This is a genomic window from Saccharothrix sp. NRRL B-16314, assembly GCF_000716595.1.
GTDB lineage: Bacteria > Actinomycetota > Actinomycetes > Mycobacteriales > Pseudonocardiaceae > Actinosynnema.
On record NZ_JNXC01000002.1, the window covers coordinates 166,356 to 393,303 of the forward strand.

The 226,948-nt window shown below is 71.2% G+C and carries 232 protein-coding genes, 3 tRNA genes, 4 pseudogenes and 1 riboswitch (2 of these 240 only partly in view); of the genes and pseudogenes, 96 read left to right on the forward strand and 143 right to left on the reverse strand.

The window, feature by feature from the left end:
- Both OQ02_RS05700 and OQ02_RS05705 read right to left on the reverse strand, forming a co-directional pair.
- Positions 1-10: the start of an ABC transporter permease gene (locus OQ02_RS05700; protein ID WP_033437194.1), read on the reverse strand. The gene continues 722 nt to the left of window position 1, outside the view; the window shows 10 of its 732 coding nt (coding positions 1-10); it begins with the start codon at positions 8-10; its stop codon lies beyond the left edge, outside the window.
- Complete coding sequence (locus OQ02_RS05705) at positions 7-711, reverse strand: ABC transporter ATP-binding protein (RefSeq protein WP_033437195.1); 705 nt, start codon at positions 709-711, stop codon at positions 7-9. Before OQ02_RS05705 ends, OQ02_RS05700 begins: the two co-directional genes overlap by 4 nt.
- A 203-nt stretch (positions 712-914) precedes the next feature.
- Between OQ02_RS05705 and mptB the strand changes: the two genes are divergently transcribed.
- Entirely contained in the window at positions 915-2,465 is a 1,551-nt protein-coding gene (mptB, locus tag OQ02_RS45575; protein ID WP_033437196.1) for a polyprenol phosphomannose-dependent alpha 1,6 mannosyltransferase MptB, read from the forward strand.
- On the forward strand, positions 2,462-3,349 hold the full coding sequence (locus OQ02_RS45580; protein WP_051771898.1) for a phytoene/squalene synthase family protein: 888 nt from the start codon (positions 2,462-2,464) through the stop codon (positions 3,347-3,349). The genes mptB and OQ02_RS45580 overlap by 4 nt, the downstream gene beginning before the upstream one ends.
- A 6-nt stretch (positions 3,350-3,355) precedes the next feature.
- On the opposite strand, the gene OQ02_RS05720 is transcribed toward OQ02_RS45580, so the two are convergent.
- Together OQ02_RS05720 and OQ02_RS05725 are read right to left on the reverse strand one after the other, a co-directional pair.
- A complete protein-coding gene (locus tag OQ02_RS05720) occupies positions 3,356-3,784 on the reverse strand; it encodes a hypothetical protein (protein ID WP_156076896.1) in 429 nt (142 codons plus the stop codon).
- Positions 3,785-3,953: 169 nt separating this feature from the next.
- Positions 3,954-4,319: an Rv2175c family DNA-binding protein gene (locus OQ02_RS05725; RefSeq protein WP_033437423.1), complete on the reverse strand. Its 366-nt coding sequence runs from the start codon at positions 4,317-4,319 to the stop codon at positions 3,954-3,956.
- A gap of 399 nt (positions 4,320-4,718) precedes the next feature.
- On the opposite strand from OQ02_RS05725, the gene OQ02_RS05730 reads away from it, so the two are divergent.
- The gene (locus OQ02_RS05730) at positions 4,719-6,857 is read left to right on the forward strand and encodes a Stk1 family PASTA domain-containing Ser/Thr kinase (RefSeq protein WP_033437199.1); all 2,139 of its coding nucleotides are present in this window, start codon (positions 4,719-4,721) and stop codon (positions 6,855-6,857) included.
- 70 nt (positions 6,858-6,927) lie between these two features.
- Here the strand turns inward: OQ02_RS05730 and OQ02_RS05735 are convergent, their stop codons facing one another.
- The gene (locus OQ02_RS05735) at positions 6,928-8,316 is read right to left on the reverse strand and encodes a class II 3-deoxy-7-phosphoheptulonate synthase (protein WP_033437200.1); all 1,389 of its coding nucleotides are present in this window, start codon (positions 8,314-8,316) and stop codon (positions 6,928-6,930) included.
- Positions 8,317-8,379: 63 nt separating this feature from the next.
- Between OQ02_RS05735 and OQ02_RS05740 the strand changes: the two genes are divergently transcribed.
- Complete coding sequence (locus tag OQ02_RS05740; RefSeq protein ID WP_033437201.1) at positions 8,380-9,399, forward strand: DUF2891 domain-containing protein; 1,020 nt, start codon at positions 8,380-8,382, stop codon at positions 9,397-9,399.
- Here OQ02_RS05740 and OQ02_RS05745 read toward each other — a convergent pair.
- Positions 9,386-11,116 carry an AfsR/SARP family transcriptional regulator gene (locus OQ02_RS05745; protein WP_033437202.1) on the reverse strand — a complete coding sequence of 577 codons (1,731 nt, stop codon included), beginning with the start codon at positions 11,114-11,116 and terminating at the stop codon, positions 9,386-9,388. The genes OQ02_RS05740 and OQ02_RS05745 overlap by 14 nt on opposite strands.
- A 102-nt stretch (positions 11,117-11,218) precedes the next feature.
- On the opposite strand from OQ02_RS05745, the gene OQ02_RS05750 reads away from it, so the two are divergent.
- Positions 11,219-11,467, forward strand: a complete 249-nt coding sequence (locus tag OQ02_RS05750) for a DUF4242 domain-containing protein (RefSeq protein WP_156076897.1) — start codon at positions 11,219-11,221, stop codon at positions 11,465-11,467.
- A 50-nt stretch (positions 11,468-11,517) separates the two neighbouring features.
- On the forward strand, positions 11,518-11,874 hold the full coding sequence (locus tag OQ02_RS05755) for a cupin domain-containing protein (protein ID WP_033437203.1): 357 nt from the start codon (positions 11,518-11,520) through the stop codon (positions 11,872-11,874).
- A 69-nt stretch (positions 11,875-11,943) separates the two neighbouring features.
- Here OQ02_RS05755 and OQ02_RS05760 read toward each other — a convergent pair whose 3' ends face one another.
- From OQ02_RS05760 to OQ02_RS05770, 3 genes are all read right to left on the reverse strand, one after another.
- Positions 11,944-12,969, reverse strand: a complete 1,026-nt coding sequence (locus OQ02_RS05760; protein ID WP_033437204.1) for a 6-phosphofructokinase — start codon at positions 12,967-12,969, stop codon at positions 11,944-11,946.
- Between the two features lie 80 nt (positions 12,970-13,049).
- On the reverse strand, positions 13,050-13,562 hold the full coding sequence (locus OQ02_RS05765) for a polyadenylate-specific 3'-exoribonuclease AS (RefSeq protein ID WP_033437205.1): 513 nt from the start codon (positions 13,560-13,562) through the stop codon (positions 13,050-13,052).
- A 22-nt stretch (positions 13,563-13,584) separates the two neighbouring features.
- Positions 13,585-14,316, reverse strand: coding sequence for a lysophospholipid acyltransferase family protein (locus OQ02_RS05770; protein WP_033437206.1), 732 nt, complete (start codon positions 14,314-14,316; stop codon positions 13,585-13,587).
- A gap of 200 nt (positions 14,317-14,516) precedes the next feature.
- On the opposite strand from OQ02_RS05770, the gene OQ02_RS05775 reads away from it, so the two are divergent.
- Positions 14,517-15,008: a hypothetical protein gene (locus tag OQ02_RS05775; protein ID WP_033437207.1), complete on the forward strand. Its 492-nt coding sequence runs from the start codon at positions 14,517-14,519 to the stop codon at positions 15,006-15,008.
- A 216-nt stretch (positions 15,009-15,224) separates the two neighbouring features.
- On the opposite strand, the gene OQ02_RS05780 is transcribed toward OQ02_RS05775, so the two are convergent.
- From OQ02_RS05780 to OQ02_RS05810, 7 genes are all read right to left on the reverse strand, one after another.
- Positions 15,225-16,169: a sensor histidine kinase gene (locus tag OQ02_RS05780; RefSeq protein WP_033437208.1), complete on the reverse strand. Its 945-nt coding sequence runs from the start codon at positions 16,167-16,169 to the stop codon at positions 15,225-15,227.
- A 132-nt stretch (positions 16,170-16,301) separates the two neighbouring features.
- Positions 16,302-17,273, reverse strand: a complete 972-nt coding sequence (locus OQ02_RS05785; RefSeq protein WP_033437209.1) for an ROK family protein — start codon at positions 17,271-17,273, stop codon at positions 16,302-16,304.
- Positions 17,267-17,596: a hypothetical protein gene (locus tag OQ02_RS05790; RefSeq protein ID WP_033437425.1), complete on the reverse strand. Its 330-nt coding sequence runs from the start codon at positions 17,594-17,596 to the stop codon at positions 17,267-17,269. The genes OQ02_RS05785 and OQ02_RS05790 overlap by 7 nt, the downstream gene beginning before the upstream one ends.
- 5 nt (positions 17,597-17,601) lie before the next feature.
- Positions 17,602-18,798, reverse strand: coding sequence for an ArsA family ATPase (locus OQ02_RS05795; protein ID WP_033437210.1), 1,197 nt, complete (start codon positions 18,796-18,798; stop codon positions 17,602-17,604).
- Positions 18,795-19,232 (reverse strand): SRPBCC family protein, encoded by a 438-nt coding sequence (locus OQ02_RS05800; protein WP_033437211.1) that lies wholly within the window; start codon positions 19,230-19,232, stop codon positions 18,795-18,797. The genes OQ02_RS05795 and OQ02_RS05800 overlap by 4 nt, the downstream gene beginning before the upstream one ends.
- A gap of 26 nt (positions 19,233-19,258) precedes the next feature.
- Positions 19,259-20,047: a metallophosphoesterase family protein gene (locus OQ02_RS05805; protein ID WP_033437212.1), complete on the reverse strand. Its 789-nt coding sequence runs from the start codon at positions 20,045-20,047 to the stop codon at positions 19,259-19,261.
- Between the two features lie 11 nt (positions 20,048-20,058).
- Complete coding sequence (locus OQ02_RS05810) at positions 20,059-20,439, reverse strand: polyketide cyclase / dehydrase and lipid transport (RefSeq protein WP_231499889.1); 381 nt, start codon at positions 20,437-20,439, stop codon at positions 20,059-20,061.
- 113 nt (positions 20,440-20,552) lie between these two features.
- On the opposite strand from OQ02_RS05810, the gene OQ02_RS05815 reads away from it, so the two are divergent.
- Entirely contained in the window at positions 20,553-22,361 is a 1,809-nt protein-coding gene (locus OQ02_RS05815) for an AMP-dependent synthetase/ligase (RefSeq protein ID WP_033437213.1), read from the forward strand.
- A gap of 254 nt (positions 22,362-22,615) precedes the next feature.
- Entirely contained in the window at positions 22,616-25,576 is a 2,961-nt protein-coding gene (locus OQ02_RS05820) for an AfsR/SARP family transcriptional regulator (protein WP_081915415.1), read from the forward strand.
- A gap of 162 nt (positions 25,577-25,738) precedes the next feature.
- Here the strand turns inward: OQ02_RS05820 and OQ02_RS05825 are convergent, their stop codons facing one another.
- The 4 genes from OQ02_RS05825 to OQ02_RS05840 form a co-directional block, all read right to left on the reverse strand.
- The gene (locus tag OQ02_RS05825; protein WP_033437214.1) at positions 25,739-26,869 is read right to left on the reverse strand and encodes a glycosyltransferase family 4 protein; all 1,131 of its coding nucleotides are present in this window, start codon (positions 26,867-26,869) and stop codon (positions 25,739-25,741) included.
- 25 nt (positions 26,870-26,894) lie between these two features.
- Positions 26,895-28,178, reverse strand: coding sequence for a hypothetical protein (locus OQ02_RS05830; RefSeq protein WP_051771904.1), 1,284 nt, complete (start codon positions 28,176-28,178; stop codon positions 26,895-26,897).
- A 64-nt stretch (positions 28,179-28,242) separates the two neighbouring features.
- Positions 28,243-29,283 (reverse strand): C40 family peptidase, encoded by a 1,041-nt coding sequence (locus OQ02_RS05835; protein ID WP_033437215.1) that lies wholly within the window; start codon positions 29,281-29,283, stop codon positions 28,243-28,245.
- A 298-nt stretch (positions 29,284-29,581) separates the two neighbouring features.
- On the reverse strand, positions 29,582-30,940 hold the full coding sequence (locus OQ02_RS05840; RefSeq protein WP_081915416.1) for an NYN domain-containing protein: 1,359 nt from the start codon (positions 30,938-30,940) through the stop codon (positions 29,582-29,584).
- A 152-nt stretch (positions 30,941-31,092) separates the two neighbouring features.
- Between OQ02_RS05840 and OQ02_RS05845 the strand changes: the two genes are divergently transcribed.
- Positions 31,093-32,796, forward strand: coding sequence for a DEDD exonuclease domain-containing protein (locus OQ02_RS05845; RefSeq protein ID WP_033437216.1), 1,704 nt, complete (start codon positions 31,093-31,095; stop codon positions 32,794-32,796).
- A 42-nt stretch (positions 32,797-32,838) separates the two neighbouring features.
- Entirely contained in the window at positions 32,839-33,123 is a 285-nt protein-coding gene (locus OQ02_RS05850) for an Lrp/AsnC family transcriptional regulator (protein WP_033437217.1), read from the forward strand.
- A 103-nt stretch (positions 33,124-33,226) separates the two neighbouring features.
- On the opposite strand, the gene OQ02_RS05855 is transcribed toward OQ02_RS05850, so the two are convergent.
- The 5 genes from OQ02_RS05855 to ctaE all read right to left on the reverse strand — a co-directional run bounded on the left by OQ02_RS05855 (position 33,227) and on the right by ctaE (position 38,052).
- Positions 33,227-33,715: an HAD domain-containing protein gene (locus OQ02_RS05855; RefSeq protein WP_033437218.1), complete on the reverse strand. Its 489-nt coding sequence runs from the start codon at positions 33,713-33,715 to the stop codon at positions 33,227-33,229.
- 86 nt (positions 33,716-33,801) lie between these two features.
- Positions 33,802-35,472, reverse strand: coding sequence for a cytochrome bc1 complex cytochrome b subunit (gene qcrB / locus OQ02_RS05860; RefSeq protein ID WP_033437219.1), 1,671 nt, complete (start codon positions 35,470-35,472; stop codon positions 33,802-33,804).
- Positions 35,469-36,593 carry a cytochrome bc1 complex Rieske iron-sulfur subunit gene (gene qcrA, locus OQ02_RS05865; RefSeq protein ID WP_033437220.1) on the reverse strand — a complete coding sequence of 375 codons (1,125 nt, stop codon included), beginning with the start codon at positions 36,591-36,593 and terminating at the stop codon, positions 35,469-35,471. The genes qcrB and qcrA overlap by 4 nt, the downstream gene beginning before the upstream one ends.
- Positions 36,590-37,399: a cytochrome bc1 complex diheme cytochrome c subunit gene (gene qcrC, locus OQ02_RS05870; RefSeq protein ID WP_033437221.1), complete on the reverse strand. Its 810-nt coding sequence runs from the start codon at positions 37,397-37,399 to the stop codon at positions 36,590-36,592. The genes qcrA and qcrC overlap by 4 nt, the downstream gene beginning before the upstream one ends.
- Before the next feature lie 44 nt (positions 37,400-37,443).
- Positions 37,444-38,052 carry an aa3-type cytochrome oxidase subunit III gene (gene ctaE, locus OQ02_RS05875; protein WP_081915417.1) on the reverse strand — a complete coding sequence of 203 codons (609 nt, stop codon included), beginning with the start codon at positions 38,050-38,052 and terminating at the stop codon, positions 37,444-37,446.
- A gap of 83 nt (positions 38,053-38,135) precedes the next feature.
- Here ctaE and OQ02_RS05880 point away from each other — a divergent pair.
- The 4 genes and pseudogenes from OQ02_RS05880 to OQ02_RS05895 form a co-directional block, all read left to right on the forward strand.
- A pseudogene (locus OQ02_RS05880) lies at positions 38,136-38,528 on the forward strand (hypothetical protein); the annotation flags it as partial.
- A gap of 49 nt (positions 38,529-38,577) precedes the next feature.
- Positions 38,578-38,988, forward strand: a complete 411-nt coding sequence (locus OQ02_RS05885) for a chemotaxis protein CheY (RefSeq protein WP_033437223.1) — start codon at positions 38,578-38,580, stop codon at positions 38,986-38,988.
- A gap of 7 nt (positions 38,989-38,995) precedes the next feature.
- Positions 38,996-40,051: an anthranilate phosphoribosyltransferase gene (trpD, locus tag OQ02_RS05890; protein ID WP_033437224.1), complete on the forward strand. Its 1,056-nt coding sequence runs from the start codon at positions 38,996-38,998 to the stop codon at positions 40,049-40,051.
- A gap of 148 nt (positions 40,052-40,199) precedes the next feature.
- Positions 40,200-40,865, forward strand: a complete 666-nt coding sequence (locus OQ02_RS05895) for a lysophospholipid acyltransferase family protein (protein ID WP_033437431.1) — start codon at positions 40,200-40,202, stop codon at positions 40,863-40,865.
- A gap of 56 nt (positions 40,866-40,921) precedes the next feature.
- On the opposite strand, the gene OQ02_RS05900 is transcribed toward OQ02_RS05895, so the two are convergent.
- Both OQ02_RS05900 and ctaC read right to left on the reverse strand, forming a co-directional pair.
- Complete coding sequence (locus tag OQ02_RS05900; RefSeq protein WP_033437225.1) at positions 40,922-41,338, reverse strand: cytochrome c oxidase subunit 4; 417 nt, start codon at positions 41,336-41,338, stop codon at positions 40,922-40,924.
- Positions 41,339-41,350: 12 nt separating this feature from the next.
- Complete coding sequence (gene ctaC / locus OQ02_RS05905; protein WP_197043223.1) at positions 41,351-42,283, reverse strand: aa3-type cytochrome oxidase subunit II; 933 nt, start codon at positions 42,281-42,283, stop codon at positions 41,351-41,353.
- A gap of 209 nt (positions 42,284-42,492) precedes the next feature.
- On the opposite strand from ctaC, the gene asnB reads away from it, so the two are divergent.
- Positions 42,493-44,421, forward strand: a complete 1,929-nt coding sequence (asnB, locus tag OQ02_RS05910; protein ID WP_033437226.1) for an asparagine synthase (glutamine-hydrolyzing) — start codon at positions 42,493-42,495, stop codon at positions 44,419-44,421.
- Here asnB and OQ02_RS05915 read toward each other — a convergent pair.
- Positions 44,403-44,858, reverse strand: a complete 456-nt coding sequence (locus OQ02_RS05915) for a MerR family transcriptional regulator (RefSeq protein WP_051771911.1) — start codon at positions 44,856-44,858, stop codon at positions 44,403-44,405. The genes asnB and OQ02_RS05915 overlap by 19 nt on opposite strands.
- Before the next feature lie 81 nt (positions 44,859-44,939).
- On the opposite strand from OQ02_RS05915, the gene OQ02_RS05920 reads away from it, so the two are divergent.
- On the forward strand, positions 44,940-46,115 hold the full coding sequence (locus OQ02_RS05920) for an MFS transporter (protein WP_231499890.1): 1,176 nt from the start codon (positions 44,940-44,942) through the stop codon (positions 46,113-46,115).
- A 70-nt stretch (positions 46,116-46,185) separates the two neighbouring features.
- Positions 46,186-46,356: a hypothetical protein gene (locus tag OQ02_RS44710; RefSeq protein ID WP_197043224.1), complete on the forward strand. Its 171-nt coding sequence runs from the start codon at positions 46,186-46,188 to the stop codon at positions 46,354-46,356.
- A gap of 124 nt (positions 46,357-46,480) precedes the next feature.
- Here the strand turns inward: OQ02_RS44710 and OQ02_RS05930 are convergent, their stop codons facing one another.
- A complete protein-coding gene (locus OQ02_RS05930; protein WP_033437228.1) occupies positions 46,481-46,855 on the reverse strand; it encodes a HesB/IscA family protein in 375 nt (124 codons plus the stop codon).
- Positions 46,856-46,946: 91 nt separating this feature from the next.
- Positions 46,947-47,960, reverse strand: a complete 1,014-nt coding sequence (locus OQ02_RS05935) for a glycerate kinase family protein (RefSeq protein WP_033437229.1) — start codon at positions 47,958-47,960, stop codon at positions 46,947-46,949.
- A 42-nt stretch (positions 47,961-48,002) separates the two neighbouring features.
- Between OQ02_RS05935 and OQ02_RS05940 the strand changes: the two genes are divergently transcribed.
- Together OQ02_RS05940 and OQ02_RS05945 are read left to right on the forward strand one after the other, a co-directional pair.
- Positions 48,003-48,644, forward strand: coding sequence for a DUF3043 domain-containing protein (locus OQ02_RS05940; RefSeq protein ID WP_033437230.1), 642 nt, complete (start codon positions 48,003-48,005; stop codon positions 48,642-48,644).
- A gap of 107 nt (positions 48,645-48,751) precedes the next feature.
- Positions 48,752-49,738, forward strand: coding sequence for an aldo/keto reductase family protein (locus OQ02_RS05945; RefSeq protein ID WP_033437231.1), 987 nt, complete (start codon positions 48,752-48,754; stop codon positions 49,736-49,738).
- A gap of 19 nt (positions 49,739-49,757) precedes the next feature.
- Here the strand turns inward: OQ02_RS05945 and OQ02_RS05950 are convergent, their stop codons facing one another.
- On the reverse strand, positions 49,758-49,958 hold the full coding sequence (locus OQ02_RS05950) for a hypothetical protein (RefSeq protein ID WP_033437232.1): 201 nt from the start codon (positions 49,956-49,958) through the stop codon (positions 49,758-49,760).
- 76 nt (positions 49,959-50,034) lie between these two features.
- On the opposite strand from OQ02_RS05950, the gene cobU reads away from it, so the two are divergent.
- From cobU to cobS, 3 genes are read left to right on the forward strand one after another with little or no spacing between them, the layout of a single operon-like run.
- A complete protein-coding gene (gene cobU, locus OQ02_RS05955) occupies positions 50,035-50,592 on the forward strand; it encodes a bifunctional adenosylcobinamide kinase/adenosylcobinamide-phosphate guanylyltransferase (RefSeq protein ID WP_156076898.1) in 558 nt (185 codons plus the stop codon).
- Positions 50,589-51,626, forward strand: a complete 1,038-nt coding sequence (gene cobT / locus OQ02_RS05960; protein WP_033437234.1) for a nicotinate-nucleotide--dimethylbenzimidazole phosphoribosyltransferase — start codon at positions 50,589-50,591, stop codon at positions 51,624-51,626. Before cobU ends, cobT begins: the two co-directional genes overlap by 4 nt.
- Positions 51,626-52,324, forward strand: a complete 699-nt coding sequence (gene cobS / locus OQ02_RS05965; protein ID WP_033437235.1) for an adenosylcobinamide-GDP ribazoletransferase — start codon at positions 51,626-51,628, stop codon at positions 52,322-52,324. The genes cobT and cobS overlap by 1 nt, the downstream gene beginning before the upstream one ends.
- A 124-nt stretch (positions 52,325-52,448) precedes the next feature.
- Here cobS and OQ02_RS05970 read toward each other — a convergent pair whose 3' ends face one another.
- On the reverse strand, positions 52,449-53,549 hold the full coding sequence (locus tag OQ02_RS05970) for a branched-chain amino acid aminotransferase (protein ID WP_033437236.1): 1,101 nt from the start codon (positions 53,547-53,549) through the stop codon (positions 52,449-52,451).
- Between the two features lie 110 nt (positions 53,550-53,659).
- On the reverse strand, positions 53,660-54,874 hold the full coding sequence (locus tag OQ02_RS05975; RefSeq protein WP_033437237.1) for an APC family permease: 1,215 nt from the start codon (positions 54,872-54,874) through the stop codon (positions 53,660-53,662).
- Positions 54,875-55,069: 195 nt separating this feature from the next.
- Here OQ02_RS05975 and OQ02_RS05980 point away from each other — a divergent pair, with 195 nt between their 5' ends.
- Positions 55,070-56,566, forward strand: coding sequence for a leucyl aminopeptidase (locus OQ02_RS05980; RefSeq protein WP_033437238.1), 1,497 nt, complete (start codon positions 55,070-55,072; stop codon positions 56,564-56,566).
- A 150-nt stretch (positions 56,567-56,716) separates the two neighbouring features.
- Here OQ02_RS05980 and OQ02_RS05985 read toward each other — a convergent pair whose 3' ends face one another.
- Positions 56,717-57,034: a hypothetical protein gene (locus OQ02_RS05985; RefSeq protein ID WP_033437239.1), complete on the reverse strand. Its 318-nt coding sequence runs from the start codon at positions 57,032-57,034 to the stop codon at positions 56,717-56,719.
- Positions 57,035-57,210: 176 nt separating this feature from the next.
- Here OQ02_RS05985 and lpdA point away from each other — a divergent pair, with 176 nt between their 5' ends.
- The 7 genes from lpdA (at position 57,211) to OQ02_RS06020 (ending at position 64,364) form a co-directional block, all read left to right on the forward strand.
- Positions 57,211-58,581: a dihydrolipoyl dehydrogenase gene (gene lpdA, locus OQ02_RS05990; RefSeq protein WP_033437240.1), complete on the forward strand. Its 1,371-nt coding sequence runs from the start codon at positions 57,211-57,213 to the stop codon at positions 58,579-58,581.
- 54 nt (positions 58,582-58,635) lie between these two features.
- Positions 58,636-60,375 (forward strand): 2-oxoglutarate dehydrogenase, E2 component, dihydrolipoamide succinyltransferase, encoded by a 1,740-nt coding sequence (gene sucB / locus OQ02_RS05995; protein ID WP_033437241.1) that lies wholly within the window; start codon positions 58,636-58,638, stop codon positions 60,373-60,375.
- Positions 60,376-60,542: 167 nt separating this feature from the next.
- On the forward strand, positions 60,543-61,430 hold the full coding sequence (locus tag OQ02_RS06000) for a TIGR01777 family oxidoreductase (protein ID WP_033437242.1): 888 nt from the start codon (positions 60,543-60,545) through the stop codon (positions 61,428-61,430).
- The gene (locus OQ02_RS06005) at positions 61,427-62,026 is read left to right on the forward strand and encodes a phosphatase PAP2 family protein (RefSeq protein WP_033437243.1); all 600 of its coding nucleotides are present in this window, start codon (positions 61,427-61,429) and stop codon (positions 62,024-62,026) included. Before OQ02_RS06000 ends, OQ02_RS06005 begins: the two co-directional genes overlap by 4 nt.
- On the forward strand, positions 62,013-62,756 hold the full coding sequence (gene lipB, locus OQ02_RS06010) for a lipoyl(octanoyl) transferase LipB (protein WP_033437244.1): 744 nt from the start codon (positions 62,013-62,015) through the stop codon (positions 62,754-62,756). The genes OQ02_RS06005 and lipB overlap by 14 nt, the downstream gene beginning before the upstream one ends.
- A 77-nt stretch (positions 62,757-62,833) precedes the next feature.
- Complete coding sequence (locus tag OQ02_RS06015; protein WP_081915418.1) at positions 62,834-63,871, forward strand: serine hydrolase; 1,038 nt, start codon at positions 62,834-62,836, stop codon at positions 63,869-63,871.
- Between the two features lies 1 nt (position 63,872).
- Entirely contained in the window at positions 63,873-64,364 is a 492-nt protein-coding gene (locus OQ02_RS06020) for an ArsR/SmtB family transcription factor (RefSeq protein WP_033437245.1), read from the forward strand.
- Here the strand turns inward: OQ02_RS06020 and OQ02_RS06025 are convergent.
- The gene (locus OQ02_RS06025; RefSeq protein ID WP_033437436.1) at positions 64,349-65,281 is read right to left on the reverse strand and encodes an LLM class F420-dependent oxidoreductase; all 933 of its coding nucleotides are present in this window, start codon (positions 65,279-65,281) and stop codon (positions 64,349-64,351) included. The genes OQ02_RS06020 and OQ02_RS06025 overlap by 16 nt on opposite strands.
- Positions 65,282-65,340: 59 nt before the next feature.
- Positions 65,341-65,985: a TetR/AcrR family transcriptional regulator gene (locus tag OQ02_RS06030; protein ID WP_033437437.1), complete on the reverse strand. Its 645-nt coding sequence runs from the start codon at positions 65,983-65,985 to the stop codon at positions 65,341-65,343.
- Between the two features lie 130 nt (positions 65,986-66,115).
- Here OQ02_RS06030 and OQ02_RS06035 point away from each other — a divergent pair, with 130 nt between their 5' ends.
- Genes OQ02_RS06035 through lipA form a run of 3 tightly spaced genes read left to right on the forward strand, consistent with a single transcriptional unit; the run spans position 66,116 to position 68,555 of the window.
- The gene (locus OQ02_RS06035) at positions 66,116-66,574 is read left to right on the forward strand and encodes a hypothetical protein (protein ID WP_033437438.1); all 459 of its coding nucleotides are present in this window, start codon (positions 66,116-66,118) and stop codon (positions 66,572-66,574) included.
- 19 nt (positions 66,575-66,593) lie between these two features.
- Positions 66,594-67,535: an oxidoreductase gene (locus OQ02_RS06040; RefSeq protein WP_033437246.1), complete on the forward strand. Its 942-nt coding sequence runs from the start codon at positions 66,594-66,596 to the stop codon at positions 67,533-67,535.
- A 15-nt stretch (positions 67,536-67,550) separates the two neighbouring features.
- The gene (lipA, locus tag OQ02_RS06045; protein ID WP_033437247.1) at positions 67,551-68,555 is read left to right on the forward strand and encodes a lipoyl synthase; all 1,005 of its coding nucleotides are present in this window, start codon (positions 67,551-67,553) and stop codon (positions 68,553-68,555) included.
- Here the strand turns inward: lipA and OQ02_RS06050 are convergent.
- Entirely contained in the window at positions 68,535-69,581 is a 1,047-nt protein-coding gene (locus OQ02_RS06050; RefSeq protein ID WP_033437248.1) for a saccharopine dehydrogenase family protein, read from the reverse strand. The genes lipA and OQ02_RS06050 overlap by 21 nt on opposite strands.
- 24 nt (positions 69,582-69,605) lie before the next feature.
- Positions 69,606-69,896: a hypothetical protein gene (locus OQ02_RS06055; RefSeq protein WP_033437249.1), complete on the reverse strand. Its 291-nt coding sequence runs from the start codon at positions 69,894-69,896 to the stop codon at positions 69,606-69,608.
- A 455-nt stretch (positions 69,897-70,351) separates the two neighbouring features.
- On the opposite strand from OQ02_RS06055, the gene OQ02_RS06060 reads away from it, so the two are divergent.
- On the forward strand, positions 70,352-70,918 hold the full coding sequence (locus tag OQ02_RS06060; RefSeq protein ID WP_331281522.1) for a TIGR04141 family sporadically distributed protein: 567 nt from the start codon (positions 70,352-70,354) through the stop codon (positions 70,916-70,918).
- Positions 70,919-71,445: 527 nt separating this feature from the next.
- Here the strand turns inward: OQ02_RS06060 and OQ02_RS06065 are convergent.
- The 3 genes from OQ02_RS06065 to OQ02_RS06075 form a co-directional block, all read right to left on the reverse strand.
- Positions 71,446-71,517 (reverse strand) — tRNA-Val (locus tag OQ02_RS06065).
- A 32-nt stretch (positions 71,518-71,549) separates the two neighbouring features.
- Positions 71,550-72,008: a peroxiredoxin gene (locus tag OQ02_RS06070; RefSeq protein ID WP_033437251.1), complete on the reverse strand. Its 459-nt coding sequence runs from the start codon at positions 72,006-72,008 to the stop codon at positions 71,550-71,552.
- Between the two features lie 135 nt (positions 72,009-72,143).
- Positions 72,144-72,575, reverse strand: a complete 432-nt coding sequence (locus OQ02_RS06075) for a DUF3052 domain-containing protein (protein ID WP_033437439.1) — start codon at positions 72,573-72,575, stop codon at positions 72,144-72,146.
- Positions 72,576-72,869: 294 nt separating this feature from the next.
- Here OQ02_RS06075 and aceE point away from each other — a divergent pair, with 294 nt between their 5' ends.
- From aceE to OQ02_RS06090, 3 genes are all read left to right on the forward strand, one after another.
- Positions 72,870-75,620: a pyruvate dehydrogenase (acetyl-transferring), homodimeric type gene (aceE, locus tag OQ02_RS06080; protein WP_033437252.1), complete on the forward strand. Its 2,751-nt coding sequence runs from the start codon at positions 72,870-72,872 to the stop codon at positions 75,618-75,620.
- A gap of 161 nt (positions 75,621-75,781) precedes the next feature.
- Complete coding sequence (locus OQ02_RS40750; RefSeq protein WP_051771919.1) at positions 75,782-77,821, forward strand: substrate-binding domain-containing protein; 2,040 nt, start codon at positions 75,782-75,784, stop codon at positions 77,819-77,821.
- On the forward strand, positions 77,818-79,071 hold the full coding sequence (locus OQ02_RS06090) for an ABC transporter substrate-binding protein (RefSeq protein WP_033437253.1): 1,254 nt from the start codon (positions 77,818-77,820) through the stop codon (positions 79,069-79,071). The genes OQ02_RS40750 and OQ02_RS06090 overlap by 4 nt, the downstream gene beginning before the upstream one ends.
- Before the next feature lie 32 nt (positions 79,072-79,103).
- On the opposite strand, the gene pnuC is transcribed toward OQ02_RS06090, so the two are convergent.
- Positions 79,104-79,736 (reverse strand): nicotinamide riboside transporter PnuC, encoded by a 633-nt coding sequence (pnuC, locus tag OQ02_RS06095; protein ID WP_156076912.1) that lies wholly within the window; start codon positions 79,734-79,736, stop codon positions 79,104-79,106.
- Between the two features lie 208 nt (positions 79,737-79,944).
- On the opposite strand from pnuC, the gene OQ02_RS06100 reads away from it, so the two are divergent.
- The gene (locus OQ02_RS06100) at positions 79,945-81,192 is read left to right on the forward strand and encodes a phytase (protein ID WP_081915419.1); all 1,248 of its coding nucleotides are present in this window, start codon (positions 79,945-79,947) and stop codon (positions 81,190-81,192) included.
- A 344-nt stretch (positions 81,193-81,536) separates the two neighbouring features.
- Here the strand turns inward: OQ02_RS06100 and OQ02_RS06105 are convergent, their stop codons facing one another.
- Together OQ02_RS06105 and OQ02_RS06110 are read right to left on the reverse strand one after the other, a co-directional pair.
- A complete protein-coding gene (locus OQ02_RS06105) occupies positions 81,537-82,349 on the reverse strand; it encodes a mechanosensitive ion channel family protein (protein ID WP_033437255.1) in 813 nt (270 codons plus the stop codon).
- Between the two features lie 217 nt (positions 82,350-82,566).
- On the reverse strand, positions 82,567-84,153 hold the full coding sequence (locus OQ02_RS06110; RefSeq protein ID WP_051772002.1) for an alpha/beta fold hydrolase: 1,587 nt from the start codon (positions 84,151-84,153) through the stop codon (positions 82,567-82,569).
- Positions 84,154-84,270: 117 nt separating this feature from the next.
- Here OQ02_RS06110 and OQ02_RS06115 point away from each other — a divergent pair, with 117 nt between their 5' ends.
- The 6 genes from OQ02_RS06115 to OQ02_RS06140 all read left to right on the forward strand — a co-directional run bounded on the left by OQ02_RS06115 (position 84,271) and on the right by OQ02_RS06140 (position 90,525).
- On the forward strand, positions 84,271-85,446 hold the full coding sequence (locus OQ02_RS06115) for a PucR family transcriptional regulator (protein WP_033437256.1): 1,176 nt from the start codon (positions 84,271-84,273) through the stop codon (positions 85,444-85,446).
- 187 nt (positions 85,447-85,633) lie between these two features.
- Complete coding sequence (locus OQ02_RS06120; RefSeq protein WP_081915443.1) at positions 85,634-86,563, forward strand: ACP S-malonyltransferase; 930 nt, start codon at positions 85,634-85,636, stop codon at positions 86,561-86,563.
- A complete protein-coding gene (locus OQ02_RS06125) occupies positions 86,560-87,537 on the forward strand; it encodes a beta-ketoacyl-ACP synthase III (protein ID WP_033437258.1) in 978 nt (325 codons plus the stop codon). The genes OQ02_RS06120 and OQ02_RS06125 overlap by 4 nt, the downstream gene beginning before the upstream one ends.
- A gap of 64 nt (positions 87,538-87,601) precedes the next feature.
- Positions 87,602-87,841 carry an acyl carrier protein gene (locus OQ02_RS06130; RefSeq protein WP_033437259.1) on the forward strand — a complete coding sequence of 80 codons (240 nt, stop codon included), beginning with the start codon at positions 87,602-87,604 and terminating at the stop codon, positions 87,839-87,841.
- Complete coding sequence (locus tag OQ02_RS06135) at positions 87,838-89,073, forward strand: beta-ketoacyl-[acyl-carrier-protein] synthase family protein (protein WP_033437260.1); 1,236 nt, start codon at positions 87,838-87,840, stop codon at positions 89,071-89,073. The genes OQ02_RS06130 and OQ02_RS06135 overlap by 4 nt, the downstream gene beginning before the upstream one ends.
- A 24-nt stretch (positions 89,074-89,097) precedes the next feature.
- Positions 89,098-90,525, forward strand: coding sequence for an acyl-CoA carboxylase subunit beta (locus OQ02_RS06140; protein WP_033437261.1), 1,428 nt, complete (start codon positions 89,098-89,100; stop codon positions 90,523-90,525).
- 101 nt (positions 90,526-90,626) lie between these two features.
- On the opposite strand, the gene OQ02_RS06145 is transcribed toward OQ02_RS06140, so the two are convergent.
- The 3 genes from OQ02_RS06145 to OQ02_RS06155 all read right to left on the reverse strand — a co-directional run bounded on the left by OQ02_RS06145 (position 90,627) and on the right by OQ02_RS06155 (position 93,549).
- Positions 90,627-91,205 carry a hypothetical protein gene (locus tag OQ02_RS06145; protein WP_051771922.1) on the reverse strand — a complete coding sequence of 193 codons (579 nt, stop codon included), beginning with the start codon at positions 91,203-91,205 and terminating at the stop codon, positions 90,627-90,629.
- Positions 91,206-91,305: 100 nt separating this feature from the next.
- Positions 91,306-91,809: a DUF3145 domain-containing protein gene (locus OQ02_RS06150; protein WP_156076900.1), complete on the reverse strand. Its 504-nt coding sequence runs from the start codon at positions 91,807-91,809 to the stop codon at positions 91,306-91,308.
- A 297-nt stretch (positions 91,810-92,106) separates the two neighbouring features.
- Positions 92,107-93,549 (reverse strand): S8 family peptidase, encoded by a 1,443-nt coding sequence (locus OQ02_RS06155; RefSeq protein ID WP_231499891.1) that lies wholly within the window; start codon positions 93,547-93,549, stop codon positions 92,107-92,109.
- 201 nt (positions 93,550-93,750) lie between these two features.
- Here OQ02_RS06155 and OQ02_RS06160 point away from each other — a divergent pair, with 201 nt between their 5' ends.
- Positions 93,751-94,956: a hypothetical protein gene (locus OQ02_RS06160; RefSeq protein ID WP_231499892.1), complete on the forward strand. Its 1,206-nt coding sequence runs from the start codon at positions 93,751-93,753 to the stop codon at positions 94,954-94,956.
- 24 nt (positions 94,957-94,980) lie between these two features.
- On the opposite strand, the gene OQ02_RS06165 is transcribed toward OQ02_RS06160, so the two are convergent.
- The 4 genes from OQ02_RS06165 to OQ02_RS06180 all read right to left on the reverse strand — a co-directional run bounded on the left by OQ02_RS06165 (position 94,981) and on the right by OQ02_RS06180 (position 98,397).
- Positions 94,981-95,352: a hypothetical protein gene (locus OQ02_RS06165; RefSeq protein ID WP_033437264.1), complete on the reverse strand. Its 372-nt coding sequence runs from the start codon at positions 95,350-95,352 to the stop codon at positions 94,981-94,983.
- Between the two features lie 156 nt (positions 95,353-95,508).
- On the reverse strand, positions 95,509-96,870 hold the full coding sequence (locus OQ02_RS06170) for a dihydrolipoyl dehydrogenase family protein (RefSeq protein ID WP_197043234.1): 1,362 nt from the start codon (positions 96,868-96,870) through the stop codon (positions 95,509-95,511).
- 65 nt (positions 96,871-96,935) lie between these two features.
- Positions 96,936-97,541 (reverse strand): TetR/AcrR family transcriptional regulator, encoded by a 606-nt coding sequence (locus tag OQ02_RS06175; RefSeq protein WP_033437446.1) that lies wholly within the window; start codon positions 97,539-97,541, stop codon positions 96,936-96,938.
- A 181-nt stretch (positions 97,542-97,722) separates the two neighbouring features.
- Positions 97,723-98,397: a hypothetical protein gene (locus OQ02_RS06180; RefSeq protein ID WP_051771926.1), complete on the reverse strand. Its 675-nt coding sequence runs from the start codon at positions 98,395-98,397 to the stop codon at positions 97,723-97,725.
- 346 nt (positions 98,398-98,743) lie between these two features.
- On the opposite strand from OQ02_RS06180, the gene OQ02_RS06185 reads away from it, so the two are divergent.
- The gene (locus OQ02_RS06185) at positions 98,744-100,996 is read left to right on the forward strand and encodes a HelD family protein (protein ID WP_033437265.1); all 2,253 of its coding nucleotides are present in this window, start codon (positions 98,744-98,746) and stop codon (positions 100,994-100,996) included.
- Between the two features lie 8 nt (positions 100,997-101,004).
- On the opposite strand, the gene crcB is transcribed toward OQ02_RS06185, so the two are convergent.
- From crcB to OQ02_RS06200, 3 genes are read right to left on the reverse strand one after another with little or no spacing between them, the layout of a single operon-like run.
- Positions 101,005-101,349, reverse strand: coding sequence for a fluoride efflux transporter CrcB (gene crcB, locus OQ02_RS06190; protein ID WP_033437266.1), 345 nt, complete (start codon positions 101,347-101,349; stop codon positions 101,005-101,007).
- Complete coding sequence (locus OQ02_RS46910) at positions 101,346-101,918, reverse strand: fluoride efflux transporter FluC (RefSeq protein WP_081915420.1); 573 nt, start codon at positions 101,916-101,918, stop codon at positions 101,346-101,348. The genes crcB and OQ02_RS46910 overlap by 4 nt, the downstream gene beginning before the upstream one ends.
- A complete protein-coding gene (locus tag OQ02_RS06200) occupies positions 101,908-102,345 on the reverse strand; it encodes a MarR family winged helix-turn-helix transcriptional regulator (protein WP_033437267.1) in 438 nt (145 codons plus the stop codon). Before OQ02_RS06200 ends, OQ02_RS46910 begins: the two co-directional genes overlap by 11 nt.
- A gap of 53 nt (positions 102,346-102,398) precedes the next feature.
- On the opposite strand from OQ02_RS06200, the gene OQ02_RS06205 reads away from it, so the two are divergent.
- The 3 genes from OQ02_RS06205 to OQ02_RS06215 all read left to right on the forward strand — a co-directional run bounded on the left by OQ02_RS06205 (position 102,399) and on the right by OQ02_RS06215 (position 106,673).
- Positions 102,399-103,727: an MFS transporter gene (locus OQ02_RS06205; protein ID WP_063747014.1), complete on the forward strand. Its 1,329-nt coding sequence runs from the start codon at positions 102,399-102,401 to the stop codon at positions 103,725-103,727.
- 8 nt (positions 103,728-103,735) lie between these two features.
- A complete protein-coding gene (locus tag OQ02_RS06210) occupies positions 103,736-104,542 on the forward strand; it encodes an SAM-dependent methyltransferase (protein ID WP_033437268.1) in 807 nt (268 codons plus the stop codon).
- 79 nt (positions 104,543-104,621) lie between these two features.
- On the forward strand, positions 104,622-106,673 hold the full coding sequence (locus OQ02_RS06215; RefSeq protein ID WP_033437269.1) for a diguanylate cyclase domain-containing protein: 2,052 nt from the start codon (positions 104,622-104,624) through the stop codon (positions 106,671-106,673).
- A 231-nt stretch (positions 106,674-106,904) separates the two neighbouring features.
- On the opposite strand, the gene OQ02_RS06220 is transcribed toward OQ02_RS06215, so the two are convergent.
- From OQ02_RS06220 to OQ02_RS06240, 5 genes are all read right to left on the reverse strand, one after another.
- On the reverse strand, positions 106,905-108,272 hold the full coding sequence (locus OQ02_RS06220; RefSeq protein ID WP_033437270.1) for an NAD(P)(+) transhydrogenase (Re/Si-specific) subunit beta: 1,368 nt from the start codon (positions 108,270-108,272) through the stop codon (positions 106,905-106,907).
- The gene (locus OQ02_RS06225; RefSeq protein WP_033437271.1) at positions 108,269-108,601 is read right to left on the reverse strand and encodes a proton-translocating transhydrogenase family protein; all 333 of its coding nucleotides are present in this window, start codon (positions 108,599-108,601) and stop codon (positions 108,269-108,271) included. Before OQ02_RS06225 ends, OQ02_RS06220 begins: the two co-directional genes overlap by 4 nt.
- Positions 108,598-109,695, reverse strand: coding sequence for a Re/Si-specific NAD(P)(+) transhydrogenase subunit alpha (locus OQ02_RS06230; RefSeq protein WP_033437272.1), 1,098 nt, complete (start codon positions 109,693-109,695; stop codon positions 108,598-108,600). The genes OQ02_RS06225 and OQ02_RS06230 overlap by 4 nt, the downstream gene beginning before the upstream one ends.
- A gap of 103 nt (positions 109,696-109,798) precedes the next feature.
- On the reverse strand, positions 109,799-110,965 hold the full coding sequence (locus OQ02_RS06235; RefSeq protein WP_033437273.1) for a nitric oxide synthase oxygenase: 1,167 nt from the start codon (positions 110,963-110,965) through the stop codon (positions 109,799-109,801).
- 200 nt (positions 110,966-111,165) lie between these two features.
- On the reverse strand, positions 111,166-112,266 hold the full coding sequence (locus OQ02_RS06240) for an FAD-dependent monooxygenase (RefSeq protein ID WP_033437274.1): 1,101 nt from the start codon (positions 112,264-112,266) through the stop codon (positions 111,166-111,168).
- A 60-nt stretch (positions 112,267-112,326) separates the two neighbouring features.
- On the opposite strand from OQ02_RS06240, the gene OQ02_RS06245 reads away from it, so the two are divergent.
- Both OQ02_RS06245 and OQ02_RS06250 read left to right on the forward strand, forming a co-directional pair.
- Positions 112,327-112,917 carry a TetR/AcrR family transcriptional regulator gene (locus OQ02_RS06245; RefSeq protein ID WP_197043225.1) on the forward strand — a complete coding sequence of 197 codons (591 nt, stop codon included), beginning with the start codon at positions 112,327-112,329 and terminating at the stop codon, positions 112,915-112,917.
- Positions 112,918-112,985: 68 nt separating this feature from the next.
- Positions 112,986-114,215: a macrolide family glycosyltransferase gene (locus tag OQ02_RS06250; RefSeq protein WP_442973576.1), complete on the forward strand. Its 1,230-nt coding sequence runs from the start codon at positions 112,986-112,988 to the stop codon at positions 114,213-114,215.
- A 74-nt stretch (positions 114,216-114,289) separates the two neighbouring features.
- On the opposite strand, the gene OQ02_RS06255 is transcribed toward OQ02_RS06250, so the two are convergent.
- The 3 genes from OQ02_RS06255 to OQ02_RS06265 are packed head-to-tail and all read right to left on the reverse strand — an operon-like array spanning position 114,290 to position 116,243.
- Positions 114,290-114,529 (reverse strand): helix-turn-helix transcriptional regulator, encoded by a 240-nt coding sequence (locus OQ02_RS06255; RefSeq protein ID WP_033437276.1) that lies wholly within the window; start codon positions 114,527-114,529, stop codon positions 114,290-114,292.
- On the reverse strand, positions 114,526-115,377 hold the full coding sequence (locus tag OQ02_RS06260) for an ABC transporter permease (RefSeq protein ID WP_033437277.1): 852 nt from the start codon (positions 115,375-115,377) through the stop codon (positions 114,526-114,528). The genes OQ02_RS06255 and OQ02_RS06260 overlap by 4 nt, the downstream gene beginning before the upstream one ends.
- Positions 115,374-116,243 (reverse strand): ABC transporter ATP-binding protein, encoded by an 870-nt coding sequence (locus OQ02_RS06265; RefSeq protein WP_156076914.1) that lies wholly within the window; start codon positions 116,241-116,243, stop codon positions 115,374-115,376. The genes OQ02_RS06260 and OQ02_RS06265 overlap by 4 nt, the downstream gene beginning before the upstream one ends.
- Positions 116,244-116,430: 187 nt before the next feature.
- On the opposite strand from OQ02_RS06265, the gene OQ02_RS06270 reads away from it, so the two are divergent.
- Together OQ02_RS06270 and OQ02_RS06275 are read left to right on the forward strand one after the other, a co-directional pair.
- Positions 116,431-117,627, forward strand: coding sequence for a cytochrome P450 (locus OQ02_RS06270; RefSeq protein ID WP_033437278.1), 1,197 nt, complete (start codon positions 116,431-116,433; stop codon positions 117,625-117,627).
- Positions 117,628-117,822, forward strand: a complete 195-nt coding sequence (locus OQ02_RS06275) for a ferredoxin (protein ID WP_033437279.1) — start codon at positions 117,628-117,630, stop codon at positions 117,820-117,822.
- Between the two features lie 80 nt (positions 117,823-117,902).
- Here OQ02_RS06275 and OQ02_RS06280 read toward each other — a convergent pair whose 3' ends face one another.
- From OQ02_RS06280 to OQ02_RS40755, 4 genes are all read right to left on the reverse strand, one after another.
- Complete coding sequence (locus tag OQ02_RS06280) at positions 117,903-118,250, reverse strand: type II toxin-antitoxin system PemK/MazF family toxin (RefSeq protein ID WP_033437280.1); 348 nt, start codon at positions 118,248-118,250, stop codon at positions 117,903-117,905.
- Complete coding sequence (locus tag OQ02_RS06285) at positions 118,237-118,467, reverse strand: ribbon-helix-helix domain-containing protein (RefSeq protein WP_033437281.1); 231 nt, start codon at positions 118,465-118,467, stop codon at positions 118,237-118,239. Before OQ02_RS06285 ends, OQ02_RS06280 begins: the two co-directional genes overlap by 14 nt.
- A gap of 22 nt (positions 118,468-118,489) precedes the next feature.
- On the reverse strand, positions 118,490-120,346 hold the full coding sequence (locus tag OQ02_RS06290; RefSeq protein ID WP_033437282.1) for a glycosyltransferase: 1,857 nt from the start codon (positions 120,344-120,346) through the stop codon (positions 118,490-118,492).
- Between the two features lie 109 nt (positions 120,347-120,455).
- A complete protein-coding gene (locus OQ02_RS40755) occupies positions 120,456-120,821 on the reverse strand; it encodes a DUF6542 domain-containing protein (RefSeq protein WP_051771929.1) in 366 nt (121 codons plus the stop codon).
- A 109-nt stretch (positions 120,822-120,930) separates the two neighbouring features.
- Between OQ02_RS40755 and OQ02_RS06300 the strand changes: the two genes are divergently transcribed.
- Entirely contained in the window at positions 120,931-121,944 is a 1,014-nt protein-coding gene (locus OQ02_RS06300) for an LCP family protein (protein ID WP_231499893.1), read from the forward strand.
- An 82-nt stretch (positions 121,945-122,026) separates the two neighbouring features.
- Here OQ02_RS06300 and OQ02_RS40760 read toward each other — a convergent pair whose 3' ends face one another.
- Positions 122,027-122,467 (reverse strand): DUF6896 domain-containing protein, encoded by a 441-nt coding sequence (locus OQ02_RS40760; protein WP_156076901.1) that lies wholly within the window; start codon positions 122,465-122,467, stop codon positions 122,027-122,029.
- A gap of 56 nt (positions 122,468-122,523) precedes the next feature.
- Here OQ02_RS40760 and OQ02_RS47115 point away from each other — a divergent pair.
- A pseudogene (locus OQ02_RS47115) lies at positions 122,524-122,712 on the forward strand (replication initiator); the annotation flags it as partial.
- A 58-nt stretch (positions 122,713-122,770) separates the two neighbouring features.
- A complete protein-coding gene (locus tag OQ02_RS46920; RefSeq protein WP_331281523.1) occupies positions 122,771-122,971 on the forward strand; it encodes a hypothetical protein in 201 nt (66 codons plus the stop codon).
- Positions 122,972-123,182: 211 nt separating this feature from the next.
- On the opposite strand, the gene OQ02_RS06310 is transcribed toward OQ02_RS46920, so the two are convergent.
- From OQ02_RS06310 to OQ02_RS06320, 3 genes are all read right to left on the reverse strand, one after another.
- Positions 123,183-123,260, reverse strand: a tRNA-Ile gene (locus OQ02_RS06310).
- A gap of 87 nt (positions 123,261-123,347) precedes the next feature.
- On the reverse strand, positions 123,348-124,193 hold the full coding sequence (locus OQ02_RS06315; protein WP_033437284.1) for an oxygenase MpaB family protein: 846 nt from the start codon (positions 124,191-124,193) through the stop codon (positions 123,348-123,350).
- A gap of 117 nt (positions 124,194-124,310) precedes the next feature.
- A tRNA-Asn gene (locus OQ02_RS06320) sits at positions 124,311-124,382 on the reverse strand.
- Between the two features lie 136 nt (positions 124,383-124,518).
- On the opposite strand from OQ02_RS06320, the gene OQ02_RS06325 reads away from it, so the two are divergent.
- Positions 124,519-124,749 (forward strand): hypothetical protein, encoded by a 231-nt coding sequence (locus OQ02_RS06325; RefSeq protein ID WP_033437285.1) that lies wholly within the window; start codon positions 124,519-124,521, stop codon positions 124,747-124,749.
- Between the two features lie 61 nt (positions 124,750-124,810).
- Here OQ02_RS06325 and OQ02_RS06330 read toward each other — a convergent pair whose 3' ends face one another.
- The 3 genes from OQ02_RS06330 to dnaG form a co-directional block, all read right to left on the reverse strand.
- Entirely contained in the window at positions 124,811-125,557 is a 747-nt protein-coding gene (locus tag OQ02_RS06330; protein WP_033437286.1) for a trans-aconitate 2-methyltransferase, read from the reverse strand.
- A 69-nt stretch (positions 125,558-125,626) separates the two neighbouring features.
- On the reverse strand, positions 125,627-126,139 hold the full coding sequence (locus tag OQ02_RS06335; protein WP_231499894.1) for a hypothetical protein: 513 nt from the start codon (positions 126,137-126,139) through the stop codon (positions 125,627-125,629).
- Positions 126,136-128,028 (reverse strand): DNA primase, encoded by a 1,893-nt coding sequence (dnaG, locus tag OQ02_RS06340; RefSeq protein ID WP_033437287.1) that lies wholly within the window; start codon positions 128,026-128,028, stop codon positions 126,136-126,138. Before dnaG ends, OQ02_RS06335 begins: the two co-directional genes overlap by 4 nt.
- On the opposite strand from dnaG, the gene OQ02_RS06345 reads away from it, so the two are divergent.
- Complete coding sequence (locus OQ02_RS06345) at positions 128,015-129,007, forward strand: sigma-70 family RNA polymerase sigma factor (RefSeq protein ID WP_051771935.1); 993 nt, start codon at positions 128,015-128,017, stop codon at positions 129,005-129,007. The two genes, dnaG and OQ02_RS06345, sit on opposite strands and share 14 nt — an antisense overlap.
- Here the strand turns inward: OQ02_RS06345 and OQ02_RS06350 are convergent.
- The 6 genes from OQ02_RS06350 to OQ02_RS06375 form a co-directional block, all read right to left on the reverse strand.
- Complete coding sequence (locus tag OQ02_RS06350) at positions 128,982-129,944, reverse strand: peptidoglycan-binding protein (protein ID WP_033437288.1); 963 nt, start codon at positions 129,942-129,944, stop codon at positions 128,982-128,984. The genes OQ02_RS06345 and OQ02_RS06350 overlap by 26 nt on opposite strands.
- A 77-nt stretch (positions 129,945-130,021) precedes the next feature.
- Positions 130,022-130,588, reverse strand: a complete 567-nt coding sequence (locus tag OQ02_RS06355) for a carboxymuconolactone decarboxylase family protein (protein WP_033437289.1) — start codon at positions 130,586-130,588, stop codon at positions 130,022-130,024.
- 70 nt (positions 130,589-130,658) lie between these two features.
- Complete coding sequence (locus OQ02_RS06360; protein WP_033437290.1) at positions 130,659-131,705, reverse strand: serpin family protein; 1,047 nt, start codon at positions 131,703-131,705, stop codon at positions 130,659-130,661.
- Positions 131,684-131,935, reverse strand: a complete 252-nt coding sequence (locus OQ02_RS06365) for a hypothetical protein (RefSeq protein WP_156076902.1) — start codon at positions 131,933-131,935, stop codon at positions 131,684-131,686. The genes OQ02_RS06360 and OQ02_RS06365 overlap by 22 nt, the downstream gene beginning before the upstream one ends.
- A gap of 20 nt (positions 131,936-131,955) precedes the next feature.
- The gene (locus OQ02_RS06370) at positions 131,956-133,218 is read right to left on the reverse strand and encodes a deoxyguanosinetriphosphate triphosphohydrolase (RefSeq protein ID WP_033437292.1); all 1,263 of its coding nucleotides are present in this window, start codon (positions 133,216-133,218) and stop codon (positions 131,956-131,958) included.
- Between the two features lie 31 nt (positions 133,219-133,249).
- A complete protein-coding gene (locus tag OQ02_RS06375; protein ID WP_331281524.1) occupies positions 133,250-133,858 on the reverse strand; it encodes a YdcF family protein in 609 nt (202 codons plus the stop codon).
- Between the two features lie 84 nt (positions 133,859-133,942).
- Here OQ02_RS06375 and OQ02_RS06380 point away from each other — a divergent pair, with 84 nt between their 5' ends.
- A complete protein-coding gene (locus OQ02_RS06380) occupies positions 133,943-134,674 on the forward strand; it encodes a peptidase E (protein ID WP_033437293.1) in 732 nt (243 codons plus the stop codon).
- Between the two features lie 43 nt (positions 134,675-134,717).
- Here OQ02_RS06380 and OQ02_RS06385 read toward each other — a convergent pair whose 3' ends face one another.
- The 3 genes from OQ02_RS06385 to OQ02_RS42205 are packed head-to-tail and all read right to left on the reverse strand — an operon-like array spanning position 134,718 to position 138,030.
- Complete coding sequence (locus tag OQ02_RS06385; RefSeq protein WP_033437294.1) at positions 134,718-137,144, reverse strand: ATP-binding protein; 2,427 nt, start codon at positions 137,142-137,144, stop codon at positions 134,718-134,720.
- Positions 137,145-137,156: 12 nt separating this feature from the next.
- Positions 137,157-137,762, reverse strand: coding sequence for a DUF6879 family protein (locus tag OQ02_RS06390; protein WP_033437295.1), 606 nt, complete (start codon positions 137,760-137,762; stop codon positions 137,157-137,159).
- Positions 137,755-138,030, reverse strand: a complete 276-nt coding sequence (locus tag OQ02_RS42205; protein WP_081915422.1) for a hypothetical protein — start codon at positions 138,028-138,030, stop codon at positions 137,755-137,757. Before OQ02_RS42205 ends, OQ02_RS06390 begins: the two co-directional genes overlap by 8 nt.
- 899 nt (positions 138,031-138,929) lie before the next feature.
- Between OQ02_RS42205 and OQ02_RS47120 the strand changes: the two are divergent.
- Positions 138,930-139,001 (forward strand): annotated as a pseudogene (locus OQ02_RS47120) (SEC-C metal-binding domain-containing protein); the annotation flags it as partial.
- A 7-nt stretch (positions 139,002-139,008) separates the two neighbouring features.
- On the opposite strand, the gene OQ02_RS06400 reads toward OQ02_RS47120, so the two are convergent.
- Positions 139,009-139,428, reverse strand: coding sequence for an anthrone oxygenase family protein (locus tag OQ02_RS06400; protein ID WP_197043226.1), 420 nt, complete (start codon positions 139,426-139,428; stop codon positions 139,009-139,011).
- Positions 139,429-139,523: 95 nt separating this feature from the next.
- Here OQ02_RS06400 and OQ02_RS06405 point away from each other — a divergent pair, with 95 nt between their 5' ends.
- Entirely contained in the window at positions 139,524-140,450 is a 927-nt protein-coding gene (locus tag OQ02_RS06405) for an AraC family transcriptional regulator (RefSeq protein ID WP_033437298.1), read from the forward strand.
- 81 nt (positions 140,451-140,531) lie between these two features.
- On the opposite strand, the gene OQ02_RS06410 is transcribed toward OQ02_RS06405, so the two are convergent.
- A complete protein-coding gene (locus tag OQ02_RS06410; RefSeq protein ID WP_033437299.1) occupies positions 140,532-141,917 on the reverse strand; it encodes a glycine--tRNA ligase in 1,386 nt (461 codons plus the stop codon).
- 120 nt (positions 141,918-142,037) lie between these two features.
- Entirely contained in the window at positions 142,038-142,418 is a 381-nt protein-coding gene (locus OQ02_RS06415) for an antibiotic biosynthesis monooxygenase family protein (protein WP_033437300.1), read from the reverse strand.
- Positions 142,419-142,435: 17 nt separating this feature from the next.
- On the opposite strand from OQ02_RS06415, the gene OQ02_RS06420 reads away from it, so the two are divergent.
- From OQ02_RS06420 to OQ02_RS06430, 3 genes are read left to right on the forward strand one after another with little or no spacing between them, the layout of a single operon-like run.
- Positions 142,436-142,702 carry a hypothetical protein gene (locus OQ02_RS06420; RefSeq protein ID WP_081915423.1) on the forward strand — a complete coding sequence of 89 codons (267 nt, stop codon included), beginning with the start codon at positions 142,436-142,438 and terminating at the stop codon, positions 142,700-142,702.
- 45 nt (positions 142,703-142,747) lie between these two features.
- Complete coding sequence (locus tag OQ02_RS06425; RefSeq protein WP_033437301.1) at positions 142,748-143,149, forward strand: ArsR/SmtB family transcription factor; 402 nt, start codon at positions 142,748-142,750, stop codon at positions 143,147-143,149.
- Positions 143,146-143,592 (forward strand): Fur family transcriptional regulator, encoded by a 447-nt coding sequence (locus OQ02_RS06430; RefSeq protein ID WP_033437302.1) that lies wholly within the window; start codon positions 143,146-143,148, stop codon positions 143,590-143,592. The genes OQ02_RS06425 and OQ02_RS06430 overlap by 4 nt, the downstream gene beginning before the upstream one ends.
- A gap of 15 nt (positions 143,593-143,607) precedes the next feature.
- Here OQ02_RS06430 and OQ02_RS06435 read toward each other — a convergent pair whose 3' ends face one another.
- Both OQ02_RS06435 and OQ02_RS06440 read right to left on the reverse strand, forming a co-directional pair.
- Positions 143,608-144,327: a TIGR03943 family putative permease subunit gene (locus tag OQ02_RS06435; protein ID WP_033437303.1), complete on the reverse strand. Its 720-nt coding sequence runs from the start codon at positions 144,325-144,327 to the stop codon at positions 143,608-143,610.
- 13 nt (positions 144,328-144,340) lie between these two features.
- Positions 144,341-145,351 carry a permease gene (locus OQ02_RS06440; protein ID WP_033437304.1) on the reverse strand — a complete coding sequence of 337 codons (1,011 nt, stop codon included), beginning with the start codon at positions 145,349-145,351 and terminating at the stop codon, positions 144,341-144,343.
- Positions 145,352-145,449: 98 nt separating this feature from the next.
- On the opposite strand from OQ02_RS06440, the gene OQ02_RS06445 reads away from it, so the two are divergent.
- Positions 145,450-146,085, forward strand: coding sequence for a methyltransferase domain-containing protein (locus tag OQ02_RS06445; RefSeq protein ID WP_033437305.1), 636 nt, complete (start codon positions 145,450-145,452; stop codon positions 146,083-146,085).
- Between the two features lie 42 nt (positions 146,086-146,127).
- Here OQ02_RS06445 and OQ02_RS06450 read toward each other — a convergent pair whose 3' ends face one another.
- The 16 genes from OQ02_RS06450 to hrcA form a co-directional block, all read right to left on the reverse strand.
- The gene (locus OQ02_RS06450) at positions 146,128-146,400 is read right to left on the reverse strand and encodes a hypothetical protein (protein WP_033437306.1); all 273 of its coding nucleotides are present in this window, start codon (positions 146,398-146,400) and stop codon (positions 146,128-146,130) included.
- Complete coding sequence (locus OQ02_RS06455) at positions 146,400-146,828, reverse strand: YbjN domain-containing protein (protein WP_033437307.1); 429 nt, start codon at positions 146,826-146,828, stop codon at positions 146,400-146,402. Before OQ02_RS06455 ends, OQ02_RS06450 begins: the two co-directional genes overlap by 1 nt.
- Complete coding sequence (locus OQ02_RS06460; RefSeq protein ID WP_033437308.1) at positions 146,825-147,646, reverse strand: isoprenyl transferase; 822 nt, start codon at positions 147,644-147,646, stop codon at positions 146,825-146,827. Before OQ02_RS06460 ends, OQ02_RS06455 begins: the two co-directional genes overlap by 4 nt.
- Positions 147,647-147,695: 49 nt before the next feature.
- The gene (recO, locus tag OQ02_RS06465) at positions 147,696-148,448 is read right to left on the reverse strand and encodes a DNA repair protein RecO (RefSeq protein WP_033437309.1); all 753 of its coding nucleotides are present in this window, start codon (positions 148,446-148,448) and stop codon (positions 147,696-147,698) included.
- A 10-nt stretch (positions 148,449-148,458) separates the two neighbouring features.
- The gene (gene era, locus OQ02_RS06470) at positions 148,459-149,355 is read right to left on the reverse strand and encodes a GTPase Era (RefSeq protein WP_033437310.1); all 897 of its coding nucleotides are present in this window, start codon (positions 149,353-149,355) and stop codon (positions 148,459-148,461) included.
- A gap of 46 nt (positions 149,356-149,401) precedes the next feature.
- Positions 149,402-150,451 carry a hypothetical protein gene (locus OQ02_RS06475; RefSeq protein ID WP_051771943.1) on the reverse strand — a complete coding sequence of 350 codons (1,050 nt, stop codon included), beginning with the start codon at positions 150,449-150,451 and terminating at the stop codon, positions 149,402-149,404.
- A 78-nt stretch (positions 150,452-150,529) separates the two neighbouring features.
- Positions 150,530-150,859, reverse strand: coding sequence for a hypothetical protein (locus tag OQ02_RS06480; RefSeq protein WP_033437311.1), 330 nt, complete (start codon positions 150,857-150,859; stop codon positions 150,530-150,532).
- On the reverse strand, positions 150,860-151,192 hold the full coding sequence (locus OQ02_RS06485; protein WP_033437312.1) for a hypothetical protein: 333 nt from the start codon (positions 151,190-151,192) through the stop codon (positions 150,860-150,862).
- A complete protein-coding gene (locus OQ02_RS06490) occupies positions 151,185-152,480 on the reverse strand; it encodes a hemolysin family protein (RefSeq protein ID WP_033437313.1) in 1,296 nt (431 codons plus the stop codon). The genes OQ02_RS06485 and OQ02_RS06490 overlap by 8 nt, the downstream gene beginning before the upstream one ends.
- A 13-nt stretch (positions 152,481-152,493) precedes the next feature.
- Positions 152,494-153,048 (reverse strand): rRNA maturation RNase YbeY, encoded by a 555-nt coding sequence (gene ybeY / locus OQ02_RS06495; protein WP_033437314.1) that lies wholly within the window; start codon positions 153,046-153,048, stop codon positions 152,494-152,496.
- 5 nt (positions 153,049-153,053) lie between these two features.
- Positions 153,054-154,121, reverse strand: a complete 1,068-nt coding sequence (locus OQ02_RS06500; protein WP_033437315.1) for a PhoH family protein — start codon at positions 154,119-154,121, stop codon at positions 153,054-153,056.
- A gap of 413 nt (positions 154,122-154,534) precedes the next feature.
- On the reverse strand, positions 154,535-154,876 hold the full coding sequence (locus OQ02_RS06505) for a histidine triad nucleotide-binding protein (RefSeq protein WP_033437316.1): 342 nt from the start codon (positions 154,874-154,876) through the stop codon (positions 154,535-154,537).
- A 201-nt stretch (positions 154,877-155,077) separates the two neighbouring features.
- On the reverse strand, positions 155,078-155,851 hold the full coding sequence (locus tag OQ02_RS46925) for an alpha/beta hydrolase family protein (RefSeq protein WP_331281525.1): 774 nt from the start codon (positions 155,849-155,851) through the stop codon (positions 155,078-155,080).
- A gap of 76 nt (positions 155,852-155,927) precedes the next feature.
- A complete protein-coding gene (locus OQ02_RS06515) occupies positions 155,928-156,662 on the reverse strand; it encodes a 16S rRNA (uracil(1498)-N(3))-methyltransferase (RefSeq protein WP_033437318.1) in 735 nt (244 codons plus the stop codon).
- Entirely contained in the window at positions 156,659-157,804 is a 1,146-nt protein-coding gene (gene dnaJ, locus OQ02_RS06520; protein ID WP_033437319.1) for a molecular chaperone DnaJ, read from the reverse strand. The genes OQ02_RS06515 and dnaJ overlap by 4 nt, the downstream gene beginning before the upstream one ends.
- Before the next feature lie 84 nt (positions 157,805-157,888).
- Positions 157,889-158,911 carry a heat-inducible transcriptional repressor HrcA gene (gene hrcA, locus OQ02_RS06525; protein WP_033437459.1) on the reverse strand — a complete coding sequence of 341 codons (1,023 nt, stop codon included), beginning with the start codon at positions 158,909-158,911 and terminating at the stop codon, positions 157,889-157,891.
- A 109-nt stretch (positions 158,912-159,020) separates the two neighbouring features.
- Here hrcA and OQ02_RS06530 point away from each other — a divergent pair, with 109 nt between their 5' ends.
- Positions 159,021-159,770 carry a GNAT family N-acetyltransferase gene (locus tag OQ02_RS06530; protein ID WP_051771951.1) on the forward strand — a complete coding sequence of 250 codons (750 nt, stop codon included), beginning with the start codon at positions 159,021-159,023 and terminating at the stop codon, positions 159,768-159,770.
- 94 nt (positions 159,771-159,864) lie between these two features.
- On the opposite strand, the gene hemW is transcribed toward OQ02_RS06530, so the two are convergent.
- The gene (gene hemW, locus OQ02_RS06535) at positions 159,865-161,079 is read right to left on the reverse strand and encodes a radical SAM family heme chaperone HemW (RefSeq protein ID WP_033437461.1); all 1,215 of its coding nucleotides are present in this window, start codon (positions 161,077-161,079) and stop codon (positions 159,865-159,867) included.
- 293 nt (positions 161,080-161,372) lie between these two features.
- Between hemW and OQ02_RS06540 the strand changes: the two genes are divergently transcribed.
- The 10 genes from OQ02_RS06540 (at position 161,373) to OQ02_RS06585 (ending at position 170,452) form a co-directional block, all read left to right on the forward strand.
- Positions 161,373-163,055, forward strand: coding sequence for a nitrite/sulfite reductase (locus OQ02_RS06540; protein ID WP_033437320.1), 1,683 nt, complete (start codon positions 161,373-161,375; stop codon positions 163,053-163,055).
- Between the two features lie 43 nt (positions 163,056-163,098).
- Positions 163,099-163,260, forward strand: coding sequence for a hypothetical protein (locus tag OQ02_RS06545; RefSeq protein ID WP_033437321.1), 162 nt, complete (start codon positions 163,099-163,101; stop codon positions 163,258-163,260).
- Positions 163,257-163,958: a phosphoadenylyl-sulfate reductase gene (locus tag OQ02_RS06550; RefSeq protein ID WP_033437322.1), complete on the forward strand. Its 702-nt coding sequence runs from the start codon at positions 163,257-163,259 to the stop codon at positions 163,956-163,958. The genes OQ02_RS06545 and OQ02_RS06550 overlap by 4 nt, the downstream gene beginning before the upstream one ends.
- Complete coding sequence (gene cysD, locus OQ02_RS06555; RefSeq protein ID WP_033437323.1) at positions 163,955-164,857, forward strand: sulfate adenylyltransferase subunit CysD; 903 nt, start codon at positions 163,955-163,957, stop codon at positions 164,855-164,857. Before OQ02_RS06550 ends, cysD begins: the two co-directional genes overlap by 4 nt.
- The gene (locus tag OQ02_RS06560; protein WP_033437324.1) at positions 164,858-166,201 is read left to right on the forward strand and encodes a sulfate adenylyltransferase subunit 1; all 1,344 of its coding nucleotides are present in this window, start codon (positions 164,858-164,860) and stop codon (positions 166,199-166,201) included.
- Between the two features lie 14 nt (positions 166,202-166,215).
- Entirely contained in the window at positions 166,216-167,274 is a 1,059-nt protein-coding gene (locus OQ02_RS06565; protein WP_033437325.1) for an ABC transporter substrate-binding protein, read from the forward strand.
- A 21-nt stretch (positions 167,275-167,295) separates the two neighbouring features.
- The gene (locus tag OQ02_RS06570) at positions 167,296-168,084 is read left to right on the forward strand and encodes an ABC transporter ATP-binding protein (protein ID WP_033437326.1); all 789 of its coding nucleotides are present in this window, start codon (positions 167,296-167,298) and stop codon (positions 168,082-168,084) included.
- Positions 168,071-168,943, forward strand: a complete 873-nt coding sequence (locus OQ02_RS06575; protein WP_033437327.1) for an ABC transporter permease — start codon at positions 168,071-168,073, stop codon at positions 168,941-168,943. The genes OQ02_RS06570 and OQ02_RS06575 overlap by 14 nt, the downstream gene beginning before the upstream one ends.
- Positions 168,940-169,674, forward strand: a complete 735-nt coding sequence (locus OQ02_RS06580) for a sirohydrochlorin chelatase (protein WP_033437328.1) — start codon at positions 168,940-168,942, stop codon at positions 169,672-169,674. Before OQ02_RS06575 ends, OQ02_RS06580 begins: the two co-directional genes overlap by 4 nt.
- A gap of 166 nt (positions 169,675-169,840) precedes the next feature.
- The gene (locus OQ02_RS06585; RefSeq protein WP_033437329.1) at positions 169,841-170,452 is read left to right on the forward strand and encodes a hypothetical protein; all 612 of its coding nucleotides are present in this window, start codon (positions 169,841-169,843) and stop codon (positions 170,450-170,452) included.
- A 101-nt stretch (positions 170,453-170,553) separates the two neighbouring features.
- Here OQ02_RS06585 and OQ02_RS06590 read toward each other — a convergent pair whose 3' ends face one another.
- Positions 170,554-171,009: a MarR family winged helix-turn-helix transcriptional regulator gene (locus OQ02_RS06590; RefSeq protein ID WP_033437330.1), complete on the reverse strand. Its 456-nt coding sequence runs from the start codon at positions 171,007-171,009 to the stop codon at positions 170,554-170,556.
- The gene (locus OQ02_RS06595; protein ID WP_033437331.1) at positions 171,006-171,629 is read right to left on the reverse strand and encodes a DJ-1/PfpI family protein; all 624 of its coding nucleotides are present in this window, start codon (positions 171,627-171,629) and stop codon (positions 171,006-171,008) included. The genes OQ02_RS06590 and OQ02_RS06595 overlap by 4 nt, the downstream gene beginning before the upstream one ends.
- A gap of 62 nt (positions 171,630-171,691) precedes the next feature.
- On the opposite strand from OQ02_RS06595, the gene OQ02_RS06600 reads away from it, so the two are divergent.
- Positions 171,692-172,495 (forward strand): enoyl-CoA hydratase-related protein, encoded by an 804-nt coding sequence (locus OQ02_RS06600; protein ID WP_033437332.1) that lies wholly within the window; start codon positions 171,692-171,694, stop codon positions 172,493-172,495.
- Between the two features lie 56 nt (positions 172,496-172,551).
- Here the strand turns inward: OQ02_RS06600 and OQ02_RS06605 are convergent, their stop codons facing one another.
- A complete protein-coding gene (locus OQ02_RS06605; protein ID WP_033437462.1) occupies positions 172,552-172,743 on the reverse strand; it encodes a DUF397 domain-containing protein in 192 nt (63 codons plus the stop codon).
- An 11-nt stretch (positions 172,744-172,754) separates the two neighbouring features.
- Positions 172,755-173,600: a helix-turn-helix domain-containing protein gene (locus OQ02_RS06610; protein ID WP_033437333.1), complete on the reverse strand. Its 846-nt coding sequence runs from the start codon at positions 173,598-173,600 to the stop codon at positions 172,755-172,757.
- Positions 173,601-173,724: 124 nt separating this feature from the next.
- On the opposite strand from OQ02_RS06610, the gene OQ02_RS06615 reads away from it, so the two are divergent.
- A complete protein-coding gene (locus OQ02_RS06615) occupies positions 173,725-173,949 on the forward strand; it encodes a hypothetical protein (protein ID WP_033437334.1) in 225 nt (74 codons plus the stop codon).
- 1 nt (position 173,950) lies between these two features.
- On the opposite strand, the gene OQ02_RS40765 is transcribed toward OQ02_RS06615, so the two are convergent.
- Genes OQ02_RS40765 through OQ02_RS06630 form a run of 3 tightly spaced genes read right to left on the reverse strand, consistent with a single transcriptional unit; the run spans position 173,951 to position 174,908 of the window.
- Positions 173,951-174,220 carry a barstar family protein gene (locus OQ02_RS40765; RefSeq protein WP_081915424.1) on the reverse strand — a complete coding sequence of 90 codons (270 nt, stop codon included), beginning with the start codon at positions 174,218-174,220 and terminating at the stop codon, positions 173,951-173,953.
- Complete coding sequence (locus OQ02_RS06625; RefSeq protein ID WP_033437335.1) at positions 174,217-174,660, reverse strand: ribonuclease domain-containing protein; 444 nt, start codon at positions 174,658-174,660, stop codon at positions 174,217-174,219. The genes OQ02_RS40765 and OQ02_RS06625 overlap by 4 nt, the downstream gene beginning before the upstream one ends.
- Before the next feature lie 11 nt (positions 174,661-174,671).
- Positions 174,672-174,908, reverse strand: coding sequence for a hypothetical protein (locus OQ02_RS06630; protein WP_033437336.1), 237 nt, complete (start codon positions 174,906-174,908; stop codon positions 174,672-174,674).
- A 68-nt stretch (positions 174,909-174,976) separates the two neighbouring features.
- On the opposite strand from OQ02_RS06630, the gene OQ02_RS06635 reads away from it, so the two are divergent.
- Together OQ02_RS06635 and OQ02_RS06640 are read left to right on the forward strand one after the other, a co-directional pair.
- On the forward strand, positions 174,977-175,945 hold the full coding sequence (locus OQ02_RS06635) for a quinone oxidoreductase family protein (RefSeq protein ID WP_033437337.1): 969 nt from the start codon (positions 174,977-174,979) through the stop codon (positions 175,943-175,945).
- Positions 175,946-176,067: 122 nt separating this feature from the next.
- Positions 176,068-177,504: an amino acid permease gene (locus OQ02_RS06640; protein ID WP_033437338.1), complete on the forward strand. Its 1,437-nt coding sequence runs from the start codon at positions 176,068-176,070 to the stop codon at positions 177,502-177,504.
- Here the strand turns inward: OQ02_RS06640 and OQ02_RS06645 are convergent.
- The 3 genes from OQ02_RS06645 to OQ02_RS06655 form a co-directional block, all read right to left on the reverse strand.
- Positions 177,475-179,118 (reverse strand): DUF885 domain-containing protein, encoded by a 1,644-nt coding sequence (locus OQ02_RS06645; protein WP_033437339.1) that lies wholly within the window; start codon positions 179,116-179,118, stop codon positions 177,475-177,477. The two genes, OQ02_RS06640 and OQ02_RS06645, sit on opposite strands and share 30 nt — an antisense overlap.
- A gap of 18 nt (positions 179,119-179,136) precedes the next feature.
- Positions 179,137-180,174 (reverse strand): NAD(P)H-dependent flavin oxidoreductase, encoded by a 1,038-nt coding sequence (locus tag OQ02_RS06650; protein WP_033437340.1) that lies wholly within the window; start codon positions 180,172-180,174, stop codon positions 179,137-179,139.
- 192 nt (positions 180,175-180,366) lie between these two features.
- Positions 180,367-181,839 carry a chitinase gene (locus OQ02_RS06655; RefSeq protein WP_033437464.1) on the reverse strand — a complete coding sequence of 491 codons (1,473 nt, stop codon included), beginning with the start codon at positions 181,837-181,839 and terminating at the stop codon, positions 180,367-180,369.
- Between the two features lie 107 nt (positions 181,840-181,946).
- Between OQ02_RS06655 and OQ02_RS06660 the strand changes: the two genes are divergently transcribed.
- A complete protein-coding gene (locus tag OQ02_RS06660; RefSeq protein WP_033437341.1) occupies positions 181,947-182,372 on the forward strand; it encodes an HD domain-containing protein in 426 nt (141 codons plus the stop codon).
- Positions 182,373-182,545: 173 nt separating this feature from the next.
- Positions 182,546-182,767 carry a hypothetical protein gene (locus OQ02_RS06665; protein WP_033437342.1) on the forward strand — a complete coding sequence of 74 codons (222 nt, stop codon included), beginning with the start codon at positions 182,546-182,548 and terminating at the stop codon, positions 182,765-182,767.
- A gap of 55 nt (positions 182,768-182,822) precedes the next feature.
- Here OQ02_RS06665 and OQ02_RS06670 read toward each other — a convergent pair whose 3' ends face one another.
- Together OQ02_RS06670 and lepA are read right to left on the reverse strand one after the other, a co-directional pair.
- A complete protein-coding gene (locus OQ02_RS06670; RefSeq protein ID WP_033437343.1) occupies positions 182,823-183,398 on the reverse strand; it encodes a Uma2 family endonuclease in 576 nt (191 codons plus the stop codon).
- A gap of 120 nt (positions 183,399-183,518) precedes the next feature.
- Positions 183,519-185,363, reverse strand: a complete 1,845-nt coding sequence (gene lepA, locus OQ02_RS06675) for a translation elongation factor 4 (RefSeq protein WP_033437344.1) — start codon at positions 185,361-185,363, stop codon at positions 183,519-183,521.
- Between the two features lie 139 nt (positions 185,364-185,502).
- Here lepA and OQ02_RS06680 point away from each other — a divergent pair, with 139 nt between their 5' ends.
- A complete protein-coding gene (locus OQ02_RS06680; protein ID WP_033437345.1) occupies positions 185,503-185,937 on the forward strand; it encodes a type II toxin-antitoxin system PemK/MazF family toxin in 435 nt (144 codons plus the stop codon).
- A gap of 130 nt (positions 185,938-186,067) precedes the next feature.
- Positions 186,068-186,664 (forward strand): class I SAM-dependent methyltransferase, encoded by a 597-nt coding sequence (locus OQ02_RS06685; protein WP_033437346.1) that lies wholly within the window; start codon positions 186,068-186,070, stop codon positions 186,662-186,664.
- Here the strand turns inward: OQ02_RS06685 and OQ02_RS06690 are convergent.
- Genes OQ02_RS06690 through OQ02_RS06700 form a run of 3 tightly spaced genes read right to left on the reverse strand, consistent with a single transcriptional unit; the run spans position 186,641 to position 188,595 of the window.
- Positions 186,641-187,009 carry a VOC family protein gene (locus OQ02_RS06690; protein WP_033437347.1) on the reverse strand — a complete coding sequence of 123 codons (369 nt, stop codon included), beginning with the start codon at positions 187,007-187,009 and terminating at the stop codon, positions 186,641-186,643. The two genes, OQ02_RS06685 and OQ02_RS06690, sit on opposite strands and share 24 nt — an antisense overlap.
- Positions 187,010-187,022: 13 nt before the next feature.
- On the reverse strand, positions 187,023-187,481 hold the full coding sequence (locus OQ02_RS06695) for a GNAT family N-acetyltransferase (RefSeq protein ID WP_051771954.1): 459 nt from the start codon (positions 187,479-187,481) through the stop codon (positions 187,023-187,025).
- 4 nt (positions 187,482-187,485) lie between these two features.
- Positions 187,486-188,595, reverse strand: coding sequence for a winged helix DNA-binding domain-containing protein (locus tag OQ02_RS06700; protein WP_033437348.1), 1,110 nt, complete (start codon positions 188,593-188,595; stop codon positions 187,486-187,488).
- 122 nt (positions 188,596-188,717) lie between these two features.
- Between OQ02_RS06700 and OQ02_RS06705 the strand changes: the two genes are divergently transcribed.
- Positions 188,718-189,641: an SPFH domain-containing protein gene (locus tag OQ02_RS06705; protein WP_033437349.1), complete on the forward strand. Its 924-nt coding sequence runs from the start codon at positions 188,718-188,720 to the stop codon at positions 189,639-189,641.
- A 1-nt stretch (position 189,642) separates the two neighbouring features.
- Positions 189,643-189,840: a hypothetical protein gene (locus tag OQ02_RS06710; protein ID WP_033437350.1), complete on the forward strand. Its 198-nt coding sequence runs from the start codon at positions 189,643-189,645 to the stop codon at positions 189,838-189,840.
- Here OQ02_RS06710 and mscL read toward each other — a convergent pair.
- Positions 189,837-190,274 (reverse strand): large conductance mechanosensitive channel protein MscL, encoded by a 438-nt coding sequence (gene mscL, locus OQ02_RS06715; RefSeq protein ID WP_033437351.1) that lies wholly within the window; start codon positions 190,272-190,274, stop codon positions 189,837-189,839. The genes OQ02_RS06710 and mscL overlap by 4 nt on opposite strands.
- A gap of 94 nt (positions 190,275-190,368) precedes the next feature.
- Here mscL and OQ02_RS06720 point away from each other — a divergent pair, with 94 nt between their 5' ends.
- Positions 190,369-191,148, forward strand: coding sequence for a VOC family protein (locus OQ02_RS06720; protein WP_033437466.1), 780 nt, complete (start codon positions 190,369-190,371; stop codon positions 191,146-191,148).
- Here the strand turns inward: OQ02_RS06720 and OQ02_RS06725 are convergent.
- A complete protein-coding gene (locus OQ02_RS06725; RefSeq protein ID WP_033437352.1) occupies positions 191,117-191,920 on the reverse strand; it encodes a sulfite exporter TauE/SafE family protein in 804 nt (267 codons plus the stop codon). The two genes, OQ02_RS06720 and OQ02_RS06725, sit on opposite strands and share 32 nt — an antisense overlap.
- Before the next feature lie 177 nt (positions 191,921-192,097).
- Between OQ02_RS06725 and OQ02_RS06730 the strand changes: the two genes are divergently transcribed.
- Both OQ02_RS06730 and rpsT read left to right on the forward strand, forming a co-directional pair.
- Positions 192,098-194,380 carry a glycoside hydrolase family 3 N-terminal domain-containing protein gene (locus tag OQ02_RS06730; protein WP_051772011.1) on the forward strand — a complete coding sequence of 761 codons (2,283 nt, stop codon included), beginning with the start codon at positions 192,098-192,100 and terminating at the stop codon, positions 194,378-194,380.
- Between the two features lie 128 nt (positions 194,381-194,508).
- Positions 194,509-194,769, forward strand: a complete 261-nt coding sequence (gene rpsT, locus OQ02_RS06735; RefSeq protein ID WP_033437353.1) for a 30S ribosomal protein S20 — start codon at positions 194,509-194,511, stop codon at positions 194,767-194,769.
- 302 nt (positions 194,770-195,071) lie between these two features.
- On the opposite strand, the gene holA is transcribed toward rpsT, so the two are convergent.
- On the reverse strand, positions 195,072-196,052 hold the full coding sequence (gene holA / locus OQ02_RS06740) for a DNA polymerase III subunit delta (protein ID WP_033437354.1): 981 nt from the start codon (positions 196,050-196,052) through the stop codon (positions 195,072-195,074).
- A 95-nt stretch (positions 196,053-196,147) separates the two neighbouring features.
- Positions 196,148-196,275, forward strand: a riboswitch (SAM riboswitch).
- A gap of 11 nt (positions 196,276-196,286) precedes the next feature.
- Between holA and thrC the strand changes: the two genes are divergently transcribed.
- Positions 196,287-197,549, forward strand: coding sequence for a threonine synthase (thrC, locus tag OQ02_RS06745; protein ID WP_033437355.1), 1,263 nt, complete (start codon positions 196,287-196,289; stop codon positions 197,547-197,549).
- 592 nt (positions 197,550-198,141) lie between these two features.
- On the opposite strand, the pseudogene OQ02_RS06750 reads toward thrC, so the two are convergent.
- From OQ02_RS06750 to OQ02_RS06810, 12 genes and pseudogenes are all read right to left on the reverse strand, one after another.
- A pseudogene (locus OQ02_RS06750) lies at positions 198,142-200,418 on the reverse strand (DNA internalization-related competence protein ComEC/Rec2); the annotation flags it as partial.
- A gap of 407 nt (positions 200,419-200,825) precedes the next feature.
- Positions 200,826-201,551, reverse strand: coding sequence for a ComEA family DNA-binding protein (locus OQ02_RS06760; protein WP_081915427.1), 726 nt, complete (start codon positions 201,549-201,551; stop codon positions 200,826-200,828).
- Between the two features lie 86 nt (positions 201,552-201,637).
- A complete protein-coding gene (locus OQ02_RS06765; protein WP_033437357.1) occupies positions 201,638-202,480 on the reverse strand; it encodes a DegV family protein in 843 nt (280 codons plus the stop codon).
- A gap of 11 nt (positions 202,481-202,491) precedes the next feature.
- Positions 202,492-203,259 (reverse strand): diglucosylglycerate octanoyltransferase, encoded by a 768-nt coding sequence (gene octT, locus OQ02_RS06770; RefSeq protein ID WP_081915428.1) that lies wholly within the window; start codon positions 203,257-203,259, stop codon positions 202,492-202,494.
- Positions 203,220-203,834 (reverse strand): histidine phosphatase family protein, encoded by a 615-nt coding sequence (locus tag OQ02_RS06775; protein WP_033437358.1) that lies wholly within the window; start codon positions 203,832-203,834, stop codon positions 203,220-203,222. Before OQ02_RS06775 ends, octT begins: the two co-directional genes overlap by 40 nt.
- Positions 203,831-204,217, reverse strand: coding sequence for a ribosome silencing factor (rsfS, locus tag OQ02_RS06780; protein ID WP_033437359.1), 387 nt, complete (start codon positions 204,215-204,217; stop codon positions 203,831-203,833). Before rsfS ends, OQ02_RS06775 begins: the two co-directional genes overlap by 4 nt.
- Before the next feature lie 70 nt (positions 204,218-204,287).
- Positions 204,288-204,881, reverse strand: coding sequence for a nicotinate-nucleotide adenylyltransferase (gene nadD, locus OQ02_RS06785; RefSeq protein ID WP_033437360.1), 594 nt, complete (start codon positions 204,879-204,881; stop codon positions 204,288-204,290).
- Positions 204,882-205,088: 207 nt separating this feature from the next.
- Positions 205,089-205,310, reverse strand: coding sequence for a ferredoxin (locus tag OQ02_RS06790; RefSeq protein WP_033437361.1), 222 nt, complete (start codon positions 205,308-205,310; stop codon positions 205,089-205,091).
- 4 nt (positions 205,311-205,314) lie between these two features.
- Positions 205,315-206,499, reverse strand: a complete 1,185-nt coding sequence (locus tag OQ02_RS06795) for a cytochrome P450 (RefSeq protein ID WP_081915429.1) — start codon at positions 206,497-206,499, stop codon at positions 205,315-205,317.
- 58 nt (positions 206,500-206,557) lie between these two features.
- Positions 206,558-207,118, reverse strand: a complete 561-nt coding sequence (locus OQ02_RS06800; RefSeq protein ID WP_033437363.1) for a TetR/AcrR family transcriptional regulator — start codon at positions 207,116-207,118, stop codon at positions 206,558-206,560.
- Complete coding sequence (locus tag OQ02_RS06805; protein WP_033437364.1) at positions 207,115-208,380, reverse strand: glutamate-5-semialdehyde dehydrogenase; 1,266 nt, start codon at positions 208,378-208,380, stop codon at positions 207,115-207,117. Before OQ02_RS06805 ends, OQ02_RS06800 begins: the two co-directional genes overlap by 4 nt.
- Before the next feature lie 62 nt (positions 208,381-208,442).
- Positions 208,443-208,781, reverse strand: coding sequence for a hypothetical protein (locus OQ02_RS06810; RefSeq protein ID WP_033437365.1), 339 nt, complete (start codon positions 208,779-208,781; stop codon positions 208,443-208,445).
- A gap of 79 nt (positions 208,782-208,860) precedes the next feature.
- Between OQ02_RS06810 and OQ02_RS06815 the strand changes: the two genes are divergently transcribed.
- From OQ02_RS06815 to OQ02_RS06825, 3 genes are all read left to right on the forward strand, one after another.
- Positions 208,861-210,939: a RecQ family ATP-dependent DNA helicase gene (locus tag OQ02_RS06815; RefSeq protein WP_033437366.1), complete on the forward strand. Its 2,079-nt coding sequence runs from the start codon at positions 208,861-208,863 to the stop codon at positions 210,937-210,939.
- A 13-nt stretch (positions 210,940-210,952) separates the two neighbouring features.
- Positions 210,953-211,489, forward strand: a complete 537-nt coding sequence (locus tag OQ02_RS06820; protein WP_033437367.1) for a GNAT family N-acetyltransferase — start codon at positions 210,953-210,955, stop codon at positions 211,487-211,489.
- 66 nt (positions 211,490-211,555) lie between these two features.
- Positions 211,556-212,827, forward strand: coding sequence for an MFS transporter (locus OQ02_RS06825; protein ID WP_033437368.1), 1,272 nt, complete (start codon positions 211,556-211,558; stop codon positions 212,825-212,827).
- A gap of 74 nt (positions 212,828-212,901) precedes the next feature.
- Here OQ02_RS06825 and proB read toward each other — a convergent pair whose 3' ends face one another.
- The 6 genes from proB to OQ02_RS06855 all read right to left on the reverse strand — a co-directional run bounded on the left by proB (position 212,902) and on the right by OQ02_RS06855 (position 220,412).
- The gene (gene proB / locus OQ02_RS06830) at positions 212,902-214,032 is read right to left on the reverse strand and encodes a glutamate 5-kinase (RefSeq protein ID WP_197043228.1); all 1,131 of its coding nucleotides are present in this window, start codon (positions 214,030-214,032) and stop codon (positions 212,902-212,904) included.
- A complete protein-coding gene (gene obgE, locus OQ02_RS06835; protein WP_033437369.1) occupies positions 214,029-215,486 on the reverse strand; it encodes a GTPase ObgE in 1,458 nt (485 codons plus the stop codon). Before obgE ends, proB begins: the two co-directional genes overlap by 4 nt.
- Positions 215,487-215,582: 96 nt before the next feature.
- On the reverse strand, positions 215,583-215,846 hold the full coding sequence (gene rpmA / locus OQ02_RS06840) for a 50S ribosomal protein L27 (RefSeq protein WP_033437370.1): 264 nt from the start codon (positions 215,844-215,846) through the stop codon (positions 215,583-215,585).
- A 14-nt stretch (positions 215,847-215,860) separates the two neighbouring features.
- A complete protein-coding gene (gene rplU / locus OQ02_RS06845) occupies positions 215,861-216,175 on the reverse strand; it encodes a 50S ribosomal protein L21 (RefSeq protein WP_033437371.1) in 315 nt (104 codons plus the stop codon).
- Positions 216,176-216,566: 391 nt separating this feature from the next.
- Positions 216,567-219,479, reverse strand: a complete 2,913-nt coding sequence (locus OQ02_RS06850; RefSeq protein WP_033437372.1) for a translation initiation factor IF-2 N-terminal domain-containing protein — start codon at positions 219,477-219,479, stop codon at positions 216,567-216,569.
- A 189-nt stretch (positions 219,480-219,668) separates the two neighbouring features.
- Positions 219,669-220,412 (reverse strand): TIGR03936 family radical SAM-associated protein, encoded by a 744-nt coding sequence (locus tag OQ02_RS06855; RefSeq protein WP_033437373.1) that lies wholly within the window; start codon positions 220,410-220,412, stop codon positions 219,669-219,671.
- 270 nt (positions 220,413-220,682) lie between these two features.
- Here OQ02_RS06855 and OQ02_RS06860 point away from each other — a divergent pair, with 270 nt between their 5' ends.
- Positions 220,683-222,191: a S8 family peptidase gene (locus tag OQ02_RS06860; RefSeq protein ID WP_033437374.1), complete on the forward strand. Its 1,509-nt coding sequence runs from the start codon at positions 220,683-220,685 to the stop codon at positions 222,189-222,191.
- A 27-nt stretch (positions 222,192-222,218) separates the two neighbouring features.
- Here OQ02_RS06860 and OQ02_RS06865 read toward each other — a convergent pair whose 3' ends face one another.
- Both OQ02_RS06865 and OQ02_RS06870 read right to left on the reverse strand, forming a co-directional pair.
- Positions 222,219-224,918: a helix-turn-helix transcriptional regulator gene (locus OQ02_RS06865; RefSeq protein ID WP_156076905.1), complete on the reverse strand. Its 2,700-nt coding sequence runs from the start codon at positions 224,916-224,918 to the stop codon at positions 222,219-222,221.
- Between the two features lie 256 nt (positions 224,919-225,174).
- On the reverse strand, positions 225,175-225,708 hold the full coding sequence (locus OQ02_RS06870; RefSeq protein WP_051771958.1) for a sigma-70 family RNA polymerase sigma factor: 534 nt from the start codon (positions 225,706-225,708) through the stop codon (positions 225,175-225,177).
- A 254-nt stretch (positions 225,709-225,962) separates the two neighbouring features.
- On the opposite strand from OQ02_RS06870, the gene OQ02_RS06875 reads away from it, so the two are divergent.
- Entirely contained in the window at positions 225,963-226,769 is an 807-nt protein-coding gene (locus OQ02_RS06875; protein ID WP_231499896.1) for a ferredoxin, read from the forward strand.
- Here OQ02_RS06875 and OQ02_RS06880 read toward each other — a convergent pair.
- On the reverse strand, positions 226,766-226,948 hold the final stretch of the coding sequence (locus tag OQ02_RS06880) for a TIGR03960 family B12-binding radical SAM protein (protein ID WP_033437376.1). 1,782 nt of this gene lie beyond the right edge of the window; only the last 183 of its 1,965 coding nucleotides appear in the window; its start codon lies off the right edge, out of view — the gene reads right to left on this strand; its stop codon occupies positions 226,766-226,768. The genes OQ02_RS06875 and OQ02_RS06880 overlap by 4 nt on opposite strands.

The following is a 226,948-nucleotide window of genomic DNA, read 5'->3' on the forward strand; positions in this document are numbered from 1 at the left end:
TGACGGTCATCGCCGGACCAGCGCCAGGAAGGCCTGTTCGAGGTCCTGCGCCCCGGTCCGCGCCCGCAACGCGTCCGGTGTGTCGTCGGCGAGGATCGCGCCCTCCCGCATCAGCAGCAGCCGGTCGCACCGGGCCGCCTCGTCCATCACGTGGCTCGACACCAGCAGCGCCGCGCCCGCGTCGGCCAGCCGGTGGAACAGCAGCCACAAGTCCTCGCGCAGCACCGGGTCCAGGCCCACCGTCGGCTCGTCCAGGACGATCACCTCCGGCTTGCCCAGCAACGCCACCGCGAGGCTCGCCCGCCCCTTCTCGCCACCGGACAGCGTGGTCACGAGTTGGTCCGCGTTGCCCTTCAGCCCGACCTCTTCGAGCACCCGGTCCACGTCACCGCGCGGTGCGCGCAGGATCGACGCGAAGTAGCGCAGGTTCTCCGCCACGGTCAGGTCCGCGTACACCGACGGGCTCTGCGTCGAGTAGCCGATCCGGTCGCGCAGCACCGGGCTGCCCGCCGGGTGGCCGAGCACGGTCACCCGCCCCGACGCCACCACCTGCACACCGACCACCGCGCGCAGCAACGTCGTCTTGCCGCACCCGCTCGGCCCGAGGAGCCCGGTCACCGACCCGCGCGGCACCTCGAACGTGACATCGCGCACGACTTCACGACCGCCGCGCACCACTCGCAAGCCGCCGACGTCGACCGCTGTGGACATGCGTTGGATTATCGCCCTCCGGAGCCGATCCGCCAGGCCTCAGCGCAGGTCGAACCGATCCCGGTCCGGGACCGAATACTCCAACTGGCCACTGCCCCGGGCGGGCGGGCCGTGCGACGATTCGTCCCGGTGTCACGAGCGCGTCACCAGGTTGAGCAATCTCGTGCAGGCGCGTCCGGCCGTTGTGCGACGATGTTGCCGCGATGGCCGCGACACCGTCTTCTCCACGATCGAGCGCCGCACCTGTCGAGCCGGTGCGGTCGTCGGCTACCCAGGTTCCGGAGCAGGCCAGTCGATCGAACCGGCCGGACCGCTCCGATCCCGGCGGCATCCCCATCCGCACGATCCTGCTCGGCGTCGGCGGCGTCATGCTGCTCGCGCTGGGCGGCACCGGCGCGGGCGCGATCCTCAAGCACGACCCGGTGCTGGCCGACACCTCGCTGAGCTTCATCCGGTACGGCCACGGCCACGACCTCGCCACCGCGGTCCTCTACGTCGGGCTCGGCATGGTCGTCTGGGCGTGGATCAGGCTGGGCCGGATGGTGCGCAACCGGCACGTCGGCAGCGCCGCGGTGCTGACCGCGATCGTCGCCTGGACGCTGCCGCTGCTGTTCGCCCCGCCGTTGTTCAGCAAGGACATCTACAGCTACCTGGCACAGGGCCAACTCGCGCTCAACGGCCTCGATCCGTACTCGGTCGGGCCGGCGGTGCTCCAAAGCCCGCTGTCGGACAACGTGAGCTGGGTCTGGCAGAACACCCCCGCGCCGTACGGGCCGCTGTTCCTCATGCTCGCCGAGGGCGTCGTGTGGGTGACCGGCGGCAGCGTCATCGGCGGCGTGGTGATCATGCGGTTCGTGCTCGCCACCGGCCTCGCGCTGCTGTGCTGGGCCCTGCCCGGCCTCACCCGCCACCTCGGTGGACGACCCGCGATCGCGCTGTGGGTGGCCGCCGCGAACCCGCTGATGCTGGTGCACCTGATCGCCGGCGCGCACAACGACCTGCTCATGGTCGGTCTGCTGGCCGCCGGCGTGCTGCTGGTGCTGGACCGCAGGCACGTGCTGGGCATAGCGGTGGTGACGCTGGCGTTCGCGGTGAAGGCCACCGCCGTGGTCGCGCTGCCGTTCCTGGTGCTGGTGTGGGCACGAAGGCTGCCCGGCACGCGGACGGCGCAGCTGGGCAAGGCCATCGCGGGCGGTGTGGCCACGTTCGTCTCGGTGTTCGCCGCGACCACCCTCGTGTCCGGGCTGGACCTGGGCTGGATCCCCGCGCTCAGCTCGTCGTCCACGATCGTGAACTGGCTGTCGCTGCCCAGCGCGGTCGGCGACTTCGCGCACACCGCGGTCAACGCGGTCGTCCGGGTCGAACCGGGCTGGTTCATGACCATCGCCCGTGCGCTCGGCTCGCTCCTGCTGGTCTACATCGCGTGGCGGCAGTGGCGGGCCGCCCGGGACGGCGGTCCGGAGGCGGTCCGCCGCGCCGCGATCACCATGCTGGCCGTGGCCCTGCTCTCCCCCGCGACGCTGCCCTGGTACTTCAGCTGGCCGCTGGTGATGGCCGCCGCGCTGCCGTGGACCGGGGTGGGCCTGAAGGCGGCGGCGTTCTTCTCGACCTGCCTGCTGCTGGTGACGTTCCCCAACGGCGACACGGCGCTGTACGCGTGGGTCTACCTGGCGCTGGTCGCGGCGGTGTCCGCGCTCGCGTGCGTGTCGCTGACCAAGCCCGACCCGCTGAGGCTGTCCGGCAGGTACGCGTGACGGACCTCGCCGCGGCGTACGCCCGTTGCCGCGAGCTGAACGCCCGGCACGGTCGCACGTTCTTCCTCGCCACGAGGCTGCTCGGCCCGGACCAGCGGCCCGCCGTGCACGCCCTGTACGGCTTCGCGCGGTGGGCCGACGAGATCGTGGACAGCGGCGAGTCGGCCGACCCGGCGGCCGAGCTGGAGCGGTGGGGAGCCCGGCTGGAGGAGGAGTGGGCGGGGCGGGCGACCGGTCACCCGGTGCTCGCCGCCGTGGTGGACACCGCGCGCCGCTACTCGATCGACCACGCGCTGTTCACCGAGTTCCTGGCGTCGATGCGGATGGACCTGACCGTCACGTCGTACCCGGACTTCGCCGCGCTGGAGCGGTACGTGCACGGTTCGGCGGCGGTGATCGGGCTGCAGCTGCTGCCGGTGTTCGGGACGGTCGTGCCGCGGGCCGAGGCCGAGCCGTCCGCCGCCGCGCTCGGCCGGGCGTTCCAGTTGACGAACTTCCTGCGCGACGTCGGGGAAGACCTGGACCGCGGCCGGCTGTACCTGCCGGAGGACGTGCTGGCGGTGCACGGCGTCGACCGCGAGCTGCTGGTGTGGTGCCGGCGGACCGGCAAGTCGGACCAGCGGGTGCGGCGGGCGTTCCGGCACGTCCTCGCGCACACGTTCGCCGAGTACCGGGAGGCCGAGGTGGGGGTGCCGATGCTGCGCCCCCGGTCACGGCCGTGCGTCCGGACCGCGCTCAAGCTGTACCGGGAGATCCTGGACGAGATCGTGGCGGCCGACTACCAGGTGCTGGACCGGCGGGTGGCGGTGCCGGACTCGCGGCGGCTGGCGGTCGCCGTGCCCGCGTTCGGACGCGCGCTGGTGGCCCGGGTCATCGGTCGCTGACCCCGGTCAGTAGTGCTGCGGCGGTCCCCCGGGCTGCCCGGCCCACCCCGGCTGTCCCGGGTGCGGCGGCCCGACCTGCGGTCCGGTCTGCGGCGGCCCGTGGTGCGGCGGCCCGGACGGGACCGGAGGTCGCCCTTGTGCGGCTGCCTCCTTGGGCCGCTCGAACTGCCCGAGCGCGATGGCGGCGAGGATGAGCCCGAGCCCGACCGGCAGCAGGACTTGGTAGTCGAGGACCTCGCTGCTGCCGGGTCCGGTGAAGGAGCCCTGGCGGATCTGGCACTTGACGCTCGTCGACGACGGGCGCTCGGGCTCGCAGACCCAGACCGCGTTGATGCTCCCGTTCGTCGAACTGGTGTCCGACAACACGGACGCGCCGATGCCGAGCAGCGCCAAACCGGCGACGATGAGCACGATGCGGACTACACGGAGGAACACGGCCGGAGTCTGGCACAGGGGACGCCACCCGGGTGGCGGAACGATCAAGTCCGCCGGGCGGACGGCCGACATCACCGCGGAGCACGACCTCCGGGCGAAGCACGACGTCCGGGCGGCCCGGTCAGGACCGCCCGGACGTCGCCGGTCGTAGTGGGTGGTGCGTGGCTCGTCAGAAACCCAGGGCCTGTGCCCGGCGCTTCACCTCACGGCCGCGGTCGCCGCGCAACGCCTCGATGGGCGTGCCGGGGAGGGTTTCGTCCTCGGTGAACAGCCACCGGAGGATCTCTTCGGTCGAGAAGCCGGAATCGCGCAGCACCGTGACGGTGCCAGGCAGCCCCTTGACGACGCCTCCGGCAGCGAGGAACGCGGCGGGGACGACGAGGAGACCGTTCCGGCGCTCCGCGAGCAGTTGACCGTCGCGCAGCAACTGGTGGACACGGTTGATCGGTAGGGCAAGACGCTCGGCGACCTCGGGTAGAGGCAGGACCTCCAGGTCGGGAGCCAGCACATCCGCAGCGGCAGGAATCGCACTCACCTGCGTCACGATGCCACAACGACGTGAACGACGCCCTGCGCCAACCGGGTGGTGGGCGTACACCCGCGGGTCGCCTTTCGGACACTGGCCCTTAACCGGGGGTGACGTCGGTGCCGGAGGTCGCCGCCCGCCGCGCCGCGCCGAACGGTCCGGGTCGCACCGGCGAGCCGCCCTGATCGGGCGTCGAAAACGGCGGGGTGATCGTCCTGGAGGTCGCCTGCGGCCGTGGTCCGCGCGCCGCTCCGACTATCGAACAAGCGTTCGATATCGTGGAGGGCACCTTCGCACTCGCCGGACACCCCCTGTTTAACCGGGGTTTGACGCAGATCCCACAAGCACGCATGGGATGCTCCGGCGCACAGCATCGGTCTGCACCACCCCACCGTACGATCCACGGCTGTGGAAAGGTCGGCGACGAACGTGATCGGCGGGCTGCTCGAACAACGCTACCGGGTCGGCACCCTGGTGGCGCGGGGCGGCATGTCCACCGTGTACCGCGGTGTGGACACCCGGCTGGAGCGCGCCGTGGCCATCAAGGTCATGGACCCCAGGTTCTCCGCGGACCCGCAGTTCGTCGCGCGGTTCGAGCGCGAGGCGCGGGCCGCCGCCAAGCTCCACCACCCGGGCGTGGTGCAGGTGCACGACCAGGGCGTGGACGAGGACCGGGTCTTCCTGGTGATGGAACTGGTCGAGGGCGGCACGCTGCGCGACCTCATGACCGCCCGCGGCAAGCTGGACGTGCCGCTCGCGCTGACCGTGATCGAGAAGATCCTCTCGCCGCTGGCCGCCGCGCACCGGGCCGACCTCGTGCACCGGGACGTGAAGCCGGAGAACGTCCTCATCGGGCCGGGCGGCACGGTCAAGGTCGCCGACTTCGGTCTGGTCCGGGCGGTGTCGACCGCCGGCGTGACCAGCGACACCATGATCCTGGGCACAGTCGCCTACCTTTCACCCGAACAGGTCACGACGGGCACCACGGACGCGCGCAGCGACGTGTACTCGGCGGGCGTGCTGCTGTACGAGATGCTGACCGGCACGCCGCCGTACGTCGGCGACAACGCCATCTCGGTGGCCTACCGGCACGTGAACGACGAGGTGCCGCCGGTGCCGGACGTGCCACCGGCGGTGGCCGAGCTGGTCCGCCGGGCGACCCGCAAGGAGCCGTTCCTGCGGCCCGCGGACGCCGACTCGTTCCTGTCCGAGGTGGAGACGGCGCGGGCGGTGCTCGGGCTGGCCACCGTGGACGTGCCGGTGCCCGCCGCGGCACCGGCGGCGGCACCGGCGGTCGAGCCTGCGGATCAGCCGACGGCGCACGTGCCCGCGCCGCCGGGCCCGGCCGAGCAGACGTTGCGGGTGGAACCGGTGCGGGTGGGCGCGGGCGTGCCGTTCGCCGAGCCGACCGTGCCCGTGCACCGGCCGAACCCGCTCGTGCCGCCGTTGACCGGCCCTCAGGGCACCAAGGCGATCTCGCGGGCGGACCTGCTCGCGCCGCCGTCCGAACCCAGCCCCATGGCCCCCAACCTCCTGGCACCCAGCGCCGTCGCACCCAACCCGATGGCGCACCTCCCCGAGGCGCCCCGGCCGCCGGCCCGCGTGCGGCCGAAGAGACCGCCGAAGAAGAAGACGCCCGAGCAGCTGCACGAAGAGATGCGGGCGCGCAGCAAGCGGCAGTTCGTCACGTGGATCAGCGTCGTGGTGGTCGCCGCGATCCTCGTCGGGCTCACCAGCTGGTGGTTCGCGGTCGGTCGCGTCACGAAGGTGCCGAACCTGGTCGGGCAGGAGCTGTCCACGGCCATCGCGCAGCTCGACGGGGCCTCGCTGAAGTCCACCCAGAAGACCGAGAACAGCGACACCGTGCCCGCCGGGCAGGTGATCAGCACCGACCCGGCGGCCGGCACCGAGGCGATGCAGGGTGACCACGTGCGGATCGTGGTGTCCGCGGGCAAGCCGGTGGTGCCGCAGGTCAAAAGCGGTGTCGAGGTCGCCGAAGCCGAGCGCGAGATCGCGTCGATCGGGCTGAAGCCCCAGCTCAACCCCGCCGAGGACGCGTTCAGCGACCGCGTGCCCAAGGGCAAGGTGGTGACGCTGAAGCCCGCGCCCGGCACGCCGGTGCCGATCGGCTCGACGGTGGTCGTCGTGCTGAGCAAGGGCTCCGAGCCCAAGCCCGTGCCGAGCGTGACCGGCAAGACGAAGGAAGAGGCGTTCGCGGAGCTCAGCGCGGCCGGTTTCGACCCGGTCGAGGGTCCGGCGGAGTTCTCGGCGGCGGTCGACGCGGGCAAGGTGGTCCGCACCGACCCGCAGGCGGGCTCGAACCTCCCGGCGACCAACCGCACGGTGACCGTCGTGCTGTCCAACGCGGTGACCGTGCCGCAGGTCGAGGGCAAGTCGCTCAAGGAAGCGAAGAAGATCCTGGAGGAGGCGGGCCTCAAGGTGGACGTCCAGTTCAACAACCGCGACAGGGCCCGCGTCGTCAACCAGTCCGTCCGTGGCGGCGAGCGCGTCCCCAAGGACACGACGATCACGGTGATCGCCGTGTAGAGGGCTTGGCACGACAGTGGCCCCCGACTCCTGGAGTCGGGGGCCACTCGTCACTCTCGCGCCGGCGTGGTCAGCTGCGGAGCATCTCCGCGACCAGGAACGCCAGCTCCAGCGACTGCTGCGTGTTCAGCCGCGGGTCGCAGGCGGTCTCGTAGCGGCCCGCCAGGTCGATGTCCGAGATCTCCTGGGCGCCGCCCAGGCACTCGGTCACGTCCTCGCCGGTCAGCTCGATGTGGATGCCGCCGGGGTGCGTGCCGAGCCTGCGGTGCACCTCGAAGAAGCCCTGCACCTCGTCCACGATCCGGTCGAAGTGCCGGGTCTTGTAGCCGGTGGACGCCTCGTGCGTGTTGCCGTGCATCGGGTCGCACTGCCAGATGACCTGGTGGCCGGAGGCGGTGACCTTCTCCACGATCGGCGGCAGCACGTCGCGCACCTTGCCGTTGCCCATCCGGCTGATCAGCGTGAGCCGACCGGGCTGGTTGTGCGGGTCCAGCCGCTCGACGTACTCGACCGCCATCTCCGGCGTGGTCGACGGGCCGATCTTCAGGCCGATCGGGTTGGACAGGAGCTCGGCGAACGCGATGTGCGCGCCGTCCAGCTGCCTGGTCCGCTCGCCGATCCACAGGAAGTGGGACGACAGGTCGTACAGCCGCGGCTGGTCGCCGTTGGTGTCCAAGCGCAGCAGCGCGCGCTCGTAGTCGAGCAGCAGCGCCTCGTGCGAGGCGAAGATCTCGGTGGTGTGCAGCGACGCGTCGTTCACGCCGCACGCCGACATGAACCGCAGGCCGCGGTCGATCTCGCCGGCCAGCGCCTCGTACCGCTCACCCGCCGGCGACTGGCGGACGAAGTCCTTGTTCCAGTCGTGCAGCTTGTGCAGGTCGGCCATGCCCGCGGTGGTCATGGCGCGCAGCAGGTTCATCGCCGCGCCCGCGTTGGCGTAGGCGCGGATCATCCGGGACGGGTCCGGCACGCGCGCCTCGGGCGTCGCGACCAGCGAGTTGACGATGTCGCCACGGTAGGACGGCAGGCCGAGCGCGTCGATGCCCGACGAGCGCGGCTTGGCGTACTGGCCCGCGATGCGGCCGATCTTCACCACCGGCAGGCTGGCGCCGTACGTGAGCACGACGGCCATCTGGAGCAGGGTCCGGATGTTGGCGCGGATGTGCGGCTCGGTGTTGTCCGCGAACGTCTCCGCGCAGTCGCCGCCCTGCAGCAGAAACGCCTCGCCGCGGGCGACCTCGGCCAGGTTGGCGCTCAGCCGGTCGATCTCGGCCGGCACGGTGATCGGCGGCACGCTCTCCAGCACGGCGCGCACCCGGCGCACCTGCTCGGCGTCCGGCCACTCGGGCTGCTGAGCGGCGGGACGCTCCAGCGCGTCGTCCAGTCGCGTGCGCATCTCAGGCGGGAGGGGCGGAAGCTCGGGAAGCGTGTCCACGGGCACGTCCACGGTCCAGTTCACACGTTAAAGATAGCTGTCCACACCTCGGGACGGGCACGGGTCCGGCTGTGCATGATGTGGCGCATGCCCGACACCCGGATGGATGACAACACGGCGGCCAGGCTGCTCACGACCGCGGTGGAGAACGTCCGGCGGGACTACCCGGCGCACTGGTCGCACGTGATCTCCGGTGACGCCGACCTGGTGCCGCAGAGGGTGCTGCACCCGATCTTCGCCGGGTCGTTCGACTGGCACTCGTGCGTGCATCAGACCTGGTTGGCGGCCCGGGTGCTGCGGCTGCGGCCGGAGGTCGAAGGTGCGGCGCAGGCCCGTCGGACGCTGGACTCGCTGATCACCGCCGAGCACGCGGAGACCGAGGCGGCGTACTTCGACGGTCCCTCCGGCGGGTTCTGGGAGCGCCCCTACGGGTGGGCGTGGCTGCTGGTGCTCGATGCGGAACTCCGCACCTGGGGTTCGCCGTGGGCGGCGGCGCTGCGGCCGTTGAGCACGGTCCTGCGTGACCGGTATCTCGCCAAGGTCGCCGGCGCGCGGCTGCCGAACCGGTCCGGCACGCACGGCAACACCGCGTTCGCCACCGGGCTCGTGCTCGACGCAGCGCGCGCTGTCGGTGACGACGAGCTGGCCTCGGCGTGCGCGGAGGCGGCGTTGCGGTGGCACCGCGACGACGTCGGGTACGGCGGGTTCGAGCCGGACGCGGCGGACTTCCTGTCCCCCGCGCTGACCGAGGCGGACCTGGTGCGGCGGGTGCTGCCGGCCGACGAGTTCACCGCCTGGTTCGAGGCGTTCCTGCCGAACCTGGAGGAGGCGCGGTGGAAGGTGCTGCGCGAGCCCGTGCCGGTGGACGACCCCGGTGACGCGTACGGCTCGCACCTCGTCGGCCTCTCCCTGTCCCGCGCCTGGCAGTGGCGTTCCCTCGCCGCCGCCCTGCCGGCCGGCCACCGCTACGCCGACCTGGCCCGGTCCGCCGCCGACGCGCACCGCGAAGCCGGCCTCACCTACGTCTTCGGCCACGGCTACTACGCCGAGCACTGGCTCGGCACCTTCGCCGCCTACCTCCACCTCGGCGCGTTCACCGACCGCTGAGGCCCGTCGGCAGGCAGGCGGCAGCGGCGGCCAGGCACCGGCGCTGCTCCAGCGGTCGGCGCATCGCCGCGAACCCCTCGGCCGCTTCTAGGAACAACGCCGCCGCCTGCGCGCGCTGGCCTTCCGCACGCCGGACCTCCGCGCGCACCTCCCACAACGCGGCCGACCACGGGCCGCCCTGCCACAGCCCGCTGATCCGCTCCGCCTCCGCGACGTGCGGCCGGGCCCGGCTCGGGCTGCCCGCGCACGCGCACGCCGTCGCCGCCGCGATGCGGAAGTTCATGGAGCACGGATCGCACACGTGCGGCGCGGCGGCGAGCCACCGCTCCGCCTCCCGGATCGCGCTGAGCGCACCGCCGAGGCTGTCGGCGGCGAGCACTCGCACCCCGTGCACGCGGATCACCAGGTGCGACGGGATGCCCGACGACCGGGCCAGCGGGAGCGCGCGGTCCAGGTCGGCACGGGCGGTGGCCCGGTCGCCCCGGCGGACCTCCGCCTCGGCACGGCGTTCCAGCGCCAGGGACTGCGCCGAGACGCACCCGGCGCGTTCGGCTTCCCGCAGCGAGTCCCGCAGGGTGGTCACGGCGGTGTCGAGGTGCCCGGACAGCAACGCGAACTCGCCGAGCAGCAGGTAGGCCAACGCGCGGCCCGCCGCGGAACCCGCCCGTGACGCGATGTCCAGCAGGTCGCGGCCGTACGCCTCCGCGCCTTCGTGCCCGTCCGGCCCGTAGAGGTGGAACTCCTGGAAGCACAGGTGCGCGTCGTAGACCTCCGGCCGCGTCAGGTGCCGCACGGAGTCGGAGAACTCCTCCCGGAACAGCCGGTGCCACGTGCCGCGGGCGTGCGCGACGAGGGCGAGCAGGGTCGACGCCTCCCCCAGCTCGTGCCCGAGGTCGGCGTCCAGCGCCAGCACCCGCACCTGCCTGGCCAGCCGCTCGGCCTCGGCGAGGTGGCGCCGCCCGAACGCGACCAGGCCGTTGGCCAGCGCCACGGCCGCTCGCTGCGCCGGCGACGGCGGCTCCGCTGCGTCCACGGTCAGCGCAGACTCGTACAGCGCGATGGTCTCCGCGTCGGGCCCGATGCCGATCCGCTCCCGCAGCGCGCGGCGCAGCCGTTCGAACTGGCGCAACGCCTCACGGCGGTTGCCCGCGGCGAGGTGGCGCCGCATCACCGCGCGGTGCGCCTGCTCGTCGGTCTCGTCCAGTTCCAGCAGCCGCGTCCAGTCGCCGGCGGCCCTGAGCAGCGCGACGTACCGGCCCTCGACCTTCTCGTGCGGCTCCGCCACCCAGCACTCGTAGCGGTCGTCGGCGAGCAGACCACCGTGGTACTCGGCGGCGACGAGCGCGCACCGGGTCACGTCGCCCGAGGCCAGCGCGGCGTCGGCGGCCCGCTCGAACCGGTCCAGGTCGACGTCGAGGACGCCGACCGGCCACAGCGTCAGCAGCCGCCCCTCGCACCGCACCGCGTCGGCGCGCCCCAGCGCCCGCCGCGCGTAGAACACCGCCTTGCGCAGGTTCGCCCCCGCCGCGTCCACCGGCAGGTCGGGCCACAGCCGGTCCATGACCTGTTCGCGGTGCAGCCGGTGATCCGGTTCCACCGCGAGGAGCTTCACCACGTCCGCGGCCCGGCGGTTGCGCCACACGTTGCCGGGGACGGGCCTGCCGTCGACGGTGACGGAGAACCTGCCCATGACGCGCACCTGGCAGGTGGCCGGCATGGCGGCACCCTACGTCCGCCGCCGCGGAAGCGCCGTGGGAACGGTTTGGGAACGCCGCCCGGCTTAGCGTGTGCCGACCCCCGACCGAATCAGGAGCACACGATGTTGTTCATGGACGTGCACAACCACCTGCCGGAGGGCGCCGGGCCGAAGGACGTGGCCGACGCACACGCCGCCGACCTCCGGACGCAGGACCAGTACGGCGTCCGGTACCTCAACTACTGGGTCGACGAGAAGGACGGCAAGGCCTTCTGCCTGGTCGAAGCCCCGGACGCGGAGTCGGCGCACCGGGTCCACCGCGAGGCGCACGGTCTGGTGGCGGACGAGATCTACCCCGTCGTGCAGGGCTGACGAGCGCGAACCGGCGAACACGAGCAGACGAAACCGAGAGGAGAACGACGATGTCCGTGCTAGCGGCGAAGGACTTCACCGATCCCGACGAGGTGCGGCAGTTCCCGCACGGCCACGTCGACCTGGTCAACGTCGGCCCCGCCACGGTCGGCAGAGCAGAGTTCGAACCCGGCTGGCGGTGGTCGCAGGACGTCAAGCCCATCGCGGGCACCGCGTCCTGCCAGGCGGCGCACACCGGGTACGTGCTGTCCGGCCGGATGCACGTCGTCATGGACGACGGGCAGGAGGCCGAAGCCGGGCCGGGTGAGGCGGTCGCCATCGAACCGGGCCACGACGCCTGGACCGTCGGCAACGAGACCTGCGTGATGCTCGACTTCACCGGCCTGACCGACTACGCCAAGAAGTGACGCGACCAGGCTGTGGACGACGAAGAGCCCCCGGCACCACGGCGCCGGGGGCTCTTGTCGACGGGAAGATCAGCCGAAGAAGACCTCGGCCTCGGCGTAGCGGTGCTCCGGAACGGTCTTCAGCTCCGCCGTCGCCTCCGCCAGCTTGACCCGGACGATCTCCGTGCCGCGCAGCGCGACCATGACGCCGAAGTCGCCCTCGGCGACCGCGTCCACCGCGTGCAGGCCGAACCGGGTGGCGAGCACGCGGTCGTAGGCGGTCGGGATGCCGCCGCGCTGGACGTGGCCCAGCACGACCGCGCGGGACTCCTTGCCGGTCCGCTCCGCGATCTCCTCGGCCAGCCAGGTGCCGATGCCGCCCAGCCGCACGTGGCCGAACGCGTCCTTCTCACCGGAGTGCAGCACCTCGGCGCCGCCCTCGGGCATGGCGCCCTCGGCGACCACGATGATCGGGGCGAACTGGCGCTCGAAGCGCCGCTCCACCCACTCGACGACCTTCTCGACGCTGAACTGCTTCTCCGGCACCAGGATGACGTTCGCGCCGCCGGCCAGGCCCGAGTGCAGCGCGATCCAACCCGCGTGCCGGCCCATGACCTCGACGACGAGCGCACGGTGGTGCGACTCCGCCGTCGTGCGCAGCCGGTCGATCGCCTCGGTGGCGATGTGCACGGCCGTGTCGAAGCCGAACGTGTAGTCGGTCGCGCCCAGGTCGTTGTCGATGGTCTTCGGCACGCCGACGACGCCGATGCCGTCGTCGGTCAGTCGCTTCGCGACGCCGAGGGTGTCCTCGCCGCCGATCGCGATCAGCGCGTCGACGTTGTTGGCCGCGAGGTTCTCGCGGATCCGGTCGACACCGCCCTCGACCTTGTAGGGGTTGGTGCGCGAGGAGCCGAGGATGGTGCCGCCCCTGGTGAGGATGTCCTCGACTTCACCGAGCCCGACCGGCTTGGTCAGGTTCTCGATCGGCCCCTGCCACCCGTTCCGGAACCCCACGATCTCCCAGCCGTGGGCCTCGATGCCCTTGCGGACCACAGCGCGGATGACCGCGTTGAGGCCGGGGCAGTCGCCACCGCCGGTGAGCACACCAATGCGCATTTGCTTAGCCAATCTCTTCTCGTGGCGTGGGTCACCCAAGACTGACACGCCCTGGATCGGTGCAGCAAGCGAGGGTCCACCTACCGGACCGCGAAACCCTTGCGCAGCCGTTCGGTCTCTATCACCTTCCACCGTTCCAGGTTGTGCCGCGCGTCGGCCAACGCGTCGTGCGCGTCGGCGGGCGCGGGCGGCAGGTACGGCTTGCCCACGTCCTCCCAGCGTTGGCGCAGGTCACGGGTGAACCGGGGCAGGCAGCGCGGCAGGGCCGGCATCGAACCCCAGAGCTGCGCCAACGCCACGTGGTCGTAGGCGGCGAACCACGCCCACAGCTCGATGTCGTCCCGGTTGGCCTTGGCGCCGCCGAGGAAGTCGAGCAGGTCGTTCCGGATCCGCTCACGGCTGCGCCACGCCTTGTCGGCGGGCGACGGCAGCTGGTTGAGCACGTTGGCGCGCACCCACGGACCGGCCTTCGCCGGATCGAACTCGGTGGACACGGCGTAGAACTCGCGGCCTTCCTCGTCGACCACTCCGATGGAGACGAGGTCGATCGTCACCCCGTCCTCGATGAACTCACAGTCGTAGAAGAACCGCACCCCACCACCCTAAGGTGCCGGATCAGCCCGCCTTCGTCTCGGGCAGCCGATCGACCGCTTTCGCGGGCCGTGGGGCGCCCTGGTCCTCCTTGGCCTTGGCCGCGTACACGTCGACGTACTCCTGGCCGGACAGCTCCATCAGGGCGTACATGATCTCGTCGGTGATGGACCGCAGCACGAAACGGTCGCCGGACAGGCCCTCGTACCGGGAGAAGTCCAGCGGCTTGCCGATCTTGATCCGGATCGGGTACGGCTTCCACATCCGCGAGCCGATGGGGTTGGCCTTGTCCGTGCCGAACATCGCGACGGGGATCACGGGCACGCCGGACTCCAGTGCGATCCAGGCAACGCCGACCTTGCCCTTGTACAGCCGGCCGTCGGGCGAGCGGGTGCCCTCGGGGTAGATGCCGAGCAGCTTGCCCTCGCGCACGATCCGCACGCCCGTGTCGAGCGCGCCCTGGGCGGCCGACGCGCTGGACCGGTCGATCGGGACCTGGCCGACGCCGTAGAAGAACCAGCGTTGCAGGGTGCCCTTGAGGCCCTTGCCGGTGAAGTACTCGATCTTGGCGGGGAAGGTGACCCGGCGGGACAGCTTCAACGGCAGGAAGAACGAGTCGGAGACCGCGAGGTGGTTGCTCGCCAGGATCGCGCCACCCTCCTTCGGGATGTTCTCCGCGCCCTCGATGATCCGGGGTCGGAAGAACAGGTTCAGGAGCGGCCCGAGAAAGATGTGTTTCATCAACCAGTAGAGCACCGCTGGGAGCGCCTCCTCGACGAGCTTGATCCCCGACGCCAGCCTACGGAGCCGACGGCACAACACACAACGAACACGCACGCGAACGCGGTACGGTCCCAACGTCCACCGGCTGCCGTAATCCGCAACACAACGGGCTCGTGGGACGATGGAACCTGCCAGAGGATTGGCCTTCACGACCGGAGGGCTGGAGCACGCCGATGAACTCCCGACGCGACTCGACCGACGGTCCGGAGGACGTGGACGCGACCTTCGCCGAGATCGTGGCGGGCCTGGAACGCGAAGGCGTCGGCACGCGGGCGTGGTCCGACGAGGTCGAACCGGACGAAGGCGACGAGGCGGAGCCCGTCCGGCCGTTGCGCCCCGAAGGGCAGCCGGCCGTGGCCACGGTCGAGGACGGCCCTGACGGTGACGACGTCGACTCGGACGCCGAGTCGGACGACCCGAACGACCACTACGTGCCGCCGGAGCCGCCACCGCTGCCCGCGTTGCGGCGGGGGACGATCGCGGCGTTGGCGCTGATCGTGCTGGGTGTCGTGCTGCTGCTGGCGCCGGGGCTGTTCGGCTTGACCGGCACGATCGGCACGCCGCTGTCTCTGGTCGTGATGTGCTCGGGCGCCGGCTGGCTGATCCTGCGGATGCGCAACACCCAACCGCCGGACTCCGGCTGGGACGACGGCGCCGTCCTCTAACCCCCCGTGAGTCCTACGTTCAGTACCCGTGAGTCGTACCTTCAGAACCCCCGTGTCCTACGTTCAGAACCCCCGAATTCAACGCTCGGAACACGGCCGGCAGGCCTGGGTCGTTCTGAGCGTTGAACTCGGGGGACGCGAACGTAGGACTCACGCGTTCCGAACGTAGGACTCACGCGTTCCGAACGTAGGACTCACGGGGCCGGAACGTAGGACTCACGGGAGGTGGGGGCCGGCGGTGAGGCGGATGGTGTAGCCGTTCGGGTCACGGGTCATGGTCACGTCGCGGCACGTGCGGTGGGTCAGCCAGAGGCCGACCCCGGCCGTCGACGTGTGGCTGGTGGGGATCAGGCCCGCGGTCGGGGACGGTGGGCCGTTGCCGCGGTCGCTGACGGCGACCAGGGCTTGCGCGGGTGCGACCCACGCGCGCAGCGTCACCGGCGGCTTGCCGTGGCACAGGGCGTTGGTCACGGCCTCGCTCGCCGCGTACACGAGGTCGTCCACGTCGTCCCGGGTCAAACGGGTGGCAGCGCAGGCCGCGGTCACCGCCCGACGGGCCTCCGCGGGCGCCGGGTCGGTCAGCTCGACCACCGGCGGGTCCGCTTCGAGCGCGGTGGGCACGGTCGGCGGCAACGTCCACGGCGAGTGGCGCGGGTTCGGCTGGTGGGTGCCGTCCGGCCCGATCACGTGCGGGTGGGTGCGCAGGACGTCCGCCAGCACCGACGCGGGCGTGGTCCGCAGGTCGTACGGGCACAGCCCCCACAGCGGCAACTCGGCGAACACCTCGTTCACCGCCGCCTCGTACCGCGACCACCAGTCCCACCGCACGCCGACGCCGGGGTGCGGCACCTCTCCCACCACCCGGATCTGCGCCGCGCCCGCGTACTCGGCGAACAGCTTCCGGTACCCCAGGATCGCCTCGGTCGGCCGCTCGTACTGGTCCGGGCCGGCCAGGAAGACCACACCGGCGTCGTCGGCCACCACGTCCCGGACCAGCCGCTCGTTGGCCGGGTGGCACGCCACGACGACCGGCTCGCCGGCCGCCACACCGTCCTGGACGAACGGCGCCACGATCGACCGGAAGTCGTCGTCACCGCGGTAGAAGGCGGTCTCGTGGAAGTAGCCGGCGTGATCACGCGCCGCACCCGTTCGAACACTCATCCGGACATCACGGGGTCACCCCAGGGCCCGCGTGCGTGTCGCGCGGCCTCAGTCTCCGGAAGGCTGCCGCGGCGCCGGAGGTGCGCATGCCGCGATGCTACGCGGAGCAAGCCGTCGAATGTCCGGTGCAGGTCACCGGGGTCGTCCGTTGCGCGCAGTGTGGCCGGCCACGTCACGCGCCAGCGTCGCCACCCCGACGATCCCGGCGTCGTCGCCGAGCTGGGCCGTCCGGATCCGGGCCAACGGCCGGTGCCCGGCTCCGGTCACCACGGCCGCGTACCGCTCCCGCGCGTCGTCCAGGAACAGCGGCGCGGACTCCGACACCCCACCGCCGATCACCACGACCTCCGGGTCGTACACGTCCGCGACCAGCGCCAACCCCTCGCCCAGCCACCGCGCCAGGTCGGCCATCGCACGTTGCGCCAACGGGTCGCCGTCCCGCGCCGCGCCCGCCACCCGCCGCCCGGTGACCGCCCGCGAATCGCCCAACGCCTCCCGCGCCAGCACGGTCGACAGGCCGGGGTGCCGGGCCAGCAGCTCGATCGCCGTCGTGCTCAACGCGGTGCCGCTGCAGTACCGCTCCCAGCAGCCGTTCTTGCCGCACGGACACGGCCGCCCGTCCGGCACGAGCCGCAGGTGCCCCAGCTCGGGCGCGACGCCGTGCGCACCGCGGAACACCTGGCCGTCGATCAACAGCGCGCCGCCGATCCCGGTGCCGATCGCGACCAGGGCGGCGATCTTCGCCCCGCGCGCCGCGCCGAACCGGTGCTCGGCCAGCGCGGCGGCGTTCGCGTCGTGCTCCAGCACCACCGGCAGGCCGACGCGCTGCGAGATCCGCTCGGCCACCGGCGCCTGCCGCCACGCGAGGTGCGGCGCGAACCGCACGGTCATCCGGTCCGACGCGACGAACCCGGCGACCGCCAGACCGACCGCGGCCACGTCGTGCCGGCCCGCCAACTCGGCGACGGCCGCGCCGATCGCCTCCTCCAGCGCCTCTTCGCCGCTGGGCGTGGCGGCACGCGCCGTGTCGAGCACCGCGCCGTCGCCGTCGACCACACCGGCCCGCACGCTCGTCCCGCCGACGTCGACGCCGACAGTCAGCACTGCGACCCCTTGTCGCGCCGCACCACCGGGATGTGCTGGACGCGCGGCTTCCTCGCCTCTTCCCCGGAGTCGGCGGGGGTGGGCACCGGCTCGGCCAACGCCGCCCGCAGCACCGCGATCAGCCCGGCCACGTGTTCGGCGGCCTTCGCGGCCAGCTCCGACCGGTCGCCGCGGGCAAGCGCCACCGCGTTGCACAACGGGCACCAGCCGCAGCTCCGGGTGTCGTGCTCGCCCTCGGCGGCCATCCGGTGCAGCCACGGCTGCGCCCGCTCGGCGGCGGCGTCGAGCAGCAGGCGCAGCTCCTCGGCAAGCTTCGAGTCCACGTGCCTCACCGCATCCACAGGTCGGGGTCGGGTGCGAATCGCACCGCCAACCCGGTGTCGTCCAGCTCCGCGCCGGTCACCACGCAGCGCTTGAGCAGCGATGGCAGCGCGACGAGCCGGCGCCTGCCGTCCACGGTGACGGCGAGGTCGTCGCCGACCCGTGCCAGGTCGAGTGACGAGTCGCCGACCGGCAGCGCGATGCGCAGCGTGTACTCCTGCTCGCCGGACCGCACCACCTCCAGCAGTGGCCCGTCGTCGGCGTCAGAGCCCTCCAGCGGGTCACGCCCCTGGTAGAGGCCGTCGGCGACGTCCAGCAACGCGGTCGTGCCGACGGGTTCGGCGGCCCGGTGCTCCACCGTGCGCACGGACCCGAGGTCGCCCAGTTCCGCGAGCACCGCGTCCTGCTCGGTCCGCCGGGTGCGCAGCCACTCGGCCGCCGCACCTCGGTCCGCGCCCGGATCGGGCACGACCCGGTTCGCGATCACGCCGTCCACCCGGATGCCCTGCAGCGCCAGCGCCGTCACGGTCCGCCTGGTCTCCGCCGCGACCACCCGTTCCGGGGTGAGCACGAGCCGCACGCTGGTGGACGGCGAGGTCAGCAAGCCGCGCAGCTGGTCCAGGTCTTCCGCGAGCCTGCCCAACGCGTCGGCGGTGGCGTCCCACTTCTCGGCCGTGCCGCTGCCCGCGACACCGGCCAGCAGCCCGCGCACCACCCGCCGGTGGGTCGGGAACAGCCGTTCCAGGTAGGAGGCGAACGCCTCGGGCAGCGCCAGCAGGCGCAACGTCTCGGCGGTCGGACCGCAGTCGACGACCACCACGTCCCACGGTCCGCCGTTCGCCAGCCGGCGCACCTCGGACAGCGCCAGCAGCTCCTCGACGCCGGGCAGGACGGTCAGCTCCTCGGCGTCCAGCTCGTCAACGCCCGCGCCCGCGAGCACGGTCCGCAGGTGTCCGCGCAGGTCGCGCCAGGCGTCGTCGACGAGGGCGCGCGGGTCGACCTGGGCCGCGTGGAGGCTGCCCTCGACCTCGGTGACGTGACCGGACAGAGGCACGCCCAGCGCGTCGCCGAGCGAGTGCGCCGGATCGGTGGACACGACCAGCGCCTTGCGGCCACCGGCGGCGAGCGCGGTGGCGGTGGCGGCGGCCAAGGTCGTCTTGCCGACCCCGCCCTTACCGGTGAAGAGCAGCAGGCGGGCGCTCATCCAGCGTTTTCCACCCGCCGCTTGAGCTCCTTGAGCGCGGTGTCCATGATCATCTTTTCGGCTTTGCGGCGGAACAGGCCGATCATCGGCACGATCAACTGCACCGAGAGCGTGTAGGTGACCTCGGTCGAGCCGCCCTTGGGGGTCAGCGCGTAGCTGCCCTCCTGCGACTTCTGCATCTGGCCCTTGACCAGGTGCCACGAGATCTTCTTCGTGGACCACTCGTCGTACGCGAGGACGTACTCGTCCTTGATCGGGCCCTGGTCGATGTTGAACCTGACCTGGGCCGCGCGGCCGTCCGCCCCGGTCTCCAGCACCTCGGTGCGCTTCACGCCGTTGGCCCACTGGGGGTAGGCGTCGAAGTCGGCGATGACCGCCACGATCTCCTCGGGCGTCGCGTCGATGACGATGGACTGGGTGGACTCGTCGGCCATGCGGGGAGGCTACCCGGTAGATCCGCTCACCAACGCAGGACGTGGGGCGTGCCGCTGCGCTGGAAGTGGCCGACGTTGACGCACTCGGTCCAGCCGACCCGCACCCGGCGCGCCATCGGCTGGTGCACGTGCCCGAACACCGACCAGCGCGGCCGGTCGCGCTCGATCACCTCCAGCAGCGACGCGGAGCCGAGCTCGGGTCGGCGGGCGACCACGTCGTAGGTCAGCTCGGCCACCGCCGGCGGCACGTGGGTGCACAGCACGTCGACCTCGCCCAGGCCCGCCAACGCCGCGCCGAACTCGTCCTCGGTGCGCAGGTAGGGCCGCCAGGGACCGCGCCGGTTCGGCACGAAACCGGGGTGCAGCAGCGCGCCTCCCGCGAAGCCGAACCGCAGCCCGCCGATGTCGACGGACTGGCCGTCCAGGACGTGCAGGCCGTCGCGGGCGAACCTCGGCCACAGCTCGGGGCTGTCCACGTTGCCCGGCGTGGCGTAGGTGGGCGCGCTCATCGCCCCGAACAGCTCGGTGTACTGCTCGACGATCGCCTCCTGGACGACGTCGGCGGCGTTGTCCAGGCTCTCCCAGAGCGACCGCATGTAGCGGACCGTCTCGGCGCCGAGCCTGCCCCGCCGGAGCCGGGCGAACACCTCGACCTTCTCCGCGCCGAACACCCGGCCGAGGATGCCCTTGCCGTGGTCGTAGTAGTCGACGAAGTCGACCAGGTCACCCAGCACCACCAGCGCGTCGGCACCGTCCCCGGCGCGGGCCAGTGCCTCCGCGTTGCCGTGGACGTCCGAGACGACGTGAACCCGCACGAGACCCGAATCTACGGCAGGAGGGGCGGTACGCCGGGAGGCCGGCCGGCCTCCAAGATCACTTTGAGCCCGAGCGAGACCTCCTTGGCGGCCAGCTGGCGGCGGCGCACCTCGCGCCGGACCTGCTGGTCGGAGGCGTTTCCGGGCAGGTCGGCGCGGAGGAAGTAGTGCAGCAGGGTGCCGTCCATGACGGCCTCCAGCCAGACCTCCATCGTTCCGACCAACGCGCCCGCCACCGTCCAGCGCAACCCCTCACTGCCCCGATCGGCGTAGACGTCGAGGGTGAGGTCGGGCCAGAATTCCGCCCAGGCGACGGGCGGCGCGAAGGCGGCGGCAACCACGTCCGGAGGCACTGCGAGGAACGTCTCGTCCACGACGTCGACACTGGGCACGGATGGGAAGAGTGCCACGACACGGTTACGGAAGTGCCCACCAGCCTGGTGTATCGCCGGAATCACAGGCTAAGTTTCCCCACCGGTAACAAACGAATCGTCCGGAGGTCGACGTGCGCGAGTTCAGCGTCCCCGCCACCGCCACTGTGGCTGCCGAGGAGAACCTCACCGACATGGTGTGGGCGAACGCGGAGCGCTTCGGCAACGCCGTCAGCTTCCGCCGCCGCGTGGACGGGACATGGGTGGACGTCACCGCCCGTGATTTCGCCGCCCAGGTGCTGGCCCTGGCCAAGGGCATGGTCGCGGCGGGTCTCCAGGTCGGCGACAGGGTCGGCCTGATGTCCAAGACCCGCTACGAGTGGACCCTGCTCGACTTCGCCATCTGGCACGCGGGCGGGATCGTGGTCCCGATCTACGAGACCTCCTCCGCCGAGCAGGTCGAGTGGATCCTGTCCGACTCCGCGGCCAAGGCCGTGTTCGTGGAGACCTCCGACCACCGCGCGACGGTGGACTCGGTGGTGGCGGGCCTGCCCGAGGTGCGGCACGTGTGGCAGATCGACGGCCCCTCCGGTGACGCGGCGGGCGCGATCGACGAGCTGACCGCGTTGGGCGCCTCGGTGTCCGACGACGACGCCCGTGCCCGGCGCAAGGAGGTCAGCGCGGACGACACCGCGACGATCGTCTACACCTCCGGCACCACGGGCCGCCCGAAGGGCTGCGAGCTGACCCACCGGAACCTGCTGGCCGAGGTGCGCGGCGGGATCGCGGCGTTCCCCGAGCTCATGCGGGCGGGCAACTCGCTGCTGCTGTTCCTGCCGCTGGCGCACATCCTGGCCCGCTCCCTGTCGGTGACGGGCGTGTACACGCGGGTCACGCTGGGGCACACCTGGGACGTGAAGAACCTGGTGCCGGACCTCCAGTCGTTCCGGCCGACGTTCGTGGTGGCCGTGCCGCGGGTGTTCGAGAAGGTCTACAACGGCGCGAAGCAGAAGGCGCACGCGGCGGGCAAGGGCAAGATCTTCGACGCCGCCGAGGCGACCGCGGTGCAGTACAGCGAGGCGCAGGACACCGGCGGCGCGGGCCTCGGGCTCAAGATCAAGCACGCGGTGTTCTCGAAGCTCGTCTACAGCAAGCTCCAGGCCGCGCTCGGCGGCCGGTGCATCGCGGCGGTGTCCGGCGGCGCTCCGCTCGGCGAACGCCTGGCCCACTTCTTCCGCGGCGTGGGCGTGCCGGTGCTGGAGGGCTACGGCCTGACCGAGACCAGCGCGGCGGCGAGCGTCAACACCAAGGCCGCGTTCCGGGTGGGCACGGTGGGCCGGCCGATGATCGGCACGTCGGTGCGCATCGCCGAGGACGGCGAGATCCTGATCAAGGGCGACATCGTGTTCCGCAGCTACTGGAACAACGCGCAGGCCACCTCGGAGGCGCTGGAGGACGGCTGGTTCCACACCGGTGACCTCGGCGAACTGGACGAGGACGGCTTCGTCAAGATCACCGGCCGCAAGAAGGAGATCATCGTCACCGCCGGCGGCAAGAACGTCTCGCCCGCCGTCCTCGAGGACCGCCTCCGCGCGCACCCGCTGATCAGCCAGTGCATGGTCGTCGGCGACGCGCAGCCGTTCATCGGCGCGCTGATCACGATCGACCCGGAGTTCTTCCCGACGTGGAAGGAGCAGCACGGCAAGCCGACGTCGGCGACCGTGGCGGAGATGGTGGACGACGAGACGCTGCGCGGCGAGATCCAGGCCGCGGTGGACGAGGCCAACCTGGCGGTGTCCAAGGCGGAGGCGATCCGGAAGTTCCGCGTCCTGCCGGTGGACTTCACCGAGGCGGGCGGCGAGATGACCCCCAGCCTCAAGCTGCGCCGCTCGGTCGTGGCCAGCACCTACAAGCAGGACATCGACGCCATCTACGCCGGCTGAGGTCCCGGCCCCCGCCGGCTCTGGGCGCACATAAGACGAGTGGCCCGCACCTGATCGGTGCGGGCCACTCGACCCCCAGTGATCGCGTATCCGCATGACGCGGACCCGAGAAGTCCTGTTGTCCCGGTCCCCCAACCGGGACATCTCCAAGAGTGCAGGAACGCGCTGTCGTATCGCTGACGCGGCGGTGACTCGTGCCGTCAGCGCCGGTCCTAGGCTGTACCCGGGGAGGCGGAACGAGGGGACGCAAACGGATGGGCGCAGGGCCGTGGTTCGGCCTTCTCGGCCCCCTTGAAGTGCGCATACACGGCGAGCCGGTGTCGGTGCGGGCCGGCAAGCACCGTGCGCTGCTGGCCGCGTTGTCGCTGCGCGCCGGACGGGTCGTCCCAATTGGCGAACTGGTCTCGTACCTGTGGGGTGACGACCCTCCCGCACGCACGCGCGGCACCTTGCAGACCTACGTCATGCGGCTCCGGCAACTCCTCGGCGACCCGTCCCTGATCCGGACCACCTCGGACGGCTACCGGCTGGTCGTGCCACCCGAACAGGTCGACGTGCACCGGTTCACCACCACCGCCGGCCTCGCCCGTCAGGCCGCGCAGTCCGGCCACCTCGCCGACGCGGCCGAGCTGTACGCGCAGGCGTTGGCGCTGTGGCGCGGTCCGGCGCTGTCGGACGTGCCGTCGGACGCGTTGCGCGACAGCACCGTGCCGAGGCTGGCCGAGCGGCTGCTGGTGGTGCACGAGGAGCGCAACGACGTCGAGCTCGCGCTGGGCAACCACGAGCGGCTGGTCCCGGTGCTGCGGTCGTTGACCGCGGACCACCCGCTGCGCGAGCGGTTCTGGGCGCAGCTCATGGTGGCGCTGTACCGGGGCAGCAGGCAGGCCGAGGCGCTGGAGGCCTTCCGCCGGGTCGACCGGATGCTGGGCGACCAGCTCGGCGTCGAACCCGGGCTGGCGCTGCGGGAGCTGCACCAGGCGATCCTGGTCGGTGACCCGAGCCTGGCCGCGCCCGCCGAGCGCACCGACCCCGGACCGGACCAGCTGCCGCCGGACGTGCCGGTGTTCGTCGGCCGGACCGCGCTGGTGGACCGGATCTCCCGGCTGGTCGCGCCGGACGGGCCGCGCACCGCCGTGCCGATCGTGGCGCTGACGGGCGTGCCGGGGGTGGGCAAGACGGCGTTGGCGGTGCACGTGGCGCACCGGTTGCGCGACCGGTTCCCCGACGGGCGGCTGTACGTGGACCTGCGTGGTGGCGCGTCCGGGCCGGCGATGCCGGTGGTGGAGGCGCTGACCCGGTTCCTGCGGGCGCTGGGCGTGCCGCCGGAGCAGATCCCGGTGGACGTGGACGAGCAGAGCACGCTGTTCCGGTCGTTGCTGACCGGCCGGCGGATGCTGCTGGTGCTGGACAACGCCGTCGCGCCCGACCAGGTGCGGCCCCTGCTGCCCGGTGCGGCGAGCTGCCCGGTGCTGGTGACCAGCCGGGACGACCTGCGCGGCCTGATCGCCGTCGACGGCGCCCGCCGGGTGGGGCTTGACGTGTTCGAGCCGCACGAGTCGCTGGCCCTGCTGCGGCGGTCCGGGCAGCCGGCGGAGGAGCTGGCGCGGCGGTGCCGGCACCTGCCGTTGACGCTGGGCATCGCGGCGGCGGCGGTCGGCGGCGGCTCGGTGTCGCGGTACCTGGAACGGCTGGGCGACCGCGGTCCGCTGGAACTCGCGCACGCCACGCTGCCACCCGCCGCACGCCGGTTGTTCGCGTTGCTGAGCGTCGTGCCGGGGCCGGACTTCACCGCCGAGGTCGCGGCGAACGCGGCGGACCTGCCGGTGTCGGAGGCCGCCGCGCTGCTCGACGAGCTGACCAGGGCGCGGCTGGTGCGTTCCGGCTCGGGTCGGTACGCGTTCCACGACGAGCTGGCGCGGTTCGCCGCCGAGGTGGCGGACGCCGAGCCGGACGTCGGCGCGGCGCGGGTTCGGGTGCTGGAGTTCTACGTGCGGGCGGTGGACCACTGCGCCGAACTGCTGTACCCCGACCTGATGCGGCTGCCCGCGCCGGTCGCGCGGGCGGTGCGGTTGCCGCGGATCGGGACGGCGGCGCAGGCGCGGGCGTGGCTGGACGCGGAGCGGGCGAACCTGACCGCGGCGATCCGTTCGGCGGCCGAGCGCGGGCCGGCCGCGGTGTCGTGGCGGCTGGCCGACGGGCTGCGCGGGTACCTGTGGATCGGCAAGCACGTCACCGAGTGGCTGTCGACCGCGCGGTACGGGATGGACGCGGCGCACGAGCAGCGCGACCTGGCTGGCGAGGCGGCGATGCACCAGAACCTGGCCACGTTGCACTGGCGGCTCGGCGAGTTCACCACGTCCATCGCGCACTACACGCGCGCGGTCGAGCTGCACCGGGTGTCCGGTGACCTGGCGTCGGAGGCGGGGGTGCGCAGCTGCCTGGGCGTGGTGCGGATGGACGCCGGCGACATGGAAGGTGCGCGCGACGACCTGGAGACGTGCCTGGCGTTGAAGCGCGAGTCCGGTGGGCCGCGGTCGGGTGAGGCGGGTGTGCTGATCGGGTTGGGCGTGCTGGCGATCGAGACCGGCGAGCCGGCCGAGGCGTCGGACCTGCTGACCGAGGCCCTGGCGATCAGCGTGGGGCACGGGCTGCGGTCCAGTGAGATCACCGCGTTGACGTTGCTCGGGGTGGCGTCGCAGGTCATGGGGGAACCGCAGCGCGCGCTCGTCCACCTCTCCGAGGCGTTGCGGCTGTCGACCGACGCGGGGTTCCGGGAGTCCACCGCACGGGTGTTGGAGACGATCGCGTCCGTGCGGCTGGACTTGGGCGAGCACGCCGAGGCGCTGGCGCTGGCGGACCAGGCGTTGACCGAGTTGCGGGAGGACGGCGACCAGCGGATCACCACGAACGTGCTGGTGGTGATGGCGTCCGCGAACCGCGGTCTGGGCTCGCTCCGCACCGCCGACGAGCAGTTCCAGCAGGCCCTCACGAAGGCACGCCGGATCGGCTACCTCCCCGGTGAGGCTCGCGCCCTCGTCGGCCTGGCGTCCGTCCGCCGCCTCCTGGACCGGCCGGCCGAAGCGGAGACCCTGGCCACCGAGGCCGTCACCCTCACCGCGAACCTGGGCCTGCGCGTGACCGAGCGTTCGGCCCGCACCGAACTGGCCGCCGTCCACACCGCCCTGTCCACCCGGACAACGCGTTCCGAACGTTGAACTCACCCGTTCCGAACGTAGGACTCACGGCCCGCGAACGTAGGACTCACGCCGCACGAACGTAGGACTCACGCCGCACTCGCGTGAGTCCTACGTTCAGGGCGCGTGAGTCCTACGTTCGGGACGCGTGAGTCCTACGTTCGGGACGGGTGAGTTGAACGTTCAGGAGTTGATCAAGCCGGCGAGGCGGTCGGCCAGGACGTCCCAGCGCCAGCTCGACGTGACCCACTCACGTCCGGCGGCGCCCATCTTCGCGGCGGTGCCGGGGTCGGCCAGGAGCGCGGCGACGGCGTTTGCGACCTCCTCGACCGCACGACCGTCGACCACACGGCCGGTCACGCCGTCGCGCACGGTCTCCGGCGCACCACCCGAACGCCCCGCCACGACCGGCAGCCCGGTGGCCGACGCCTCCAGGTACACGATGCCGAGGCCCTCGACGTCCAGCCCACGCCCGCGAGTCCGGCACGGCATGGCGAACACGTCACCGGCGTTGTAGTGCCCCGGCAGTTCCTCCCACGGCACGGACCCGGTCATCACCACGTGCTCCGACACCCCGACCGACGCGGCCAACCGCTCCAAGGTCCCCCGGTACGGCCCACCGCCCACCAGCAGCAACGCCGCGTCGGGCACCTGCCGCCGGATCTCCGGCAACGCCCGCACCAGCACGTCCTGCCCCTTCCGCGGCACGAGACGCGACACGCACACCACCACCGGCCGGTCGCCCAACCCGTACCGCGCCCGAAGCGATTCCCGAGCGGACGCGTCGGGCGCGAAGACCGACGTGTCCACACCGGACGGCAAGTGCTCCAACGCCGCCAGCGGCCCGAAAGCCGCCGCGAACCGGGACCGCGTGTACCGGCTCACGAACGTCACCACGTCCACGTCCGACCCGATCCGCCGCAACGCCTGCCGCGCGCCCGGCAGCATCGACCACCCGACCTCGTGCCCGTGCGTCGACGCCACCACCCGCGAAGCGCCCGCCGCCCGCAGCCGGGACGCCATCAACGCCAGCGGAGCCGCCGCCCCGAACCACACGGCGTCACAACGCGCCCCGCGCAGGATGTCCGACGCCCGCCGCAGGACGTCCGGCGTGGGCAGCATCAACGTCCCCGGATGCCGCACCACCTCGAACGGCTGCACGGCGTCGAACTCCGGGTGCGAGCCGGAAGGCGACTCCCACGACGGCGCGTACACCACCAACTCGGGCAGCCGCACGGCCAACGCGTGCAAGTAGGCCTGGATGCCGCCGGGCCGGGGCGGGAAGTCATTGGTCACCAACAGGGTCCGACGCACGCACCCACGTTACGGGACCACCTCGTCACCCGAACGCCTGCCGCAGGAAGTCCTGCCACCCCCGCACCAACCCCGCCGTGTCCTGCCCTGTGACCTCGCGCAACACACCGTCCACTTCGGACACACCGACCCGCGCGAGCCGCCGGTGCAGCCGCACCAGCCCCGGCTCGCCCAAAGTGGACGCCAGGTACAGGTTCAGCGACCACGACTGCTGGTACGCCAGCTCCATCGCACCGCCGCGGAAGTCGGCGTCCGCCGGCAACGCGGTGGGCAGCCCTTGCCGGACCTGTGCCGCCAGCAACGGCGCGGCCTTGCGCGGCGGCACGTCGCTGCGCCGGTACCCCACGTAGTCCGCGAAACCCTCCAGCACCCACATCGGCGCGCCGTCCACGGTCTCACCGCGCGCGGCGACGTGCGTGATCTCGTGCCGCAGCAGCACCCCCAGCGACAACGGCGACAACGCGCCCGCGCTGTCCGGGTTCAGCACCACCCGTTGACCACGGGCCGTGTGCGTGTCGGGGTCGACCCGGTCGGCCACCGCGACGCCCGCGATCGACCCGGTGGCGAACCCGGGTCCGACCAGCGCGCGCATCTCGTCCACACCCGCCGGGATCAGCACGGCCACTTGGCGCGACCACGCCGGCCCCCACACCTCGGTCACCGCCGCCACCGCGTCGTCCAACTCGGCGAGCACCCGTGCGGCCAGCGCCTCACCGCCGGGGTGGCTCAGCACGAACCCGCCGGTGCCGGTGAGGACCTGGCAAGGCCCGAAGTCCCACGGCCCGCGCCAGGTGCGCTTGCCGATCGGTTCGAGGGCGGTGTCGGAGTTGAGGTGCCACTTGCCGTCGCGCTTGGTGAACAGGTACGCCATGCCCTGGCTGCTGGGTTCCGCGTCCACGCCGCGCAGCCGGTAGGACAGCCGCACGTCCGGCGCCCATGATTCGTCGGCGGCGGGCAGGTCGAGCGACGAGAGGTCGGCCTCGCCTCGCGCGCCGGAGTCCCACTCGGCGAGGTAGTCCCACTCGGCCAGCGGCACGGCGGCGAGGTTGCGGAACAGGTCGCGCTGCCGCTGCCGGAACGCGGGGTCTGCCAACGGGTCCAGGTCGGCGGTGAACGCCGTCTCGTCGCGTTCCAGCACCGCCCGCGCGCGGCGTTCGAGCAGGGACCGGATCGCGTCCGCGCGCGGTGACGCGGCGGTGTCCGCGGACGCCGAAGGTGCGGACGGGCTCACCGGGACCGCGGCCAAGCCCAGTCCGGCGAGGAACGTCACGGCCACCAGCGCGGCCAGCAGGACCCGATAGCGGCTCACGAGCCTCCAAAGTCATCGGCAGGGCCACCCCGACGTCCAGGATGGCCCTGCCGGACGACCGCTGTCAGCCCGCGATGCGCCGCATGGCGTAGATGCTGCCCGGAGCTTCGAGCGACACGACCTTGACCGGGACGCCGTCGGTGGACGCGTGCACGACCCGACCGTTGTCCACCGCCATGCCGACGTGCATGCCGCCGTTGTAGATGATCAGGTCACCGGCCGTGACCTCACCGCGGCTGACCGCACGGCCCGCGCCCGCCTGACCGCCGGAGGTGCGCGGAATGGCCACACCGGCCGCCGCGTAGGCCTTCGACGTCAGCCCCGAGCAGTCCCAGAGGTTCGGGCCCGTCGCGCCGTACTGGTACATGTCGCCGATCTGGTCCAGCGCGAACTGGAGGGCCTGACCCGCCGCACCGGCGGGCACGGCGACGTTGGGCGTCTCGCCCGGGTCGCGCAGGACGGTGCGCTCCTGCGCGGTCAGCCGGTTGAGCTGGGTCCTGACCTCGGTGACCTGGCCGTCCAGCTCGTTCTTGCGCTTCGTGAGGTCCTCGGCGATCCGGGCCGCCTCGTCGGTCGCCGCCTGTGCGGCGCCCTGTGCGGCGGCGGCCTTCTGGCGCGCGTCGTCAGCGGCGGCGACCGCACCGGAGAGCCGGTCGAGGGCTTCCTCGTTGTCCGAAGCCAGCACGCCGAGCGCCGACATGCGGTTCAGGAAGTCCTGCTGGGAGTCGGAGACCAGCAAGGCCGACAGCTGGTTGAACCGGGCGCCCTCGAACGACGCCTCGGTGAGCTTGTCGACCTGGACGCGGAAGTTCTCCTCGTCCACCTTCGCCTGGTCGCCGGCCTGGGTCGCCTGGGCGAGGGCGGCGTTCGCCTCGTCCAGCTTCGCCTGGTTGGCGGCGCGGTTCTCCTCCGCGCGCAGGACTTCTTCGTTGAGCTTGGTGGCCTGCTCGGCCAGTTCGTTGTACTTCTTCAGCGCCTCGGAGGCGTTCGCGGGGGTGTTCGGCTGGGCTCCGGCGGGTACGGGCAGTGCGCCCACCGCGGCAGCGGCCACCGCCGTGGCCGCCATCGCCCCGCGCAGGCCGCGCTTGAGTCGTTGCGACGCCACAGTCGCGTGTGTCTCCTTCGTGTGAACCGCCTGCCGATCGGGCGCAGGGAGCAGCCCGACAAGTGACTCGTGATCGAGTTCCGGCTCGGCTCCCCGACAGGCCGATTCGGCGGTGAACCCGCGTCGCCGCCCAGGATGGACCGCATGCTCGCCGCGAGATCTCGGCTAGGTTACGAAAAGTGAGCCCCAGAGTCCACTGGCGGGGCAAGGAAATCGTTGCGGGAAACCGAGCGTTCCCAAACGGCCTAGCTGTGACCTGGTCGTGTGACCGCCGGTGGTGTTAAAAACACGATTCGTGTCACACCCGGCCCAAACGTGCCAGCAGCACCGCGGACGGCACCGGGTGCGCGCCCCGCCGCCGGACGGAATCGGCCACCGCCCGATCGGACGTCACCACGACGACCGGACGGCCCTCCGGCTCGGCCGTCACCAACGCCCTGATCACGTCGTCCGCCAACACGCCCGGATCACTGAACAGCACACGGACTCCGCGCGGCGCGGACGTCGGCACGGCCACCACTCCGGCGCCGTCGAACACCAACGTCACCTCCGCGCCGGTGCGCGCCGCCAACACGGCCAACTGGTGCACCAACCGGTCCCGCTGATCCGACAGCGACAGTTCCGGGTAGCCGGTCTTGGTCACGTTGTAGCCGTCCACGATCAAGTGGACGGCGGGCAGCGCCAGCAGCCGGTCCAACGCCGCCGGGTCCTCCACCCGCCCGACCGCGCCCTGCGCCGCGCTCGCGCCCCGGACGAGGTCCGCGGGCCGCGGGCCGGCGCCACCGAGGGCCAGCTCGCGGCGCAGGCCGTTCACCGCGCCGTCGAGGGTGTCGACGAGCAGCGCCAACCGCACCTCGTCGGCCTGACGGGCTTCCTTGGCCGACTGCCGCGCCACGTCGGCGTCCGCCACGGCCCGCTGCGCCTTGGCCCGCTCGTGCTCGGCGCGTTCGCGCTCGCGGTCCCGTTCGGCGGCCAACCGGCGCACCTCGGCGTCGGCGCCCGCCCGCACCCGTTCGACCTCGGCCGCCGCCGACTCGGCCCGGTCCTTGGCCTCGCGCAGCCGCACGCCCTGCTCCCGCAACCGCTTGCGGAGCCGTTCCAGCTCGACGTCGGCCTCCTCGCGGATCTTGTCCGCCACGCCGCCCGCCTCGGCCCGTTCCGCCTTCAGCCGCTCCAACTCCGCGTCGAGACGTTCCGCGCGCTGCACGGCGAGGTCGCGTTCGGACCGCAGCGACGCGTCCGCCGCACGCCGGCCGATCAGCTCGATGAGGTGCGCCGCGAGCTCGTCGCCCTGCAGGACCGCCGCCGCGCCGGCCGCCACCGGGTCCGGCGACGTGACCTCCAGCGCCGCCGGCCGGTTGCGCCGGAGCCACTCGACGACGGCGGCGCGGAAGTTCGAGGACGACTTCAAGCCGCTCAGCAACACCGGGCCGCCCAGCCGCGCGCGCTTCGTCGGCGCGAACCTCGCCACCGCGCGAAGGGACTGCGGCACGTCGACCTTCGCCAAGTCCCCCAACGCATCCGCGCTCAGCTCGGCGAGCCGCGACCGCAGCGGCTCGGGCAGCGCGGACCAGTCCACAGTGGACTCGACGACCTGCTCGGGGTCCTCGCCCCCCAGGTCGTCGGCACTGTTCGCCGGCGCGATCGGGTCCTGCATCAGTACAGGTTAAGGCCTCTCCCGGACTGCGCCCCCTCCGGCGTCGGCCCGTACCGCGAGGTCGCGGACGACCGGCGGCCGGGCGACCGGGCCCCGTCCGCGGAGCAGCGGACGTCAACATTGTCGGTGGTGGCGGATACCGTGCGCCCGCCATGACTACTCAGCTCACGTTCGACGAACTGGGCACCCCGCTGCGCGAGGTCACCTTCGTCGTGTTCGACCTGGAGACCACCGGCGGGCGGGCCGACGGTGACGCGATCACCGAGATCGGCGCGGTGAAGGTGCGCGGCGGGCGGGTGATCGGCGAGTTCGGGACGCTCGTCGACCCCGAACGCGGCATCCCGCCGCAGGTGGTGGCCCTGACCGGGATCACCGAGCTGATGGTGACCGGCGCGCCGCGGCTCGGCACGGTGCTGCCCGCGTTCCTCGAGTTCGCCGCCGGGGCGGTGCTGGTGGCGCACAACTCCGGCTTCGACGTCGGTTTCATCAAGGCCGCCTGCGCCCGCCACGGGTACCCGTGGCCCAAGCCGACCGTCGTCTGCACGGTGAAGCTCGCCCGTCGGGTGCTGAGCCGGGACGAGGCGCCGAGCTGCCGGCTGTCCGCGCTGGCGCACCTGTTCGGGGTGTCCGTGCAGCCGAACCACCGGGCGCTGATCGACGCCCGCGCGACCGTCGAGGTGCTGCACCACCTGCTGGAGCGGGTCGGGTCGGTCGGGGTGCACTCGCTGGAGGAGCTGGTCGCCTACCTGCCCGAGGTCACGCCGGCGCAGCGGCGCAAGCGGACGCTCGCCGCCGACCTGCCGTCCACTCCCGGCGTCTACCTGTTCCGCGGACCGTCCGAGGAGGTGCTGTACGTCGGCACGGCGTCCGACCTCCGGCGGCGCGTGCGGCAGTACTTCACCGCAAGCGAGGGTCGGAAGCGGCTGCGGGAGATGGTCTCGCTGGCGGTACGGGTGGACGCGGTGGAGTGCTCGCACCCGTTGGAGGCGGAGGTCCGGGAGCTGCGGCTGCTGACCGCGCACAAGCCGGCCTACAACCGGCGTTCCAAGAACCAGGGGCAGGCGTGGTGGCTCGTGCTGACCGAGGAGGCGTTCCCGCGCCTCTCCGTGGTCCGCACGCCCCGGGACGGCGCGCTCGGGCCGTTCCGGTCGCGGAGGCTCGCCGAGGCGGCCCTGGAGGCGATGTTGGAGGCCGTGCCGCTGAGGGCGTGCTCCCTGCGCATCCCGGCGCGCAACGCGTCCGCCACGCCGTGCGCGCTGCTGGAGTTGGAGCGGTGCAAGGCGCCGTGCGCGGGACGGCAGTCGGTGGACGAGTACTCCCCCGCCGCCGAGGCGTTCCGGCGGCTGGTCGGCGGGGCGGACGTGACGCCCCTGCACGGGCTCACCGCGCAGATCGACGCGCTGGCCGCCGCCCACCGCTTCGAGGACGCCGCCACCCGCCGTGACCGCATGTCGTCGTTGGTGCGTTCGCTGGATCGGGCGCAACGGCTCGCCGGCCTGGCCGCGCTGCCCGAGGTGGTGGCGGCGCGGCCCGACGGGTCCGGCGGGTGGGAGTTCGCCGTGGTGCGGCACGGGCGGTTGGCCTCGGCCGGGGTGGCGCGGCGCGGCGTGCGCCCGATGCCGGTGGTGGACGCGCTGGTGGCGTCCGCCGAGACGGTGATCCCGGGTGACGGTCCGCTGTTCGGCGCGCCCGCCGAGGAGGTCGGCGTGGTGCTGCGGTGGCTGGACCGGCCGGGCACCCGGCTCGTGCACTGCGAGCAGCCGTGGAGCTCGCCCGCGTTCGCCGCCGGTGCGTGGCGCGACTGGGTGGCGCGGGCAGAGGCCGGTCGCGACCAGTACCGGATGGCGGGCCACTAGCATGTGGGCGGTCGATACCCCGACGACTTGTGGAGGACCGCTGTGATCACCGCGATCGTGCTGATCCAGGCCGCCGCCGAGAGCATTCCGGACGCGGCGCAGGCGATCGCCGACATCGAGGGCGTCACCGAGGTCTACTCGTGCGCCGGCGACGTCGACCTGATCGCCCTCGTCAAGGTCGCCAAGCACGAGGACCTCGCCGACCTGGTGCCCGGCCACATCTCCAAGGTGCCCGGCGTGCTGAACACCGACACCCACATCTCGTTCCGGTCGTACTCGAAGCGCGACACGGACGCGGCGTTCGCCATCGGCCTCGACGACGCCTGACCGCGTGGCCCGCTGACCGTGTGACCCGGTAACCGCGTGCCCGACTGACCGCGTGCCCGACTGACCGCGGCTGCGAAGCACGCGCCCCGGCACGGCCGGCGGTTCAGCGCTCGCGCCGGAACCACCCGTCGAGCGCGGTGAAGTCGGCCGCCGTCAGGCCCTGCCGCGGGTCGACCCGGTGCAGCAGCGCGCCGCCCCGGTGGTGCGCGGCCACCCACCTGCGGTCCGCGTCGGTGATCTCGTCGTCCACCCACGCGAAGCGACGACCGTCCGCCCAGTCGACCAGGGCGCGGGTCTTCCAGTGCAGGCCGGCGGGCTCGTCGTCCTCGGACGGCTCAGGCCACGCCACCACCGGGAGCGGCGGTAGACCGAGCCGCGGCGCGACGGCCTCGTTCGCCTCCTCCAACCACGTCGTCGCCCAGACCAGCTCGCACGCCAACGCGGCCAACCTCGGCCCGTGACCGGGGTCGACCCTGGTCAGGAGCGGGTTCGCCGCGGCCGTCCCGTGAGTCGGGTATCCGGAACCGCCGAACGGGATGAGCGGTCCGTCCACGTCGAGGAAGAGCAGCGGACGCCGGTCCAGGCTGGGCACCGCCGCACCCTAGCCCGCACACAGCCCTTCACACGCGAAGAGGCCCCGCACCGGGCAGGTGCGGGGCCTCTCCGACAGACGAACGATCAGTCCTCGGGCTGCGACGGCTTGCCGGCCAGCTCGCCCGCGGGCTTGTTCTCGCCGGTCATGGAGTCGGCCGAGACGCCGCGCGCGGCACGCGCACGGGCCAGGGCTGCGGTCTCCTCCGGTGCGTCCGGGGTCAGGAAGCTGCCCGGAACCGGGTGGCCCGCCGAACCCAGCTTGTTCATCTTCTTCGGCACCGGAGCACCCTGGTACTCCAGGGCCAGCGGGTGGCCGTGCTCGTCCACCGGGCCGAGCGGCTGGTGGACCTCGATGAACTCGCCGTGCGGCAGGCGCTTGATGATGCCCGTCTCGACACCGTGCTCCAGCACCTCGCGGTCCGCGCGCTGCAGACCGATGCAGATGCGGTAGGTGATGAAGTACGCCATCGGTGGCACCAGGAGCATGCCGATCCGGCCCATCCACGTCATCGCGTTCAGCGAGATGTCGAACTTCATCGCGATGATGTCGTTGCCGCCCGAGAGCAGCAGCACCATGAAGTACGAGATCGCCATCGCACCCAGCGACGTCCGGACCGGCACGTCGCGCGGGCGCTGCAGCAGGTTGTGGTGCGCGTAGTCCTTGGTCAGCTTGCGCTCGATCCACGGGTACACCGCGGCGAGACCGGTCAGCAGCGGCAGGCCCAGGAGGAACGGCAGGAACGCCGCCGGCACCGTGTAGTTGCCCAGGTACAGCTCCCACGCGGGCCACAGCCGGATCAGGCCGTCGGTCCAGCCCATGTACCAGTCGGGCTGCACGCCCGCCGACACCTGCGCCGCGTTGTACGGGCCGAAGTTCCAGATCGGGTTGATCTGGAAGATGCCGCCCATGATCGCGGTGACGGCCACGACGATGGCCAGGAAGCCGCCGCCCTTGGCCGCGAACACCGGCATGATGCGGACGCCGACGACGTTGCTCTCCTTGCGGCCCACACCCGGGAACTGCGTGTGCTTCTGGTACCAGACCAGGCCGAGGTGCACCGCGATGAGCGCCAGGATGATGCCCGGGATCACCAGGATGTGCAGCGTGTAGAGCCGCGGGATGATCTCCATCCCGGGGAACTCGCCGCCGAACGCCAGCCAGTTGATCCACGTGCCGACCACCGGGAACGAGATCAGCAGCGCCGCCATCACGCGCAGGCCCGTACCGGACAGCAGGTCGTCGGGGAGCGAGTAGCCGAGGAAGCCCTCGATCGCGCCCAGCATGAACAGCACGATGCCGATGACCCAGTTGATCTCACGCGGACGCCGGAAGGCGCCGGTGAAGAAGATCCGGAACATGTGCACCACGATCGCGCCCATGAACAGCAGGGCGGCCCAGTGGTGGACCTGGCGCACGAACAGGCCGCCGCGCACCTCGAACGAGATGTGCAGGGTCGACTCGAACGCCCGGGACATCTCGATGCCCTGGAGGTTCACGAAGCTGCCGTTGTAGACGACCTCCTCCATGGAGGGGTCGAAGAACAGCGCCAGGTAGGTGCCCGACAGCAACAGGATGATGAAGCTGTACAGCGCGATCTCGCCGAGCAGGAACGACCAGTGGGTCGGGAACACCTTGTTCAGCTGTCGCCGCACGCCACCGGCCATGTGGTACCGGTCGTCAGCCCACTTCGCGGTGCCACCCGCGGCGCGGGAAATCAGGCCCTGCCGTTTCGTCGGCGTGGTGATTCCGCTCATGACTTACGCTCCCAGAACGCCGGACCCACAGCCTCGATGAAGTCGCTGCGGGCAATCAAGTATCCGTCCTCGTCAACCGTGATGGGAAGCTGCGGGAGGGCACGAGTTGCCGGACCGAACCGCGGCTTGGCGTAGTGGAAGACGTCGAACTGCGACTGGTGGCAGGGGCAGAGCAGCAGGCCGGTCTGCTGCTCGTACAGCGAGGTCGGGCACCCGAGGTGCGTGCAGATCTTCGAGTACGCGTAGAAGTCGCCGTAGTTGAAGTCCTCCTGGCCCGCCCGCTTGACCACCGGCTGGTTCGGGCGCAGGCGGATGAGCATGACCGGGCTGTCGGCCCGCTTCAACGCGTGGACCAGGGCTTCTTCGTCCTCACGCTCCGACTCGCGGAACGGGAACACCGTTTCGAAACCGCCGGCGTCCAGGTCCTCCGGACGCACCAGCGCGACCTCGTGGAAGTTGCCCGTGTGCCGGCGCAGGTAGACCTTCTCGCCGTTCTCGGACTTCCACGCGGTGTGCCACAGCGAGTCCTTCGAGTCGCTGTCCGCCCACGGGTTCTTGATCAGACCGCCGAGCGGGACGGCAGTGACGCCCAGGCCGAGCACGCCGATGCCGAGACCGGCGGTCTTCTTGATGAGCCCGCGACGGCCCAGGGTGGAGCGCTCGCCCGCGTCGGCCAGCTCGGCGATGATCGTGGCCTTGTCGACCTCGCTCGACCCGCCGTCGTGGCGCTGCTGGACGGCCAGCTCCTCCGGGATGAACTTCTTCGTGTACAGCAGGGCGCCGATGCCGACGGCCAGCACGGACAGGCCGAGCGTGAAGCCGATGACCGGCGTGTACAGGCTGTACAGGAGGTGGTTGGTGGAGTGCGGCGCCTCGTACTTCCACGGCCACCAGATGAACGCGACCAGGAACGCGAGGCCGGAGAGCGCGGAGATCAGGAACCACAGCGCGACCTGGCGCTCGGCGCGCTTCTCCGCGCGGGTGCCCTTGACCGGCCAGCGGTCCTCGTAGTGGACCAGCTCGACGCCGTCCATGCCGGCACCGAGCTTGACCAGCTCTTCCCGGCTCATCCCGGCGAGTTCCGCCTCGTCGGGCAGCTCGTTCGGCTTCACGCCGCTCATGCCTTGGCTCCGATCCAGAGGGTCACGCCGATCAGGGCGGCGATACCCACGATGAACGCGATCAGACCCTCCGATACCGGCCCGAGGCCGCCGAGGGGGGCGCCGCCGGGGTTGTTGTTCCCGTCGGTCACCGACTTGATGTAAGCGATGATGTCTTCCTTCTCCTCCGGCGTGAGCTGCCGGTCGGAGAACTTCGGCATGTTCTGCGGACCCGTGAGCATCGCGGTGTACAGGTGCTCTTCGGACACGCCGTCGAGCTCGGGTGCGAACTTGCCGGACGACAGCGCCCCGCCGCGACCGGTGAAGTTGTGGCACGCCGCGCAGTTGAGCCGGAACAGCTCACCGCCTCGGGCCGGGTCCTCGCCGCGCAGCGCCTCGCCGCGCTCCTCGGGGGTCTGCGGGCCGCCGCCGCGGGACTGGATGAACGCGCCGAGCGCGTCCACCTCCTCCGGCGTGAACTTGGCGGGCTTGCGCTGGGCCTGCGCCTCCTGGCGCGCCATCGGCATGCGGCCCGAGGACACCTGGAAGTACACGGCCGCCTCGCCGACGCCGATGAGGCTGGGGCCGCGGTCCTGGACGCCGTCCAGGTTGCTGCCGTGGCAGGTGATGCAGGCGTTGTTGTAGAGCTGCTCGCCCAGTCGCACCTGCGCCGGGTCGTCCTGCGCCTGGGCGGTCTGCGGCTGCGGCGCGAGGGCGCTGAACAGGAAACCGGCGGCCAGCAGCGCGAAGCCCAGCGCGAGCAGACCCGAGATCCGCCTGCGCAGCTTCGTGCCGCGCTTCCGGGCCCGTGTGGTGTTGGTGGTCATGTGTGCGGCAACCCTTGCTGGTGTGAGTTCGGGGTTCGAGCTGGTCAGGGCACGATGTAGATGATGGCGAACAAGCCGATCCAGACGACGTCGACGAAGTGCCAGTAGTACGACACGACGATCGCGGAGGTTGCCTGCGCGGGCGTGAACTTGCTCAGCTTCGTGCGAACCAGCAGGTAGCCGAACGCGATCAGACCACCGATCACGTGCAGGCCGTGGAAGCCGGTCGTCAGGTAGAAGACGGTGCCGTAGGCCGAGGCCGGGATGGTCGTGCCCTCGCTGACGAGGGTCACGTACTCACCGGCCTGGCCGGCCACGAAGATCGCACCCATGATCAGCGTCACGATGTACCAGCGACGCAGACCGAACACGTCACCCCGCTCGGCCGCGAACACGCCCCACTGGCACGTGAACGAGGAAGCCACCAGGATGATCGTGAAGAACAGTGCGTAAGGCACGTTCAGGTGGGTCGGCTCTGGTGGCCAGTGCCCCTCGTTCTGGGCCTTCACCGTGAAGAACATGGCGAAGAGCCCAGCGAAGAACATGAGCTCACTGGACAGCCAGACGATCGTGCCGACGCTGACCATGTTCGGTCGGTTCAGCGAGTGCACGCGCTGGCCGATGGAGGGCGCTGCCGTTGTCACACGACGCATTATTGCTTGCAGGATTTCGCTCCGCCCATCGGGTCCGGGGCACGTCCGCAGGTCATCTGGGTCACACGCGCGGTGAGGACGTCATGGGGTTGTTGAGCCGGTTGCGTGATCGCGTCGCACGGCGGGGTGTACGCGCACTGGAGATCGATTCACCGGGGCTGGCGGTGGTGGTCGAGGCGTTCGACCTCGCGGAGGCCGATTCGGCCGCGCTGGCCCGGTCGCCGGGGTGGCGGGCGGACCGGGACGCGGTGCTGCGGCACCACCTCGACCTGCCGCCTGACCAGGTGGAACGCGCGCGGGAGCTGCTCGCGCAGGACGGCTGGGAGCTGCGTTTCGAGGGGCGCTGGCACGCGTTGCGGGTGCAGCGGCTGGACGCGTTGCACTGCGCCCAGGAACGGGCCCGGATGGCGGGCCTGGCGCAGCGGCTGGGCGGTGACTGGATCGGGTGGGACGCACTGCAAGTCGCGGGGAGTGGGCCGGATAACATCTTCGTCACCTCGCACCCCGACCCGGAGGACCGCGCCGATGAGCACGCAGACGACCAGGATCCTGGTGTTCAGCCACCGCCCCGAGGTGCGTGAGACGATCATCACTGCCGTGGGCCGCCGTCCCGCGCCCGACCTGGGTCGCGTCGACTACGTCGAGGTGGGTTCCGTCGCCGACGTCCTGTACGAGATGGACCGGGGTGGCGTCGAGCTGGCGATCCTGGACGGCGAGGCGCAGCCGACCGGCGGCATGGGCCTGTCCCGGCAGCTGAAGAACGAGATCACCGACTGCCCGCCGATCGTGGTGGCGGTGCGCCGCAAGGACGACCGGTGGCTGGCGACGTGGTCCCAGGCGGACGCGGTGCTGGTGCACCCGCTCGACCCGCTGGCCGCCGCCGAGACCGTGGCCGAGGTGCTGCGCTCGACGGTGCTGCCGGTCGTCCGGGGCTGAGGACGCTGTGGAGCAGCGCACCTGGCCGCTACTGCTGAACCGGCTCATCGACCGGGTCGACCTGTCCCAGGACGACACGGCCTGGGCCATGGACCAAGTGATGTCCGGCGCCGCCACCCCGGCCCAGATCGCCGCGTTCGCGGTGGCGCTGCGGGCGAAGGGCGAGACGCCCGAAGAGGTCGACGGCATCGCGACGATGATGCTCAGCCACGCCCGCCGGTTCACCGTCGAAGGACGTGCCGCGGACATCGTCGGCACGGGTGGTGACAACTCCGGGTCGGTGAACATCTCGACCATGGCGGCGATCGTCACGGCCGCCGCAGGCGTGCCCGTGGTGAAGCACGGCAACCGCGCGGCGTCGTCGCAGTGCGGCACGGCGGACGTGCTGGAGGAGTTGGGCGTGGCCATCGGGCTGCCGCCGCTGGGCGTGCAGCAGACCGTGGCGGAGCTGGGCATCGGCTTCTGCTTCGCCCGGGTGTTCCACCCCGGTTTCCGGCACGCGGGCCCGCCCCGGGCGGAGATCGGCATCCCGACCACGTTCAACCTGCTCGGGCCGCTGACCAACCCGGCGCAGCCGAAGGTCGGCCTGGTCGGGTGCGCGCGGGTGGCGTTCGCCCCGCTGGTCGCGGGGGTCTTCGCGCGTCGGGGCAACACGACGCTGGTCGTGCGCGGTGACGACGGGATGGACGAGATCACCACGACCACCACCACGTCGGTGTGGGTGGTGGACGGCGGCGAGGTGCGGACGGACCGGATCGACCCGTCGGCGCTCGGTATCGCCCCGGCGCTGCCCGAGGACCTCAAGGGCGGTGACGCCTCGTTCAACGCGGAGGTCGTGCGCGGTCTGGTGGCCGGGAAGCCGGGTGCGGTGCGGGACGCGGTGCTGCTCAACGCGGCCGGCGCCCTGGCGACGCACATCGGGCTGTCCGGTGACCTGCACGCGGACCTCGCGAACGCGATGGGCCGGGCCGCCGAGGCGATCGACTCCGGCGCGGCGTCCGACCTGCTGCGGAAGTGGGCCGCGCGCTCGACCGAGCTGATGGCGACCCTCTCGGACGCCTGACCGCCACACCGACCACCGGCTCCGGTGTGACCGCGCCGCTGTGCACAATCCGCGGGGCGGGCCCCGCTGTGCACACCCCTCGGTACCAGGTCGGAGACGACGGCCACCTTTTCACCACGGGGTAACGGCGGCCGGTCATGCTGTGACCATGCTCTACACGGTGATGAAGCGAGTGGTGGCGCCCACGGCGCGGCTGGTCTACCGGCCGACCGTCGAGGGCCTGGAGAACGTCCCCGCCGACGGTCCGGTGATCCTGGCCCCGAACCACCTGTCGTTCATCGACAGCATCGTCATCCCGATGGTCGTACCGCGCCGCGTCTCGTTCCTCGCCAAGGCCGAGTACTTCGAGGGCAAGGGCGTCAAGGGAGCCCTCTCCCGGTACTTCTTCGGCTCCCTGGGCCACGTTCCCGTCCGCCGCGGCCTCGGCAGGGCCGCCAGGGCGTCCCTGGACACCGCCACGGGCATCCTGGCCGAAGGCGGCGCGTTCGCCATCTACCCCGAGGGCACGCGCTCGCTGGACGGCCGGCTGCACCGCGGTCGCACGGGCGTCGCGCGGATGGCGCTGGAGTCCGGCGCACCCGTCGTCCCGGTCGGCCTCATCGGCACCGACAAGATGCAGCCCGTGGACAGCAAGGTCCCGCGCATCCGCCCGGTCACCATCCGGTTCGGCGCGCCGCTCCGCTTCGACCGCTACGCGGGCATGCACGAGTCGCTGCCGGTGCTCCGCTCGGTCACCGACGAGATCGTCTACCGCATCCTGGAGCTGTCCGGCCAGGAGTACGTGGACACCTACCAGACCTCGAACGCGGCCTGACCCCGGGAACGAAAACGGGGGCCACCCCGAAAGGTGGCCCCCGTCGAAAGTCGACGTCAGTCGTGGTCCGGACCGGTGTGGTACTCGAACACCAGGCCGCCGACGGCGATCAGCACCATCACGACCGCGATCACCAGCAGCCAGATGTGCCAGAACGCCAACGCCAGGCCGGCCGTCGCGGCAGCCGCCGCCAGGCCGATCGGCCAGTAGCTGCCGGGGCTGAAGAAGCCCAGCTCGCCGGCGCCGTCGCTGACCTCGGCGTCCGCGTTGTCCTCGGGCCGCACCTCGATGCGCCGGGCGACGAACCGGAAGTACGTGCCGACGATCAGCGCCAACCCGCCGGACAGCGCGAGCGCCACCGTGCCGGTCGGCTCGACGAAGCCGGTGTCCGCCCACGTCCAGTAGCCGTACACGACGGCCATCAGGAACGAGAACGCCATCACCAAGTCAAAAATGCGTGCTTCGACCTTCATCGCAGCGTCCTCCTACTTCCCGCCGCCGGACGCCTCGCGGACGGTCCGGTCGGTGTCGAAGGGCCTGGTCGTCACGGCGTGCGGCGTGCACAGCTCGCCGCAGTCCAGCTCGGTCAGCGCCTGAGCGGCCGTGTACGGCTGCCCGGTCGCCGCGTTCGTCTGCTGCCGCAACTCGATGTAACGGTCGAAATCAGCCGACTCCAGCGCCCTGACCTCGAAGTTCATCACGGCGTGGTACACGCCGCACAGCTCGGCGCAGCGACCGACGAACGACCCGGTCCGGTCGATCTGGTCGATCTGGAACGAGTTGTCCTGGTTGTTCTTCTCCGGCTCGGGGAAGACGTCCCGCTTGAAGTGGAACTCCGGCACGTAGAACGAGTGGATGACGTCGGTCGACCGCAGGTTGAACCGGATCGACTTGCCCTGCGGCACCACCAGGAGCGGGATCTCGCCGGACGAGCCGACGGTGCTCACGGGCAGGCTCGCGGCCTCGGTCTTGTACTGGGGGTACTGGAACTCCCAGTTCCACTGGAACGCGATCACGTCGACCGTGACGTCGGGCGCCTTGGACTTGTCCGTGACGTAGTTCTGCGTCACCGCCGTGAAGTAGAACAACACCGCGACGATGATCGTCGGAACGACCAGCAGCACGAGCTCCAGCGGCAGGTTGTAGGCGACCTGGCGGGGCAGCTCTTCGCTCTTCTTGCGGTGGAACGCCACCGACCAGAGGATCAAGCCCCACACGATCACGCCGACCGCGAGCGCCGCGACGACCGACCACGTCCACAGCTCGCGCATCGCCTCGGCCTGCGGCGTCACGGCCACCGGCCAGCCGAAGCGCAGCACCTCTTCCGTGGAGCAACCCGTGGCCCCGACGCCGACCAGGCCGACCAGCCCGCCGACCTTCGCCAGCCGGGCTGCCCTGGTGCCCTCCTTCAGGCCCACTGCTCGCCGCCTCCTCGTTGCCTTCGACCGCTACTCACAAGCTCGCAGGCAGGGGTGCAATTCACCCCATGCCGGATCATGCGGGAGCGTAGCCCAGCGCACGGCGCGTCACCCCTCGGGGGCCGTACCCGCGCAGTGCAGTTTCGGTCACACACCCACCCCCCGGCATACTGGACTCTTCTCCACACGACACGAAGGGTGTTTACGGCGTGTGCGGCCTGGTAGGACTGGTTTGCCCTGGTGAGATCGAGGCCCAGCGGGCGCGCTCGGCGGTGGCTGGGGCACTGCGCTGCCAGCGGCACCGCGGCCCCGACGAGAGTGGCACCTGGCAGGGCGGTGAGGTCGTCTTCGGCTTCAACCGCCTGTCCATCATCGACATCGAGCACTCGCACCAACCCCTGCACTGGGGTCCGCACGACCAGCAGGGTCGGTACGCGATCCTGTTCAACGGCGAGATCTACAACTACGTGGAGCTGCGCGCGGAGCTGACCAAGCAGTTCGGCGCGGTGTTCGCCACGGACGGCGACACCGAGACGATCGTGGCGGCCTACCACTACTGGGGCCCGGCCGCGGTCGGCCGGCTGCGCGGCATGTTCGCGTTCCTGATCTGGGACAAGGCGCGCCGGGTGGTGTTCGGCGCGCGCGACCCGTTCGGCATCAAGCCGCTGTACTACGCGGTCGGTCCGGGCGGTGTGGCGTTCTCCAGCGAGAAGAAGTCGGTGCTGGAGCTGGCGCCGACGATCGGCATCACGCCGAAGGTGGACCTGAAGGCGCTCCAGCACTACCTGATCCTCCAGTACGTGCCGGAGCCGGAGTCGTTGCAGACCGGCGTCCACCGCATCGAGTCGGGCACGTCGTTCACGGTCACGCCGGGTGGCAAGCCGGTGGTGGAGCGCTACTTCCCGGCCACGTTCCGGCCGCGCGCGGTGCGCGGCGACGCGGACGAGAACCGGCTGTACGACGAGATCACCGAGGCGCTGCGCGACTCGGTTGCCAAGCACATGCGCGCGGACGTGACGGTCGGCTCGTTCCTGTCCGGCGGCATCGACTCGACCGTGGTCGCGGCGCTGGCCAAGGAGCACAACCCGGACCTGGTCACGTTCACCACGGGGTTCGAGCGGCAGGGCTACTCGGAGATCGACGTGGCCGCCGAGTCGGCCGCCGCGATCGGCGTGAAGCACGTGGTCCGGGCGGTGACGGCGCAGGAGATGATGGAGTCCCTGCCGCTGATCACCTGGTACCTGGACGACCCGGTGGCGGACCCGGCGCTGGTGCCGCTGTGGTTCATCGCCCGCGAGGCTCGCCAGCACGTGAAGGTCGTGCTGTCGGGTGAGGGCGCGGACGAGCTGTTCGGCGGTTACACGATCTACCGCGAGCCGCTGTCGCTGGCGCCGTTCGAGAAAGTGCCGGGCGCGCTGCGCAAGGCCATGGGCAAGGTGTCCACGAAGATCCCTCAGGGCGTGCGCGGCAAGGACCTGCTGCGGCGTGGCGCGCTCACGCTGGAGGAGCGCTACTACGGCAACGCCCGGATCTTCATGGACGACCAGGTCCAGCAGGTGCTGCGCACGTACAACCCCGAGGTGTCGCACAAGGACGTGACGGCGCACGTGTACCGGGAGTCCGAGGGCTGGGACCCGGTGACGCGGATGCAGCACGTCGACCTGTTCACGTGGCTGCGCGGCGACATCCTGGTCAAGGCCGACAAGATGACGATGGCGAACTCGCTCGAGCTGCGGGTTCCGTTCCTCGACCCGGAGGTGTTCCGGATCGCGTCGCAGGTGCCCTCGGAGCTGAAGCTCACGAAGGAGACCACCAAGCACGCGCTGCGCCGGGCGATCCGCGACATCGTGCCCGCGCACGTGCTGAACCGGCGCAAGCTGGGCTTCCCGGTGCCGATCCGGCACTGGCTGAAGGACGAGATGCACGACTGGGCGGTGGAGCACGTGCGCCAGTCGCAGACCGACCAGTACATCGACAAGAACGCGGTGCTGCGGGTCATCGAAGAGCACCGGTCGGGTGTGGCGGACCACAGCCGGCGGATCTGGGCGCTGCTGGTGTTCATGATCTGGCACGGGATCTTCGTGGAGGGCCGGATCCGCCCGGTCGTGCCCGAGCCGCACTACCCCGTCAAGCTCTGACGCTGTCCACTGCGAAGGCCCTCGACACACGTGCCGAGGGCCTTCGCCGCGTCACCGACGACCTTGCCCTCCATGATCCGAGTCACGTCACCGACGAGCTTGGTCAGGTGCTCCTTGCTGCGGGTCAGCTGCTCGATCCGGGCCTCGATGGACGACAGTTCGCCGGTCAGCATCTCCAGCAGCGGAACGCAGCCCGCCTCGTCCTCGGGTAGCTGGACGTCCTGGTCGAACGCGTGCGCGAGCACCAGCCGGACCAGCCGGACGTTCAGGCCGGAGTTGATGAGGCAGCGGACGCTGCGCACGCGTTCCACATCGGACTCCTCGTAGACGCGGTAGCGGCTTTCCGTTCGCTGCGGCGTCAGCAGTCCGTGCTGGTCGTAGTAGCGCAGCATGCGCACCGTGGCGCCGGTCTTCTCCGCGAGCTCCCCGATCAGCACTTATTCCCACCCCTGCCGTAAAGAGCCTTCGATCACGCAACCTTGACCCTGACGTCAGTGTCACACTTTAGCGTCGTCCCCGTGATCGCCTTCATCCTGATGCTCAGCGCTTTTGCCGTGGGGACGTCCGAGTTCATCATCGTCGGCGTCCTGCCCGAGGTCGCCGCGGACCTCGGCGTGGACGTGCCGACCGCGGGCCTGCTGGTGACCGCTTACGCCGTCTCGGTCGCCGTGGGCGGTCCGGTGCTCACCGTGTTCACCGGGCGCATCGCGCGCCGCACGCTCCTGATCTCCGTCATGGCGCTGGCCTTCGTGGCGTCGGTGGCCAGCGCCTTGGCGGACGACTACGCGTTGCTCATGGTCGCGCGCATGGTCGCCGCGCTGGCCCAGGGCCTGTTCTTCGCGGTGGCCTCGCAGATCGCCATCGCCGCCGTGCCGCCGGAGAAGCAGACCGCGGCCATCGCCAAGGTCGTCAACGGTGTCGCGCTGTCCACCATCCTCGGCATCCCGCTGGGCACGCTGATCGGCCAGAACTACGGCTGGCGGGCGTCGTTCGTGCTGGTGGCGGCGTTGACGGCGATCGGTTTCGCCGGTGTCGTGCTCGGCACGCCGAAGGTCGCGCACCAGCCGGACCCCGGTGTGCGGGCCAGCCTGTTCGCGTTCGGCCGGCGGACCGTGCTGCTCGGCCTGGCCACCACGGTCCTGTCGTTCACCGGGCTGATCACCGCGTTCACGTACGTCGCGCCCGCGCTGCGCGAGGTGACCGGGTTCGAGCCGGGCTGGGTGACCGGTGTGCTGCTCGTCTACGGCGTGGGGACGCTCGTCGGCAGCACGCTGGCGGGCAAGGTACCGATGCACAGCATCGCCCGCGTCCTGCCGATCCCGCTGGGCGTGCTCGGCGTGATGCTGCTCGCCCACGGTCCGATGCTGGGGAGCAAGGTGGGCGCCGTGGTGAGCGTGTTCGTGCTCGGCGCCAGCGCGTTCACCGCCGGTCCGCTGGTCCACACGTACCTGATGGGGCAGGCGGGTTCGGCGGCCGGGTTGGTCGCCTCGGTGAACATCTCCGCGTTCAACGTGGCGGCGGCGCTGGGCCCCGTGCTCGGCGGCGCGGTGCTCACCGGCGGACTCGGCCTCCAGTGGGTCGGCACCGTCGGCGGCGTGTCGACCGTCCTCGGCCTGGCGGTGGCCCTGGTGCTCGGCAAGGTGACCGCGCGTCTGGCGACCCCGACCCCGGTGCCGCTCGCCGCGCACGTGTGAGCTGGGCCGGACGAGCAGCTACCGTCCGGTAGGGCTTTTGTCAAGCGATTTGCACGCTTACGGTCGCGTGGTGAGGAACATCGAGCCGGACACGCTGGACCAGCTGATCGAAGACTGCACCGACCTGCCGGAGGAGCTGCGCGGTGAGGGCAGGTCCCTCCCCGCACCGCGGGCCGCGCGGCCGTGGCAGGTGGACGAGGCCAACTACGCGCAGGTCGCGGACCTGGACGCTTACGTCTGACCCGAGCAGCGGAAGGCCCCCGCCATCAACCGGCGGGGGCCTTTCGCCGTCCTACCGCAAACGGGAAGGGCCCTCGCCGCGTGGCGAGGGCCCTTCCCGTGGTCGCTGCGGTTCCAGCGGTCGATCAGTGGAACGAGTCGCCGCAGGCGCACGAACCGCCGGCGTTCGGGTTGTCGATGGTGAAACCCTGCTTCTCGATCGTGTCGACGAAGTCGATCACCGCGCCCTCGACGTACGGCGCGCTCATGCGGTCGACGGCGACCTTCATGCCGTTGAAGTCACGCAGCGCGTCACCGTCGAGCGTGCGCTCGTCGAAGAACAGCTGGTAACGCAGCCCCGCGCAACCACCGGGCTGGACGGCGATGCGCAGGTGCATGTCGTCGCGCCCCTCCTGGTCGAGCAGCGCCTTCGCCTTCACGGCTGCCGCGTCGGTCAGCGTCACACCGTGGGTCGGCGGGGCGTCAGGAGTCGAGGTGACTGCGTCCTGAGCGGTCGTCATGGCTCTCCCTCAGAGGTCCTTTGCGGGCATCTATTCCGGGCAAACACGGGAAGCACCCGCTTTGTTCCTGCCTCCCATGGTCGCACAGCCGTCACGGTCGGCGCTGTGACCAGTGACTCGCCACGTGTGCCGCCAGGTCGGCCAGCGTGCCGGCCGGGTCGGCCATGCTCCGCTCCACCGAGCCCGCGTGCTCGGCCACCGCGTACGACTCCTGCACGCCCGCCGCGCCCGCCTCACGCCTGCCCACCGTGACCTGGCCGGCGAGGACCACGCACGGCAGCCCGCGCTCGGCCGCGCCGCTCGCCACGGCGGTCACGAGCTTCCCGCGCAGCGACTGCCAGTCGAAGCTGCCCTCACCGGTGACGACCAGGTCGGCGTGGTCCAGCGCCTCGTCCAACCGGGTGAGCGAGCGGACCATCCCGGCGCCGGACCCGACCGTCGCGCCCAGGGCCATCAGCGCAGCTCCGAGGCCTCCCGCGGCACCCGCCCCGGGCCGGTCGCGGACCTCGGCCAGCGCGTCCATCGCGGCCAGCCGGGCCTCCAGGCGTTCCACCGCCTCCGGTGACGCGCCCTTCTGCGGGCCGAACGTGCGTGCGGCGCCGTGCGGGCCGAGCAGGACGTTCTCCACGTCGGCCGCGGCGACGAGCCTGGCCGTGACCTGTCCGACCGTCTCCCGCAGGCCCTCTCCCCCGTCCGTGGTGCCCGAGCCGCCCAGACCGACCACGATCGTGCGGGCGTCCCGCGCGAGCGCGATCAGCTCGCCGACACCCCTGGTGGTGGCGGTCTCGGCGGTCCGCGCGCGCTGGTCGGACGGGATGAGGTGCAGGCCACAGGCCTGGGCCGACTCGATGTAGGCGGTGCCGTCGTGCTCCAGCCAGCGAGCCTCCACGGGCGTGCCGAGCGGGCCCGTCACCGTCGTGGTGTGGAGCACGCCACCCAGCGCGGTGTGCAGGACGTCCACGAAACCCGGGCCGCCGTCGGCCAGCGGGCGCAGGTGGAGTTCGTCGTCGGGAGCGGTGCGGCGCCAGCCCTCGGCCACGGCCTCGGCGACCTCCCGCGCGGTCAACGTTCCGCCGAAGCAGTCCGGCGCAATCACAACTCGCACCTGGCGAACAGTACTTATCGGGGCATCTCCTACTCTGGTGCGGTGAGGTTCCTGCGCCGAAACGCCGACGAAGCCGCTGAGACCACCGCCGAGGACACGCCGGCGGAGGTGAACCCGGCCGATCCGTCGCGCACCCAGGGCAAGGGGCGACCCACGCCGAAGCGCCGGGAGGCGGAGGGCAAGCGGCGCGGTCCCGTCCCGCCGCCGCCCAGGACGCAGCGCGAGGCGTTGAAGCGCGCGCGCGTGACCCGCGGGCCCAAGGTGTCCAAGGAAGAGCGCCGTGCCGCGGCGGTCGAGCGGCGGCAGCGGATGATGGCCGGCGAGGACAAGTACCTCCTGCCCCGCGACCGCGGCCCGGTGAAGGCGTACATCCGCGACGTGGTCGACTCGCGCCGCAACCTCATGGGCCTGTTCATGCCGCTGGCCATCCTGGTGTTCGTGGCGCTGCTCGTGCCGATGCCCCAGGTGCAGTCGTACGCGACGCTGCTGACCACGTTCATGCTGCTGGCGATGATCGTCGAGGGCTTCGTGCTCGGCCGGCTGGTGACCAAGCGGGTGCGGCTGAAGTTCCCGAACGACACGAGCCGCGGCTTGTCCATCGGCTGGTACTCGTTCATCCGCGCCAGCCAACTCCGCCGCCTGCGCGTCCCCAAGCCGCGGGTCAGCCCAGGCGACAAGGTGTGATCCGTTGGGTTCCGCCTGCATGGCGACGCCGCCTTCGCCACAGCGCGTGACGGCCGACCACCGGTAGTTCATTAGCAACCCGAACGATCTGGTACTAGGCTGGGACCATGGAGTTCCGACGTCTCGGCCGCAGTGGCCTGAACATCAGCGAGATCTCGTACGGCAACTGGCTCACCCACGGTTCGCAGGTCGAAGAGGACCAGGCGGCGGCCTGCGTCCGTGCGGCCCTCGACGCGGGCATCACCACGTTCGACACGGCCGACGTGTACGCCAACACCAAGGCCGAGGACGTGCTGGGCCGTGCCCTCAAGGGCGAGCGCCGCGCCTCGTTGGAGATCTTCACCAAGGTCTTCTGGCCGACGGGCCCCGGTGGCCCCAACGACAAGGGCCTCGGCCGCAAGCACATCATGGAGTCGATCGACGGCTCGCTCACGCGCCTCCAGACCGACTACGTCGACCTCTACCAGGCCCACCGGTACGACAAGTCGGTGCCGCTGGAGGAGACGATGCTGGCCTTCGCCGACATCGTCCGCCAGGGCAAGGCGCTCTACATCGGCGTGTCCGAGTGGAACGCCGAGCAGATCGCCCGCGGCGCGGCGCTGGCGCGCGAGCTGAAGGTGCCGTTCATCTCGAACCAGCCGCAGTACTCGATGCTGTGGCGGGTCATCGAGCCGCAGGTCGTGCCGACCTCGGAGCGCGAGGGCATCAGCCAGATCGTCTGGTCCCCCATCGGCCAGGGCGTGCTGACCGGCAAGTACCTGCCCGGTCAGCCGGTGCCCGCGGGCTCACGGGCGACCGACGAGAACGGCGCGAAGTTCATCCAGCGCTTCCTGCGCGACGAGGTGCTGGAGAAGGTCCAGCAGCTCAAGCCGCTCGCCGCCGAGGCAGGCCTCAGCCTCGCCCAGCTCGCCGTCGCGTGGGTGCTCCAGAACCCGAACGTGGCGAGCGCGATCATCGGCGCGTCCCGTCCCGAGCAGGTGCACGAGAACGTGAAGGCCGCCGGCGTGAAGCTGGACGAAGAGCTGATGACGAAGATCGACGACGTGCTCGAAGGCGTCGTCGAGACCGACCCGCGCTTCACCGTCACCCCGTGACGACGGCCCTCGCCCCGGTCTACTCGGCCGGGGCGAGGGACATCGGGCCGTAGACCTCCGACTCGTTGCGCAGCAGCGTCACCTGGCCGACACCCGCCTCGCGCAACTCGCCCCACGCCTCGCCGAACCAGTCCTCGGCCGCGGTCTGGTCCGGGAACGCGACCTTCGGGCCGTCGACGTCGCGGCCCTGCTCGTCCTGGTACCTCCAGCGGTACTCCACGACGATCTCCTCCCGCTGCGCACTCCGGGTAACGTCCCGGTCAGGCTATGTCCTCTCGGAACAGATGGAGTGCGGTGTGACGCGTCGGACACTGGTGTTGGGCGGCGCCCGTTCGGGCAAGTCGGCGCACGCCGAAGGCCTGGTGGTCGACGACGTCGTGACGTACGTGGCCACCGCGCGGCGGTACCCGGACGACGCGGACTGGGAGCTGCGGATCGCGCAGCACGTGGCCCGCCGTCCCAAGACGTGGAACACGGTCGAGGCACCCGCACCCAGCGACCTGATCGCCCTGCTCACCGCCACCAGCGAGGCCGACCCGCCGATCCTGGTGGACGACATCGCCACCTGGCTCAACGGCGTGCTGGACGACGCGGGCGCCTGGGAGGGCCACGGCATGGGCCAGGTCGAGCAGGAGTGCGCCGCGCTGGTCCACGCCGTCGCCCACACCCGCGCGCGGTTGGTCCTGGTGTCGGCGGAGGTCGGCCTGGGCGTCGTGCCCAGCACGCACTCTGGCAGGCTCTTCCGCGATCACCTCGGTTCGCTCAACGCGCGGCTGGCCGAGGTGTGCGACGAGGTGCTGCTGGTCGTCGCCGGAATCCCACTGCGACTGCGCGAACCCGGAGGTAGTCGGTGACCATCGAGTTCCCGCCCGTCGAGCCGCCGAGCGAGGACGCCCGGAGCCAGGCCGTCACCAGGCACGGCTCCCTCACCAAGCCCCCCGGTTCGCTGGGCAGGCTGGAGGACTTGGGCACCTGGGTCGCGGCGTGCCAGGGCGAGTGCCCGCCCAGACCGTTCACCCGGCCGCGCGTGGTGGTGTTCGCGGGCGATCACGGGGTGGCGCGGCACGGCGTGTCGGCGTACCCGAGCGAGGTCACGGGCCAGATGGTGGCCAACTTCCTGGCCGGTGGCGCGGCGGTGAACGTGCTGGCCAACGTGGCCGGCGCGACGGTGCGCGTGGTCGACCTGTCGGTCGACTCGGAGACCTCGGTCGGCGACTTCAAGGTGCGCCGCGGCTCGGGTTCCATCGACCGCGAGGACGCGCTGACGCTCGAAGAGGCCGAGCAGGCGATCGAGACCGGCCGCAAGCTCGTGGACGACGAGGTCGACGGCGGCGCGGACCTGCTGATCGCGGGCGACATGGGCATCGGCAACACGACACCGGCCGCGGTGCTCATCGCCGCGTTGACCGGGTCCGAACCGGTGGCCGTGGTCGGCCGCGGCACGGGCATCGACGACCAGGGCTGGATGCGCAAGACCGCCGCGATCCGGGACGCGCTGCGCCGTGCCCGACCGGTGATCAACGACCCGGTGGCCCTCCTGGCCGCCGCCTCGGGCGCGGACATCGCCGCGATGGCCGGTTTCCTGGCGCAGGCAGCGGTCCGCAAGACCCCCGTGATCCTGGACGGCGTGGTGTCCGGCGCGGCGGCCGTCGTGGCCGAGGAGCTGGCGCCGGGAGCGCGCGAGTGGTGGGTGGCCGGCCACCGCTCCGTCGAGCCCTCGCACGCGCTGGCCCTGGGTCACCTGAGCCTCGAACCGCTGCTGGAGTTCGACATGCGGCTGGGTGAGGGCTCGGGCGCGGTCGCAGCGCTGCCGCTGGTGGTGATGGCGACCCGCATCCTGGCCGAGATGGCGACCTTCGACAGCGCGGGCGTCTCCGGACCCGCCTGATGCGGTTGGCGCTCTCCTGGCTGACGGTGCTGCCCGTCCGCGTCGGCGAGGTCGACGCACGGGCAGCACAACGGGCCATCGCGCTCGCACCCCTGGTAGGCCTCCTGCTGGGCGCTGCCGTGATCGGGCTGCTCCACGTCCCACTACCCGACCTGCTGGCAGGCTTCCTGGTGGTCGGCTTCCTGGCCCTCGCCACCAGGGGGATGCACCTGGACGGCTTGGCCGACACAGCGGACGGCCTTGGCTGCTACGGCCCGCCGGAACGCGCGCTGGCAGTGATGAAGGACGGCGGCGCGGGTCCGTTCGCGGTAGTGGCGCTGATCGTCGTCCTGGGCGCGGAAGCCGCCGCCTTCCCCACCGTCCACTGGGGAGCGGTACTACTGGCCCTGACCGCCGGCCGGGCCGCCTTCGTCCTCTGCTGCCTGCGAGGAGTACCCGCCGCCCGCCCCGAGGGCCTGGGCGCGCTGGTTGCCGGCAGCCAGCCGCCGTGGCTCGCGACGATGTGGTGGTCGGGGTTGGCCGTAGGGGGCTTCTTCGTGCACCCCGTCCACGGCCCACTCGCCATCGTCATCGCCGCAGCCGCAGTGCTGCTCCTGATCCACCACACCCGGAAGCGATTCGGCGGCATCACCGGCGACGTCCTGGGCGCGGCCTGCGAAACGGCCACCTTGACCGTCCTGGCCGTCAACGCCCTCTAACCCGTGAGTCCTACGTCCAGAACCCGTGAGTCCTACGTCCAGAACCCCCGAGTTCAACGCTCAGAACAACACCGGGCTGTTCTGAACGTTGAACTCGGGGGTTCCGAACGTAGGACTCACGCGGCTAGTTGATCTTGGTCATCCACCCGTGCGGATCGGTCACGAGGCCCTGCTGTATCGAGGTCAGGTGGTTGCGCAGCTTCATCGTCACGTCGCCGGTACGACCACCGGAAACGCTGAACTCCCCGTCCGCGTGCTTCACGTGGCCCACCGGCGTGATCACCGCCGCGGTCCCGCAGGCGAACACCTCGGTCAGCTCACCCGATTCCGCCTTCTTCTCCCACTCCTCGGTGGAGATCCGCCGCTCCTCGACCCCGTAACCGAAATCGGCAGCCAACCGCAGCAACGAATTGCGCGTGATCCCCGGCAACAACGCCCCGGACAACTCCGGCGTGACCACCCGGACGTCGTCCCCCGAGCCCAGGACGAAGAACAGGTTCATCCCACCCATCTCCTCGACCCACCGCCGCTCCACCGCGTCCAGCCACACGACCTGGTCGCAGCCCTGCTCGGCGGCCTGCGCCTGCGCCACCAACGACGCCGCGTAGTTGCCCGCGAACTTGGCCGCCCCGGTACCGCCGGGCGCCGCGCGCACGTACTCCGTCGACAGCCACACCGTCACCGGCTTCAACCCACCGGCGAAGTACGACCCGGCGGGCGACGCGATGAGCACGTACAGGTACTCCGTCGCGGGCCGCACGCCCAAGCCCTTCTCGGTGGCGTACAAGAACGGCCGCAGGTACAGCGACTCCTCGGGAATCGCGGGCACCCACCGCGAGTCCACCGCGAGCAGTTCGCGGATCGACTCCAGGAACAGCTCGTCGGGCAGCTCGGGCATGGCCAACCGGCGCGCGGAAGCGCGGAAGCGCTCGGCGTTGGCCGACGGGCGGAAGGACGCGATCGAGCCGTCGGGCTGGCGGTACGCCTTGAGCCCTTCGAAGATCGATTGGCCGTAGTGCAGCACCATGGCCGCCGGGTCCAGCTCCAGCGAGTGGTAGGGCTCGACCGCAGCGTCGTGCCAGCCCTGTTCGCGGTTCCAGCGGATCGTCACCATGTGGTCGGTGAAGTGCTGCCCGAAGCCCGGCTTCGCGAGTACCTCCGCAACGCGCTCCGGGGTCGCCGGCTGCGGGTTGGGGGTCCGGGTGAAAGGCAACGCTGTCGTCATGTCAGCACGATAGCCGCCTGTGGGACGTCAGAAAATCGCTGTCCCGACGCTCGGACATCCGACCATCCGGACGGGCTACCCGAGGCCTCCTCCAGACCCGGCTCGAGGCCCTACCCCACAGCCTGCCGTGCACGCCGCCGCACCCGACCCAGCGCGATCAACCCGGTACCCAGAGCGAGCGCCCCGGCGGTGATGGCCAGCGCATCCGCAGGCGCGCTCATCGCCAGCAGCACGGACAACCCCAATCCCAGGCACGCCGTGCGCATCGGCCAAGTCCGATCTTCCTGCAGCAGCACCCGCGCCGACGCGTTGGTGAACCCGTAGTAGAACGCCGTCCCGCACGCCCCCACGGCCAGCGCCGTCGAGGGCGGCAACACCACCACGCCTAGCACGGCCGGCGCCGCGCCGAGCACCTCCAACGCCCACCGCGACCGGACCGCCGGCAGGTCACCGGACTCACTCATGCCGACGAGGGTCCGCCGGGACGACGCGAGCACGAAGTACAGCGACGACACCGCCGCCACCGCCGCCCCGAACGCGAGCACCGGCAGCAGCCAACGCCCGTCGGCCACGATCAACGCGTCGCGCAGCGGCGCGGGCGACAACGCCAGGCGCGCAGCTCCGAGCTGCCGCAGCACCGCCGCGGACACCCCGATGCACACGACCAGCACGACACCGATCACCGCCGGCACCGCGAAGTGCAGCACGCGAGCGGAGAACACCCGGTCGCCACGTTGCGGCGCGGTCACCCGCTCGAACCCGATGAACGCCGTGAACAGCACCAACGCCGCACCCATGAGCCCGTCGAACCCCGGCCCGGCCTCCACCGCGGGGTTCTCCGGCGGCGCCACCGAGAAGCACACGAGAACGACCAGCGCGAGCACGCCGAGCACCACGCCCACCGCCGCCACGCTCAGACCGGCGCTCCACCTGACCCCCGCCGCGCCGAGCGCCGCCACCACCACGATCAGACCGACGGCCGCCGCCACCCGGTGCTCGGGCACGACGTACGCGCCGAACATCCCGGCCACCGCGGCGGCCATGCCTGTTCTGCCGATCAGGTGGGCACTGGCGCCGATGCGCGCCGGCCAAGGACCGAGCTGGTTGCGGATGTAGGCGTAGCCGCCGGGGGCGTCCGGGTAGGCGCGGTGCTGGTCGGCGGTGGAGAACGCGCAGCACAAGGCGGCCACCGCGGCCAGCACGAGCCCGGGGATGAACCACGGACCCGCGAGTGCCGCAGCGGGGGCGAATCCGGTGAAGACACCGGCCCCCAACGTCGCACCGAGAGCGAGCACCACGGCCCCGGCACGGGGCGTGACTGTCACCGGTACACAGTTACACACGTGCCGGGTGAGTACGACCGCCCGACCGGTCGACCCCCGTTCGTGTTAATTGTTACTCCTTGCGATCGAAGGTGCGAACGTCCCCGGTGTGAAGGACACCTTTAGCATTCGTCACGATCCACCCCGATCCCGCCGCAAGACCAGGAAGCGCCGGGAGGACACCGTCAAGGAGCCGCAGTGACCGCGCCGAAACTGGCCATCACCGACAGTGACCCGAGCAGCACCGCCGCCGACGCCGTGGTGGTGGGAACAGTCCAGGGCCCGGACGGCCTCGCCCTCGCCGGCGGGTCCGAGGCGGTGAACGCCGCGTTCGACGGCGCGCTGCTGGACCTGCTCGACGCCGTCGGCGCGAGCGGAAAGGCCGAGGAGGTCGTCACCCTGCCGTCCGCGGGCAAGGTCTCCGCCCGCGTCGTGCTCGCGGTCGGCCTCGGCAAGCCCGCCGCCGACGGCACCGTGACCGAGGAGCAGGTCCGCCGCGCGTCCGGCGCCGCCGCCCGCGCGCTCGCCGGACGCAAGCGTGCGATCTCCACGTTGTCCGCCTTGCACCTCGGGCCCGCCATCGAGGGCACCGTGCTGGGCGGGTACTCGTTCACCACCTACAAGTCGGACAAGGGCGACGGGGCGGTCGGCAAGGTCGACTTCGTCGCGCCGGCCGAGGGCAACATCCGGGCGCACCGGGCGACGCTCAAGGCGTCCACCGCGATCGCCGAGGCCGTCACCACGACCCGTGATTTCGTCAACACCCCGCCGAACGACCTGTTCCCGGCGTCGTTCGCGGAGCGGGCCGCCGCCCTGGCCAAGGCCGAGGGGCTCGAGGTCGAGGTGCTGGACGAGAAGGCGCTGCGCAAGCAGGGCTTCGGCGGCATCCTCGCCGTCGGCGGCGGTTCCAGCCGTGCCCCGCGCATGGTCCGCATCACGTACCGCGGCCCGAAGGCCGGCAAGAAGATCGCCCTGGTCGGCAAGGGCATCACGTTCGACACCGGCGGCATCTCGATCAAGCCGGCCGCGGGCATGGACGAGATGACCTCGGACATGGGCGGAGCGGCGGCGGTCATCGCCACCGTCGTGCTGGCCGCGAAGCTGAAGTACCCGCTGGAGGTGACCGCGTGGGCGCCGATGGCGGAGAACATGCCGTCCGGCACCGCCTACCGGCCAGGTGACGTGCTGACCATGTACGGCGGCAAGACCGTCGAGGTGCTCAACACCGACGCCGAGGGCCGGTTGATCCTGTCCGACGCGATCGTGCGGGCGTGCGAGGACCAGCCGGACTACCTGATCGAGACGTCCACGCTGACCGGCGCGCAGCTCGTGTCGCTCGGCAAGCGGACTTCGGGTGTCATGGGCACCGAGGAGTTCCGCGACCGCGTCGCCGAGTTGGGGCGCGCGGTGGGCGAGCAGGCGTGGGCCATGCCGCTGCCCGAGGAGCTGCGCGGCGACCTGGAGTCCCGGGTGGCGGACCTCGCGAACGTGTCCGGGCACCGGTTCGGCGGCATGCTCACCGCCGGCGTGTTCCTGCGCGAGTTCGTGGCCGAGGGCGTGACCTGGGCGCACATCGACGTGGCCGGGCCGTCGTTCCACTCGGGTGGCCCGTACGGGTACACCACCAAGGGCGGCACGGGCGTTCCGGTGCGCACCCTCGCGGCGGTGTTGGCCGACATCGCGGCGAACGGCTAGCGGCTGCCGATCCGCTGATCCAACGGGTTTCCGGGTCTCCGGGTCGATCTCACCGAGGTCGACCCGGAGACCCGGAACACCGGCACGCCCGCAGCACAACTCGTTCCACCCAGCCCGCAGCAACCGTCCACTGAGGACTGGAACTTCCGGTCAAGCCTGGTTCTTGCGCCGGGAGTACTCCCGCATCCGCTTCGGGTACCCGACGATCCCCGCGTCGTAGATCGGGATGGCCAGCTTCTTCGCCAGGCGCTTCGCGCCGTCCGTGCCGTCGATCCGGCGCCGCGTCCACTCGCCGTCGTGCGCGACCAGCACGATCGTGGTCTCCGTCACGGTCGTCTTCGGCTCGACGTACGCCTCGACACCCCGCCGCGCACCCGCCCACTGCTCCAGGTGGCCGGTGTCCGTGGACGTGGCCGAACGCAGCACGCCCGGGCGCTGCTTCCTGCGAAAACGGTCGAACAGGCCCACCGGGCCACCTCCTGCCGGGACTTCTCCGGACCATGGTGCCGGAACGGGTGTGAAGGCGGGGCCAAATCCTCCCAACAGGACACCGCGTCGCCGTCACCCCCGCGGTAGTGACAAGATGGCAACCACACGCGCGCACCCGCGCGGAATAAGGCATCCAAGCTCTCCAGGGAGATCACGTGACCGACACCTCCGCCGACCTTGTGATCCTTGGTGGCGGCTCGGGCGGCTACGCCTGCGCGTTCCGCGCGGCCGAGCTGGGCCTGTCCGTCATCCTGGTCGAGAAGGACAAGCTGGGTGGCACGTGCCTGCACCGCGGCTGCATCCCGACCAAGGCGCTGCTGCACGCGGCGGAGGTCGCGGACAACGCGCGCGAAGGTGACCAGTTCGGGGTGAAGTCCTCCCTCGAGGGCATCGACATCGCGGGCGTGAACTCCTACAAGGACGGCGTCGTCAGCCGCCTGTACAAGGGCCTCCAGGGCCTGGTCAAGGCGAACAAGGTGACCTTGGTCGAGGGCGCGGGCACGTTCGTCGGCCCGAACACCGTCGAGGTGGACGGGCAGCGGTACACCGGCAAGAACGTCGTGCTGGCGACCGGTTCGTACGCCCGCAGCCTGCCCGGCCTGGAGATCGGCGGCCGGATCATCACCAGCGACCAGGCGCTCAACCTGGACTTCATCCCGGAGAAGGTCGTCGTGCTCGGCGGCGGCGTCATCGGCGTCGAGTTCGCCAGCGTGTGGGCGTCGTTCGGCGCGGAGGTGACCATCGTCGAGGCGCTGCCCCGCCTGGTCCCGGCCGAGGACGAGTACGCGTCCAAGCAGCTGGAGCGGGCGTTCCGTCGGCGCGGCATCAAGTTCAAGACCGGCGTGAAGTTCACCGGCGCCACGCAGAACGAGTCCGGCGTGTCGGTCACGCTGGAATCCGGCGACGTGCTGGACGCGGACCTGCTGCTGGTGGCCGTCGGCCGCGGCCCGAACACCGCGGGCCACGGTTACGAGGAGGCCGGCGTGACCATCGACCGCGGCTTCGTGGTCACCGACGAGCGGCTGCGCACGAGCGTGCCCGGCGTCTACGCCGTCGGCGACATCGTGCCCGGCCTCCAGCTCGCGCACCGCGGCTTCCAGCAGGGCATCTTCGTCGCCGAGGACATCGCCGGGCAGAACCCCAAGGTCATCGACGAGGCGGGCATCCCGCGCGTCACGTACTGCAAGCCCGAGGTCGCGTCGGTCGGTCTCTCCGAGGCGGCGGCGAAGGAGAAGTACGGCTCCGCGGAGACGTTCGTCTACGACCTCGCGGGCAACGGCAAGAGCCAGATCCTCAAGACCGCCGGCGGTGTCAAGCTCGTGAAGGCGCCCGACGGCCCGGTCGTCGGTGTCACCATGGTCGGCGAACGCGTCGGCGAGCTGATCGGTGAGGCCCAGCTCATCTACAGCTGGGAGGCTTACCCCGAGGACGTGGCTCCGCTGATCCACGCCCACCCGACCCAGACAGAAGCCCTCGGCGAGGCTTTCCTCGCCTTGGCCGGCAAGCCGCTGCACGTGCACGGCTGACCGTCGCACCCCAGTCAGCCGATCCCCGACCCACGCACGAGGAGTCAGCGAACGATGGCCTTCTCCGTCCAAATGCCCGCACTCGGCGAGAGCGTCACCGAGGGCACGGTCACCCGCTGGTTGAAGCAGGAGGGTGACCGCGTCGAGGTCGACGAGCCCTTGCTGGAGGTCTCCACCGACAAGGTCGACACCGAGATCCCGTCGCCCGCGGCGGGTGTGCTCCAGAAGATCGTCGCCCAGGAGGACGAGACCGTCGAGGTCGGCGCCGAACTGGCCGTCATCGGCGACGGCTCGGACTCCGGGTCGGCCGACTCGGCTCCCGCCGAGGAGTCCGCTCCCGAGGCCGCGCCCGCACCGCAGGCCGAAGCCCCGCAGGCTGAAGCCCCTCAGGCCGAGGCAGCGCCCGCGCCGGAGGCCCCGGCCCCGTCCGGTGGTTCGGCCGAGGGCACCCCGGTGACCATGCCCGCGTTGGGCGAGAGCGTCACCGAGGGCACCGTGACCCGCTGGCTCAAGGCCGTCGGCGACTCGGTGGAGGTGGACGAGCCGCTGCTGGAGGTGTCCACCGACAAGGTCGACACCGAGATCCCGTCGCCGGTGGCCGGCACCCTGCTGGAGATCACCGCCGGTGAGGACGAGACCGTGGAGGTCGGCGGTCGGCTCGCGGTGGTCGGCTCGGGTTCGCCCGCGCCCGCCAAGCAGGAAGCACCCAAGCCCGCTCCCGCGCCCGCCCCGGCTCCGGCTCCGGCCGCTGCTCCGGCTCCGGAAGCCCCCAAGCAGGAAGCCCCGAAGCAGGAAGCTCCCAAGCAGGAGGCCCCCAAGCAGGAGGCCCCGGCCGAGGAGTCGTCCAACGGCGCGCCGTACGTGACGCCGCTGGTGCGCAAACTCGCGTCGGAGAACGGCATCGACCTGGCCTCGCTCAAGGGCACCGGCGTCGGTGGCCGCATCCGCAAGCAGGACGTGCTGGCCGCGGTCGAGGCCGCGAAGGCGCCGAAGGAAGCGCCCAAGCCCGCCGCCGCCGCGGCGTCCGCGCCCGCCCAGCGGGTCGCCTCCGCGCCGGTGGACACCAGCGGCAAGCGCGGCACGGTGCAGAAGCTGCCCCGGCTGCGGCAGATCGTGGCCCAGCGGACCCGCGAGTCGTTGCAGGTCTCGGCGCAGCTCACGCAGGTGTTCGAGGTGGACGTCACCAAGATCGCCCGGCTGCGGAACAAGGCCAAGGCCGCGTTCGAGCAGCGCGAGGGCACGAAGCTGACGTTCCTGCCGTTCTTCGCGAAGGCGGCGGTCGAGGCGCTGAAGCAGCACCCGGTGCTGAACGCGTCCATCGACGAGGAGAAGAAGGAGGTCGTGTACCACGGTGCCGAGCACCTGGGTATCGCGATCGACACCGAGCGGGGTCTGCTGAACGCGGTCATCGCGAACGCGGGCGACCTGAACCTCGCCGGGCTGTCGCACAAGATCGGTGACCTGGCGGCGCGGGCGCGCGGGAACAAGCTCACGCCCGACGAGCTGACCGGCGGCACGTTCTCGCTGACCAACCTGGGCAGCAACGGCGCGCTGTTCGACACGCCGATCATCCAGCAGCCGCAGGTCGGCATCCTGGGTGTGGGCGTGGTCAAGAAGCGCCCGGTGGTGATCACGGACGAGAACGGCGACGACACCATCGCCATCCGGTCCATGACCTACCTGGCGCTGACCTACGACCACCGCCTGGTGGACGGCGCCGACGCGGGCCGCTTCCTCACCACCGTGAAGAACCGCCTCGAAGAGGGTTCGTTCGAGGCCGACCTGGGTCTCTGACCCCGTCTGCCAGGCCCTTCGAGGGCCGGCACCGACCGCTGAAGGCCGCTCCCGGCACGCCGGGGGCGGCCTTCGCCGTCACACCCCGACGTGGTGCCGCAGGCGCGTGGTGTGGGTGACACCTCGACCGCTGTGCAACCGACCCCGTGCTGAGAGACGATCAACCCATGCGGGTTGTGATCGCGGGGTCGTCGGGCTTGATCGGCACGAGTCTGGTCGCCGCGTTGCGCGGTGCGGAGCACGAGGTCCTGCGGTTGGTCCGGCGGCGGCCCGGCGCGCCGGACGAACGCGGCTGGGACCCGCCCGCCGGTCGGATCGACGCGGGCGCGCTGGACGGCGTGGACGCGGTGGTGAACCTGTGCGGCGCGGGTATCGCCGACAAGCGGTGGAGCGACGCGCGCAAGCAGGTGCTGCTGGACAGCCGCACGGTGCCGACCGAGGTGTTGGCCGCCGCCGTCGCCGAGCACGGTGTCCCCGTCCTGGTCAACGCCGGCGCCATCGGCTACTACGGCGACACGGGTGACGAGGTCGTCGACGAGTCGAGCCCGTCGGGCACCGGTTTCCTGGCCGACCTGTGCCGCCAGTGGGAGGCGGCCACCGCTGCCGCCGACGAGCACGCCCGCGTGGTCAGGCTGCGCACGGGCCTGATCATCAGCCCGTCCGGCGGCCTGTTCGGCAAGATCAAGCCGCTGTTCTCGTTCTTCCTCGGCGGACGCCTGGGCAACGGCCGCCAGTACATGCCGTGGATCTCGCTGGACGACGCCGTCTCGGCCATCCGGTTCGCGGTGGAGCGGGACGACATCGCCGGCCCGGTGAACGTCACCGCGCCCAGCCCTGTCACCAACGCCGAGTTCACCCGCACCATCGGCCACGCGCTGCACCGGCCGACGCCGTGGGTGGCGCCCGCGTTCGCGCTGAAGGCCGTGCTCGGCGACATCGCCGAGGAAGGGCTCCTCTCCGGTCAACGGGCGGTCCCCCGGGTCCTCGAACAGCACGGCTTCCAGTTCCTCCACCCCGCGCTCGGTGCCGCCGTGGCAGCGGCCGTCAACGGGTGATCGGCGCGCTGGTCGGCGTCGTGCTGGCGCTGGCCTCGGTGGTCCTCGGTGTCACGGTGCACCGGGAGGTGCCCGCGGTGGACCGGGAGCTGCACCAGGCCGCGCTGGACCTGGGCCCGACCTTCGTGGACACCGCGACGGTGGTGAGCCTGGTGCTCAGCCCCGGGCTGGCGACGATCGCGCTGCTGTCGCTGGTCCTGCGGGCTTTCCTGGCCCGTGATCCGCTGCCGGCGAAGGGCGCGGTCCTGCTCGCCGCCTGCTGGGCCACGCTGTTCGCCCGCCACGGCTACCAGCGGGTCCGTCCGGTCGACTTCCCGAAGTGGGCCTACCCGAGCGGGCACGTCACGGCGGTCACCGCGGTCGCCTTCACGGGCGTGGTGCTGTGCGGGTGGCTGGCCCGGCGGTACCTCAAGGCGGCCGTCGCGCTGGCCTGCACGGCGGTCCTGATCACGGCGGCGAGCCGGGTGGTGCTGGAGATGCACTGGTTCACCGACACGGTCGGCGCGATCCTGGGCGTGGTGGGGGTCGGGCTGGTCGTCGCCCACGCCCTGCGGCTGCTGCCGGTGGGCGTAGGGTCGAGACGTGAGCAGTCCTGACCTCTCCTGCCGCGCCTCGACGGACCCGATCGACGTGCGCGAGCTGGGCACCATCGACTACCTGGCCGCGTGGGACCTCCAGCGGGAACTGGCCGAGGCCCGCGCTGAAGGCGCGATCGGCGACACGTTGCTGCTGCTGGAGCACCCGCCGGTGTACACGTGCGGCCGGCGCACCGAGCCCGAGGAGCGCCCCGTCGGCGGCGACATCCCGGTCATCGACGTCGACCGCGGCGGCAAGATCACCTGGCACGGCCCCGGCCAGCTGGTCGGCTACCCGATCGTGGGGCTGGCCGAGCCGCTGGACGTGGTCAAGTACGTCCGCCGGCTGGAGCAGGCGCTGATCCACGTGTGCGACCAGCTCGGCGTGCACACCGGTCGGGTCGAGGGCCGCAGCGGCGTGTGGCTGCCGGCCGACGACAAGGCCGGTGAGCGCAAGATCGCGGCGATCGGCATCCGGGTGCAGCGCGGCGTCACCATGCACGGGTTCGAGATCAACTGCGACGCGGACCTCGGCGCGTTCGGCGACATCATCCCGTGCGGCATCCGGGACGCCGGTGTGGCTTCGCTGTCGCACGAGCTCGGCCGGACGGTCACCGTGGCCGAGGTGCTGCCGCTCGCCCTCCGCGCGGTCGTCGACGCGTTGAACGGCGACCTGCCGTTGACCGACCGCACCCTCGTCCGCGACGAGCCGGTGGCCGCGGGCGTCACGTTCGCGGTGCAGTCGGCTTGACCCGACCGACCCCCTGACAAGCACCACCTCCGCCTCTAGTATTCCGTAATTACGGACTACCAGAGGGGAGATTCGTCGTGCTCCTGACCCGACGACACCTGTTGCTCACCTGCGGGGTGGCCGGCACCGCCGCGCTGCTGCCAGTCCTGCCGGCCGGCGCCGCCCCGAGCCCCGACGCCGCCCGACCGGACGACTGGCCGGCGTGGTTCCGCGCCAACCCGCAGCACGTGGCCCTGGTGTTGGACGACGGTCGGGGCGGGCGGGTCTCCCACCGGGCGCACGAACGCCAACCGCTGGCGTCGGCGGTGAAGGTCGTGCACCTTGCCGCGTACGCGAAGGCCGTGGAGACCGGGCTGGTGCGGCCGGACGACAAGGTGCGCGTCCGCGAGTGGGAGCAGTACTACCTCGGCCTGGACGGCGGCGCGCACCAGGCGTCCCTGCGCCACCTCGGCATCCCGTTCTCCAACGGTGTCACGGCGGACGACCCCCACCGGCACGTCACGCTGGACGACCTGGTCGCGGTGATGATCCGCTTCAGCGACAACGCCGCCGCGGACTTCCTGCGGCACCGGCTGGGCGACGGGCTGGTCCACGCGACGGCGGCCCGGTGGCCGGTCCTGCAGGTCCCCGACGTGTTGGCCGAGGTGCTGCACCTCGTGCTCGGACGACGGGTGGACCCGCAGCGCTACCTGTGCGACCCGCGGTTGCAGCTGGAGGTGATCGGCAGGTTCCCGGACGTCCCGAAGACCTATGAGGGGCAACGACCCTGGGCACGCGGCACGTGGTCGGGCACGGCGGCGGGGCTCAACCGGGCGCACCGGGCGCTGACCGCCGTACCGACCGCCCGCGCGCACCTCGAACACGGGCACCTCGGACACGGGCACGAGCTGCCGCCGGGCGTGGCGGGGATCGGGTTCAAGGGCGGTTCGCTGCCGGGGGTCGTCACGGTCGGCTTCGGCGTGCGCTGGGCGGACGGGCGGGTGGGCAGCGCGGCGGTGTTGGTCAAGGAGGTCGACGAGCAGCGGTTCGGCACGTCCGGCGACCTCGTCGCGTCGGTGCTGAAAGCCCTGCTCGAGCCCGCTGTCCTGCGGCAGTTCCAGGCCAGCCTCTCGTAGGATGGCAGCGGTGGACCTGGTGCAGCGACTTGCCGAACTGGAACAGCGCGTGGCCGCTCTGGAGGGCGACGAGCGGGACACGGTCGTGCTGCCCGAACCCGACGCGGAGGACGGCGGCGGCGCGTTCGGCTACGGCGGCCGGGTGGCGCTCGGCGACGGGCGGGTCACGTGGCGGATCGACGTGACACCGGAGCACGCGCTGTCGTTGGCGGACCGGCCCCGGATCGAGGTGCTGTCCGCGTTGGCGCACCCCGTTCGGGTGGAGATCGTCCGCACGCTGCTCGCGCACGGCGGCCGGCCCGCGACGGCGTTGCAGGAGTCGGCCGGGCTCGGCTCCACCGGGCAGCTGTACCACCACCTGAAGGCGTTGACGGCCGCCGGCGTGGTGGAGCAGGACAAGCGCGGGAGCTACCGGCTGCGCACCGCGGCCACGATCCCCGTGCTCGTCCTGCTCACCGCCGCGTCGGACGTGGCCGGTCAGCTGCGCAGCTGAGGCGCGATCTCGGCCGCGACGAACTCCACGTGGTCCAGGTCGGCCAGGTCGAGGACCTGGAGGTAGACCCGGGTGATGCCGGTCTTCTCGCGCCACGTGCCGAGCCGGTCCACCACTTCCGCGGGCGTGCCCGTGAGGCCGTCGCGACGGAGTTCGTCCAGCTTGCGGCCCATGGCGGCGGCCCGGCGGGCGACCTCGGCGTCGTCCCGGCCGGCGCAGACCACGAGCACCGCGGAGCGGGTGATCCCCGCCGGGTCGCGGCCGATGTCCGCGCACGCCGCGTCGACCCGGGCGAGCAGGTCGACGGCGGTCTCCACGTCCACGAACGGCAGGTTGAACTCGTCCGCGAACTTCGCCGCGAGCACCGGGGTGCGCTTGCGCCCCTTGCCGCCGACGAGCACCGGGATGTCGTGCGCGGGCTTGGGCAGCGCGGGCGAGTTCGCCAGCCGGTAGTAGCGGCCCTCGAAGTCGTAGGTCTCGCCGACCGGGGTGCCCCACAGGCCGGTGACGATCTCCAGCTGCTCGGCGTACCGCTCGAAGCGCTCGACGGTGGCCGGGAAGGGCAGGCCGTAGGCGTTGTGCTCGGCCTCGAACCAGCCCGCGCCGAGGCCGAACTCGACCCGTCCGCCGGACATCTGGTCCACCTGCGCCACGCTGATGGCCAGCGGGCCGGGGTGGCGGAACGTCGCGGCGGTCATCAGCGTGCCGAGCCGGATGGTCCCGGTGTCGCGGGCCAGGCCGGCGAGGGTGATCCAGGCGTCGGTCGGCCCGGGGAGACCGGTGACGTCACCCATCTTGAGGTAGTGGTCGGAGCGGAAGAACGCGCCGTAACCCGCGGCCTCGGCGGTGCGCGCCACCGCCAGCAGGTCGTCGTAGGAGGCCCCTTGCTGGGGCTCGGTGAAGATGCGGAGTTCCACCGCGCTCACGCTAGTGGTGCGTGCGGTGGCGTCGCGATCCGAACGTCCGGCGCCCTCACCTACCGGCGGCGCGAACGGGACCGCTTCTCCTCCGGGGGCTCGGCGGCCGGGACGTCGCGCACGCGCAGGCCCTCGACCACCCGGATGATGGTGCGTTCCACCTCGGCGCTGGCCTTGCGCGGGTCGGACGCGCCGGCGATGGTGCTCGCGCCCGCCGACAGCGCGCCGAACAGGAGCCTGGTCATCGTCTCCACGGGCAGCTGCTCCAGCTCGCCGGACGTGACCAACACCTCGATCGTGGTGCGCAGGAGGCCGTAGCTGAAGTGCTCCTCGGCCTCGCGCCAGCGTTCCCAGCCCATCACCACCGGCGCCTCGTGGATCACGATCCGCTGGTAGGCGGGCTCCAGGCAGACCCGGACGTACGCGCGCAGGCCCGCCATCGCGGTCTCCCACGGGTCGCCGGGTGCGCTGACGATCTCGCCGAGCTTGCGCATGAACGTGTTCTCGACCGAGTCGAACGCGGCCTCGAACAGCGCCTGCTTGCCGCTGAAGTGGTGGTAGAGCGCGCCCTTGGTGAGCCGTGCCCGCTTGGCCACCTCGTCCAGCGAGGTGCCCGCGTACCCCCGTTTGGTGAACAGCTCGACGGCACTGTCCACGAGGGCCTGCCTCGTCGACTCCGAGTAGTCCAACCGCCTCGACCGCACTGTCACCACGTTCACAACCGTACGACATACCGACGGTACGTACCCGTGGTATGTTCGCCTCATCGGCCATACCGACGGTATGCCACAGACCTGAGGTATGAGGCCGGTCACCACGAGAGGAGGCGTGATCATGGGTTGGACCGATTTCTACCGACGTCGTGACGCTCTGGACGCCGTGCTCCGCACCGCGGCGGGGGACCCCGCGGCGCCCCTGACGTTCGACCGGGACCTGTTCGCCACCCAGGACGACCTGCTCCTCGCCCTGCACCACCGCTGGATGCAGCAGCTCACCGGGCGGCTGGGCACGGCGCTGGAGGACAGCGACGACCGCGTCGAGACCGTCACGCGCACGTGGCGCGTGCTGGCCGCCGAGCAGCCGGTGCTGCGCGCGGTGCTCGACGCGCACCTGACGGCCACCGAGGCGGTCGAGCGCGAACAGCGCCTGCTCGCGCTGACGGCGGGACTGGCGGAGCTGTCCGAGCCGAGCGCGGAGATCACCCGCGTCGGCGCGGCGTTCGCGAGCCTGATCCGCAGCGCCCCGGCCACCGTCGTGCCGGGCAGGCACCGCCGGCTCGCCAAGAGCGCCTGATCGCCTGTAGGTATTAGGCATGCCGAAATGGACTGCCCGGAAGTGGGATACCTCGGACATCCCCGACCAGAGCGGGCGAACCGTGCTGGTCACCGGGGCGAACTCGGGCCTCGGCCTGCGCACCGCCGAGGTGCTGGCAGGCCGGGGCGCGCACGTCGTGCTCGCCTGCCGGTCCGCCGAACGGGGACAGCGCGCGCTGGAGCAGGTGCTGGCCACCGGCGGCAAGGCCGAACTGGTGTCGCTGGACCTGGCCGACCTGTCGTCGGTCCGCGCGGCGGCGGCGCTGGTGCGGGAACGCACCGGTGACGCGCTGGACGTGCTGGTCAACAACGCCGGCCTGATGGCGGTGCCGCTCGGCCGCACCGCGGACGGGTTCGAGCGCCAGTTCGGCGTCAACCACCTCGGCCACGCCGCCCTGACGTGGCTGCTGATGCCCGCGCTGCGGACCCGGCCGGGCGCGCGCGTGGTCACCGTGTCGAGCCTGGTCCACCAGATGGGCCACCTCGACCTGGCCGACCCGAACTACGAGGTCCGCCGGTACACGGCGTGGGGCGCGTACGGGCAGTCGAAGTTGGCGAACCTGCTCTTCGCGCGCGAGCTGGACCGGCGCACCCGCGCCGCGGGCGTGGACGTGACGTCCGTCGCGGCCCACCCCGGCGTGTCCGCCACCGAGCTGAGCGCCAACACGGCCGCGGCCTACCGCAACCCGCTCTACCGGATCGGTCTCAAGATCGGCGACGTGTTCGCGCAGTCCGTCGAGGTCGGCGCGTTGCCGCAGCTCTACGCGGCGACCTCGCCGAAGGCCGAGCCCGGCGGCTACTACGGGCCGGACGGGTTCCGCGAGACCCGCGGCCACCCGGCGCCGGCGGCGTCCACCACGGCGGCACGGGACGAGCTCGCGGCGGCCCGGTTGTGGGACCTGACGGCCAAGCTCACGGGCGTGGCGCCCGACCCCTCGTGACGTAGGGTTGAAGCCGTGACCGTCGTACCTGAAGGTCGGAAGCTGCTGCGGCTGGAAGTCCGCAACAGCCAAACGCCCATCGAGAAGAAGCCCTCGTGGATCAAGACCAAGGCGAAGATGGGCCCCGAGTACCGGGAGCTCAAGGGCCTGGTCAAACGCGAGGGCCTCCACACGGTGTGCGAAGAGGCCGGTTGTCCCAACATCTACGAGTGCTGGGAAGACCGGGAGGCCACCTTCCTCATCGGTGGCGAGCAGTGCACCCGTCGCTGCGACTTCTGCCAGATCGACACCGGCAAGCCCGCCGACCTCGACCGCGATGAACCGCGTCGGGTGGCGGAGTCGGTGCAGGCCATGGGTCTGCGCTACTCGACCGTGACCGGCGTGGCGCGCGACGACCTGGAGGACGGCGGCGCGTGGCTCTACGCGGAGACCGTCCGGCAGATCCACGAGCTGAACCCGGGCACCGGCGTCGAGCTGCTGATCCCGGACTTCAACGCGGTGCCCGAGCAGCTGGACGAGGTGTTCTCGTCCCGGCCCGAGGTGCTGGCGCACAACCTGGAGACGGTGCCGCGCATCTTCAAGCGCATCCGGCCCGCGTTCCGCTACGAGCGGTCGCTGGAGGTCATCACCGCGGCCCGCGAGGCAGGCCTGGTGACGAAGTCCAACCTGATCCTGGGCATGGGCGAGACGCCGGACGAGGTCACCGAGGCGCTGAGCGACCTGTACGACGCGGGCTGCGAGATCATCACCATCACGCAGTACCTGCGGCCCTCGCCACGGCACCACCCGGTGGAGCGCTGGGTGAAGCCGGAGGAGTTCGTGACGCACAAGGAGACCGCCGAGGGCATCGGGTTCTCCGGTGTCATGGCCGGTCCCCTCGTCCGCTCGTCCTACCGCGCCGGGCGGCTGTACGCGCAGGCCGTGCAGAAGCGCGGTGACGTGCTGCCCGAGAACCTGGGGCACCTGCTCCAGGCCGGCGGCGCGGCGCAGGAGATCACCTCACTGCTGTCCGCCCGCTGAAGGTTCGCCGACCACCACGCCGTCCAGCGCCCGGACGTAATCAGCTCCGAACGCGCTGGACGGCGTGTGCGCGCCGGGCGCGGTGTCGCCGAGTCGTTCGACCGCTTTGACCACCGAGTCCGCGGTGAGGTCGTAGGCGTTCGGGCCGGTGAGCGCGAGCCGGACCCGGTTGCCCTCGTCGTCCCAGACCTCGCCGAACACCTCGCAGCGGGTCCTGGCCCTGGTGGGCCCGTCCGGTCCGCCGATGCGCTTGGCCACCGCCTTGCCCAGCCGCTGGCCCAGGCCGGTGCGCAGGAGCGGCGCGGTGAACGGCTGGAGCCTGCTCACCACACCGGGAAGCGTGGTGAAGGTGGTGACGTTCGGGATGCCGGTGGACCGGTAGGCGGTGCTCACGTCGCCCCACGGGATCGCGCCCACGTCACGGGGCCGGTCGCGGAAGTGGGCGGTGCGGCGACGGTGGCCGAGTGGCACGCCACGGATCTCGCCGTCCGCGCGGACCCGCCCGCCGCCGCCCGAACCCTCGACGGCCGTCCGGGCGGTACCCGCGCTGGCGCCGCCCTGGACCACGAACGCCAGGTCGAGGTGCGTGGCCGTGGGCAGCGCCCGGTGCAGCATGGCCGCGACGCAGTCGGTCGGGACGACGTCGAACCCGGCGCCGGGCAGCAGCACCACGCCGGCGTCCTTCGCCGCCTGGTCCTGCCGAGCCACCGCCTCGAACACGTCGATCTCGCCGGTGATGTCGACGTAGTGCGTCCGCGACGCGAGGCAGGCCGCCACCACCGGCCCCGAGGTCGCCGAGAACGGACCCGCGCAGTGGGCGACCGCGTTGACGTCCTCCAGCGCCGCGACGACGTCCGCGGGGTTGCCGAGGTCGAAGACCCGGTGTTCCAGGCCCAGCCGTTCGGCCAGGGCGCGCACCTTCACGGCATCGCGTCCGGCGAGCACCGGCCGCAGCCCGCGCCGGACCGCCAGTTCCGCGACGAGCGTGCCGGTGAACCCGTTGGCTCCGTAGACCATCCACGTCATGCGGTAGAAGCTACTCGTAGGTAGCTACGAGGACGACCGCCGCCGCGCCACGATGCTGCCGACGAGGAGCAGCACGCCCAGCACGGTGACGGGCGCGGCCCACACCAGCCGTTCCACGCGCAGCCGGCCGCAGATCTCGACGAAGGCGGCGCCCTCGGCCTCGACGGCGATCTCGTCGAACCCCATCCCCACGCTGTTGCCGCACGCGATCGGAACGCCCGACGGGGAGTCGGTGGCCAGCGGCAGCACCATGATCAGCAACCCGGCCAGGACGAACGCGGCACCGATCACCGCGGTGACCGCCCTGGGCGACATGCCCAGGAAGTTACGTCGTCCGTACCGCCGGGTATAGGGGGATGCCACCTGGGGGGACCTGGCCGGCATCCCCTAATGGCCCATCCGGCCCACCGGGGTCGAGCGGACGCCCTGGTGCGCCGAACGGTCCCGGCCCTGCCCGGAGCGATCATTCGCACCATTCACCGGACCGACAACCGGCGGTTCCGGCGCTCTCCTCCGGGCCCGCGGACGCCATTCCGGACATTCGACCGGACCGAGGTTACGGCCCATGCCGGTTTATCACTCGATCGAGTGACAGAGCACTGTGAGCACTTCCACCCGAATCGACCAATCCTCACCGCCTGCGCGCGCGAGCACGCCCGACCCGCGACATCACCGCACCTCATCGGCCCACACGGGACGCCCGGCCGCTGGGCTCAGGCAGCGGGCCGCTCGCCGAAAGTTCCACTCCGGGCCGACCGCGTCGCCCATTTGTGGGCCATTGTCGGACCACCCAAGACGAATCCTTCCGAATACGTATCCGCCCTGCGCAACCGAAGGAGTCCCTGGCCGCCGTGAACGCCATCCACGACATCGCCGAGCCGACCGCACCTCCGCGCCGGTCCACCGCGATCCGCACGCTGACCGTCGACGACCCGCTGCTTCCCGCCTTGGAACGCAGGCTGGCGGCGGCACTGGGCGGCAGCACCCCGCCCGGTCCGCTCGACCTCCGCTGGCCCGCCGCCGCAGTCGCGCGGGCCGGGGACACGGTCGCGTTCCGCACCAACGACGTCGGCGGCTACGGCCCGGTGCCGCTGAGCCCGGTGCTGGACATCAGGGTGATCACCGCCCGGTTCGCCCGCATCCCCGAGTTCGCGCGGACCGACGAGCTGAAGCAGGCGCGCCTGATCCCGTGCGCCGACAAGGACCGTGAAGAGCTCCTCACCGCCCCCATCCCGCTGGACCACTGGATCACCTTCGAGACCACGATCGACCGGCACAGGTACCGCCTCCGCGAAGGCCGCTGGCAGGAGATCACCCGAGAACGCGGCGCCACCTGACCGCCAGTGCGAACCGGTGAGGCCCACGAGCACCCAAACCCTCGCCATGCCCTCGCCATGCCTTCGTCATACCGAACCGCCGGGCGAGCCCACGGGCGGAGCCCGGTCCGGAGAACGTGAGGTCATCCGCAAGATCGACCGGCGAATCTCCCACCGGCCTCCGGCGCCGTGATCCGCCGGTACACCTCTGCGGCCTGTGGCGACCCGTGAAGCAGCGCCCGGCGACGTGAGGACGAGGGGCCGCGAGCCCCGACGGGGGTCCGGGGGCAGCGCCCGGCAACGCGAAGGCCAGGCGCGCGAGCCCCGACGGGTCCAGGGGCAGCGCCCGGCAACGCGAAGGCCAGGGGCGCGAGCCCCGGCGGGGGTTCAGGGGCAGTGCCCGGCAACGCGAGGGCCAGGGGTGCGAGCCCCGACGGGGTCCGGGAGCAACGCCCGGCAACCTGGAGGCCAGGCGCGCGAGCCCCGGCGGGGGTCCGGGGGCGGTGCCAGCCGGGCGAGGTCCGGGGGTTGCACCCCAGGGGACACAGTGGGCGCGGCAGGATTCGAACCTGCGACCGCTCGGGTGTAAACCGAGTGCTCTTCCGCTGAGCTACGCGCCCCGGAGCGCCGGTGTACCGGCGCCGGGAAAGTATCAGGCGAGCGCCGCCACGGCCTTCTTCCAAGCCTCCTGGTCACGGGGCTCACCAGGGTCGTTCATCTCGGCGTACCGCACAACGCCCGAAGTGTCGATCAGGAACGTGCCGCGGTTGGCCAGGCCCGCCTTCTCGTTGAACACGCCGTACGCCTGCGCCACCGCACCGTGCGGCCAGAAGTCCGACAGCAACGGGAACCGGTAGCCCTGTTCCGAGGCCCACGCCTTCAAGCTGAACGGCGTGTCCACGGACACACCGATGACCTGCACGTTCCCGTCCTCGTACGCGGCCAGTTCGTCGCGCACCTGGCACAGCTCGCCGGTGCAGGTCCCGCTGAACGCGAACGGGTAGAACACCAGCAGCACGTGCTTCGACCCGCGGAACGAGGAGAGCGTCACGGGTTGCCTGTTGAAGTCGTTGAGCGTGAAGTCAGGGGCCTCCGCACCGACCGCGACCATGCACACCCTCCACCCGAGCGACCCGGAGCAACCCGAAGAACGGGCTCCACCCGATCGGGGAGCCCGCCATCGAGCCTAGGGCATGGCGGTGCGCGCTTCGACCAGGCGTACGCCCGGCGGTCGGCGCTTCGTCGGCTAGCGCTTCGTCTTGGCCGACTTCGGCGAGACGAGCCTGGTCGCAGACCAGTCACCGCTCACGGTGATGTTGGAGGTCTGGGCGAGCCCCGCGGTGGACACCGCCTCGGCGATGTCACTCGGCTCGACGTGACCGTCCCGCCCCGTCTTGGGCGTCAACACCCAGATCACGCCGTCGTCGGCCAGGGACGTGGTGGCGTTGATCAGGGCATCGGCGAGGTCGCCGTCGTCCTCGCGCCACCACAGCAGGACGACGTCCATCACCTCGTCGGAGTCCTCATCGAGCAGATCACCGCCCACCCGCTCCTCGATCGCGGCGCGCAGGTCGTCGTCGACGTCCTCGTCCCAGCCGATCTCCTGGACCACGTTGCCCGGTTCGATCCCGAGCCTGTCGGCGACACCGATCTTGCCGGCGTCTTCCGCGGCGACCACGGCTTCCACTCCTCCAAGTACACAAGAGCGGCAGTCGGGTACGACTGCCGCGCGATGTCACTACCAGTCGCGGCTAGCGAACACTGTCAGCCCTGCCACGCGCAACCGTAACGGCCAAGACACGCCGCATCGGGTACCCCAGGGTGCGGTCCCCCGACCGGATGAGGCAGGCTGCACATACCTCCTATTCGCGCGCGCGAGAGACACGATCCAGAACTACTCACCGGTAGCGGTGACGGGAACGTGTGTGTCGGGCAACGATGGAGTCAGAAGACACCGGAACGAGGAGATCCCTTGGCCCCGCAGAACACCCCCGAGCGGGTGCGCGTCATCCGTGACGGTCTGGCCGCCCACCTCCCGGACATCGATCCGGAGGAGACCGCGGAGTGGCTGGAGTCGTTCGACGCCGCGCTCAAGGGCGGCGGGCAGCAGCGTGCCCGTTACCTGATGCTGCGCCTGCTCGAACGGGCCAGGGAGAGCCACGTCGGCGTTCCTTCGCTGACCAGCACGGATTACGTGAACACCATCCCCACCGAACGGGAGCCGTGGTTCCCGGGCGACGAGGAGGTCGAACGCCGCTACCGCGCCTGGGTCCGCTGGAACGCGGCGATGACCGTGCACCGCGCGCAACGCCCCGGCGTCGGCGTCGGCGGGCACATCTCGACCTACGCCTCGTCGGCGAGCCTGTACGAGGTCGGCTTCAACCACTTCTTCCGGGGCAAGGACCACCCCGGCGGCGGTGACCACGTGTTCATCCAGGGTCACGCCTCCCCCGGCGTGTACGCCCGCGCCTTCCTCGAAGGCCGGCTGTCCGCCGAGCAGCTGGACGGCTTCCGCCAGGAGTTCTCGCACGCCGGACCGGGCGGCGGCCTGCCGTCGTACCCGCACCCCCGGTTGATGCCGGACTTCTGGGAGTTCCCCACCGTGTCCATGGGCCTCGGCCCGATGAACGCGATCTACCAGGCGCGGTTCAACCGCTACCTGCACGACCGCGGTATCAAGGACACGTCCGACCAGCACGTCTGGGCGTTCCTCGGCGACGGCGAGATGGACGAGCCGGAGTCGCGCGGCCTGCTCCAGGTCGCCGCGAACGAGCAGCTGGACAACCTGACCTTCGTGGTCAACTGCAACCTCCAGCGCCTCGACGGCCCGGTCCGCGGCAACGGCAAGATCATCCAGGAGCTCGAGGCGTTCTTCCGCGGTGCGGGCTGGAACGTCATCAAGGTCATCTGGGGCCGTGAGTGGGACTCCCTGCTGCACGCCGACCGCGACGGCGCGCTGGTCAACCTGATGAACACCACGCCGGACGGCGACTACCAGACGTACAAGGCCAACGACGGCGCGTATGTCAAGGAGCACTTCTTCGGGCGCGACCCGCGCACGAAGGAGCTCGTCTCGCCGATGTCGGACGACGAGGTGTGGAACCTCAAGCGCGGCGGCCACGACTACCGCAAGGTGTACGCGGCGTACAAGGCGTCGGTGGAGCACCACGGCCAGCCGACGGTCATCCTCGCCAAGACCATCAAGGGCTACGGCCTGGGCCCGCACTTCGCGGCGCGCAACGCCACGCACCAGATGAAGAAGATGACCCACGAGGACCTCAAGAACTTCCGGGACAGCCTGCGCATCCCGATCGAGGACAAGGACCTCGACCCGTACCTGCCGCCGTACTACCACCCCGGCAAGGACTCCCCGGAGATCCAGTACCTGCTGGAGCGGCGCAAGCAGCTCGGCGGGTTCGTGCCGGAGCGGCGGACCAAGTCCAAGGCGCTGGTGCTGCCGGGCGACAAGGTCTACGACGTGATCAAGCGGGGCTCGGGCAAGCAGGAGGTCGCCACCACGATGGCGTTCGTCCGGCTGGTCCGCGACCTGGCCAAGGACCCGGAGATCGGCGCCCGCATCGTGCCGATCATCCCGGACGAGGCGCGCACGTTCGGCATGGACTCGATGTTCCCGGCGCAGAAGATCTACAACCCGAACGGGCAGATGTACACCTCCGTGGACGCCCAGCTCATGCTGGCGTACAAGGAGAGCGAGCAGGGTCAGATCCTGCACGAGGGCATCAACGAGGCCGGTTCGACGGCGTCGTTCACCGCCGCCGGCACGTCGTACGCGACGCACGGCGAGCCGATGATCCCGATCTACATCTTCTACTCGATGTTCGGGTTCCAGCGCACCGGCGACGGCCTGTGGGCGGCGGCGGACCAGATGGCGCGCGGCTTCGTGCTGGGCGCCACGGCGGGCCGGACCACGCTGACGGGTGAAGGCCTCCAGCACGCGGACGGCCACTCGCTGCTGCTGGCGCACACCAACCCGGCGGTCGTGGCGTACGACCCGGCGTGGTCGTTCGAGGTGGCGCACATCGTCAAGGACGGCCTGCGGCGGATGTACGGCGAGAACGCCGAGAACATCTTCTACTACATGACCGTCTACAACGAGCCGTACCAGCAGCCGGCCGAGCCGGCGGACCTGGACGTCGAGGGCCTGCTCAAGGGCCTGTACCGGTACCAGTTGGCGCCGGCGCAGAGCGGTCCGAGGGCACAGCTGCTCGGCTCGGGCGTCGGCCTGCCGTGGGCGATCAAGGCGCAGCGGATGCTGGCCGAGGAGTGGGGCGTGCAGGCCGACGTGTGGTCGGCGACGTCGTACTCGGAGCTGCGCCGCGAGGCGGTCGAGGTCGACCGCCACAACCTGCTGCACCCCGACCAGGAGCCCCGTGTGCCGTACGTCACGCAGGTGCTGGCGGACGCGGCCGGCCCGGTGGTGGCGGTGTCCGACTGGATGAGCGCCGTGCCGGACCTGATCCGGCCGTACGTGCCGACGGACATGACCACGCTGGGCACCGACGGGTTCGGGTTCTCCGACACCCGTCCCGCGGCGCGGCGGCACTTCCTGGTCGACGCCGAGTCGGTCGTGGTGGCCACGCTGGCCGCGTTGGCCAAGCGCGGTGAGATTCAGCAGTCGCTGGTCGTGCAGGCGGCCAAGAAGTACAAGCTCGACGACGTGAACGCGGCGGGCCCGTCCACCTCGGACGCCGGCCTGGCCTGATCGACAAACCCGGTCCGGGGGCGGTTCCGCTTGGCGGGACCGCCCCCGGTTCGTTTCCGCAGTAGTGCGGTCGATCTGGGCGATGTCGCGAGTGACCGTGCGGAATGTGATCCACCCCATACACTTGCGGCCACAAACCCGGCGTTCCAACGAGGGGTCGGATGGGGACGCAGCCGCCGTTGCACCGCACGGTCGTCGTCGTGGACGTGGCCGCGTTCGGCCGGCGCCACCTCGTCCCACAGGAGGAGATCCGGCGCGGGCTGTACGCGGCGTTGGAGAGCGCTTTCGAGGGCTGCGGCCTGGACTGGTCGGCGGCGCACCACGAGGACCGCGGCGACGGCGTGTTCGTGCTCATGCCGCCCGACGCGCCGAAGAGCCGGGTTGCCGGCGGTCTGCGGCACAACCTGCTGGGTGAACTGCTCCGCTACAACGCCACCCGCAACGACGACGCCAAGTTCCAGCTGCGGATGGCGATCACCGCCGGCGAGGTGGTGCACGACGAGCACGGCGTGGTCGGTGACGAAGTGACGTTGGCGTTCCGCCTGCTCGACGCCAAGCCGTTGCGGGACGCGCTGGCCGGTTCGGACGCGCTGCTCGCGCTGATCGTGTCCGACCGGTTCTACGACGACGTGATCCGGCCCGACCCGGCGATGAAGCCGAAGTCGTTCCGGCAGGTCGACGTGGACGTCAAGGAGGTGCACGGGCACGCCTGGGTGCACGTGTCGGACGCCGGGCCGCCTCCGACCGCGAACCCCCCGCCGGCCGCACCGGCCGACCCGGGCCTCCCGCCGGCCGACCCCGGTGGAAAGCGCGCCAAGCCGCGACTGGCGACGGTCCTGCTGGCGGTGCCGCTGCTGTTCGTCGCCGTCACCAACGGCGCGGGTGCGGCGCCGCCCACCGTCCCGCCGTGCCCTCCCCCGGTCCAGCTGAACGTCCTGGTTTCGGCCGAGAAGGAGGTTGTCGTGCGCCGGCTCGCGCTGGGCCTGGAGCGCGACCTCCGCCGGGACAACCCGTTGGGCTGCAAGGAACTCAACACCCTGGTGTTCACCGGCACGTCCGCTCAGGCGGCGGCGGAGGCGTTGGGCGGCGGCTGGCAGCCGGGTGACCTGGTCAAGGTCGGGGCCGAGCCGCACGTGTGGCTGCCGGACACCACGGCCGAGGTCCAGGCGGTCGAGAAGGCGCTGCGCCACCGCGACGACGTCCGCCTGCACCGCCGGGCAGGGGTGGCGGTGTCCCCGCTGGTGCTCGGCGCGTCGGAGGAGTCGGTCGGGCGGATCGCGGAGCCGGACCGCGACTTCGACTGGCGGGACGTGCGGTGGCCGGCCGAGGTGGACACGTCGTCGGGCGTCGGGATGCTCGCCGCGACCGGGCTGGTGCTGCACGAGTTGGGCGGGCTGGACCTGGACGCGCCGGACGTGCCGCGCGAACTGCACGAGATCACCGGCCGCATGACCGCGGACCGGCCGTGCGCCGGCGACGTGACGCTGATCGGGTCGGAGAAGGCGGTCGCGGGCACGCCGGGGTGTCGGGTGCTGTACCCGCGGGACGGCGCGCTGGTGCTGGACCACCCGTTCGTCGAGGTGGAGCGGACGAACCGGAAGAGCGAGCGGCGGCAGCGGATCATGGACCGGTTCCTGGCGCACCTGCTCTCGGCGCCCGCCCAGGAGGAGTTCAGGCGGGAGGGCTTCCGGGACGTGGCCTGGAACGTCGGCTCGCAGCCGGACGTGCGGTCGGGTCGGCCGAAGACGCTCCAGGTCGAGCCGGACGCGACGGCCGTGCGCGCCGCGTGGGAGGCCGCGTCCCGGCGGCGGGTGATCGCGGTGGCCGTCGACGGCTCGGCCGACGCGCGGGTGTTCGCGGACGAGGTGCGGCGGCTGACCGGTCCGCGTGACGAGCTGATCAGCCTGCCCCTGTCCGCGGGCGTGGTCGAGGAAGGCGTCGAGCGCGGGGCGGACGTCGTGGTGCTGGCGTCCGCCGCACCGATCACGCCGATCGCCCACGGCGTCAGCGGTCCGATCCGGGTGGTGGCCGTCGGTCTCACGGATGGGGCTTGCGCGCCCTCAACGGCTCTCTGGGCCGCCGCGACGGCCCACGGCGGCTTGTGCCACGAGATCGGCGGCGGGAACGGCAACGGCGCCGCTGGGGGTCAGGAGCGCGCTCTGGACGACATAGCGCGCGTTGCGTGGGGGAGGGTGATGTGATCCGCGTTCTCATACCGCTGCTGGCGCTCTTGGCGGCCTGCACGACCCCGATCGACGACGAAGCGCGGACCGGGCGCGGACCGATCACTTTCGTCGACGGCCGTGACACGAGCGCGGGCGGCCAGGTGGCGAAGATGGTCGCGCGCTGGAACGAGAGCGCCGGCCTGGACGAACAGGTGGACTTCGTGCAGATGCCGAGTTCCACCGACGCCCACCGCGCCCAGTTGGCCGCGCGTGCCCAGGACCTGGTCGGCGTGCCGGCCAGCCCGGACTGCTACGACGTCATGGCCGTGGACGTGGTGTGGACGGCCGAGTTCGCCGCGGCCGGGCACCTGGAGCCGCTGGACCCGGACGACTTCGGGGCCGACCGGATGCTGCCGCAGGCGGTGGAGGCGGCCATGTCACCCGCGGACGAGGCGCGGTCGCCGGAGGAGCGGAAGCTGTGGGCGGTCCCGTGGCGCACCGACACCGGGTTCCTCTACTACCGCAAGGACGTGCTGGACCAGGAAGGCCTTGAGCCGCCGACCACGTGGGACGACCTGCGGTGGCAGGCGACCGAGGTCGCGCGACGCCACGGGTTGGAGGGCTACGTCGGCCAGTTCCGGCGCTACGAGGGCCTGATCGTGAACGCGGCCGAGGCGATCTGGGCGCACGACGGCGACCTCGACCAGCCGGACGCCCCCGGCACGAAAGCGGGCGTGCGTGCGCTGGCCGAGGGCATCGGGCAGGGCTGGATCCCGCGGGCGGCGCTCGACTACGACGAGAACGCGTCCCTCGACGAGTTCAAGGCCGGCCGGGCGTTGTTCATGCGCAACTGGCCGTACGCGGGGCCGGTGCTCGACGGGACGGACTCCGCGGTGGCCGGGCGGTGGGCCAAGACGACGCTGCCGGGCGCGGGCGCGTTGGGCGGCTGGAACCTGGCCGTGTCGCGGTGCTCGGCGCACCAGCAGACCGCCCGCGAGTTCATCCGGTTCGTCGTCGGCGACGCGAACCAGCGGCTCATGTTCGAGCGCGCCGGGTTCGCGCCGACGTCGACCGCGCTGTACCGGGACCCCGAGCTGGAGGCGGACCTGGCGCCGTTGTGGGAGAGCCTGCGGACCGCCCGCGCCCGGCCGACGTCCCCGCACTACGACGAGCTGACCAGCGTGATGCAGGAGAACCTGCACCACGCGCTGGGGAAGCCGGAGTCCGTGGACAGATCGCTCGACCGGCTCGCCGACGAGCTCGCGAAGGCCGAGGAAGGGCGTTAGGCGTGGCGGCGTAGGGCGTGCCGGCGCGGGCCTCAGGCCGTGGTGGCCTTGGCGAGCGACGTGGTCTGCTTGGCGGCGCGGTTCCAGTCGATCCAGCCGCGGATCACCAGCACCGCGAAGATCGTGTAGACGAACGCGCTGAACCACAGGCCGGACTGGATCTGCAACGGCACGCCGATCGCGTCCACCACGAGCCACACCAGCCAGAACTCGACCAGGCCGAAGCCCTGGAGGGTGAACGCGAGGACCGTGCCGACGAAGATCGCGGCGTCCGGCCACGGCGCCCAGGAGGCGTCCAACGCGTCGAGGACGAGGGCGAAGCCGACCGTGCCGACGACGAACGCGACCGCGACGGCGATGCGTTCCACGGTCGTGCCCTTGCGGACGACGACGCCGAACACCGGGTCGCGCCGCCGGCTCCACGCCCACCAGCCGTAGAGGGTGATCAGCGCGATCACCACCTGGCGCGCGGCGGTGCCGCCGAGTTGGGCGGACACGTAGACGACGAACAGCAGCGTGACCGAGACCAGTTGCACGGGCCACGTCCAGAGTGAGCGTTTCTGCGCCAGGTAGACCACCACCAGCGCGAAGACCTGGCCGATGAACTCCGCCCAGGAGACCTTCTGACCGAAGACCGTGAAGCCCTGCTCCAACAAGACGTGCACCGCGTCCTCCATCCCCGACAGGGTCCGGGGCACGGATGACGGGCGTGACGCGCTCCGGAGCGCATGTCTCTCACTCGCATCGAACATCAGCCCGCGCGTCTGTGTTCCTGGGATGGCGAAAAGCACGGGAATCCCGAAGCACCGGCCGGCGGCGGAGGTGTCATCTCGACTTCAGCGGTCGTACACCGTCGGCCCGTAGTTTCCGCCCATGCGAATCCTGCTCATGGCCGCCCTGGTGCCGCTGCTGATCGCCTCCTCGCCCGGCCCCGACGAGGTCGTGCCGGTCGCCCAGACCCGCGCGTTCGTCGACGACGCGTCCGGGACGCCGGCCAACGCGGACGCCGACGACCCGGCGATCTGGGTGCACCCGCGGTCGGCCCGGCAGAGCGTCGTGCTCGGCACGCTGAAGGAGGGCGGGCTGGCCGCGTTCGACCTGGCCGGTCGGACGCTCGGCACCTACCCGGCGCCCGTGCCGCCGACGCCGGACGCCAAGCCCGGCCGGTTCAACAACGTGGACGTGCTGAGCCGGGTGCCGGTGGGTAAGCGGACGCGGGACCTGGCGTTCGTCAGCGACCGCGGTCGGGACCGGGTCCGGGTGTACGAGATCGACGGGCGGGGTGCGGCGGCGGGGGCGTCGGTCGTCCGGGACGTCACCGATCCCGGCGCGCGACCGGTGTTCTCGGCGTCGGAGGAGGAAGTGGACGAGCAGCACACCGCGTACGGGTTGGCGGCCGGTGTCGTCGGGCGGACGCCGGTGGTCGTGACGAACCGGCGCAACGAGACCAGGGTGGCGTTGCTGCACGTCGTGGCCGGTCCGGACCGTTCCGTCGGCACCGCCGTGGTGGCCACGATCGACCTGCCGGCGTCGTTCCGACTGCCCGACGGGACCGAGTGGGTGCCGTGCGGCGAGCCGGGCGAACGCCCGCAGCTGGAGGGCATGGTCGTCGACTCCGAGCACGGCGTGCTGTACGCGGCGCAGGAGGACGTCGGCATCTGGCGCGTCCCGCTGCGTGCCGCCGGGTTCGGCACGCCGGTGCTGGTCGACAAGGTGCGGTCGTTCGGCGTGCCGCAGAGCTACGACCCGGAGACTGAAGAGTGCTCGGTGTCGGGCGCGGACCCGGGCTTCGGCGGCAGGTGGCTGACGGCGGACGCCGAGGGGCTGGCCGTCGGTGACGACTACCTGATCGCGTCCAGCCAGGGTGACTCGCGGTTCGTGGCCTACGAGCGGACGGGCCGCAACGGGTACGTCGGGGAGTTCGTGGTGGGCAGCGGCCGGGGCAACGACTCGGTGGAGCACTCGGACGGCGCGCACCTGGTGACCGCCGACCTCGGCCGGGAGTACCCGGAAGGGCTGCTGGTGCTGCACGACGGCGAACGCACCCCGGCCGTCGGCGACTTGGCCACCACCGGGTTCGCGTACGTGAGCTGGGCGGACGTGTTGGACGAGCTGGACTGACCCACCACGCAGCGGCAGGCCCCCACCAACGGGTGAGGGCCTGCCGCTGAGTCTGGAACGTCGTCAGGTGCGGACGCCGGAACCGACCACCGAACCAACCACCGACCCGAACCGCGCCGACCTGGGACCGCCAGGCCTGCACCGCCGCACTGGACCACCGGGCTGGGCCGCCAAGCCGGACCACCGGACCCGACCACCGGACCCGACCACCGGGCTGGGCCACGGGGCCGGTCCGCCAGGCGGAACCGCCGGGCCGGACCACCGGATGGGTCACGGCGCTGGACCACTGGGCCGGAACAATGGGCGGGGCCGTCAGACCGGAACCGGCTCGGACCGGGACCGGGTCAGCGGCCTTCGGTGGGCGGCCTCGGCATCCCGGCGGGCGGGGTCGGGGGGTCCATCCGGCCCTGCTGGCCCTGCGCCGCACGTCCGGGGGCACGGGTGGCGCCCGTCCCCGCCGTCACCGGCTCCTGCTCACGACGCGGTGCCGGGGCGATGTGCGCGGACTCTTCCTGGATCTTGTTGAGCCAGCCCTCCCAGCGCTGCTGCATCGGCCGCACCAACCCGCCGCCGACGCCGATCACGATCACGCCGGCGACCGTGGCCAGCACCGCGATCAGCACCGGCATGGTCACCGCGACGGCGATGCCGAGCTGGTTCAGCGCCGCGATCACACCGAGCGCCACGATGAACCCGTACGTGATGTTGCCCAGGATCTTCGTGTACGGGCGGTTGCCCAGCGAGCCGGTCACGATGCCCTTCAGCGCCTTGCCGATCGCGGCGGCGACGAGCACCAGGATGATCGCCACGATGATGCGCGGCAGGTAGGCGATGACGTCGTTGAGCAGCACGCTCACCGCGTTGCCGGTGCCGAACACGCCGAACGCGAGTTGGAGGGCGATCAGCAGCACGAAGTAGTAGACGATCTTGACGATCAAGCCGGAGGCGTCGATCGGTGACTTCGAGCCGCCGAGGCCGGACCGCTCGACGAGGCGGCCGAAGCCGACCCGCTTGAGCAGGAATCCGACGGCTTTGGCCAGTGCCTTGGCGATCAGCCAACCGATGAACAGGACCAGCAGGAAGCCGAGGAGCTTCGGCACGAACGTGGCCACCATCGTCCACGCCTGTCCGAGTCCTTCGGTGATCTGGGTACCCACGACGACCCTCCTTCGCATTTCGCTTGTGGTGGAGATCGTTTCCTAGTGCGCATCACCCGGCAACCTGAAGTGGTGGCACGAAAGGGTGACTGACGTGGCGGTTCCCGCCTGGACAGTCCAGAGTGGAATCACCGGTGGGGACCGGGGAGAGGGAAACGCCCGGCGCGGGATTCTCGCGCCGGGCGTTTTCGCATCGGATTTTCGCGCGGGAACGGAGTCAGAATCCGGCGGACACTCCCCTGCCGTCCAGGTACGCCTGCACGTGCTGCGCCGACGATTCCTGCGCCGGGTCCGGCCTCGGGTCGCCGGGGCAGGTCGAACTGCTGGCCGGCAGCACGCCGTCGATCAGGTACCGGTCGACGGACTTGTCCACGCACGCGTTCCCGCCGCCGTAGATGCCGTGCTTGCCCTCGTCCAGCACGGTGATCAGGTTGTGCCCCAGCCGCGCGGCCATCGCCGGTCCGCTCTCGTACTGCGTCTGGGTGTCACCGTCCGCCTGCACGATCAACCCGACGGGGTACCCCGCGCGCTTGAGCGCCACGGCCGGCTCGGGCGGTGTGAACGTGCGGAACGTGCAGGTGGTCGGCGCGGCGCGGAGGACGCCGTAGCCGTACGGGTAGCGGTCGCGGAAGACCCGCATGTCCTCGTAGTACGTCTCCAAGTCGGTCGGCCAGTCGACCTCGCACGTCACCGTGTTGAACACGCCGGACACCAGGTCGTCGCGCGCCGACCGGGCCATCAGCGCCGCGGCCTCCGACGCCTTCCCGGCCCGCAGCCGGATCACCGAGTCCGCCAGTTCCGACCACAGTGGACGGTAGCGGCTGCCGACGCCGACCGTGGCGTCGAACGTGGTCCGGTCGAAGTCCTCGACGGGTGCCGCCCCGAGCGTGGCCGCGACCCCTTCCACCGTCGTCAGCACCTCGCCCGAGGTCGCTCCGAGCTTGAACCGGTCGTTGTGCTGCGCGGCCCACGCCGCCCACGCCTCGACGTTGCGCCGGATCGCCACCGCCTGCGCCCGGAACTGCTCGCGCCAGATCCACTCCGGGTGCACGGACGAGTCGAGCACGCTGCGGTCCAGCCGGTTCGGGAACAGGCTCCCGTACACCGCGCCCAGGTACGTCCCGTAGGAGTAGCCCAGGTAGTTGAGCTTCTCCTCCCCCAGCACCGCACGCACCACGTCGAGGTCGCGCGCGGTGTTCGCGGAGCTGATGAACGGCCGGATACCGCCGGCCGCGCGGTGGCAGGCGTCCTCGGCGGCCCGTGCCTCGGCGGCCCACTTCGGGAACTCGGAATCGGCCGGTCGGGAGTCGACCGCGGCGAACTCGGGCACCGTGCGGCACGTCAGCGCGGTCGACCCGCCGACACCGCGCGGGTCGAAGCCGATCAGGTCGTACACCTTCGAGGCTTCCGCGTGGGCCAGGAACGACGGCATGTCCAGGCCCGACCCGCCCGGACCACCGGGGTTGAGCACCAGGATGCCGCGCCGGCGGCCGGGGTCCGCCGCCTTCTTCCGGCTGATGGCCAGCGAGATCCGGTCGGCCGCGGGCCGGGCGTAGTCCAGCGGCAGGACCAGGTCCGCGCACTCCAGGTCCTGCCGGCACGGCGACCACTCGAGCTGCTGGCCGTGGAACTCGGCCAGCGGATCGCTGCGTGCGGCGCCGGACGACGCCGCACCCGGCGACGCCGTTCCTGACGACGCCGTGCCGAGCGGCGCCGTGCCGAGCGGCGCCGTGCCGAACGACGGCGTCATCCCCGTCGCCAGCACCGCGGCCACCGCCAGGCCGACTGACATGTACCTGCGCACGAGCACCCTCCACGAAGAGCCGGTCCGATTGCCACCGACCGTAGGGCGATCGACGCACAGCGTCAGGTTGTGTCACTCGTTGGTGTCGGCCATCCGGGCCCGTGCGATCGTTGGGGTATGACCAGCTCAGCCGCGCTGTCGCGGGCCACCTTGCGGACGCTGCAACGGGCGTCGGGCGACCTGGCCGCGGCGAGCGTGGCCGAGATGGAGGAACGCCTGCCGTGGTTCCGGCGGATGCCCGCCGACCAGCGTGCGGGCGTGCTGCTGCTGATCCAGAACGGGGTGGCCGGGTTCGTGTCCTGGCTGCACGACCCGCAGCAGGCGATCCGGCTGACCGCCGAGGCGTTCCGGTCCGCGCCCAAGGACATCTCGCGGTGGGTGAGCCTGCGGCAGACCGTCGAGCTGGTGCGGATCGCGCTGGAGCTGTTCGAGCGGCAACTGCCGCAGCTGGCCGAGAACGAGGCCGAGCGCGCGCTGCTCAGCGAGGGCGTGCTGCGGTACGGACGGGAGATCGCGTTCTCCGCGGCCACCTCGTACGCGGCGGCGGCCGAGGCGCGCGGCGCGTGGGACGCCCGGCTGGAGGCGTTGGTCGTGGACGGGATCGTGCGTGGCGACGCTGAGGAGTCGCTGCTGTCCCGGGCCACCGCGCTGGGCTGGGACCCGGCGGCCGAGGCGACCGTGCTGGTGGGCAACCCGCCGTCGGACGACCCGCCGGCCGTGGTGTTCGAGGTGCGCAGCCGGGCGGCCCGGATCAGCCGGGCGGTGCTGCTGAGCGTGCAGGGCTCGCGGCTGGTGGTCGTGCTGGGCGGTGAGACGGAACGGGGTGAGTCGCTGGCCCGGATCTCGGACGCGTTCGGCCCCGGTCCGGTGGTCGCCGGTCCGACCGTGACGAGCCTGGCCGAGGCGCACCGCAGCGCCAGCGACGCGTTGTCCGGGCTGCGCGCGGTGGTCGGGTGGCCCTCCGCGCCGCGACCGGTGCGGTCGCTCGACCTGCTGCCGGAGCGTGCGCTGGCCGGTGACCCGGAGGCCGAGTGGCAGCTGGTGGACCGGGTGGCCCGGCCGTTGGAGGACGCGGGCGGCTCGATGCTGGAGACGGTGGATGCGTTCCTGGAAGTGGGCGGCGTGCTGGAGGCGTGCGCGCGGAAGCTGTTCGTGCACCCGAACACGGTCCGTTACCGGTTGAAGCGGGCGACCGAGCTCACCGGGAGGAACGCCAACGATCCCCGTGACGCTCTGGTGCTGCGCATCGCACTGTCCGTGGGGCGACTGGCCCGCGCTCGTGGCCTTTGGTGACGAGTCGAGGGACGCTCGACCGGGTGTGACGGACGACGCATGTCCGGTTTGGGTCGAGTTCGACAACACATCACGTCGTTCTACGTTCATCGCAGAGTCACATTTGTAGAGACCCTACAAAGGCTGGTCGCTGGTTTCGTCCGTGGCAGCATCACCGGATCCGGCCGCGAGAGTGTTCAGTGAGCGGGTGATCGCGCTCCTCGCCCCCGGACAGGGGTCCCAGACACCCGGCATGCTCGCCCCGTGGCTCGAACTCGAAGGGGCCGCCGAGCGCGTCGGCGCGTGGTCCGAGGCGACCGGCCTCGACCTCGTCCGCCTCGGCACGACCGCCGAAGCGGAGGAGATCCAGGACACCTCGGTGACGCAGCCGCTGGTCGTCGCGCTCGCCCTGCTCGCCTACGAGGAGCTGCGCCGTCGGGTCGAGCTGCCCGCCGACACGATCATCGCCGGCCACTCGGTCGGTGAGCTGGCCGCCGCCGCGATCGCGGGCGTGATGAGCCCCGACGACGCGGTCGCGCTGGCCGCCGTGCGCGGCGCCGAGATGGCCGCCGCGTGCGCGTTGACGCCGACCGGCATGACGGCGGTGCTCCTCGGTGAGCAGGACGAGGTGCTGGCCCACCTGGAGCAGCTGGGCCTGGTCGGCGCGAACCTCAACGGCGCGCGCCAGATCGTGGCCGCCGGTCCGCTGGACGCGCTGGAGAAGCTGGTCGCCGAACCGCCGCCCGGCGCGAAGGTCCGCGCGCTCAAGGTCGCCGGCGCGTTCCACACGAAGTACATGGCACCCGCCCAGGAGGCGCTGCGTGCCCGCGCCGCCGGGATCGTGGTGAAGGACCCGGAGCTGCCGCTGCTGTCCAACGCCGACGGCGCGGTCGTGACCGACGGCGCCGAGGTGCTGAACCGCCTCATCTCCCAGGTGACCAACCCGGTGCGCTGGGACGCCTGCCAGGCCACCCTGGCCGCGAGCGGCGTGACCGCACTGGTCGAACTGCCGCCGGCCGGCGCGTTGACCGGCCTGGCGAAGCGCGAGCTGAAGGGCACCCCCACCTTGGGCCTCAAGACCCCCGACCAGCTGGACGAGGTCGTCGCCCTGCTCACCGGCGCCGAGGTGACCGGGTGACCGCGCTCTCGATCCCCACCGGCCCGGCCGGCACCCGCATCCTCGGCCTGGGCAGCTACCAGCCCGAGACGATCGTCAGCAACCACGACCTCAGCCTCCGCATGGACACCTCGGACGAGTGGATCCGGGACCGGGTCGGCATCGCCAACCGCCGGGTGGCCAAGCCGGACGAGCTGCTGGTCGACATGGCCGCCGAGGCCGGCGCGAAGGCGGTGGCCGACGCGGGGCTCGCCCCTTCGGACATCGGCGCGGTCATCGTGGCCACCTGCACCATGCCGACCCAGATCCCCAACGCGGCGGCGCAGGTCGCCGACCGGATCGGGATCGCGGGCTCGCCCGCGTTCGACCTGAACGCCGCGTGCGCCGGCTTCTGCTACGCCCTGGGCACCGCGTCCGACCTGGTCCGCGCGGGCACCGCGAAGCACGTGCTGGTGATCGGCGCGGAGAAGCTGACCGACTGGGTCGACCAGGACGACCGGTCCACCGCGATCATCTTCGCCGACGGCGCGGGCGCGGCGGTCGTCGGTCCGTCCGACGAGCCGGGCATCGGGCCGGTGGCCTGGGGCAGCGCCGGCGAGCTGGCCGACATGATCCGGATCGCCGACCGCGAGTCGTTCATCTTCCAGGAGGGCCAGGCGGTCTTCCGCTGGGCCACCACCCAGATCGCGCCGATCGCGCTCCAGGCGATCGAACTGGCCGGCATCGAGGTGTCCGATGTGGACGTCTTCGTGCCGCACCAGGCGAACCTGCGGATCGTCGAGGCCATCGCGAAGCGCTTGCGCGCCAAGGGAGCCCGTGAAGACCTCGTGATCGCACGTGACATCGTGGACTCCGGCAACACCTCGTCCGCTTCCATCCCGCTCGCGCTCGACCACATGCGCGCCGCGGGTGAGGTGCGCAGCGGTGACGTGGCGCTGCTCGTCGGCTTCGGAGCGGGCCTGTCCTACGCGGGACAGGTCGTCCGACTGCCGTGACCGCACATCCAGACTCCGGTGGGACCAACCAGCCGGCGAAGCAAGAAGAAGGAAGGGATTTTCAGTGAGCAACGAGGACATCCAGAAGGGGCTCGCCGAGATCGTCGAGGAGGTCGCCGGTGTCGAGGCGGCCGACGTGACGGTCGACAAGTCCTTTGTGGACGATCTGGACATCGACTCGCTGTCCATGGTGGAGATCGCCGTGCAGGCCGAGGACAAGTTCGGCGTGAAGATCCCGGACGACGAGCTGGCCAACCTCAAGACCGTGGGCGATGCGGTCAACTACATCGCCAGCAACGCATGACCAGTAACAACGACGTCGTCGTCACCGGGCTGGGTGCCACCACCCCGCTCGGTGGCGATGCCGCCTCCACCTGGGATGCGCTCCTGGCCGGCCGCAGCGGTGTGAAGCCGCTGATCGGTGGGTTCGCGGAGCGGTTCGAGCTGCCCGTGCGGATCGCCGCGCGGCTCGCGGTCGAGCCCACCGAGGTGCTGCCCCGCGTCGAGGCGCGCCGGTTGGACCGCTGCGAGCAGGTCGCCGTGGTCGCCGCCCGCCAGGCGTGGGCGGACTCCGGGCTCGGCGACGACGGCGTCGACCCCGAACGGCTCGGCGTCATCGTCGGCACCGGCATCGGCGGCGCGATGACGCTGCTGGAGCAGGACGACCTGATCGAGGCCTCCGGGCTGCGCAAGGTGTCGCCGCTGACCGTGCCGATGCTCATGCCCAACGGCCCGGCCGCGCACGTCGGCCTGGACCTGAAGGCACGCGCGGGCGTGCACGCGCCGGTGTCGGCGTGCGCGTCCGGCGCCGAGGCGCTGGCCTGGGCGTTCCGGATGTTGAAGTCCGGTGAAGCGGACGTGGTCGTGGCCGGTGGCGCGGAAGCGTGCATCACCACCATCACCATGGCCGGCTTCATCCAGGCCCGGACCATGAGCACCCGCAACGACGACCCGGAAGCCGCGTCGCGCCCGTTCGACGTGAACCGGGACGGGTTCGTGCTCGGCGAAGGCGCCGGGATCATGGTGCTGGAGCGCGAGGAGTTCGCCCGTGCCCGCGGCGCGCGGATCTACGGCAAGCTCGCGGGCATCGGCACCAGCTCCGACGGCCACCACATCACCGCGGCGGACCCCGAGGGCATCGGGCAGTCGCGGGCCATCGCGAAGGCGATCCAGGTCGCGGGCGTGGACAAGGCCGACGTCGGCCACGTCAACTGCCACGCGACGTCCACGCAGGTGGGCGACGTGATCGAGCCGCAGGCGGTGCGCCGGGCGATCGGCGACCACCCGGTGCTGACCGCGCCCAAGGGCAACCACGGCCACCTGCTGGGCGCTTCGGGCGCGGTGGAGGCGATCACCACGCTGCTGTCGGTCCGCGACGGCATCGTGCCGCCGACGCTGAACCTGGAGGACCAGGACCCGAAGGTGCAGCTGGAAGTCGTCACCGGCGAGCCACGCAAGATCGACTTGGTGGCCGCGGTGAACAACTCCTTCGGGTTCGGCGGGCACAACGTCTCGCTCGTGTTCACCCAGGCCTGACAGACGTCTACGAGGAGCTTCGCGATGACTGCCCTTGCGTCCCGCCCGGCGAACCCGGAGGCGGATGCCGTGCTCGACCCGCGCGACCCGGAGGTCCGGCTCGCGCAACTGCTGGACCCCGGTTCGATCGCGCCGTTGCGGCCCCGTGACGGCAGCGGCATGTTCGCCGTGCGCGGGCGCATCAACGGCGCGAAGGTCGTCGCGTACTGCAGTGACGCGACGCGGATGGGCGGGGCGCTCGGGTCGGAGGGCTGCCGGCACATCGTGGAGGCGATCGACACCGCGGTGCGCGACCGCACCCCGGTGATCGGCGTCTGGCACTCCGGCGGCGCGCGGCTGCCGGAGGGCGTCGAGTCGCTGGACGGCATGGGCCAGATGTTCGCCGCGATGATCCGGGCGTCCGGTCGGGTGCCGCAGATCTCCGTGGTGGTCGGGCCGGCGGCCGGCGGCGGGGCGTACGGGCCCGCGCTGACCGACGTGGTGATCATGGCCCCGGCCGGCAAGGTCTTCGTGACCGGGCCGGACGTGGTCCGGTCGGTGACCGGCGAGCAGATCGACATGGACGGGCTGGGCGGCGCGGAGGCGCACGGGCGGAAGTCCGGCGTGGTCCACGTGATCGCTTCCGACGAGCCGGACGCCTACGAGCGGGCCCGCCGGATCACCGGTCTGTTCGCCCAGCCTGGCGTGTTCGACCTGCACTCGGTGCCGGACGGCGACGACCTGCGGGCGTTGCTGCCCGAGCAGCCGCAGCGGGCGTACGACGTGAAGCCCCTCGTGGCGGCGATCCTCGACGCGGACTCGTTCGAGGAGTTGCAGGCGAAGTGGGCGCCGAACATCGTGGTCGGCTTGGGCCGGCTCGGTGGACGGACGGTCGGCGTGATCGCGAACAACCCGATCCGCAAGGGCGGGTGCCTCGACTCGCTGTCGGCGGAGAAGGCGGCGCGGTTCGTGCGGATGTGCGACGCGTTCGGCGTGCCGCTGCTGGTGCTCGTGGACGTGCCGGGGTACCTGCCCGGTGTCGGCCAGGAGTGGGACGGCGTGGTGCGGCGTGGCGCGAAGCTGCTGCACGCGTTCGGCGAGTCCGTGGTGCCGCGGGTGACATTGGTGACGCGGAAGTCGTACGGCGGCGCGTACATCGCGATGAACTCGCGGTCGTTGGGCGCCACGGCGGTGTTCGCGTGGCCGATCGCGGAGGTGGCCGTGATGGGTGCCAAGGCCGCAGTCGGCATCCTGCACCGCAAGAAGCTGGCGGCCGTGCCGGACGACGAGCGGGAGGCGTTGCACGCTTCGCTCGTCGAGGAGCACGAGCGGATCGCCGGCGGCGTGGAGCGGGCGATCGCCATCGGCGTGGTGGACGAGGTCGTCGAGCCGACCAAGACCCGCCGCAAGCTGGCCCAGGCCCTGGCCGCGGCGCCCGCCGGCCGCGGGGCGCACGGGAACATCCCGCTCTAGCTCCACTCCCACGGCTCCGCCGCCGTACGGTGGGGTCGCTCCGTCGGGGGGCGACCCCACCGCGCATTCGCGCGGTGTGCGACCGGACGCCTCGCGGCAGGTCAGCAGGGAGCGAACTGGGAGGTCGAGCCTTCGGTGCCCAGGTCGACGCGGAGGGCGCCGCGCTCCTCCTGCAACGGGTACACGACGCGCCAGTGGATGCAGTCGGCCTGGAGCTCGGCCGGCGCCTTGGCCACGTCCTGGGTGCTGGTGAACGTCATGAGCACGCGCAGCCTGGTCGGGGTGACCGACTCGATCCGGTGCACCAGGATCGTGCCGTCGCGGGAGCTCTCGTAGTCCGACAGCCAGCGGGACGTCGGCGTCTGGCTCACCCGGTGCGCGGTCACGGTCTTGGCCCACTGGTCGTAGTCGTGGCCGTTGATCGCGTCGAAGAACTGCTGGAGCACGGCGTGGACGCGCCGGCCGTCAGGGTGCTGCGACGCGTCGATGCTCAACTGGACCGTGCCGGTGCCGGGTTGGGCGCTGCGCGGCACGGAGCTGGACGGCCCTGAGCTCGGCACCGCGATCTGGTCGCCCTGTGCCTGTGCGGGCCGCTGGTACACCTCGCGCGCGAGCACACCGACGCCGGCCGTGGCGGTGGCGACCAGGAGCACGACGGGCAGCAGCAAGCGTGCGGACACACCACGAGCGTGCCACAGCGGCCGTGACCGCGCGCCGGAACCCGTTGACCGCCAAGGGCGACCTCGGGCGGTGGACCGGCGGCGGATGCCGCCGGCAGGCTCAGCCCACGCGGTGGAGCCAGGTGACGGGGGCGCCGTCGCCCGCGCGGCGGAACGGCTCCAGGGCGTCGTCCCAGGCCGCGCCCAGGATCTCGTCCACGCCGTGCGCGAACGACTCGCCGCCCCTGCTGCGGCCGGCCAGGGCTCGGAGCTGGTCCTCGGACACGACGATGTCGCCGTTCGCGCTGGTGCGCGCATGCCACAGGCCCAGCACGGGCGCGAAGCAGTACCGCACGCCGTCCACTCCCGGACTCGGGTCTTCCGTCACCTCGAACCTGAGCATCGGCCACGCCCTGAGGGCGGACACGAGTCGGGCCCCGGTGCCGGCGTCGCCGGTCCAGTTGCATTCGGCGCGCAACTGTCCGGGCGCCGCGGGCTGCGCCGCCCACTTGAGGTCCGCTCGCTCACCGAGGGTGCCCGAGATCGCCCACTCGACGTGCGGACAGACCGCAGACGGCGACGAGTGGACGTAGACCACGCCACTGCTGCTGCCACGGGTGCTCACAGCTGACCTCCGCTACTCGACGAGGGACGTCTTCCCCTACGGCCTGTCGATGACGCGGACGATCTTGTGAATTCCCGACTTGGTCATTCTGCCCGCTGCGGCTGCGGTCCGCCATAAGAACCATCGCGTTCCTCACCCGGGCGGGTCGGATACAGGACTTTCGGCCCTGAAAGGTCACCACAAACGACGACCTCGCGGCCCGGTTACGGGCCGCGAGGTCACTTTCCGAGATCATTCGGACACTGATCCGATCCGTGTCCGAGCCGGTTGATCACATCGGTTGATCAACCCTGTCGATCAGGCCGCGCCGAGCGCGCGTGCCGCGGCGACGACGTCGACCAAACCCGTTCCCTTGTCGTGGCTGGACGTGTGCGGGCCGACAGTCCGGTAGCCGGCGCCGTACTTGTGCGCGGTCGACTTCAGCGCCGCCTCGATCTGCGCGGGCGTGGCCGACGGGTTCGCCTGGAACAGCTGCGCCACGATGCCGGTGATGTGCGGCGCCGCCATCGACGTGCCGCTGATCGTGTTGAACGTGCCGACGTCGAGCGGGCCGGGCCCGTTCTGCGGCTGGAGCCCGGTCGCGCAGATCGCCAGGTACAGCCGGCACGCCGACGTGATGTCCTCGCCGGGCGCGGAGATGTCCGGCCACGTCGAGGAGTCCGTCGCCAGGCCGCGGGACGAGTACTCCGACACCGCGCCGTCCCGGGTGCCGGTGCCGAGGTCGTGGTAGGACGCCACCGACAGCACGCCGGGCGTCGGGTCCTGACCGGGCGGGTTGGACAGGTTCGCGCTGCCGTCGCCGCCGTCGTTGCCGTTCGCCCACACCGTCACGACGCCCTCGGCCGCCAAGGCCCGCTGGAGCTTCACCGTGGTCGAGTTCGGGTCGAACGCACCGCCGCCGGACGGGCCGTAGGAGTTGTTGACCGCCTTGATCGGCGGGCACACCGACGCCGGGACGCCCGCGCCGCACGGTGCGCGGTGGTTCTCCAGCACCCAGTTCAGCGCCGCGTCCGCGCCGATGATGAACAGCACCGCGCCGGTCGAGATCACCACGGCCTTCGCGCCGGGCGCGGCGCCGCGCACCACCGTGCCGTCGGTCAGGGTCGTGTCGCTGCCGACCGCGATGCCGGTGACGTGCGTGCCGTGGCCACCGACGGCGAGCAGGTCGGTGTCGACCGTGTTCGGCATGTCCAGGATGCAGCCGGTGCCGGTGCTCGCCTCGTCCAGGCAGACGCTCTTGAGATTGCGGACGATCTTGGTCTGGCCGTTCGGCTGCCGGAACGCGGGGTGCGTCGGGTCGACCCCGGAGTCGATCACCGCGACGGTGACGCCGGTGCCGTCGAGGGCTTGTCCGTTCGCGCCGGTCAGGGTCCGGCGCGCTTCGAGCCCGCGGGTGGCGGTGTGCGAAGTGGACCCGGTGAACTCGATCGGCCGGTTCGCCTCCACGTACGTCACGCCCGCGGCGGCACGGGCGGCGGTGATCTGCGCGGCGGTGCCGCGGGCGGCGACCACGCCGATGCGGTCGAAGCCGGTGATGCGACTGAGCCCGGCCGCGCGCACGGCGCTCTCGGCGGCGGCGAGGTCGGTGCCGTGGACGAAGACGGTGCCGGCGGAACCACCGGACAGCTGACTGGCGAGCAGGGACGAGACGGGGGCGAGCAGACCGGCCGAGGCGGACGGGGCGACCGCGACGGACAGTGCCAGCGTGCCCGCCGCGAGCAGGGCGGCGTTGCGCTTCACTGTCGGACCTCCAATGCAGGGGTTGAGCAACCCATTAACGAGCCGCACCCGTTCAGGTGATGGGTGTCACGCAACGTCATCTCCCGCGATGCGACCGGGAGTTCGACCGCCGACGGCGCTACCGTGTCCGACCGTGTGGAACGCGGTGGTCTTGTGCGGCTGATCCGACTCGGGAGCGAGCCGTCCGAAGTGGGCGCTGACGTGCGCGCCGCATTGAGCACGTGGGGCGTCGGCGACGCCGTGCTGGGTGGTGTCGCGCTGCTCGGCGTGCGCCCGCCGGACTGCCCACGCGACCTGGTGGCGGTCATCGTCCTGCCGCGCGGCGTGCTGGTCGTGGTCGGCGTCGACCTGCCCGACCCGGCCATGCGGCTGGAGGCGCCGCTGAACGGGCAGTGGAAGATCGACGGCTGGCCGCTGACCCGGCCCGACGGCGCGATGAGCCCGGCCGCCGAGGCGCTGGAGGCCAGCACCGCCGTCGCCCGCCGCATCCAGGACATGCGCGGCGAGCCGCTGCCGGTGACGACCGTCGTGGCCGTCGGCCCGTACGTCGGCCAGGTCGTGCAGCCGACCGTGGACCTCAACCGCGGCGTGCGCGTCCTGCACCCCAAGCCGACGACGCTGCTCACCGCCGCGCGCGAGCTGGCCACCAGCGACCGGCCCTGCTCGGCCGACCACGCCGCCAAGCTGGTCGCCGTGCTGGCGCCGACCGGTGCGCCGCCCGACCGGCGGGACCTGATCGCCGAGGGCTTCTCCGACGCGACGGCGGACCTCGCGTCGGCCAGCACCATGCTGCTGCCGAAGATCGCGGTGGCGCCGCCGACCGGCCGCAAGGTACTGCCCTACGTCGGCGGTGTCGTCGTCGGCGTGCTGCTGATCATCGCGTTGATCGCCTCGCTGTCGTCGGGCAACACCGCGGACAGCGCGGCCACCACCACGCAGCCACCGCCCCAGCCGACGACGGTCGTCGTGGACGGCCGGAACTTCCTGCCCCGCGGCGCGGACCGCACCGAGGACTGCGCCGCGCACGCGTTCGGGGACGTGCGGGCGTGGCTCTCCGGGCACATGTGCATGCAGCTCAGGCGTGCCCAGTACGAGACCGCGGTGGACGGCCGCAAGGTCGGCATCACGATCGCCGAGCTCAGCCTGCCGGACGCGACGCGGGCCGGTGAGCTGCACGCGGTCGCGTCGACGGCGGGCTCCGGCGGCGTCGACTCGCTGGTGCACGAGGGCAAGGGGTGGTCCGGCGGTCCGGCGTCGTTCGACCGGTCGGTGATCCGGGTGTCGGTGAAGGGCGCGCAGCTGCGGATCACGCAGGTGGTGTGGGTGGAAGGCGAGCCCGACCCGTCCGCGCCGAAGCTGGTGGAGGTCGCCGAGCAGGCGTTGCGGCTGCCTGCCGTCCAGGGGTGAGCCGCGGGTCGTCGGCGGCGGTGGTCAGCGGCCGGTGCGGACCATGCCGACGCCGATCAGCCCGAACGCGACGTGCAGCACGATCACCAGGCCGGCCACCGCGCACAGCGTTTCGGTGCCCGGTTTGCCGGTGATCAGGCCGAACGAGAACGACCACCCGCCGACCGCGATCGCGAATCCGGTGAAGATCACCGGCTTGGGCACGTGGGCCAAGCAGAGCAACGCGTGGGAACGCGCGCGCAACAACGTGTAGAGCACGACCGGGAGAACCAGGAACCCCGGCAGGTACACCGCGGTCGGCGGCCACGAAGGCCCGCTCGGCAGGAACGTGGTCGCGATGACGAACGCGCACCAGAGGACCGCGCCCATCGCGACAGCCACAGTTCCCCTGGTCACGACGGCAGTGTAATGAGTTGAAACCGCACTTTTGGGTTCAGACGCTTTATGGCCGCAGGGGCGGTACGGCAGTCGGACTACCGCAGGCACGCTATATCGCTCAATCGTGTGCGCGGCGTCCGCGTGTCGGTATCGGCGTCCGGGCAAATGCCACCACTACAGGCCGTACGCCTCCAGCAGCCGCAACCAGACCTCGCTGATCGTCGGGTACGCCGGCACCGCGTGCCACAACCGGTCGACGGTGACCTCGCCGACGATCGCGACGGTCGCCGCGTGGATCATCTCGGCGACGTCGGGGCCCGCGAACGTGACGCCTACCAGCGTGCGCCGGCGCTCGTCCACGATCATCCGGGCCTTGCCCCGGTACCCGTCCGCGTGCAGGGACGACCCGGCCAGCGCGATGTCCAGGTCGATCACCCGGATCGTCAGCCCGGCCTCCCGCGCCTGCGCCTCGGACCGGCCGACCGACGCCACTTCCGGGTCCGTGAACACGACCTGCGGAACGGCGGTGTGGTCGGCCGTGGCGACGGCGGCGGTCCACGGCGCGGGGTCGGTGGCGCCGGTGACGATCGCCGTGCCGACCGCCCGCGCGGCGTACTTGCCCTGGTGGGTGAGCAGCGCGCGGCCGGTGACGTCGCCCGCGGCGTAGAGCCAGTCCACTCCGGACACGCGGCCGGTGTCGTCGACCTCCAGGGCCTTGCCCGCCGTGAAGCCGAACGGCTCGACACCGAGGTCGAAGGTGGCGGGTTGGCGGCCGGTGGCGACGAGCAGGTGCGCGCCGGACGCCGAAGAGCCGTCCGACAGGCGCAGCGACACGCCTTCGTCCGAAGTGGACACACCGGTCGCGCGCACACCGGTGACGACCCGGACGCCGTCCTCACGCAGGCCTTCGGCCACCAGGTCGCCCGCGAACGCCTCGAACTTGGGCAGCGGCCGTTCACCGGAGACCACGAGCGTGACGTCCGAACCGAGCCGGGCCCACGCCTGCGCCATCTCGACGCCGACCACACCGCCGCCGAGCACCACCAACGACGTGGGCACCTCCTGCGCCGAAGTCGCCTCGCGCGACGTCCAGTAGGGCACGTCCGGCAGACCGGGCAGCGACGGGATGCGCGGCACGCTGCCGGTGCACACGACCACCGCCTTCGCGGCGGTCAGCACCCGGCCGTCGACGTCGACCCGCCGCTCCCCCGCCAGCCGGCCACGACCGCGGACCACGGTCAGCCCGGCGCCCTCGGCCCACCCGACCTGGCCCGAGTCGTCCCAGTCGGAGGTGAAGCTGTTGCGCCGCTTCAACACCGCCGCCGGGTCCAGCCGGTCGCCGACCGGAACACCCGGCACCCGGCGGGCGGCGGCGAGCGCGTGGCCGGGGCGCAGCAACGCCTTGCTCGGCATGCAGGCCCAGTACGAGCACTCACCGCCGACTCGTTCGGCTTCCACCAGCGCGGTGCGGAGCCCGCCGGCGGCGGTCCGGGCGGCGGCGTTCTCGCCCACCGGCCCACCGCCGATCACGATCACGTCGAAGTCGTCGCTCACCGGTCCACCACACACCACCCGGACCGAGGCGGCAACATCAGGCCCGCCTAGACGGGGTCGAAGATCCCCGCCAGCATCTTCATGATCACGTGGTCGGCGGTGCGGAGCACCACCGCGCGCTCGTCCGGCTCCACCCGTTCGGCCAGCTTGAACATCGCGTCGGCGGTCTGGGCGGCCATCCGGAACGTCAACGAGATCGGCGCGTCGCCGCGCACGGCGAAGCGGCCGACGAACAGGTCGCGCAGCCGTTCGGCCATCAGTTCGTACTGGTCGACCGACGCGTCGAGCCGGTGGCCGTCCAGCATGTCGCTGAACCGGACCCGGCCGAAGCCCGGTGTCTCGACCAGCATCCGCAGGTAGACGCCGACGACCTGCTGCACCGCGTCCCGCCAGCCCGTGGCGAGCCGCCCCTCCGTGAACAGCGATTCGACCCGGGACAGGTAGTCCTCCATGCCGCGCAACGCCAACGCGTGCACTACAGAACGCTTGTCCGGGAAGTATTGGTAGAACGATCCAATTGGCACGCCTGCCAGCTCGACGATCCGGGCTGTGGTGATGTCGTCGTAGTCGTAGTCGTTGAGCAGCGTCGCGCAGGCATCGACAATCGCGGACACCGTCGCGGCGCCGCGCTGCTGAACGGGCTGACGACGCATCACCTTGGCTAAGCGGTTTTCGGCGGGATTTTCTGGCACGGGCTCATCTTGATGGATACGGACCGGTAAGCCCAAACAGGCGATTCCGGAATGTGATGTGAGGTTCCCTCGACTTCATCGGTCACATTGTTAGGAGGCAAAACTATTTACCGTCGCCGGGGTCGCCTGAATCGGACGCGGATCACCGCGGTCCGCGCTGCGCGGGCACCGGTTTCAGCACTTCACCGGCCGTGTCGGCCTGGTGGGTCCGTTCGGCGGAAGGGACGCGGACGATCGGCGTCCCGGCCCGACGGCGCGGTGGCCGAGTCACGTAGGGGCCGACCAGTCGGGCGAGCGCCAGGCCCGGCGCGACCAAGGGAACCACCGCGGACAACGCCGCCGCGGTCGCACCGGCCCGTGCCACGTCCCGTGGAATCACCGCGATCCGGTCGGCCACGAACGCCCGCCGTCCGGTGATCGACACCAGTCCCATCACCACGAGGTACGCCACCAACGTGACCAGCGCCCAGCGGACCGCGACGTAGCCGACGTCCTCGGCCGCCGCCATCACGGCGAGCCAGCCGAACAACGCCGACGCCTGCCGCCGCGCGCTCGTCATCGCCCACAGGAGCCCGGCCGCCACGGCGAGGAACCCGGTGCGGCCGTCGAACCAGCCGCGCGTCGCGTCCAGCCACCCGGTGGGCAGGCCCGCCCACCGCACCGGCAGCACTTCCAGCGGGCTCGGCCCGCCGGACGCCTGGCCCACCACCCACACCAGCGACCACACGGACACGACCACCGCGAACGCGAGCTCCCACGGGGACCGGTCGACCACGACGCGGCACAGCCGGACCAGCTCTTGGCGCTTCTCCCTCACCCCTTCCAGGGTGCCGGGCGATCAGCCGACGTCGACCGGTTTCACCCGCGTGCCCGCGGACAGCCGCTCATCGGGTGGTTCCGCCCTCACGGGGCGTGCAGGCGACCCGACCCGACTGGGCCGATCACCCACAGCAGTCGACCACGTGCGTTCCGCGACCAACCGTCGGTTCATCCCCCGCGGCCGGCGCACGGCGCTCGGCCGCGGCTTTCGCGCACCAGGGTGAAGAACGTGTAGTAGATTAGACGTTCTGCGCATGACGGGTGCAGGACTGTCGGCCCGCAGGAAACTGTCAGCCGCATTGGGACACAGGCTGATAAACCACGCTATCCAGAAATGAGGCACGTTGTCAAGCCCCTCCGATGACCTCCGGCTCGCGGAAACCGAGTCGGAGCAGGAATACGTGTCGATGCTGTACGGCAGGCTGGACGACCTCCGGGAACAGAGCTCGAAGCGCCTGGCCGGGGCGTTGCGGCAAACCGGCGGAACGCACCAGATGCGGTCCGAGCGGGACACCTCGGTGGCCATGTACTCCGACCAGTTGGCGCAGTACAGCGCGGTGGAGAACGGGTTGTGCTTCGGCCGGCTCGACTTCCACACCGACGACCGGTTCTACATCGGCCGGATCGGCTTGTTCGACGAGGACAAGGAGTACGAGCCGCTGCTGATGGACTGGCGCGCGCCCGCCGCACGCCCGTTCTACCTGGCCACCGCCGCCGCGCCGGACGGCGTGCGCCGGCGCAGGCACCTGCGGACCAAGCAGCGCAAGGTCGTCGGTTTCGACGACGAACTGCTGGACATCAACTCGGTCGACCTCGACCGCCCGTCCGAGGGGCTGACCGGCGAGGCCACCCTGCTGGCCGCGGTGAACGCCAGCCGCACCGGTCAGATGGGCGACATCGTCGCGACCATCCAGGCCGAGCAGGACAAGATCATCCGCACCGAGCTGAACGGCGTGGTCGTCGTGCAGGGCGGTCCGGGCACGGGCAAGACGGCCGTGGCGCTGCACCGCGCCGCGTACCTGCTCTACACGCACCGGCGGCAGCTGGCGAAGCGCGGCGTGCTGGTGGTCGGTCCGAACGCGACGTTCCTGCGGTACATCGGGCAGGTGCTGCCGTCGCTGGGTGAGACGGGCGTGCTGCTGTCGACCGTGGGCGAGCTGTTCCCGGGCATGACGGCGGTCGGCCGCGAGCCGGCCGAGGTGGCCGCGCTGAAGGGCCGCATCGGCATGGCCGACGTGGTGGCGCACGCGATCCGGGACCGGCAGGAGGCGCCGAGCCTGGTCGAGGTCCCGTTCGAGCAGGACGTGCTGCGACTGGATCGGAGGGCCATCACCGACGCGCGGGGGCGTGCGCGGCGCACCAGGCGTCCGCACAACGAGGCGCGGCGGGTGTTCCAGCGCGAGATCATCTCGACGCTGGCGTCCCAGGCCGTGTCCCGGCTCGGTCGGCACCTGCTGGACCAGGCGGACGTCGACGACATCCGGCGCGAGCTGCGCGAGGACCCGGGCGTCCAGGCCGCGATCGCGAAGCTGTGGCCGAACCTCACGCCGCAGCAGCTCCTCGAAGACCTCTACGCGTCGCCGAAGCTGATCGCCAAGGCCACGCCGAAGTTCTCCCCCGACGAACGCGCGCTGCTGGCCCGTCCGCGCGGCTCCGAGTGGACGCCCGCCGACGTGCCGCTGCTGGACGAGGCGGCGGAACTGCTCGGCGAGGACGACATGGAGGCGAAGGCGCGGGCCGAGCGGCAGCGGCGGCAGGCGATCGACTACGCGCAGGGCGTGCTGGACATCCTCGACCTCGAAGACGACGCCGACCCGGACATCCTGATGGCGACCGACCTGGTCGACGCCTACAAGCTGGCCGAGCGGCACGGCGCGGAGCGCTACGAGACGGCGGCCGAGCGGGCGGCGGCGGACCGGACGTGGACGTTCGGGCACATCATCGTGGACGAGGCGCAGGAGCTGTCCCCGATGGCGTGGCGGACGCTGATGCGGCGGTGCCCGTCCAAGTCGATGACCGTCGTCGGCGACATCGCGCAGACCGGTGACATCGCGGGGGCGTCGTCCTGGGGCGAAGTGCTGTCCCCGTACGTGATGGACCGCTGGAAGCTCACCGAGCTGACGGTGAACTACCGGACGCCGTCGGAGATCATGGCCGTGGCGGCCGACGTGCTGGCCTCGGTGGACGCGGACCTGGTGCCGCCGACGTCGGTGCGCGACAGCGGGTTCGAGCCGTGGAGCCTGCGGGTGCCGTCGCTGTCCGAGGCGCTGCCCACCCTGGTGGACAAGGAGGTCGCCGCGGTCGGGGACGGCAAGCTGGCGGTGATCGTGCCGTCGGCTTCGGTGGCGTCGCTGCGCGCCGCCGTGCCGGGCGCTTCGGACGACCTCGACACCCAGGTCGTCGTGCTGGGGGTGACCGACGCGAAGGGCCTCGAGTTCGACTCGGTGCTGGTGGTCGACCCGGCGGGCATCCTGGCCGAGTCACCGCGCGGTGCGAGCGACCTGTACGTGGCGCTGACCCGTGCCACGCAACGGCTCGGCGTCGTCCACACCGGCGACCTGCCGGACGTGCTGGGGAGGTTGGCGACAGCCGGGTGAGGCCGTCGTCAGCGGGTGAGGGCGTAGCCGAGAGCGGCGGCGGCTACGCCCGCCGCGATGCTGGTCGCGGCGTTCGCAAACGCTTGCCAGTGCTCGCCGTCCTCGGCCAGCCGGACGGTTTCGAAGCTGAACGTGCTGTAGGTCGTGAGAGCGCCGCACAGGCCGGTGCCGAGGAACGCCACCAGCTGCGGTGACGTGCCGGCCACGCAGCCGAGCGCGAACGAGCCGACGACGTTCACCGTCAGCGTGCCGAACGGGAACCGGGTCATGTGCCAGGACTGGATGACGCGGTCGGTCAGGTAGCGCAGCGGTGCGCCGATGGCCGCGCCCACGAACACCAGGAGTGCCGTCACCCGAACACCTTCCTGGTCGTCGCCATGGCGGCGAAGGTGGCGCCCAGCGCCAGGAACAAGGTCCCGAACAGGTAGAGGAAGGCCGACGCGCCCAGGTGCACGGCGTCCAGCGCGTATGCCGAGAAGGTGGTGAACCCGCCCAGCACGCCGACACCCAGGAACGGCCGGGCCAGCGGGTGCAGCCGGGGCACCAGCACCATCAGGACGCCGATCAGCGCGCTCCCCAGCACGTTGATCAGGACGAAGCCCCACGGGCCGGGGATGACCGAGGACAGGCCGTACCGGGCGAGGCCACCGAGCCCTCCGCCGAGCGCGATGGCCGCCAGGACCGCCGGGCCGAGTTCACGGCGTTGCGCCGGGACGTCGAGCGAGACGTCCGGGTCGACCGGCTCCGCGTGGTCCGGGCGTGACCGGTCCGCGCTTGAGCAGCCGGAGGGCTCCGGGCTCGAAGGCTCCGGGCTTGAAGGCTCCGGGCTTGAAGGCTCCGGGCTTGAAGGCTCCGGGCTTGAAGGCTCCGGGCTTGAAGGCTCCGGGCTTGAAGGCTCTGGACTCGAAGAGTCAGTGTGCACGCAGGTGGTCCACCAGGTGGTCGAGAGCGGCCAGGGCGCGGACCACGTCGGCCCGTTCACCCGGGTCGAGCTTGTCCAGCGCCGACCCGATGCGCTTCTCGTGCGCGGACTGCCAGACGGCCAGCTGCTCGTGGCCCTGCGGCGTCACCGAGAGCCGGGCCACGCGCCGGTCGCTCGGGTCGCCGCCCCGCTCGACCAGGCCGCCCTCGATCAGCTGGCCGACGAGGCCGCTGACCGTGTTGGGCGCCAGCCGCAGTTCCGCCGCGAGGTCGCCCACGCGCATCGGCGGTCGCTCGGCGAGCGTCTGGAGCAACTCCACCTGGGCCATCGGAAGAGCGTCCCACGGCCAATCGGAACGGATGCTCGTGCGCAACGCCCGGCGGAGCCTCGTGACCACGTCGGTGAGCGAGCGTGCCTCGTCTGACATGCGCGAATGGTACTGGGTGGTATTACCTCGGACACCGAGATAGTCTGCCAGCGATGAATTGGTCGTGGCGCCGGCTCGTCGTGGAATCCCCCCGTCCGCGACGCGTCGCCACCTGGGCAGGGGCGCCCTGGCTCGCGGTCGCGACGGTCTGCCTCGGCGCGTTCCTCGGGCAGTTCGACGCGAGCGTGGTCACACTCGCCCTGCCCGCATTGCGGGACGAGTTCGGCGCGTCACCCGAGTGGGTCTCCCTCGCCTACCTCCTCACGCTGGCCGCCCTCGTCGCGCCCATCGGGAAGTGGTCGGACCGACGCGGGCGCAAGCTCGTCTACCTCTACGGGTTCGTCGTGTTCACCGGCGCGTCGGCGGCCTGCGCGCTGGCGCCCAACCTGGAGACGCTGATCGCGTTCCGCGTCGTGCAGGCGCTGGGCGCGGCGATGCTGCAGGCCAACAGCGTGGCGCTGGTGGTGGCCGCCGTGCCGCGCGAACGGATGCGGACCGCGTTGGGCGTGCAGGCCACCGCGCAGGCGTTGGGGCTGGCCCTGGGTCCGACCGTCGGCGGTCTGCTGGTCGAGGCGTTCGGCTGGCAGTGGGTGTTCGCGGTCAACGTCCCGGTCGGCGTCGCCGCGCTGGTCGCGGGCCACTTCCTGCTCCCCCGCACGCACGAGCGCGGCACCGGGCCGGTGGACGGGATCGCCGTCGTCCTGCTCGCCACGGCCACCACCGCGTTGCTGCTGGTGCTGTCCGGCGCGAGCCCTTTCCTCCTGCTGCTCGCGCTGCCGGCGGGCGTCGGCTACGTGTGGCGCGAACCGCTGGTCCGGCGCGTGAAGGGCGGGCTGTTCGGCGCGTTCTGCGGGTACCTGGTGCTGTTCGGGCCGCTGGTCCTGGTGCCGTTCACGTCCAGCGGCAGCCCGCTCGACATCGGCGTGCTGCTCACCGCGCTCCCGGTCGGGTTCGCGCTCGGCGCGGCGCTGCCGTTGAAGCTGCCCCGTGCGGGCGCGGCACTGTCCACAGTGGCCTGTGCGGCGCTGGCCTGGCAGGTTCACCCGATCGCACTAGCCGCGTTGGGGGTCGGGCTCGGGCTGTTCACACCGGCCAACAACGCGACCATCCTCGGCACCCTCCCGCGGGGTGACGCCGGATCGGGTGGTGGCCTGGTGAACCTCGCCCGTGCGCTGGGCACCGCGTTCGGCGTGGCACTGCCGTTGTTCGTGCACGCGCACTGGGGACCGAGAGTGGCGTTCGGAACACTCGCCGTGATCGCACTCCTCACCGTGTGTACGCCGATCAGGGGCAAGCGGCCCAACCCCCTGCCCCCGCGAGGATCCGCATCAGTAACCTCGCCCCACTGGGGCCAACCCCCGGGCTTGCACACACACGGGTGAGGAGTGCGGTGGCGGAACAGGTGAGCTGGGTCCCGGACAACGTCGACACCAGGCTGCCCAGCGCCGCACGGCTCTACGACTACCTGCTCGGCGGCGGCCACAACTTCGCCGCCGACCGCGCACTGGCGGAGAAGTTCCTCCTCGCCCAGCCCAACGCCCGCACCATCGCCCGGCTCAACCGCGCGTTCCTGCGCCGGGCCGTGCTGCACCTGGCCGACGCGGGCGTGCGACAGTTCCTCGACCTGGGTTCCGGCATCCCGACCGTCGGCAACGTGCACGAGATCGCGCAGAAGGCGGCGCCCGAGTCACGCGTGGTGTACGTCGACTACGAGGACGTCGCCGTCGCGCACAGCCGGATGATCCTGGAGCACGACGACAGGTCGGCCGTCCTCCAGGAGGACATGACCGACCCGGACGCGGTGCTCGCCGGCGTCAGCCGGACCGGGCTGATCGACTTCAGCGAACCGGTCGGCGTGCTCACCGTCGGTGTCTTCCACTTCGTGCCGCCGGAACGCGATCCGGCGGGCGTTGTGGCCGCGTACCGGGACGCCGTCGTGCCGGGCAGCTACCTGGCGCTGTCCCAGTTCACCGCGGACCTCCAGCCGGACGAGATGGCCGGGATCGTCGCGGTGATGAGGAACAGCGCGAACCCGATGTACCCGCGCGGCCACGCCGAGATCACCGCCTTGTTCGAGGGCTTCGACCTTGTCGAACCCGGTGTCGTCCCGCTGCCGCTGTGGCACCCGGAGGACGGCTCGGTCGACGAGGACGCGGACCGGGCCGGGATCTTCGCCGGGGTCGGCCGGAAGAAGTGACCACCACCAGGGATTGAGCCACCGAGAAGTGAGCCGGAAGTGCCGGAAGAAGTGAGCCGGAAGAAGTGAGCCGCAGGACGTGAACGGGCAGTCGCCACCGGTCCGCACCCGGCGGCAGGAGATCGCGCGCACCTGGATGCGGGCCGTCTACCCGACCGCCTACGTGCCGATGTCGCCGACCGAGATCGAGCTGTACCTGCTCGACCTCGTCGACGTCATCGCCGACGCGATCCAGGCCGAGCCGTTCAGCGTCGACCCGGTCGAGGTGGTCGGCGACCGGCTGGTCGAGGCGCACTTCACGGGGCCGGAGACGCTGCGCCGCACCGTGGACGTGCTCGGGCGCGCACTGCTGTTCATCCCCGAACTCCAGGACGTGCCGCAGTTGGCGGAGAAGGTCGTCGCCATCCTGGGCAGCGTCAGCACCAGCTTCGCCACCTCGATGCGGCTGGACGCGTTCGACCAGCAGGAAGCCGTCAAGCGGGCGCTGCTGGAGGCCAACCGGCGGACCGAGCGGGTGCTCAAGGCGAGCGAGGCGCAGTTCAGCGAGGTGTTCGACACGTCCGCGTTCGGCATCGCGATCACGAACCTGCGCGGCGAGTGCGTGCGGGCGAACGGGGCGTTGGCCGAGATGACCGGGCTGGACCATGCCGCACTGGCCGGTCTGCGGCTGATCGAGCTGTTCGACCCGGCCGACGTGGAGGCCATGGTGGCCACGTACCGGGCGGTGGGCGAGGGCCGGGTGGAGCGCGTCCGCGAGCAGCGGCGGTTGTTGCGTGACGACGGTGAGCCGGTGTGGGTGCACCTGGCGGTGTCGTTGCTGCGCGACGAGGACGGCGCGCCCGCGTACCACGTGACCATGGTCGAGGACATCAGCGAACTGCACCTGCTGCAGAAGAACCTCGACTTCCAGCTGCTGCACGACTCGCTCACCGGCCTGTCCAACCGGCAGCGGTTCATCACCCGGCTGGAGTCGCTGCACAGCGCGTCACGGCACGGGATCACGCTCTACTGCCTGGACCTGGACGCGTTCTCGGTGGTGAACAACGGTCTCGGCCACGCGGTCGGCGACCGGCTGCTCACCGAGGTCGGCCGTCGACTCGAAGCCCTGGTGGCGGACGAACAGGCGTTGGTCGCACGGATCGGGGGCGACGAGTTCGCCATCCTGATCGACAACTCGCCGGACACGCCGACCGTGCCGGAGATGGTGGAGCGGATCTCGGCGGCGGTCGAGCAGCCGATGGTCGGCGGTGTGGCGCTGTCGGCGAGCATCGGCGTGGTGGACCGACCGCCGTCCGGGTCCGACGCGGCCGACGTGCTGCGCGCGGCCGGCGCGACCCTCCAGCGTGCCAAGGCGAAGGGCAAGCGGCAGTGGCTGCCCTACGACCGGCACGTCGACCAGGCGTTCCGCGAGCGGCAGTCGCGGGCCGCCCGGATGCCCGGCGCGGTGGCCGGCGGCGAGGTGGAGGTCGAGTACCAGCCGGTGCTGGACCTGGCCGGTCGGCAGCAGCTCGGGCACATCGCCCGGCTGCGCTGGGACGAGTTGGGGCACGACGACTGCCTGGACCTGGCCGAGGCGACCGGCGTGTCCCTGGCGCTCGGCCAGTGGGCGCTCCACGAGGCGGCGGGTGACGCGGCCTCGTCGGACTCGCTCGGGCTGCTGTACTTCGAGCTGTCGCCGATGCAGTCGCGTGACGAGGACCTGGTCCGCACGGTGAAGCGCACGCTCGACGACACCGGGCTGCCCGCGTCCCGGTTGCGGATCTTCCTGGACACCAGGGCGATGCTCGACGGGGACGGAGAGGACAACGCGCAGGTGTTGCGGGACAACGGGATCGAAGTCGGGCTGACCCGGTTCAACGGTGGGCAGGCGGAGCTGTCGCTGCTCGGGGAGCTGCCGGTGGACTCGCTCGTGCTCGACCCGTCGGTGGTGCGCCGGCTCGCCGAGCAGCCCGAGGCGTTCCTGCACGACGCGATGTCCCGGATGGTGAGTTTGATCCGGTCGTCCGGGGTGTCCGTGGTGGTGCCGGACCTGTCGACCGCGGACCGCGAGGCGTGGTGGGCGCAGGTCGAGGTGGACGCCGCGTTCGGCGACCACCTAGCCCCACCCCGCCCCGCCTACGACCTCCTCTAACCCGTGAGTCCTACGTTCAGAACCCGTGAGTCGTACCTTCAGAACCCCCGTGTCCTACGTTCAGAACCACCGTGTCCTACGTTCAGGACCCCTGAATTCAACGCTCGGAACGGCGGGCCGGCGCAACCCTCGGGCGCTCACGTTCTGAGCGTTCAACTCGGGGGTTCCGAACGTAGGACTCACGCGTTCCGAACGTAGGACTCACGCGTTCCTAACGTAGGACTCACGGGGTTAGACCTGTTTTACGGCGGCTAGCAGCTTGGTCAGCGAGTCCTTGGCGTCGCCGAACAGCATGGTGGTCTTCGGGTTGTAGAGCAGGCTGTTGTCCACGCCCGCGAAGCCCGGCCGCATCGAGCGCTTCATGAACACCACGGCCTTCGCCCGGTCCACGTCGAAGATCGGCATGCCGTAGATGGGGCTGCTCGGCTCGTCCCGCGCGCCCGGGTTGACCACGTCGTTCGCCCCGACCACCAGCACCACGTCGACGCTGCCGATCCCCGGGTTGACGTCGTCCAGCTCCTTCAACTGCTCGTACGGCACGTCCGCCTCGGCGAGCAGGACGTTCATGTGGCCCGGCATCCGGCCGGCCACCGGGTGGATGCCGTAGTGCACGGTGATGCCGCGTTGTTCCAGCACGGCCGCCAGCTCCCGCGCGGCGTGCTGGCCCTGCGCCACGGCCAACCCGTAACCGGGGACCACGAGCACGGAATGGGCGTAGCCGAGCAGGATCGCGACGTCCTCGACCGTGCCGGAGCGCACGGTCCGGTGCTCGTCGGTCTGCGCTGCCGCCGCGGTGGGTTTGAACGCGCCGAACAGGATGTTGGTCAGCGGCCGGCCCATCGCCTGGGCCATCAGCCGGGTCAGGATGGTGCCGGACGCGCCGACGAGCGTGCCCGCGACGATCAGCAGGGTGTTGGCCAGCACGTAACCGGACGCGGCCACGGCCAGCCCGGTGAACGCGTTGAGCAGCGAGATCGCGATCGGCACGTCCGCGCCGCCCACCGGCAGCACGAACAGCACGCCCAGCGCGAGACCCGCCAACGCCAGCAGCACCAGCAGCAGGCCGCTCCCGCTGACCACGACGGACAGCGCCAGCAGCACGCTCGCCGCCGCCACGCCGATGCTCACCGCCTGGCCCGCCGGCAGCAGCACCGGCCGGGTGGTCATGATCTCCTGGAGCTTGAGGAACGTGACCACGCTGCCGGAGAAGCTGACCGAGCCGATCAGCACGGTGAGCACGGTGGCGACCTGGAACAGCACCGAGCCGTCCGGGACCTCCAGGAACTCGGTCAACGCCACCAGGGCCGCCGCCGCGCCGCCCACGCCGTTGAACAGCGCCACCATCTGCGGGATGGCGGTCATCTTCACCGACCGCGCCGCCGGGATGCCCACCGCGACACCCGCCGCGACGGCGAGCAGGATCAGCAGTTCGTTGTGGACCGCGCCGTGGACGTACGCCGTGACCACGGCGAGCGCCATGCCCGCCGCGCCGAGCAAGTTGCCCGCACGGGCGTACTTCGGCGTGCTCAGGCCCTTGAGCGCCAGCACGAAGCACAGGGCCGCCGCCAGGTACGCGAGTTGGACCCAGGTCGGGCTCATTTCCCGGTCTCCTTGTGCCCGTTGCCCTGTGCCTCGACCGCCTTGGCCGCCTTGACCGGCTTGTGGCCCTTGAACATCTCCAGCATCCGGTCGGTCACGACGAAGCCGCCCACCACGTTGACCGTGGCCAGGAAGACGGCCGCCAGGCCCAGCGCGATCTCCAGCGCGTGCTCGGCACGGCCGGTGATGAGGATGGCGCCGACCAGGATCACGCCGTGGATCGCGTTCGCGCCGGACATCAGCGGCGTGTGGAGGATGGTGGACACCTTCGACACGACCTCGAAGCCGACGAACACGGCCAGCACGAAGATCGTCAACAGGTCGATCACGGCAGCTCCCTCCTCAGCTCGCCCGCGTGCGTGAGGCAGCAGCCGGACAGCACCTCGTCGGTGAGGTCGGGGGCCACCCCGCCGTCCTTGGTCATCATCAGCAGCAGGTTGGCCACGTTGCGCGCGTACAGCCTGCTGGCGTGCACCGGCATGGTGCTGGGCATGTTCTTCGCGCCGTACACCAGCACCTCGCCGACCCAGACGTCCTCGCCGGGGCTGCTCGCGGTCACGTTGCCGCCGGACTCGGCGGCCAGGTCGACCACCACCGAACCGGGGGCCATGGCCTTGAGCATGTCGGTGGTGACCAGCACCGGCGCCTTGCGGCCGGGGATGGCGGCGGTGGAGATGACCACGTCGGACGCGGCGACCCGTTCCGCGATCAGCTCGCGCTGCCGTTCCAGGAACGTCTCCGACTGGGCCTCCGCGTAGACGCCCTGCTGCGTTTCGAGGTCCAGTTCGAGGAACCGCGCGCCGAGGCTCTTGACCTCGTCCTTGGCCGCCGCGCGGATGTCGTACGCCTCGACCACCGCGCCGAGGCGCCGGGCGGTGGCGATGGCCTGGAGACCGGCGACGCCGGCGCCGAGGACGAGCACCTTGGCCGGCGGGATGGTGCCGGCCGCGGTGGTGAACATGGGGAGGAACTTCGGCAGCCGGTTGGCCGCCTCGATCACCGCGCGGTAGCCCGCGACCAGTGCCTGGGAGGACAGGGCGTCGACGGACTGCGCCCTCGTCACCCGCGGCAGCAGGTCGAGGCTGAACGCGGTGACCTTGTTGGCCTTCAGCACCTCGATCAGCTCCGGCTCGGCGTTCGGCTGGAGGAAGCTGATCGTGATGTCGCCCTCGCGGAGGGCGGCGGCCTGGTCGGGGGTCGGTGGCTGGACGGAGACGATCACATCGGATCGACCGGCCGGGTGGTCGGTGATGATGTTCGCACCGGCTGCGCGGTAGGCGGCATCCGAGGCGTGGGCGTGTGCGCCCGCCCCGGATTGCACGTCCACCGTGAGTCCGGCACCGATCAGCGTGGTCACCGTTTCCGGTAGACCGGCGACGCGGCGCTCGGCGGGCCGAGCCTCGACGGGTATGCCCACTCTCACGGAGAGTCACCCTAGTCCGGCGAAGGTGATCTACGCCACAGGCGGGCGTTAACAGTACCCGTACGTACGTCTTGCTGAGACCTCGCCGTGCTCCACGGACGGCTCAGTGGATCACGGGGCAGACGCCTTCGGTATCGCCGGCGAAGAAGTTCGGCACCAGTTCGCGCTTGTCGTAGTACCGGTGGAAGACGCTCGTGATGCCGCTCGACATCGGCGGCACGATCCACGTCCAGTCCGCCGGGCACGACCGGCCCGCCTCCTCCTCCTTCTTGAGGTGGGTGAGGAAGCGGTCGGACTCGGTGTGGTGGTCGGTGATCGTCACCCCCGCGGCCGAGAACGAGTGGAGCACCGCGCGGTTCAGCTCGACCAGCACCCGGTCCTTCCACAGCGTCCGCACCGACGACGTGTCGAGGCCCATCCGCCGGCCCAGGTAGGGCAGCAGGTCGTACCGGTCGGCGTCGGCGAAGTTCCGGGCGCCGATCTCGGTGCCCATGTACCAGCCGTTGAACGGCGCGGCCGGGTAGTCGATCCCGCCGATCCGCAGCCGCATGTTGCTGATCGCGGGCACGGCGTGCCAGCGCAGGCCCAGTTCGGCGAGCCACGGCAGCTCGGGGTGCGCGATGTGGACTTCCAGCACGGCGTCCGGCGGCAGTTCGACCATGGACGGTTCGGCGTCCTCCCGTTCCACGATCAGCGGGAGCACGTCGAACGGGCCTCTTCGCGCGGGCGGGCGCCACCCCATCCCGACGGCCAGGTCGGTCAGCTCGACGTTGCGCCGGTCGCCCAGCACGCCGCCGTCCGGGCCGACGTAGCCCGCGTAGCGGATCAGCTGCTCGTTGCGGATCCGCGGCGCGGGCCGACCGGGCTCGTCCGGCGCGAACACGGTGATCGCCGGGCGGACCTTGCCGCCGTTGGCGGCGAGCTTGAGGTGCTCCACACACTCGTCCGCGATCTCCTTGGGATCGCGCAGGTCGCGCAGGTCGCGGACCTTGAGGCTGCGCCAGTAGAGCCGGCCGATGCAGCGCGCGCTGTTGCGCCACGCGACCCGCGCGCCGAACGTGAGCTCTTCGGGTGTGTGGCGGTACGTGCCGGTGGCGGCGACCTCGGCGTGCACCTCGGCGAGGCGGTGTTCGACGGGGCCGAGTTCGGGGTTCTCGGCGTGGTGCCGGCGGAGGAAGTCATCGGCCTCGGCGAGGTCGACGGTGTTCTCGCACCTGGGGGTCCCGCGCAGGGGGATGGCTTCAGCCGGACACAAGGGGACGGGGGCCATGGCGGCACACCGTAGTTGCCCTTTCGAGGTTGTTGCACCGCCGCCTCAGGCACAAAGGGGGCAGCGCACCGGCTCGTTGATTGCGCATCGTGAGCGCTTGATCCAGCGAAAGGGTGACGCATCCTGGGAAAACGAGTGATGTTGGATCGTTACCCGCTCGAATCACGCCGGTGACCTGTGATTTACATCACAAGTCATTTTCACCTATCGAGTGACAACTCCGGCGGGACCCAGCCGAAGTACTTCGCCATCCCGCGAACCCCCGCCTTCGCGGGCACCGCCCGCATGGCCGCGTCGCGCAGTGCCACCGCCACCGGGTTGCGCAGCTTGTGCCCCACCCGCCCGAGCGCCCTGGACGCCTTGGCGATCGACTGGGTGCGCGGACGGCGCTGCCGGTCGTACTCGGCGAGCGCGCCCGGCACGTCCGCCCGAGCGCACGCGGCGGCCAGCACCACCGCGTCCTCGATCGCCATGCACGCGCCCTGCCCGAGGTATGGCGTCATCGCGTGGGCGGCGTCGCCGAGCAGCGCCACCCGGCCCCGGACGAAGGTCGGCAGCGGCGTCGCCAACTCGTGGATGTCGTGCCGGAGCACGGTCTCCGGCGGGGTCGCGTCGAACAGCGCCGGGATCGGGTGGTGCCAGTCGCCGACGAGCCGGCGGGCCTCGCCCCACTCGTCGTCCGAACGCCCGCCGGCGGGCGCGACCGTGGCCGCGTACCAGCACACCCGCCCGTCACCCAGCGGCAGCACGCCGAACTCCGTCCCCGGCCCGAGCGTCTGGCTGATCTCGAGGTCCGCAGGGAACTCCGCCCTCGTCACGCTCCGCCACGCCGTCGTGCCCGCGTACACCGGCTGGGGCAGGTCGGGGAACAACGCCTGCCTGATCCGGCTGCGGATGCCGTCCGCCGCCACGACCAGGTCCGCGTCGAGGTCGTCCACCGACCGCACCTCGGCATCGGTGACCAGGCACGACTCGGGCAACGCCGACCGCAGCACCCGGTGCAGGTCCGCGCGGTGCACGGCCACCACGTGCTCCAGCTGGGTCGCGTCCACCCGCGTCAACGACCGCCCCCTCGGGTCGCGGATGCCGCCGGCCACCCGCGGCGTGCCGATCCGCCGCACGTCGTCGGCCAACCCCAGCACCGCCAACGCCCGCATCGCGTTCGGCATGACGCCCACACCGGCGCCGACCTCGCCGAACTCCGGCGCGCGCTCCAGCACGGACACCTCCCACCCGGTCTTGTGCAACGCCACCGCCGCCGTGACCCCGCCGAGGCCACCACCCACCACGACCGCCTTCATCCCACTCCTTCTACAGCTGTAGATGACCGGTACTCTACAGCTGTAGAAGGAGGACGCACTGTGACGGAGCGCATGGCCGCACTGGCCGACGCGGCGATCCACGTGGTGGCCACCAAGGGCATGCGCGGGCTGACCCACCGCGCGGTGGACGCCCAGGCGGGCGTGCCCACCGGCTCCACCTCCGCCTACTTCCGCACCCGCAAGGCCCTGGTGGAAGGCGTGGTCCAGCGGCTGGCCGACCTGGACAACGCCGAGGTGGAAGAGGTCGGCACGACCGCCCCGCTCGACCCGGACCGGCTCGCCGAGGGCATCGCGCACGTGCTCGACCAGTGGATGACCACCGGCCGCGAACGCACCCTGGCCCGGTACGCGTGCCTGCTCGAGGCCACCCACCACCCCGAGCTGCGCGGCATCCTGGCCCACGGCGAACGGCCGCGCGCCCAGGCCAAGGCGATGCTGGCCGCTGCGGGGGCGGAGGACCCGGAGCGGCAGGGCCGTGAGCTGGTGGCGTTCGTCGACGGCCTGCTGTTCGACCGGCTGGTCGGCGCGGGAGCGCTCGGCGCACCCACCCCCGGCACCCCGGAGAGCCGCGCCGAACTGGCCCAGGCGGTGCGCGCGGCGTTGCGCGGCGTGCTCGGACCGCGTCCCTGAAAACCACTCGCGGCCGTCGCTATCGTGGACGCATGTGGGCATTCCAGGTCTTCTACCTCTGAGTTCGGATCAGCCGTCAACCCCCACGCGCACCGCGTGACGGGGTCTTCGAACGATCCCTCTGCTCAGTGGAGATTCCCTTGTCGCACATCGCTTTTCTCAACATCCCCGGCCACGGCCACGTCAACCCGACGCTGCCCGTCGTCACCGAGCTGGTGAACCGGGGCCACCGGGTCAGCTACGCCGTCGACCCGGGGTTCGCGGACATCGTCCGGCAGGCGGGCGCCACCCCGGTCGTCTACCCGACCACGCTGCCCACCGACGACCAGGAGTGGCCGGCCGGCATGGCGGCGGCCATGCACCTGTTCCTGACCGAGGCCAAGGCCGTGCTGCCGGTGCTGGAGGCCGCTTTCGCGGACGACCGGCCGGACCTCGTCGTGTACGACATCGGCGCGTGGACCGCGCGCCTGCTCGCGGACCGCTGGGGCGTGCCGGCGATCCAGTTCTCCCCCACCTTCGTCGCGTACGAGGGCTGGGAGGACGACATGGGCGACCTCATCGACGACGAGGTCCGCGCGTTCTACGCCGAGCTGGACGAGTGGCTGGCGGCCGAGGGCGTGTCGATCCCGGCGCCGACGTACGTGAGCCACCCGGATCGGGCGGTGGTGAGCATCGCGCGGTCGTTCCAGCCGAACAGCGGGTCCGTGCACCCGAAGTACACGTTCGTGGGTCCGTGCCTGGACGACCGCGCGTTCCAGGGCACCTGGGAGCCGGCGGACGACCGGCCGGTGCTGCTCGTGTCGTTCGGCTCGGCCTACACCAACGAACCGGGCATCTACCGCCGGTGCTTCGAGGCGTTCGGCGACCTCGACTGGCAGGTCGTGATCAACATCGGCAAGTTCGTCGACCCGGCCGAGCTGGGCGAGCCGCCGGCGAACGTCGAGCTGCACCGGTGGGTGCCGCAGCTGGCGATCCTGGCCCACGCCAAGGTGTTCATCACGCACAGCGGCATGGGCGGCTCGATGGAGGGCCTGTACCACGGCGTGCCGATGATCGGCGTGCCCGCGATCGGCGAGCAGGTCATGAACGCGATGCGGCTCGTGGACCTCGGCGTCGGCAGGCACGTCCCGCGCGACGAGGTCACCGCGGAAGGGCTGCGCTCCGCCGTGCTGGAACTGGCCGACGACCCGGGTGTGGCCGAACGGCTCGCCGCGATCAAGGCGGAGATCCGGGCGGCCGGTGGCACGCCGGCGGCGGCCGACGTGATCGAGTCCGAGTTGCGGCGGTCGGGGCGTTGATCAGTCAGGCCTGAAGTAGTCGGGCCTGAAGTGAGCGTGACGGGGGCGGTGCTCCGCGCACCGCCCCCGTTCGTCTACGCGGATCTCTCCGAACTGCCCAGGCGCGGGAACGGGTCGGTCGAGAAGACGACCTCCACCGGCACCTCGAAGTACTGCGCGATGCGCAGCGCCAGGTACAGGCTCGGGCTGTACTCGCCCCGCTCCAGGTAGCCCACGGTCTGGTAGTGGATGCCCAACGCCTCGGACAGCTGTCGGCGGGACACACCCCGTTCCGCGCGCAGCATCGCGATCCGGTTGTAGACGCTTTCGCTCATCGCACCCTCTGCATCGCCGCCTGACGGCGCTGCTCCATCTCCGCGCCGGACTCCCGGCGGGCCATCCGACGCAGGATCGTAGGCGCCAGCAGGAAACCGACCACCGCCCACACCCCCAGCACGCCGATCATCTCCATGATCCGCCACGACCCGCCGATCTCCGCCGCCCCGGCCGAGTCCGGCAGCAGCGCAGCCCTGGTGCCGTGGCCGGTCCAGTAGATCGGGAACACCTGGGCCACGCCCTGCAACCAGCCGGGCATCGCGGTGATCGGGTAGAAGATGCCCGAGATCGCCGTGAGGCCCATCATCGGCAGCATCGTGATGCCCATCGCGCTGCCCGGGCTCTTGGTGATCGACCCGGCGACCGCGCCCCACGGCAGGGTCGACAGCATGCCGAGCGCCAGCGCCCCGAGCAGGGCGAGCAGTCCGCCCGCGCCCGCGTCCGCCAGCACGTTCACCAGGAACAGGCCGGGCACCAGGATCACCAGCAGGCTGACCGTGACGTCCAGGGACGTCTGCACGGTCCGGCCGACCAGGTAGCCGACCATGCCGTGCGGCACCGCCTTCGCGCGCAGCAGCGTGCCGTCCTCGCGGTTGAGCGAGAGCTGGCCGGCCGGTCCGACGAGACCGCCCATCACGACGGACAGGCCGAGCATGCTCGGCAGCGTGAGCGCGGCCAGCGTGACGCCGGTGGCTTCGACGTCCGAGTCCCGCTGGAACCACAGCACGGTCAGGAACGCGATGGAGACGACGAGGTTGTACACCTGGTCTTCGCTGCCCAGGGAGTGGCGGAACTCGCGCACCCCTCGGTGGAGGCCCAGCCGGATGCCGTGCGCCGTGGCGTTCACAGGACCGCCACCTCCTCCCTCGACTGCCCGCTCTCGTGCCGCTGCACGAGTGCCATGTAGGTGTCCTCCAACGTGCTGCGCCGCACTTCCAGCTCGGAGATGCCGGTCTCGTGCTGGCGGAACAGGTCGCGCACGAACGCCGTCGCGTCGTCGGCCGTGTGCACGTGCCGCAGGCCGCCGTGCGTCCAGCGGACCTCGGACTTGCCCGCGACCTGGCGGCTGAGCTGGTCCGGGCTGCCGTCGGCGATGATCCGGCCGCCTGCGAGCACCAGGATGCGGTCGGCCAGCTTCTCCGCCTCGGCCAGGTCGTGCGTGGTGAGCAGGATCGTCATGCCCTCCAGGTCGGCCAGCCGGTGCACCAGGTCGTGGAAGTCCCGGCGCGCGTGCGGGTCGAAACCGGCGGTCGGCTCGTCCAGGAACAGCAGCTCCGGCTTGCCGACGATGCCGATCGCCACGTCCAGCCGCCGCCGCTGGCCGCCGGAGAGCTTGCCGATCTTCTTGTGCGCGTGCTCGGTCAGGCCGACCGTCTCGATCAGCTCGTCGGTGTCGAACGGCCGCGACTGCCGGGGCGTGCTGTAGGGCGTGTAGTAGCGGCCGAGGTGGTGCAACAGCTCGCGCACCCTCCAGCGGCCGTGGTCGCGCCACGACTGGAGCACCACCCCGAGCTTGGCCCGCCAGGCCTCGTCACCCGTCGCCGGGTCGACGCCGAGCACCCGGACGTGGCCGTCGGAGGGCAGCCGGAAGCCCTCCAGGATCTCGATCGTGGTGGTCTTGCCCGCGCCGTTCGGCCCCAGCAGGGCCACCACCTCGCCGGGTGCCGCGGTGAAGTCGACCCCGTGCAGCACGTCCGTCGTGCCGTAGCGCATCCGCAGATCGCGCACCTCGATGACCAAGGACCCTCACCTCCCCCTTGTCAGAGTTCTCGGTCATTTTGTAGCACATCTGCTATCAGCCGTACTACCTCCGATCATTGATGCCATATTTACTTCACGGCTTCGTGAATCTTCTGTACGTTGCGAAGGAGGTCCCTGAACGCACTGGGAGGTGTGCGAGATGACCGAAACGATGTTTTCCGAGCTGCCGTCCGCGCGCAGCACGCCGTTCGACCCGCCCGCGGAGTTGGGGTTGCTCCGCGGCACGGCGCCGATCAGCCGGATGAAGTTCCCCGACGGGCACCTGGGGTGGTTGGTGACCGGCTACGACCTCGCTCGCGAGGTGCACGCGGACCGGCGGTTCAGCAGCCGCTCCGAGCTGCACCACTCACCGCGACTGGTCGCCGGTCAGCCGATGGGACAACGGCCGCCTGCCAAACCGGGGATGTTCATCGGGATGGACGCGCCGGACCACACGCGCTACCGGAAGCTGTTGACCGGTCAGTTCACCGTGCGGCGGATGAACCTGCTGACACCGCGGATCGAGCGGATCGTGGCCGATCACCTGGCCGCGATGCGCGCCGCGGGCTCACCGGCGGACCTGGTGGCGGACTTCGCGCTGCCCGTGCCGTCGTTGGTGATCTGCGAACTGCTGGGGGTGCCTTACGAGCAACGCGAGTCGTTCCAGGCCGACACGGCGAGGGCGCTGCGACTGGACTCCTCGTTCGAAGAGATCATGGCGGCGTTCGAGCGGTTGGAGGCGTTCGTGCTGCGGCTCGCGCAGAGCAAGCACGCCACGCCGGGCGACGACATGCTGTCCGGGTTGATCGCCACCGGTGAGCTGACCGACGAGGAAGTCGCCAACATGGGGCTGCTACTCCTCATCGCCGGCCACGAGACCACGGCGAACATGCTCGGCATCGGCACGTTGCTGCTGTTGCAGCGCCCCGATCAGGTGGCCGCGTTGAGCGCAGACCCCTCGTTGGCGGACAACGCCGTCGAGGAGATGATGCGGTACCTGACGATCATCCAGTTCGGCACCATCCGGACCGCGCTGGAGGACGTCGAGATCGGCGGCCAGGTGATCCGGGCGGGCGAGTCGGTCTCGATCTCCGTGGCCGCCGCCAACCGGGACCCGGCGCGGTTCGAGCGGCCGGACGAGTTCGACATCCGCCGGCCGGCGTCCGGTCACCTCGGGTTCGGCCACGGGGTGCACCAGTGCCTCGGGCAGCAGTTGGCCCGGATCGAGATGCGCGTCGGGTACACCGCGTTGTTCCGGGAGTTCCCGAACCTTCGGCTCGCAGTGCCCGCGGCGGAGGTGCGGATGCGGGACGATATGGCGATCTACGGAGTGCACGAACTACCGGTGGAGTTCTAAGTGAAGATCGAAGTGGATCCGGACCTGTGCGCCGGGTCGGGCATGTGCGTGTTGACCGACCCGACGATGTTCGACCAGGACGAGGAGGACGGCACCGTCATCCTCCTGCAGCCGACGCCCGGCGCCGAGCAGGAGAAGAAGGCGCGGGACGCGGCGCACCTGTGTCCGGCCGGAGCCATCCGCGTGGTGGAGTGACGTGAGCTGCCGGGGCCGTCTTCGGGCGGTCCCGGCAGTGCTCGTTCCCCGGCCTTCCTCGGTGTGCGGCGCTCCGGGCGCTACAGCGCGAGGTGGATGCGCAGGGCTTCGTCCAACTGCTTGAGCACCGCGGGCGGCAGGCCGCCGATCCGGGCGCGGAGCCTGGCCGCGGCGACCGTGCGCACCTGCTCGGCCTGCGCCTTGGAGTCCGCGCCGAGCCCGCAGTCCTTGGCGGGCAGCAACACCTGGAACGGGTACACCTTCGCGGTGTTGGAGGTGATGGGCACGACCGTCACCACACCCCGGCCGCCCCGCCCGGCGACCCGGTTCGCCGCGTCGTTGCTCACGACCACGGCCGGGCGGATCTTGTTCGCCTCGGCGCCGAGCGACGGTTCGAGGTCGACCCAGTAGATGTCACCGCGGCGCATCGCGCACACCGTCCAGCGCGGTCACGTCCCACATGTCGGCGTCTCCCCCGGCTTCCCACTCTTCCCACGCGCTCGCGTAGGCGTTCTCCAGGCCCGCCTCACGCAACAGCGTGATCGCCTGGTGGATCACCGACGATCGTGACGCGCTGTGGTGTTGCCTAAGGTAGCGATCAACGAACTCTACGTCCTCCTCCGGGAGGCTCACACTGATTTTCATACCAGCGATGCTACCTCCGGTACTACCGGGCAGCTACCTCCGCCAGGCCGCTTCGCCGCGCGGTCTGCCACTTCAGCGGTGTCCCGTGCAACGCCTTGACCAGCGACTGGACCACCACGATGTACGTCAACTGCCGGTACACCAACTGCTGGAGCGGGTACGCCCAGAGCGACTTGAGCGACTCGCCGTCGAGCCGGAGCGCGTACCCGGCGCTCGCCGTCTGCACAGCCAGGAACGCGGTCCAGATCACCAGCGCCCACGGCGCGTCCGCCACGAACGCCCCGTACAGCACGTACACGTCGAGCACGGGCGCCAGCACCGGCAGCACGACGTGGAAGACGAGCAGGTACAGCAGGCCGAACCGACCCATCCGGCCGTCCTCGCGCAGCGCGCGCCGGTGCTTCCACATCGACTGGGACGTGCCGTACGACCACCGGTACCGCTGCTTGTAGAGCCCGCGCACGCCCGTCGGCACTTCGGTCCACGCGCGCGCCGCCGGTTCGTACACCACCCGCCACCCGGCGCGGGTGATCGCCATCGTCAGGTCGGTGTCCTCGGCCAGCGTGTCGGCGCTGATCCCGCCGACCTCGTCCACCGCCTCCCGGCGGAACGCGCCGATCGCGCCCGGGATGGTCGGGATGCACTCCAGCGCGTTGAGGATCTGCCGGTCCAGGTTCGATCCCGCGCAGTACTCCAGGTGCTGCCACCGGCCCAGCAGGCCGTTCCGGTTGGCGACCTTGACGTTGCCCGACACCGCTCCGACACCCGTGTCGCCGAGCGGGCGCACCACCTTGGACACGGTGTCCGGCTCGAACACCGTGTCGCCGTCCACCAGCACCAACGCGTCGTGCCGGGCCAGCGCGATGCCCGCGTTGAGGGCGGCGAACTTGCCCCGGTTCGGCTGGCGCACCACCCGCACGCCCGGCAGCCCCAGCGCTTCGACCACTTCGGCCGTGCCGTCGGTCGAGCCGTCGTCGACCACGACCACCTCCACCTCGGCGGGGTGCTCGGAATCCGCGATCGACCGGACGGCGGCGGCGATGTTCGCGGCCTCGTTGTAGGCGGGGACGACCACCGACACCGGGGGTGCGTGCGGCTTCACCTCGATCACCCGGTGCAGGCGGCGTGCGGTGTGGGCCAACCCCAGCTGCATCAGGGTGCGGAGCATCGCGAACACGGCGACGATCGCGCAGATGACGTTCAGGAGCGTGGCCAGCTCGTCGCCGTGGTGCTGCGCCCAGGCCTGGGCCGCGCCGGTCACCCGTGCGCCGAAGCCGGCGTCGGTCATCGCGGCGCTCCGGCCGGTCGCGGTCGTGAGGGTGGTGAAGCGGCGGTCGGGCAGTTCGTCGGCGAGCAGGCCGATCACGCCGGGAGTGGTGCTGGCCTCGTGCAGCCGGATGACGTGGTCGGGATCGTTCGCGGCGTCGGCGATGGCCTTGGTGTCGTAGTGGTGCAGGTCCGGCGTGTCGGGATCGGGCTCGCCCAGTCCGGTGTGGACGTTCGCGGCGGCGGCCACGGCGTTCCGCGCGAACGCCGTGCCCAACGTGGTCGCCTCACCCGTGCGGAACCCGGAGACGCCGACCTCATGCCCCTCCTCGACCATCCGCCGGACCAGGTCGGGGTGCTCGTTGACCTGGGCGCCGACCACGAAGAACGTCGCCCGCAGACCGCGTTCGGCGAGGGCGTCGAGCACCCGCGGCGTCCACCTCGGGTGCGGTCCGCCGTGGAGCACCAGCGCGACCGTTCCCCGGACCACCGGTTCGGCGGTGACGTCGGCTCTCGCGGGCTCGTCGGGCAGGGACGTGGCGTAGGCGTGGAAGCTCAAGGCGCCCATCAGCAAGCCGAGCCCCAGCAGCAGGGAAACCCAGTGTGCCCTCACGTGACGTGCGGCAGGACGGTCGTCGTGATCAACGCTGACAGGCCGAACAACGACGCCGCCAACGCGATGCTCACCGCCCGCACCAGTCCACGGCGTCTTCCCGTTCGATCTACGAAGACCTGTTCCCCCACCACGTTCCCCCCAGCCTCGCCGCCACGACCAGCAGCCCCACGCCGACGCCCACCGCGAGGTGGGGGAACGCGCGGACCACAGGCGGCGCGACGAGAATCGTCAACTCCCCCAAGGACTTGCCCTGCAACGCCGCAACACCCGCCACGAGTCCCGCGTACAACAACGGGGGCGCCGGCACCACGGTCCACCACCCGATCGGCCGCACCATCGCGGCGGCGAGCAACGCACCGGACACCACAAGGACGCCGAAGACGAGGCCAGGTTGCCCGCCGTCCAGGCGATGTGCGACGGCGGTGAAAACGGCCGACACGGCGAGTGCGGCCAAGCTCGGCAGATGAGCCATGCGGTCTGCCACTTCGTGCCCCCCAGCATCTGAATGGATCTATGTTGAGGACGCGAGGGGGTACTCGATGTTGAGTCGGGCTTTGACGGGCGTGGTGCGGAGCACATGGGTGTTGCTGTCGGTGGGGGTGCTGGTGGCGGCGGGGGTCGCCTGGACCACCTACCAGGATGTGGACACGGGGGTGCGGCGGTCGCTGGCGGTGCGGGCGGACGACGTGAAGTCGACGTCCGGGGTGAACGTGTTGGTGATGGGTCTGACGACGCGGCGGGACCTCGACGGCGGAGCGCCGCCGGACGAGGTGCTGGAGGCGCTGCACGCCGGTGACGTGGACCGGGGCGGGTACAACGCGAACACGTTGATCCTGCTGCACGTCCCATCCGACGGGTCCGCGGCAGTCGCGCTGTCCCTGCCGCGAGACAACTACGCGCCGCTGCTCGGCATAGCCGGTGGGCCGCAGCACGGGAAGGTGAAGGAGGCGTACGGGCGGGCGAAGGAGGCGGAGGAGCGGCGGCTCGCTTCCGAGGACGTGCGACGGGACCCGGCGGAGATCGAGTGGCTGGGGCGTGAGGCGGGGCGTCGGGCGCAGGTGGAGACCGTGCGGTCGTTGCTCGGGGTGCCGGTGGACCACATCGCCGAGGTGAGCCTGGTCGGGTTCTACCGGTTGGCGGAGGCGCTGGGCGGGGTGGAGGTGTGCTTGAACGCGGCGACGTTCGACGAGTACTCGGGCGCGGACTTCCCGGCGGGCAGGCAACACCTGACGGCCGCGCAGGCGATGGCGTTCGTCCGCCAACGGCACGGCCTGCCCAACTCCGACCTGGACCGCGTGCGTCGTCAGCAGGCGTTCATCAGTGCGGTGATGCACCGGATCCGTTCCGAGGGCCTCAACGCCCTGGGGCCGTTGGCGGAAGTCGCCAAGCAGTACGTGGTCCTCTCGGCCGACTGGGACGTCCTCTCGATGGCACAAGGAACCACGGGCATCCGCTTCCACACCCTGCCCCTGGAGAACGATCCGGCAGCAGACGCCCAGCCGACCATCCGCGCCGCCGTGACCGCCGCCCTGACCCCACCCGTCGGAACCTCGGGCGCCGGAACCCAACCGTCCCCCATCCCGTGCGTGGACTGAGGGCAGAGGTCATGGCCGGTGAGCGGTTCGGCAATTTCGCCATCCAAGTCATGGTGCCGGTCGCTCATTCGCGACGCTTTCGTCAGCTGGATGGCGGCAGCGCAAACCACCGGCACTGCTCGACCACCCGAAGTTCGCCGCAGGCAGCAAGTTGTGCGCACGCAGCATTGAGTTCCTCGTTCGCCGGAGAGGGGTGCCCACCGCTGGAAAGGAAAGCTTTGATCCGCCAGGCGTCGAAAGCCTCTACCACGCGGGCGGGACGGTCGGGATCGGCAACCAGGTCGACGTCCACCTCCCGACCACGCTCATCGGTCATGCGGCAGCCCACCCCATGAACCGAGTACTCGATGCCGCCGGCCGTTCGTCCCTCGCGGGCCATCGTCCCTTGAGAACGCACCGCGAACAGGATGTCCTGCACACCGGCCAAGCCGGGAAGATCCGCGAACAGCCGCGTCCGGATTTCGCGAAGCGCCACGACATAGCGCCGAACGGCATCAACAGCCGGCGAGGAGAACTCGTTCACGCCGGCAATCATGTCGAGCGGCTCCACTGGAACCCGCCAACCGCATCGCCCACCGGCTGCGCCGTGCCGACCACCGGGACTGGCGCGACGAGGTCACCGGCATCGGCGGCTGTGGCCAACCGATCCGGATGACGGGTCCGGCCACCTGCACCCTGCTCGACTGGCACGGCGGGGACGTGTTCATCCCCTGCGGCAACCGCCGCGAGTCCGTCTGCCCGTCCTGCTCTGGCCGGTACGCCGCCGACGCCAACCACCTGATGCACGCCGGGGTTGGCCGGCGGCTCCAAGGGCGTCCCCGCCTCGGTGACAGAGAAGCCTCGCGTGTTCGCCACGCTCACCGCCCCGTCGTTCGGCCCGGTGCACAACCGACGCGCCACAAACCGCGGGAAGGTCCTGCCCTGCGCGTGCGGCACCTGGCACTACCTCGACGATCCCGCCACCTGTGACAGGCCAACGCCAGTGGGCTGTGGCACCGCTTCGTCACCACGCTCAAGCGGGAGCTGATGAAAGCTGCCTGGCTCCCCGGTACACGAGTTCAAGCACCACGCTCGGCTCCCGTACGCCATCGTCGCCAAGTACCAGCGACGCACTTCCACGCCGTCGTCAACCCGGACGGACCGGGCAGCGTGAGCGAGCTCTTGGAAGATGAAAATGGACAACCACCTGGGCGGATGATCTACAGTGGATCTTGTAAGCAGCGTTTCCACTGGTCAGCTGGTGGGGCGGGTGGGGTTCGAACCCACGACCTGACGGATTATGAGTCCGCTGCTCTGACCGGCTGAGCTACCGCCCCCTGACGTGCGGTTCTGGAGGGTACAGATCCGGGTTCCCCCGCGTCTCGACAACCCGGTGCGGCGTGACCAAGCTGTGCACTCCGGTACTACGGGGCTCCGAGGTCGGCTGGTCGGTAACCCGTCGGGTAGCCGGGGTACGTGCGGTTCTTCGGGTCGTTCGTCAGGCGGGGTGTCCGGCGGGGCCTGAGCAGGCGGACTGCGTGCGCCCGCAGGCGCAGGACGGCGTGGGCCAGGGTGGTCAGCCAGGGCGGTTGCGGTGTGAAGCCGAAGGCGGTCAGCATGGGTTCGTCGAGCATGGCCAGCACCGCCCTCGACGTCAGCGCCCGCGGCACCGGGTACCAGGAGCAGAACAGGTCCAGGGTGTACTGCCCGATCGCGCGGTTCGAGTCGCTGTACGTGAAGTGCTCCTCCTCGTACGACCGCTTGAACGCCAGGTACGCGGAGTAGGTGGGCGGCAGGGACTTGATCCCCATCCGGACACCGACGGCCGAGTAGAAGTGGAACGCGGCCAGCCGCTCGTGGTCCGTCAACGGCCGCCAGCCGTACTTGGTGATCCACTCGATCGGGTCGAAGATGAACGTCGACAGCACGTACCGCATGTCGTCGTTCGAGATCTCGTACCGCCCGTGCAGCCGGTTCACCACGCGCAGCGCCTCCCGGCCGCGCGGCGAGTCGTAGCCGTGCTCCACCAGCTCCGCCATCAGCAACGCCGTGTCGTCGTACCGCTTCTGCGCCCGCCGCTCGAACTCGCCGGTCCGGGCCAGCAACGCCGAGATCGTCGGCACGCAGTACGTCCTGAACAGCGCGAACTCCAACGACCGCACGTAGTCCCACGGGAACTCGTACCCGGACGAGATGCGCATGATCTCGACGTGGTCGGTCTCCGGGTCCAGCGACGTGATCCGGCGGCGGTTGGCGAAGCGATCGGCCATGCGGATCAGCCTGCCGCAAGAATCCGCCGCAGCGGGGTGACATTCGGGTGACTCGCGGGTACCCCGACCCCATGACACGACAAAACCCCAGGTCGGGAGACCTGGGGTGTCATCGCGCTCCCCCTACTGGATTCGAACCAGTAACCCTTCGATTAACAGTCGAATGCTCTGCCGTTGAGCTAAGGGGGAATGTTCTGTTGTAGGCCGGGCCACCCGGCCCGACAGGTCGTTACTCTAGCGCATCCTCAACGGCGCTCGCGCACACCCCCCTACCGTTGCGGTAGGAAGGGTGGTGATCAGGCACGATCGGAGGAGAGGACACCTCATGAAGGGCATCCTGCTCGGCGCCGCCATCGGCTACGTCCTGGGGACGCGCGCCGGACGTCAGCGCTACGACCAGATCGTGCGCACCTACCGGGCCCTGGCGGACCACCCGGCCGTCCAGGGCGCAGCCGGCATCGTCCGCGCCAAGGTGAGCGAGACCACCGGTCTCGGCCGCCACCAGCCCCACGCCAACGGCCACCGTCGCGATCCGGTCATCCCCCGGGCGAACTGACCGTCCGGTGTCGTGACCGCCCCACCACCATTCGGGGCGGTCACGACACCAGGCACAGCGCTCACGGCACGCGGGCCACCGCGAAGACGCGGCGGAACGGGAACCACGTCGTGCCGTCCGCCCGCCGCGGGTACGCGGACCTGAGCATCGGCGCCAACTCCGCGCGGAATGCCGCCCACTCCTCGTCGCCCAACGCCGCCCGGATCGGCCGCAGCGCCGTCCCGGTGATCCACTCCAGCACGGCGTCCTCCCCCTCCAGCCGCTGCAGGTAGGTCGTCTCCCACGCGTCCACCGCACAGCCGTCCAGCACGGTCGCGTACCCCTCGGGGTCGAGCACCGGCGACGGCCGCATCAACCCTCGCAACGCCGGCCACGACGCGTCGACCAGCGACCGGACCAGCTCGTGCGACGGCCCGGAGAAGTTGCCCGGCACCTGCATCGCCAACCACGCACCGGACGGCAGCGCTCGCGTCCACCCGCGCAACAGGTCCTCGTGACCCGGCACCCACTGCAGGACGGCGTTTGTCACCACCACGTCGGTGTCCGGCGCGGGCTCCCACGACGCCACGTCGCCCACCCGCGCGTCGACGCCGCGCGCCCGCGCCTCGGCCACCATCTCCGGTGACGAGTCGAGCGCCTCCACCACCGCCGAGGGCCACCGCGTCGCCAGCAACTCCGTCAGGTTCCCCGGACCGCACCCCAGGTCGACGACCCGTCGCGGTGACGTGGCGCCGACCCTGGCCACCAGCTCGTGGAACGGGCGCGACCGGTGGTCGGCGAACGCGAGGTACTGGCCGGGATCCCACATGCGCACCCACTCCGAGGCAGACAGCAAGTACGGCTCACAGTACGCGCGTACTGCTAGCTGCGTCGAGGCTCAGGACTCGGGGCGGAGCTTCGAGATCTTCGCCGCCACCGTGGCCGCGACCTCCCGGACCCGTTCCACGTCGGCACCCGGGTCCGGCCGCACCTGCAGCACGACCCCGTCCCGCCCGGTCACCTTGCGCTGGACGAACCACGCACCCACGGTCTCGTTGTGGTCCCGCGACTTGATCGACGCGGTCACCCGCGCGTGCACGACCTCCGGCACCTTGCCCGGCGTCTCCAGCGGGAACCGCTGCGGCGCGAGGTCGCGCAGGACCACGGCCGCCCCCGCCGTGCCGTCCTCGACCGACTCGGTCACCGCCAACGCGTTCCCGCTCCACGTGGCCTTGCTGACCAGGTGCCAGCCGACCCGGCGAGGGCCCGGCAACCACAGCCCGTACGTCGTCGCCACCAGCCACTCCGAGCCGACCCCGGCGGACGCCAGCACGTGCTCGTCGCGCTCCAGGGCACCGGTGAACCCCTCGGGCGCACCCGACCCGAACACCTTCCGGAACAGTTCCCTCACAGCCCGCCCACCGCCTGTTGGCCCAACGCCTTGTGGTAGTCCTCCAGCGCGATGAGGTCGCCGAACAGGGCCCGGTACTCGTCGGGCTCCTCCACCGGCGACACCCGCCGCAACCGCGACTTGATCTCGGTGATCTGGCCGGACACCAGGATCTGCTGCAACCGCGCCAGCACGCTCTGCACGTACCGGTACTGGTCGTCCGCCTTGACCCGCAGCGCCTCGACGGACAGCTCGGTCAGCACCGACCGCACCGCCTGGTACCGGCACGCCTGCGACACCGCGTCCAGGAACGCCGGGCCCGACAGCCCCGAGGACGCGCCTCCCGCCTCCCGGATCGCCTGGTGCAACGCCAGGTAGGCGGGGTGCGTGAACGCCTCGTCGGGCAGCGAGTCGTAGTACGGCCCGGCCATCTCGGGCAGCTGCAACGCCGCCTTCAACGCCTCCCGCTGCGCCCACAGCGCCGGGTCGCGCGGATCGGGGCGCGTCGGACCGTCCACGTCGACCGCCAGCGCGCCCTGGTTCGGGTCGACGGGCTGCTGGGCGCGACGCGCGGGAGCACGGCCGGTCGCCGTCTCGCGCACCCGGCGCACCACGGCCGACTCGTCCTCCCAGCCGACCCACCAGGCCAGCCGCGTCGCGTAGCCGTCCCGCTTGGCCCGGTCCTTGATCTGCGCCACGAACGGCACCATCGTCTTCAACGCCTCGACCCGGCCGTCGACCGAGTCGAGGTCGTAGTCCTTCAGCCGGGTCTTGATGGCGAACTCGAACAGCGGCGTGCGCCGGGCCACCAGGTCGCGCACCGCCACGTCACCCTTGGCCTGGCGCAGCTCGCACGGGTCCATGCCGTCCGGCGCGATCGCGATGTACGTCTGCGCGGAGAACGCCTGCTCGCCCTCGAACGCCTTCAGCGCCGCCTTCTGCCCCGCCGCGTCACCGTCGAAGGTGAAGATCACCTCGCCGTTGACCGAGTCGTCGATCAGCAGCCGGCGCAGCACGTTCATGTGGTCGGCGCCGAACGCCGTGCCGCAGGACGCGACCGCCGTCGGCACGCCCGCGAGGTGCATGGCCATCACGTCGGTGTAGCCCTCGACCACCACGGCCTGCCGGCGCTTGGCGATCTCCCGCTTGGCCAGGTCCAGCCCGAACAGCACCTGCGACTTCTTGTAGATCACGCTCTCGCTGGTGTTGAGGTACTTGGCCTGGATCTGGTCGTCCTCGAAGATCCGGCGCGCGCCGAAGCCGACGACCTCGCCGCCCATGTCCCGGATCGGCCACAGCAGCCGGCGGTGGAACCGGTCGATCGGCCCCTGCCTGCCTTCCTTGCTCAGCTGGGCCTTGATCAGCTCGGTCAGCTCGAACCCGCGCCCGAGGAGGTGCTTGGTGAGCTTGTCCCAGCCGGCCGGCGCGAAACCGCAGCCGAACGTCCGGGCGGCGGCCTCGTCGAAACCGCGTTGCGCCAGGAACTCCCGCGCCGGCATCGCCTCCGGTGACGCCAGCTGCTCGGCGTAGAACTCGGCGGCGACCCGGTGCGCCTCGATGAGCCTGCTGCGGGTGCCCCGGTCCCGCTGGACGGTCGCGCCGCCGCCCTCGTAGGTCAGCTGGATGCCGGCCCGGTCGGCCAGCCGCTCGACGGCCTCCACGAAACCGAGGTGCTCGATCTTCATCACGAACGCGATGACGTCGCCGCCCTCGCCGCAGCCGAAGCAGTGGAACGTGCCGTGCGACGGCCTGACGTTGAACGACGGCGACTTCTCGTCGTGGAACGGGCACAGGCCTTTCAGCGCGCCGCCGCCGGCCCCGCGCAGGGAGACGTGGTCTCCCACGACGTCGTCGATCCGGCTCCGGTCACGCACCAACGCGATGTCGCTGTCCCGGATGCGTCCTGCCACGTCGAGCGAGTCTAGTGCTGGCAGACTGGTGCTCGTGACCGCAGCCGAGCAGACCCTGGCTTCGACCTTCACCGGCCACCGCTCGCACCTGGTCGGCGTGGCCTACCGGCTCACCGGCAGCGTGGCGGACGCCGAGGACGCGGTGCAGGAGGCGTGGCTGCGGCTGACGGGTCTGACCGAGGAGGCGCGGGGCGGTATCCGCGACCTGCGCGGCTGGCTGACCACGGTGGTCGGGCGGATCTGCCTGGACCGGCTGCGGTCGGCGGCGGTGCGGCGGGAGCGGTACGTCGGCCAGTGGCTGCCCGAGCCGTTGATCACCTCCGGCGAGGACGACCCGTTGGACGCGGTGGTGCGCGACGACGGCGTGCGGATGGCGGCGCTGGTGGTGCTGGACCGCCTCACGCCCGAGCAGCGGGTCGCGTTCGTGCTGCACGACGCGTTCGACGTGCCGTTCGCGGAGATCGCCGACGTGCTGGGCTGCACGGTCGCCACGGCCCGCCAGCACGCGTCACGGGGCCGGCGGGCGGCAGCCGACGCCGAGCCCCCGCCGCGGGTGGCGCTGGACGAGCAGCGGGAGCTGCTGGAGCGGTTCCTCCAGGCCATGGCCTCCGGTGACGTGGACGCGGTGATCAGCCTGCTGCACCCGGACGTGGTGGTCGTCGGCGACGCCGGCGGCAAGGCGAAGACCGCGATCAACATCGTCACCGGCCCGGAGAAGGTGGCGCGCTTCCTGCTCGGCCTGCTGCGCAAGTACGGCGGCAAGATGGACGGGCGGCCGGTGCTGGTCAACGGCGACCTGGGCCTGCTCTACCCGGCGCAGGGCGACCTGACGGCCCGGGTGGGCGCGTTCGCGGTGCGGGACGGCCTCGTGACCGGCGTGTACGACATGTCGAACCCGGACAAGCTCGGCCACGTGCCGTTCCCCGATCCGCACCGCGAAGACCCCGGCGGGCTCAGCCGACCAGTGCCCGCCAGGTGATCGGCCCGGCGTTGCCGTCGACGACCAGCCGGTTGACGCCCTGGAAGGTGCGCACCGCCGTGGTGGTGATCGAGCCGTAGGCGCCGTCCACCCGCAGACCCGCACTGCGCTTGTTCAGCGCGGTCTGGAGCCCGCGGACGTGGTGGCCGGCGGCGTCCTCGCTCAGCGAGTACACCAGCTTCGGCCACGTCGCCGGGCCGACCTGGCCATCGGCGACGAGGCCGTTGGCGGACTGGAACCGCTCGACCGCGCTCACCGAGACCGAGCCGTACTGGCCGTCGACCACGAGTCCGGAGCCGCGCTGGTTCATCAGGTGCTGGACGACCGACACGGTCGCGCCGCGCGCGCCCGGGTCGATCCTCGGCCAACCGCCACCGAGGTCGACGCCCCGGGCGGACAGGAAGGTCACCGGGTTGACGGTCGGACCCAGTCCACCGGAGTGGACCTCGAAGTGCAGGTGCGGACCGGTCACGTTGCCCGTCGCACCCATGTCGGCGATGCGTTGGCCCGCTGAAACGGCTTGGTTGAGCGAAACCCGGTACGTGTCGAGGTGACCGTAGTAGGTGTAGGCGCCGCCGCCGTGGGAGATGACGATCCCGTTGCCGGTGCGACCGCTCAGGCCGCCACCCCACTGGCGGCGGATCACGGTCCCGGCCGCCGCGGCGTAGACGGCGGTGCCGGTGGAGTTGGTGATGTCCTGGCCGGCGTGCGGGCCACCCGACCGCGGCGCGCCGTAGTAGCCGCCGGCGGGGAAGTAGCCCAGCGCCGGGTTGCACCACCTGGCGTCCATCAGCGTGGCCGCCGAGGCGGGCGTCGCCAGTGAGGTCAGGCCGATCAGGGACACCCCGGCGCCGAGCCCGAAACCGGCGAGGAGCCGACGGCGGGACACACCCTGGTTCGACAGCTCTTCGCCGGCCGTACCGCATGATTCACACATGTCGCTCCCTCGAGAAAGCCGGCAACCATCTCGAGATGATGTTAGTGAATCACTCACTGTTGTCCAGCCCTCGGGGGCTACGGCATCGGCACCCGGCAGGCGTCGCCCGAGGTGAAGCCCTGGTCGGTGATGCCGAACGCCGAGTTGAACCGGCCCCGCTGGTTCTCCAGCGCGATCAGGTACGTCAGCTCCACCAGCCCCTTGTGGCCCAACCGCCGGTCGAGTTCGGCGACCTGCTCGTCGGTGACGGCGGTGGGCGTCTCGGTCATCGCGTCGGCGTAGGCGAGGGCCAGCTTCTCCAGCTCGGTGTACTTGTCCGAGTTCCGGTAGTCGTGGATCTCCTTGAGCCGGTCGATGTCCAAGCCCTCGTGCTTGATCAGCATGGTGCCGAAGTCGACGCACCACGAGCAGCCGAGCTTCACCGCGGTCAGGTAGACCACCAGTTCCCGCAGCGAGACGGGCAGCGTCCTGGCGCCCTTCTCCACGGCCATCTCGTGCCGCGCGCCCGCGACGAACAGCTTCTGGTGGTGCGCCGTCACGGTGAACGGCTCGGGCACCGCGCCGAAGCGCTTCCTGGCGAACCGGTAGGCGAACCTCACCAGCGGGTTGGCCTGCTTGGTCGTGACGCCCGGGATCCTGGGCATGTCCCCTCCTCGTTTCCGGTCTTCACCCGGTGGACGAGGAGGGCACCTCAAACGTGACGAGTCGCGGGAATCAGGGCTTGGCCACCTGGGCGAAGAAGAAGATCGCGCCCGTGTCGACGTGCCGGACCAGCAGCAGGTACGGCCGGTCGACGCGGACCGTGCGGGCGGGCTCGGCCGGGATGAACGACGTCATCCGCATCACCACCGCGGTCGCCGCCGCGCCTTCGAAGCCCTGCTCGTCCAGCCGCAACACGGCCTCGTGCACCACGTCGTCCACTCGCAGCCGGGGGTCGGGACTGAGCCCGGTGAGGTCGGCCGCACCGGTGAACATGGTGCGCACGCCCACCTGCCGCAGCGCGTCGCCGAGCGACACGTTCACGGACAGGTCCAGCTTCGGCAGGAACAGCTCGACCCGGTCCCGGTCCAGCGCCTCCAGCACCTCGGGCACGCCTTCCGTGCCACCGAGGTCGCCTTCGGGCAGCAGCACGACCGCCTCGACACCGCCGCGCGCGGACAGCGCCACGGCCTCCCACCCGGCGCGCTGCGCGTAGCGCATGCTCCCTTCACGACGCATGGTCGTGACGTTCCCGGCACCTCGGAACGGCAGGTCGGCGGTGTCGTGCTCCGGAAACTCCTCGCGCCACGCGCACTTCAGGTACAGCGCGTTGACCAGGGTCGCGACCGTCTCGGCCGTGATCGCGCCGGCCGTCAGCAGCTCCGGGATCAGCTGGTTGGTCGTCTCGGCGACGTCGGCGTTGATGAGCTTGCGCGCACCCTCCGGGTCTTCGGCGAACGGCGCCGAACGCGCCTCCGCGCCCGGCCACCCGGCCAGGTCGGTGAGGAAACCGTCGTTCAGCGGCAGCTCGTCCGACGCCCACAGCGTGTTGGCCACGGCGAACTCGGCGTCGTCACCGACCACCGCGTCCTTGAGCACCTTGGCGTGGTCCTCGCCGAGGAGCGCGACCAGTTCGGCCTCCGTCCCGCCCCGCGCGGCCTGCGCGGTCAGGCCGAGCGCGCTGGCCACCGAGTACGGCGACCAGCAGGCGTTGCGCGTGCGATCAGGCGCGACGGCGTCGTGCAGCGTGAGGGCGAACGTCAGGTGCGCTCGATCAGGCACTGGGTCTCCTTGACCTCTACGGGCTCGTCCGGGATCGGACGTTCACCCGCGCCGCTCGTCGGTCCGAACGGCTTGGGGTGGCGTGGTTCCCGCACGCCGGCGGAACCGCCGTCCGGCTCGTCGTCGTCCCACCCGTTGTCGGGCGGCCCCGCGTCGAAGCCGACCGGCACCCGCTCGCGTTCCGGCCTGCGCCACCGTCGGCCTGGCGGTCGTGTCGCATCATCACCCATGACATCGAGTGTGCCACCGGTCACACGAGTCCGGGGGAGCCGTTCGCCAGCGAACGCCGCCACGCGACGGCTTGGGCGTCGGTCAGCGAGGCCACCTGGTCCACCACGACGCGCAGCCGTTCCGCGTCCGACCCCGCCGCGGCCCACGCCGGGCGGAACGCCGGGTCGAGCGTGTCCGGCGCGCGTTCGAGCAGGAGGTGGACCAGCTCGGCGACCAGTTCCCGTTGCAGCGCCTGCATGGCCAGCCGCGACGGGTCGCTCATCACGTACCGCACCGCGACGGCCTTCAGCAACGCCACCTCGGCCGCTACTTGGGGCGGCACGACCAGGTCCGCCCGGTAGCGGGTCAGCGGGCCGTCACCGTGCACCTCGCGGGTGGCACCGACGGCGGCCGACGCGAACCGGCCGACCAGCTCGCTGGTGAGCCGCTTCAACGCGACCTGTGCGCGCAGCGAGCCGTCGTACTCGGCGAGTTCGGCGATGACGGGCAGTTCGAGCAGTTCGACGGCGGTGGCTTCGAGCGTGGAGGCGGGCTCGTCGGAGAAGTGCTTGGCGGCGAGGCCCGCGATGGCCGCCCGTTCCGCCGGGTGACCGAGGGCGGACAGGTGGATCCGGTGCGCGAGCACGCCGTCCTCCACGTCGTGCACGGAGTAGGCGACGTCGTCCGCCCAGTCCATGACCTGGGCCTCCAGGCAGCGCTTGCGGTCCGGAGCGCCCTCGCGCAGCCAGGTGAACACGTCCAGGTCGTCGTCGTAGGCACCGAACTTCACCATGCCGGGACGCCTGGCCCACGGGTACTTCGTGGCCGCGTCGAGGCACGCGCGGGTCAGGTTGAGGCCGTTGGCGGTCTTCGGCTCCAGGCGGGTCAGGATGCGCAGCGTCTGGGCGTTGCCCTCGAAACCACCGCACGGGCCGGCCAGCTCGTTCAGCGCGCGTTCCCCGTTGTGCCCGAACGGCGGGTGCCCGATGTCGTGGGCCAGACCGGCCGTGTCGACCAGGTCCGGATCGCACCCCAGCTCCTCGCCGATGCCCCGGCCGATCTGGGCGACCTCCAGCGAGTGGGTGAGCCGGGTGCGCGGCACACCGGTCACCTCGGCGCCCTCGTTGGGGCCGACGACCTGGGTCTTGCCCGCCAGCCGGCGCAGCGCCGCCGAGTGCAGCACCCGCGCCCGGTCGCGGGAGAACGGCGTGCGCCGCTCCGTGCGCGCACCGGGCAGCACCGCTCCCTTGGGCGACTCCGGGAGCAGCCGCGCGGAGTCGTGCCCGGTGTAGCCCTCGATCATGTGCCCGGCCTCATCGGCCCAGGGTAGAGCCTTACAGCAGGATGCCGTCGAACGCGCCGGCCGGTGCCTTCATCAGGTTGTAGTAGAGCAGCGCGCCGGTCTCGCGGCGGATGTAGAACAGCTGGGTCTCGCGGGTCTGCACGTTCGGCCCGCTGCGGGTCGGCGACGTCCACGCGGACAGGCCCTCGTCCTCGGCCATCGTGCGGGCCCGCAGGGAGTGCCACGGGTCGCTGACGATCACGGCGGTGGTGAGGGACTTGTCGCGGGCGGCGGCGGCGAGCGCCCGGATGCTGCCCAGCGTGTCGGTGCCCTCCCCGACCTCCAGGATCCGGTCGGTGGGCACGTCGTTCGCCTCCAGCCACATCCGGCCGGCCTCGCCCTCGGTGAAGTTGTCACCCGGCTGCCGGCCGCCCGTGGTGGCGATGTAGCTGACCACGCCCTGCTCGTAGAGCCGGCGCGCGTGCTCCAGCCGTGCCTCCAGCACCTCGGACGGCACGCCGTTGTACTGGGCGGCACCGAGCACGACCGCCATGTCCGCGTGCGTCCGGTCGTCCTCGCGGGCCACCTGCCACACGCGGAAAGCCGTGCCGCCGACGACGAGGAACCCGATCACGAGACCACCGAGCACGATGCGAGTCACGAGCCGGCGGAGTCTCGGCAGGAACGTCACGACGGGGAATGATTCCACACCCGGTCGGGGGACAGGAGTGCCAGGATCGAACACATGGCAGCAGACCAGCCGACGATCGTGGCGACCTCAGGTGGTTTCCGCGTCGGGCACCGCACACCACTGGAGTTCCACCGACTCGTCCACCACGCCGTCGACCTGTCCGGCGTGCACGGCCGCAAGCCGCGGTTGTGCTACGTCGGGACGGCCGCGGGCGACCAGCGCTCGTTCAACGCGAACCTCTCCGAAGCCGGTCAGCTGGCGGGTTGGGAGGTGTCGCACCTGAACCTGTTCACCATGCCGCCCTCGACGGACCTCACCGGATGGGTCGGCGAGCACGACCTGGTGTGGGTCGGCGGCGGTTCGGTGGCGAACCTGCTCGCGGTGTGGGCGGTGCACGACCTCGGGTCGGCGCTGCGCACGGCGTGGCAGAACGGCGTGGTGCTCGGCGGGGTGTCGGCCGGGTCGATCTGCTGGTACCTGGGCGGCTCGACGGACTCGTTCGGGCCGGAACTGCGGGTGATCACGAACGGCCTGGGCTTCCTGCCCTACGGCTGTGGCGTCCACTACGACTCGGAGGCGGCGCGCAGGCCGACGATCCACGAGGCGGTCGCGTCGGGCGTGCTCCCGGTGACCCACTGCACCGACGACGGCGCCGGCATCGTCTACCACGGCACGACGCTGGTGGAGGCGGTGTCCGAACGGCCTTCCGGCGGCGCCTACATCGTCCGCCGCGACGAGTCCTCCGGAACCGCGCAGGAGGAAGCGCTCGACGTCAGGCGGTTGTGAACCGGACTGCCGGCAGCACCGCGCCCCTCCGCGCCGGTCGAAGTCAGTCGCGGGTTTCCGCGAGGTGCCCTTCGATGCGCCGCCGGATGCCGACCGCGCGGGGGTCGTCGTGATCCGCCAACAAGCGGAGCGCGGCGTTCCAGTGCACGACGCTCAGCCCGGCATCGCTGTCACGCAGCGCCGCCGCCAGCCCGTTGAGCGACATCGCCTCGTACCACGTGTGCCCGACCTCCCGGAACACGGCGATCCCGGAACGGTGGAAGTCCGCCGCTTCGTCCTCTCTGCCCAGTCGTCGGTATGCGGTGCCGGCTCCGTGCCACGCGAGCGATTCCCGGATCCGGTCGCCCAGGCGCCGGTGCAGTACCGCGGACCGCTGGTAGGAAGGCAGCGCTTCAGCCGGCCGCCCCAGTGCCACCTGCGCGTCGGCCAACGTCAACAGCCAATAGCCTTCGAGCACGTGGCTTCGCAGGTCCAGAGCGAGTTCGACCGCTTGCTGCGCCACGCGAAGCGCCTCACCCGCATTGCCCTGATCGAGGTGGATCCGGCCGAGCAGGTGCAAGGCGTTGCCGATGCCGCGCTTGTTCCCCTGCGCCTGGTGAACGGCCAGCACCTGCTCTATGTCGGCAGCCGCCTCGGCGTAGCGACCGGCCTGGTGCCGCACGGTCGCGAGGTTGCCCAGGACTACCGCGCCCCAGTGCACGGAGCCGAGCTCGCGGTAGAGCGATTGTGCCTGCGCGAAATGCTCTTCGGCCGCCTTCAGCTGACGCCATCGCAGATGGGCGCTGCCGAGCGCGTTCAACGTCTCCGCCTGTCCGGCCGAATCACCCGATTCGCGCCGGATCTCGAGTGCGCCGCGGTGGTTCTTCAGGCTCTCGGACAGGTTGTTGACCTTGACGTAGGCGAAGCCGAGGCTCTGGAGCAGCGCTGCTTCGCCTTGTGCGTCGCCGACCCGTCGGACGGCTGCCAGGCCCGCTTCACCGATCGGCAGCCACTCTGCGGTCGGCGTCGAGGGTGCTTTGGCACTCCAGAGCACGAGAGCCAGTTGCCAGGCGTGCCGGTCGAACCCGTGCTTCACCGCGACCTGCACGGCGGGCAGGAAATTGCCGTGCTCGTGTTCCGCCCAGTCGACTGCGGCATCGTACCCGGCGAAAGGCTGCACGACGATGTCGTGGCGAGGTGGGCCGATCGCCACTCGATTACGTTGAGGCATGATCAGGGCCTGCGCCGCATCCGCGGCCCGCAGGTACCAGTCGAGCACCCGTTCAAGGGCCGCTGCTCGCGTTTCCGGCCTCTCCTCCACCTGCAGTTGCTCGATGGAGAAAGCACGCAGAAGATCGTGCATCTCATACCGACCCGGCGTGGTCTGCTCTATTACGTGCATGGTGACCAGTCTGTCCAGCAGTTGTCGGGCACGGCGGACGCTGGTGCCGGCGAGCGCGGCAGCGGAGTCGATACCGAATTCGTACCCCGGATGCATCCCGAGCAGCCGGAAGAGTTGCGAGCACTCGGCCGACAGTGCTCGGTACGACCAGGCGAAAACAGGGCGGACCGAATCCTCTTCCCCCATGTCGCCCACGCTCAACGCATCCCACAGGGCCGACTCGTCCCGCAGTTCTTCTATCAACCCGGCGAGGGGTTGACGAGGGTGTATGGCAGCGCGTTCGGCGGCGATCCGCAGGGCGATGGGCAGCCTGGCACACAGCCGGGCGAGCTCGGCCAGTTGCTCCACGCCATCCGCGGGCCGGTATCCCGTCATGACCTCTTGCAGAAGCTTGACGCTGTCGGATTCGGTCAGCCGCCCGATGGTCACCCGCCGCGCGCCATCGTGAATGGCCAGACCGGACAGTTGGCTGCGGCTGGTGACAATGGTGAGGCATCGGGAGCCGCCTGGAATCAGCGGTCTCACCTGGGCTGCCGTGGCCGCGTTGTCCAGCACCACCAGCATCGTCCGGTTCGCGAGCAGGGAGCGGTACATGGCGGCGGCGATCTCGACGTCGTCCGGGATTGCCGCGGATGGCACGCCGAGAGCGACCAGGAAACGACTCAACGCCGTGAAGGGCGCCAATGGGACGCCCGGGTCGTACCCACGCAGGTTCACGTACAGCTGACCATCGGGGAAACGGTCGGCCAGGTGGTGCGCGTACCGCAGGGCGAGCGCGGTCTTACCTGCCCCCGCAGTACCGGAGATGATCTGCACGGCCCCACCGACGGGCTGGTCGGAACCGCCGGAAATCAACTCGGCGAGGTTCCTGATCTCTTCGACTCGATTGACGAAGATGCGCAGCTCCGCCGGCAGTTGACGCGGAGGCCCTTCACCCGCCGGTGCGAGCACATCCGCGACCCCGTGATGGATGTGCACACCGCCACTGATGCTGGCCGCCTGCACCACGTCACGGGAGCTTCCGGACATCTGCGAATGCGTCTCGCCGAAGCGCTCGTCACGGTTGCCGCGGGGGTCGATCGGGAACACCTCCTTGCGGTCTCACAGTTGTAATGGGGGCAGGCGGTCCACGTAATCGATCACGTCCTCGCCTGTCCCGTAGAGGTCGTCGATGAAATCCGTCCAGGTGCGGATGATCGTCGGATCGGTGAAGCGGACAGCTCCGTCCGGCACTCCGGAGTCGGTGTAGAGGACTTCGTAGAGCGTTCGCCCGCCCAGAATTACGACTTCCGGCAGCAGTCCGCCACCCTCGCGTTCGGCCAGGGATTCCGCGCTCACCACCCGGATGGGCTTGCCGCATTCGGCCTGGACCCGCAGCGATCGCAACTCCCACTGCAAGTACGGCGAAAGGGGTTCCGCGACGACACGGACGCGGTGGAACACCGTACCCCTGGCCAGGTCTTCGCGGACCGAGTCCTCGAACTCCCGGCGCCGTCCTTCGAGGATCCTCATCGCCTTGCCCCAGTCACCTTGCCGGAACGCGTTCCGACCGGCGGAGTTCTCCTCGAAGTGCTGTCGCCGCTCGAACTTCCAGGAGTCGGCGTTGCTCACCTGACCGCGCCGCGCCCGGAATTCCGCCTTGTACTCCGCGAGGCCCAGTCGTGTGCCATCGACCCGGTCGAGGACCAGTGCTCCGGTGTCATGCATCGGCGATGTGCGGTTTCGCGGCACTGAGAATTCCGCCGGGAATGATTACCAGTCGCTCGTCACGACCTATTCTCACCTCTTCCGGCAAGCGCGACCGGTAAGCCTCGGTGAGATCACGCCCGATTACCGCCACATCCCCGTTGTCGAGCTCCCAGATCTCCGGACAGCCGTCTTCATCCTCAGAATGAGGCGGATCCAACTCGACCGCCCGTTTCCCCAGCCGCCGTGTGAAAGAGGCCGATTCGTCAGCTTCCCATCTACGATTCATGAGGCTTCCCCACGATTGACGGGCACAATAGTTCGTTGAGGTAACTATTTGTGAGCGTACTGCCGTCGTCGGGTGGCCGCAATGCGCCGGCACGGCCTCTTGTCTCTACCAGGTGAAAGGGCAAGCTCACAGTCGGTAACCGTATGGGCGACACTCGACCGACCCTGCCCGGTTGATGCTCGGACCAACATCCGCAGACCAGAAGGGGCGCGACAACTCGGCCTTTCAGCGCGACCGCACACGCTGCGCAATGCTCGACCACAGCTGTTCACCCTGATAGATGAAGGTCCTGCGTCGATTCGGGAGCTTCCCGGACACGGTCCGACACGACGTGAGCATCGGAAACAAGTCACCCGGTTGCGCTGCTTTGGCCGTGAGGGCGCGACGGTGGCGAACTCCCCACGATGCCAAGGCCGTCAAGGTCGTCGGCCTGACCGAGGCCTGTGACACGGCTTCGGACACCGCTTCGGTGCGGCTGAGGCGTTGGCTCAACGTGGCACACAAGCGTTCACGATCGCGGCGGGGTCCCGGTGAGTGGGCTGGCGTCGTTCAAACGTCTGCTCCATGCCCTCATGCCCACGCCAGACACCGCCGCAGGGCAGGGCGTGGCTTGGTGGAGCACGACGCCCGAGGACAGCGCGAGTGGCACGAGCGCCACCGCGCCCAGCCCACCCGCCGCGGACCGCGCCGAAATGCCGAATACCGAGTGCCGAACCAGAGCGGAAGGAGAGCCGACCAGCGCGGAGCGCGGGAATACCTGGCCTGAAGTGGTGCAGCACGCGGACGTCGACGTCATCATCGCCAGCGCGAGGCCGCCAACCGCGAGCTGTCCGAGGCCGGCGCCGCCCGGATCACCCTGGTGCCGCTGACGACCACGCGGCTCCTGGAGGCCCACGGCCCGCAACGCGCCCTGCTGGTGCGGCTCGACCGTCAAGTACAAGGAGTGCTGTGGCCGCCGGCACCGCGACTGAGCGTGCGCTAGTTGAGGGCGGCGAGGGTGAACGACGCGGCGGCGGCGAGCGAGAGCAGCGACCGGAGGTGGTTCATCGGCACCCACTCGCGCAGGTAGCGGGTCCAGTAGTCGGTGGTGGCGAGGCGTTCCAGCTCGTTGTTGCGCGGGATGTGGAAGGCGCCGGTGAGGATGATCCCGCCCAGCACGTACAGCGTCGCGCCCGCCCACGCCCACGGGTCGCCTTCGAACGCCGCCACGACGCCGACGACCGCCGTGCCGACGAAGACGCCGATGAACGCGGGGTTCACCACGGCGAGGTTGATCGCCCTCATGGCCGCGATCCCGACTTCGGGCTCGGCTCGCCGCAGACCGGGCATGACCATCGCGGAGAACGCGAAGAAGACTCCTGCCATCATCCCGCAGCCGAGGGCCGCGATGATCGTCACCGTGGGGAACATGCGACCAGTCAAGTCGACCTGGGGTGGACCTTCCATGGCCTGAACGCTCGAAGGCATACGCGGGCGTCTCTAGGCTGGGTTCCGTGGATGCTCTCGCCGGGTTGTTGGACGGGCCGCGCGCCCGTGGCGCGTTCCTGATGCGGACCGTCCTCGACCCGCCGTACTCGGTGCGCATCGAGGACCGCGCGCCGCTGTGCGTGGTGGCGCTGGTCCGCGGTGACGGGTGCCTGCTGGTCGGCGACGGCGCGCCCGTGCCGCTGCGCGCCGGTGACGTGGCGGTGGTGCGCGGACCCGAGCCGTACACGCTGGCGGACGACCCGGCCACGCCCGTGCAGGCGGTGATCCACCCCGGCGAGATCAGCACCACGCCGGACGGCGCCGCCCTGTGCGAGCAGTGGGGCCTGGGCGTACGGACGTGGGGCGCGAACCCCGACGGCGCGGTGGTGATGCTCAGCGGCACCTACCAGCTGGACGGCGAGGTGAGCCGGCGGCTGCTGTCGGTGCTGCCGCCGTTCCTCGTCGTCCCGCGCGCGGAACTGCCGCTGGTGCCGCTGCTGGCAGCGGAGATCACCCGTGACGAGCCGGGTCAGGAAGCCGTCCTCGACCGGATGCTCGACCTGCTGCTCATCTCGGTCCTGCGGGCGTGGTTCTGCCGGCCGGAGGCGGACACGCCGAGCTGGTACACGGCACACGCCGACCCCGTGGTGGGGCGGGCGTTGCGGCTCCTGCACAGCGACCCGGCGCGACCGTGGACGGTCGGTTCGCTGGCGGACGCGGTGGGGGTGTCGCGGGCGGCGCTGGCCCGGCGGTTCACCGAACTCGTCGGCGAACCGCCGATGGCCTACCTGACCGACTGGCGGCTCACGCTGGCCGCCGACCTGCTGCGCGAACCGTCGGCGACCGTGGGCTCGGTGGCCCGCCAGGTCGGCTACAGCACCGCGTTCGCGTTGAGCACGGCGTTCAAGCGGGAACGCGGCATCAGCCCGTCCGAACACCGCGCCACCACCTGAACCCGTGAGTCCTACGTTCAGAACGCGAGAGTCCTACGTTCAGGACCCCCGAATTCAACGCTCAGAACCGGCAGGACTTGGTCACGCGCCGATCAGGCGTGCGGCGAGGTAGCCCTCCAACTGGTCCATCGACACGCGCTCCTGCGACATCGTGTCCCGCTCCCGCACCGTCACCGCGTGGTCGGAGAGGGTGTCGAAGTCGACCGTCACGCAGAACGGCGTGCCGATCTCGTCCTGCCTGCGGTAGCGGCGGCCGATCGCGCCGGCGTCGTCGAACTCGATGTTCCAGTGCTTGCGCAGCGCGTTGGCCAGGTCCTTGGCCTTCGGCGACAGGTCGGCGTTGCGCGACAGCGGCAGCACCGCGGCCTTCACCGGCGCGAGCCTGCGGTCCAGCCGGAGCACCACCCGCTTGTCCACACCGCCCTTGGCGTTCGGCGCCTCGTCCTCCGTGTACGCCTCCAGCAGGAACGCCATCATCGGCCGGCCGACGCCCGCGGCGGGCTCGATCACGAACGGCCGGTAGCGCGAGTTGGTGGCCTGGTCGAAGTACGACAGGTCGACGCCCGAGTGGTTCGAGTGGGTGTTCAGGTCGAAATCGGTGCGGTTCGCGATTCCTTCCAGCTCACCCCACTCCTGGCCGCCGAACTGGAACCGGTACTCGATGTCGACGGTGCGCTTCGAGTAGTGCGAGAGCTTTTCCTTCGGGTGTTCGTAATGCCGCAGGTTCTCCTTGGAAATACCCAGCTCGGTGTACCAGCGGCTGCGCTCGTCGATCCAGTACTGGTGCCATTCCTCGTCCGTGCCCGGCTCGACGAAGAACTCCATCTCCATCTGCTCGAACTCACGGGTGCGGAAGATGAAGTTGCCCGGCGTGATCTCGTTGCGGAAGCTCTTGCCGATCTGGCCGATGCCGAACGGCGGCTTGCGGCGCGACGTGGTCTGCACGTTCAGGAAGTTCGTGAAGATGCCCTGCGCGGTTTCCGGGCGCAGGTAGTGCAGGCCCTCGTCGGTCTCCACCGGGCCGAGGTACGTCTTGAGCAGCCCGTTGAACATCTTCGGCTCGGTGTACTGGCCGCGGGTGCCGCAGTTCGGGCACGGCACGTCCGACACGTCACCCTCGGCGACGACCTTGCCGGTGCGCTCCGCGTACTCCTCGACCAGCGTGTCCTGCCGGAACCGCTTGTGGCACGAGTTGCACTCGATCAGCGGGTCGACGAACGCGTCCACGTGGCCGGACGCGGCCCACACCTCGCGGGGCAGGATCACCGACGAGTCCAGGCCGACGACGTCCTCGCGGCCCCGCACCATGAAGTTCCACCACTGGCGCTTGATGTTGTCCTTCAGCTCGACACCGAGCGGACCGTAATCCCAGGCCGACCTGGTGCCGCCGTAGATCTCGCCGCACGGGTACACGAACCCGCGGCGCTTGCACAGGCTGACGACGGTCTCGATGCGATCGGCTGCCACGGACACTCCATCGGGAGATGCAGAAAGGTATGGAAACGGGCTTGCCAGCGTAGTCCTCCCCGGCCCGCGCCCAGCGACCCTGTCCCCATCGGGGTCCCCGATCAGGCGACCCGTCGACGGTCAGCGCGGGGTGGTCGGGCCGGCGGCCTCGCCCAGGCGGACGGTGCCCGCGTCGCGCGCCAGGAGGCTCACCTCGCGGCGCACCCCACCGTCGGCGGCGACCAGCAGCGGCTCGTAGGCGGCCGGTTCGTCGGTGTTCGCCTCGGACAGCAGCGGGATGACGTGCTCGCGCACGTCGAACGGCGACAACGCCCGCCGGTACGCCACCACCGAGTCGAACTCGACGGTCAGCACGAACCGGTCCGCCTCGTCCGTCGACCGGGACAGCTGGCCGCGCCGGCAGCCTGCCTGGGCCGTGAGCAGCGACAACGCCCGGTCGACCCGTCCGGTGAACGCCTCGACGTCGGTTTCCGCCACGGTGAAGCGGCACACGAGCAGCACGGTGCAAGGATGCCACGGTGGCTCGTTACCCGAAGCGCACCCTGATCCCCGGCTCCGGCCCGCTCGCCCGTGTGCCGGCACCCGTCGTGTTCCTGCTGGTCCTGGCTTTGTTCGGCCTGGGCGTGTGGCTGCAGGGCACGGTCGGCGCGCTGCTGCTCGGCGTGCTCGCCCTGGGCGTGGCGACGATGCTCGCCGTGACCTGGCCCCTGCTGACGCCGAGCGCACGCGGGCTGAGGCTGGTCGTGCTCGGCCTGCTGGTGCTCATCGCGGTGTCGGTGGTCTAGCGCCGTAGTATCGGTGGTGAAAATCCATACCACGTGGGAGGCGCCGTGACGGTCGGAGTGCGGGGCGAACACGTGCACTCCCCGGAGCGCCGCGTACCCCCGCCGGCGCCGAGGAAAGCCGCGCGGACCCTGTCCGCCGCCGGTGAGCTGCTGCGGGCGCTCGCCGCGCCGGTGCGGATCGCGATCGTGCTGCAACTGCGCGAGGCCGACCGGTGCGTGCACGAGCTGGTCGAGGCACTGGGCGTGGCCCAGCCGCTGATCAGCCAGCACCTGCGGGTGCTGAAGGCCGCCGGCGTGGTGCACGGGGAGCGGCACGGCCGCGAAGTCGTCTACCGACTCGTCGACGAGCACCTCTCGCACATCGTGGTGGACGCGGTGACCCATGTCGAGGAGGGGCCGCGTGGTATCAACCAGACCGACCGGACCCCCCGGACGGAGGAGATGTGACCACAAGCGAGCGCCCGACCACCGCGGTTCCCGGGCTGCGTTCGACCAAGCAGCGCACCGCCGTGTCCAAGCTGCTCGATTCACTCGGCGAGTTCCGCTCGGCCCAGGAGCTGCACGAGGAGCTGCGCAAACGCGGTGAGGGCATCGGCCTGACCACGGTCTACCGCACGCTCCAGTCGCTGGCCGACGCCGGCGAGGTGGACGTGCTGCGGACGGACTCCGGTGAGGCGATCTACCGGCGCTGCTCCCAGCACCACCACCACCACCTCGTGTGCCGGGGTTGTGGGCGCACGGTGGAGGTCGAGGGCCCGGCGGTGGAGAAGTGGGCCGACCGCGTCGCGGCGGAGAACGGGTTCGTCGAGGTCAGCCACACGGTGGAGATCTTCGGCACGTGCCGGGACTGCGCCGCCTCCGGGAAGGGCGGGAAGGCGCAGCCGTCCTAGTTCAACCCCCGTGGTTCAGCCCTCGTAGGTGTCCTCCGGCGTGGCGATCGGCACCACCTCGGACACGGTGAACGTCGGCACGAACGCGCTTTCCTTGGTCGCCGAGCCGGGCACGACCCGGCCGGTGGCCTCGACCCACTGGTCGATCGGCAGCGCGCCGAAGTCCTGACCCACCATCTTCGCCTTGACCGGCGAGGCGTCCGCGGCGCAGCAGGAGATCGTCAGCCGGGCGACGAACACGTCGCCGTCCTTGCGCACGACGAACCCGGTGAGCTTGACCGTGCGGTCGTCCAGCGAGCCGGAGTCGTCCCACGCGGTGCGGGTGACGAACTCGCTGATGGTGAGCGGGATGACCTCGTCGGACGGGAGCGGCGCGAAGCCGTTCGACGCCTTGGCCTCCTGCGCGGCGTTGCGGTCGGACCGGTTGACCGTGTCCGCGCCCAGCGCGGGCGGGCTGATCAGGAACACGGCGAAGACCGGCAGCAGCAGCATCCACGGGCTCCTGGACGTGCCGTGCTCGTGCCCCGCGTGCTCGATCCCGCTGGGGTTCTCCACGCCGCCGCGGATGTCACGCACGACCGACACGAGCGCCAACACCACCATGACGGCGCCGGTGACGACCAGCCAGGGCTGCAACGACTCCTTGACGTACCGCAGGTAGGTGCCGGTCAGCGCCAGTTTCACCAGGGCGCCGCCGAGCAGCACCAGCAGGATGTTCTGCGTTTCTCGTCTCATGGGTTCTCACGCCTCACAGGAACACCGCTCCCGCCGCCAGGGCCGACGCGATCGCCACCACGAACGTGGCGGGGGCGAAGCGCGCCGCGAAGGACTTGCCGAACGCGCCCGCTTGCAGCGCGATGAGCTTGACGTCGACCGCCGGGCCGACGACCAGGAACACCAGCCGCGGCAGCAGCGGCAACGCCGACATGGAGGCCGCGACGAACGCGTCGGCCTCGCTGCACAGCGCCAGCACCACGGCCAGCAGCGACAGCACCAGCACGGCCAGCACGATCTGACCGCCGAGCGTCTCCAGCCAGGCCTGCGGCACGAGCACGTTGAACGCCGCCGCGAACACCCCGCCGAGCACCAGGAACCCGCCCGCGTCGACCAGGTCGTGCCGCGCGGTCTCGGCGAACACCACCCAGCGGGACGTGCCGTCGTTGTCGGGCAGTCGGCGCAGCGCGCGCTCGGCGATCCACTCGGCCTTGCCGAAGCGGGTCCAGAGCCAGCCCATGACCACGGCGGTGAGGAGGGCGCCGAAGAACCGCGCGGGCACCATCATCGGCGCGTTGGGGAACGCGACGGCCGTGGAGACCAGCACGATCGGGTTCACCGCGGGCGCGGCGAGCAGGAACGTCAGCGCCGCCGCGGGTGCCACGCCCTGCTGCATCAGGCGGCGGGAGACGGGCACGGACGCGCACTCGCAGCCCGGCAACGCCACCCCGGCGACACCGGCGACGGGCACGGCGAACGCGGTCTTCTTCGGCAACGCCCGACGCAGCGCGCTCGCCGGGATGAACGCCGCGATCGCGCCGCTGATCAGCACGCCGAGCACGAGGAACGGCAGGGCCTGCACGCAGATCGCGACGAAGACGGTGGACGCCGTCCGCAGCACCGCCACGTCGAGCGCGCCGACCAGCCAGTCCTGCAACACCAGCGCCAGCACGAGCAGCACGCAGAGCACTTCGAGGGAAGTGATCCTCCAGCGCGGCGACGGGCGGCGCTGGCGCGACCCACGGATCTCGCCAGTGATTGTCACTGTCGAGATGATGCCAGAACCACTGCCCGCTGCTCACCGACCTACGGCTGGTCTTCAGCCACCGGCCACACGACGGTCACGAGCGGTACGTTCAAGTCGTGGACTGGCACCGGTGGCACGCGGACTACGACCGTCCCGACTCCCGGCTGGCGCTGCGGCTGCATGCCGTCCGGGCGCAGGTCCGGGCCGCGCTGGACGACAGCCCGTCCGGGCCGCTGAAGGTGCTCAGCCTGTGCGCCGGCCAGGGACACGACCTGCTGGGCGTGCTCGCCGACCACCCGAGGCGCGATGACGTCCGGGCGCGCTTGGTGGAGTTGGACGCGCGGAACGCGGCGATCGCCGGAGCGACGGCGCGGGCGGCCGGCTTGACGGGCGTGGAGGTGCTGACGGCCGACGCGTCGATCACCGACCACTACCGGGACCTGGCGCCGGCGGACCTCGTGCTGGTCTGCGGGGTGTTCGGCAACATCACCGAGGAGGACATCGAGCGGACCGTCGACCACTGCGCCGGGCTGGTCCGGAAGGGTGGCACCGTCATCTGGACCCGACACCGCGACGCCCCGGACCGGGTGCCGCTGATCTGCGAGTGGTTCGAGGAGCGCGGCTTCGAACGCCGGTGGCTGTCCGACCCGGGCGTGGGCTACGGCGTCGGCGCGCACCGCTTCCACGGCGAACCGCGGCCTCTGGTCGCGGGCACGCGCATGTTCACCTTCGTGGAGGACGCCGACGCCTAGCGGGGTGGTCGACGAAGCCGCCCTCCACCCCGCCGACGACGCCTACTCGGGCGCCTCGTCCTCGTCCCGCAGCTCGGCGATGGTCGCCAGCACGTCCGCCGCCTCGATCACCGGCAACAACGGCTCCACCACGGCCGTCACGCCACGGCTCGCGGCGAGCACTTCCTCGGCCAGCTTCACCGCGTCGTCCCGCTCATAAGGCCCGCACACGAACGAGGCCCACTCCTCCCCCGCCGACGCCTCGAACGTGATGGCCCAGGGCAGGCCCTCCACGTCGAACTCGTCGTCGGGCTCGTACACGATCACACCAGCCATCAGGCACCGTCCCCGGTTCCGGCGAGCAGCTCGTTGCGCAGCTGCGAAGCAGTGGACACGACCAACATGAGCAGCGTGCTCAACGGCTCCGGCTTGAGCCCTTCGGCCGGGAACGCGTAGCGCAGCGTCACATCCATCCCCCGCTCGGTGTTCACCACACCGAGCGTGCCGAACAGGCCCTGACCAGCGCGTTCAGCGGCGGACACGGCCAGCGTCGGGTCGTTCGGCAGATCCCACGCCACCACGCACGTCAGGCTGAGCACGGTCAGGCCCTCGGCCAACCGCATCGCCTGCACCGCGCACGGCACCTCCGCGTGCTGGAAGCTCAGCGCCCCGTCGTCGTCGACGTGCACCTCGTGGAACATCTCCAACGCCTCACGGGCCGCGGTGAGCAGTTCCGCGGTCACCGCGGCGTCCTCGTCGGTCACTCCGAATCCTCCACGTCGGGCTTGTCGACAGCGCCACCGAAGCGCCGGTCGCGCATGGCGTACGCCTCACAGGCGCGCCACAGGTCCAGCCGGTCGAAATCCGGCCACAGGATGTCCTGGAACACCATCTCCGCGTACGCCGACTGCCACAGCAGGAAGTTCGACGTGCGCTGCTCGCCGGACGGCCGGATGAACAGGTCCACGTCCGGCATGTCGGGCTGGTACATGTACTTCGCGAGGGTGCGCTCGTCCACCTTCTCCGGGTTGATCTTCCCGGCGGCCACCAGCCTGGCGATCTCCCGCGCCGCGTCCCCGACCTCGGCCCGCCCGCCGTAGTTGATGCACATCGCGAGGTTCAGCACGTCGTTCTCCTTCGTGCGCTCCTCGGCGACCTCCAGCTCCTTGATGACGCTGCGCCACAGCCTCGGGCGACGGCCGGCCCACCGCACCCGCACGCCCAGCTCGTCGAGCTCGTCGGTGCGGTGGTGGATCACGTCGCGGCTGAAGCCCATGAGGAAGCGCACCTCCTCCGGGCTGCGCCGCCAGTTCTCGGTGGAGAACGCGTACAACGACAGCCACTTCACGCCCATCTCGATGGCGCCCTTGGCCGCCTCGACCACGACGGCCTCACCGCGCTTGTGCCCCTCGACCCGGGACAGGCCGCGCTGGTTGGCCCAACGCCCGTTGCCGTCCATCACGATCGCGATGTGCCGGGGCACGAGGTCCACGGGCAGCACGGGCGGTGTGGCGCCGGTCGGGTGGGGTTCCGGGGGTCGGGGAGCGCGCTGGACGCGCTCGACCCGCCGTCGGCGGAGCATGACGGTCCTCTCAGGGGTGACTGCGGGGTTTTTCGTGGGGCAGGTGACTCTAACCGTCGGCCGGCTGCGCCTTTCGCTCGACCAAGGGCAGCGAGCGCAACTGCCGTTCCAGGTGCCACTGGAGGTGCGCGGCGACCAGGCCGCTGGCGTCGCGCCGAGCACCGGTGGGGATGCCCTCCACCACGTCCCACCTGCCGTGGAGCAGGGCGGCGAGCAGGCGCAGCGTGTCCGCGGACGGCGTGGCGCTGCCCGGCGGACGGCACCGCGGGCACACCATGCCGCCCGCGTGCACGTTGAACGCCGTGTGCGGCCCCGGGTCACCGCAGCGCGCGCAGTCGTCCACCGCGGGCGCCCACCCCGCGAACGCCATCGCCCGCATCAGGTAGGCGTCGAGGATGAGCGAGGCGTCCCGCTCCTTCGCCGCGAGCGCCCGCAGTGCGCCGGTGACCAGCAGGTACAGCCGGAGGACGGGTTCGCCCTCCTCGGCCGTGAGCCGGTCGGCCGTCTCCAGCACCGCGCACGCCGCCGTGTAGCGCTGGTAGTCGTCCACCAGGACCACGCCGAACGCGTCCAGGGTCTCCACCTGGGTGACCACGTCCAGCGACCGCCCGGGGTAGAACTGCACGTCGACGTGCCCGAACGGCTCCAGCCGCGCGCCGAACCGGGACGACGTCCGGCGCACGCCCTTGGCGACCGCGCGCACCTTGCCGTGCTTCTGGGTGAGCAGCGTGATGATGCGGTCCGCTTCGCCGAGCTTCTGCACCCGCAGGACCACTCCGGTGTCCCGGTAGAGGTTCGCCATGGGGAACCCCCTAGAAGCCGAGTCTGCGCAACTGCTTCGGGTCGCGCTGCCAGTCCTTGGCGATCTTGATGTGCAGGTCGAGGTAGACGCGCGTGCCGAGCAGCTTCTCGATGTGCCGGCGCGAGGTGATGCCGACCTGCTTCAGCCGCTCGCCACGGTGGCCCAGGATGATCGCCTTCTGGCTGGGGCGCTCGACGAACACGTTCGCGTGGATGTCGACAAGGTCGTCCCGGCCCTCGCGCGGCAGCATCTCCTCGACCACGACGGCGATCGAGTGCGGCAGCTCGTCCCGCACGCCCTCCAGCGCGGCCTCCCGGATCAGCTCGGCGACCAGGGTCAGCTCCGGCTCGTCGGTCAGCTCGCCGTCCGGGTACAGCGCCGGGCCCTCGGGCAGCTTGCCCAGCACCAGGTCGGCGAGGGCGTCGACCTGGTAGCCGTCCACCGCGGAGACCGGGATCAGGTCGGCGAAGTCCATCACCTTCTGGAGCGCGAGCAGCTGCTCGGCCACCTGCTGCTGGCTGACCAGGTCGGTCTTGGTGACGATGCCGATGACGGGCGTGCGCTTGGCGATCTTCTCCAGCTCGGCGGCGATGAACTTGTCGCCGGGGCCGACCTTCTGGTCGGCGGGCACGCAGAACCCGACCACGTCCACCTCGCTCCACGTCTCGCGGACCAGGTCGTTGAGGCGCTGACCGAGGAGCGTGCGCGGGCGGTGCAGGCCGGGGGTGTCCACCAGGACCAGCTGACCGTCCTCGCGGTGCACGATGCCCCGGATGGTGTGTCGGGTGGTCTGCGGCTTGCTCGACGTGATCGCGACCTTGGTCCCGACCAGCGCGTTGGTCAACGTCGACTTGCCTGCGTTGGGGCGGCCGACGAAGCACGCGAACCCGGAACGGTAACCATCCATCCGCCCATTGTCCCCGCACCCGCCGGCCGCGCCGCGCCAGCCCTGGTCAGTCGTTGTCAAGTCCTCGAAACGCCCGCAGCCCGAGCCCCGGCGCCCGCTCCTCCCGGAACCACGACAGGTAGTCGTCGTCCTCGGGCGCCGCGCGGACCACCGCGCACCACTCGTCCCGGTCGAGCACGGCCCGGTAGCGGTCCAGCAGCTCCCGCGCACCGGTCGTGTGGAGGTGGTGCGCAATCGCGAGCACGTGCCGGAGCCGCGCCTGCGTGGCCTCCTGCCGCCCCAGGTGGCCCGCGTGCGCCGTCAGGACCGCGTGGGCGGGCGGGTAGCCCTCCAGGGTCATGCCCATGCCGCCGCACCCGGCCATCGTCGACAGGATCCGCGCGGTGTGGTCCACGAGATCGTCGTCGGACTCGGTGGTGATCGCCTCGTGCAGGTGCGCCTCGGTGGCCACCCGGCCCGCGAAGTAGCCGTTCAGGAAGTCGCCGTCGCACGACCTGCGGAGCAGCCAACTCCGCACCTCGTCGCCGCCGACCTGGCACAACGCCTCGACGACGTAGACGCGGCCCCAGCCGGCGACCCGGTCACCCAGCCACAGCAGGGCGTCGACACCCCTCCGGCGGCGTTTCAGCGCCTCGGCGGCGAGTGGGCCGAACGTGTTCGACAACAAGCCGATCGTGCGAATCAGCGGGATGTCGTCCCCTGCCCGGTCGGACGCCAGCAGCGCGAGGCCGACGGCGACGGACGACTTGTCGGTGCCGTGGCGAACCAGCCACCGGCCGGTGTCCCGGACCCGTTCCCGGTCGGCCCGCAGCGCGGCGGCGGTGATGTGGTCGTTGCGGTGGATCGGCACGGCCAGGTCGCGCACGGCCTCGGCCAGGACGTGGTGCTCGGCGGCCGGGTCGGCGAAGTGCCGGTCCAACGCCGCCGCGACATCGGTGCCCACCAGGCGCTGGTCGTCGATCCGGCGGCGCCGGGCCGGTTCGTTCGGGAACGGCTCGCCGTCCCTCGGCAGCGGTGCGTCGGGGTGCCGCTCGTGCAGGCGGAGCGCGTGGTCGTACAGGGAGATCCGGGGGCCCGCCCCGGTCGTCTCGCTCACCGGCGGACGGAGGACTCGATTCTCGTGATCATGATCGCGATCCTAATCGCTTGGCGAACCCACACGCGGGCGTGTGGCTCAGGCCTGCTTCGCGGGTGGCACGATGCGGTTCACCTCGAGGGTCGTCGGCATCGGGCCGCCGTCGGCCAGCCAGCGCTCCAGGTCGTCCATCACCGCGTCGTGCAGGACGAACCCCAGCCACACCGGCTTCTGGCCCGCCGGCTTCACCACGATCACGTTCGAGTTCTCGCACGCGTCGAGGCAGTCGGCGGTGCGCATTCGCAACCGGCCGCCGGAGTTGTCGGCCAACGCCCGCAACCGCCGCACCTGCTCGTCGTGGTCGTAATCCGGGTGCTTCTTGACGGTGCCGCAGCAGCAGCCGCGGCACACGGTGATGTAGTCGCGCACTTACACGGTCTCCTGCACGGCGCCCGACGCGTCGGCGCGGAAGACCTTCGCATCGGCCGTCAGGTCGCGCACGGCGGCCAGCGAGTCCTCGTCCACCGCACCGGCGGCGGTGACGACGGCCGCCGCCTCCAAGCCCTCGGCGCCGCTGGACACGGCGGCGGCCACCGCGGCCTGCAACGCGGTCAACTTGAGCGACGGCAGGGCGACCGTGGTGGCCGCGTAGGTCCGGCCGTCGGTGTCCCGCACCGCCGCACCCTCGGGCGTACCCGTCCGAGCCCGCGCCGAACGCGCCAGCGTGATGATCTTCTGGTCCTCGGGGTCGAGGTCAGTCACCGTTGGTCCCCTCGCTGTCGTCGCCGTTCACCGGGCGGACCAGCACCGTCGTGATGCGCATCCGCCCGCGTTCGTCCTTGCCGCCCTCGGCCCGCATCCGCAGGCCCGCGATCTCCGCCTCGGTACCCGGCAGCGGCACCCGGCCCAGGCGTTGGGCCAGCAGACCGCCGACGGTCTCCACCTCGTGGTCGTCCAGCTCAGTGCCGAACAACGCGTCCAGGTCGTCCACCGGCAGTCGCGCGCTGACCCGCACCGAGCCGTCGGTCAGGTGCTCCACCGGCGGCCGGTCGTCCGTGTCGGACTCGTCGGTGATCTCGCCGACGATCTCCTCCAGGATGTCCTCGATCGTGAGCAGCCCCGCTGTGCCGCCGTACTCGTCCACCACGATCGCCAGGTGGTTGCGCGACAGCTGCATCTCCCGCAGCAGGTCCGCGAGCGGCTTCGAGTCCGGGATGAACGACGCCGGCTTCATCACGTCCGCCACCGTCGTGCCGTTCGGCTCCTCGGCCAGCGTCAGCCGCACCAGGTCCTTGAGGTTCACCACGCCGACGATGTCGTCCACGCTCTCCCCGATCACCGGCACCCGGGTGTACCCGGTGCGCAGCGACAGGGCCAGCGCCTGCCGGACCGACTTGGTCTGCTCGATCCACACGATCTCGGTGCGCGGCACCATCACCTCGCGCGCGATCGTGTCGCCCAGCTCGAAGACCGAGTGGATCATCTCCCGCTCGCCCTCGTCCACGACGCCGCGTTCCTGCGCCATGTCCACCAGCTCGCGCAGCTCGACCTCGGACGAGAACGGACCCTCGCGGAAACCCTTGCCGGGGGTGATCGCGTTGCCGACCAGGATCAGCAGCTTGCTCAACGGCCCCAGCACCCGGCCGAGCACCCGGATCGGACCCGCCGCGAGCAGGCTCACCGCGTACGGGTGCTGCCGGCCGAGCGTCCGCGGACCCACGCCGACCAACACGTACGACACCACGAGCATGCTCAGGCCGGCGACCAGCATGGCCACCCAGTCGCTCCCGATGAGCCCCAGGCACACCACCGTCACCAGCACCGTCGCCGCCAGCTCGCAGCCCAGGCGCAGCAACAGCAACAGGTTCACGTGCCGCGGCCGGTCGGCCAGCAGCGCGATCAGGTGACCGGTGCCGGCCCGACCCTGCCGCTGCAACGCCTCGACCCGCGCCCGCGACACCGTGCCGAGGGCCGCGTCCACCCCCGCGAACGCACCCGCCGACAACACCAACACCGCGGCCAGCACCAGCAAGCCGGTGGGACTGCCCATCACCTCGGCCGCCTCAGGGTGTCGACTCGGGCCGGTCCGCGTCCTCCAGGCCGACCGCCCCGAGCAGCTTCGAATCGGCCTCGCGCTGCGCGGACTTGCGCTCGGCATCGGCCGCGGCGGTGCGGAAGTCGCCCAGGATGCGGTTCTGCAACGTGAACATCTCCCGCTCCTCGGCGGGCTCCGCGTGGTCGTAGCCGAGCAGGTGCAGCACGCCGTGCACGGTCAGCAGGTGCAGTTCGTCGATCAGGCTGTGGCCCGCCTTCTTCGCCTGGTCCTTGGCGAAGTCCGGGCACAGCACGATGTCCCCGAGCAGCGCCGGGCCGAGGCCCGCGGCGTCCGGTCGGCGGGCCGAGTCCAGCTCGTCCATCGGGAACGCCATCACGTCCGTCGGGCCGGGCAGGTCCATCCAGCGCTGGTGCAGGTCGGCCATCACGTCCAGCTCGACCAGCAGGACGGACAGCTCGGCCAACGGGCTGACGCCCATCCGGTCCAGGGCGAACCTGGCGGCGGCGACGATGGACGACTCGTCCACCTGGACGCCCGACTCGTTCGCGATCTCGATGCTCACGGCGCCTATCGTCCCCGGCGCTGCCCGCGCGACCGCGCACCGGGTCCGGTGTGGTGCTGGTGCGCGTCGCCCTCGTCCTGGTCGACCTGCCACTTCTCGTAGGCGTCCACGATGTCCGCGACCAGCCGGTGGCGGACCACGTCGCTGCTGGTCAGGATGGAGAAGTGGACGTCGTCCACACCTTCCAGGATGTCCCGGACCACCTTCAGGCCGCTGCGCTGACCACCCGGCAGGTCGACCTGGGTGACGTCGCCGGTCACCACGATCTTCGAGCCGAACCCCAGACGGGTGAGGAACATCTTCATCTGTTCGGGCGTCGTGTTCTGCGCCTCGTCCAGGATGATGAACGCGTCATTAAGGGTCCGACCGCGCATGTAGGCCAGTGGGGCGACCTCGATCGTGCCCGCCTGAGTGAGGCGCGGGATGGATTCGGGGTCGACCATGTCGTGCAGCGCGTCGTACAGGGGGCGCAGGTACGGATCGATCTTCTCGTAGAGCGTGCCGGGCAGGTAGCCGAGCCGCTCGCCCGCCTCGACCGCCGGGCGGGTCAGGATGATGCGGTTGACCTGCTTGGCCTGGAGCGCCTGCACGGCCTTCGCCATGGCCAGGTAGGTCTTGCCGGTGCCCGCGGGGCCGATGCCGAACACGACGGTGTTCTGGTCGATCGCGTCCACGTAGTGCTTCTGGTTCAGCGTCTTCGGCCGGATCGTGCGGCCACGCCGGGAGATGATGTCGAGGCTCAGCACCTCGGCGGGCGACTCGCTGGTGCCCGCGGACAGCATCGCAACCGTGCGGCGGACCGTGTCGGGGCCCACCTGCTGGCCGCGGCCGGCGAGGGTGATCAGCTCGGAGAACACCCGTTCGGCGAACGCGACGTCGGCGGGCTGGCCGGAGAGCGTGATCTCGTTGCCGCGCACGTGCACGTCGGCGTCGAGCAGCTCCTCGGCGAGTCGGAGGTTCTCGTCACGCGACCCGAGCAGGGCGAGCACCGCACCGTCGGGCACGGCGAACTTGGATTGGGCGTCGGCCGCGGCCCGGTCTGCCTGCGGCGTGTTGTCAGCGGTACCGGCCACGTGGCCTCGGGCCCTCTTCCTGCGCGTTCGCGCCGTGCTCGGGGTGAACTCGACCTTCTGCGTCCGATGCTAGCCGTCCCCACCGACAGTCCGCACTGGAGTAACAACGGGTTGGACACGGCGTGTTCACCAAGAGCGTGGCGGGATCGCGCTCGCCGACCGCCGACGACGTGCCCGCCTGCACCCGCCTCGCACCGGACCGGCCGCGGTACCGGGAACGTGGGGAGTAGCCGTTCCCGCCGCGCGCCGGAACCGTTTTCGTGCTGGTCGACGCCATCAAGCCGTGCTGAACGCCCTCGACATCGCTTGCACGCGACTTCGTACGGCAGGTCGGCAACGGCACTCGGTGACGGTGCTCATCAGGGCGTTCGGCGGTGCCGGTTCACGCCTGCGCGAGGTCTTCGGGCAGGACGTCAGGCCAGGGGGCCGAGCCGACGTCCGCCGAGCACGTGCAGGTGGGCGTGGAACACGGTCTGGCCCGCGTCCTCGCCGGTGTTGAAGAGCAGCCGGTAGCCGCTGTCCACGACGCCCTCGGCCTTCGCCACTTCACCGGCGGCCAGGAACAGGTCGTCCAGCACGGTGGGCGCGGCGGCGGCGAGCGCCACGGCGTCCGGTGCGTGCACCTTGGGCACCAGCACGACGTGCGTCGGGGCCTGGGGGGCGATGTCGCGGAACGCCAGCGTGGTGTCGGTCTCGTGCACCACGGTCGCCGGGATCTCGCGGGCGACGATGCGGCAGAACAGGCAGTCGGACATGGCTCCGCAGGCTAACCCACCAGTGAGTCCTACGTTCGCGTCGCGTGAGTCGTACCTTCCGAACCCGCGAGTCCTACGTTCGGGACCCCCGAGTTGAACGCTCAGAACGGCCGCCGTGGGACGCGAGCGTTGAACTCACGGGTTCCGAACGTAGGACTCACAGGTTCCGAACGTAGGACTCACAGGTTCCGAACGTAGGACTCACAGGTTCCGAACGTAGGACTCACAGGTTCCCAGGGACATGTGGTCGGTGTCGGGGAGGGCGATCAGCTCGGCGCCGGAGGCCGCGGCGAACGCCTCGCTCTGCGCGAACGGCACGTCCTCGTCCGCCTCGCCGTGCACCAGGACCAGGGGCTTGGCGATCGGGAGCTGGGCGGCCGGGGAGGCGTCGGCGTAGCGGGCCGGGACCTCGGCGGGGGTGCCGCCCAGCAGTTCCGCCGCACGGCGGGTGATCTGCGGGTGCTGGAGGAAGTCGAGCACCCCCGCCTGGGCGACGGCGCCGGACACGCGCGGGTGGCGGGCGGCGGCCCAGACGGCGAGGTGACCGCCGGCGGAGTGACCCAGCGTGACTACGGGGCCGAGTGCGGGGTCGAGGGCGTCGATCGCGGCCAGCACGTCGTCTCCCGTCGCAGGCCACCCACCGCCACCGCCCACCCGGCGGTACTCGATGTTGTAGGCGGCCACGCCGTGGGCGACCAGGTCGGCGGCGAGGGGTCGGCCGAGTTCCAGCCCATATCGCTGATGCCAAAAACCACCATGGATTACCACGACAACGGGAAATGATTCACCAAGCGGCGAGGAATACTCCCCGAACTGGCTCGGGTGCGGCCCGTAGACGATGCGCAATCGAAACCATCCTGTACGCAAAAAAGAGGCCGCGTCGCGGTGGGACCTGGGGGTCGTCCCACCACGACGCGGCGGCGCCGGACCGAGGGGGGAGGTGTCCGGCGAGTCTGGTGTCGAAGGGCCGATCACGGCTATGCGAATGCAGCCCCTCTGCCCATGAGCGTAACCCCTACTTCAGGTGTTCGCCAGAAGGGAGCAACCCTCATTACGCCCAGCGATCGGTCAGCACACCCAGCGCACCCAAAGCCACGGCCGCCGCGGTGGACGCGCGCAGCACTGTGTGCCCCAGTCGAACGGCCTGCGCGCCCGCACCGGTCAACGCCGACAATTCCTCGTCGGTGATGCCGCCTTCCGGTCCGACGACCAGCAGCACATCACCCGAAGCGGGCAGCTGAACCGATCCGATGCCCACCGACGCTGATTCGTGCAATACCAGAGCCGCCGCCGAGGACGCCGCCAGCCGCACCAGCCCGGACGTCGAAACGGGTTCCCCGACCGACGGCACGCGGGCCCGGCGAGCCTGCTTGGCCGCCTCGCGCGCGGTGCTCCGCCAGCGTTCGAGGGCCTTGGCCCCGCGCGGACCTTCCTCCCATTTCGTCACGCAGCGCGATGCCCGCCACGGCACGACGCCGTCCACGCCCGCCTCCGTGGCCAGCTCCACGGCCAGTTCGCCGCGGTCGCCCTTCACCAGCGCCTGCGCCACGACCACCCGCACGGACGGCGGCGGCACGACCCACCGCTCCACGACGCTTAGCCGCAGCGAGTCCTTCAACGCCTCCGACACCACGCACCGCACCTGTGCGCCCGTGCCGTCGGAGAGCACCAGCTCCTCCCCCGCGCGCAACCGCCGCACGGTGGCCGCGTGCCGCCCTTCCGGGCCGTCCAGCACGGCCTCGGCACCGGAGGGCAGCGCGGCGACCAGGAAGACGGGCAGCGTCACCGGTGGTTGCGGCCGGAGCGCAGCCGCGAGAACAGCCCCCCGCCGCCCTTGCCGTTGTGCGCGAGCGTCGGCTCGTCCTCACCGCGCGACACGGCCAGTTCGCGCAGCAGTTCGGCCTGCCGGGCGTCCAGCTTGGTCGGCGTCACGACTTCGAGGTGGACGTGCAGGTCGCCGCGGCCGTCGATGCGCCCGCTCGACCGCAGCCGGGGCATGCCGCGCCCGGTGAGCACCAGCTCGGTGTTCGGCTGGGTGCCGGGCTCGATCTCCAGCTCCTCCTCGCCGTCCAGCGTCTGCAGCGGCAGCACCGCGCCCAGGGCGGCGGTCGTCATCGGGATGCGCACGGAGCAGTGCAGGTTCGCGCCCTCCCGCTCGAAGACCTCGTGCGGCACCTCTTCGACCTCGACGTACAGGTCGCCCGCCGGTCCGCCGCCGGGGCCGACCTCGCCCTGACCGGCCAGCCGGACCCTCATGCCCTCGGCCACGCCGGGTGGGATCTGCACCGAGATGGTCCGCCGGGAACGCACCCGACCGTCACCCGCGCACTGCTGGCACGGGTCCGGGATGACCTCGCCGAGACCGCGGCACACCGGGCACGGCCGGGCGGTCACGACCTGGCCCAGGAACGAGCGCTGCACCGACTGCACCTCGCCCCGCCCGCCGCACGTGTCGCAGCGGATCGGGGACGAGCCGTCCGCGCAGCCGCTGCCGACGCACCGGTCGCACAGGATGGCCGTGTCGACGGTCAGCTCGCGCGAGGCGCCCGCCGCGCACTCCTCCAACGTCATCGACAGCCGGATCAGCGCGTCGGAACCGGGCTGCACGCGGCTGCGCGGACCACGTCCACCGCCGCCGCCCGCGCCGAAGAACGCGTCCATGATGTCGCCGAGACCGAAACCCGCGAACGGGTCGCCGCCGCCCCGGCCGCCGCCCGAGTCCAACGGGTCGCCGCCCAGGTCGACGACCTGCCGCTTCTTCGGGTCCGAAAGGACCTCGTAGGCGGCGGTCACCTCCTTGAAGCGCGCTTCCTCGTTGGGGTTGATGTCGGGGTGCAGCTGCCGCGCGAGCTTGCGGTAGGCGCGCTTGATCTCGTCGGGAGTCGCGTTCTTGGCGACCCCGAGCGTGCCGTAATAGTCCCTCGCCACCGTGTTTCCTCCTGCGAGCGCGCTGCGAAACGCGCTCGCTCGCTGTGCGAAACGTCCTGCGGGACCGCGGTGTTCCCCCCGCCGTCACCGTCCGGTCAAGATCTCCCCCACGTAGTTGGCGACCGCTCGCACGGCTGCCATCGTGCCGGGGTAGTCCATGCGCGTCGGCCCGACCACGCCCATCCCGCCGAGCAGGTTGTCCCGGCTTCCGTAGCCGATGGACACGATCGAGGTGCTGCGCATCTCGGCCGCTTCGTTCTCCTCGCCGATGTGCACCAGGATCCTGCCGGGGTCGCGGGCGGCGGCCAGCAGCTTGAGCACCACGACCTGCTCCTCCAGCGCCTCCAGCACCTGGCGCAGCGAACCGGGGAAGTCTGCCACGTTGCGGGTGAGGTTCGCGGTGCCACCCAGCACCAGGCGTTCCTCGGGGTGCTCCACCAGCGACTCGATCAGCACGGTGCTCACCCGCAGCACCGCGTCGCGCAGCTCGCTCGGCACGTCCTCGGGCAGCTTGGCGACCTCGGCGGAGGCGTCGGACAGGCGTTGGCCGACCATCGCCGCGTTGAGCAGCGACCGCATCCGGGCCACGTTCTCCTCGGTGATCACGTCGCCGAGGTCGACCGAGCGCTGGTCGACCCGGCCGGTGTCCGTGATCAGCACCAGCATCAGCCGGGCCGGTGTGATGGCCAGCACCTCGATGTGGCGGACGGTGGAGCGGCTGAGCGTCGGGTACTGGATGACGGCGACCTGGCGGGTCAGCTGGGCCAGCAGCCGGACGCTGCGGCGCAGCACGTCGTCGAGGTCGTAGGCGCCTTCGAGGAAGTTCTGGATGGCCTTGCGCTCGGGCGTGGACAGCGGCTTGACCTCGCTGAGCCGGTCCACGAACAGGCGGTAGCCCTTGTCGGTCGGCACGCGGCCCGCGCTGGTGTGCGGCTGGGTGATGTACCCGTCCTCCTCCAGCGAGGCCATGTCGTTGCGCACGGTCGCGCTCGAAACGCCCAGGTTGTGCCGTTCGACCAGGGCTTTCGACCCGACCGGCTCCTGGTTGGACACGTAGTCGGCGACGATCGCGCGCAGCACGTCGAACCGGCGCTCATCGGCGTTCACCGCCGTCACCTCCAGGAAGTCGTACTGCTCCACCTTGAGTTTACGGAGGTTGGGGCGGGTATCGGAAAACTCGGTCGCCGGGGTTCGGCACCTCCGGATAGCTTCCCGTGTGCCCAACCGCATCGTGCTCACCCGCATCCAAGCCGCCCTGCGCGACGCCATCAGGGCGGACGCCGAGCGCGTCGGCCCGTTCCTGGTGCGCTTCGACGCGCACAGCGACCACCTGTTCCTGAACTACGCCGTGCCCGACGACGACGTCACGGTCACGCCCGCCGAGGTGGAAGCCCTGGTCACGGCGTTCCGCGAGCGGTCGCGGACGCCGAGGCTCGAGTACCTGCGGCCGGCGCCGCTGGTCGACGGGGTGCTGGCGGCGGCCGGGTTCACGGTGGACCAGCTGCTGCCGATGATGGTGGTCGACGTGCTGACCGCGCCGCCGCTGCCGGAGGGGCTGGTGCTGGAGGCGGTGACGTCGGACGCGGATCTGCTCGCGGTGTCGGTGGTGCAGAACACGGCCTTCGGTGTCGGCGGGACGGCAGGCGAGGAGGACGTGGCGCGGCAGCGGGGCCTGCTGCGCGACAACGGCGTGATCGTGCTGGCCCGCTTGGACGGCGAGCCGGTGGGCGCGGGCGCGTACACGGCGCCGCGCCACAACCTGTCGCAGGTGGCGGGCATCGCGGTGCTGCCGTCGTTCCGGGGGCGTGGCATCGCGTCGGCGGTGTGCGCGGACCTCACCGCGCGGGTCTTCGACGCGGGTTGCACGCCGTTCCTGGAGACCGAGCCGGACGACAAGGTGACCCGCCTCTACGGGCCGCTCGGGTACCGGACGATCGGAGAGTCGGCGTCGATCACGCTCAAGTAAGGCCGGCCACACCCGAGTTGGTGCCGGCCACGCCCGAGCAGTGCCGGCCGCGCTCAGGTCGGCCGGCCACGCCCGAGCAGGCCGGGCCGCGCGCTCAGGTGAGGCGGCGCACCACGGCGTCGGCGAGCAGCCGACCCCGGTCGGTGAGCACGCATTTCCCCTGGTCCAGGGCGGTGGCGTCGAGCAGGCCGTCGGCGGCGGCCGACTTGGCCTCGGCCTGGCCGTCCGGGTCGAGCACGTCCAGCGGCAGACCGGTGGCCAGGCGCAGCTCCAGCAGCACGCGTTCCACCCGGCGGTCGTCGTCGGTCAGCACCTCGCGGCCGGCGGCCGGTGACGCGCCCGACGCCAGCAGTTCGGCGTACTTCGCCGGGTGCTTGACGTTCCACCAGCGCACGCCGCCGACGTGGCTGTGCGCGCCGGGACCGGCGCCCCACCAGTCGGCGCCCTGCCAGTACAGGAGGTTGTGCCGGCACGCGGCCTCCGCCGACGCGGCCCAGTTCGACACCTCGTACCAGTGCAGGCCGTGCGCGGCCATGGCCGTGTCGATCAGCTCGTACTTGTCCGCCAGCACGTCGTCGTCCGGCATCGGCAGTTCGCCGCGGCGGACCCGGCGGGCCAGCGCGGTGCCCTCTTCCACGATCAGCGCGTACGCCGACACGTGGTCCACGCCCGCGCTGCGCACCGCGTCGAGCGACGCCCGGAGGTCGGCGACCGTCTCGCCGGGCGTGCCGTAGATGAGGTCGAGGTTCACGTGGTCGAAGCCGGCCGCTCGGGCTTCCTGCGCGGCGGCCACCGGACGGCCGGGCGTGTGCACCCGGTCGAGCAGGGTGAGGACGTGACGTGCGGCGGACTGCATGCCGAGCGACACCCGCGTGTAACCAGCGTCACGGATGCCGGCGAAGAAATCGGGTGACGTCGACTCCGGATTCGACTCGGTGGTGATCTCCGCGCCGGCCGCCAGGCCGAACGACGACCGGACCGCCTGCAACACCTGGCCCAACCCGTCGGCGCCCAGCAGCGAGGGCGTGCCGCCGCCGACGAACACCGTGTCGACCGCCGGCGGTGCGCCCAGCACGGCCGCCGCGAGGTCGAGTTCCCGCCGCAGACCTTCCAGCCAGGACGCCGGTGACGCGGAAGTGCCCAGCTCACCGGCGGTGTAGGTGTTGAAGTCGCAGTAGCCGCACCGGGTCGCGCAGAACGGGACGTGCACGTAGACGCCGAACGGGCGGTCACCCAGACCGGTGAGGGCGGCGGCGGGCAGCGAGCCGTCGGGTGGCGCGGGATCACCGATCGGCAGGGCGGAGGGCATGACGCCCATTGTCCCATTTACCAGCACCGCGACCGTCGTCCCACGATGCGGATGGCGGTGGACCACGGGGTGGACGCGTGGCACGCTGAGGCACATGACATCGACCGGAGTGCGCCTGGTGGTCCGCCGCCACGTCGACTTCCGTCGTGTCTCCAGCGCGATGTGCCGTCGTTCGGCATAACCCGCGCCTGCCTTTTTGTTCCCGTCGGCGCCGGGTGCGCTGACGAGACCCCCACCACGGCTGTCCTGGGACTCGCACGCGCACCAGCGCCCCGAATCCCCGGAGGACGAGGATGGTCCCCCCGACGACGACGCCTCAGCGCACCAAGCAGCGCCGAGGTGAGGGGCAGTGGGCGCTGGGCTACCGCGAGCCGCTGAACCCGAACGAGCGGAGCAAGAAGGACGACAACCCGCTCAACGTCCGTTCGCGGATCGAGAACATCTACGCCCACGGCGGCTTCGACTCGATCGACCCGGCCGACTTGCGCGGGCGTTTCCGCTGGTACGGCCTCTACACCCAGCGCAAGCCCGGTATCGACGGCGGTCGCACCGCGACGTTGGAGCCGGAGGAGCTGGACGACGAGTACTTCATGCTCCGGGTCCGCATCGACGGCGGCCGGCTCACCACGCAGCAGCTGGCGCTGCTCGGCGAGCTGTCGCAGACCTACGCGCGGGACACGGCCGACATCACCGACCGGCAGAACATCCAGTACCACTGGATCCGCATCGAGGACGTCCCGACGATCTGGCGCAAGCTGGAGGACGCGGGCCTGACCACGATGGAGGCGTGCGGCGACAGCCCGCGCGTCATCCTCGGCTCCCCCGTCGCGGGCATCGCCGAGGACGAGGTCGTCGACGGTTCCGGCGCGATCGACGAGATCCTGCGCCGCTACATCGGCGACCCGCGCTTCTCGAACCTGCCCCGCAAGTTCAAGACGGCGATCTCGGGCCTGCCGGACGTGGCGCACGAGATCCACGACGTGGCGTTCGTCGGCGTGGACCACCCCGAGCACGGTCCGGGCTTCGACCTGTGGGTCGGCGGTGGCCTGTCCACCAACCCGATGATCGGCCAGAGGCTGGGCGCGTGGGTGCCGGAGGCCGAGGTGCCGGACGTGTGGGAGGGCGTGATCAGCGTCTTCCGCGACTACGGCTACCGCAGGCTGCGGCACCGCGCCCGGATCAAGTTCCTGGTGGCCGACTGGGGTGCGGCGAAGTTCCGCGAGATCTTGGAAACCGAGTACCTGAAGCGCAAGATGATCGACGGCCCCGCGCCCGAGGTGCCCGCGATCCCGCGCGACCACATCGGCGTGCACCGGCAGAAGGACGGCCTGTTCTACGTCGGCGCGGCCCCGATCGCGGGCCGCGTGTCCGGCTCCACGCTGGTCGAGGTGGCCAAGGTGGTGGAGCGGGCGGGTTCGGCCCGGGTCCGGCTGACGCCGCAGCAGAAGCTGGTCGTGCTGGACGTGCCCGAGGCCGAGATCAAGAACCTCCAGTCGGACCTGGCGAAGCTGGGGTTGCAGACCGAGCCGTCGCCGTGGCGGCGCGGTGTGATGGCGTGCACCGGCATCGAGTTCTGCAAGCTCGCGATCGTGGAGACCAAGGCCCGCGCGTTCGACCTCGTCGCGGCGCTGGAGACCAGGCTGGCGGACGTCGTCGCCGGTGTCACCGAGCCGATCTCCGTGCACATCAACGGCTGCCCCAACTCGTGCGCCCGCGTGCAGACCGCGGACATCGGCCTCAAGGGCATGATCGTCACCGACGCGGACGGCAGGCAGGCCGAGGGCTTCCAGGTGCACCTGGGCGGCGGGCTCGGGCTGGACTCCGGGTTCGGCCGGAAGCTGCGCGGCCACAAGGTGACCGCCGCCGAGCTGTCGGACTACGTCGAGCGCGTGGTCCGGAACTTCCTGGCCAAGCGCGAGCCGGACGAGCGCTTCCCGCAGTGGGTCGCCCGCGCGGACGAGGGTGACCTCAAGTGAGCGCGTTCGCGTCGGCCGCGCCGCCGTCTCCGGAGGAGCGGCCATGAGCACCGAGCGGGCCACTCCCTTCTACTGCCCCTACTGCGGCGACGAGGACCTCCGTCCGCAGGAGGAGCCCGGCTACTCGTGGCTGTGCGCCTCCTGCCGCCGCGTGTTCACGGTGAAGTTCGTTGGTCTCAACCTTCCTCAGGAGGTGCAGCGATGACCGCCCCGACCAGGGTCGAGGAACTGAAGGTGATCGCCGAGGCCGCTTCGGTCGAGCTGGCGGACGCCGGCCCCGAAGAGGCGCTCGCGTGGACCGCCCGGACGTTCGGCGAGAGCTGGATCGTCGCGTCGAACATGCAGGACGCCGTCCTGATCGACCTGGCCACCAAGGTCAAGCCGGACGTGGACGTGCTGTTCCTGGAGACCGGTTACCACTTCGCCGAGACGATCGGCACGCGTGACGCGGTGGACCTGGTCTACCCGGACGTGCACATCGTCAACGCCGCGGCCGAGCAGTCGGTGGCGGACCAGGAGGCGCAGTTCGGCCTGCTGAACAAGACGAACCCGACCGAGTGCTGCCGGCTGCGCAAGGTCATCCCCTTGCAGCGAACCCTGAAGAACTACGACGCGTGGGTCACCGGCGTGCGCCGGGTGGACGCGCCGACCCGGGCGACCACGCCGATCGTGCAGTGGGACGACCGCAACGGGCTGGTGAAGGTCAACCCCATCGCGGCGTGGTCCGACGACGAGTTCCACGCCTACATCGCACAGCACGGGATCCTCGAGAACCCGTTGGTGCAGGACGGTTACCCCTCCATCGGCTGTGCGCCGTGCACCGTGAAGCCGCTGCCGGGCGCCGACCCGCGCAGCGGCCGGTGGGCGGGCCAGACCAAGACCGAATGCGGGTTGCACGGATGACCACGACTGCTCTGGACACGTTGGACCGCCTCGAATCCGAGGCGATCCACATCTTCCGCGAGGTGGCCGGCGAGTTCGACCGGCCGGTGATCCTGTTCTCCGGCGGCAAGGACTCGACACTCCTGCTGCACCTGGCGATCAAGGCGTTCTGGCCCGCGCCGGTGCCGTTCCCGCTGCTGCACGTGGACACCGGGCACAACTTCGACGAGGTCATCCGGTTCCGCGACAAGGTCGTGGCCGAGAACGGTCTGCGCCTCGAAGTGGCCAAGGTGCAGGACTACATCGACGACGGGCGGCTGGCCGAGCGCCCCGACGGCACCCGCAACCCGTTGCAGACCGTGCCGCTGCTCGACGCGATCACGAACCACAAGTTCGACGCCGTGTTCGGCGGCGGTCGCCGGGACGAGGAGCGCGCCCGCGCCAAGGAGCGGATCTTCAGCCTGCGCAACTCCTTCGGCCAGTGGGAGCCGCGCCGGCAGCGCCCCGAGCTGTGGAACCTCTACAACGGACGGCACCGCCCCGGTGAGCACGTCCGGGTGTTCCCGCTGTCCAACTGGACCGAGCTGGACGTGTGGCACTACATCGCCCGTGAGGGCATCGAGCTGCCGTCGATCTACTACGCCCACCAGCGCGAGGTGTACCTGCGCGACGGGATGTGGCTGGCGGAAGGCCCGTGGGGCGGTCCGCGCGAGAACGAGTCGCTGGTCGAGAAGACGGTCCGCTACCGGACCGTCGGCGACGGTTCCTGCACCGGCGCGGTCGAGTCCGACGCCGCCGACATCGAGACCGTCATCGCCGAGGTCGCGGCGAGCAGGCTCACCGAGCGCGGCGCGACCCGCGCGGACGACCGGCTGTCCGAGGCCGCCATGGAAGACCGCAAGCGGGAGGGCTACTTCTAGATGAGCGACCTGTTGAGGCTGGCGACGGCGGGCAGCGTGGACGACGGGAAGTCCACGCTGGTCGGCAGGTTGCTGTACGACACCAAGTCCGTGCTGGCCGACACCCTCGACGCGGTGCACCGCGCCAGCGCCGACCGCGGCCTGACCACCCCCGACCTCTCGCTGCTGGTGGACGGCCTGCGCTCGGAACGCGAGCAGGGCATCACCATCGACGTGGCGTACCGCTACTTCGCCACGCCCAAGCGCTCGTTCGTGCTCGCCGACACCCCCGGCCACGTGCAGTACACCCGCAACACGGTGACCGGCGCGTCCACCGCGCAGCTCGGCGTGCTGCTGGTGGACGCGCGCAAGGGCGTCATCGAGCAGACCCGGCGGCACGCGGCCGTGCTCGCGCTGCTGGGCGTGCCGCGGCTGGTGCTGGCGGTCAACAAGATCGACCTGGTCGACTACGACGAGGTGACGTTCTCCCGCATCGCCAAGGAGTTCACCGCGCACGCCACCGCCCTCGGCTACCCCGAGGACGCCGTGGTGGAGATCCCTGTGTCCGCGCTGGCGGGCGACAACGTGGTGGAGCACTCCGAGCGGACGCCCTGGTACGACGGCCCGACCCTGCTGGAGCACCTGGAGACGGTGCCGGTCGACGCGGACCCGCACGACGCGCCGTTCCGCTTCCCGGTGCAGTACGTGATCCGCCCGCGCACCGCCGAGCACCCGGACTACCGCGGCTACGCGGGCCAGGTCGCGGCGGGCACGGTGCGGGTGGGCGACGAGGTCGCGGTGCTGCCCGACGGGCTGCGCTCCACCGTGACCGGCATCGACACCGCGGACGGCCCGCTGGAGGAAGCCGCGTCGGGCCAGTCGGTGACGCTGCTGCTGGAGCACGACCTGGACATCTCCCGGGGTGACCTGATCGCCGCCGCGGCCGTGCCGCCGAAGGTGACCGACGAGTTCGACGCGACCGTGTGCTGGCTGTCGGAGAAGGCGCTGACGCCCGGCGCCCGGGTGCTGGTCAAGCACGGCACGCGGACCGTGCAGGCGATCGTCACCGAGCTGCGCACCCGGTTCGACGAGCAGAAGCTCGGCAGCACCGACGCGCCGGACTCGTTGACGCTGAACGAGATCGGCCAGGTCGCGCTGCGCACGGCCGAGCCCATCCCGGTGGACGACTACACCAAGAGCCGACGCACGGGCGCGTTCCTGGTCATCGACGCCGCCGACGGCAGCACGCTGGCCGCCGGACTCGTGGGCGCCCCGCTGCCGGAGTTGGACGGTGTGGAGAGCTGTACCGACGGCGGCGACGCCGCCGAGCCGGACAGCCACGCCCTCGTCTCCCCCGGTCCCTGAAAGGTCCCACGATCGTGAGCACCAAGCGCCGCACCCTGATCACGTCACTGGCAGCACTGACCGCACTCACGGCACTGTCCGGTTGCTCTCGGATCGACCGCGGCGATTCCACCGCCGCCGTCGAGGACAAGGGCGCGGCGGCCGAGGTCCGCCTCGGCTACTTCCCCAACGTCACCCACGCCGCCGCGCTGATCGGCGTGGACAAGGGCTTCTTCGCGAAGGAGCTCGGCAGCACCAAGCTCGTCGCCCAGACGTTCAACGCCGGTCCCGACGCGGTGAACGCCCTGCTGGGCAGCTCGCTGGACGTGTCGTACATCGGGTCCGGCCCGGCCATCAACGCCTACGCCAAGTCCGACGGCGAGGCGGTCAAGCTCGTCGCCGGCGCCACGTCGGGCGGTGCGCAGCTCGTGGTCAAGCCGGAGATCACCTCGCCCGCAGACCTCAAGGGCAAGGTCGTGACCACCCCGCAGCTCGGCAACACGCAGGACGTGGCGCTGAAGAAGTGGCTGTCCGACGAGAAGCTCGACGTGCAGGTCACGAACGTGGAGAACTCGCAGTCGCTGGACCTGTTCCGGCGAGGCGACGTCCAGGGCGCGTGGGCGCCGGAGCCGTGGTCGTCGCGGCTCGTGCTGGACGCGGGCGCGAAGGTGCTGCTGGACGAGAAGTCCCTGTGGGAGGACGGGAAGTTCCCGACCACGGTGATGATCGTGCGGACGCAGTTCCTCCGCGAGCACCCGCAGACGGTGGAGGCGCTGCTGCGCGGGCACCTCGCGGCCACCGACTTCGGGCGCGACAACGAGGTCGAGGCCAAGCAGGTCGTCAACAACGCGTTGAAGCAGCTCACCGGCAAGGCACTGGGCGAGCCGGTGCTGGACCGGGCGTTCGACAACATCGAGCTGACGTTGGACCCGCAGGCCAAGAGCTTCCCGCGGCTGGCGCAGGACGCGGTGACCGCGGGTGTGGTGAAGGAGGCCGCGGACGTCGCCGGTCTCGCCGATTTCACGCTGCTGAACAAGGTGCTCTCGGCGGCGGGCAAGCCGACCGTGGACACCGCCGGGCTGGACCGGAAGTAACTTGAGGAAGGCAGGCACACCATGACCGCCACGCTTGAGAACCCGACGTCCCTGTCCGACGTGGACGCAGCGGTGACCTTGTCCGGGGTCCGGAAGGTCTTCGGCCACGGCCCGGCCGGTGTCGTCGCGCTCGACGGCGTCGACCTGACGGTCGCACCGGGCGAGTTCGTGTGCCTGCTCGGCGCGTCCGGCTGCGGGAAGTCGACCTTGCTGAACCTGGTCGCCGGGCTGGACGCGCCCACCTCCGGCCGGATCGAGCTGACCACCTCACGGCCCGCCGTGATGTTCCAGGAGGCCGCGCTGATGCCGTGGCTGACCGCTGCCCGCAACGTGGAGCTGCCGCTGCGGCTCGCGGGCGTGAAGCGCGGTGCGCGCCGGGAGAAGGCCAGCGAGCTGCTGTCGCTGGTGCGCCTGGTCGACGCCGGTCACAAGCGTCCGCACGAGCTGTCCGGCGGTATGCGGCAGCGCGTGGCGCTGGCGCGCGCCCTGGCGTCCACGCTGGGCAGTGCCGAGGAGGGCACGCCCGGCCTGCTGCTGATGGACGAGCCGTTCGCCGCGTTGGACGCCATCACCCGCGACGTGCTCCAGGCGGAGCTGGTGCGGGTGTGGCGGGAGACCTCCACGGCGATCGTGTTCGTCACGCACGACGTGCGCGAGGCCGTGCGGCTGGGTCAGCGGGTCGTGCTGCTGTCCTCCCGGCCGGGCCGCGTGGTGCGCGAGTGGTCCACTGTGGACTGCGACGAGCCCGCCGTCATCGACGAGATCACGACCCACCTGCGAGAGGTGATCAGCGGACATGCCGCAGCTTGACACGGACCTCTCCGCCGTCGGCGCCGGCCTGGACGCGCTGGACGCGCCGTCGCAGGAGCAGCGACCGTCGCTGCGCAAGCGGTTCCTCCGCACCGCGGTGCCGCCGCTGATCGCGTTCGCGCTGCTGCTCGGCGCGTGGCAGGCGTTGTGGGCCTTGGCGTTCTGGCCGGAGTACCAGCTGCCGTCGCCGGGGTCGGTGTGGGCGGCGGTGGTCGAGGCGGTCGAGACCGGTCGTGCGTTCGAAGTGCTCTGGACCTCCGTCAGCCGCGCCGTCCTCGGGTTCCTCACCGCCGTGGTGATCGCCACGCCGCTGGGGTTGCTGATCGCCAAGGTGCGGGTGGTCCGCGCGGCCATCGGGTCGCTGTTGACGGGCTTGCAGTCGTTGCCGTCGGTGGCGTGGGTCCCGGCGGGCATCCTGTGGTTCGGCGCGACGCCGTCGACCATCTACTTCGTGGTGCTGATGGGTTCGGTGCCGTCGATCGCCAACGGCCTGGTGTCGGGCGTCGACCAGATCCCGCCGCTGCTGCCGCGGGTCGGTCAGGCGCTGGGCGCGGGTCGGCTGGCGGCGGCGCGGCACATCCTGCTGCCCGCCGCGCTGCCCGGGTACCTTGCGGGGTTGAAGCAGGGGTGGGCGTTCTCGTGGCGTTCGCTGATGGCGGCGGAGATCATCGCGACGTCGCCGCAGCTGGGTGAGGGCCTGGGGCAGTACCTGCACAACGGGTCGGCGTTGAACGACATCTCGATGGTGATCGCGGCGATCTTCCTGATCCTGCTGGTGGGCGTGGGGATCGAGTTGCTGGTGTTCCGGCCGTTGGAGCGCGCCGTGCTGCGGGCGCGCGGGCTGACGGGTGCACTGTGACCGCGTTGGTGGCCGTGGCGCACGGCAGTCGTGATCCGCGGTCGGCGGCCGTGGTCAACGAGCTGTTGGACGTGGTGCGGGCGTTGCAGCCGTCGTTGGACGTCCGGTGCTCGTTCCTCGACCTCTCGGTGCCGTTGCTGGGCGACGTGCTGCGGGGTGTGGCGGCGGACGGTCACCGTTCGGCCGTGGTGGTGCCTTTGCTGCTGGGCAAGGCTTTCCACGCGCGGGTCGACGTGCCGGGCGCGGTGGCGGAGGCCCGGTTGCCGTCGTTGGACGTCACGATCGCCGACGTGCTCGGCCCCGATCCGCGGTTGGAGTCGGCGGCCCTGCGCCGACTGGCGTCGGTCGGCGTGCGGTCACGCGACCGTTCGCTGGGCGTGGTCCTGGCCGGCGCCGGTTCGTCCCACGCGCCCGCCAACGCCCTGGTGTCGCGGATCGCCGCCCGGTGGGCCGCCGGTTCGGGGTGGGCCGGCGTGGAGGCCGCTTTCGCCTCGTCCGCCACTCCCGACGTGCCGACGGCCGTGGCGCGGCTTCGCGCCCAGGGTGCTCGGCGGATCGCCGTGGCGTCGTGGTTCCTCGCCCCGGGCCGCCTCCCGGACCGGGTGGCAGACCTGGCGGGCGCCGACGCCGTGATCGCACCGCCCCTTGGCCCCGACCCCGAAGTGGCGGAACTCGTCCTGCACCGCTACTCGGCGGCGTTGACCGAGGAGCGCGTGGCCCGGTCCGCCTGACGCGGTCCACTCTTTGATCATTTGTTGCGCACGGGCGGAACGGACAGTCGTCGTGGGCTCACGATCTGTGAACTGTTAACCGTTGACGTGAAACCTACTCATGAGTAGGCAGAAGGTATCGCAGCAAGTGCTCCGGATGCCTTAAACCTCAACGGGGAGAGGACCAATGAAACCTGCTCGACTTGCGGCACTCGCCTTGCTACCCCTGCTGGTGTTCACCTCGACGGCGCAAGCCGCGACCCACCCCATCACCTACAAGCTGCGCGCCAGCGCGGTCGGACAGACGTCCGAGTTCACGCTGAACCAGACGATCGACGCCACCGCACCCGCGACGGCCGCGCCCGGCAGCGCCGTGGCCGTGGTCATCGACCCGGCGCCGAACACGGTGCCGGCGGAAGCCTCGGGCTACCGGGTTCGCGAGATCAAGAACCTCGCGCTGAAGATCCCGGTGCCGGCCAACTCCACCTACCGCTCCGCCACCCTGCAAGGCGGATCGGGCCTCAACAGCACGCCCACCGTCACCCTCGAAGGCGGCAACCTCGTGCTGAAGCTCGCCGGCCCGCTCAAGGGCGGCGCGAACTTCGAACTGCCCACCCTGACGATCAACGTCACCGCCGGCGCGTCCGGCGCCATCACCTCCAAGCTCGGCGGCACCAGCTACTCCGACGCCGGGCTGACGTTCACCGCCGTGGTGATCGCCGGGTTCTTCCCGGTCGACGCACCGGCGACCGGGTACCCGGACCCGAGCCCGGTGCTGACCACCACGACGATCGGCTGACCTGATCACCGCCTCCTGCACCACGGGCCGCGGTCGGTGCGCGATCCCCGCGCGCCGACCGTGGCCGTCAGCGGGTTCGCCGGTGTTCCGGACGCACGGGGTCAGCGGTCGGCGTCCAAGGCCTCGACCAGCCGTTCCATCACCTTGAGCGTGGTGCGCAGGTCGTCGACGTCCACCTGGGCCGAGATGCGGTTCGTGAACGCGTGCTGCGCCTCCGCCAGCCGGGAGACCGCCTCGTACCCGGCCGCCGTGGGGCGGAACAGCTTGGCCCGCTTGTGCGCCGGGTTCGGCAGGTACTCGGCCAAGCCCTTCTCCACCAGCAGATCCGCGATGCGCTGCACGCTCTGCCGGGTCAGGCTCATCTCGCGGGCGATACCGGAGACCGGCAGCGGCTGCCTGAGCACCGCGCCGAGCACCTGCCACGACGCCGCCGTGAGCCCGACCGGTTTCGTCATCACCTCGGCCGCGTCGAGGAAACCGCCGTAGAGGCGGAACGTGCGCATGATGACCTCGGTCAGCACGTCCCCCGCCTCCGTGCGGGGCTCGACGTCGCTCACGACACCGCGGCGACGAGCTTGCCGAACCACTCCGGGTCGGCCGTCCGGTACAGGCCGTACCACGCCTCCAGCACGGCCGGCTCGTACAGGTCGAGCTCGACGAAGATCTCCCGCGCGAACTCCAGCGCCGACGCCGCACCCGCCGTGATCAGGCCGTCCGCCCGCACCGCCCGCTCCTGGCCGAAGTGCGCGGCACCGGTGTACCCCGGCACGGACTCCAACTGCTCGACCGCGTTGCCGCCGTGCGCCCGGTCGTTCAGCAACCCCTCGGCGGCCAGCCCCATCGTCGCACCGCAGATCGCCGCCACCGGCACGCCCGCGTCCAGCCAGCGCCGGGCCGCCGCGCCGAACGCGGCGTTGGCACCGCTCTCCCACGTGTCCGCGCCGGGCAGGATCAGCATGGCGCTGTCGGCCGGGTCGACGTCGGTCAGGGCGAGGTCAGGCGTGATCCGCAGGCCGCCGATGGACGTCACGGGGTCGAGCGTCGCGCCGACGGTCCGCACCCGGTAGCGGCCGGGCGCCTTCTGGAACTGCGGGGTGTTGATCTGCGCCGTCGCGTACCCGAACTCCCAGTCGGCCAACGTGTCGTACACAGCGAGGTGAACCGTTTCCGTCTTCATGACAGTATCCTGTCGTTTTGACAGCACGCTGTCAAGTATCGCGGGATCGTAGAGTGCGGCGCATGGCAGACGAGCTGGTCCACTACGAGGTGCGGCGCGGCATCGCGACGATCACGCTGGACTCCCCCCGCAACCGCAACGCCCTGTCCGCACAGCTGCGCGCCGAGCTGACCGGACACCTGAAGACCGCCACGGCCGACGACGCCGTGCGCGTGATCGTGCTGAGCCACACCGGACCGGTGTTCTGCTCCGGCATGGACCTGAAGGAGGCGGGCGGGGCGAGTGCGGACAAGCAGGGGGTCAACGAGTTCCCGGCGATCCTGGAACAGCTGTGGACCAGCCCGAAGCCCGTCGTCGCACGGCTGGCCGGCCCGGCGCGTGCGGGTGGTGTCGGCATCGTGGCGGCGTGCGACATCGCGGTCGCGGTGGACACGGCCACGTTCGCGTTCAGCGAGGTCCGCATCGGCGTCGTGCCCGCCGTCATCTCGGTGACCGTGCTCCCCCGCCTGCTGCCCCGGGCGGCCCACGAGCTGTTCCTGACCGGCGAGACGTTCGCCGCGCCGAAGGCCGTGGCCATCGGTTTGATCAACTCCGCGGTGGCCGCCGACGACCTGGACACCGAGGTCGGCAGGTACACGGACATGCTCGCGCTGGGCGCGCCGAACGCCCTGGCCGCCACGAAGCGGATGTTGCAGGAACCCCGGCCGGACGACCTCGGCGAGGTGTTCGCCGACATGCTCGCCCTGTCCGCACGCCACTTCGGCGGCCCCGAAGGTCAGGAAGGCATCGCCGCGTTCGTCGGCAAGCGCAAGCCGTCGTGGGTGCCCACCGAGGAGTCCGGCACCGAGGAATCCGGCACGAACTAGGTGGGTCGAGCAGGCGAGGGGCGGGACACCGGGGACGAGGTGTCCCGCCGACAACCTCAGCCGCGCTTCAACCCCGCGACGAAGTGCGCGAACGCGGCCGGGGCGAAGATCAGCGCCGGTCCGGCGGGCGCCTTGCTGTCCCGCACCGCCGTGCCGATCTCCACATGTGCCAACTCGACGCACTGAGCGCCGCCGGCGTTAGAACGGCCGCTCTTGCGCCACCGGGCATCCGTGAGGGTGGTGGCCATGCTCCACATTGCTACTCCCTGGTGTCGGCGAGGTCCGCGATCCTGCGGTCGAGGATCTCCGTCGACTCTCCACCGGAAGCGGCCAGACGCCAAGCGTGCTCGAACGCGAACACATACGGCGCAGGGGCCTTGATGTAGTCCGAGCGGGTCAAGGTCTCCACGTAAGCCAACGTCTTCGCATCGACTTCCAACAGCGTGTACGGGCAGACGAGCGCGGGAACGATCCCGCTCGTGGTGGACCTCGGCAGCACCCGGAGGCCGACGTTGGGCATGTCCGCCACTTCGCGGAGGTGTTCGAGCTGCCGTCGAAGCACCGCCGGTCCACCGTTCGCGCGGTCGAACGCTTCCTCGCCAAGCACGATCCTGACTTCCGGCCCGTCCGACCGGATGACCCGCGCGCCGCGTTCGGCTCGTTCCTGGGCGTAGCCCGGCAAGTCGGCCGCGACGATGACCGGCGAGAGCGACAACGCCGTGTACGCGAACTCGGCGGTCTGGAGCAAGCCGGGGATTTCGTTGTACACCATCGCGATCTTGGTCGCGCGGCGTTCCAGCGACACGTACTGGCGCGACGTGCCGAGGGTCTTCGCGGGCTTGGCGCGGCGTCGGGCGATCGTGGCCAGCGATCGCAGTTCCTCAGCCTGGGCCGAGGCGACTTCGTACCGCTCGACCATCCAGTCGACGTCCTGCGATCGCGGCGCGATGGTGCCGGTTTCGATCTTCGACAGCTTGCCGAAGTAGCCACCGACAGCCCTGTCCGCTTCACCGAACTCGACCCTCGCGGCTTCTCTGAGCTGACGGGCCAGTTCGCCGAACTGGAGCCGCGCGATCACGGGGTCGAAGTCGTCTTCACCAACCATGCGCGGGAGTGTGCCGCACGAAACGCACACCGCTTGGACGCCTGACCGAGTGAATCAAACAGCAAATCAAGTTTTCACTCGTTAGAACACATCCGTGTTTGAGTTGCCGTCTTACTCTCGCTGCATGCCATTCCAGAGCGACATCGGGGTCGAGCACTCCTCCTACATCAAGATCCACACCGATGCGCGGTTCAAGTCGCACATCACCGGGGACGGCGACTTCGAGCTGAACTTCGACGGTGTGGTGGACCTGTCCCTGACGCCCGAAGCGGCAGTGAAGGTGTACCGGATGCTCGGGGACGCACTACCGGACTTGCGCGAGTTCTCCGACACCGAACCCGCGGAATAGCTCAGTCCGTGTACTCCACAATCAGCACGCGTTCCCCTGCATCAGCAGTGCGGGTGGCGGCGTCGGCGAGGACGGCTTCGACGTCGGCGTTGCCCCCCTCCCACACCAGCACGTGCTCACCCTCCGGCAACCACGACAAGTCGGTCAGGCAGTCGTACAACGCGTCCAGGTTGTGCCCGAACCAATCAGGAAAGCTCAACGCGTCCGCAATCGCCCCGATGGCGGCCTTCTTCGAGTGCGCGCCCCGGCGCACCACGTGCCGGTAGGTCATTTCGTCACGTCCACGACGACGAACGACTCGTAGTGGTCACCCGTGTAGTACACCTCGTCCGACGACCCGGTGACGATCCGACGCGCACCGCGATCGTCACTGCCCGGCGTAGGCACGGTGTACTCGCGGTAGTAGTCGCGGGCTTCGGCCGGGAGTATCTTCTCGCGGTTCTGGAACGTCACCCCGTCGTTGCGCGGGTACGGGAACGGGCCGTCCCGCTCGATCAGCTCCCACGTCGCCTTGGCCTCCGGGGGCAGCTCGGACAGCGCCTCGACCGGCAACCCGGAGTCCGCACCGGGAACGTCGACCGCCGCACCGGGCACGGAACTGGAGGTGGGCGGAGCGGGCGACGAGTCGGTGAGGTCCTTGGCGAAGTAGCCGACCACGACCAGCACGATCAGGCCGAGCAGTGCGGCGGAGAGCCGCCGGGCGGGAGTCACGACTCCAGAGCCTACGAAGAACGGCCCGCGTCCACCTTCTCGGGCTTCCCCTCGTCACTCCCCGGCTCGACCTTGGGCACCGGGTTGAACCTGGTCGAGGCGTTGTCGACGACCCGGTCGATCAGCCGGGCCACCCCCAGGGACAACGGCAGCAGCACGCACATGAGCAGCGCGAACTGGAAGGGGAAGGCCAGCTGCGCCATCCACAGCTCGACCCCGTCCCACCACTGCTCGAACCCGTCCACCACACCACCGAGCCTAGTCCCGTGACGCGCTTCACCGCACACGGATCACTACCAGTCGGTAAGTTGCCCGCATGTTCGCCGTCTACGCAGCCGAGCCGAGCCCGCAAGACCCGATCGCCGCCCTGCGCGTCGGCGAACGACCGGAGCCCGAGGTCCCACCGGGTTGGGTGAAGGTGGCCGTCAAGGCCGCGAGCCTCAACATGCACGACCTGTGGACGCTGCGCGGCGTCGGGATCAAGCCCGAGCGGTTCCCGATGATCCTCGGCTGCGACGGCGCGGGCACGCTGGAGGACGGCACGGAGGTCGTGCTGCACTCGGTGATCGGCGACCCGGCCTGGTCCGGTGACGAGACCCTGGACCCCGGCCGCACGCTGCTCACCGAGAAGCACCAGGGCTCGTTCGCCGACCACGTCGTCGTCCCGGCGCGCAACGCGCTGCCCAAGCCGGCGGGGTTGAGCTTCGCCGAAGCTGCGTGCATGGGCACCGCGTGGCTGACGGCGTACCGGATGCTGTTCGTGAAGTCGGGTCTGCGGCCGGGTCAGACGATGCTCGTGCAGGGCGCGTCCGGTGGCGTGTCGACGGCTCTGGTGCAGTTGGGCCGCGCGGCGGGCTTCCGGGTGTGGGTCACCGGCCGCACGGAGGAGAAGCGGGCACTGGCCGAGAGCCTGGGCGCGCACCAGTCGTTCGAGTCCGGCGCACGGCTGCCGGAGCGCGTGGACGCGGTGTTCGAGACCGTCGGCAAGGCCACCTGGTCGCACTCGATGAAGTCGCTCAAGCCGGGCGGGATCGTGGTGATCTCCGGCGCGACGAGCGGTGACGCGTCGGCGGCCGAGTTGCAGCGGCTGTTCTTCCTCCAGCTGCGGGTGGTCGGCTCGACCATGGGCACGCGCGAGGAGTTGGGCGACCTGCTGGCGTTCTGCGAGCTGAACGGCCTGCGTCCGCAGATCGGCGCGGAGCTGCCGTTCGACCGGGCCGAGGAGGGCCTGCGCGCCATGCTCGACGGCGAGACCGCGGGCAAGATCGTCTTCACGCGGAGCTGAGAGTCGCCACTCCGTACAACCGAACAAGAAACGGCCCTTCGAATGGTGTGATCGGACAAACCCGGTGACAGTTGACCGGCGTACGGTTCGCCGCACACCAATCCACCGAGGGAGCTGGACGAATGACGGTGCAGGACGGATTCGGCCGGGGCAGCGGCGTGTTCCGCCGCAAGCCGATCGAGCAGATCAGTGACGAGAAGACGGCGCTGACCCGGACCTTGGGGCTGTGGCAGCTCACCGCGATCGGCATCGGCGGCATCATCGGCGCGGGCATCTTCTCGCTGGCCGGCGCCGTGGCCAACAAGACCGCGGGCCCGGCCGTGCTGATCTCGTTCCTCGTCGCGGGCATCGCCAGCGCCGCCGCCGCGTTCTCCTACGCGGAGTTCGCGGGCCTGATCCCCAAGGCGGGCTCGGCCTACACCTACGGCTACGCCGTGCTCGGCGAGATCGTCGGCTGGTTCATCGGCTGGGACCTGCTGCTGGAGTACACCGCGATCGTGGCCGTGGTGGCGATCGGCATCAGCGGCTACTTCAACGAGCTGCTGAACCTGCTGGGCATCGACCTGCCGGTGTGGATGCTCGGCGCGCCCGGCACGGAGACCGGTGACGTCGCGGCGGGCAGCTACAAGGTCAACCTGTTCGCCGTGCTGCTGTGCCTGCTGATCGCGTTCGTGCTCAACACGGGCATGAAGAACGCCGCCCGCTTCGAGACGACCCTGGTGTACCTGAAGGTCGCCGTGGTGCTCCTGGTGATCGTGGTCGGCGCGTTCCACATCAACACCGGCAACTACAACCCGTTCTTCCCGTTCGGCCTGTCCGGCGCGCTCACGGGCGCGGCCACGGTGTTCTTCGCGGTGTTCGGCTACGACGCCATGAGCACGGCCGCCGAGGAGTCCAAGGACTCCCAGAAGCACATGCCGAAGGCGATCATCTACTCGCTGGCCGTCTCGATGGTGCTGTACGTGCTCGCCTGCCTGGTGCTCACCGGCATGGTCAACTACAAGGACGTGGACGCGGAGAGCGCGTTCGCCTCGGCGTTCGCCGACATCGGCCTGCCGGCGCTGGGCATCATCATCTCCGTCGGCGCGGTGCTGGGCATCACGACGGTGCTGTTCACCTTCCTGATGGGCGCGGCGCGGGTCGGCTACTCGATGTCGCGCGACGGCCTGCTGCCGAAGTGGTTCGCCAAGACGCACCCGGTCAAGCACGTGCCGACGCGCACCACGTGGGTGCTCGGCGTCGCGTCCGCCGTCATCGCCGGCTTCCTGCCCATCGCCGAGGCCGCCGAGCTGACCAACATCGGCATCCTGCTGGCGTTCGTGGTGGTCTGCGTCGCGGTGATCGTGCTGCGGTACAAGCAGCCCGACCTGCCGCGCACGTTCAAGACGCCGGGCATGCCGGTCGTGCCGATCATCGGCGTGGTGTTCTCGCTGTGGCTGATCACGTTCCTGGCGCCGGAGACCTGGCTGCGCTTCGGCGTCTGGTTCCTCATCGGGCTGGTCGTGTACTTCGCCTACAGCAAGCGGAAGTCACTCCTCAACAACCGCACCGAGGACTGAGTCGCACCACTCGTCGACCACGTCGGCGAGCACGGCCATCGGCAGCGGTCCGCCGCACAGCACGAGGTCGTGGAACGCCCTGATGTCGAAGCGGTCGCCCAGCCGGCGCTCCGCCTCACCGCGCAGGCGCTGGATCTCCAGCCGCCCCACCATGTAGGACAGCGCCTGCGCGGGGTTCTCGATGTACCGGTCGACCTCGGAGAAGACGTCGACGTCCGACATGACCGCGTTGGCGCGCAAGTACTCCACGGCCTGCTGACGCGTCCAGCGCAACGCGTGCAGACCGGTGTCCACCACCAGGCGGGCGGCCCGCAGCGAGTCGCCCGACAGCATCCCGAGCCGCGCCACGTCGTCGCTGTAGAGGCCCATCTCGTCGGCCAGCCGCTCCGCGTACAGCGCCCACCCCTCCAGGTAGGCCTCGATGGACGCGAACCGGCGCAGCACCGGCAGGTCGACCAACTGCTGGGCCGACGCGATCTGGAAGTGGTGCCCCGGCACGGCCTCGTGGAACGCGGTGGACTCGGCGCTGAACCGGTCGCGCAGCTCGGCCTGGTGGGTGTTGACGAAGTACGTGCCCGGCCGGGAGCCGTCCATCGCCGGGTCCATGTAGTAGGCCAGCGGCGCGTTCGGCGCCTCGGCCTCCGGGACCGCCTCGACCTCGCACCGCGCCACCGGGACGGTGCCGAACCAGCCGCCCGCGACCTCCTCCGCGCGGGCGATGCACTCCTTGGCCGGCACCAGCATCTCGTCGGCACTTCCCCAGCGCAGCGCCGGATCAGCGAGCAGTCGGGCACGCACGCCGGCCGCCGTGGTCGGGCCGAACACCCGTCCACCGATCTCCTCGTACTCCCGGTCCAGCGACTCGATCAGGTCCAACCCGATCCGGTGCAGCTCCTCAGGCGTGTGCGCTGTCGTCGTGTACATCCGGACCAGGTCGGGGTAGATCAGGTCGCCGTCGGGCAGCCAGCACAGGCCCGGCTGCGTGTCGGCGCGACCGCGGTGGACCACCTCAGTGCGCAGGAAGTCGCGGTAGCGGGCGACAGCCGGGCGCACGGTCCCGTGCAGCAGCCGGTCGCACCTGGACGTGAACGCGGTGCCGTGCAGCGGCGTGGACAGCGGGTCGACGTCCTCGGCCAGGTAGCGGTCGAGGCGGCCGATGGCGGATTCCACCAGGTGTCGCAGGGGACGGCGGGCGGACTCCCGTTGCCGCTGCGCGAGGGTTTCCAGGTACGCGGGCAGTGCCGACAGCCGGGTCAGGTAGGCCTGCCGTGCCGCGTCGTCGGTCGGGCGGATCAGGGGTAACGCGCCGAGCAGCACGACCAGCGGCGCGGTGAGGCCTTCCGCGTGGGTGTGCTCGACCAGCTTCGCGTCGAGGCGGTGCACCATGCCCCACGCCTGCTGCGCGACCACCGCCCGTGTCACCGGGTCGTCGTCCCCGGTGCGCGCGAGTCGCGCGATGTCCACGGCACGGTCGCGCAGCACGCGGTGACCTTCGGCGCTCGGGTCCGGCAGCCGGTCGTCCCAGCCGGGCAGGCCGAGCAGCGTCGCCATGACGGGATCTCCGTCCAGCAGCAGGGTCAGCAACTCGTCGGCGAGCTCGCGCGCGGTGGTCACGCCGCCAATTCTGTGGCGCTACCCCGGCGGAATGCGCGTGTTCACGACGGAAATGGCGTCACGGGCCTCGGCGACCAGGCGTGCCACGATCTCGGCCGCCGGGGCCGGTCGGACCAGCGGGTAGGTCTGCCCGGCCCACATCGACATCAGCTCCGGGTCCCCGGACGCGCGCACCGGCTTGGTCAGGTGGTGCACCTCCGGGTACGCGGCGGGTGCGTTGCCCTGGTTCTCGACCAGGAACCGGTTCACCAGGCCGCGCGCCGGACGTCCGCTGAACGCCCTGGTCAGGGCGGTGCGGCGGGTGCCTTCGGCCAGGGCCTTGCGGTGCGCGGCGGACGTGCCCGCCTCGGGTGCGGCCAGGAACGCGGTACCGAGCTGGGCCGCGACCGCGCCCGCGGTGAGGACGGCGGCGACGTCCGCGCCGTGCACCAGTCCACCGGTGGCGATCAGCGGCAGGTCGACCCGGGCGCGGACCAGGCGGAGCGCGGCCAGCACGCCGAACAGCTCGCCGCCCCCGGGCGAGACGCCGTCGTCGGCGAACGTGCCGCGGTGCCCGCCCGCGTCGCTGCCCTGCACGCACAGCGCGTCGGCGCCGATCTGGGCCGCCTGCGCGGCTTCCTGCGGGGTGGTGACGGTGACGACGACCGTCGAGCCGGCGGCGTGCAGGCGGTGCACGTCCTCGGTGTTCGGCAGGCCGAAGGTGAAGGAGACGACCGGGACGCGCAGCGCCATGACCAGTTCCAGCTTGGCCGCGTAGGCGTCGTCGTCCCACTTCGGTTCGCCCGGCTCGGTCGGTGACAGCGCCCGGACGCGTTCGCGGTAGCCGGAGATGTCGGCGGTGGACCGGGGCCCGGGGACGAAGAGGTTGACCCCGAACGGCCGGTCGGTGAGCGCCGTCGTGGCGGTGACCTGACCGGCGACCGCCTCGACCGAGAGGTAGCCGGCGGCCAGGAACCCGAGGCCGCCCGCGCCCCCGACCGCGGCCACCAGTTCGGGTGTGGACGCCCCACCGGCCATCGGCGCGGCGATGACGGGCACTTCGAGTCGGTCCAACATGGCGCCGACCCTAACCCGCCCCGCCGCCGAAATCCCGACTTCGCACGTCCACGCCGTCCTCGCGCAAAACGCGCGCGTTCCGAGCGTTGAATTCGGGGGTTCCGAACGTAGGACTCACGCGTCCTGAACGTAGGACTCACGCGTTCCGGACGTAGGACTCACGGGGTCGGAGTCCTACGTCCGGAAGCGGGGCTACGGGAGCGTGTCCAGGTGCGGTGCCACCGTGTTGGCGAACTGCCAGTTGTTCGAGGCGTCCCAGTTGATGGACCACGTCATCGCGCCGCGGATGCCCGGCCACGTCTGCGAGGGCTTGAACGAACCGCAGTTCGTGCCCTTCGCCAGGCAGTTCAGCGCCGCGTTGACGTTGGCCGGCGACTGGTAGCCGCCGCCCGCACCGGACGGCGAGGCGGGCAGGCCGAGGCCGACCTGGTCCGGGCGGAGGCCGTTCTGGAGCTGGATGCACGCCAGCGCCACCAGGAAGTCCACCGTGCCCTGGGAGTAGACCTTCTGGTCGCAGCCGAGCATCGAGCCGGAGTTGTAGTACTGCATGTTGACGACCGTGAGGATGTCCTTCACGGCCAACGCCAGCTTGAAGTACTCCGCGCCGGTGGACTGCATGTCGATGGTCTGCGGCGCCATGGCGATGACCTTGCCGCCGCCCGCGTGGATGCTCCGCAGCGACTGCGCCATGTACGTGGCGTTGACGCCGTTCTCCAGGTCGATGTCGACGCCGTCGAACCCGTAGTTCGCGATCAACGTCTTCACGCTGTTGGCGAAGTTCGTCGCGGCGGTCGAGTTGCCGACGCTGATCGTGCCCTTCTCACCGCCGACGGAGATGATCACCTTCTGGCCGCGGCCCTGGAGGGTGCGCACGTCCGCCTTGAACTGGGCGTCGGTGTAGCCGCCGAGCTTGCTCGACAACGTCGGGTCGAGGTTGAACGCGACCGCGCCGGGAGTGGTGGTGGCGTCGGCGAACGCGACGGCGACGATGTCGTAGGTGGTCGGCACGTCGGCGAGCTTGAGCACCCGCGAGCCGTTGTCGAAGTTGTGCCAGTAGCCGGTGAGGGCGTGCTTCGGCAGCGACGGGTTCGGGTTGGTGGTCGTCGTGGTCGTGGTGGTGGTCGTCGTCGTCGACGTGGTCGTCGACGTGGTGGTGGTGCTCGTCGGCGGGGTGCCCGGACCGTCGAGGCTCACGTCGTCCGCGTAGAACGTCGGCTGGCCGTACCAGCCGTGCACGTAGATCGTGACGCTGCTCGCCGCGCCGGTGGTGAAGTCGATCGACAGCTGGCTGAAGCCGGTCGACCCCGGCGTCCAGGTGCTCTTGTCACCGCTGCCGGTGCCGGTCACGCCCAGGTACACGTAGCTGCCCTGGACCCAGCCCGTCAGCTTGTACGCGGTGTTGGCCTGCACGGAGATCGTCTGCGAGCAGCGCGCGTTGTCGTGACCGGCGGGGGTGCCCGCCAGCGCGTGCGTGCCGCTGCGCTTGGTCGTGGTCGTCACGGTCGTCGCCGCGCCGCACGTCCAGCCGCTGGTGCTGCCCTCGAACCCGGGGTTGGCGACCAGGTTGGCTGCCGACGCGCTGCCCACGACCACCAGGGTCAGGCCTGCGATCGCCAGCAGTCCCGCCAGCACCGCGCCCAGCGCGCGTCTCGTCCTCGAAGCCACGTCCACCTCCACGTTCTCCTCGGCGGCCAAGCCCAGCACGGGTGACGTGGGCCACTGGAAAAATGGACTAGACCACTGGGTCTTGTCAAGGGTGTGACCATGGGCGGGTGACGTTCACCGTTGATGACGCGACCAGGATCGCGCGGGCGGCCCACGAGGGGCAGGTCGACAAGTCCGGCAAGCCGTACATCGACCACCCGCTGCGCGTGATGGGCCGGGTGTCCGGCGAGCACGCGCGCATGGCGGCCGTGCTGCACGACGTCGTGGAGGACACCGCGGTCACCGACGACGACCTGCTGGCCGCCGGATGTCCACCCGAGGTGGTGGCGACCGTGCTCGCGTTGAGCCACCGGGACGGCGAGGCCCAGGAGGACTACCTGGCGCGCGTGCGGGCCGACCCGGTCGCGGTGGAGGTGAAGCGGGCGGACATCGCCGACAACACGTCACCGGCACGGCTGGCGCTGCTCGACCAGGCGACCCAGGACCGGCTGCGGGCGAAGTACGCGCGGGCGCTGGAGATCCTCGCGCGGTGAGGTGACTTTCGCGCCGCCGTTACCCGGCCGACGTCTCCGGCTGGGTCCCGCACGGGCCCTCTAACACGGCCGTGACAGTTGCGGCGGAGATCACGCCCGATTTGGCGGCGCAAGTCCCTGACGTGCGGCATCATAGTAGGTGAACCGATACAGAGAGACGATTGAAAGGCGACATGACCAAGACTCTGGAGACCGTTCGCACGTACTTCGCCACCCGGCGGCAGATCCGCAAGCGGGAAGCGGACCTGAACCGCGAGTTGGCCGCCTACAACACCCCCAGCGCTCGGATGGACATGGAGGCGATCCTCGCCCGCCACACGAGCCACGAGGCGCGGGAGATCGAAGCCATCCTCCGCCGCCACGCGCTGAGCGGCATGCTGCGCAACCACAGCTGAGCCGCCGCACCCCTTCGAGGGCCTTCAGGACAGGGGCGTCCTGAGGGCCCTTCTGTCATTCCTGATACCTCTCCCGCACGGCGCCGAGGAGTTCTGCCGGCACGACCCGCACCGAGAACGGCAACGTCGCGTCGAACTGATCCTCCCCTTTCACCTCCGCCACCACCGCGTAGCGACCGTCGGAGTCCAGTTCGAACACGGTCAGGGTGAGCTCACGTGGGTCGATGATCCAGTAGCTGACCACGCCCATGCGCTCATAGGCACCCTTCTTGAGGGTGAGATCCACGATTCCCGTACTCGGCGACAACACCTCCACCGCCAGCAACGGCGCAACCGGCAGCAGCTTGTCGGTGAAATCGACGTCGCGGCCGACCAGGACGTCCGGCTGCAACTCGGTGTTCCCGGATGGCCGGACGGCGAACGGAGCCGGCAGCACGGTGAGGTCGTCCGGACATGCCGCGTCCAGGAGTGCACCTAGCTTGAGCACGACCCTCTGATGCCGGTACCCCCGCGCCGGACTCACGTGCAGCCACCCGTCGATGAGTTCGTAACGGTGGCCGTCATCGGGCATGCCCTCCAGGTCTTCGACCGTGTAGGGACGTCCGCCTTGGTCATGCGCCATGGCTGTCATGCATGGTCCCCTCCTCCCGGTTGGTGCGCCAACCATGGCAAAGGGAATCCGGAAAACACGGCTCCGCGCCGGTCGGTACACCCGAAGATGTACCGACCGGCGCGGATTTGGCCGGTGGGGCTACTTCTTGCCCTTGTCCTTGCTGGAGTCGTCGGTCGACAAAGCCGCGACGAAGGCTTCCTGGGGAACCTCGACCCGGCCCACCATCTTCATCCGCTTCTTGCCTTCCTTCTGCTTCTCCAGCAGCTTGCGCTTGCGGGTGATGTCACCGCCGTAGCACTTCGCCAGCACGTCCTTGCGAATGGCGCGAATCGTCTCGCGGGCGATCACGCGGGCGCCGACGGCGGCCTGGATCGGCACCTCGAACTGCTGCCGCGGGATCAGCTCGCGCAGCTTGGACGCCATCCTGGTGCCGTAGGCGTAGGCGTAGTCCTTGTGCACGATCGCGCTGAACGCGTCCACCGGCTCGCCCTGCAACAGGATGTCGACCTTCACCAGCTCGGCGTCCTGCTCGCCCGACTCCTCGTAGTCCAAGGACGCGTAACCGCGCGTGCGGGACTTCAGCGCGTCGAAGAAGTCGAAGATGATCTCGCCGAGCGGCATGGTGTAGCGCAGCTCGACGCGGTCCTCGGACAGGTAGTCCATGCCGCCCAGCTGGCCGCGCTTGGCCTGGCACAGCTCCATGATCGCGCCGATGTAGTCGCTCGGCGCGATGATCGTGCACTTGGTGACCGGCTCGTACACCTCGGCGCGCTTGCCGTCCGGCCAGTCGGACGGGTTGGTCACCACGTGCTCGGTGCCGTCGTCCATCACGACCCGGTACACCACGTTCGGCGCGGTGGAGATCAGGTCGAGGCCGAACTCGCGCTCCAGCCGGTCCCGGGTGATCTCCAGGTGCAGCAGGCCGAGGAAACCGCAGCGGAAGCCGAAGCCCAGGGCGGCCGACGTCTCCGGCTCGAACGTCAGCGCGGCGTCGTTGAGCTGGAGCTTGTCCAGCGCCTCGCGCAGGATCGGGTAGTCCGACCCGTCGACGGGGTACAGCCCGGAGTAGACCATCGGGCGCGGTTCGCGGTAGCCGGCCAGCGGCTCGGTGGCGCCGTGCTTCTCCGCCGTGACCGTGTCCCCGACCTTCGACTGGCGGACGTCCTTCACGCCGGTGATGAGGTAGCCCACCTCACCGACGCCCAGGCCGACGCTCGGCTTCGGCTCGGGCGAGATGATGCCGACTTCCAGCAGCTCGTGGGTCGCGTTGGTGGACATCATCCGGATGCGCTGGCGCGGGGTGATCTTGCCGTCCACCACCCGGATGTAGGTGACCACGCCGCGGTACGTGTCGTAGACCGAGTCGAAGATCATCGCGCGGGGCGGTGCGTCCGCGTCGCCGACCGGTGCCGGGACGCGCTTGACGACCTCGTCCAGCAGCGCGCCGACGCCGAGGCCGGTCTTCGCCGAGACGCGCAGCACCTCTTCGGGCTCGCAGCCGACGATGTGGGCGAGCTCCTTGGCGTACTTGTCCGGGTCCGCCGCGGGCAGGTCGATCTTGTTCAGCACCGGGATGATGGTGAGGTCGTTCTCCATCGCCAGGTACAGGTTGGCCAGGGTCTGCGCCTCGATCCCCTGCGCGGCGTCGACCAGCAGCACGGTGCCCTCGCACGCCTCCAGCGCCCGCGAGACCTCGTACGTGAAGTCGACGTGACCTGGGGTGTCGATCATGTGCAGGACGTGGTTGTTGCCGTCGACCACCCACGGCAGGCGCACGTTCTGCGCCTTGATGGTGATGCCGCGTTCGCGTTCGATGTCCATGCGGTCGAGGTACTGCGCTCGCATCGCCCGCGCGTCGACGACGCCGGTGAGCTGCAACATCCGATCGGCCAGGGTCGACTTGCCGTGGTCGATGTGGGCGATGATGCAGAAGTTCCGGATGAGCTCCGGAGGCGTGAACGTCTGGTCGGCGAACGTGGTCACTCAGGTTCCTCGCACACGAAGGACGGGGGCCCATGTCGGCTAGGCGTAGTGCGGGGCCCATTTCAACTGCACACAGCATCTCACGCCGCGCCGTCGTACCGTTCCACACGGGCGTGACCGAGGCCATAAGCTGCACGCCGTGTACGCGAACGGTGAGGACGCCCGCCCGGTCAAGGGCGCGGTGCGCGAGGTCCACACGGCCGCGGTGGCGGCCACCCTGGAGTACTCCCCCGACCTGGACGGCCTGGCCGACCCGGGCGAGGTGGTGTGGGCCTGGGTCCCCTTCGAGGAGGACCCGGACCGCGGCAAGGACCGGCCGCTGCTGGTCGTCGGCCGGCACCGGCGGGCGTTGCTCGGCCTGATGATGACCAGCCGGACGCCCGACCGGCACGAGGTGGACGACTGCCTCGACCTGGGCTCGGGCCGCTGGGACCGGGACGGCAGGCACTCCTACGTGCGCCTCGACCGCGTGTTCGAGCTGGACGAGGACGACATCCGGCGTGAGGGTTCGGTGCTGGAGCCGGAGCGGTTCTCGCTGGTCGTGGACGCGCTGCGGCGGCTCGGCTGGCGCTAGGCCCGCCCTGTCCACCCGCACCGCGACGGCAGCGGGGGTCCAGGCACCCGGAAGCACCCCGGGACGATCCCCGACCCGTCTCGGGACGATCCCCGATGCGACCGTCGGGCGTCCTGGCGACCCTTGAGCCATGGCGAACAACCTGATGAAGGCGTTGGACGCGGCGTTCGGCCACCCGCGCGGCAAGGTCGGCGAGCTGGGCGGCCGGGTGATGGCCGTGCTGAACGCGAAGGCCGAGGAGCACGCGACGGAGCTGGCGGCGCCGACGGCCGAGGAGGTCGTGCTGGTGCTCGGCCCCGGTCCGGGTGTCGGCCTGAAGCTGGCCGGTGAACGCGCGCTGAAGGCGATCGGCGTCGACCCGTCGCAGGTCATGCTGGACGAGGCGCGCGAGCGGTGCGCGGAGCTGATCGTGTCCGGTCGGGTCGAGTTGCGGGAGGGCGCGGCGACGCGGACCGGGCAGCCCGAGGACTCCGTGGACGTGGTGGTCGCGGTGAACAACCTCCAGCTGTGGGGCAACCGGCCGGCCGCGTTCCACGAGCTGTTCCGGGTGCTGCGGCCGGGTGGCCGGCTGGTCGTGTCGGTGCACCGGCGGGTGCTGGACGTCTCCGAGTACGACCTGATCAAGGAGGCCGAGGCGGCCGGGTTCACCGGCGTGCGCACGTCGTTGCACCAGTACGGCGGCGTGGTGGGGCCGTCGATCCAGCTACTCGCGGACGTCCCGGCGTAGCGGGTGGTCGGCGGGGATGCCGACCAGCACGATCCGGCGGCCGTCCGGGTCGGCGATCCACACCTCGTCCAGGCCCCACGGTTCGCGCCGGGCGGGCCGGACGACGTGCTCGGCCAGCTCTTCGGCGGCTTGCGCGACGTCACGCACCTGCATCCACAGCTGCGTGGCGTCGGTGGGGTCCTCGGAAGCGGTCCCGGACACCTCCAGGAACCCCTGGCCGAGGAAGAACACCGTGCCGCCGGGGAACTCGCGGTAGACGGCCAGGCCCAGCACGTCCCGGTAGAACGCCCGGACGCGCTCGGGGTCGCGGGAGCGGATGAGGACTCGGCTGCTCAGGATCTCCACGCCGTCCAGGCGATCACACGGTCAGGTCCAGCGCCATTCGCACGTGCGTGTCCTCGCGCCCGGTCTCACGCCAGCCGCTCGCGGTGTAGAAGCGGATCGCCCGCGTGTTCTCCACGAACACGTCGAGGGTCGCGGTCGTAACGCCCAGGTCGCGCAGGGCGTCCATGGCGGCGTCGTGCAGCGAGCGGCCGACGCCGTTGCCCCACCGCGCCGGGTCGACCTGGAGCTGCCACAGCTCGCCGTCCGGCGTGATCAGCGCGAACCCGGCGAACTCACCGTCCAGTTCGGCGCACAGCCACACCGTGCCCGGCTTCGCGAAGTCGTAGACCTTGGCCCGCGCCGTCCGCTCCCACTCGGCCAGCTCCGCTTCGGGCAGGTGGCCTTCGTAGTAGCTGCGCCGGGCCTTGACGTACACCTCGACGAGCGGCCCCACGTCCTCCGCGCGCGGTGTGCGCACCGTGATCGTCCCCATGCGGTCAGGGACGCGCCACGCCCGGCGAGGTTGTCCGGACCTCGTGCTCCGGCACGTCCGGCGCGAGGAACGCCAGCAGCCTCGCGCCTTCCCGCTCCACTTCATCCACTGTGGACAGCTCGCGGAACGGCCGCAGCTCCAGCGTGGCGACCTCCTTGGTGCGGTGCAGCTTCCAATCTCCCGCCGTGACGCCGTCCACCAGGAAGAACTGCGGCACGGGGCCGTGCGGGTCGTAGTTCTGCGCCCGCACGTCGGCGGTGACGACCCGGCGCCGGTCCGCGTGCGACAGCAGGACGTTGTCGAAGTCGTAGAGGAACCGCGGCGGCGCGGGCACGTCCTCCCCCGGCCGGGGCGCGTCGGGCAGGTCGAACAGCTCCTGGTTGTCCTCGTCGCGCAGCCGCAGCAGGGGCAGCCGCTCGACCACCTCGCGGAGCCTGGTGAGCCCGCACCACGTCTGCACGTCCTTCACCGTCGCCGGTCCGAACGCGGCCAGGTAGCGCAGCACCAGGTCGTCCACCGAAGGCTCGTCCGTCACCGACTCGCCCAGCCACGTCTCGACGCTCGTGTGCGCGATGGCGCCGCTGCGACCCCACACCCCGCGCGGCGGCACCTGCACCAGCGGCACCAGGCAGCGGATCGCGTAAGCCAGCGCGGCGGGCGCGCGATCCGGCCACTCCTCGTGCAGCAGGGCGCCCAACTCCTTGTTGGTGCGAGGCTTCTCGGCCAGCAGTGCGCGTCCGGCGGCGACCACGGCGTCCACGTCCAGTCCGCGCAGGTCACGGCCGTGGGTGAAGTTCCGGAACACGTCCCGTTCGAGCACGGGTTGGACCACGGGGCGCAGCTTGAGCACGTCCTCGGCGGTGACCAGGTGGATCGTGGAGCGCATCACGGCGACGCGCACCAGTCGGCGGTCCACGAGCGGGTCGGCGGCGAGGTCAGGGGTGAACCCCGCGATCCGCGACCACAGGCCGGTGTACCAGGTGTGCGGGGTCTGGGCCTGCAAGCCGACCAGGTGCGTGACGACCTCGGGCACGGTCCGGTCGGTGCGGGCCAGCAGGAACTGGCGGGCCAGGGTGGCCCGCCCGAGGGCGCGACGGCTCAGTACCGGGGTCATGCGACCACCGTAAGGCCGATTGCGGACAACTCCGGTCCTCGTACGACCAGCCGGTTTGCCCGCGTGGCCGAAAAAGTGATATCACTTTGCTAAGCACGCGATATGACATCGAGGGGTGGGACATGGGCGCGACGACGGACGTGGCGGTGCGGATGCCGATTCCGGTGGTCCGGGAGCGGGAAGCGCGGGAGGTGTCCGGGTGGGGCGTGTTCGGCGGCGCGGTGGTCGTGCTGCTGGCGGGCGTGGTGGTGCTCGTGCTCGGCTCGATCCCCGGTGACGACGGGCCGAGCGTCCCGGCGATCGTGGGCGGTGCGCTGTTGATCGTGGGCAGCTCGCTCGCGGCGGGCGGGCTGTTCACCGTCGCGCCGGGCGAGTCGCGGGTGCTCCAGTTCGCCGGCCGCTACACCGGCACGGTCCGCCAGGACGGCCTGCGCTGGGCGAACCCGTTCACCACGAAGGTGCGGGTGTCGACCCGGATCCGCAACCACGAGACCGCCACGTTGAAGGTCAACGACGCGGACGGGAACCCGATCGAGATCGCCGCCGTGGTGGTGTGGCAGGTCGAGGACACCGCGCGGGCCAAGTTCGAGGTGGACGACTTCGTCCGGTTCGTCGGCATCCAGACCGAGACCGCGGTCCGGCACATCGCCACCAGCTACCCGTACGACAACCACGAGGAGAGCGGGCTGTCGCTGCGGGAGAACGCGGACGAGATCACCGAGACGCTGTCGGTGGAGATCGCGGCCAGGGTGCAGGCGGCGGGGGTGAAGGTGATCGAGTCCCGGCTCACGCACCTGGCCTACGCTCCGGAGATCGCGCAGGCGATGCTGCAGCGCCAGCAGGCGGGCGCGGTGGTCGCGGCGCGGTCGCGGATCGTGGAGGGCGCGGTGGGCATGGTCCAGCTCGCACTGGACAAGCTCGCGCAGGAGGACGTGGTCGAACTGGACGAGGAGCGCAAGGCGGCGATGGTGTCGAACCTGCTGGTCGTGCTGTGCGGCGACCGATCCACCCAGCCCGTGGTCAACGCCGGGTCGTTGTACACCTGAGGTGGCCGAGCGCAAGAGCGTCCTGCTTCGCCTCGACCCGGCGGTGCACGACGCGCTGACGAGGTGGGCGAACGACGAGCTGCGCAGCACCAACGCGCAGATCGAGTTCCTGCTGCGCCGAGCGCTCGCCGAAGCCGGTCGGCTGCCCTCCGGGGCCGCCGACCAACCCCGGCGCGGCCGACCGCGCAAGGGCGACTAGCGGGCGGGCGACGCGCCCGGCTCGTCGTCCAGGACATCGGGGACGACGTCGGCGGTGCACCACTTGCACTTGTCGGCGTCGACCGCGATGAACTCCTTGCAGTGCGGGCACTCGCGCGAGCCCTGCGCACGGAAGTTGCCGAGCTTGGCCAGCTTCATCAGCTTCACCAGGCCGAACAGCACCAGGCCGAGCAGCAGGAAGTTCAGCAGCTCGGTCAGGAACGCGCCGTAGCGGATCTCGGCGTTGTTGACCGTGAACACGAAGCCGCTGAAGTCCGGCTGGCCGAAGATCGCCGCGACCAGCTGCATCAGCACGTTGCCCGCCAGGCTCTCGACCAGCGCGGCGAACGCCGTGCCGATGATGAAGCCCAGCGCCAGGTCGAACATGTTGCCGCCCAGGGCGAAAGCCTTGAACTCCAACCACAGGTTCTTCACCTGGGTTGAATCGGTCCGCGGGGCGACCGGCCTTGAGCCACACGTTCGGGTGATCAACTCGCGGGTGGCGGCTGCCGATGCGACGGTAGGCGAGGTGAGCGAGCTGAACTCCCCGTACACGCCCGGCACGCCGGCCTGGGTCGACATGATGACCACCGATCGCCAGGCCACCATGGACTTCTACGGCGGCCTGTTCGGCTGGGACTTCGAGATCGGCGGCCCGGAGACCGGGCACTACACGATGGGCCTGGTGCGCGGGCTGCCGGTGGCCGGGTTCGGCGAGATGCCGCCCGACGTGATGTTCCCCGTGGTGTGGACGACCTACCTGGCCACCGACGACCTGGACGAGTCGGTCGAGTCGCTCAACGCCAACGGCGGCAAGGTGCTCGTGCCGGAGTACGACACCGGCGGGCCGGGCCGCGGTGCGATCGCCGTGGACCCGTTCGGTGCGGCGTTCGGGCTCTGGGAGGCGGGCACGCACATCGGCGCGTACGTGGTGAACGAGCCCGGCTCGGTGATCTGGAACGAGCTGGCCACCCGTGACCCGTTCAGCGCGGCGGAGTTCTACCGGCAGGTGTTCGGGCTGGAGCTGGACCCGCTGCCGGACATCCCGTACACGCAGTTCCAGGTCGACGGCCGAGCGGTGGCCGGCGTGTTCGGCATGGCCAACGAGATCCCGGCCGAGATCCCGCCGCACTGGATGACCTACTTCGCGGTGTCCGACGCCGACGTGACGGCCGAGCGGGTGCGCGAGTTGGGCGGCGTCACGGTCGGCGACGTGGTCGAGTCCCGGTTCGGCCGGTTCACCACGGTCGGCGACCCGATGGGCGCGACGTTCCGGATCATCCAAGCGCCGCCTTCCACCCCAGACTGACCACCAGCGCCACCACGATGGTGAGGAACACCCGGCGCACGAACGCGGACCCGCGGCGCACCGCGAGGCGTGCGCCGAACACCGCGCCCGTCACGTTGCAGAGCGCGAGCACCAGGCCCAAGCCCCACAGCACCTTCCCTGCCGGGATGAAGTAGAGCAAGGCGCCCAGGTTCGTCGCGACGTTGACGACCTTGGCGGTGGCCGAGGCGTGGAGGAACGCGAAGCCCACCACGCCCACCAGCAGGAACACCAGGAACGTCCCGGTGCCCGGTCCCGCCAGACCGTCGTAGAAGCCGATCAGCACGCCACCCAGGGCCATCAGCGTGATCTGCGCGGCGCGCGCGAACCTCGGCGTCTCGGCGACGCCCAGGTCCGGCTTGCGCCACGTGTAGAGGCCGACGCCGACCAGCGCGACGAGCACCACACCGTTCAGCACACCGGGCGCCAGCGCTCCCGCGAACGCCGCACCGCCCACCGCGCCGACGAACGCGGCCGACGCCATCGGCAGCGCCGACCACCAGTCGATCGTGGTCTGCCGCGCGTACGTGCGCACGGCGGCGGACGTGCCGACCACGGACGCCACCTTGTTCGTGGCCAGCGCGTACAGCGGCTGGCCGCCGGGCGCGATCAGCAGCAGCGCAGGCAGCTGGATCAGCCCGCCGCCGCCCACCACGGCGTCGACCGCGCCGGCCACGAGGGCGGCCAGGCAGAGGAACAGCAGCGCGGCGAGCGAGATCTGGCCGAAGCCGGGCCAGTCGAGTGCGGCGGTCACCGGAACAGCTTAACCGGACGGTTGTACTGCTTTTTCGCCCTCGCCTCCCGGTGCTGGTAGCGGGACTTCCACGGCGTGTGGGAACGCTCCCAAATGGGCCGTTCGGACCTGTTGTGCGCCGGGTCACGCGGGAAGGGTGTCTCCCTGTTCTCCCTGATCCACCCCAGGAGGTTCTCGGTGTTGAGATCCCGCAAACGCACGGCGGTGGCCGCGTTGGCCGCGCTCGCCCTGCTCGTCACCGGAGCGCAGGCCAGCGGCATCATCGAACCGGCGGGACAGTCGTACCTCGACGCCCGCGCGCCGGTCGACCGGCGGGTCGACGACCTCCTCAGGCGGATGACGCTGGAGGAGAAGGTCGGCCAGATGACCCAGATCCGGCTGGGCAAGCTGCGCGGCAACTGCGAGTGGAACCCCGGTCCGCTGCGCGAGGACTGCATGAAAGCCGTCCTGGAGGACGCGAAGGTCGGCTCGATCCTGTCCGGCGGCGGCGACGCGCCGAACCCGAACACGCCGCGCGCGTGGGCCGAGATGACCAACGCCGTCCAGAAGTACGCGATGGACCACAGCCGGCTGCCGATCCCGCTGATCTACGGCGCGGACGGCGTGCACGGCCACTCGAACGTGCTCAGCGCCACGATGTTCCCGCACCAGATCGGCCTCGGCGCGACGTGGAACCCCGAGCTCCAGCAGCAGCTCGGCGCGTCGACCGGTCGGGCCATGCGCGCCACCGGCGTGTTCTGGAACTTCGCGCCGGTGTCCGACATCGCACGTGACACCCGGTGGGGCCGCTACTACGAGACCTACAGCGAGGACCCGGTGCTGGCCGGCGCTCTGGCCGCGGCGAACGTGCGCGGGCAGCAGAGCGACCCGACCGACGGCACCGCCAAGCTCACCGCGACCGCCAAGCACTTCGCCGGGTACTCGGAGCCGTTCAACGGGCACGACCGCGCGCCCGCGCAGCTGCCGATCCGGTACCTCCAGGACACCGTGCTGCCCGCGTTCCAGCCGCAGTTCGACGCGGGCGTCGGCACCGTGATGATCAACTCCGGTGCGGTGAACGGCGTGCCGGCGCACGCGTCGAAGTACCTGCTCACGACCCAGTTGCGCGAGCGGATGGGCTTCCGCGGCGTGGCGATCACCGACTGGGAGGACATCCGGTTCCTGGTGGACCGCTACCACGTGGCGGCGGACTACGAGGAGGCCATCGCGATGGCCGTCAACGCCGGCGTGGACATGGCGATGGAGCCGTCCAACGCGGCGGAGTTCACCTCCGGGCTGCTGTCCGCCGTGCGCGGCGGTGCGGTCAGCGGCAAGCGGATCGACCAGGCCGTGCGGCGCATCCTGAAGCTCAAGTTCGAGCTGGGCCTGTTCGAGAAGCCGTACGTCGACCCCGAGAAGGCCGACGCGATCGTGAACGGCGCCGACCGCGCGCTGGCCCGTCAGGCTGCGGCGGAGGGCGCGGTGCTGCTGCGCAACGAGGGCGGGGTGCTGCCCCTGTCGACCGGCGTGGGCAAGCTCGTGGTGACCGGAGACACGGCCGACTCGCCGGCCAGGCAGCTCGGCGGCTGGACGGTCGGCTGGCAGGGCGTGCCCGAGTCGTCGCCGATGCCGCCGACCGTGACGGTGTTGCAGGGCATCAAGGCCGCCGTTCCGTCCGCCGACGTGGTGAGCGCGCCCACGCAGGCCGAGGCCGTCGCGCAGGCCGGTGACGCCGACGCGGTGGTCGTGGTGCTCGGCGAGGACCCCGGCGCCGAGGGTGAGGCCGACACCGAGGAGCCCGCCCTGACCGCCGCGCAGCAGGGTCTGGTGGACGCGGTGCGGGCCACCGGCAAGCCGGTCGTGGTCGTGCTGCTGACCGGGCGTCCGCAGGTGCTCGGCACGGTGGCGGACGCTCCCGCGCTGGTCGCGGGCTGGCTGCCGGGCACCGAGGGCGGCGCCGCGATCGCCGACGTGCTGTTCGGCGCGGTGAACCCGAGCGGGAAGCTGCCGGTGTCGTGGCCGAAGTCGGTCGGCGACCAGCCGTTCACGTACGACCAGGTGCGGGGCGCGAACGCGGCTCCGGGCTCGGGGTACGACCCGGCGTTCGCGTTCGGGCACGGCCTCTCGTACACGACGTTCACCACGTCGGCGCCGACCCTGAAGTCCACCGAGGTGGGCCGGGACGGCCAGGTGAAGGTGTCGGTGACGGTCGCCAACACCGGCTCGCGGGACGGGACGCTCGTCGTGCCCGTGTTCGTGCACCAGCCGGTGAGCAAGGTCCTGACACCGCAGCAGCGCCTCGTCGGGTTCACCCGGGTCGCGGTGAAGGCCGGTGAGGAGCGGGCGGTCGACGTGACGTTCGACGTGAAGCGCCTCGCGGTGACCGCGGGTGACATGGACGGCGGGGGGAAGCCCGAGGTGGCGAAGGGCTCCTACGAGGTCGTGGTCGGCGACGGGAGGGCTCGGTTCACGGTGCGGTGAGCTGCCCTGATATCCTTCTCGGCCGTACCCGCGCGGCATTCCGCTGTGGAGGAAAACCACCCCCTCGTGGGGTGGAGCCGGTGACAAGCGCGGTACGACTCCGAGACCGAGGAAAAGGTGGCTTTCGCGTGGCGAACATCAAGTCCCAGCTGAAGCGGATCAAGACCAACGAGAAGGCGCGCCTGCGCAACAAGGCCGTCAAGTCGTCGCTCAAGACCGCGATCCGCAAGTTCCGTGAGGCTGCCGAGGCCGGTGACAAGGAGAAGGCTGTCGCGCTGGTGCAGGAGGCTTCCCGCAAGCTCGACAAGGCCGTCTCCAAGGGCGTCATCCACGCCAACCAGGCCGCCAACAAGAAGTCGGCGCTCGCCCGTCGCGCCAACCAGATCTGATCTGGTTCTTCTTCAAGAAGCGCCGCTCCCCCGCACGGGGTGGGCGGCGCTTCTGCGTTGTCCTGCATCTCATCGCACGCCGGTGAATCTTCTCCCGCGGTGAATCTTCTGCAGCCGTGCGGTCAGCGGGCCTTCTCCCGCCGCGGATCTTCTGCCGCCAAGCGGTCAGCGGATCTTCTCCGGCCGCGGAACTTCTCCCGCCAAGCGGTCAGCGGATCTTTCCCCGGCGCGAAACTTCTCCGCCACTCGGTCAGCGGATCTTTCCCCGCTGCGCGGTCCGCGGACCTTCTCCCACCGTGCGGTCAGCGCCGTCCGTGCGCCGCGACGATCTTCAACACCGCGCGCTCCAGGGCATAACCCGAATCGGCCGCGACGCCTTTCACGTCGGCGTTCAGATCGGCGACCACCGTCATCGCCGCCGCGAGCCCCGGGTCTTCCCAGCCACGCGACTGGCCCTGGGCCTTCTTCACCTTCCACGGCGGCATGCCGAGCTCGCCCGCCAGCTTGAACGGGTCACCCCGCCCCACCGCGGACACCCGCGCGACCGTGCGCACCGCGTCGGCCAGCGCGTCGGCGACCAGCACGTGCGGCACACCGAGCTGGATCGCCCACCGCAACGCCTCCAGCGCACCGGCCCGGTCACCCATCACGGCCTTCTCCGCGACCGCGAACCCCGTCACCTCGGCCCGGCCGCGGTGGTAGCGGCGAACCGCGTCGGCGTCGACCTTGCCGCCGGTGTCGGCGACGAGCTGCGACGACGCCGCCGCCAGCTCGCGCAGGTCCGACCCGACCGCCTCGATCAGCACCGCCACGGCCTCGGGATCGGCCTTGCCGCCCGCCGACCGGATCTCGTTGCGCACGAACGCCTCGCGGTCCGCGGCCTTGGTGACCTTGGGGCACTCGGTCACCCCGGCGCCGGCCTTGCGCAGCGCCGCGGGCAGGTCCTTGGCCACCTTGCTGCGCCCGCCGCCGGTGTGGACGACGACCAGCGTCACGCCGTCCGCCGGCGCCTTGGCGTACGCGAGCACCGCGTCGGCGACCTCCTTGCCGATCTCCTGCGCCGCCTCCAGGGCGATCACCCTGCCCTCGGCGAACAGCGACGGGCTCACCAGTTCGGCCAGCTCAGCCACGGTGAGATCGGTCACGCGGACGCGGGTCAGGTCGGCCTGCGGGTCGGCTTTGCGGGCGGCGTCCAACGCGCCGCGCACAGCGCGCTCGACCAGCAACTCCTCCTCGCCGACGATCAGGTGCACGGCGTCGGGCGTGTCAGCGGGCGCACTCACGCCGCGATCCTCCCACGCGCAACGGGCGTCCGGATGGTGGACGTGTCTGGCTGAGGGTCGGGATCGTGCCGTAGTTTGAAGCCACAACTGAATACCGCTCATCCAGAGGGGCAGAGGGATCGGCCCGAAGAAGCCCCGGCAACCCGTTGTTCAGCGTGCGCATCACAGCGCGCGCCGGCAATCACGGTGCCAATTCCGACCCGCGACGCGGGAAAGATGAGGAGATACCTCGCGATGACTGCTGTGAGTGTGCCTTCGGCCACCACCTCCTTCGACCTCGGTCCGGCTCGGGCACTGTCCTGCCGTGAATGCGGGCACGAGACGCCTCTCGCCCCGGAATACGCCTGTCTGGAGTGTTTCGGGCCGCTGGAAGTGGCCTACGACTTCGGCCGGGTCCGCCGTGAGGACATCGAAGCCGGCCCCCGTTCGATCTGGCGCTACCGCAGCCTGCTGCCCGTGCCGTCCGACGTCCAGTCGCACCCCAACACCGACCCCGGCGGCACCCGCCTGGTCGAGGCCGACCGCCTCGCCAAGGCCCTCGGTGTGCGCAAGGTGTGGGTGAAGGACGACACCGGCAACCCGACCCACTCGTTCAAGGACCGCGTCGTCGGCGTCGCCCTCGCCGCCGCCCGCGAACTCGGCTTCAAGGTGCTGGCCTGCCCGTCGACCGGCAACCTGGCCAACGCCGTCGCCGCCGCCGCCTCCCGTGCCGGCTGGCAGTCGGTGGTCCTGGTCCCCTCCTCCCTGGAGCGGGCGAAGATCCTGATGACCGCCGTCTACGGCGGCAACCTGATCACTGTCGACGGCAACTACGACGACGTGAACCGGCTGGCCCAGGAACTGGCCGCCGAGCACGAGGACTGGGCGTTCGTCAACGTCAACGTCCGGCCCTACTACGCCGAGGGTTCCAAGACGCTGGGCTACGAGGTCGCCGAACAGCTCGGCTGGCGGCTGCCCGACCAGATCGTGGTGCCCATCGCGTCCGGTTCCCAGCTGACCAAGGTCGACAAGGCGTTCCGCGAGTTCGGCAGCCTCGGCCTCGTCGAGGAGACCCCGTACCGGGTGTTCGGCGCCCAGGCCACCGGCTGCTCCCCCGTCTCGGCCGCCTTCAAGGCCGGCCTCGACGTGGTCACCCCGGTCCGCCCGGACACCATCGCCAGGTCGTTGGCGATCGGCGCGCCGGCCGACGGCCCCTACGTGCTGGACGCCGTCCGCCGCACCAACGGCGCGATCGAGGACGTCACCGACGAAGAGGTCGTGGAAGGCATCCGCCTGCTGGCCGAGACCGAGGGCATCTTCGCGGAAACCGCCGGCGGCGTCACCGTGGCCACCGCGAAGAAGCTCATCGAGACCGGCCGGCTCGACCCGGACGGCGAGACCGTGCTGCTGATCACCGGCGACGGCCTCAAGACCCTGGACGCCCTGGGCGACCGGGTCGGCCCGAGGGCCAACGTCCCGCCGTCGGCGGAGGCCGTGCTGAAGGCCCTCCAGGACTGAGCCCTCCGGCTCTGAGCCCTCGATCCCTGGGCCCACCGGCACCGCGCCCGGCGTACCGGGGTCCGGTCCTCGACCTGACCCCGGTGCGTCCGGTCACAGGGCGATCCTGGCGGAGCGCATCCAGCCGGTTCGGGGGAAGGCCGCCAGCTCAGGCAGGACGTGCGGCCCGACCTGTTCGGTGACGACGCGCCAAGCGGTCAGCATCTGGGGCCACGGGCGTTTCGCCTTCTCCTGGTTGTAGCGCTCGGCATGCCATTCCTCCGGCGGTATGGCGAGGTCGGCGTCGAACAGGGCGTCGGAGATCAGGCGGTAGGCGGTGTCGGCGGCGGGCACCTGCGCCATGCGGATGACGCCGGTGACGGTGGCCCTGGAAACGATTCCCCGGCCGCCACCGGGCAGGTCCTCGCAGACGTAGTAGGTGAAGGCGGGCCGCAGCTCGTCCCGTGGCCACGGTTCCGCGGTGTAGCCGGGCTGCCACAGGGCCCAGGCCACCGCCCGGTTGCCGCCCTGCCGCACCCAGCCCGAGTGCAGCCGGATCCATGCGTCGTTGTTCCTCATCGTTCTCCCCTTGTCCGTGATCGGACGAGTCGCCACCCCTGCGGGCGACCCGTGGCCCTTCCGGGCCGGCCAGGACGGCGGTGTCGCCGTCGCGATCGGTGCGCAACACCAGCGCGCCGTGACTCGTCAAGGCGTCGACCAGCACCCCGCTGGGGTGGCCGTAGCGGTTGCCCGCGCCGACGCTCACCAAGGCGATCCGCGGTCGGACCGCCGCGAGGAACGCAGGCGACGAGTACCGGGACCCGTGGTGCGGCACTTTCAGCACGTCGGCCCGCAAGTCGACGTGCCCGCCGAGCAGGTCCGCCTGCCCGGCCAACTCGATGTCGCCGGTCAGCAGCACCCGCCCGGCCGCGGTGGAGGCCCGCAGGACCAGCGACGCGTCGTTGACCGCCGTGTTCGTCTTCGTCCCACCCGCCGGGTCCGCACGCGGACCGAGCACGTCGAGGTCGAGCCCCGGCCAGCTCAACCGCTGCCCGGCGTCCAGCTCGACCACGCGGACCCCCGCCGTCCGCGCCCGTTCCCGCACCTCCTCCCAAGCCCACTCCGGCTGCCGCGACGGCCCCACCGCCACCGCGCCCACACCTCGATCCGCCAACACCGCGGCCAACCCGCCGACGTGGTCGGCGTGCAGGTGGCTGAGCACCACCAGCGGGATGCGCCGCACCCCGAGCCGCCGCAGGCAGGACAGCACCGGCACCGGGTCCGGACCCGTGTCGACCAGTACCGCGCGGTCGCGCTCGGCGGTGGCGAGGACCACCGCGTCGCCCTGTCCGACGTCGCAGGCCACCACCGACCAGCCGGACGCCGGCCACCCGGGCGAGATCACGCCCAACGGCACGACCGCCACCACCGCGCCGACCCCGACCGCCACCGCCAACGTCCGCATCCGACGCACCTTGATGACCACGTAGCCGAGCACCAGCACCGCCGCCAGCAACGCCCCACCGGCCCACCCGCTCGGCCACCCGACCGCCGCACCCGGCACCGCCGACGCGTGCCGCCCGACGGTGATGAGCCAACTCACCGCCGGACCGGCCACCTCGACCACCAGCCGTGCCGCCGGCTCGTACACCGGGGCCAGCACCGCGGCCAGCACGCCGAGCACCGTGGCCGGCGCCACCACCGGCGCGACCAGCAGGTTCGCCAGCACCGCCACCAGGCTCACCTGACCGGAGAACCCGGCGACCAGCGGCGCGGTCGCCAGGTTCGCGGCCACCGGCACCGCCAACGCCTCCGCGAGCCCGACCGGGACACCGCTGTCCTTCATCGCGGCGGCCCACCTCGGCGCGAGCAGCACCAGCGCCGCCGTCGCCACCACCGACAGCCCGAACCCCGGCTCGGTGGCCAACTCCGGGTCGTAGAGGACCAGGACCACCACCGCTGCCGCGAGCGCCGGCAACGCCGACCGCTCCCGACCCAGCACCAGCGCCAGCAACGCCACCGCACCCATCACGGCGGCCCGCAGCACGCTCGGCTCCGGCCCGGCCAACACCACGAACCCGACCAGCGCTGCCATCGCACCCACCGCACTGCCGCGCGGCCCGACCCGGAGCAACCTCAGCAGCAACAGCACCGCGCCACAGAGGATGGCCAAATTGGCACCGCTGACGGCAAGGACGTGAGCGAGACCCGCCGTGCGGAACTCCTCCACCACTCTCGGCGAGAGCTTCGAGGTGTCGCCGACCACGAGCGCGGGCAGCAAACCCGCCGGCTCGGGATCGAGCGCGGTGCTCGCGCTCCGCAGCCCGGCACGCAAGTCCTCGGCGATCCGCTGCCACACCGGCGCTTCCGTCACGTCCCGCGGAGGTCCGCGAACCCGCAGCACCGCCACCGTCAGCTCACCACCACGCGGCGGCGCGAGCGTGCCGCGAGCGGTGATCTGCTGGCCCGGCAGCAAGTCCCGCCACCGGACCGCCGGTGCGAGCACCGCGATCCGGCCGCCACCGTCGAGCGTCGCACGGACCAGGACCAGGTCGACCCCACTCGCCCGCGAGCCGAAACCACTGGTGCGCAAGCCGTGTGGCCGATCGTCCAGTTCGAAGTGGACGGTGGCGGACGTGCCGCGCTCGGCTGCGGCGCGGAGCGGGTGGTGGGCCGCGCCGTGGACTTGGGCACCGATCCAGCACGCCGCCACCGGACCCGCGACGGCCACCGCCACGGCGGCCGGACGCCACGAGCGCAGTGCCACACCACCGAGAACCCCGACGGTCACACCGACCGCGAGCGCGGCCCACCACGTCCAGAGCAACCCGGCGAGCGCCGTGGCCCACACCGCCAGTGCGGCCGGGACCAGGTGCGCGCGAGGGCTCATGACCCCACCCACCGGAACCTGGGCAGGCTCGGCAGGTGCGGACGTCCCACACCTCGAATCTGGCGGCGGACGCAGTAGAGGAGGTGCCGAAGGCGGCTGTGATCACCGACAGGGTCACCTACGCGGTCACCTACGTGATCACGCTTGGCGTGCTGGTCTTGGAGTGGATCACCGGCTTGGCTGGTGCCGGGTGGACGGATACCTGGTGGGCGGCCTGATCCGACCCTCGGCGCGGGTGCGGCGGACAGGATGTGGTCGGGGATTTCGGTTCGGGGGCAAGGGATCGGCACCGTACCGGCGTTCGGCGCGAACGGTGCTCGCGGGCACTGTGGTTGCCGCGAACAGCCAGGGGTGTGACGCATGGTGGATCTCCGGGTGGTGTGTGGAGGACTCTGCGGGGAAGCCGGTCACAGGCGGACCAGGTCGCGCAGCCTGGCGAGCTTCGCGTCGCCGATCCCCTCGATCTCGCCGAGCTGTTCCAGGGCGGTGAACGGGCCGCGTTTCTGCCTTCGGTCGACGATCCGCTGTGCCGTCACCGGACCAACGCCCGGCAAGGTGTCGAGTTGTTCCTTGGTCGCGGTGTTCAGGCTCAGCGGCGTGGTTTCCGCGCCGCCGGGTTGAGGTGCGGGGATGCCGACGGCGATCTGCTCGCCGTCGGCCACCTTGCGGGCGAGGTTGAGCGCGGTCAGGTCGGCGCCCGGATCGGCACCGCCCGCCGCTTGGAGCGCGTCCGCCACCCTGGCGCCGCTGGGCACGGTCACCAGGCCGGGGGTGGACACGAGGCCCACCACGTTGACGACCAACGGCTCTTCGGCACGGCTGACGGCAGCCGCCTCGGCCACCGGGAGGTCGGGTGGGCTCTCCGGCAGCGGGCGCTGCCACCACAGGGTCAGCGCGACCGCCAGTGCCACGGCCGCCATGACGCCCGCCAGCAGGACTCTGCGACGGCGTGGGAGGGCGGGCTCGGGCAGCCAGCGGTGCGCCAGGCGGCGGAGCGGGCCAGGTGGGTCCGAGCCGCCGTCCGACGAGACGAAGACCAGGGTCTCGTCGGACGAGGCGCGGTGCTTGCCCTGCTCCCGGGAGACGAGGGCTTTGAGCCGGGCGGTCGTGGTTTCCGGTTTCTTGTCGAACATGCGGTCGACGTTAGGCCGGGTGGAGCAGTGGGTGGGGAGGTCGCCGGCGATCTGTGGACAACTGCTTGAGTGATGGATAAAGCGGGCTAGGACACCCCGCCCGGCAGGACCACCACGCCCAGCACACCGGGACCGGTGTGCGCCCCGATCACCGCTCCCACCTCGGAAATCAGGCAGCCGGTCGAGCCGGGAACGCGTTCGTCGAGCCGCGTCGCGAGTTCCGCCGCGCGTTCCGGCGCGGCCAAGTGGTGGACAGCCAGTCCGACCGGCCCGGAGCCCGCCGCCTCCGCCGCCAGGTCCACCAGCCGGCCGATGGCGCGGCTCATCGTGCGCACCTTCTCCAGCGGCACGATCCGACCGTCGTCGACGTGCAGGATCGGTTTCACGGCCAGCGCGGTGCCCACCAGGGCCGCTGCGGCGCCGATGCGCCCACCCCGACGCAGGTGGTCGAGCGTTTCCACGCAGAAGAACATCTTGGTGCGCGCCGCTGCGGCAACGGCCGCTTCCTCCGCACGCGCCCCGTCGTCACCGGCGGCGCACGCGGCCAGCGCGGCGAACCCGAGCCCCATGCCCGTGGACCGCGAGTCGACCACCCTGATCCGGGTCGGATCGACCTCCTCCGCCGCCAACCGCGCGGCCTCCCACGTGCCGGAGAGCTCGCGGGAGAGGTGCACGGACACGATCGCGTCGGCGCCACCGGCCAGCACCGACCGGTACACCTCGGCCAACTCGCCGGGCGTCGGCCGGGACGTCGTCAGCCTGCGGTGCTCGCCCAACGCCTCCGCCAGCCGCGCCGGCCCGAAGTCGACCCCGTCGAGCTTGCTGCGACCGTCCACCACGACGTGCAGCGGCACGACCCGGATGCCGTGCCGCTCGGCGAACCCCTCCGGCAGGTACGCCGTGGAGTCGGTGACGATCGTGGTGGACACGAGTGCCGAGACTACGGCTCCGAACTGCCCGCGTGGCCGACCGCCACGGACCTGATCAGTTCCGCCATCGCGTTCCCGACCTGCCGGTGACCGTCCCAGCACCAGTGCATGCCGTCCGGGTTGGCACGCCGTGACCGTATGCGCTCACCGACCAACGGCGGCACGTCGAGCAGCGGCACGCCTGCGCCGTCCGCCCAAGACCGCATCGCGCGCTCCGCCGCCGCACGCCCGCTGTGCACACCCGCATAAGCCGGCGCGCGGTGCACGGAAGGCGTCATCCCGACCACCCGGATCCCCGGCTGGAGAGCACGCACCGCGCGCACCGAGTCGTCCAGGTACCGCACGGTCAGGCGCGGCGGCAACGCCACCGGGTACCCGCCGGACAGCCGCGACAGCACCGGCTGCAACGTCCGGTACCCGGCCCGCGCACGTTGCCGCAGCCAATCCGGCCGCAGGTAGCGCAGCCCGTGCCGCAAGTACGTCGGCAACGGCGACGGCAGCGTGTCCATGTGCCCCACCGCCAGCACCAACACGTCCGTGCGCGGCAGCAACGACCACACGCGCGGGTCACCGGTCAACGACCACCAGGCGTCCCGGGCCGTCCAGCCGAACCCCGCCGCCAGCTCCGCGTGCCCGCCCAACGCCGACGCGGCGACGTTCGGCCACAACCGGGGGTGGTCGGCCGGCAGCGGCCCCTCCGGACCGTGGAACGTCAGCGAATCACCGAGGACGAGCAGCTTCACCGGGTGGATCCGGCGTTGTACGACGACAGCCGCCACCTGCTGTCACCGTGCGGCCGACGGGTGAACACGGTCCAGTGGCAGTTGCCGATGCCGCCCAGCAACGCCCAGCGGTCGACCGGCAACTCCAGCAACCGCCCGGTCAACGCGCTGATCAGCCCGCCGTGCGCGCACAGCATGACCGTCCCGGAGAACTCCGCGTCCACCTCCGCCACCACGGCCATCGCGCGCTCGGCGACCTCGACGCGCGTCTCGCCGTCCGGTGGCGCGAGCGTGCCGTCGACCCGCCAGCGGTCCAACGCGCCCGGCCACTCCGCCTCGATCTCGGTCGACGTCAGCCCCTGCCACTTGCCCAGGTGCGTCTCGCGCAGCCGTTCGTCGACGCGCAGCTCGACTCCGGTCGCGTCGGTGAACACCGTCGCGGTGTCCCGGGCGCGGTGCAGGTCCGACGCGACCACCAGCTCGGGTGCGAACCCGGCGAGCACCGGCACCGCGAACCGGGCCTGGTTCCACCCGATCCCGGTCAACGCCGAGTCCAGGTGGCCCTGCATGCGCCCGGTCGCGTTGTAGTCGGTCTCACCGTGCCGCCACAGCACGAGCCGGTTCAGGGTCATGCCTCGTCGGCCTCGTCGGCCTCGGGCCCGGCGTCGAACTCGATCCGCGGGCAGTCCTTCCACAGCCGCTCCAGGCCGTAGAAGCTCCGCTCGTCCACGTGCTGGACGTGCACCACCACGTCGACGAAGTCCAGCAGAACCCACCGGCCCTCGCGCGCGCCTTCACGGCGGACCGCCTTGCGGCCGGTCTCGCGCAACATCTCTTCGACGTTGTCCACGATCGCGCCGACCTGCCGCTCGTTGGCGGCCGAGGCGATCACGAAGACGTCCGTGATCACCAGCTGGTCGGACACGTCGAGCACGATCACGTCGTGCGCCTTCTTGTCGGCTGCCGCGCTCGCGGCGACCAGCGCCAACCGTCGTGCCTCGTCGGTGGCTGCCACGTCACTCCTCAATCACACCGGCGGACGCCTATACGTCCGCACGAGTCAATGAGGGTACCGGCGTCGCGGCTCAGTCCGGCATCGAGTAAAGCCGGCGCTTGGATATGTACTGAACGACACCATCCGGCACGAGGTACCAGACGGGCAGTCCGGCCGCGGTCCGAGCCCTGACGGCGGTCGACGAGATGGCCATCGCGGGCACCTCCACCAGCGACACCACGCCCGGCGGCAGGTGCGTGTCGACCAGCTCGTAGCCGGGCCTGGTGACCCCGATGAAGTGCGCGAGGTCGAACACGTCGTCCGCTCGCCGCCAGGACAGGATCTGCTCCAACGCGTCCGCGCCGGTGATGAAGAACAGGTCCGCGTCCGCGTTCCCGACCTTGAGGTCGGTGAGGGTGTCGATCGTGTACGTCGGACCGGGCCGGTCGATGTCCACCCGGCTGACCGAGAACCGCGGGTTGGAGGCGGTGGCGATGACCGTCATCAGGTACCGGTCCTCGGCGGGGCTGACCTCGCGCTCCGACTTCTGCCAGGGCTGCCCGGTCGGCACGAACACGACCTCGTCGAGGTCGAACCGGGCCTGGACCTCGCTGGCCGCCACCAAGTGGCCGTGGTGCACCGGGTCGAAGGTGCCGCCCATGACGCCGATCCGCCGGTTGGTCATGGGTTGTGAGCCTAGTTCGGGTGGTGCGCGGGCGGCCGGTCGCTCCCCGAAAGGCCGCCCGCGCACTCGTCTCCCGGCCACGGCCCTGGGGGAGGAGGCCGCATCCGCGGATCGCGCGACCCACCCCGAATCCGAGCCGCGCAATGGTGGAACGCGTCGCACGCGCCACCATGACGCGATCCGCCGAACTTTTTTCCGGAGGTTCTCCTACAGCTCGGGAGCCAGCACGGAGCCGTCGTCCGCGCGGACCAGGATCGCCTCCATCGGGCACGATTCGGCCGCGTCGATCACCGCGTCGTCCGGCTCGACCACCTCGTCGACCGGGGTGGACTTGCCGCCGTCGAGGCGGAAGCGGTGCGGCGCGGTCGACGTGCACATGCCCGTGCCGATGCACTTGTCCCGGTCGAGTTCGACCGTCCACTCCCCCATCCGCCTACCACCTCACCATCAGTGCCTGCGGACCGCGGATGAGCCGGCCCTTCTTGAACGTGACGTCACCGTCCAGCCTGAGCAGCGGGAACCGCTTGAGCAGGGTGCCGATGGCCACCTGCAACTCCATCCGGGCCAGCGGGGCGCCGATGCAGTGGTGCGCGCCGTGCCCGAACGTGATGTGCGGGTTGTGCGCGCGGTGGAAGTCCACGTCGTTCGGGTTCTCGAACACCGACGGGTCGCGGTTGGCCGCGAGGTTGTCCACGAACACCGCGTCGCCCGGCTTGATCGTCACGCCGGACAGCTCCACCTCGGCGGTCGCGATCCGGGGGAAGCCCGCGGATCCACCCAACGGGGTGAACCTCAACAGCTCCTCCACCGCGGCGGGCACCAGCGCCGGGTCCGCGCGCAGCTCGCCGAGCAGGTCCGGGTCGCCCAGCAGCTGGTAGACGAAGTTGCCGAGCTGGTTCGCGGTGGTCTCGTGGCCCGCGACCAGCAGCGCGACGCCGAACGACACCAGCTCCTTCGTGGTCAGCCTGTCCTCGTTGTCGTGCGCCGCGACCAGCACGGACAGCATGTCGTCGGCGGGGTCGACGCGCTTGCGCTCGGCCAGCTCGCCGATGTAGGCGCGCAGCGACTCACCGGACGCCAGGATCTCGTCGTAAGTGAACGCGGTGATCGCCACCGCCGCCTCCGACCAGGCGCGGAACTTGTCCCGGTCCTCGAACGGCACGCCCAGCATCTCGCAGATGATCGTGATGGGCAGCGGCATGGCCAGCGACTCGACCAGGTCGGCCGGCGCACCCCGCTCCTCCATGGCGTCCAGCAGGCCGTCGACGATCCCCTGGGCGCGCTCGCGCAGCTGCTCGGTCCGCCGGGCGGTGAACGCCTTGGCGACGAGCCTGCGCAGCCGCGTGTGGTCCGGCGGGTCCATGCTCAGGATGTTTGTCTCGGCGGGCATGGTCGGCAGGGTGCGCGGCACGTCGGCGCCCGGCTCCATCACCGCCGCACGGCTGAACCTCGGGTCGGCGAGCACGGTCTTGACGTCCTCGTACCGGGTGGCCAGCCAGCCGTCGCCGCCGTAGGGCAGCCGGACCCTGGCCACCGGCTCGTCGCGCTGGAGCTCCAGGTACTCGGGGTTGAGCACGAGTTCGTCCGGCTCGGTGAACGGGAACGGCCTGATCTCCATCGGTACCCCCATGTAAGCAGTCGCTTACATCCGACAGTATTGAGATAGCTACAGACCGTCAACCGACATCGGTGTGTTCCAGCAACACGGAGGCGGCTCTTGTCACCAGCGCCGCGACGTCCTCGCTGTTCGCGGCGGCCAAGGGCTGCTTGCCGAACACGGTGCGCAGCACACCGATGCCCACGATCCACGCCAGCACGAGGTCCGCGCGCAACTCCGCGTCCTCCGCGTCCGTCAGGGACGCCAGAGCACGCGCGTACTCCTCCCCCAGTTGCCGCCGCACGACCTCGGCCGCCGAGTCGTGGTGCGAGGACCGCAGCACCGCGTACAGCGGATGGTCCTCGCGCCTCGGCTTCTCCTCCAGCATCCGCAGCAGCACGGTGCGCAACAGGTGCTCGGCGGGCGAGTCCTCCAGCAGCTCACGGCTCTGCGTGGCGAGCACGGTCGCGAAGAGCGCGTCCTTGCTGCCGTAATAGCGGAACAAGAGCGCCTGGTTCACGCCCGCGAGGTTCGCGATGTCGCGCACCGTGGTGCGGTCGAACCCGCGTTCACCGAACAGCTTCGTGGCGGCGTCCAGCAACGCCGCCCTGGTGGCGGCGGCGTCCCGGGGCCTGCTCACGAGGTCGACCGGACGTGCCCCTCGCCCCAGACCACCCACTTGGACGAGGTCAGCTCGGCCAGCCCCATCGGGCCGCGGGCGTGCAGCTTCTGGGTGGAGATGCCGATCTCCGCGCCCATGCCGAACTCGCCGCCGTCGGTGAACGCGGTGGACGCGTTGACCATGACCGCCGCCGCGTCGACCCTGGTGGTGAACCGGCGGGCCGCGCCGAGGTCGCTGGTCACGATGGCCTCGGTGTGGCCCGAGCCGTACGCGGCGATGTGCTCGATGGCCTCGTCGATCGAGTCGACCACGCGCGCCGCGATGTCCAGCGACAGGTACTCGGTGTCCCAGTCCTCGTCGGTGGCGGCCTGGACCCTGGGATCGCGCGCGAACCGCTCGTCACCGTGGATGGTGACGTTCTCCTTCTTGAGGGCGTCGGTGATGCGGGGCACGAACTCGTCCGCGACGGCGGCGTGCACCAGCAACGACTCGGCCGCGTTGCACACGCTGGTGCGACGGGTCTTGGAGTTGAGCACGATGCGCTGCGCCATGTCGAGGTCGGCGCTCGCGTCCACGTACACGTGCACGTTGCCGACGCCGGTCTCGATGGCCGGCACGGTGGCCTGCTGCACGACCGCGTTGATCAGACCGGCGCCGCCGCGCGGGATCACCAGGTCCACCAGGCCGCGCGCGGTGATGAGGTGGGTCACCGAGGCGCGGTCGTGGCAAGGCAGGAGCTGCACGGAGTCGGCGGGCAGGCCCGCGGCCTCCAGGGCGTCGCGCAGGATCGCGACCAGCGCGGTGTTCGAGTGCTCGGCGGTGGACGAGCCGCGCAGCAGGGCCGCGTTGCCGGACTTCAGCGCCAGGCCGGCGGCGTCCACGGTGACGTTCGGGCGGGCTTCGTAGACCATGCCGACCACGCCCATCGGGACGCGGACCTGCTTCAACTCCAGGCCGTTCGGCAGGATCGAGCCGCGCAGCACCTCGCCGACTGGGTCCGCGAGGCCGGCCACCGTCTCCAGGCCCTGTGCCACGCCCTCGATGCGCGCGTCGGTCAGCGCGAGGCGGTCCAGCAGGCCCTGGTTCAGGCCCGCGGCCCTGCCCGCTTCGAGGTCCTTGGCGTTGGCCTCCAGCACCTCGGCGGCGCGGGTGCGCAGCGCGGCGGCCATCTCGTGCAGTGCGGCGTCCTTGACCTCGCGGGTGGCGAGGACGAGCTCGTTGGCGGCGACACGGGCGCGCCGGGCCGCGGCGTGCACCTGTTCGCGCAGGTCATCAGTCACGTCGCCAAGCCTACGGTCAGCCGGCCGTGGCTGTCTCCGAGGTTCCCGGGGATCGGACGCCCTCACCAGCCGCGCAGCCGTTGGCGCCACCACGCCGCGGCGTGCCAGGGGCTGGTGGCCGCGGCGTCCGGGTCCGGCAGGGTGCGGCGGCGCAACTCGTCGTCCAGCGGCTCCACGACGCGCCGGAATTGGCGACGTCGCCGCGGGGACAGCGCGACCAACTCCTGTTCCAGCTGGTCACGGATGGTGACGACGTCCCAGAAGACTTCGCTCTCCGGGTACAGGTGGAGGTAGCGGCCGGGTCGGCGCAGCATGTTCCGGTACGTGTCGAGGACGGCGTGCAGCGACTCGTGCCCGCGTGGTCCGGCGGCGCGGATCGCGCCTGGCGTCCTACGCGGCATCCCCGGATCGAGTGAAGGTCATGCGTGCATCGTCGCACAGGTGTCCGGCTTGTCGGGGGTGTCTGCCACTGTGGGGCACATGGACGACAGCGCACTGCGGGAACTGGCCGAGGAACGGCTGAGGGCTTTGGCGGGCCCCCAGGCCGTCCTGCGTGACGACCAGTGGACGGCCATCCACGCGCTGGTGTCCCAACGGCGGCGGGCGCTGGTGGTCCAGCGGACGGGGTGGGGCAAGTCCGCCGTGTACTTCATCGCCACGGCGTTGCTGCGGTCCCTGGGCGAGGGGCCGACGGTGATCGTGTCGCCGTTGCTGGCGTTGATGCGCAACCAGGTCGACGCGGCGGCGCGGGCGGGCGTGCACGCGGCGACGATCAACTCGGCCAACACCGACGAGTGGCAGGACGTGCAGGACCGGGTGGCGTCCGGCGACGTCGACGTGCTGCTGGTGTCGCCGGAGCGGCTGAACAACCCGGACTTCCGGGACACGGTGCTGCCGTCGCTGACCGCGTCGGCGGGGCTGCTGGTGGTGGACGAGGCGCACTGCATCTCCGACTGGGGCCACGACTTCCGGCCGGACTACCGGCGGCTGCGGACGTTGCTGACCGAGCTGCCGGCCGGTGTGCCGGTGCTCGCCACCACGGCCACCGCCAACGACCGGGTGGTGCGTGACGTGGCCGACCAGCTCGGGCTCGGCGCGGGCACGGACACGCTGGTGCTGCGCGGGCCGCTGGACCGGGAGAGCCTGCGGCTGTCCGCGGTGCGGCTGCCCACCGCCGGCGCCAGGCTGGGGTGGCTGGCCGAGCACCTGGAGCGGCTGCCCGGCTCGGGGATCATCTACACGCTGACCGTGGCCTCGGCCGACGACGTGGCGGCGTTCCTGCGTGAGCGCGGGTACGAGGTGACGGCGTACTCGGGGCGCACGGACCCGGCGGAGCGCCAGCGCGCCGAGGAGGACCTGCTGGCGAACCGGGTGAAGGCGCTGGTGGCGACGTCGGCGCTGGGCATGGGGTTCGACAAGCCCGACCTGGGGTTCGTGGTGCACCTGGGCGCGCCGCCGTCCCCCATCGCGTACTACCAGCAGATCGGCCGCGCGGGGCGCGGGGTGGAGCGGGCCGAGGTGCTGTTGCTGCCCGGCCCGGAGGACAAGGACATCTGGGCGTACTTCGCTTCGCTGGCGTTCCCACCGGAACGGGTGGTGCGGCAGGTGCTCGACGTGCTGCCGGCGGACCGGGCGATGTCGACGGCCGCGTTGGAACCGATGGTGGAGTTGTCGCGCACCCGGCTCGAAGTGGTGTTGAAGGTGCTCGACGTGGACGGCGCGGTGCGGCGGGTGCGCGGCGGGTGGGTGTCGACCGGGCAACCGTGGTCCTACGACGCCGAGCGGTACGAGCGGATCGAGGCGGCGCGGCAGGTGGAGCGGCAGGCGGTGCTGGACTACCTGGCGACCGACGGCTGCCGAATGGAGTTCCTGTTGCGGCAGCTGGACGATCCGCACGCGGCGCCGTGCGGTCGGTGCGACAACTGCACGGGCGAGCGGCCTTCGGCGGAGGTGTCGGACGCGGCGGCGTCGGCGGCGAGGGAACGGTTGCTGCGGCCGGGCGTCGAGGTGGAGCCGCGCAAGATGTGGCCGACGGGGATGGCGGCGATCGGGGTGTCGTTGTCCGGGAAGATCCCGGCGGGCGAGGTCGCGACGACCGGGCGGGCGCTGGGGCGGTTGACCGACATCGGCTGGGGCAACCGGTTGCGGTCCTTGTTCGGGGCGGACGACCAGGAGATCCCGGAGGACGTCTTCGCCGCGTGCGTGAAGGTGCTGTCCGCCTGGGGTTGGGCGGAACGGCCGGTGGGCGTGGTGACGGTCGGGTCGCGGACCAAACCGGCGCTGGTGGGCAGCTTCGGACGGCGCATCGCGGAGGTGGGGCGGCTGCCGCTGCTCGGGCAGGTGTGGCTGGGCGAGGCACCGCGCCGGGTGAACAGCGCCCAGCGGCTGGCCGGGCTGGTGCGTGAGGTCGACGTGCCGGACCTGTCCACTGTGGACGGCCCGGTGCTGTTGGTGGACGACCAGGTCGACACCGGCTGGACGGTGACGGTCGCCGCGCGGCTGCTGCGGCGGGCGGGCGCGTCGGCCGTGCTGCCCTTCGCCCTGGCGGTGACGGCATGAGACCTTGAGCGGCGTGAGGCTGACCACGGAACGGTTGGTGCTGCGGGCGTTCACGGCGGCCGACGCACCGGCGTTCGCCGCGTACCGGTCGGACCCGGACGTGGCGAGGTACCAGGGTTGGGATGCGCCCTTCCCGTTGGCGCAGGCCGAGGAGTTCGTCCGGGAGGTCGGCGCGGCGGACCCGACCGAGCCGGGCTGGTTCCAGTACGCGGTCGAGGCGGACGGGGTGCTGGTCGGCGACGTCGGGGTAGGCCTGCACGACAACCGGATGCAGGCCGAGGTCGGCTACACCCTGGCGACCGCGCACCAGGGGCGTGGGTACGCGACGGAGGCCGTGCGACGGGTGTTGGCGCACCTGTTCGAAGAACACGGGTTGCACCGGGTGGCCGCCGAGTGCGACGCCCGCAACGAGCGGTCGGCACGGCTGTTGATGAGGCTCGGGTTCCGCCAGGAGGGACACCGGGTGCAGAGCACGTGGGCGAAGGGAGAGTGGACGGACGACCTGCTGTTCGGCCTGCTCGGCACCGAGTGGCGGGCCGCGCACGAGTAGATCGGGCCCGGTCCGGTTTGGTTAAGGATCTACCGACTTCGACGGCTTTGTGGTTGTGTCCAACCCATGGCTGCCGTGGAGACCGGGACCCAGCACCGCCTACCCGTCCGCAAGCTCGTCGCGGCGAGCATCGGCAACGCCATCGAGTGGTACGACTGGACCATCTACGCGACGTTCAGCATCTACTTCGCCACCCAGGTCTTCCCCAAGGACAACCCGCGGCTGGCGCTGATCAACACGCTCGCGGCTTACGCGATCGCGTTCTTCTTCCGGCCGCTGGGCGGGTACCTGCTCGGGCGGTTCGCCGACCTGCGCGGGCGGCGGACGGCGATGTTGCTGACCATCGTCCTGATGGCGGGCGGGTCGGTGGCGATCGGTATCCTGCCGACGTACACGCAGGTCGGGTGGCTCGCGCCGGTCCTGCTGCTGCTCGCCCGCGTGGCACAGGGCCTGTCGCTGGGCGGTGAGGTCTCCAACGCCTCGGCGTACCTGGCGGAGATCGCGCCACCGGAGCGCCGGGGCCGGTACTCGGCGTTCTTCTACATCTCCACCGGCGCGGCGGTGCTGGTGGCGTCGCTGCTCGGGTTCGTGCTGGCCCGCACGCTCGACCCGGCTCAGCTGGCGTCCTACGGCTGGCGGATCCCGTTCCTGGTCGGCGGCGTGCTGGGCCTGGTGGGCCTGTGGATGCGACGCAGCCTGGAGGAGACCGAGCAGTTCGAGCACAACAAGGTCAAGGCCAGGCAGCTCAAGCACCCGCTGATGACGACCCTGCGCGAGCACCCCAAGGCGGTCGTGCGGCTCGTCGGTTTCACCATGCTGTCGACGCTCTGCTACTACACGTTCTTCAGCGCGCTGACCCCGTTCGCGGTGTCCAAACGCGGCGCGGACCCGGTGGACGTCTTCCTGGCCCTGTCGATCGCCACGGCCTTGTTCATCGCCCTCCAGTACCCGATGGGCGCGTTGTCGGACCGGTTCGGCCGGAAACCGCAGCTGCTCGCCTGGTCTGCGGCTACGGCGGTGCTCGTGGTGCCGCTGTCCACGCTGATCGGGCCGGGCGTCGGCAACCTGCTCGTCGTGTTTTGCGTCGGCCTCGGCCTCTACACGGCCATGACGTCCATCGCGCCCGCCGTGATGAGCGAGCTGTTCCCGACGGAGCTGCGCGCCCTCGGCATCGGCTCCTGGTACAACCTGACCGTGGCGCTGTTCGGCGGCACGGCGCCGCTGGTGATCCAGGCGTTGCCCGGCACCACGTTCTTCGTCTACGTCGCGGTCGGCGCGGTCATCGCGTTCTTCGTGATCCTCACGATGCCCGAGACGAAGGGCGAGACCCTGCGGTGACACCGGCTTCGCGGTGCGGCCGGGCTCGACCAGCGCAGTGACCGGCGGGGGCCCAGCGGGGTACTGGCGGCAGGTCAGCGCCGCAACGGCACCAGGTCGTCGGCGTGCACGACTTCACGACGTTGCTCAGCCGGCAGGTCGCCGCTCTTGCGACCGATCAACGCGGGCAGCTCGGCGGCGTCGAAACCGACCACACCGCGCGCCACCACGTGCCCGGACAGGTCCACCAGCTCGACCACGTCACCGGCCTCGAACGCGCCCTCGACCCCGGTGATGCCGGCTGCGAGCAACGACCGCCGGCGGTCCACGACCGCGGCCACCGCGCCGTCGTCCAGGGACAGCCTGCCGGTCGCGTCGGCCGCGTGCCCGAGCCAGAAGCGGCGGGCGGTCAGCCTCGGGCCGGTCACCGCGAACGCCGTGCCGACGTCCGCTGTCGTCAACGCGCGTGCCGCGTCAGCCGCACCCGCCAGCAACACGGGGATGCCCGCCGACGCCGCCAACCGCGCCGCGGCCAGCTTGGACGCCATACCGCCCGTGCCCAGGCCGGACGCACCCACCGAACCCGCCCGCACGCCGTCCACATCGGACGCGCCGGCCACCTCGGTGACCCGCCGCGCACCAGGCTTCCGCGGATCGCCGTCGTACAGCGCGTCGACGTCGGAGAGCAGGAACAACGCGTCCGCGCCGACCAGGTGCGCCACCAGCGCGGCCAACCGGTCGTTGTCGCCGAACCGGATCTCCTCGGTGGCCACCGTGTCGTTCTCGTTCACCACCGGCACCGCGCCCAACGCCAGCAGCCGCGAGAACGTGCGCTGCGCGTTGCGGTAGTGCGAGCGTCGCACCACGTCGTCCGCGGTCAACAGCACCTGCCCGACGGTCAGCGAATACCGCCCGAACGAGTTCGCGTACGCGTGCGCCAACGCCAACTGCCCGACGCTCGCCGCCGCCTGCTGCGTCGCCAGGTCACGAGGCCGCCGGGTCACGCCCAGCGGCGCGAGACCGGCCGCGATCGCACCCGACGACACCAACACCACCTGGCTGCCCGCCGCACACCGCGCCGCGACCGCGTCCACCAACGCGTCCAGCCGGGTCGGGTCAAGGCCACCCTCGGCGGTGGTCAACGACGACGACCCGACCTTCACCACGACCCGGGACGCCGCGGACACGGCCTGCCGGGCCTGCGACGCCGCCACCGAACCGATCACTCGTCGTCGTCCTCTTCGAACTCGCCGTACTCCCCGGGGATGCGACGGGCCTTCTTCGCGGCCAACCGGTCGGACGCGCCGACCCGGTTGCTCACCTCGAGCCGCGCGTCCGTGCCGCGGCCGGTCAGCGTCATCGCGATGCCCGCCGGCGTCGTCGGCTCCCAGTCGAACACGAGGTCGCCGATGGTGACCTGGCAGCCCGGCTCGGCGCCCATCTTGACCAGCGTGTCCTCGACGCCGAGGCGGTTCAGCCGGTCCGCCAGGTAACCGACGGCCTCGTCGTTGTTGAAGTCGGTCTGCCGGATCCACCGCTCGGGCCGCTCGCCGCGCACGATGAAGCCGCCCTCGGTCTCCGGGTCCTCCACCACGGTGAAGCCCTGGTCGTCCAGGGCGCGGGGCCGCAGCACGATCCGGGTCGACTCCTGCTTCGGCCGCGAGGACCGGTACTCCTCCACCACGCGCGCCAACGCGAACGTCAGCTCCCGCAGTCCTTCACGGCTCGCCGTGGACACCTCGAACACCGGCAGGCCGCGGGCCTCGATGTCCGGGCGCACGATCTCCGCCAGGTCGCGGGCCTCCGGGATGTCGATCTTGTTCAGCACCACCACGCGCGGGCGTTCGGCCAGGTCGTCGGCCAGGGAGGGGGTGTACTTCGCCAGCTCCTCCTCCAGCGCGTCGATGTCCGACAGCGGGTCCCGACCCGACTCGTAGGTCGCGCAGTCCACCACGTGCACCAGTACCGCGCACCGCTCGATGTGCCGCAGGAAGTCCAGGCCGAGGCCCTTGCCCTCGGACGCGCCGGGGATCAGGCCGGGCACGTCCGCCATCGTGAAGATGGTGTCGCCGCCCGTGATCACACCCAGGTTCGGCACCAGCGTGGTGAACGGGTAGTCGGCGATCTTCGGCTTGGCCGCGGACAGCACCGAGATCAGCGACGACTTGCCCGCCGACGGGAAGCCGAGCAGGCCGACGTCCGCGACGGACTTCAGCTCCAGCACGAGGTCGTGCTGCTCACCCGGTTCACCCAGCAGGGCGAAACCGGGGGCCTTGCGGGCCTTGGAGGCCAGGGACGCGTTGCCGAGACCGCCGCGACCTCCCTGGGCCGCGATCAGCCGGGTGCCCTCGCCGACGAGATCCGCGACCATCTCGCCGTCGGGCGTGAGCACCACGGTGCCGTCGGGGACGCGCAGTTCGAGGTCGGCGCCGTGCGCGCCGTCGCGGTTGCCGCCCTGACCGCCCTTGCCGCTGCCCGCGCTCGCGTTCGGGCGGAAGTGGAAGTCGAGGAGCGTGTGCACCTGCGAGTCGACGACCAGCACGACGTCGCCGCCCTTGCCGCCGTTGCCGCCATCGGGGCCACCCAGCGGCTTGAACTTCTCGCGATGCACGGAGGCGACCCCGTTGCCCCCGTCACCTGCGGCGACGTGGATGACGACCCGGTCGACGAAGCGGGACACGGGGATTTCCTTTCCGGAGAAGCAACGAGGGGCGGGAGCCGGAATGCACCGGTCCCGCCCCTCGTCGGAGGTCGTTCCGTCGTACGCCCGAGGCGCTTAAGCAGCAGCCTCGACCGGGACGATGTTCACGGTCTTGCGACCGCGCTTGGAGCCGAACTCGACCGCGCCGGGCGTCAACGCGAACAGCGTGTCGTCCTTGCCGCGACCGACGTTGACGCCGGGGTGGAACTTGGTGCCGCGCTGGCGGATCAGGATCTCGCCGGCCTTGACGACCTGACCGCCGAACCGCTTGACGCCGAGGTACTGGGCGTTGGAGTCACGGCCGTTGCGGGAGCTGGACGCACCCTTCTTGTGTGCCATGGCTAGTCAGATCCTCACTTACCGGTGATGCCGGTGACCTCGACGCGGGTCAACTTCTGGCGGTGACCCTGGCGCTTGTGGTAGCCGGTCTTGTTCTTGAACTTGTGGATGCGGATCTTGGGGCCCTTGGTCTGCTCGACGACCTTGCCGGTCACCGAGATCTTCGCCAGGGCGTCCGCCGCGGAGGTGACGTTCTCGCCGTCCACGACGAGGAGCGGCGCCGCGAAGGTGATCTCGGTGTCCGGCTCGCCTGCGAGCTTCTCGACCTCGATGACGTCGCCGACAGCCACCTTGTACTGCTTGCCGCCGGTCTTGACGATCGCGTACATCGGGACGGGAGTCTCCTGCTACTCGACGGGACGGGTCGCGCGCGCCTCGGCTGCACTTGGATGAGCGAGCTGGGCTTCACGCGACAGGGCCCACCGGACGGCGGGCCGCTTACCAGGTTACGTGGCGGTGGACTGCGGGGTCAAACCGGGGTCGATCTCCCGGGATTCGCCTGGTCACCGCCCCGCTCAACGCCGGTGCCCGCCTGACCCGGGACGGGCGCGACAGCCTCACAGGGGCGCTCCCAGCCGGGCGACGAGGGGCGTGCCGTGACCGGTGACGCGCGCCGCCGGGGCCGTTCACGACGAACCGCTGCCCAGCGGGGCTGGACAGCGGTTCGTCGGGTCTTGCGGGTCGGTGCTCCCGGTCGGCGCTCGGCCGACCGGGGCTCCCTCAGCCTTCCTTGACCGCGCCCAGCGGCGGGCCGGCGGGCCGGGAGGCGGCACGGCGGGGCGCGCGGCGACGCGCGGTCACCGCGGGCTCCGGGGCGTGGCCGTTGAGCTGCTGGTCGCCCGAGGGCTCGACCGGCGCCGCCGGTGCGACCTCGGCGGCCACCGGCTGGACCGTCGGCTGGACGATCGGCTCGGGAGCCGGCTGGGCCTTGGGCGGAGCGCTCGCCCTGGTGACCCGTCCGACCCGTCCGCTCCGCGTGGCCTTGACCGGCGCGGCCGGGGCCTCGTCCGCCGCCACGGGGGCGACGGGCGCGGGCTCGGCGGTCTGAGCCGCCGTGGCGGGCTCAGGAGCCGCCACGGGCTCGGCCTGCGCGGCGGGCTCGGGGGCCCCAGCGGGCTCGGGGGCCGTGACGACCGGCTCGGCGGCCGGCTCGGCACCCCTCACGTCCGCCGTGGCCGAGTCCGCAGTGGGGCCGGCCGGTTCGACCGGAGCCGCCTCGACGGGCTCGTCACCGTGCTTGACGACGGCGCCGGCTTCCCGACGTGCCCGGCGACGCTGGCGGCGGTCGCGCTTCGGGGTCTCCGGCGCGGCCTCCTCCTCGATCACCGCGGCCACCGGCTCGTCCGACGTCGGCTGCTCGCTGATCGCCTCCGGCTCCTCGGTCGGCTCGACGGTCTGCTCGGCCACCGGCTCCGGCACGTCGACGACCTTGCCGCGGCGCGACTTCCGGCCACCCTGCTGTTGCTGCTGCTGAGCGGGCTGGCCACCGCCGTTGCCGTGCGCCTGGACGGGCTCGGTCGACATGACCACGCCACGCCCGCGGCAGTGCTCGCAGGTGCTGGAGAACGCCTCCAGCAGCCCGGTGCCGACCCGCTTGCGGGTCATCTGCACCAGACCCAGGGACGTCACCTCGGCCACCTGGTGGCGGGTGCGGTCACGGCCGAGGCACTCGGTCAGCCGGCGCAGCACCAGGTCGCGGTTCGACTCCAGCACCATGTCGATGAAGTCGATCACGATGATGCCGCCGACGTCCCGCAACCTCAGCTGGCGGACGATCTCCTCGGCCGCTTCCAGGTTGTTCCGGGTCACCGTCTCTTCGAGATTTCCACCCGAACCGGTGAACTTGCCGGTGTTCACGTCGATGACCGTCATCGCTTCGGTGCGGTCGATGACCAGGTAGCCGCCCGACGGCAGCCAGACCTTGCGGTCCAGCGCCTTGAGCAGCTGCTCGTCGATCCGGTACTCGGTGAACGCGTCGTTGGTGCCCACGTGCTTGCGCAACCGTTCCTGGAGGTCCGGCGCGACGTGCCGCACGTAGGCGTCGATGGTCTCCCACGCGTCCGCGCCCTGGACGACGAGCGCGGCGAAGTCCTCGGTGAACAGGTCGCGGACGACCTTCACCAGCAGGTCCGGCTCTTCGTAGAGCAGCTGCGGCGCCTGGGCCTTCGGCACGTCGGCCCGGTCCTTGATGACCTGCCACTGCGCCTGCAGGCGGGTGACGTCGCGGGCCAGCTCCTCCTCGGCTATGCCCTCCGAGGCGGTGCGGATGATGACGCCCGCGTCCTCGGGGACCACGCGCTTGAGGATGTCCTTGAGGCGCTTGCGCTCGTTGTCGGGCAGCTTGCGGCTGATGCCGGTCGCGCCACCGCCGGGCACGTACACCAGGAAGCGACCGGGCAGGCTGATCTGGGTGGTCAGCCGGGCGCCCTTGTGGCCGACCGGGTCCTTGGTGACCTGCACCAGCACGCTGTCGCCGGACGACAGGGCCTGCTCGATCTTGCGGGCCTTGCCCTCGAGGCCGGCCGCGTCCCAGTCGACCTCGCCCGCGTAGAGCACCGCGTTGCGGCCACGGCCGATGTCGATGAACGCCGCCTCCATCGAGGGCAGCACGTTCTGCACCCGGCCGAGGTAGACGTTGCCGACCAGCGAACCGCTGCCCGACGAGGTCACGAAGTGCTCGACCAGGACGCCGTCCTCCAGCACGCCGATCTGCGTGCGGTCACCGCGCTCGCGCACCACCATCGTGCGCTCCACGGCCTCGCGCCGGGCCAGGAACTCGGCCTCGGACAGCACCGGGGCACGGCGGCGACCGGCCTCGCGGCCGTCACGGCGGCGCTGGCGCTTGGCCTCCAGCCGGGTGGAACCGCGGACGCTGCGGACCTCGTTCTGCGCGGCCTCGGAGTCGGCCTTGTCGTCGCGCGCGTCGCGGCTGGTGCTCTCGCGGACGTGCACGACCGTGTTCGGCGGGTCATCCTCGCTCGGGCCGGCTTCTTCCTCCGCGCCGGTCTTGCGACGACGGCGACGCCGACGGCGCCGGCTGCCCGGACCCTCTTCGTCGGCCGAAGGCTCCTCGGCGGCTTCGGTCTCCGCTTCGGCCTCGGCGGGCTCTTCGCCCTGCTCGTCCTCGCCGTTCTCGTCGCCGACGCCCTTGCCGCGACCGCGACCACGGCGGCCACGACGACGGCGGCGACGGCCTTCGCCCTCGTCACCCGCGTCCTCGGCGGCGTGCTCGTCGGACTCGTCCTCGGAGTCGTCCTCGTCCTCGACGACCTGCGGCTTCACGACCGGCGTCGGGGGCAGGAACATCGCCGACGGCGGGGCGAACAGAGGCGCGAGCGGCGCCACGTCGCGGGCCACCGCCACGGGTTCCTCGGTCTGTTCGTCCACGTCGCCGGTGACGATGTCGTCCCAGCCCCGCAGGCTCTCGGCGACCTTGAGCGCGAGATCGCGGCTCACGCTCGACTGCACGCCCTTGACCGGTTCACCGAGGTCGGCGAGGGCCGCCACCACGTCCCGGCTGCTCGCGCCGAGCAGCTTGGCCAGCGCGTGCACCCGGAGCTTGGCGGGTAGATCCGCCAAGGGTGTGGCGTTACCCCCGCCGGCGGCGCCGGCAGGCTTTTCCGTGTTCGACAATGCAGCTCCTCCGCCCCCGGGCGCGTCCCAACCGACGCGGCCGCGCAGGGGCCTCTCTTGTCCACTCACCGCCGCGGCTGGCGGCGGGAATCCTTGCCTCGCGCTGTGGCGCCCGCCCGTGGGGCACGCGGCACAGCAGGTCCGATAACACTTTCGACGACGCCGTCAGCGCCGCTCCGCACCACCCGGTCAGACCTCCGCCGCCCTGTCCAGGGCAAGCGGGTCGACCAGGCCGCCTTCGTCGTCGAGCCGCCCCTGCGCCATCCGGGTCGCCTTCGCGGGCACCGGCGGAACCAGGTCGGCGACGACTCGGAGCGCACTCAGCACGTCGTCGGGTCTCACGGTAGGGGTTGTCTGCCGTACGACCGTCATGAGTATCCCACACGGCCGTGACAAATCTCGTGCATCGTGTCCCGCGTCGCTCGATTGCGCGTCGGTCTGCACTCCGACCTGCGCCGATACGATCGCCGGCCGGACGTCCACGATCTTCTTGCCGTCCTTGGTCAACCGCTCCACCTCGACCGACCCGGCGGTCAGCAGGGCGGTCACGGCTTCGGACAGTTCTTCGGGCGACACGCCGGGCAGCTCCACCCGCCAGGCGCTGGCGTCGATCCGCTCGGGCAGCGTGCCGCCGGTCGACTGGACGACCTCCAGGATGTCGAGGCCCGGCGGCAGCACCGCGTCCAGGGCGGTCCGCAGCGCGTCCGGGTCCACCCGGTCGACGACCTGCACCTCGACGTACTCGGCCTCGCTCGCCACGCCGGTCGGCGCCGCGCCGACCCACGACACCTTCGGGTGAGGGCTGAAGCCCTGGGAGTAGGCCATGGGGACACCCGCCCGTCGCAGCGCGCGCTCGAACGCCCGCGCGATGTCGCGATGTGACGTGAACCGCAGCCGGCCGCGCTTGGCGTAGCGCAGTCGCAGCTTCTGCACGGGTGCGGCCGACGGGTTGGGCTGCTGCTGGCGGCTCAGGACTACTCCCCTTGGGTACCGGGTGGCTCCACGATGGGGTGACCACCCCAACGGTCCACGGTCCTACTCCACCAGGACGGTACCTTGGACCCGTTCGGCACCGTTGCGCTTGTCTGCTTCGCCCGGCGTGGCTACCGTCCGGCAACAGCAGTCCCGATCGTCGGCTCGCCCCGGAGTCCGATCGACGGCTCGAGTCCGGCACCCCGACCGGTCAAGCACTGGAGGTCCCCCGTGCCTCTGCACCGCCGCGTCCGAGCGGTCGCGGTCAGCGCGGCGCTGCTCGCGGCAGGCTGCTTCGCGGCGACCACGCCCGCGGCGGCCCACCCCGCGGAGGAGCCGATGACCGCGCCGGGCTGCGTCCAGCCCGGTCCGACCCTGCGCTACCTGGTGGTGTTCGCCGCCGGGACGAGCGCGCCGCTGGCCGAGGCCCAGGTCGCCGCCGCGTGCGGCTCCACGACCCGGTACTACCCGCAGATCGCGGTGGCCGTCGCCGTGTCCGCCGATCCCCGGTTCGGGCAGCGGATCGGCGTGGACCGGGCGTACAGCGCGCAGTTCGACGGCCTGTCCAAGCGCACCGGCGCTCCCGCGACGCCGAAAGAGGGCCGGGAGAAGAAGCCGGACGACGAGGCGGCCGGCGGGCGTGCCCCGTCGGGCGCGGCGGACCGCACCGCCGAGCAGTGGGACATGGATTTGATCCGGGTGGCCGAGGCGCACGCGGTGAGCACCGGCAGCCGGGACGTGGTGGTCGGCGTGCTCGACTCCGGCATCGACCCGGCGCACCCGGACCTGGTGGACGCGCTGGACCCGGCGCTGTCCGCGGGCTGCACGACCGGTGTGGCCGATCCGACGCCGGCGGCCTGGTCGCCGACGACGTCCGGGCACGGCACGCACGTGGCGGGCACGATCGCGGCGGCCGACGACGGTTTGGGCACCACGGGGGTCGCGCCGGGCGTGCGGATCGCGTCGGTGAAGGTCGTGGACGATGCCGGGTTCATCTACCCCGAGTACGCGGTGTGCGGGTTCATGTGGGCCGCCGAGCAGGGCATGACCATCACCAACAACAGCTACTTCATCGACCCGTGGGTGTTCACCTGCCAGAACAAGCAGGGCCAGTCGGTGGTCTACGAGGCCGTGCGGCGCGCGGTCGAGTACGCCGGGTCGCAGGGCGTGCTGACGGTGGCGGCGGCGGGCAACGCGGCGGCGGACCTGACCAAACCGGGGCACGACGCGCTGAGCCCGACCAACGCCGCGCCGGAGGACGTGCGGCCCCGGCCGGTGGACAACACGTGCCTGGTGCTGCCGGCGCAGCTGCGCAACGTGGTGGCGGTGTCGTCGGTGGGCGCGGAGAAGGTCAAGGCGGGGTACAGCTCGTACGGGCTGGGCATGGTGGACGTGACGGCGCCGGGCGGCGACCGCCGGCAGTCGCCGGACGACGCGAAGAACGGGTGCGTGCTGTCGACCGTGCCGGCCGCCGGGTACGACTACTCGTGCGGCACGTCGATGGCCGCGCCGCACGTGTCCGGGGTGGCTGCGCTGCTGGCGTCCACGCACCCCCGGGCCAGTGCCAACGACCTGACCCGGATGCTCAACGCGCAGGCCGAGACGTTGCCGTGCCCGGCGGACTACGACCTCAACGGCACGGGTGTGCAGGACGCGTTCTGCACGGGCTACTCGGAGTACAACGGCTTCTACGGGCACGGGATGGTCGACGCGCTGGCGGCCGTGCGGTCCACGCCTTAGTTGATCACCCGACGGGTCAGGGCCTGATCAGGCCGAGCACGGGCCCTGGTGGCGGCGCAACGCCCCCGCGAGGTCGGCCCGGCCGGCGATGCCGAGCTTGCGGTAGGCACCGGACAGGTGCAGCTCGACCGTGCGGCGGGTGAGGAACAGGGCTTCGGCGATCTGCCGGTTGGTCAGGCCCTGGGCGGCCATGCCGGCGACGCGGGTCTCCTGCTTGGTCAACCCGTGCACGGTGCCGTGCGCGGTGGCCGGCTCACAGGCGCGCAGTTCCTCCGCGGCACGGCGGATCAACGGCTTGGACTCGCACCGGGCGCTCAGCTCGACGGCCTGCCGCAGGTGCGGGATGGCGCGTTCGGCCCGGCCCCGGCGGCGCAGCCGCGCGCCCAGTTCGAGCAGCGCCTCGGCGTGCGCCAGCCGGGCGACCGACTCGGTCAGGTAGTCCACCGCCTTGGCCAGCGCGCGGGTCGCGGCATCGTCGTCCGCGGTGAGGCCGACGGAGATCAACGCGGTGCCCATCGCGCGCGGCGTGCCCCAGCGCTTGGCGCGGGCCAGGTCTTCGGCGGCCAGCTGCGCGGCGGCCTCACGGCGTCCGAGCGCGAGGTTCGCCCGCACCGCCGGCGCCCGCCACGGCAGGATCGCCGGGCTGTCGATCTTGGACGCGCCGAGTCTTCGCCCGCATTCGAGCAGGTCCGCCAGTGCGCCGCCCGGGTCGCCGGCGGCGAGCTTCAGCTTGCCCCGCGCGAACAGGGTCACGTTGTGCTGGAACAGCTCCGGCAGGTCGTCTGCGAAGCCGTGACACGCGACCAGGTCCTGTGCCTCCTCGAACCGACCGAGGTCGACCAGGACCTCCGCGAGCCGGGCCACGCACAGGATCGCCATGGGGCACACCGCGACCGCGCCGAGCTCGTCGAACAGCCGCAGCTGCCACTTGAGGAACGTCTTGGCCCGGACCAGGTCACCGCGGGCGAGGAAGTCCATGCCGTGCGCCATCGAGACGACCGTGCCCTTGCGCAGGTGGTAGTCGTGCGGCTCGGCCTCGCTGCCGATCATGCGGCGGAACCGGTCGGACAGCTCCGGCGCGTCGGCCATGAAGCACGTGCTGACGGTGAACACGAACGGCTGCACGAACACGTCGACCCGTTCGCCCTCCAACGCCTCCGCCGCGTGGCGCAAGGCCTCCTCGGCCGACTCGCCGCGCAAGGCGTGCCCGAGCGAGAGGAGCGCGGAGTGGACCTGGCGCAGCCGCGCCGAGTGCGGCACCTCCGACTCCAGCTCGTCGGTGAACATGCTGGCGCGCAACGCGAGCGCGACGTCGTTGCCCGCGCCGGCGAGGTACGACATGACCCGGAGCTCCCACGACTCGTCGTGCTCCTGGGAGGTGAGGCGGGACACCAGTTGCAGCCCGATCGACACCGCGAGGCGCGCTTCCGGTCCGCTGCACAGCCTCAGCAGCATGGTGACGGCCTGACCGGCGGCCGACCTGGCGTCGTCGGCGTGCGCGAGCGCGTCCCGCAGCCGGGCCATGCCGGCCTCCTGGTCGACCAGGAACGTCACGTGCACCAGTTCCAGCTGCACGGCGAGGCGTTCGTCGGACGACAGGCGTTCCTCCAGCGCGCGCCCGAGGTAGTCGCGCGCCGCGTCCAGCCGGTCGTCGTAGATCGCTTTGCGGGCCGCGCGCCGCAGGATTTCCACGCCCCACGGGAGCGGCACGGCGGGCGCTTCCCGCAGGTGCTCGGCGATCCGCTCGTCCGGCGCGCCCTCGTCCCGCAGCAGCACGGCGGCACGCGCGTGGTCGGCGGCCCTGGTGGCGACCGGGAGGTCCGCCGACACGGAGTTACGGAGGTAGGGGTGGACGAAGCCGAGCGGGCAGTCGTCGCGGAACACGTGCAGCCGCACCAGTCCGTCGATGATCCGCACCGCGCTGCGCGGTTCGACGCCCGCCATCGCGGCGAGCCGGTCCGCGGTCGCGTCCTCCCCCAGCACGGCCGCGGCCCGCACCACCTCCACCGCACCCTCGTAACGGCGCAGCCGCAGCCGCAGCGCAGCGCCGACGTCCGCCGAGCCGAGCGCGCGCACGTCGACCGCGGTGGGGTGCTCGGGCAGTTGGTCGGCCAACGCGGCCAGCAGTGTGGGGTTGCCGCCGGTGACGTCCCGGCAGGCGGACGCGGACGCATCGCCGACGAGCCCGGCCACCGCCGTGACGTCCAGCCCGGCCAGTTCGAGGTGCTCGTGGTGCGCGCCCACCAGCTCGGACAGCGCCACGTCGCCGAGCGGCGGCTGACCGGTGGTGGCGCCGAGCACCACGGCCAGCGGCTGGTCGGCGACCCGGCGCAGCACGTAGGCGAGGCAGCGCAGGGACCAGCTGTCGGACAGGTCCACGTCGTCCACGAGCAGCAGCAGCGGTCCTCGGCCCAGCGCCTCCCGGACCACCCGGTAGAACCAGTCCAGGGGCTCGGCCGGCCCTTCGTGCAGCGCTTCCACGAGTCGGCCGACCACACCGCCGCGCAGGTCGCTCTCCAGCCGGGTGCCGGCCGCCGTCGCCACCGGGAAGCCGAAGGCCCGCGCCTCGTCGGCGGTCGCGGCCAGCAGGGCCGACTTGCCGCTGCCGATCTCGCCGGTGACGAGCAGCGTCGTGGTGCGGCCCGCCAGCACTCCGCGCAGCAGCCCTCGAACGGCGCGCAGTTCGCCGTCCCGGCCCGGGAGTGGCGTCGGGTCCGCTGGAGTCACCGGAGAGCTCCGATCTGCTGCGGCGCAGCCGGGGCGGTCGATCGGAACCACCACGGTAGGACACCTGTCCAGGCCCTTCGGTACCGAAGGGGCGCGATCCCCGCCCCCGGATTTCCTTCGGTGCCCACCGTAGAGACGTCGACGCCGTGCTTCCGCGAGAATCGAGGTCCGACTTCCACGAGTCGATTCACCGGCACCCCGGACGATAATCGCGCCGCCGTGCGCGCATTTCTTCCCGCACCGGAAACCGACTTCCTCAGCGCCATTCGCGCAACGCGCGGCGCAGGATCTTCATCGCGTTGTAGACCCGCGACTTCACGGTGCCCTCGGGAATGCCGAGCACCAGCGCAGCCTCGCGCACGGTACGGCCGCACACGTACGTCTCGTAAATGACCGCGCGGTGTTCGGCGCCGAGCCTGCCGATCACGTCGTTGATCACCATGATGGACAGCCGCTGCTCCGTCTCGTCCGGCGCCTCGACCGCGTCCGGGCTGGTCAGTTCCACTTCCCGCGGCCTGGCCTGCCGCGTGCGCCACCCGTCGATGACGATCCTCCTGGCTACCGTGACCAGCCAACCCCGGAGCATCCGCGGGTCGCGGACCAGCGTCTCGGCGTTCTGCCAGGCACGGATCAAGGTCTCCTGGACCACGTCCTCGGTCCACTGCCGGTCGTGGTTGGTCAGCCCGAGCACGTGGGCGTGCAGCGCGCCCCTGAACTGCGAGTAGAGCGCGGTGACGAGTTCTTCACCGGAACCCTTGTCGCCCAGTCCGACCCCACCCGGTGAATTCATGGAGTACCCAACCTCCCGGAGTCCGCATGCGGCGGGGCGAATGAGACCATGCCGAACGTACTACAGGAACGGGCTGCGATCCACCGGTTCTGAAAGGATACGGATAACGCCACCGGGCGACTCGGGCGCATATTTCCCAATCCAGGGTGACGCAGATCACATATCTCAATTGAACCGCCCGTCGAACCGCCGCACCCGACGTTCGTAGTTCTTCTCCAGAAGGTGGAGCCGATCTTCAACAGGGGGTGCACGTGGTGCTCGCGGTCTCGGAACACGACGCCGGTGTGTGGGACGTCGCCACGATGTCCGGGCGGGCGGCCTACGTGACGATGTGCCTGGCCGCGTGCTGGGGCGTGCTGACCGCGACCGGCTGGGTCCGCAAGATCACCGGACGCGCGGCGCTGCTGAGCACGCACCAGGTGCTCGCGACTTTCGCCATGGCGAGCGCCGTGACGCACGTGTCGGCGTTGCTGGTGCTGGAGAGCGCGCCGCTGACGGCCTACCAGCTCGTGCTGCCGCTCGTCGGCGGCGGCGAAGTCCGGCACGCGTTGGGCGTGGTCGGTCTGGAACTCATGCTCGCCGCGTCGATCACGGCGGCACTCCGGCGGACGGTGTTCCACCGCAACTGGGTGCACCTGCACCGTCTCGCGTACGTCGGCGTGTGGCTGAGCGCGATGCACGCGTGGCTCGGCGCGGCTGCGGGCGGTCACGTCCCCGTGGTGTGGCTGGCGGGCATCACCGTGCTGATGCCCGCGATCACGGTGACCGTGTTGCGGTTCCTACCGCCGCCCCTGCTGGTGCGGCTGGGCGTGATCGCGGCCGACCCGCCCGTGGTCCGAGGCGGCCCGACCGGGGTGCGGGTCGCGGTCGACCACGAGCGGTGCCGGCACTACGCGCTGTGCCAGGCCCAGGCGCCCAAGGTGTTCCGGCTGCTGGACGACGGGCGGCTGCGCTACGCCCGCAACCCCGACGCCGAGCAGGCGCCGCAGGTGCGTGCGGCGGCACGGGTGTGCCCGGTACGCGCGATCCGGGTCGACGCGGTCGAGGTCGGCGGACCCTAGCCCTTCGCCAGCGTCGGGTTGCGCACCGGGGAGCCCGTGCCGACCGGCGAAATCGGCAGCAGCGTGCGACCGGTGGGCCCGACCTCGATGTCGGTGCCCATCGCCGGGCACACACCGCAGTCGAAGCACGGCGTCCAGCGGCAGTCGTCCTGCTCGCGCTCGTCCAGCGCGTCCTGCCA

What these genes read in the sequence shown, in the direction of transcription:
- OQ02_RS05705 (WP_033437195.1), bottom strand. Translation starts at nt 711, where the DNA reads ATGTCCACAGCGGTCGACGTCGGCGGCTTGCGAGTGGTGCGCGGCGGT.
- mptB (WP_033437196.1), top strand. Translation starts at nt 915, where the DNA reads ATGGCCGCGACACCGTCTTCTCCACGATCGAGCGCCGCACCTGTCGAG.
- OQ02_RS05740 (WP_033437201.1), top strand. Translation starts at nt 8,380, where the DNA reads ATGCCCGACACCCGGATGGATGACAACACGGCGGCCAGGCTGCTCACG.
- OQ02_RS05745 (WP_033437202.1), bottom strand. Translation starts at nt 11,116, where the DNA reads ATGCCGGCCACCTGCCAGGTGCGCGTCATGGGCAGGTTCTCCGTCACC.
- OQ02_RS05750 (WP_156076897.1), top strand. Translation starts at nt 11,219, where the DNA reads ATGTTGTTCATGGACGTGCACAACCACCTGCCGGAGGGCGCCGGGCCG.
- OQ02_RS05755 (WP_033437203.1), top strand. Translation starts at nt 11,518, where the DNA reads ATGTCCGTGCTAGCGGCGAAGGACTTCACCGATCCCGACGAGGTGCGG.
- OQ02_RS05760 (WP_033437204.1), bottom strand. Translation starts at nt 12,969, where the DNA reads ATGCGCATTGGTGTGCTCACCGGCGGTGGCGACTGCCCCGGCCTCAAC.
- OQ02_RS05775 (WP_033437207.1), top strand. Translation starts at nt 14,517, where the DNA reads ATGAACTCCCGACGCGACTCGACCGACGGTCCGGAGGACGTGGACGCG.
- OQ02_RS05780 (WP_033437208.1), bottom strand. Translation starts at nt 16,169, where the DNA reads ATGAGTGTTCGAACGGGTGCGGCGCGTGATCACGCCGGCTACTTCCAC.
- OQ02_RS05795 (WP_033437210.1), bottom strand. Translation starts at nt 18,798, where the DNA reads ATGAGCGCCCGCCTGCTGCTCTTCACCGGTAAGGGCGGGGTCGGCAAG.
- OQ02_RS05800 (WP_033437211.1), bottom strand. Translation starts at nt 19,232, where the DNA reads ATGGCCGACGAGTCCACCCAGTCCATCGTCATCGACGCGACGCCCGAG.
- OQ02_RS05820 (WP_081915415.1), top strand. Translation starts at nt 22,616, where the DNA reads ATGGGCGCAGGGCCGTGGTTCGGCCTTCTCGGCCCCCTTGAAGTGCGC.
- OQ02_RS05840 (WP_081915416.1), bottom strand. Translation starts at nt 30,940, where the DNA reads ATGCAGGACCCGATCGCGCCGGCGAACAGTGCCGACGACCTGGGGGGC.
- OQ02_RS05845 (WP_033437216.1), top strand. Translation starts at nt 31,093, where the DNA reads ATGACTACTCAGCTCACGTTCGACGAACTGGGCACCCCGCTGCGCGAG.
- qcrB (WP_033437219.1), bottom strand. Translation starts at nt 35,472, where the DNA reads ATGAGCGGAATCACCACGCCGACGAAACGGCAGGGCCTGATTTCCCGC.
- qcrA (WP_033437220.1), bottom strand. Translation starts at nt 36,593, where the DNA reads ATGAGCGGCGTGAAGCCGAACGAGCTGCCCGACGAGGCGGAACTCGCC.
- qcrC (WP_033437221.1), bottom strand. Translation starts at nt 37,399, where the DNA reads ATGACCACCAACACCACACGGGCCCGGAAGCGCGGCACGAAGCTGCGC.
- ctaE (WP_081915417.1), bottom strand. Translation starts at nt 38,052, where the DNA reads ATGCGTCGTGTGACAACGGCAGCGCCCTCCATCGGCCAGCGCGTGCAC.
- OQ02_RS05885 (WP_033437223.1), top strand. Translation starts at nt 38,578, where the DNA reads ATGAGCACGCAGACGACCAGGATCCTGGTGTTCAGCCACCGCCCCGAG.
- OQ02_RS05895 (WP_033437431.1), top strand. Translation starts at nt 40,200, where the DNA reads ATGCTCTACACGGTGATGAAGCGAGTGGTGGCGCCCACGGCGCGGCTG.
- OQ02_RS05900 (WP_033437225.1), bottom strand. Translation starts at nt 41,338, where the DNA reads ATGAAGGTCGAAGCACGCATTTTTGACTTGGTGATGGCGTTCTCGTTC.
- OQ02_RS05930 (WP_033437228.1), bottom strand. Translation starts at nt 46,855, where the DNA reads ATGACGACCGCTCAGGACGCAGTCACCTCGACTCCTGACGCCCCGCCG.
- OQ02_RS05945 (WP_033437231.1), top strand. Translation starts at nt 48,752, where the DNA reads ATGGAGTTCCGACGTCTCGGCCGCAGTGGCCTGAACATCAGCGAGATC.
- cobS (WP_033437235.1), top strand. Translation starts at nt 51,626, where the DNA reads ATGCGGTTGGCGCTCTCCTGGCTGACGGTGCTGCCCGTCCGCGTCGGC.
- OQ02_RS05970 (WP_033437236.1), bottom strand. Translation starts at nt 53,549, where the DNA reads ATGACGACAGCGTTGCCTTTCACCCGGACCCCCAACCCGCAGCCGGCG.
- sucB (WP_033437241.1), top strand. Translation starts at nt 58,636, where the DNA reads ATGGCCTTCTCCGTCCAAATGCCCGCACTCGGCGAGAGCGTCACCGAG.
- OQ02_RS06000 (WP_033437242.1), top strand. Translation starts at nt 60,543, where the DNA reads ATGCGGGTTGTGATCGCGGGGTCGTCGGGCTTGATCGGCACGAGTCTG.
- OQ02_RS06020 (WP_033437245.1), top strand. Translation starts at nt 63,873, where the DNA reads ATGGCAGCGGTGGACCTGGTGCAGCGACTTGCCGAACTGGAACAGCGC.
- OQ02_RS06035 (WP_033437438.1), top strand. Translation starts at nt 66,116, where the DNA reads ATGGGTTGGACCGATTTCTACCGACGTCGTGACGCTCTGGACGCCGTG.
- OQ02_RS06040 (WP_033437246.1), top strand. Translation starts at nt 66,594, where the DNA reads ATGCCGAAATGGACTGCCCGGAAGTGGGATACCTCGGACATCCCCGAC.
- OQ02_RS06050 (WP_033437248.1), bottom strand. Translation starts at nt 69,581, where the DNA reads ATGACGTGGATGGTCTACGGAGCCAACGGGTTCACCGGCACGCTCGTC.
- OQ02_RS06055 (WP_033437249.1), bottom strand. Translation starts at nt 69,896, where the DNA reads ATGTCGCCCAGGGCGGTCACCGCGGTGATCGGTGCCGCGTTCGTCCTG.
- OQ02_RS06070 (WP_033437251.1), bottom strand. Translation starts at nt 72,008, where the DNA reads ATGGTCGCGGTCGGTGCGGAGGCCCCTGACTTCACGCTCAACGACTTC.
- OQ02_RS40750 (WP_051771919.1), top strand. Translation starts at nt 75,782, where the DNA reads ATGGGGACGCAGCCGCCGTTGCACCGCACGGTCGTCGTCGTGGACGTG.
- OQ02_RS06100 (WP_081915419.1), top strand. Translation starts at nt 79,945, where the DNA reads ATGCGAATCCTGCTCATGGCCGCCCTGGTGCCGCTGCTGATCGCCTCC.
- OQ02_RS06115 (WP_033437256.1), top strand. Translation starts at nt 84,271, where the DNA reads ATGACCAGCTCAGCCGCGCTGTCGCGGGCCACCTTGCGGACGCTGCAA.
- OQ02_RS06135 (WP_033437260.1), top strand. Translation starts at nt 87,838, where the DNA reads ATGACCAGTAACAACGACGTCGTCGTCACCGGGCTGGGTGCCACCACC.
- OQ02_RS06140 (WP_033437261.1), top strand. Translation starts at nt 89,098, where the DNA reads ATGACTGCCCTTGCGTCCCGCCCGGCGAACCCGGAGGCGGATGCCGTG.
- OQ02_RS06175 (WP_033437446.1), bottom strand. Translation starts at nt 97,541, where the DNA reads ATGCGTCGTCAGCCCGTTCAGCAGCGCGGCGCCGCGACGGTGTCCGCG.
- OQ02_RS06200 (WP_033437267.1), bottom strand. Translation starts at nt 102,345, where the DNA reads ATGTCAGACGAGGCACGCTCGCTCACCGACGTGGTCACGAGGCTCCGC.
- OQ02_RS06205 (WP_063747014.1), top strand. Translation starts at nt 102,399, where the DNA reads ATGAATTGGTCGTGGCGCCGGCTCGTCGTGGAATCCCCCCGTCCGCGA.
- OQ02_RS06220 (WP_033437270.1), bottom strand. Translation starts at nt 108,272, where the DNA reads ATGAGCCCGACCTGGGTCCAACTCGCGTACCTGGCGGCGGCCCTGTGC.
- OQ02_RS06235 (WP_033437273.1), bottom strand. Translation starts at nt 110,965, where the DNA reads ATGGCCCCCGTCCCCTTGTGTCCGGCTGAAGCCATCCCCCTGCGCGGG.
- OQ02_RS06240 (WP_033437274.1), bottom strand. Translation starts at nt 112,266, where the DNA reads ATGAAGGCGGTCGTGGTGGGTGGTGGCCTCGGCGGGGTCACGGCGGCG.
- OQ02_RS06255 (WP_033437276.1), bottom strand. Translation starts at nt 114,529, where the DNA reads ATGAGCGAAAGCGTCTACAACCGGATCGCGATGCTGCGCGCGGAACGG.
- OQ02_RS06265 (WP_156076914.1), bottom strand. Translation starts at nt 116,243, where the DNA reads ATGCGCTACGGCACGACGGACGTGCTGCACGGGGTCGACTTCACCGCG.
- OQ02_RS06270 (WP_033437278.1), top strand. Translation starts at nt 116,431, where the DNA reads ATGACCGAAACGATGTTTTCCGAGCTGCCGTCCGCGCGCAGCACGCCG.
- OQ02_RS06280 (WP_033437280.1), bottom strand. Translation starts at nt 118,250, where the DNA reads ATGCGCCGCGGTGACATCTACTGGGTCGACCTCGAACCGTCGCTCGGC.
- OQ02_RS06285 (WP_033437281.1), bottom strand. Translation starts at nt 118,467, where the DNA reads ATGAAAATCAGTGTGAGCCTCCCGGAGGAGGACGTAGAGTTCGTTGAT.
- OQ02_RS40755 (WP_051771929.1), bottom strand. Translation starts at nt 120,821, where the DNA reads ATGGCTCATCTGCCGAGCTTGGCCGCACTCGCCGTGTCGGCCGTTTTC.
- OQ02_RS06315 (WP_033437284.1), bottom strand. Translation starts at nt 124,193, where the DNA reads ATGGCCGATCGCTTCGCCAACCGCCGCCGGATCACGTCGCTGGACCCG.
- OQ02_RS06325 (WP_033437285.1), top strand. Translation starts at nt 124,519, where the DNA reads ATGAAGGGCATCCTGCTCGGCGCCGCCATCGGCTACGTCCTGGGGACG.
- OQ02_RS06330 (WP_033437286.1), bottom strand. Translation starts at nt 125,557, where the DNA reads ATGTGGGATCCCGGCCAGTACCTCGCGTTCGCCGACCACCGGTCGCGC.
- OQ02_RS06345 (WP_051771935.1), top strand. Translation starts at nt 128,015, where the DNA reads ATGCGTCCTGCCACGTCGAGCGAGTCTAGTGCTGGCAGACTGGTGCTC.
- OQ02_RS06350 (WP_033437288.1), bottom strand. Translation starts at nt 129,944, where the DNA reads ATGTGTGAATCATGCGGTACGGCCGGCGAAGAGCTGTCGAACCAGGGT.
- OQ02_RS06355 (WP_033437289.1), bottom strand. Translation starts at nt 130,588, where the DNA reads ATGCCCAGGATCCCGGGCGTCACGACCAAGCAGGCCAACCCGCTGGTG.
- OQ02_RS06365 (WP_156076902.1), bottom strand. Translation starts at nt 131,935, where the DNA reads ATGGGTGATGATGCGACACGACCGCCAGGCCGACGGTGGCGCAGGCCG.
- OQ02_RS06370 (WP_033437292.1), bottom strand. Translation starts at nt 133,218, where the DNA reads ATGATCGAGGGCTACACCGGGCACGACTCCGCGCGGCTGCTCCCGGAG.
- OQ02_RS06380 (WP_033437293.1), top strand. Translation starts at nt 133,943, where the DNA reads ATGGCAGCAGACCAGCCGACGATCGTGGCGACCTCAGGTGGTTTCCGC.
- OQ02_RS06390 (WP_033437295.1), bottom strand. Translation starts at nt 137,762, where the DNA reads ATGCATGACACCGGAGCACTGGTCCTCGACCGGGTCGATGGCACACGA.
- OQ02_RS42205 (WP_081915422.1), bottom strand. Translation starts at nt 138,030, where the DNA reads ATGAATCGTAGATGGGAAGCTGACGAATCGGCCTCTTTCACACGGCGG.
- OQ02_RS06435 (WP_033437303.1), bottom strand. Translation starts at nt 144,327, where the DNA reads ATGAGACGAGAAACGCAGAACATCCTGCTGGTGCTGCTCGGCGGCGCC.
- OQ02_RS06450 (WP_033437306.1), bottom strand. Translation starts at nt 146,400, where the DNA reads ATGGCTGGTGTGATCGTGTACGAGCCCGACGACGAGTTCGACGTGGAG.
- OQ02_RS06460 (WP_033437308.1), bottom strand. Translation starts at nt 147,646, where the DNA reads ATGCTCCGCCGACGGCGGGTCGAGCGCGTCCAGCGCGCTCCCCGACCC.
- recO (WP_033437309.1), bottom strand. Translation starts at nt 148,448, where the DNA reads ATGGCGAACCTCTACCGGGACACCGGAGTGGTCCTGCGGGTGCAGAAG.
- era (WP_033437310.1), bottom strand. Translation starts at nt 149,355, where the DNA reads ATGGATGGTTACCGTTCCGGGTTCGCGTGCTTCGTCGGCCGCCCCAAC.
- OQ02_RS06490 (WP_033437313.1), bottom strand. Translation starts at nt 152,480, where the DNA reads ATGGGCAGTCCCACCGGCTTGCTGGTGCTGGCCGCGGTGTTGGTGTTG.
- OQ02_RS06505 (WP_033437316.1), bottom strand. Translation starts at nt 154,876, where the DNA reads ATGTCCGACTGCCTGTTCTGCCGCATCGTCGCCCGCGAGATCCCGGCG.
- hemW (WP_033437461.1), bottom strand. Translation starts at nt 161,079, where the DNA reads ATGCCCTCCGCCCTGCCGATCGGTGATCCCGCGCCACCCGACGGCTCG.
- OQ02_RS06540 (WP_033437320.1), top strand. Translation starts at nt 161,373, where the DNA reads ATGGTCCCCCCGACGACGACGCCTCAGCGCACCAAGCAGCGCCGAGGT.
- OQ02_RS06545 (WP_033437321.1), top strand. Translation starts at nt 163,099, where the DNA reads ATGAGCACCGAGCGGGCCACTCCCTTCTACTGCCCCTACTGCGGCGAC.
- OQ02_RS06550 (WP_033437322.1), top strand. Translation starts at nt 163,257, where the DNA reads ATGACCGCCCCGACCAGGGTCGAGGAACTGAAGGTGATCGCCGAGGCC.
- cysD (WP_033437323.1), top strand. Translation starts at nt 163,955, where the DNA reads ATGACCACGACTGCTCTGGACACGTTGGACCGCCTCGAATCCGAGGCG.
- OQ02_RS06560 (WP_033437324.1), top strand. Translation starts at nt 164,858, where the DNA reads ATGAGCGACCTGTTGAGGCTGGCGACGGCGGGCAGCGTGGACGACGGG.
- OQ02_RS06570 (WP_033437326.1), top strand. Translation starts at nt 167,296, where the DNA reads ATGACCGCCACGCTTGAGAACCCGACGTCCCTGTCCGACGTGGACGCA.
- OQ02_RS06575 (WP_033437327.1), top strand. Translation starts at nt 168,071, where the DNA reads ATGCCGCAGCTTGACACGGACCTCTCCGCCGTCGGCGCCGGCCTGGAC.
- OQ02_RS06585 (WP_033437329.1), top strand. Translation starts at nt 169,841, where the DNA reads ATGAAACCTGCTCGACTTGCGGCACTCGCCTTGCTACCCCTGCTGGTG.
- OQ02_RS06595 (WP_033437331.1), bottom strand. Translation starts at nt 171,629, where the DNA reads ATGAAGACGGAAACGGTTCACCTCGCTGTGTACGACACGTTGGCCGAC.
- OQ02_RS06600 (WP_033437332.1), top strand. Translation starts at nt 171,692, where the DNA reads ATGGCAGACGAGCTGGTCCACTACGAGGTGCGGCGCGGCATCGCGACG.
- OQ02_RS06605 (WP_033437462.1), bottom strand. Translation starts at nt 172,743, where the DNA reads ATGGCCACCACCCTCACGGATGCCCGGTGGCGCAAGAGCGGCCGTTCT.
- OQ02_RS06610 (WP_033437333.1), bottom strand. Translation starts at nt 173,600, where the DNA reads ATGGTTGGTGAAGACGACTTCGACCCCGTGATCGCGCGGCTCCAGTTC.
- OQ02_RS06615 (WP_033437334.1), top strand. Translation starts at nt 173,725, where the DNA reads ATGCCATTCCAGAGCGACATCGGGGTCGAGCACTCCTCCTACATCAAG.
- OQ02_RS40765 (WP_081915424.1), bottom strand. Translation starts at nt 174,220, where the DNA reads ATGACCTACCGGCACGTGGTGCGCCGGGGCGCGCACTCGAAGAAGGCC.
- OQ02_RS06635 (WP_033437337.1), top strand. Translation starts at nt 174,977, where the DNA reads ATGTTCGCCGTCTACGCAGCCGAGCCGAGCCCGCAAGACCCGATCGCC.
- OQ02_RS06640 (WP_033437338.1), top strand. Translation starts at nt 176,068, where the DNA reads ATGACGGTGCAGGACGGATTCGGCCGGGGCAGCGGCGTGTTCCGCCGC.
- OQ02_RS06650 (WP_033437340.1), bottom strand. Translation starts at nt 180,174, where the DNA reads ATGTTGGACCGACTCGAAGTGCCCGTCATCGCCGCGCCGATGGCCGGT.
- OQ02_RS06665 (WP_033437342.1), top strand. Translation starts at nt 182,546, where the DNA reads ATGACCAAGACTCTGGAGACCGTTCGCACGTACTTCGCCACCCGGCGG.
- OQ02_RS06670 (WP_033437343.1), bottom strand. Translation starts at nt 183,398, where the DNA reads ATGACAGCCATGGCGCATGACCAAGGCGGACGTCCCTACACGGTCGAA.
- OQ02_RS06685 (WP_033437346.1), top strand. Translation starts at nt 186,068, where the DNA reads ATGGCGAACAACCTGATGAAGGCGTTGGACGCGGCGTTCGGCCACCCG.
- OQ02_RS06695 (WP_051771954.1), bottom strand. Translation starts at nt 187,481, where the DNA reads ATGGGGACGATCACGGTGCGCACACCGCGCGCGGAGGACGTGGGGCCG.
- OQ02_RS06700 (WP_033437348.1), bottom strand. Translation starts at nt 188,595, where the DNA reads ATGACCCCGGTACTGAGCCGTCGCGCCCTCGGGCGGGCCACCCTGGCC.
- OQ02_RS06705 (WP_033437349.1), top strand. Translation starts at nt 188,718, where the DNA reads ATGGGCGCGACGACGGACGTGGCGGTGCGGATGCCGATTCCGGTGGTC.
- thrC (WP_033437355.1), top strand. Translation starts at nt 196,287, where the DNA reads ATGACTGCTGTGAGTGTGCCTTCGGCCACCACCTCCTTCGACCTCGGT.
- OQ02_RS06760 (WP_081915427.1), bottom strand. Translation starts at nt 201,551, where the DNA reads ATGTTCGACAAGAAACCGGAAACCACGACCGCCCGGCTCAAAGCCCTC.
- OQ02_RS06775 (WP_033437358.1), bottom strand. Translation starts at nt 203,834, where the DNA reads ATGACCCTGAACCGGCTCGTGCTGTGGCGGCACGGTGAGACCGACTAC.
- nadD (WP_033437360.1), bottom strand. Translation starts at nt 204,881, where the DNA reads ATGACCAACCGGCGGATCGGCGTCATGGGCGGCACCTTCGACCCGGTG.
- OQ02_RS06790 (WP_033437361.1), bottom strand. Translation starts at nt 205,310, where the DNA reads ATGGGGGAGTGGACGGTCGAACTCGACCGGGACAAGTGCATCGGCACG.
- OQ02_RS06795 (WP_081915429.1), bottom strand. Translation starts at nt 206,499, where the DNA reads ATGGAGATCAGGCCGTTCCCGTTCACCGAGCCGGACGAACTCGTGCTC.
- OQ02_RS06810 (WP_033437365.1), bottom strand. Translation starts at nt 208,781, where the DNA reads ATGCCGCGTAGGACGCCAGGCGCGATCCGCGCCGCCGGACCACGCGGG.
- OQ02_RS06815 (WP_033437366.1), top strand. Translation starts at nt 208,861, where the DNA reads ATGGACGACAGCGCACTGCGGGAACTGGCCGAGGAACGGCTGAGGGCT.
- OQ02_RS06825 (WP_033437368.1), top strand. Translation starts at nt 211,556, where the DNA reads ATGGCTGCCGTGGAGACCGGGACCCAGCACCGCCTACCCGTCCGCAAG.
- rpmA (WP_033437370.1), bottom strand. Translation starts at nt 215,846, where the DNA reads ATGGCACACAAGAAGGGTGCGTCCAGCTCCCGCAACGGCCGTGACTCC.
- rplU (WP_033437371.1), bottom strand. Translation starts at nt 216,175, where the DNA reads ATGTACGCGATCGTCAAGACCGGCGGCAAGCAGTACAAGGTGGCTGTC.
- OQ02_RS06870 (WP_051771958.1), bottom strand. Translation starts at nt 225,708, where the DNA reads ATGAATTCACCGGGTGGGGTCGGACTGGGCGACAAGGGTTCCGGTGAA.